Here is a 230,686-nt window from a genome sequence, read left to right on the forward strand (position 1 = left end):
AAATGCCGGCCATCATCTTCCGCTGATTATAAGAGGCGATGCGGTACATGAGCTTCCAAAAGTGAAAGGGCTTATGATTGGCGGTCTTCCTAATCAAATTTACCATGAAGAATCGATCCAATTATTTGAACATGATTCAATTTTCTTTTATACAGACGGAATCATTGAGGCGCAGAATAAACGCGGCGAGCAATTTACATTGGCACGGCTGATCGAAACGTTAAAACAAAATCAGGATAAAAATGCTGGGGAGATTGAAAAAAAAGTGCTGGAATCGATTCATAAATTTACAGAAGGCGTTCCGCAAAAAGATGATATGACTATGGTATTCTTAAAAGTAGGGAAACAAAAAGTCGATATTTCAAGTTTAAATTCGCCTGTCATGTAACGTTTATTTGAAAACGTGATTGTTTGGAGGAATTGAAATAAAAAATTTTACACTAGTTGGGAAAATAAATCTTGGGCTGGGAATCGCTTTTATCATAGCTGCTCTTTTCCTATTCATGCAGCATTTTTACAATGTGATTTATTTAAACCGTTTTCTTTTTGAGATTTCGTTCGTTTGTCTTGGACTTTCATGAATGTTTTCAGCAGCTTTTTATCAAAAATCGAATGGAACATGATTATGCTTTTTGGACAAAATGACCCAAACAGCCCATTGTACTGTCTGGGTCATTTTTATATATATATTTCGGTACACGAAAAACATTGACTCGGATAAACGATTGTCATATGATAAATAATGCAGTTTATAAATATTTCACAAAATGAAATATTTATTTAATGAATATTTTTTTTGTAAGGGGGATAAAAAATGAATGTGAAAAAGTTGGTCATATTAAATATTGTTGTTCTCGTTGTTTTGGTTTTAGGAGGTTTTGCCGGATTCTATTATTACAATGAGTCGGTCAACTATATTAAAACAGATTACGCAAAAGTGGACGGACAGCAATTAGTGATCGCCGCCCCTGCTTCCGGAGTCTTGACAAAATTTGATGGAAAGGTTGGAGCACAATTTCAGAAAGATAAAGTCATTGGAAAATTAGCCGTACCTGGGGAGGATGAACCTGTCAGCATTCAAATGCCCCAGTCCGGAACGATTGTCCAAACAAATGCGGTAGAAAATTCATTTGTGGCAGCTGGTACCCCTTTGGCATATGCATATGATTTCGATCATTTATGGATCACTGCCAATATTAAAGAAACCATTATTGGGGATGTAAAAGTTGGTCAAGATGTTGATATTTACATCGACGGGTACAGCGAGTCTAAACTTTCGGGAAAAGTAGAGCAAATCGGAAAAGCAACAGCTAGCGTCTTCTCATTGCTTCCAAGTGAAAATGCGGACGCAAACTATACGAAAGTAACACAGGTGATTCCTGTGAAAATATCTATTGCGGATGCAAAAGGGCTAGGAATTATGCCGGGAATGAATGCAAAAGTACGCATCCATAAATAAATGATTTAACCATATAAACTGAAGGAGGTGGAAGCATGCCGTTTATCATCAGTTATACGTTTTTCACTCTGATTGTGCTGATCGTCATGAATGTTTTCCTTGTCAGAAAGAAAAACTGGCATACAAAAAAAGAGGAAGCACTTGATAAGGAAGTGCCGGTTGGAAAAGTGCTGTTCGTTTTAATGTTTGGAATGTTCATTGCGATTTTGAACCAAACAATTTTAAATGTAGCGCTTCCGGTCATGATGACGGATTTAAATGTCAATGCGACAACAGCACAATGGCTGATGACAGGCTTTATGCTTGCAAACGGAATTTTAATACCGATCAGCGCATTTTTAGTTGAAAATTTCGGTTTTCGCAAGCTGTTTATTACAGCGATGATCTCGTTTACAATTGGATCGCTCGTTTGTGCCGTATCAGCAACATTTCCATTGGTGATGATTGGCAGAATTATTCAGGCGATTGGTGCAGGAATTTTAATGCCGCTTGGCATGAACATTTTTTTGACTGTTTTTCCTCCTGAAAAAAGAGGAACAGCCATGGGGACGATGGGGATTGCCATGATTCTGGCTCCTGCAATTGGTCCGACACTCTCAGGATGGGTTGTGCAAAATTATGATTGGCATTTTTTGTTCTACGCGATGGCTTTGATCGGTTTAATTGATATCTTTTTCGCCTTTATTTGGTTCCGTTTAGAAAAAGAATTAACTCGCCCGACGTTTGATATCCAAGGGATTGTTTATTCAAGTATTGGATTCGGCGGCATTTTATACGGGTTTAGCGAGGCTGGAAGCAAAGGATGGTCAAGCGCGGAAGTTATCATCAGCTTAATGGTCGGAGTTGTTTTTTTAATTTTCTTTGCCGTAAGACAATTGAATGTGGAAAAACCTCTGCTTGAACTAAGAGTATTTAAGTACAACCTCTTTACGTTCACATTAATTATCAACTCGATTGTTACTATGGCATTATTTGGAGGAATGCTGCTTCTCCCGATTTATTTACAAAATATTCGCGGTTTTACACCGATTGAATCGGGTTTATTATTGCTTCCAGGAGCAATGATCATGGGATTAATGGGGCCGATAGCAGGAAAAATTTTCGATCGATATGGTGTAAGAGGATTAGCAATTGTCGGTTTGGCCATTACAACATATGGAACATATGAATTCACGCAGCTGACGGCCGATACGCCCTACACAACCTTATTAGGAATATATATGCTGCGGTCTTTCGGAATGTCATTGATCATGATGCCGATCATGACTGCCGGTATGAATCAGCTGCCATTAAAGATGATTTCCCATGGAACAGCCATGTCGAATACGATACGCCAAGTGGCTGGATCTATTGGAACCGCATTATTAGTAACGGTTATGACACAGCAATCAACAAATCATTTATCAGATTATACGAATCTTGTGTCAAAAACTGATCCAATGTTGATGAATCAGCTGCAAGCACTTGGCAGCAGTATGGCTCAATCAGCCGGACTTTCTGCACATGCTGGTCAAACTATTGGTGCTCAGGCACTTTTAGGGCAGGCATTGCAGCAATCAACCATCGAAGGGATCAACGATGCATTTTACATTGCGACCGTTTTGGCATTCATCGCGCTAGTTCTTTCCTTTTTCTTAAAAACACCAAAGAAAACGCTCCAGGAAAGCTCGTTCGAAGCAGCAAAAGTTAAAACCGAAGCATCTTCCCAAGAGTTATAAACAAAGATATAATGAATGAAACGGGGATGTCCGGCAGAGGACACCCTTTATATATGTGAAAGGAAGGGAAAGTAATATTATGAATCCGACATCCTCCTCCATGACGGAATTAGAGAACGAATTTATAAGGATTTTTCGTGATTTGCGAAATTTTTATACAATGGGGAAAAAATATGGCTTGTCAAGAAATGAATTTTTTATTATGAAGTTTTTGCTGAAAAACGGCCCTCAAAAACTATCTACCATTTCCCAAGAATCTGATATATCTCCCAGTTTCCTCACAGGTATTACTGATCAGCTAATCGAAAAAGGCTACATCGAACGGAATAGATCAAAGAAGGACCGCCGAATTGTCCAAATCTCTTTAACAAAAAAAGGAGAAGAAACCATCATAGCGGTTCAACAGGACTTGATTCAATATATGCGTTCCAAATTCAACGCATTTACAGAAGAAGAAATTCAAGATTTAATTCGACTTTTGCGGAAAATACCATAATATCGTCCGTGGTATTCAAAATCAGTAGTGCCTGACTTTGTGATTTTAGTCAAAAAGAGACGAGCTTGTTTTAAAAAGGTGCACTTTTTCAGAGATGATCCATTGACAAGACGGGGAAATTTGTGTATTCAATGTCAAAACGGGTCATGCTGCCTGTTTGACGTGGAGTAGAATCTTAACGGCTGCAAAGGGGGAAAAGAAAATGTGCAAAATTACGATCATTGGCGGAGCAGGAACTCTTGGAGCCGCCATCGCTTTCAAATTAGCAGGGAAAAAAGCGATCGATGAAATTTGTCTCATCGATCAAAATGAAAAGCTGCTGCTCAATCATTTAATGGATATGGAAAATGCTTATCCGTCCAAAACGATTTATAAAGGGACTTTTCACGATTTAAAGCACTCTAATATCGTCATCATTACGGCAGGCATCCCAAACCGAACCGATATTTCTTCTAGAGATGAGTTTTTAGAAGGAAACTTGCAATTGTTTCGTCAAATCGGAGAAGCCGTCGCAAAACATGCCCCAAACGCTTTGATTATCACCGCTTCCAATCCAGTCGATGTTCTGAATTACTATTTAGTTCATACGTTTCAATTTGATAAGAAAAAATTAATCGGATACACCATGAATGACTCCTACAGGTTTGAATGGGCGCTTCGCCGAGTTCTAAAGCTACACGAGAATGATAAAGTATCAAGCCCTGTTATAGGTGAGCACGGAGAAACACAAGTTCCGCTTTTCAGCCAAGTCAAAGTAAACTATAAGCCGCTGCTTTTATCAGAAGATCAGAAAATTCAAGTTAAAGAAAAGCTGACAAATTGGTTTCGAAACTTCAATGACCTAGGCATAAACCGAACAACCGGGTGGACGTCTGCCGTCGGTATGGAAAGGCTGATTGATCAGCTGCTTCAACCAAAAACGTCGACAGCAATCGGTTCTGCGGTATTAAACGGAGAATATGACGTTTCTGGCATTAGTTTAGGTGTACCTCTAACAGTGAATCATACAGGCATCCAAAGCATCCTTGAATGGGAAATCGAACAAAAGGAAAAAGAGTTATTTCAACAATCTGCTGAAAAAGTGAAGCGTCTCATTAACGAGTTTATTATGAATAAAAAATAGACAAAATGGAAGTTTCTTCAAAAAGAGCGCATCTATCTAGTAGACAATAAAAAAGCTCACTATAAACTATGCTAGTTTTTGTTTTGTTGTTCCCAATTCAGCTTTTTAACCATTTTAGGAGGTTACAGCACTGGAATAGATTTTTTTATCCTGTATGATTTTTTGAAAATCATACAAACTGCAGACTTGCCGCTTAACGATAATCTATTGCTGCTCCCAAACGAAGTTGGAAGATCTTAAAGAATTAATGGAGTTGATCAAAATGGAAGCAAAAACTTATGAAATTATTTCTATAAATGTAGGAAAACCGAAAAATTTCATATATAACGGCAAAGAATTCGTCACTGGAATTCAAAAGCAGCCTGTTGATGGACCGGTTTTTTTGTCATTTCTTAATTTTTCAGGCGATGGTCAGGCAGATCTTGTTCATCATGGCGGTAGAGATAAAGCGGTATGCGTTTATCCGTATGATCATTATGCCTATTGGGAGCATGAGCTTGAAAGAAAGCTGGATGTGGTGGCATTTGGTGAAAATTTGACAGTAAAAGGCTTGTTGGAAACAGAAGTTTGCATCGGTGATACGTTCCAATTAGGGGAAGCGGTTGTGCAAGTTAGCCAGCCTCGGCAGCCATGCCATAAGATTGCCAAAAAGCACAGGGTGAATGACTTGCCGCTTCGTGTTCAAAATACTGGTTATACCGGTTTTTATTTTCGGGTGCTGAAAGAAGGCTGGGTGGAGACACAATCAAGCTTGCAGCTCATTGAAAAACATCCGCTAAACATAACGGTTTCTTTTGCGAATCAAATCATGTTTCATGATAAAACAAATAAAGAAGGAATTGAACAAATTCTTCGTGTGGACGAACTATCGGAAAGCTTTCGGGATTCATTGATGAAACGCTTACAATCCATTTAGGAACATCTACCAAAAGAAGGGGTTGGAAAATCGGCTTGTATATAAATTAGAAATGCAAGAGAGATCATTAAAATTTCAATGATCGTTGTTTTTAGATTACTATTTTCAAAGGTTGAGCTTCTGTGGAGAAAGCGTCTTACATTTCAGCTACTTCCCATATAATAAGCCAACGATCCACTGATGCAGGGCAGATCGTTGGCTTATTTTACAAAACTTTGCCATCTAAAAAGCTCCAAAATTTGAGTTCTTGCTTTTTGTGAGAAAATGGGAATTCCTCCAATCTATTTCTGCAACTAGAATCTGATGATTCGATACTTTTTCTCCAGCATTTCGTCTAATTGATTGTACGAGAAAGAGAGGTGCACCTCGGCATGCGAGATGAAGATTTGGTTCAAAAGGCTTTAGAGGGGGACGATTCAGCCTTCCGTGAGCTTCATGACCGCTACATTGGCCAAGTGCTCCGCTATGCATATATGCAGACGGGGGATTATCATCGGTCAGAAGAAATTGCTCAAGATGTCATGTATAAAATGGCGGTTCATTTAGCGAACTTTCAAGGAAGATCAAGCTTTAAAACTTGGCTGTTTACAATTGGAAGGCGGGTTGTTATCGATTACCATCGCAAGTATAAAAAAGAAAATAACACAGTCTATTTAAGCCCTGAGGACTTAGGGCATAAACAGGATAAACATTTAGTAGAACAAAATATTCTGGAATATTCGCTCAGAGAACAGATCATAGCCAGTATGGAAAAATTGTCCCCGGATGAAAAGACGGTCCTTTATTTAAGATTTTTTGAAGGAATGTCTATAAAAGAAACAGCCAAGGTAATGTCGAAAACGGTTATGGCGGTTAAATCGCTGCAAACAAGGGCTAAAAAGAAATTGTCAGCCCATTTAAAAAGCGAGGTGAATGATCATGAAAAAACAACTCGTACCGCCGAATAGCGAAAAGCGTGAAGAGTCAATAAAACAGCTTTTTCATCACTTTTATATAGAACCGACAGATGAATTTAAAGAAAAAAGTTTTCAAAAAGCTTTAGCCGGAATTGAATTAGCTAGAAATAAAGAGAGAAGGAAAAAAGCCGCTAGCAAGCTTCAGCTTGTATTCTCATTTGCGGCCGCAGCAGCTGTATGCATCCTTCTAATGATTTTTCCTCCTTTTCAAACAAATGAGACGAAAGAAGGCGGCCAGCATTCAGATCAACAAAGCATACTAATGTCTCCCCAACAATCTCAAAATGCAGAAAAGGAAGAAGAAAAAGGAGATATCAACCGACCTGAATCGATCGAAATGACAATTTCATTGGAAGGAATGGAAGAAAAGGAGCTGTATCACCTCGTAAACATAAAGCAACTACCTTTTACCACATATATTCCGGATCGTTGGCAGGCAGAATATATTGAAGAAAAAAATTTGATCGGAGCAAAGCTGATAGCGGTGAATGAAAAATATGGGGAAGTTGATGTCATGTTTTTTCCAAAAGGGACATCTTTAGGAGAGGCGGAAAATTACATTACAGATGAATTGCTGGGAAATGTTTCTTATAAAGTTTTATCAGCGGAAGAAGAAGAGAAAAGAAATATACCTGATTGGTCTCTCCGTTCCTTTCATTATGAAAATGTAGAGCAGACGAGAACGGGCGAGATTTATTTAAGCGAGCATAACAGACAGTACTTTTATATACAGAGAGAGTTTGCTAATGAAGCATTGGAAGGATGGGGTTCAAGAACAACAACGATTTTGGAGCAATGGGAATGGAAGGACACGAAAAAAGGATTGTGGGATTAAAAAGTTTTATGAATCAGAAATGTGAGCAGCTACTATTTTTTCCGGTAAATACTTTTTCATCCACGGGGCAAACCCCGTGGATGGTTAATCTTCAGGCAATACTGTTTTTACAATCGTTTGGTCGAGCGCTTCGAAATCATCGTAATGAATCACTTCATAAAGTTCCTTGCGAGTTTGCATATTCTCGAGCTCGCTTTTTTGAGTTCCAGACGATTTAATGGTTTGGAATAGGCGTTCATACGCTTTAGCGGCGGCGCGAAGAGATGAAACAGGATAAATCACCATTGAATAGCCGAGTTCCGAAAATTCTTCTGCTGTATAGTAAGGAGTTTTTCCAAACTCTGTCATGTTTGCGAGAAGAGGAGCTGAAATTGCCCGGCTCACCTTTAAAAAGTCTTCTTTTGTTGAAAGAGCCTCAGGAAAAATAGCGTCTGCTCCCGCTTCAACATATCTTTTGGCGCGTTCAATGGCGCTTTCAATTCCTTCAACTGCATAGGCATCCGTTCTGGCAACAACGACAAGAGTCGGCGCTGCCTGTTTAATAGCTTTAATTTTTTGCATCATCTCCTCTACAGACACAAGCTTTTTGCCGTTTAAATGTCCGCATTTTTTCGGAAGATCTTGATCTTCGATTTGGACAGCAGCTACTCGTGCTTCTGCCATTTCTTTAGCTGTTCGGGCGGCATTCAAAACACCGCCGAAACCGGTATCAATGTCAACGAGAAGCGGCAGATCAGCCGCCCGCACGATTTCCCGCGCCCGGCGGGCAACCTCTTCTGACGAGACGATGCCCAAGTCAGGAAGCCCTTGGCTCGCGGTATAGGCGGCGCCTGACAAATAAAGCGCTTGAAATCCTGCTTTTCTCGCTATAAGTGCAGCCATTCCATCATGGGCTCCAGGAATTTGAAGGATTTCCGGTGCGTTCATTAACGTTCGAAACCGATCGGCCAACTCCTCTTGTGTCGATTCTTTTTCAACGATCCAAACCATGGAATCACCTTCTTTTCTGTCATTTCATCTTAGCTTTACAGAACCATTAATTACGTTTCTAGAGGCAAGCCGCGTTTTTCATTAAACGAGCGCTGCCCTCGTCAAGTCTACTCGAGGGTGCCGCCCTGTATCCACGCTTCGCTTACGGTCTGTTTTGTACCCTGATCTTTTGTCTGTTAACTTCCGTCATTTGGTACAAAATCGATTCTTTCGTTCTTTTTGACTGCCCAAAAAATTTTCGCTTTACAGAACATTTTTCGGTGTGGCCGATTGCCACACCAGCTCGATATAGTTATCTCAAATGTTCTTACAAGGTTTATAACATGTTTTTTCTTGCCAAACAATGAAATTGCGCCAAAGTAACATGCATCTGATGCAAAACAACGTGTGATCTGCCCCGGATTTATATAACAAATAAGTTTACAAACTCATGTACAAACGTCTCTTCCAGCACGTTCTGGTCAAGCGAAACGTCTAAGATTTGCTTGAGCTGCTTGTTTGGGAACCGTGTTGCCAAATTGTTTTCATATTTTTGGATCAGCTTAGGCAGACCTTCTTGACGGCGGAATCTGTGGCCGATTGGATATTCCCGCACAACTTGGCGCGTTTCCGTTCCGTCTTTAAACCGTATTTGAACTGCGTTGGCAATTGACCGTTTGTCCGGATCGAGATAATCTTTGCTGAACTGTTTATTTTCCACAACTGTCATTTTTTCACGAAGCGCATCGATTCTCGGGTCTTGTGCGATTTCATCTTCGTAATGATCCGCTGTTAAATCGCCATAAATAAGACCGATGGCAGTAATATATTGAAGGCAATGATCACGATCAGCCGGGTTGAGAAGAGGTCCCGTTTTGTCGATGATGCGAATGGCTGATTCATGCGTCGTGATCGTGATTTCTTCGATCTCATCAAGGCGATCTTTTACTTCAGGATGAAGCTCAATGGCGCATTCAGCAGCTGTTTGCCCATGAAACTCTGCTGGATATGATATTTTAAATAAAATATTCTCGATTACATATGATTCCAAAGGACGGGCGAGCTTCAGTTTCTGTCCTCGGAACAGCACGTCTTCAAATCCCCAGTTCGGAGCCGATAGGGCAGAAGGATATCCCATTTCACCTTTTATGGCCATAAATGCAAGACGTACAGCGCGGCTTGTTGCATCGCCAGCCGCCCACGACTTGCGAGAACCAGTATTTGGAGCATGTCGATATGTCCGAAGACTTGAATTGTCAATCCAGGCATTGGAAAGGGCGTTGATGATTTCATCTTTTCCGCCGCCAAGAAGCTTCGTAACGACAGCAGTTGAAGCAACCTTTACGAACAGCACGTGGTCAAGCCCGACTCTGTTCAGGCTGTTTTCAAGTGCCAGCACCCCTTGAATTTCGTGGGCTTTTATGATCGCTTCAAGAACTGTCCTCATATTGAGCGGCTTTTTCCCTTCTGCCACATTCGTTCGGCTTATGTAGTCGGCCGCAGCTAAAATTCCCCCCAAGTTATCAGAAGGGTGACCCCATTCCGCTGCAAGCCAAGTGTCATTATAATCGAGCCAGCGAATCATGCAGCCGATGTTAAATGCACCGTGCACGGGGTCTAATACATATGAAGTGCCAGGGACGCGGCACCCGTTTGGAACAACCGTCCCCGGAACGATCGGACCTAAAAGCTTTGTGCATTCAGGGTAGCGAAGAGCAAGTATGCCGCAGCCCAGCGTGTCTAACAACACATAGCGGGCGGTTTCAAACGCTTCTTTACTTTGAATTTCTTTATTTAGAACATAATCGGCAATTTCTTCAAGCAGTTTGTCTGTTTGTCGATTTTCATTATTTTTTACTAGTACTTCTGCCATTTTTACAACCTCCTAAGCTATCCATTACTGTTGTACTTTCAAAGAGCGTTTTCCTGTATATTTCACGCGAGGACGGAACAAACGGTTGTTATTATGCTGTTCGATCACATGGGCGCACAGGCCTGCTGTTCGAGCGCTGAAGAAAATAGGAGTATATAAATCAATCGGAATGCCAAGCATGTAATAGACAGGAGCCGCATAATAATCGAGGTTCGGATACAATCCTTTTTCCTCTCTCATAATGGTTTCCCCGGCTTCGCATATTTCAAGCAATCGAAAATCGCCCCGTTGTTCGGACAGCTGCTGCAATGCTTTTTTCATAAGCAATGCTCTTGGATCCATTTTTTTCATATAGACGCGATGGCCAAATCCCATGATCCGCTCTTTATTTGCTAATTTTTGTTTAATCAATCGTTCAAAATTTTCCTTTGTACCTGCTTCTTCAATTAAATACATCACCGCTTCATTGGCTCCGCCATGCAGGTGTCCTTTCAAAGAGGAAACCGCACCGGCGAGAGCACCATACAAATCTGCATGTGTAGACGATATGACGCGAGCGGCAAATGTAGAGTTTGGCATTTCATGTTCGATATAAGCGATGAGCGAGCGGTCGAATATTTTCGTTTCAAGTTCAGTTGGTTTTTTTCCTGTAATCATATATAAAAAATTTGCACTGTAGGAGAGATTTTCATCTGGTGGAATGACTTCTTGTTGATTGAGTAGATGATAACTGCTGGCAAGAATGGATGGCATCTGTCCTAGAAGATTGATAGATTTCGTTTTATTGGCCTGTTCAGATCTGTCATCAATGAGCGGGTCAAATCCTGCTAAAATGGAAATGCCTGTTCTCAGGGCGTCCATTGGATGAGTTGTCTTCGGCAGTTTGGAAAATACGTCGTAAAGCACGTCTGGAAGCTCTCTTTTCGCTAGAAGCTCGTTTTCAAATCTAGCTCTTTCTTGTTCAGACGGAAGCTTGCCTTCAAGCAGCAAAAACGCAACCTCGACATATGATTTTGTTTCGGCAAGTTCAATTAAATCGTATCCTCGAATGACAATTTCTTCATTTTCTACATCGAGAAACGAAATCGTTGTCTCAGCTGCCACTACGTTTTCTAATCCTGGTCTAAACTCCATCAAATATACCTCCTTCAAAAGTTTTTGAAAACGCTTTACTATTGATGCAAACAGGGAAAAATGAATATCGGGATGATCGATCGCTTTCACAAATTTTGTTATTGGGCAATTGCTGAGACAATAACATTGTTCATTTCTTAAAGCCTATTCATTTCTCCCAAATCTCAAAGCGATCTTGCTATAATTGACCGCCTCTCCTTGTCGAAGCTTAAATGGTTAGGAAACCATTTTTTTACTTCTGGAACAAATATAGCACATTTTTAAAAAAAAGAAAATGAATCTTCGGAATTTTCGTTTTTGTAAAACGACAGCTTTCACAAAATTCATTTGAAGAACTGACTTTAAAAATGGAAGTCAGCTTCCAGCAATCGGCGGCTTTGCGGTTTTAATGTCTTTTGGATGTTGACTGCTTATTTATATCTATTCAAATCTTTTAAATAGACTGGAAAAATAGTACGATATAAGTAAAAATAACATACTTTCTTCATTGGATTTCATAAAAGGATGGGAAAAATGACAGAGAAAAAAATCGGCATAATAGATTTAGGATCGAACTCCATTCGCCTCGTTATTTTTCATATTGATCAAAATGGACAATATAAAGAGCTTTACAATTTTAAGATCAATGCCCGTTTAGCTACGTATATTGACGCCGAAGGAAATTTGTCCAACGAGGGGATCGAGGTTGTCATCGATTCTTTAAAAAAATTTGTTCCAATCGTTCAATTTCATCAAGTGGCAGAAACGAAAGGGGTTGCAACGGCAGCTATTAGATCTGCCAAAAACCGAAAAATGGTCTTAGAGGCTATAAAAAGAGAGACGAATTTCGATTTTCGCGTCCTTTCCGGCCAAGAAGAAGCCTATTACGGCTACTTAGCTGTTATACATTCCGTATATTTAACTGAAGGCATAACCATTGATATAGGCGGAGCAAGCACGGAAGTTGCGTATTTTAAAAATCGGGAGCTCGTCCATTCATACAGTTTTCCGTTTGGGGCCCTCACATTAAAGAAAAGGTTTATTGCCAACAGCGAACCGAAAGAATCGGAAATGAAAGAGCTGACAGCGTTTTTGCGAAATGAATTTTCTTCGCAAAAATGGCTTAAAAACAAAAATGTTCCGGTAATCGGGATAGGCGGCAGCGCCAGAAATCTAATACGGCTTCATCAAAATAAAACCAATTACCCGTTATTTGGTATTCATCAATATGAAATGGAACCGAATGAAATTAAAAAAATAAATCAATGGCTGATCGGAATGACTGTCTCGGAGCGTCAAAAATTAGATGGACTGTCGAAGGAACGCGCGGATATCATCATTCCTGCAATTGAAGCAATTTATACGCTGACGGAAATCGTATCAGCTCCATTTTTTACAATGAGCAGCAAAGGCTTAAGGGAAGGGGTCTTTTTTGAGGAGGTGTTTTCCAACTTAAACGTCCGGTCTTTTTCTCAAGTAGCGGACGAAACATTTTCCAAGCTGGCAAGTGATTATAAAATCAACTTGAAGAATACATCATTTCTCCTTCGTCTTGCTTACGTATTTGTCAGTGAATGTGAGGCAAAGAAAATTATATCTTTTACTCAAGAGGAAAAAGAAATTTTGTTTAAAAGCACAAAGCTGGTTCAATTCGGGGAATTTATTGATCATCATTCAAGCAGTCAGCATACGTTTTATATTTTGACAAATCGATCGCTTGACGGAATCAGTCATAAAATGCGGTTGAAACTCGCATGCGTCGCTTCCTTTAAGTCCAAAAAAACTTTGATGAAATATATCTCTCCTTACAAATCATTATTAACGGAAGAAGAAATTTTATCGCTGGAGCGATTAGGCGCGATTTTGAAATTCCTTTATTCCCTCAACACGACACACCGTTGCATCATTTCCGAGCTGGAGGTGAACAAAAAGGAGGGGGAAAAGATGGAAATATCTTTAGCCTGCAACAGTGATTATACTTTTGAAGAGCAGGAAGCAAATAAGCAAAAAAAGCATATGGAACGCGCTTTTAACTGCCAAGTCGAATTATCATTTACACTCGTCTAATGGACATACGAAAGGTAAAAGGTGGGCGAAATTATGCAAGATAAGAAAGAACAATTGATTCCAGATATAAGCCGTCCAGAATTTTATAATAACCGGGAATTAAGCTGGCTTGCATTTAATGAGCGTGTCATGCAAGAGGCCATTGACTTTGAAAATCCTTTGCTTGAGCGGATGAAGTTTTTAGCTATATTCAGCTCGAACTTAGATGAGTTCTTCATGGTGAGGGTTGCTGGTTTAAAAGATCAAGAAAAAGCTGGTTTTAATTTACCGGAAAATAAAGCCGGCATGACGCCAAAGCAGCAGCTTAACTCCATTTCGGCGAAATGCCACACATTGGTCGAACGCCAATATGCAATATTTAATGAATATGTACAGGGGGAATTAAAAGAGGAAGGGATTGAATTTCTCAAGCTTAATGAATTAACTGGCGAACAATTCCGCTTTTTGGAACAAAAGTTTGATGAGCAAATTTTCCCGGTTTTGACGCCTCTTGCGATCGATGCGTACAGACCGTTTCCAATGCTTTTAAATAAATCGTTGAACTTGGCCGTATTGCTTCAATATAAGAAAAAAGAGCGGAAAAACCCTTTTTTTGCGATCGTTCAAGTTCCTGCTGTTTTGCCTCGATTCATTGAAGTGCCGAATCAAGATGGAAAGAGGCAGTTTGTATTTCTTGAGGATTTGATCAGCAGTTTTATTTACAAACTGTTTCTCGGTTACAACATCATTTCGGTCTCACCGTTTCGCATTACGAGAAATGCAGATCTGACCATTGATGAAGAAGGGGCGCGGGATTTGCTGGAAGTGATTGAGAAGGAGCTGAAAAAGCGGAAGTGGGGTGCGGCGGTCAGGCTTGAAATTCAAAAAGGAACGATAGATGAACGTGTTTTAAATTATTTAATGGATGTGCTGGAAATTCAAAAAATGGATGTTTATGAAGTGGACGGCCCGATCGATTTAACGTTTTTATTTCCATTTTATACCCATTTGCTGACCGATTTTGAGCACCTTGTTCATGATTCGTTCATTCCACCACCCCCGCTCGACTTGCCGAACGGAAATTTGTTCTAAGCTATATTAAAACGGGACTTATTATTACACCATCCGTACGAATCCTTTCAGCCTGTTGTTGAATTTATTGAAAGTGCAGCGGATGACCCTCAAGTGTTGGCAATCAAGCAGACGCTGTATCGTGTAAGCGGAAATTCGCCGATCGTTCAAGCATTGGCAAAAGCTGCGGAAAACGGGAAGCAGGTGACGGTTTTAGTTGAATTAAAGGCAAGATTTGATGAAGAGAACAACATCCATTGGGCAAAAATGCTTGAACAGCACGGAGTTCACGTTATTTACGGCTTTCACCATTTAAAAACGCACAGCAAAATTACCCTTGTCGTCCGGCAGGAAGAAGGAACGGGTAAAATTCAACGCTTCGTTCATCTGAGCACGGGAAATTACAATGACGTCACGGCGAAACTGTATACGGATATCGGCTTTTTTACAAGCGAAGAAACATTTGGGATCGATGCAACCAACTTTTTTAATTATTTGAGCGGTTATGCGGAAAAACCGGATTGGAATCATTTTTCTGTATCGCCATATGATATGCGGGAGACCTTTATCAAACTCATCAATCAAGAAATCGAATGGCACCAGAAAAGCGGCAAAGGCCGGATTATTGCCAAAATGAATTCTTTAACAGATAAAACGATCATCATGAAGCTTTATGAAGCTTCGCAGGCTGGAGTCAAAATTGACTTGATCGTAAGGGGAATTTGCTGTTTGCGACCGCAAATAAAAGGCGTGAGCGAAAACATTCAAGTGCGAAGTATCGTTGGCCGCTTTTTGGAGCATAGCCGTATTTTTTACTTTCACCATTTTGGGAGGAGAAAATTTTCTTATCCTCTGCTGACTGGATGACAAGAAACATGATTAAACGTGTTGAAATTCTTTTTCCGATTTATGATGTCCGTTTAAAAGAGCGTTTGAAAAACATCTTGGACATACAACTTAAGGACAACGTCAAAGCGCGTTTTCAGGACGCAAACGGCGATTATCATTATGTTGAACGGTCGGAAAACGAGCCAGTCATTAACTCGCAAAAAATTTTTTATGAAGAAGTGGTTCGCTACCATGACGCTGACTGATCGGCAGCGCAAGTTTTATGAAAACTAGAGAACTTTTTCACATGCGGAAATGATCATATCCGATTAAAATAATAGATTTTTGTCCCCTTCAAACAAATTGCTTTCAGACTCGAAATGTTTAGTATTATAATGAGTCTTGAATGAATTTTTTTGCTATTTTTTGAAAAAAGGGGATGAATAAATGAAATATCGCAAATTGGGAAGAACGGGGCTAAAGGTTAGCGAAATCAGTTTGGGAAGCTGGCTTACATACGGAAACTCCATCGAAAAAGAAACGGCCATTCGGACGATTGACAAAGCGTATGAGCTAGGCATCAATTCATTTGATACAGCGAACGTTTATGCAACTGGGGAAGCGGAAAAGGTCGTCGGTGAAGCATTGCGGAAATATCCGCGTGAATCATATGTTTTGGCAACGAAAGTATTTTGGCCGATGGGAGATGGCCCCAATGACAAAGGCTTATCGCGGAAGCATGTGTTTGAACAGCTCCATGCCAGTTTAAAACGCCTTCAATTAGATTACGTTGACATTTATTACTGCCACCGCTATGATCCGGAAACACCGGTCGATGAAACGCTGCGCACAATTGATGATCTTGTCCGGCAAGGAAAAGTGTTATATGTCGGCGTCAGTGAATGGACTGCTCAGCAAATACAAGAAGCTCTTGGCACAGCAGATCGATATTTGCTGGACCGCATCGTTGTCAACCAGCCGCAATATAATATGCTGAACCGTTATATTGAGAAGGAGATTATTCCAGTCTGCGAACAAAACGGTATTAGCCAAATTGTTTTTTCGCCGCTTGCACAAGGTGTTCTGACGGGGAAATATAAGCGCAATGGAGACATCCCGGAAGGAAGCCGTGCGAGTGATCCAAAAGCAAATAAATATATCAATGATTTGCTGACAGATGAAAATTTATTGAAGGTAGAAAAATTAGGAAAAGTGGCGGATAAATTAGGAATTAAACTTTCCCAATTGGCGATTGCTTGGGTAATGCGGCAGCCGAATGTTGCCAGCGCTCTGATCGGATCCACCAAGCCGGAGCAAGTCGAAGAAAACGTCAAAGCAATTGATGTGGAATTAACGGAAGATGTGCTCGAGGAAATTGAGCAAATCCTGTCGTAGTTTTCCTTAAGGCAGAATGCAGACTTGTTCATTTTGATTGAAGAACAGACGTTTCAATAAAAAAGGGGAGAAAGGATTGTTTTTGCTCAACAAGTCTTTCTCCCTTTTATTTTTCATTTTTTGGACTTGGAAGCGATGCAGTCACCCCTTTAATTTCTTAATTGATTTGAGTGCCGGACCTTCTACAACATCGCCGTCTATTGAAAATCTCGAACCATGGCATGGACAATCCCATGTTTTCTCGCCGCTGTTCCATTCTAATTCACAGCCTAAATGGGTGCAGGTAGTATCTACGATGTGGAGGCTGCCATTTTCATCTTTGTAGGCACCGGCTCTTTTTCCGTTATAGGAAACGACTGCTCCTTCATCAGGGGCTAAATCTTCCGGCTTTCTTAGAGCAAACTCAAGCTTTCCTTCAATCAAATGCTTTGCAACATCTGTATTTGTTGAAATAAACTGCTTCACGCTTGGATCTGCTTGAAATCTTGCTGGGGTAAAAAGCTCGCGATATCGGTTTTCCTTCCCTTTAATTATATCGACAAGCAGTCGTGCGGCGGCTGTGCCGTTTGTCATTCCCCATTTTCGAAACCCTGTCGCAAACAGGATATTTGCTTTCTGTTCGTTTATATGTCCAATATAAGGAATTTTATCCAACGTTGTTAAGTCTTGAGTAGACCATCGGTAAGGAATTTTTTGTATGCCGAATGCTTGATCGCCAAAAGCTTGAAGGGACTCGTAATGCTGAATCATCGGGATTCCTTGTCCAGTTTTATGATTTTCACCTGCGATCAGCACAAGCTTTTCTCCATTGATCGTGACGGACCGAAGCGACCGAACCGGATTTTCGGCGCTGATGTACATGCCGCCGGGATACTCAATTTTTGTTTTGACAGCAATAATATACGATCTTTCCGCATACATTCTTGAAAAATAAAAGGCGGCATCATAGAAAGGAAAATGCGAACAAATGAATACATAGTTGCACAAAATGTGATAACCGTCTTTTGTCAAAATTTTCGGGTGTGGGCCATGTTTTATATCGACAGCTGCTGTATTCTCATAGATGTCTATCCCTTTTTCCGACGCGTTTTCCACAAGCTTTTGCAAATATTTTAACGGATGAAATTGGGCTTGATTTTTCATCACAACTGCTGTTTTTGCCTGTACGGGAACAGGGATGTTTTCCACAAGCTCTCCTTGAATTCCAAGCTTTTCATATGCTTTATATTCGTTTTCGATTTTTTTTATGTATTGCTCTGAATTCGTATAAACATATGCATCCTCTTCTTTCCAATCGCATTCGATGTTGTGCTCCTGTATCGTTTGTTTGATAAACTCCATCGCATCGCTGGCTGCTTCATAATATAGCTTTGCATTACTTTCCCCAAAGTGCTGTATAAATTCATCATAAATCAGCCCGTGTTGTGCGGTGACTTTTGCGGTTGTATGCCCGGTCGTACCATTTAAAATACGATCCGATTCGATCAGCGCGGTTTTGATTCCTTCTTTCGCAAGCAGATAGGCGCTTGTGATGCCTGTGATCCCGCCGCCTACAATCGCTACATCAACAAAAATATCTTTGTCAAGCTTGTTGAAGGAGGGCAGCTGAACAGAATCTGGCCAAAACGGTTTCGAAAGCTTAGGAAGTTCATTTTTACTAACGGCTTCTTTCATAAAAAAGTTCCTCCTATTAGAACTGATGATGCTTTTATCTTTTCCTAATATTTGGGTTGTTATGTGCATCTGATAATTTTGAGCGACCTTTTTATTTCAATTAAGATATGCTACGTTTCAAAGAAATAAGTTTTTTGCTGATCCCAATCATTCCTTTCTTCTACTTAGGGTTGCTGTAGGAAAATGCAGATTTAGAACACTAAGTAAATTCCGAAATAAAAAGCCTAATTCTCTCATTTTAAATGATGAGAAATTAGGCTTTTTCCTTAATTAGACAATATAAATTATAATGGACAAACATTAAAGCATAAGTTTTTTTACGAAGAGCACTCGAATAGTTATTATATGACTACAACCGAAATAACTAAAATGACACATTTTTATTATCATTGTATTCTTTAAGTAATTTTTCACATAAATCCTTGCACATTCCTTGAGAATGGTATCTACTCTATAATTCACTTAGGTTTATGAATATTTTATTTTCATTTAATATATTTTTAAAATCTTGATAAGTGCCCTTTCTATTAATTTTCACCTTTCTTTCAGGGAAAAGGCTATTTATTTTATTATTGACTTTGTTATTGATTCTTCACTCTCAGCCACTGGGTTTTGTAATGTTGGAGCAAAAGTCAAAATTGTTTCGATAAAATTTATATCATCTTCATTTAAACCATTTTTTTCATCCATTCACTTACAGTTAAAATCCCCACAAGTATCACTCCTAAAAGAATAAGACATCTGCCATACGAATAGGCCAGCTTACAGCTATTGCAATGTTCTCAGCGGTAGTTTTACTCATTCTATTCTTTTTTAAGTAAACTGGAAGTCTTGTTCTAACCATAGCAGTTGCATCTGAACCAGCGTTTTCAAATTGCGTTAACCAATTTCCGATTTTTACTATTATTTTTAAACGTTCTGGCAGTAGCTGCGTCTATTATGTTAAAATGTCTTGCCGCATCAATTACCGCATCTCCACCAGCTCTAAGTTTCACTATAACACCCATATTATAATGAGTACTGCCTAAAAATCCATTTTGAGAAGCTTAAAATGTAATAGTAATGATAACCATTGTGAACATTAAACTTTATTCAACATCCTTTAATAGGTACAATGAATATTGACACCGCGAGCGAACAAAAGCTGGAATATCGGTGTAAAGGAGTGTGTCTGTCTTGTTTGATTTAATGCCTTTAATGCTGGAGCGAGTGGGAATTTTAGTCATTTTAGCTTTTTTGTTATCAAGGATGAAGGCATTTCGGCGAATGATTCATCATGAGCATGGATTAAGCGAAAAGCTAATGCTGATTGCCGTATTTGGATCTTTTGGCATTATTAGTAATTATACTGGTGTCGAAATTGCTCAAGGCAATATCAGCTCACAAACATGGCAAATAGAAGTGGATGGAGATGCCGCAATTGCCAATACAAGAATTATGGGAGTAGTGATTGGGGGATTGCTTGGCGGTCCATTCGTCGGCATCGGCACTGGTTTAGTAGCAGGACTGCATCGGATGACATTAGGAGGATTTACCGCGTTTGCTTGCGGAGCATCTACTATTTTGGCTGGATTCGTGACCGGTTTCCTTTGGAAGCGTTTTAGAATAAAAGACAATTTTTCACCTTGGAAAGCTGTTTTGACCGGAATTTTTATGGAATGTACTCAAATGGGACTTATTCTCTTACTTGCCCGCCCGTTTGAATCCGCAGTTAAGCTTGTAGAATTAATCGCTCTTCCGATGATTACGATTAACGGATTTGGGACTCTTATTTTTATTTTAATTATTCATTCGATTCTAGTGGAGGAAGAGCGGACGAAGGCTCTTCAAACACATAAATCTTTTTACATCGCGCAGCAGACCTTGCCATTTTTCCGAAAAGGCTTAAATGAGCATTCGTGTAAAAAAGTGGCGGAAATTATTTTAAAATGGACGAAAGCAGATGCCATTTCCATTACTAATCGGGAAATTGTCCTCGCTCATATCGGTGCCGGTTCTGATCATCATAAGCAAGGGCAAACTTTAGTAACAAAGCTGACAAAAAAGGTTTTAGAGCGGGGGAAAATCATTAAAGCAAAATCGAAGGAGGAAATCCAATGCCCAAATTCTGATTGTCCGCTTCAGTCAGCGATTGTTATGCCGCTTCAAGTACACAACCAAACGGTTGGCACGTTAAAGCTTTATTTTTTAGACCCGAGTCTTATGGATAAAGTGGAGCAAGAGCTGGCGGAAGGACTTAGCAAGCTGTTTTCTACCCAATTGGAGCTTGCTGATGCAGAACTGCAGAGAAAACTGCTGAAAGATGCAGAAATTAAAGCTTTGCAGGCGCAAATTAATCCGCATTTCCTGTTCAATTCGTTAAACACGATTTCCAGCTTGATCAGAACTGATGCGGATAAAGCTAGAAAGCTTCTTTTAAAATTAAGCGTGTTCTTCCGAAGTAATTTACAGGGAGCTAGACAATTTGTCATTCCGCTTGAAAAAGAGCTTGAGCATGTTGAAGCGTACTTATCTATTGAGCAGACAAGATTTCCTGATAAATATCATGTAAGTTTTGATATTGACCAAAGCTTAAAGAAAGTAATGGTTCCGCCGTTTACGCTTCAGCCTCTCGTCGAAAACGCCATCAAGCACGCTTTTGCCAATAAGGAGCATGGGAAAGTGTCCATTCGGGCGTATGCAGAAAATGATCAAATGATCTTAATCACCGAAGATAATGGCAGCGGCATTCCTGATCATTTATTGCGCCAATTGGGAAATCAGACCGTTCAATCGAATGATGGAACAGGAACAGCTCTTTGGAATATAAAAAAACGAATAGAAGAAATTTATGGTTCCGCCGGAGCCTTCCATATTAAAAGCGATGAAAATGGAACGAAAGTGACGATTAAGTTTCCATTAGAAATGAAAGGAGAAGTAGCCGTATGATCAAGGCTTTTATCGTGGAGGATGAACCGTTGGCAAGAGACGAACTTATTTACTTGCTTAAAAGGAGCAAGCAGGTAGAGATTGTTGGGGAAGCGGAACAAATGGATGAAGCGATTGAAAAAATCCGCCAGACCGACATGGATGTGATCTTTCTTGATATACAGCTGTCATCTCATGAACAAGGGATTAGACTTGCTGAAAAGCTAATGGAGATTGATCATAGACCTGAGATTGTTTTTGCAACCGCTTATGATGAGTACGCTTTAAAAGCATTTGAGCTGAATGCGGTTGATTACATTTTGAAGCCGTTTGATGAAGAAAGGATATTTCATACAATTGAAAAAATTTCAAAGCGGCTGGAAGCCCGCCAAGAAAAAAGACCTCAATATTTTCAAATGCAGGATGAAAAGATTCCTGTATCATTAGACGACCGCATTCTGCTTATTAACGTGAAAGATATTCTTTATATTGAGTTTTATGACGGAAAAACCATTATCACTTGCCGCGATCAAAAATATGAAGTTAAAGAATCGCTTGTCACTTTTGAAAGAAAGCTGCAGCAAACGCACATCATGCGTGTTCATAGAGCTTATTTAGTCAACTTGAATGAAATAGTTGAAATTCAGCCGTGGTTCAACTCCACGTATCATGTAATCATGAAAAATGGCGATTCGATCCCGGTCAGCAGAACTTATACGAAGGAACTGAAAAAGCGATTGGGCATTTAAAAAAAGCTGAAAGCTTTAAGCAATATTTGTGACAAAATTGTTGCAATTCAATTTAAGAAATTGACGATTTATCCCCGGATTCTTGCATTTTGTTTTGAAAACCGATCATGAAGATGTTTATTTAATACAATGAATGTAAAAAGCAAGAACAAAGGGGAGGTTGCAAAAAAAATGAATGCGATTACAATCGTGATTGCCTCAATGTGTATTTTAATGATCGCCTACCGTCTTTACGGAACATTTATGGCTGTAAAAGTGTTGAAGCTGGATGATTCAAAACCGACACCAGCTCACGAATTAAATGATGGAAAGGATTATGTTCCGACGAATAAATGGGTAAGCTTCGGGCATCACTTTGCCGCTATTGCTGCAGCAGGACCGCTCGTCGGACCGATCCTGGCCGCACAATTTGGATATTTGCCCAGTCTGCTGTGGCTTTTGATTGGTGCCGTAATTGGAGGGGCCGTCCATGATGCAGTCGTTTTATTTGCTTCCATGCGGCAAAAAGGGAAATCATTATCGGAAGTAGCAAAAGAAGAATTAGGTCCGGTAGCCGGCTTTTGTACAGGACTTGCCATGCTGTTTATTATTACCATAACAATGGCTGGTCTTTCCATGGTTGTTCTTCATGCATTGGAAAAAAACCCTTGGGGCACGTTTGCAGTCGGAATCACCATTCCTATTGCAATGGGAGTCGGAATTTTCTATAAGAAAACAGGCAATTTAAAATTAGCTTCAACAGTTGGCTTTATTTTATTAATGATAGGTGTTTTCGCAGGACCTTCCATACAAGAAACAGCTCTTGGGGATTGGTTGACATTCGATACTAAAACTTTGGCGCTTATTTTACCAATCTATGCATTTTTTGCTGCGGCTTTGCCGGTTTGGCTGCTGCTTGCTCCTCGTGATTATTTGAGCAGCTTTATGAAAATCGGTGTGTTCATTGCGCTGATCATTGGTGTTTTTATCATTAATCCTTCTATTGAAATGCCGGCCTTTACAGAATTTATCCACGGCGGAGGGCCGATTTTAGCTGGACCTGTTTGGCCGTTTATATCGATTACAATTGCATGCGGTGCGATTTCAGGATTTCACGCTTTTGTCGGATCGGGTACAACGCCGAAAATGCTTAATAAGTGGAGCGATATAAAAGTTGTCGGCTTTGGAGCCATGTTGGTGGAATGTTTGGTCGGCATCATGGCGCTGATCGCTGCAACAGCTCTTCATCCGGCAGATTATTTTGCGATCAATTCCGCACCGGAAGTATTCCGGACACTTGGAATGGATGTTATTAATTTACCAGCTTTAAGCCAGGAAATAGGTTTAAATTTGGAAGGAAGAACAGGTGGAGCGGTTACACTTGCAGTTGGAATGACTTATATTTTTACTGCGATTCCATGGTTTGAGAATTTGGCTTCGTATTTTTTCCAATTTGTTATAATGTTTGAGGCTGTTTTCATTTTAACTGCGATTGATGCAGGAACACGTGTAGCACGTTATTTAATTCAAGATTTCTTCGGTGAAGTGTATAAACCATTAAAAAAGGTAGACTCCGTTCCGGCTTCCGTATTTGCAAGCGCTTTAGCCTGTTTTATGTGGGGGTACCTGCTTTACTCAGGAGATATTGGATCGGTTTGGGCATTGTTTGGCGTATCGAACCAGCTGATGGCGTCCATCGGACTGATTGTCGGTGCGACAGTCATTTTAAAAATTGCCGATAAACGAAGATATATGCTTACTTGCCTCATTCCGTTAGCTTATTTATTTGCTACAGTAAACTATGCAGGCTACTGGATGACCGTAAATGTTTATTTGAATCCGGAAGCTGCAGGCTACAACGTATTAAACGGAATTTTATCCATCATTATGCTCGTTCTTGGTATTGTCATCTTGGCAACGGCATTGAAAAAATGGATTGAAATATGGAATGATCCGGGCTTTCAAATGGAGGCTAAATCAGCCTGACACAAGGGTAATTGGGCGGCTCATTTGTTGATGCCGCTCTTTATTTGTTTAAGCATCACAACAGCGGTGGCGACAGAGGAGGAGAAATGATCAAACGATGGCAAAATAACTTAATGGAAGTAATGGATCGTAAAAGCAAAATCATGTACAATAACAACTAACTAATTAGTTAGTTGTATAAAAAAGGGTGATTTTTATGGCGAGAAATAAAGGAGAAGAGAGCAAAAAGAAAATATTTCAAGCTGCTGCGGAGCTGTTCGCTCATAAAGGTTTTCATGCTACAAAGATCAGCGATATTGTGGCAAAAGCAGGGCTCACGCAGGCAGCTTTTTATCTTTATTTCAACAGCAAGGAAGAAATTTTCGAACAAATGCTTGAAGATTTTGAAAAGCAGTTAATTCATTTTAGTGATGCAGGAAAAAAAGTGGCTGATATACAACCGGAGCAAGTGAAAGACCATGTCCGTGAGACAATCGCTGACATTCTGAAGTTTCTCGGAAAAAATCCTCACTTAACGAAAGTTGCACTCAGGGAGAACAAAGATGATCGTTTACGAAGCATCATTGTTGAAAAAATAGCAGCAAATATGAGCAACAATCAAAGACTTGGAATTGTTAAAACGGAAATTGACACTCAATTTGCCGGTGAAGCATTTCTCTCAGTGATCGAGCACATTATTGAACGATATGTAATGACAGGAGAAAAAACAGAAAATGAACTTGCGGACCAAGTGTCCCTTTTGTTCTTAGAGGGGATTTTGAATAAAAATTAAAAGGGGAACATGAAAGGTGCTGGAATGACGTTAACATCATTTCGCATTAGTGTATATGTGAAATAAAAAAACGAGATTAGATCAGTCGTTTTCCATTGGATAAAATGCTATTTAAAACCGCTAACCAATTTATTCGGTTAGCGGCTGCTCCGTTTTATTAAACGTTACACGATTTGCCAGTTCTAAGTCTTTCACGGCGTCTTCAGCTGTAACAAATCCTTCCCATCCTTCTTCTTCAATGATTCGGCAAAAATCAAGGAAACGGTCTTGGACCATTGCCTCATACCACAATTGCCGCTGCTCCAATTTGATTGTCCGTTCGTATGAAATGCTGGATAGTGCTTCAAGCGGGAACGATTTATTTTTGAAACAATGAAAGGCTGAAGAGCGTACTTTTTCAACAGCGTTTTCTACCGGTTTTTTCGGTATGCTGTCTAGTATTTGATCGATCAGCTCGCCCTGTTCTTTTGAGATTTTGCCCTCTAAAAATAATTTTTGGGGAATCCATCCTTCAAGTACAATCCGTCCATGAGTGCAATGAATTTCCCATTTTGTCGATTCCGGTGCGTCAGGATCCATCGTAAAGCCGTGGTAATATTGAACAGGAACTAAAGAATATATGTTGTTTTCCGAACTTTTTTCGTCTTGTTGATAAACTGGTTTATGAAGAACGCTTGCCCAAACACGCTGTTTTTCACCGTTTTCCTCCGTCAGAGCAAAACCGTTCGCATCGACCGCTTCTCCGAGTATGTGGCGACCGACCTCAAAAAAATGAACTCCATGTTCAATAAAAATGCCTCCGCTTAGTTGATCATTCCAAAACCAATGGCCATTGGCGACGTGATGAGCCGAGTTGGTGAGACTTGCATGATGCACGAATCCAAGCAGCCGATGGCGGACGATCCATTCAACAGCTTCTACTAGCGGATTGTAACGCAATACAAGGTTCACGGCGAATGCACGCTTTTGTTTTTTTGCATAGTTCGCATTTTCCAAAAGTTCCTTGGCATAAAGGGCACCAGGTTTTTCTAACAAGACATGCTTTCCGTGTGTTAAAGCCAGTCGGCTAAGTGAGGAGTGAAGATGAGGCGGTGTTGCTAAAATGACAATATCGATTTCAGGATCGGCTATAAGGTCGGCTGCCTCATAATATTCTTTTGGCGTTATCGCATTATGTCTCTGTTTTTGAAAAGCAGCCATCACGCTCTCCCGTTTTGTATCCGTCCTTCCTGCGACAGCTGTCAATTGAAATTCAGGCAGCCGTGCAAGCGCACCGGACAAAAAAGTGGCAAAAGCGCCCGCACCTGCGATCCCCACTCGGTAAGTCTTCATCTTGCCAGACATGGTGTTTTCCCCCCTTTACGTTATGGAATTTGACAACTTCATTATAAACGAAAATATAGTCTCGTAAATTTTGAATTGCACAATTAGTAGGATGTATATTTTTCAAAACCGATTCTGTCAAGTGTAAAAAAAGTTTGAAAGATTTGCGTGAATGAGAGCAAGGAAATGACAGGATGATCGTTGAATCAAATCTAGGAAACCTGCTCAAACAACGATTCCTAACAAATAACTTTTAATTATTTATTTGTATGCAAAAGCGATTGCCATCATGATTCAAAGGAAATTCGGGAGTTGCTTCCGGAAAAATCCAATCTGCCTTGATTATAAACATTAGAAAATATAGCTTTCTGCAAATGGACTGATGCAAACAGTTTGGAATCACTTATTGATGCTAAGCTTATTGAACAAAAATCAGCTTTCGAAAATATTTGCCGGCGCTTCCATTAGTTTAGTTGAGACGGGGAAAAAATATAACTGCTGCAACGAAATTTTTTTGTAATGTTTAAAATATTAAAACAATAAATTCATATTTTTTGATATGATGAAAGTAAGGTTTTGCAAAAAGAGGTGTAAAATGGATTTTCCTGTTTATATACATTTGGGTCCTGTTTCGATTCATCCGCATTTATTTTTTGAGACTTTGGCTTATTTTGTCGGTTTCAGAGTTTACTTGCATACGAGAAATAAAGAAAGAATTCCGCTTGATAAGGCGATGTGGGTCGTGATCGGTGCGATAGCCGGGGCTGCGTTAGGATCAAAGCTCCTGTATTGGCTTGAAAATCCTGTTGAAACGCTGAAAAATGTGACGAATCTCAACTATTTAATGGCCGGGAAAACGATCGTCGGTGGATTGCTGGGAGGATTGATCGGAGTTGAAACCGCAAAAAAGCTAATCGGCTGGAAGCGCTCGACAGGCGATGATTTTGTCTTACCGCTTATTATTGGCATGAGCATTGGCAGGATAGGCTGTTTTTTCACCGGCCTCTCAGACCATACGCACGGCACCCCAACGACTTGGGTGACGGGTGTTGATTTTGGAGACGGCGTACCGAGACATCCAACTCAAATATATGAAATTGTCTATTTATGGCTGATCGGTTTTTTCGTTCTATACATAAGAAAAAAGAAAACATCTCCGTGGGAAGGGTTTCTGTTCCAGTTTTTTATGGTTTCCTATTTGCTGTTTCGCTTTTTTATTGATTTTATCAAGCCGACACCTCACCCGTATTTTGGGTTAAACAACATTCAGTTAGCAGCTTTCGTCGGATTGATGTACTATTTGTTCCTTATAAGGAAAAAGAGAAGGGAGAAATTTCAGTATGCCAAATAGACCATACATTTTCTATGAATTAACGAACAGCATTTGTTCGAAATGTTTGCGGAAAACGGAAGCAAAAGTCATATTTGAGAATGATCAAGTTTTTTTAGTAAAACATTGCCGTCATCATGGAAGAGAAAAAGTATTGATCTCAACCGATATCGAATATTACAAAAAATGCCGTGAATTTTTGAAGCGTGCAGAAATGCCGTATCGCTGGAATACCTCCATTCAATACGGGTGCCCGTATGATTGCGGCTTATGTCCGGATCACGAGCAGCACAGCTGCTTGGCATTGGTGGAAGTTACGGATCAGTGCAATTTGCAATGCCCGATCTGTTATGCGGAGTCTTCCCCGAAAAAACAGAAATGGCGCCCACTAGAGGAAATTGAGAAGATGTTTGATGCGATTGTGAAAAATGAGCGGGAACCAGATATCGTTCAAATCAGCGGCGGTGAACCAACGATCCATCCACAGTTTTTCGAGATATTAGAAATGGCGAAATCGAAGCCAATTAAGCATATAATGGTGAATACAAACGGAATTAAAATTGCCCAGGACAAAAAATTTGCTGAAAAGCTGGCTCGCTACATGCCCGGATTTGAAATTTATTTGCAGTTTGACAGTTTTGAAAAAGAGGCGTTAATCGATCTGCGCGGAGTGGATTTGCGAGCAGTCCGAGAGAAGGCAATAGAACATTTAAATGAATACAACATTTCCACAACATTAGTTGTCACGTTAAAAAAGGGTGTAAACGATCAGGAGGTCGGAAAAATCATTAAATACGGTCTTTCGCAGCAGGCAGTCAGGGGAGTCACCTTTCAGCCGGTGCAAATTGCCGGAAGAACAAAAAATTTTAACCCTGCAACTGACCGATTAACGTTGAGCGAAGTTCGCAGCATGATTATCGAGCAATCGGAGGTTTTTCAAGCAGACGATATTATTCCCGTCCCTTGCCATCCTGACTGTTTGGCAATGGGGTATGCGCTGAAGTTAAACGGGGAAGTAAAGCCTCTGACGGGTATGATCGATCCGCATATTCTCCTTGAAGGAGATCAAAATACGATCGTATTTGAACAGGATGAACAATTGAAACATAAAGTTTTTGAGCTATTCAGTTTAAATCATTCTCCCGGCTCTTCCGCGATGTCACTAAAAGATTTATTATGCTGTCTGCCGAAAGTAGCGATACCGGAAAATATCAGCTATAACAATGTGTTTCGTGTAATTATTATGCAATTTTTAGATGCTTATAACTTTGATGTTCGTTCAGTTAAAAAATCCTGTGTTCATATTGTACATCACGACGGCCGCATCATTCCGTTTGACACGTATAACTTGTTTTATAGGGACAGCCTTGAAAACCGGCTGAAAGAAATTCAAACAGAAATGGCGATGACTGCGCATGAATGAGCATACAAAAGACATTTGGAAAGGCATCGGTATTGTGCTTCTTTTACATGGGCTATTGTTGATTTTTCCGATTACGATCTTTTTTATCGGTTTTGTTCAGGTGATTTATATCATTCCAGCAGTGGTGATCGCCTTAATGAAAAGAAAAACAGCGATTGCTCAAGGAATACTGATCGCAGCTGGGATTACGTTTTTAGTGAATACTGCATGTTTCGGAGTGTTTATGATGGGATGGTACTAACGTAAAGAGTTTACAAACATGGCATAAAAAGCTGTAAATAAAACTTGTAGAGAAAAATATTGTCCTTCTCTACAAGCTCTGTAGCGCTAATCTAGGGGAAAATGGTCAAATTATAGGATTGCATTTTTAACTTTCATAATGCCCTTTCGCCTCTTTTTTCGGCCATATTGTATAGCTGAAGCTCCATAAAAAATCGATAAACAGGATGAACGTCCATTTTGCCGAAAATGATAAAAGTGCTTCTGTTTTCTGGAAATCGTTGACAAAAATAACCATGAACAGGAGAAGGGCATTCCCAATAATCCATGCTAGAAGGTGGCGGTACCAGCCTTTCCGTTCATAAGCAGCATGCTGTTTTCCGAATTGAGGCCGTTTATTTGGCCGCTTTCCTCCAGCAAATCGGTAAGCAAACTGTTCATCCGCCCACTGAATCATCCGTTTGCCAAATGCAACCGAAACCCCAATATATACAGCAGACAATCCGTGTACAAAATGAGCTGTTGCGCCGTCTTTCAAATCGAAAACCGTTGCGATGATTAAAACAAGATCGATAAGAGGCGTACACAATAGAAGGAGCGACCCGATTTTTTTCCAGCCTAGAATATATCTGGCGAATAATCCGGCGCCGACAAATATCCAAAACAAAATTTCGCATATGACAATGAGCCAACCGATCATGATTCCACTCCTTTTTAAAACACACGTATTAAATAAAAATTTAACACAAGTGTATTAAAAAAACAACCATGATATAATAAAAATATGCCGAAAAAAGTGGATCACGTAAAACAAAGAGAAAAAATTGCTGTAGCGACATGGAATGTCATTGCGAAAGGCGGGATGGAAAAAGCAACCGTTCGCAATATTGCGAGAGAAGCAGGAGTTTCCGTTGGTTCATTAAGACATTATTTTTCAACTCAAGCAGAATTGCTGTCATTTGCAATGAAATTGGTGTCGGAAAGGGTGAGTCAACGAATTAACGAAATTGATTTTTCTATGCCGCCGCTTGATGCAATGAAAAGGATGATCCGGGAGGTTTTGCCGCTTGAAGATGATACAAAGAAAGAAATGGAGGTATGGTTTGCTTTTACCCAGAAAGCTCTTTCGGAGCCGGAACTTCAGCCTTTAAGCAAAGAAGTATATCTTAAAATGCGTTATGGATTTGAACAGGTCATCAAGACTTTAGTCAAACTTGATCTTGCGCGGCCGAATATCAATGTAGAGCTGGAGGTGGACCGTCTGTATGCGCTGATCGATGGCTTGGCCATTCATGGATTAATGCATCCGGAATATTTATCTAATGAGATGATCGAATCCATTTTGGACAGTCACTTAAAATCTTTGTGCAAACAAGAGGTTTTATAATGGTTTCCGTCGAAACTAAGAATATAAATCAAACAAACTCGCACCCGCAAAAAAATGAAAGTTTAGGAATCCTTTCTAGCTTCTGATATAAAAGGAGGTGGGACAATGGTTCAGCTTTATTACACAGATCAATTCAGTTTTGCACCTATTGTTGCTCTGCAGCAATCATTGAAAGAACATGAGAAAAAACAGTCTATTGTCGAAAAAATATATGAATCCAATCTTGGGGCCCAATCAGAAAAGGACAACATAAAAGATTTGAGGAAGGAAGCGCGGGCACACGGATCTGTTCTGAAAACAATCACGTTAAAAAGGGGGAAGTCAAACGCTCTAATCGTTCCTTGGAAATCAACTAAGTTCTACGCGAAAGCAAGGGGGCGGGCAGGATTTGGGCGTTTTGACCGCCTAGGTGAAAAAATTGATGATCTAGCTTCAGAATATGTTTATTTAAAAAACTGGATTGAAGAAAATTTTTTTGGTGAACAACGAAAAGAGCGGCTCGACAAACTCGATCATTTTTTTCAACAAAGCATCCAACAGTTAGCTGATTCTTTTTCAAAATCAGTTGGCGGCTTTTTTGTGAAGCATGGTCTCCCAGTCGTGAAAGAGGAGATGTATAACGATATTTTAAAAGCTTATGAACAGCGCATCGAACAATATACATCTTTTTTACGCAAGCATGAGGATTATGCCCCAATCGACAGAACGGATGGTGAACAGCTGTTAAGGGGCAGCCATACTTTTAAGTTGGAGGCGCTCCGCCAACAATTTTTACAGAAGGAAAACGCTTTAGAAACCGGCGATCATTATACGATATATGATTTTGAAGCGGCTGGATCCTTTTATCAAGAAGCGGTCCGAACTGAACATGGCTATACGGCTGCAAAAAGCGAAGAACAAATCGGGATTGAACTCGGATTATTAGGGATGAAGCTGGAAGCATTGCTTCATACACCATTGTCTGAAAAAATGCGCGGCAACCTTGAGCATGTATACCATTCATATATCCAAAAAACGATTGAATCATACAACCGCTTCCAGGAGGAAAAGAGGGAAGAAGCATATGTTCGGAGCGAAAGGGCTTATTCCATACTTGATTCGAAAATCATCGATGACATTATTTCAAGCATGAGAAGGCACGCAAAAGAAAAAAATATAGATCATGTCTTTTTGCATATTATACCGTCTGCTTACGTTTCATATGAACAAAAAACAAATGATGCGAATTGGAATGATCTTGTCCGTTATCATTCCTCAAAAAACGACTGGGACATGTTTTTTCAAAATGATTGGTCGGCGCATCATGCGTATTATCCATTTACTTACAATAATCTTATCAACAATTGGAACTCTTTTATAAATAAAACAGAGGGTCTATTGGATATGAAATTTGATCAAGAGGCGGTCATTTTTGAAGCGAGAATTTAATTTATGAAGAAATGGATAATCAAACATTAAATGGAAAAAAGTCCGTTCTTTGAAATCATTTACAATGTTGCGATGGATGAAAAATTCATAAATTTGAAGGGAAAATGGAGATCCACGTCAAATCCCAGTATTTTACCTCTGGGACTTTGACGTGGATTTTTTTATTTCGGGTGCAAGTGTAATAAAATGGAAAGGTCTTTGCATCATTCAAGAAAAAAGGAATAGCAGATCAACAAGAAAAATAGTTAAACGATTCATCACCGTTATGAAGACATAATGAGCGGCCGCACCGCCTAAATTTCATAGTTTGAGGAGTAAAGTAAGAATTGTTCCTCTAAAGAAAACTTGGGAAGGTTAGTCAATGTAACAAAGGATGTATACATTGATAACCTGACGATTCGGTTCTTTTATATGTGTTAACAAACGAATTTAAGTAAATAAATTAAACAAACTTTGCGATGTGAGCAATTGACAGATGTCATGAACTGAAAGAAATGCAAAAGGAGGACACGTCGTTATTGATGACCGTTGTTCCTCCTGCCCATTTGCGGTCAAAACGAATTACATTTCACAGCTCTGATCGTTGCATAGTCCTCCGCCATCAGCTGCCAGTGGTTTGAGCGGCGAAGAAGAGTTTTCTTCATCCCATATTTTTTGAAAGCTTTTCAAAAATACTTCTGTTGGCTGCGCCCCAGAAATGGCATATTTGCGGTTGATGACGAAAAACGGCACACCTCTGACACCGAGACGTGAGGCTTCCTGTTCATCCTTTCTAACTTCCTCTTCCAATTGACCGCTTGAAAGCACTTGCTTGACTTCGTCGCCATCCAAGCCGATTTCTTCTGCGAGTTCAACTAAAACTTGATGGTCACTGATTAATTTCGATTCAGTGAAATAAGCATAAAAGAGCCGTTCGTGCATTTCTCTTCCTTTCCCTTTTTTATCCGCATATTTCGCTAATCGATGGGCATCGAACGTATTTGTTGGCTTCATTTCCTCGAAGCGAAATGTCAATCCGACGGACTCTGCCTGTTTGGCAACATCGTTATTTGCCCGCTTCGCTTCCTCAACGGAAATGCCGTATTTTTGAGCAATGATTTCATGGATGGAAAGATCGTATTCCTTTTTGGCGGTTGGATCAAGCTCAAAGCTGCGGAACACGATTTCCGCTTGCTCCTTGTGCTGAAACAGCTCGAGCGCTTTTTCCATCCGCCGCTTTCCGATATAGCAAAATGGGCAAACATAATCAGACCATATTTCAATTTTCATGTTTTCACCTTCTTTTATCAATCAATCGCACATCCATTGTATCGAATGAAAAGAAACAACTTCAACTTTTTCGACTTGACAGAAAGAAACAGGAAAACTTCATTTTTCATAAAACATTAAAATGATTGAATCTGTTTCGGACCTATGACGTTTGCGAAAAAAGCGTGAGATTTATCTGCAAGAAGATGTAAAATGTTGATCAACGGAATGGAATCGGAGCGTTTCATGTAAAACGGCCAGCGAAACATTAGAACTAACAGCGATTTTGTTAATATTACAGATGAAATCAACCTGAAGCCTTTTTATTAAAAAATTACGGAGAAAAATGAACTTTTTCCTTTCACGATTTGTATAAACAAATGAATGATGGGAAAGGAGATGACAATTATGCCTGTAACCGGCTGGGTAATCAGTTCAATTGTAGGCGGAATCATCGGAACGATTTTCGGTGTTTCGATCGCTTCTTTAAATAAAAAGGTCGTTCGGGATCGATGGGGAAACATCGATTTTAAAAAAACCGATCTTTATTTCTATTGGACCCGTTGGGATACGATTACGGTTATATCCGCAATTTATTCATTTTGCTGCCTCACAGGACTCTTTATCTTTCTAATAAGGGGAGATAACATTAACAGTCCTGTCATTCAATTTTTCCTTCATCAATCGTTTATGTTTACTTTAATGACGTTTCTTTGGTTCATCGGAAGAATCCTGTATGTGTTCAAAGGAATTAAAGAGCGGTGGTCAGATGAATTTAACAGATGAAAAGCTCATGGAAAAATTTCAAAACGGTGATACGGAAGCTTTGAACGAGCTTTATGAACGATATCGAGCACCGCTTTTCCGCTTTATTTACCGTTGTACACTTGACGACCAGCTTAGCATGGATGTCGTTCAAGATGCATTTTTTGAAGCTGCAGCAAAAAAAGCATTACTTTTCCCCTGAAAAAGGTAGGCTGAAGACATATCTTTTTCAAATTGCTTATCATACGATGATCAGCAAAATAAAAATGAGAGCAAGGTGGCACCGTCTTCTTCCGTTTTTATATAAAGAGCCTGTCAACATATCCCGTTCCGATGAAAAAATGGAGGTCGAGCGGATGCTTCAATCGCTTTCAAACGAACAGCGGGCCGTTATCGTATTGTTTTATTATCATGATCTGTCACAAAAGGATATTGCGCGCATCTTAAACATTCCTTTGGGCACGGTGAAATCAAGGCTGCATCAAGCGGTTCAAAAAATGAGGAAAGAATGGGGGATCGAATCTGATGGAAAAGGATCGTGAAATTGATAAATTATTAAAAAAAATATACAGTGGAAATACCGGATTTTCCAATGAAAAAGTCAAAAATGGAGAAGCTTGCTAATTGGCTGTGTGAAAAGGCTTCATTTCCGATTCCTGAAGAACGAATCACCTTTAAAGGGATGGTATGTATTCAGGTTATTCCAATTGTTGTTTCGCTAGCTGTTTCGGTTTGGATGATTTTGTGAACCGATGGATGGGATCATCTTTGCAGGTTGATCCCTTTTTCCATGAATTGCTCGCCGTTTAACTGACACTTGAAACAGGAGCTTCTCAGTTCTATAACGAAAGCATTGAGAGTGCAACGGACAGTCCTGCCTGCTAACTCGTCGAATCTGCTCTTTTACAGTATAAAAGCTTAGCTCACACAACATTTTTCTATGCTAAGAACATATTTTAGAGAATGGAAACTAGCGTTCAGCACGTTAGAGAAGCCTTCATTTATTGGAATGCACCTTTCACGCGTTTGAAGAAGAGGAAGTTTGCCAATTTTCATACAAATTGATTGACAGGTTGATAGTTAAATGATTTAATAGTTAAATAGTTGAACTATTTAAAATAGGGGGCAGACAATGGATCGAAAAAAAATAGATGAATTGATCGAACGGTATATTAAGGTTTCGTTCATTGTGACGAAAAGAGCGGAGGAACTTGTGAAATGTGAAATTGATCCAGATATCACAAACGAACAACACTATCTTTTGCGCTATATCCATCAAAAGGAAAGGTGCACTTCAACAGAACTAGCTAATGTTTTTCGAGTGAACAAAAGCGCGATCACAGCGATGATTAATCGGCTTGTTGAGAAAGGATTTGTTCAGCGAATTCGCGATGAAAAAGACAGGAGGGTCATTTATTTGGCTTTGACTGAAAAAGGGAGCAATTTGTTTGCAAGTACAGAAGAGAGAGTTCATAAAGTTGTAGGATCGTTCATAACAAAATTTTCGGAGGACGAGATCGAATCATTTATTCAAACCTATGAAAAATTGGCAAACGTATTGCTTGAACTGGAGGTTGAGTCATGAGGGCAATCCTGAAAGGAAAATGGTTTGTACTCATTTTATGGCTTGTCGCTGTTATTGGTTTGCTCTTTACATCGCCAAACATGGAGGAGCTTGTGCGCGAAAAAGGGCAAATTACGGTTCCAGAAGGTTATTCCTCTTCGATCGCGAATGACATTTTAAAAGAAATTCAGAGCAAAGAGCATTCAGGAGATCTAATATCAGTCGCCCTTGTGCTGCATAATGAGGACGGGCTGACAAAGGAAGATTGGAAAGAAGCGGAACAAGCTGTAAAACAGCTTGAACAACACAGCGAGAATTTACGGATTACAGAAATTGTTTCGCCTTTTCATCAAGAGGAGTTAAAGGATCAGCTTGTTTCAAAAGATAAAACCACCATCTTGACGTCAATACAAATGGAAAGAGACGGAAGAACGGCAAAAGAAATGACATCCGCTCTTTATAAAGTGATCGATAATATTTCATTAGAGCATTATTATACCGGCAGCTGGATCATCGATGAAGACGTTATTGTCAGCTCGCAGGAAGGAGTGAAAAAAACAGAGGGCATAACAGTCGTGTTTATTTTGATTGTCTTGCTGATCGTTTTCCGCTCGCTTATAGCGCCATTTGTGCCGCTCTTGACAGTCGGCATGACATATTTGGCATCACAGTCAATTGTCGCCTTTTTAGTTGAAATGGTGAATTTTCCATTGTCCACTTTTACGCAAATATTTTTGGTCGCCATTTTGTTCGGGATCGGTACAGACTATTGCATTTTACTGTTAAGCCGCTTTAAAGAGGAGCTTGGCAAACAAGAAAGCCGAACTGAAGCGATTGTAACAACCTATCGCACGGCAGGAAAAACAGTGTTTTTCAGCGGTTTAGCCGTTATGATCGGCTTTGCGGCGATCGGATTGTCATCATTTAAGCTTTATCAATCGGCTGCGGCAGTCGCTGTCGGAGTCGCCATCCTGCTGGTAGCACTTATGACGCTTGTTCCGTTTTTCATGGCTGTGCTTGGCCCGGTGTTGTTTTGGCCAGTTAAAGGAAATCTGGAACATAAACAGAGCAAGCTATGGGACTTTGCAGGACGTTTTTCGTTCACCAGACCGCTTGTTTCTTTAATCATCGTAGGAATCATTACCCTCCCAGTGCTGCTTTCCTATGACGGCAAGCTGTCGTTTAATTCCCTTCAAGAAATCGGGGATGATTACGACTCTGTCAAGGCTTTTAATATTATTTCGAAAAGCTTCAACCCAGGCGAAGCGATGCCGACAAAAATTGTGATCAAAAATGATGATAACATGAATAGGACGGAATATTTTGCTTTAATTGAAAAAATAAGCAGAAGCATCGAAAAAGTTGAAGGTGTCGAGACGGTCCGCTCAGTAACGAGACCGACAGGCGAACAGATCGACCAATTATTTGTGACAGAACAGGCGAAAACGCTGAAAGACGGAATTGGTCAGGGAAATGAAGGGCTTGAACAAATCAGCTCCGGTTTGAATGAAGCGAGCAAAGAGCTTTCTGCATCATCTCCGAAATTAAAACAAGCAACAGACGGTATTGAAGCACTCGTTTCCGGAACAAATGAATTAAAAGCCGGCGTCGGTGATCTTGAAAAAGGGCTTTCGCAAGTTAAACAGGGGATCGAGAGCGGATCGATGGGTGCCGGTGACATAAAGAAAGGGCTTGAGACCGTTCAAAACAATGCGAAAAAGCTGCAATCCGGCGCAGAACAGCTTTTGAAAGGATATGAAACAGCCGGAAGCAGTCTACATTCATTGCTGAAACAATATCAACAGATGGAATCACATCTCGGTCAATTGTCAACACATTTATCCGGCATGAGTGAATCTTTAAACCGCATCGAACAACGACATCAGCAGCTTCAGCAGGATGCTGAGTATCAACAGGTAAAAATGGCAGCTTCCCAGCTTAGTGAACAAGCAAAACAAATGAGAAGCGGATTTCAGCAAATTAACGGAGCGCTTCAGCGAGTGACAAATGGAATAGAGCAGGCGAACCGTTCATATTCTGAATTACTTTCAGGTCAAAAAGCGCTCGTTAATGGAATGGGAGAGCTCATCAACGGGCTTGATCAGCTGCAAAAAGGGTTGAATAAAGCAGCGGTTGGACAGCAAACCATCATTTCAAAATTGCCGGAGCTGTCTAACGGCTTAAGCCAAGTCAACAATGGACAGGAGGAATTGCTGCAAGGTTTTTCACAGCTGGATGGACAAATGAATCAGCTGATTTCAGGCCTTGACAAAAGCGTGGATGGTCTAAAACAAGTAGCCGACGGTCTCGGTTCTGCCGAAAATTACTTATCGGGTCTTTCTTCTTCAAATCAGGAAATGGCAGGCTGGTACATGCCGAAGGAAGTGCTTGAAAGCAAAGAATTTGCGGATGCGAAAGAAGCTTACTTATCGAATGACGGCAAAGTGACAACCATTGATGTTGTTTTCGAGAAAAATCCATATTCAACTTCAGCGATGGATCAGCTTACTGAGGTCAAACAAGCGGTGGAGTTTGCCGTAAAAGACACGAAGCTTGAAAATGCGAAAATTGCCTATGACGGGGTTACTAGCATTTACTCCGACTTGAACGAGATTTCAGCAAACGACTACTCCCGCACAGTTGTATTGATGCTGATAGGGATTGCTCTTATATTAATTGCATTGCTGCGCTCGTTTGTCATGCCGATTTATTTAATTTTATCGCTTATTCTAACGTATTACACATCAATGGCGGTGTCAGAAGTCATTTTCGTTCGCCTTCTTGGATACGACGGTTTGAACTGGGCAGTTCCATTTTTCTCATTTGTCATTTTAATTGCGCTTGGCATAGATTACAGCATCTTCCTTATGAACCGCTTCAACGAATACAGAGATTTGCCTGTCACAGAAGCGATGCTTTCAGCTATGCGTCATATGGGAACGGTCATTATTTCCGCCGCGGTCATTTTAGGCGGAACATTTGCGGCGATGCTTCCGTCCGGTGTGCTGTCGCTGCTCGAAATTGCCACAATTGTTTTAACAGGATTATTTTTATATGCTCTTGTTGTACTGCCGCTATTTGTACCGGTGATGGTCAAAATGTTTGGTAAAGCGAACTGGTGGCCGTTTATGAAAGAGGAATAAGCGAGAAGGGAACATACGCTTTGTGCCTAGGTTCCCTTATTTTCATTTGTGCTATGAGAGACTTCTTCTATCAATGAATTGAACGGAATTTCCGCACTTGAAAATTGTCTTCAAGTAATACCCAATTTTGCGGGAACGGATAGCCAAGTACCCAATAACTAATTCCCCGTAAACCGTAATCCTTTACCGCATCAAATTTTGCCCGGGTGCTGCGCGCGTCTTCAAACCAGACCTCATGCGTACGGCCTTGTTCATCCACATACCGATAAAACGGAGATTGAGATGTTCGATCATACTGTATCACAGCACCGTGTTGAACCGCTCGACGAATCGCTTCTTGCATATCAAATGTTTCTGCTTCCTGACCTTGAACATGGGGAAGGAGCCAGTCACGAGCATATACTTGGAAGCCCATAAAGATTTTATTTCTTGGAATGACGGTTACAGCATAATTTAGCACTTGTTTGATTTGATTAAGCGGGGAGATCGCCTGAGGAGGTCCAAGCCTATAACCCCATTCGTATGTCATTAAAATAACGAAATCTGCAATTCTGCCGTGTGCGGCATAGTCGTGTGCTTCATATAATATTCCTTTTTGTTCTGCGCTCGTTTTAGGGGCGAGCGCGGTCGAAACAAAATATCCTTCTTTATGCAATCGATCAACGGCGCGCTGTAAAAATTGATTATATAACTCACGATCGTCAGGAAATACATTTTCAAAATCAATATTTAATCCACGATAACCTTTTTCTTTCATAGTGTTTATAATGGTGGTCAATAAACGATCTTGCAGTTCCGTATTTGAAAGGATGGCATGAGCCAGCCGTGACCCGGGGTCCCTGAACGTAAAATTTGTTATGCTCATCATTGGTATCACTTGTTCTGTTAAAGCAGCTTGAAGAATCGCTGTGTCGTTTATTGCATCGAGTCCGCCGTCTTCCCGGATGATATAGGCAAATGGAGAAACGTATGTTAAAAAGCTGCCAGCTTCTCGAACTTCTTTGCCTCCTTCTTCACCTGCATGGATTGTATATGCATTTACGTCAATGACTGGTTTTACAAAAGGAATCGTTAATCTTGTCCCCGGATAAAGAAGGTCGGGATTTTGAATTCGATTGGCTTTGGCAATTTCCTGTACGGATATACGGTAAATTTGAGAAATTTGCCATAAATTCTCTCCAGGCTTCACAGTATGGATGCGAGGCGGAATGATTAAAATCATTCCCGGATTAATTTTTGAAGGATCACTAATATGGTTAGCCTGAACAATAGACCCGACGGCAACTCCATATTTTTGGGCAATTTGCCATAATGTTTCCCCTGCTCGGACGATATGTTGACGAAAAGCAATGGGAATCACAAGTGATTGGCCAATCAGTAATCGATTAGGATCGGGCAGACTGTTTGCAGCAATAATTTCTGAAAGACTGATACCGTAGCGTTCAGCTATGTTCCATAAAGTCTCTCCTCTTTGTATAATATGAATGATCATAAGTGCCTCCTTTTTTTGTTTATATATATGTTGAAAATGGTTGATCTAGAAAATGACATGAGAGAAAATAGTTTGCTGAATATAATTTTTTTAAGGTCTTTACATATAACAAGTGTAGTAAATTGTCGTTAATGGATAATTGAACTAATCATCAGGCCGAATATACTTGTAAACGTTGTGCTCTTCATCAAACAAATAGATCGGTCTTCATCTCCTCCTTTACAGCATCATTTTCTGTGGGGGTGCTAGAAAATTATTTAACGGGTTTGATTCTCATCTGAACGGCAGGTTTGCACTTTCAGACAACAAAAATTTATTGATAAATTCTGTTGTCTTTCATCATTTTAAGAGCTTTTACAAAAGCGCCGTTTTTTTAAGTCTCTTCTTTTTTTACAAAATGAAAATTTTAGAAAATCAACTTTTTTACTTAAGAACGTTTTTACGTAAAGGAGTTCAAGCGGCTAGAAGAGAAATTATATTTCTGGGGAGGGTTCAGGATGAAATGGATTTACATTTTTTTAGCGATACTGGGAGGGATGATGATAGGAATACAGTCGCCGATTAACGGAAGTCTAGGCAAAAAAATCGGTGCTGTTGAAGGAGCATTTGTCTCTTTTTTTGTTGGAACAATGGTTTTAGCGTTCCTTGTTTTATTTTTTGGAAAGGGCCACATTACCGATTTGTTTCAAGTTCCAAAATGGAATTTGCTTGGGGGATTTTTAGGCGCGATGTTCGTCACGTTTACCATTATTTCTGTTCCGAAGGTTGGGGTGGCCGTAACGCTCCTTGCAGGAATCGTCGGTCAAATGGCCATCAGCGTCATCATTGATCATTTTGGATTATTTGGAATGCCGAAAAATCGAATAGACATAAACCGCCTGATTGGGATCGGGCTAATGCTGACAGCTCTGTTCTTTCTTTACCGCGGCAGTGAATGAGATTTGTTTTTAGGGGAAAGCAGCGCATAACATAAAGTATCACCCTTAAAGAGTCAAGAACATTCTTACATTTTCTTGACTCTTTATGTTTGATTGGTTATAATGAATTAGCCATTTAGTTCGTTTTATCATGGATCCATTATAAGTCGTACCTCATATTGAAATGCAGGCGATCTTATATGGTCTGCATTTCTCATGAGTGTGCGGCTTTTTTTTCTTATGAAAAACAAACAATGAATGGTAAAATCTTTTTTTGGAGGAAAAAGCATGAACACAGGTAAGGTAAAATGGTTTAACAGTGAAAAAGGGTTTGGATTTATTGAAGTCGATGGTGGAGACGATGTGTTTGTTCATTTTTCGGCGATTCAAAGCGATGGTTTTAAAACGTTAGAAGAAGGGCAAACTGTTAAATTTGAAATTGTCGAAGGCCAACGCGGACCTCAAGCGGCAAACGTACAAAAAAACTAATCCTTTCAAAGTGGCGCCTTATTTAGGTGCCGCTTTTTTTTAGAAATTTATAAACATCTCGACTTGAGGATTACTGTTCGATAAAGACCCTGCAGCATGTGTATAAACATTCTTGATTTTTAAATATATTGGGGAGGTCGAAAGAGGGGAGACCATTTTCGAATATATGTGGTTGACTGTTTTGAGCTTTTTAGAAATGCAGGGGGGAACAAATAGTACATAACGTTTTAATTCGCGTGTAGTTAACGAATGATAAGGAGCTGTCCAGAAAGTGGAGTCCATTATAATCATAAACATCGATATGAACGTTTCTAAATATTAAAGGGGTTTGTCTATAAGCCGAAAAAATGACTTATTTGACAAATCCCTTTTAAAATTTGAAACAAACTGCATACCATTCCAGATTCGTCGTGACACCGTTTTTTAAATAGAAACAAGCTAACTTTTTGTCGTAAACGCAGCATCCGGAAGCTTTTTTATTTATTGCTGTTTTTCTTCCAACACCTGTTTTAACAAATCACCTAAACTTGTGCCAAAAGAATCGCTTTTCGGGCTGTATTTTTGAATTAAAGCCCGATCTTTGCGGTTATTGACTGCTGTTTTCTTTTCTTCCGCTTTTTCAACCACATTGCAGCGGCGGCATTGGAAGTAAACACCGGCTTTGCCGTTATGGATTTCCATTCGTTTTTTGCATTGTGGACAGCGCCGGTTGGACAGCTTCGGATCTTTTCGTTTGCTATAGCGGCATTCCATGTTCGAACATGCTAATAAACGTCCTTCTTTTGTAGAACGTATTTTTAAAAAGGAGCCGCATTCCGGGCACATGGAGCCGGTTAAATTGTGTGCTTTGTAGCTTCTATCGCTATTTTTTATTTCATTAACGAGCCGTTTCGTTTGCTTGCGAATGTTGTTTAGGAAAAATTCAGGATTTCCTTTTCCCCGTGCGATCGCTTCAAGCTCTTTTTCCCAGCGCGCTGTCAGTTCAGGTGATTTTAGTTCATCATTGACAAGTTCAATCAGTTGTTTACCTTTTTTCGTTGGGTAGAACCTTCCGTTTTTTCGCTCAACCGCTTCTGTTTCGATAAGTCTTTCAATAATATCCGCCCTAGTTGCAGGAGTGCCGAGTCCGAACTTTTCCATCTGCGTAAGAATGTCCGCCTCTGAATAGCGAAGAGGAGGTTCTTCCAATTTTTCTTCTATTTCTACTTGATGAACAGCAAAAGATTGTCCTTTAACTAAAGCAGGGATGTTTCTGTTTTCCGGCTCATCCTGCTGCTTCCCTAAAACGGTTTTAAATCCATTATTCAATACAATTGTCTCTTTTGCAGTGAGTGTTTCTCCGTTCACATCAAAAACCGCATGGACGGTTTCATATTCGTAAGCAGGATAAAACAGCGCCAAAAACCGGCGGGCAATCAAATCATACAGCTTCCTTTCATCAGTGGAAAGCTGGCTCATATTTAGCGGTTCCTCAGTCGGGATAATGGCATGATGATCGGTCACTTTTTCATTATTGAACACCCGTTTTGATAAAATTTTTCCTTTGTTGGAAAGGAGAGGACGGATTTCGTCTTTATAGCCGGAAGCCATTGCCTGAAGCCTGTCAAACATTGTCGATTCCATATCCGCAGTTAAATAACGGGAGTCTGTCCGCGGGTATGTGACAAGCTTATAATGCTCATAAAGCTTTTGAAGTATCGTTAACGTTTTCTTTGCGGAAAATCCGAAACGCTTGTTGGCATCCCGCTGCAGCTCGGTTAGGTCGTATGGAAGCGGCTGATTTTCTTTCTTTTGCTTGCGCTCCACTTTGATGACTGTACCTTTTTTACCATTCAAGTTTGCCAATAGATGTTCAGCCGTTTCTTTGGAAAAAATTCTTTTTTCGCCGTTTCGCTCCCAGATGGTATGAATGGAACCGATTTTTGCATGAATCGTCCAATACGGCTTCGGTACAAATTTTTGAATTTCTGTTTCCCTTTTCATGATCATGGCAAGGGTTGGGGTCTGCACGCGCCCTGCCGAAAGCGGGTCATTATATTTCGTCGTCAAAGCTCTTGTCACATTTAAGCCGATGAGCCAATCTGCCTCAGCACGGCAAACAGCAGACTGATATAATGCTTCAAATTGTTTCCCAGGTTTTAAATGCTTGAAACCGTCACGAATGGCTTTATCGGTCTGAGATGAAATCCATAGGCGCAAAATCGGCTTTTTCCAGTTCAGCTTTTTTAAAATCCATCTTGCAACGAGTTCGCCTTCACGTCCGGCGTCTGTTGCGATAATGCAATCTTTAATGTCCGTTCGTTTCGCCAACAGTTCTATGCCTTTATAATGCCGGCTCGTTTGTCTAATTACTTTTAACCCCATTTTTTCTGGGATAATTGGCAAATCTTCCAGCCGCCATGTTTTATATTTTGGATCGTAATGTTCCGGCATCTTCAATTCAATTAAATGACCGAGCGCCCACGTTACGATATACTTGCTTCCTTCAAAGTGAAATTTATGCTCTTTTTTGCAGCCAAGCACACGGGCTATCTCACGTGCAACGCTCGGCTTTTCAGCTAAAACGAGAGATTTCATATAATGCTCCTTTCTTTCAATCAACAACGTTTTAAGTATAACGGAAAGGAGGGAGGTTTGCATTAGTTGAATGAAAAAGCATAATATGTTTCAGTTTTATATCTCTTAAGGCAATGAATTCTTGTAAAGGTTGTACTATGGGATGATTGACTGTTCACATACAGAGGATGCATGTTCAAATTTAGTTCTTTCGTATTACCTCAAGAAATCAATCACACTCCATTTAGGAACATGTTCGTTTCTTAAAATCAGCAGAGACAAGGAGAAAGCTGGCAATTTTGAAAATTAACAAAAATAAAAGACGAAATATTTTAAAATCTGTTACAATATAGGTAAAAAGGGATGGATTTGTGGAAGCTTGGCAATTTGATAAAAAAAGGTATATATGGTTGTCCTTATTAGTGCTGGTGCTTTGTTCCAATTTTCTAATATATAGGTCGCCTTTGTCGATTATGGTATTGCCTGAGGAAATGGGATGGGTCATCCTAGGCACTTTAATGGATTTGGCAATCGTTGTTCCGCTTTTAATGGCAGTAATATATAAAAAGAATTTTTCAGTTGCTGCTAAAGACGGTGCAGTCAGGAAAAATTAAACCGGAACAGTTAGTCACTCATCGTTTTTCGCTGGACCAGATTTTGCAGGCATACGAAGTATTTCGCAATGCGGCTAAAGAAAAAGCGATGAAAGTCATTTTATCCAATGATTAACCTTTAAAAATCTTGATGTAAGTGAAGCATTGTTCTTAAAAAGTAAACCATTTTATTGTAACCCCGTCCTAAACTTAGAACGGGGTTATGTGTGTTGGATGGATGCTTAAACCTATCTGTTCATTTTTCATATAAACTGTAAAATTTAAGAAAGCAAAAACGTGCCAGCTGCTGTATGTTTACAAGACTTGAAAATAAATTAGGCGTATTTTATTCGAAAGCTAAGTCAACGATTCGGTGGGGGAGAGAAGCTATTTCACGGAGTTCGTTCATTTTGGAAAGGCTTTTTTCAACTTCTGCTTCTTTTTTTATAGCATTGCCGTCATTTTAAGTTATGAGTGTTTGTGATCTGCGCGCTTTGCGAATCCTCATGGAACATAGAATAAATCATAATAGTCTAGAGTCTGATATTGATTTCAAGATTATTATCTGTTTTGGAGGCTCGTTTTTACTATTGGTTTTAAACACTCAAGACTTTTCAGTCCCGAATGCTTTCACTTGATTAATGAAAAGATTAGGTTAATAATTGAGGTGCAAAACTTGCATTTCATTATTTTCTGTTTATTCTGTCATTCATAAGCTTTTTGATTCAATTGAAGGGGGAATGTTATGAAAATCGCTGTTGCTGGAGCTGGCGCGGTCGGCGGCTATTTTGGAGCTTTGTTAAAGAAAGCCGGACATGATGTTGTTTTTCTTGCAAGGGGCAAGCATTTAGAGGCAATGAAAAAATCAGGTTTAGTGGTTAAAACGAATGATCAACTCCTCACAATAGACGGTGTTTTTACAGATAAAATAGAGGATTTTGCTGATTGTGAGCTGATACTGTTTTGTGTGAAATCAACAGACACGGAAAGTACAGCAGAACAGATTGCCTCTTTGCAGAATGATCGCGCAGTTGTTTTGACGCTGCAAAATGGAGTCGACAATGAAGAAAAGCTCGCTCAAATTTTAGGTGGAAAAAGGCTCTTGTCAGCTGCAACCTATCTGTCGTCACATGTGGAAGAGCCTGGGGTCATAAAGCATAGCGGAAGAGCAAAACTAGTAATCGGTGCTCTGGATGAATCTCTCATTTCGTTCCGCGATAAAGTGGCAGATCTTTTTCGTCAAGCTGAAATTTTTGTAAAAACAACAGATGATATCATGCTGGATAAGTGGAAAAAGCTGTTGTGGAATGCAACCTTCAATCCGCTTGCTGCTTTATCCAAAGCGACTGTCGGTGAAATTATGGAGCATAAAGAATTGAGGAAAACAGCTGAAAATGCTTGCCGAGAAGTGATGCGAGTAGCCAATAAAATCGGGATTCCATTAGATGAAGAAATGTTTCATCGCACTTTTGCCAATTCAGGAGCAGCTCTGAAGCATAAGCCGTCCATGCTGCAAGATCGATTGAAAGGAAAAAGGATGGAAATCGAATCATTGTGCGGGTTTATCGTGAAAAAGGGGCGGCAGATTGGTGTTGAAACGCCTGTTCTTCAAACGTTGTACAGCAATTTGCTTTTTCTTGAAACACATCGATGATCCGATGGACAATTCCTATACACATGTAGGATTCAATTCCATTCATACATAAATATCGATCGATTGATAAAAACAGAAAAATAAGACATAAAAGAAAGGACGATTTAGCATGAAGACCATTCCAGATACAGAAATTTATGTAAGATATTGCGAAACGGATGCGTCAGGCCATGTTAACAATACAAGCTATTATTTGTATATGGAGGAAGCTCGGACTAAATTTTTAAAACACATATCAAAACAAGTAGGGAACCAAGACTGGAAATTTATTTTAGCATCCACAAAATGTGATTACCTTGCCCAAGCGTATGCCCATGATACATTAACGGTAACTTCAAAAATTACGCGGATTGGAACGAAAAGCTTTTCGATGGAGCATGAAATAAAAAATGCAGAAACGGGGAAATTGATCGCAAAAGGGGAAGGAGTTATCGTTCATTACAATTTTAAGTTGCAGCGTTCTGAGCCTTTAACTCCTGAAATGCGTTCGATCCTTGAACAATACTTAGTAGCTGTTTAATGAGCAAGGCAATTTTGTAAGCCTTATCAGTTGAATTAATATCATTCTGATGAAATAACTAAAGAAAAAGGATTTTCCGAATGTATCCACCGGAAAATCCTTAAAATTTGTTATTCAAACGCATCACGCACAACTTTTTTGACCGGGTCGACTGCATACCAGCCCCATGTAGAAGTATGTCCCTCTTTTGTCTCCGGATCACTGATCACGATTTCATAAACGTGAATAATATATTCGCCTTTTTCATTATCATGATCATATTCAACGTAAACGTTAGAAGTATTTTCAATTTTTAAATACTCCCGAACTAGCTGTTCAGCTTCTGTATGGCTTATAGGACGGCTTTTCTTTGATTCCTCAGCCTTTTTTTGCTCTTCCTTTCTCTTTTTTGCTTCTTCTTCAGCTTTTTGCCGCTCTTCTTGAAGTTTTTTCTCCTGCTCCTGCAAGTATTGATTTTTCGCCGCAGCCGCTTGATTCATGAATTGTTCTGCATTTTTGGTAACGCTGACGATCTTCTCGTTATTTGATGTTGTTTCCGCAATTTTCTTAAATATGGCGAATGCTTCGTCAAACTTGTTTTCTTCCAACAATGCTTTCCCTGACTCAAGTTCAGATTCCATTTCTTTTAAAGCGGCGCTCGTTTTTTCCGCCTCTTCGATTATTTTTTCAGCTTTCGGTTTGAGAATATCAAGAACCTTGGAGGTTTCATTTGAATTTTTGATTTTTTCTGCCAATGATATGGCGGTTTCAAATTCTCCTTTTTCAAGGGCAGCAACGCTGTCTTTAATTTGTTTTGACAAATCCAGCGCCAATTGAACTTCTTCAGTGTTTTTTTCATGAAGAGCTTTGTTAAAAAACGAGATGGCGTCGCTGTATTGTTCTTTTTTTAGCGCTTCAATACCAGATTCCATGTTGGATTTATATTCTTTTGATGTACATCCGAACAGAAACATCATGGCAAAAATCAAAATGTAGAAAAATAAGTTCCGCTGTTTCAAGTTTTTACCGCCTTTTCTAATATTATTGATTTCATGTAAATTATATCCCTCAAAATACGGCTCTTACAAGAAAAAATTTTATTCAAAACGTTACTAAGAAGTGTAATAGGCAAAGCGTTTAAAAGGAATGATATAAAAAGATTGAAATTCAGAAAGGAGAGATGAACGTGTCAAATGACTTTTATTCAGCAGTCAAACATCGACGCACTTATTACGGAATCAGTAAAGAATCAACTGTTTCTGATGAGCGTATTCAAGAAGTGATCAGCCACGCAGTTCTATATACACCATCCGCTTTTAATTCCCAAAGCGCCCGAGTCGTTCTTTTGCTTGGCGAGCATCATAACAAATTGTGGGATATAACGAAAGAAACGTTGCAAAAAATTGTTCCAGCGGATCAATTTGCTTCAACAGATGAAAAAATAAATTCATTCCGAAATGGATACGGTACTGTATTGTTCTTTGAAGATGACCGCGTTGTTCAAGGGTTGCAGGAACAATTCCCATTATATGCGGACAATTTCCCGATTTGGTCACAACAGTCTTCTGGAATGCTGCAATTTGTGATTTGGACTTCGTTGGAAATTGAAGGATTGGGCGCCTCGCTGCAGCACTATAATCCGCTCATCGATGATGAAGTGAAGAAAGAATGGAATATACCAAATGAATGGAAACTAATTGCTCAAATGCCGTTCGGAAAAACGACAGCTGAGCCCGGTGATAAAGAAATAAAACCAATAGAAGAGCGATTGAAAATATTTAAATAAGATGCTTTTGTTTTCAAATTGTTGTCACCCCTTTTCAAAAAGTAAAGCTGAAAAGGGGTTTTGCATTTGAAACAATTCAAACCGAAAGAGAAAAAACGGCTGTTCTTTTTTATATTGGAAGGAGTGATATTTTTTTTGACACTTATGATGTAAAAATTTTTTCAAACGTTTCCTACTTATTATCAAAAAAGAAAATAAAGGTGAGCGAAACAATTGCTTTTTTCTTCATCTTCCTTCACTATGGTAATGTACGCTAATATAAATATAAAGACAACAATTGCTTCATTTATGGAAAACGCTCTTCAAGTTTCATCCCCATCAAGTATATATTCTTCCTATTTACAAAGAAAAAATATTACAATAACATGTATTAAGCAGTCTATTTGTATCGCTAAATAATATAGAAAAATTGTTAGAAAGAAGGATTTATATGGGAGAAGAACGAGACCTAGCACAGGAAACCTTTAATAAAGTGCCGCTCATGATTGTGTTAATGTCCGGCGCTTTTGTTGCCATTTTAAACCAAACGTTGCTTGGAACTGCTTTGCCGCATTTAATGATGGATTTCAAAGTTGATGCCAATACAGTTCAATGGCTGCAATCGATTTTTATGCTTGTTAATGGGATTATGATACCGATCACCGCGTTTTTGATTGGTCGTTTTACGACAAGAGGACTGTTTCTTACAGCCATCGGAATTTTTGCTGTTGGAACTGCAATTTGTGCAATTGCTCCTAATTTTTCTGTTTTAATGGCAGGGAGAGTGGCGCAGGCTGCTGGTGCCGGAATTATCATGCCGCTGATGCAGACAATCTTGTTTTTAATTTTTCCCGTTGAAAAAAGAGGAACGGCAATGGGGATGTTTGGACTCGTTATTGCATTTGCGCCAGCAATTGGTCCGACTTTATCTGGTTACCTTGTAGAGCATTTTGCATGGAGAAGCTTGTTTTATGTGCTCTTACCTATTGTAGTCATTGATCTTATCTTAGCTTTTTTCATCCTAAAAAACGTTACGCGGCAAACTTACCCAAAAATCGATATTTTATCCATCATCCTTTCAACGTTAGGCTTCGGCGGTTTATTGTATGGATTCAGCGCAGCTGGAAGCAGCGGCTGGGGGAGCGGTCAAGTTATTTTATCGCTCTTCATCGGTTTGACCACTCTTACTTGGTTTATAATTAGACAGCTGCAATTGGATGAGCCGATCCTGGAATTCAAAGTATTTAAAAGCAAGACATTTTCGATCACAACTGTTTTAGGCATGATTGTGTTTATGTCTATGATTGGCGGAGCAGTTATTTTGCCGATGTTTATGCAAAATATGCTGGGATTTTCAGCATTTGAGTCCGGACTGGTGCTCTTGCCAGGCGCACTTGTCCAAGGGGTGGCCAACCCGATAACAGGCAGATTATTTGATAAATTCGGTGCCAAATGGCTGGCGATTATTGGATTTTTTACCTTAACGATCACGACGTTTATGCTGTCGCACCTCACCTTACATACAACGTTTACCTATTTAGCGGCAGTAAATGCTTTCAGGATGGTCGGTGTTGCGATGGTCATGATGCCGGTGACAACCGCCGGTTTAAATCAACTGCCTACATATTTAATTTCACACGGAACTGCGATGAACAACACAATGCGGCAAGTAGCTGGTGCAGTTGGAACAGCCTTGCTTGTGACAGTCATGACAAATACAGCCTTGCCTGAAAAAGGTATGGAAGGAATGATACATGGAGTAAATATATCTTTTGTAGTGGCAGGGATATTCTCTGCGATCGCTCTCGTCTTATCGTTTTTTATGAAAAATTCGCAAGAAGTAAAAGACGGAAGTCTAGAGGAAAAAGAAAACAAGCAAATTATGAGCGAAAGCTAAATTTTTTTCTTCGCAATAGCTAAAAAATAAAGCAGAAGCAGGGTAAGCCCTGCTGCTTTATCGTTTTATGTCTGCTGATTGTTCATTTGATTGCCAGCCGGTTGATAATGATTGATGATCGCTTGAGCAGTATTTTGCTGAAAGACCGGCACTTGATAATAACCTTTTTGGTTCATATATTGCCAAACTTCATAAGCTTGCTCTGCGCAATTTTTCGCCCCTTGGAGCACGACATTTCTTAATTCCGGATCTGAGCATTCCAATGCAGCATGCATCCTTAATGCTGCTGACGCTTTTAAACATCCTAACATTCCTGACGCAACATCATGGTCGTTCATCTCGTTTATTGAGCTGTTGGGAGCTTCCGGTGTTCCGCCTGAGGTGCCAAAGGAAGGGCTTGCATTTTTCAATGGGCGGTAAGTGCTGAAATTTTGCTGACTGCTCTTGTTTCTTACTATTTGAACGATTGAATTGTATTCATTTGTCATAAAAATGATTTGATTTTGCAAAATGTTTTGCAGCTCTGGATCTTTGCAATGGGGCTGATAAAGTTGAAATTGGTTAATTCCATCAATTGTGTTTGTTAAAACTTCATGTACTTCCATTAATTCATGAGCACCTAATTGATTCATACCTTCAATCCCTCCTAAGTAATTTTTTAACAGTTAGTATTATGTTTGAAATTTTTAATTTTATACAAAAAACCCCTCAGTCTGCGATACTGAGGGAAAACATTTAAGAAATTATTTTTACACGCTCTTTTCCAGAAAAGCTTTTACATACTAACATCTGACTAAATCTATTAGAATAATTTGTACGTGCTTGTATCGTTCCTTGTTCATCCATTGTGAGGATCCATCCTGCAGGCAATTCTCCTTCAAAATATTCAATGAAAGATTGAAGCTTTTCAGTCGATTCAGGGATCGTTACATACCCTTCCGTTAGTTGATACCATAAATCTCTGACAGAACGAAGGGCTTCTTTTAGTTTATATTCTTTTTCCAGTTGTTTGACACTTCGATAGATCATTTGATATTCACTCCCTAATAAAAACTTATAACATTGAAGAGTGAATCACTATGAAAAAATTTTTCCAGTTGAAGGTAAAAAAGCCAGACAATTTGCATCTATAGCCTAGTTGTGCGTGTATCTATTTGCCATCTTCTTGTCATTTGTTGTATACCCAGCCGATGCTTCGAATCCAGCTATTTTTGCATAGATGTCACTGTCCATTTTGTACTGAAGCTTTCTTTTTAATTTTCTAAACCTCTTCAATCTTTTGGGCAGCCATCAACCGAGCGGAAAGTGACTTTCTGGCAAATCAAGCTCTTTGACCGATAATGCAGTGATTTTCTTGTAAACAGGAAATCTTTACAGCGATCAGGACGATTTTGATAAAATAGGTAAGAGAAAAATAAGAAGTTTCTTTATTATTTTAAAAAAAGAAAGGAATTGGGATGAGGATATGAAATGTTTTTCAATTGATTTAGATGGCACACTATTAAATTCGCAGCATGAAATTTCACATGAAAATTTATCAGTTTTACATGAATTGAAAAAGCAAGGACATGAAGTCATTTTAAATACGGGACGTGCATTTCCGGACGTCATCAAGATTAAAGCGGTTGAAGAGCTCCAAGTGCCGATTTTTTGTGTTAATGGGGCTGTATTATATTCCGATAAAAGAGAGCTGATGTATGAAGCAACAATAGATGAAAAAACGTTTAAAGAAATTTTTGCAGCAGTAAATGCTCTGGATGTCGGAATTCTCGTTTACACCAATCAGGGTGGCTTTCCATCCACTTTACCGCCTTTGCATAAGCTGAGCTGGAAAGAGATCGAAGAGATGTTTCGCCAATTTGATTATGACTCTATTTTCAAGCTGGAAAATGTAAAAATCTATAAGCTGATTGGATTAGTGAATCATGATGAAACGGAAAAAATCGATCGAGTGAAGGAAGCTTTAAGCGAAAGAAGCGACCTCTCCATTGCCTCATCATTTCCGAATAATATTGAAATTACCTCCAGCGAAGCACATAAAGGAAAAGCGATTTTACGCTATCAAAAAATGAAGCAGCTGACATTTGAAGAAATTTATGCGTTTGGCGACGGAGGCAACGACATTTCCCAATTCGAGATCGCGACCACATCGGTTGCAATGGGAAATGCTCCAAAGGAAGTGAAAGAAAAAGCCGATTTTGTCACGAAAACGAACGATGAGAACGGCTTTGCCTATGCGGTAAAAGAACTGTTGAAGGCTGTATCAGTTTAAGCAATGCTTCATGCTGCCCGAAAGAATTCATGTAAAGCAGGAAGCCGCTTATTTTACTTATTTACTGTAGTTGAGCAATTTTCATTACAATAATTACCATGTAAAAAGAGACAAACGGAGTACCCCTTATGCCACATGAAGCTGTTTTTTAACGACATCAATGGGAATATCTTGTTTCGCTGCATCGTAAATAAACTCCACGAGGCTATGTCCTTTCTTCTTTCGAAGGAAGTCAAGCCCGGTAGAGAAATCGCTGTTGGATTCGACCATACTGTACACATAAGCGAGTTGCACCAAGATCCAATACCGTTTCACCGCCCGACGTTGACGAACGCGGTACCCATCGAGCTTCAGCTGGTCTTTCGCTTGTCGAAAAAAGCATTCGATCGACCAACGCTGGGCATAGTAGCGCAAGATCTCTTCATCGCTTAGCTCCCGGTCGGTGCTCAAGACGCAGTGAAGATGTTCAGGTGTCATCGGCTGATCGGCTTTCCAAGCCAACAACACAACGGCATCATCGAGACCTTTCAGCGCTCCCTCGTAGCGATACACGCGATAACGCTCTTCTCCCACCGTGACGAGATGGGTGTCGTTCGGTTCGATATAGCGGGCAAACTGTTTGGCTTGGATGGCGATGCCTTTTGGATAAAGAACCCGATTCGTCTTGAGCATCGCAATGACGTGGAATCCTTTTTTCAGGCAGGCTTCCACGAGTGTTTTCGATGGGTACCAAGAATCCATCAGCACATAAACAGAACCGTGCACATCCAAAGAAGAAAGCATCTCGATGGCCCATTGACCCTTGCTTTTCCCATCCGCCTTGTCGTAGAGGCGAAACGCAAAGGGAAAGGCTTGCGTCATCGTATGAACCATGAGCCAGACGAGAGAGTGTCCCCAAATCGACTTTTTGTCCGCGTGAGAATAATGCCAATTACACCCTTCAATAGCGTGTTTCGCCTGTGACGAAGGCTTCGTTTTTCGGCAGATCGTATCATCGATCGAAACAAAAATGGGGTGATTCTTTCGCTTGGCCGTTCGTTCCACATGACGAAGCATCCACTGCTGGAGTTTGCGAAGCAAGATTTCTTCATCCCAAGGGCTTTTCGTGAAAAAATGGCTCAGTGTCGTTCGATGGTTGGGATGAAAGCTCTCATGATGCAGATCGGTCAAGGTTCCCACAAATCCTTTCGTTGTCAGCGCATCGATAATATGAACGAGATGCTTCATGACCGGCTTAGAGAAATAAAGGGCCAGCCCCAACATTGCGAAAAACTTGTCGATTCCTTGGTGATGTGGTAGTCTATTCATGAGACATGAACCTCCTTGAGAATGGTTTGGTGACACATCTATTCTAATCAAGGAATCGGGTTCATGTCTCCTTTTTTTTTGTTCGGATGTAAATTTATGTTAGTGAATTTGCTCATCTACAGTTATTTATATAAAATATAGAAAACGATTTTTTTTCCATTTTTGGCTTAAGTCAATATATTGTTTGAGCGGGGATAAAGACTCGCAAAAAAGGATTCTAAATTTAGTGAAAGCTTATCAAGATATGTCAGATATTTATTCCTTGTTTTAGCAAATGTAGTGGAATCTGCCTTCTATTTTGACTTGTATTAGAGAAAAGTCCGCATTGGAAAACTAGCTTAATAGTTTTCCTTGCTGGAAGGCAAATTTTTTTGAAAAATATTATCGAAATTTGCAAAAAAATAATGAACGTTTTGGACATATTGCTAAATAATTTGTTACTATATGTTATCATAGAACTGTTAACAAATGATGGGGGAGTGATACATGTGGCGATGCCAAAATATATAACAAACATCGACAAAATTGAACAAATCCCAAAAGAGGAACGGGAAAAGCTGAAGCCGATCACAGAAAAATATGTGTTTCGGGTCAATGATTATTATTTAAGCCTGATCGACTGGAATGATCCAAACGACCCTATCAGAAAATTAGTTATTCCAAATGAAGGAGAAATGCGAGAGTATGGGAGGTGGGACGCATCAGATGAAGATACAAACTATGTCGTTCCTGGCTGCCAGCATAAGTACAAAACAACAGCATTGCTGCTAGTTTCTGAGGTTTGCGGAGCATATTGCCGCTATTGCTTTCGAAAAAGATTATTTAGAAGTGATGTAAAAGAAGCGATGGCAGACGTACAGCCTGGTATTGACTATATTCGCAAAACTCCTGAAATCAACAATGTTCTTCTAACTGGAGGGGATCCTTTAATCCTTGCTACGAAAAAATTGCGCATGATCATTGAAAGCTTACGAGAAATCGAGCATGTAAAAATTATCCGCATCGGCTCCAAAATGCCTGTCTTTAACCCTATGAGAATTTATGAAGATGAATCTTTACTCCAACTCATTAGAGAGTTTTCATCTCCTGAAAAACGAATCTACATTATGGCTCACGTCAACCATCCGAGAGAAATTACGAAAGAAGCAAAAAAAGCTTTTGAAGCGCTCCATGATGCCGGAGCAATAGTGGTCAACCAAACTCCAGTATTAAAAGGAATTAATGACGATCCTGTTGTTTTAGGCGAATTATTAGATAAGTTATCATGGGCGGGAGTAACACCTTATTATTTCTTTGTGAATCGACCTGTTGCTGGCAACAGTGACTTTGTATTAACATTGAAAGAAGTTTACGATATCGTTGAACAAGCAAAAGCAAGAACGTCAGGTCTAGGCAAGCGCGTCCGCCTGTCAATGAGCCATACCTCTGGGAAAATCGAGATTTTAGCTATCGAAAACGGAAAAGCGTATTTGAAATATCACCAATCTAGAGATGGCAATTATGGACAATTTATGGTGCTTGATTGCCCTGATGATGCAACATGGTTTGATGATCTGCCTGGCAACGAAAAGTATTGGAAAAAACCAAAAAAGAAAACAGACCAAGTTGTTTCAGTCAATGAATTGCCAGATCATCCTAAAAAAATAGCACAATAAAAAGTGATGGACAGGGGCTGTCTAATAAGTCGATTTTCCGGCTTATAGACGCCCCTTAATGTTTTAGAGACGTTGATATATCGACGTTTATGATTTTTTGTTTTCGATAGGGATTTGACTTTCTGGATAACCACTTTTAAAAAAATACATTATAAGAAAGGCAATTTATGACGTGAAAAAAATAACGAAAAGAAGGTACAGGTTGTTCTTGTGAATGAAGTGGAGCTGATGAGAATTTTGTTCAATAATAGCATGTATGATGCATTTGTATACAATAGAAGATTTTACCCCTTGGTATGGCCGTTCAGATATTATAGCAAGAGAATTTTTTTGCAAAAATTAGGAAGGCGATAAATTGAAGGGAAGTCTGTGCAGAACAGCACACCGATTCATCAGTTTTAATCGAAAAGAATTGAAAAACGATGAAATTTGCGGTTGTTTTTATTGTTTAAAAATATTTCATCCTTCTAAAATGGTGCGATGATGAAAAGACTGCCATTTGCCCTTTTTACGGCACCGATTCAATGATCGAGCAAGTTCCGGTTATCCTATCACAAAAAGTTTTTGAACCGCATGTGTAAGAAATGGTTTTAGTCTATTAAATTATTTATCATTTGGAATGAATTAGAAAGTTGAGGAAATGAATTTGAAAATCGGAAAAATGGCTCGAATGTACTTTTAGACCGAGTAAGTGTCCTGTAATTTTTTTCTACAAGACTTTTTACATCATTTTAAACACCGTCATCTCAGAAGTAATGGAGATTTCGAAACGGCGCCAAGCGTTTTATATGAATTAACGAACATTTGTAAAACTAAACGGAAGCGATATTGTAAAGACAATAAGACCCTTTTTTTAGCAGCTCCACAAATAAGCGGGGGATGAGTTGTATTTGGAAAAGAAACAGCTTCTCCCATCATCGTTACAAAGAAAATTCCAAAAGATAAAAGCTTTGCTTCTTTGTCATACGTGTATGATTTCTTCAGAACTTTTTTAAAAATAATCTGAATGGATTGCGGCTGCACAAAGGCGCCGGAAGAGAACGGTGCAAATGTCTGTAACCGCCACCCATTATTTAGTAAATCCTGATTATTTCCTCATAATTTTTCTTCAGTTTTCCTGAAAAACACCGAACTCCATTTGTATTCAAGCAGAATCATTCCTCTTTTCATATGTCATCTTATATACGAGAATATTGAAGGGAAAAGTTGCAGTTATAGACGAAATACCGCTTCTTTCAATGAAAAAAGAAGGGTTTTCGGAAAATTTTGCGAATACTGGAAGAGAAATTTTTTTATGAAAGGATGTGCCTGTCTGTATGGAGAAGGAAAACGAAATATTACGGCATTTGCCAAGAGGGAAAAAGTCAATGTCAGATATTTCAGGCTACAGTTATATATCATTGCTGAGAAAAGGAAAAAAAGCTTCTGTTTATCGGGGGATACGCGATCGTGATCATCAATGCGTTTTGCTGAAAGTTTTAACATCACAATCCCCATCGATAATTGATCATGCATCTTTTTTGCACCAATATGACTTCTACTCGCAGCTGAAGATGAAGGAAATTGTGACGCCTATAGAAGTTGAGCAATTGGGGAACACGTATGCACTTGTTTACCGAGATCCTGGGGGAATGTTATTAAAAGAATATATCAAAATTCATCGTCCACGAATTAGCGAATTTCTTCAAATTTCTTTACAACTTGCAGAAAAATTAATCGTCCTTCACGAACAAAACATTTCCATCACTATACTAAGTCCAGCTCACATTTTCATTCATCCTGAAAAACTAGATGTGCAATTTTTTGATATTGGAGGAGCCGAAGAGGATGATGAAATTTACGATATTTATCATTCGCCGGAACAGAGCGCACAAATCAATCCATCCTCCAGCCATCTCAGCGATATTTATTCGCTTGGTGTCATTTTCTATAAACTATTAACTGGCCGTCTGCCTTTTGACGTTGACTCTGATTTTGAATGGATGCATGCTCATATGACAAAAAAGGTCATTCATCCGTCTGAAAGACGTCAAGATGTGCCGAATGTGGTTTCCGACATCGTTTTGAAAATGCTTACAAAAGCACCTGAAGATCGTTATCAGTCGGTTTTCGGACTGAAAGAAGATATTTTCCATTGCTTAAAGATGCTGGAACAAAACGGAACAGTCCAATCATTTCAGATTGCCCGATACGACTTTTCTTCACAATTTCAAATTACAAGCAAGTTATACGGAAGGGAGAAAGAAATACAAAGCTTAATGGAAGAACTGAAAATGGTTCGATTTGGTTTGACGAAAATGGTGCTTATTTCAGGAAGCGCCGGAACAGGAAAAACAGCGCTTGTGAATGAAATTGAAAAGTTATGCGCAAAAGAAAATGGTTATTTTGTTTCCGCAAAATTTGATCAATTTCAGCGGGATATTCCATATGAACCGTTTATTCGCGGATTTCGTCAGCTGATTAATCAATTATTGGCGGAAAGCAGAGAAGAACTTCAACGTTGGAAAAGAGAGCTTCTTGAACATTTAGGTTCAGGAGCGGCGGTTATCACGGAGGTCATTCCTGAACTGGAACTGTTGATCGGCAAACAAGACGCTGTACCTTTATTGCCTTCTTCCCAATCGAAGCTTCGTTTTCATTGGGCATTCAGGCGTTTTATGCAAACATTTGCGAAAAAAAGCCATCCATTGTTATTCTTTTTAGATGATCTTCAATGGTGTGATACAGCATCGCTAGAATTGCTGCAATCCATACTGAACGATCCAGAGTTTGAAAGTTTGCTCATCATTGGGGCTTATCGCGATGATGAAATGAAAGAAGGACATCCTTTCTTAACGAAATTAAAAGAAATGAAAAGAAGCAAAGAAAATATTAGGGAATTTCCACTCGGCATGCTGAATGTTGATCATATTAACCAAATCATTGCGGAAACGTTGGGATGCAGCCCGGACGATGTTCGCGAGCTTGCCATTGTACTATATGAGAAAACAGCGGGAAACCCATTATTTTTTAAACAGCTTTTCCAAACAATATACGATGAAAAGTTTCTATGGTGCAACTTAAAAAGAGGAAAATGGGAATGGAATCTCAACAAAGTGAAGGAGCAGCCCGAATACGATGAAATGATCGGATTCATTGTCAGCAAAATTGAAAAACTGTCGCCGTTAACCCGAAAACTTATCTTGACAGCTTCCTGTCTTGGACATCGCTTCGATTTTCAGTTTTTGTCTTTTCTTCATGATGGAATCAATACGGAGAAAATGACCGACGCATTGTCCGAAGCAGTCCAGGAAGGGATGATAATCCAGGTTTCAGATCAAGGAAGGTATCAGTTCATTCATGACCGTGTCCAGCAAGCTGCCTATTCATTGCTTGATCAAAGGAAAAAACAAGAAATTCATTATAAAGCAGGTCAATTCCTCTTCAAAAGAACAAGTAAAGAAGAACATGAAAAGTTTTTTGAAATGATCAACCATCTTAACTTGGGCCGGAGGTTCATTCAACATCCCGAAAGAAAAGCAGATTTGGCTGAGCTCAATTGGTCGGCGGGTGAAAAAGCGAAAAACGCAGCGTTATTTGATCAAGCATTGAATTATTTTCAAACAGGGATTGAATTGCTACCCGAAAATTATTGGGAATCCTGTTATGAATTAAGTTACAAGCTTTTTTTAGGCAAAGGGGAAAGCGAATATTTAAATGGACTTTTTCGGGATTCGGAAAGGACATTTAACGAAATGTTAACATATGCCAAAACAAAGGAAGATCAATTAAAAGTCTACAATATGAAATCTTTGCTGTTTTCTCATCAACAGCAGTTTGAAAAAGCGGTTGAGGCAGGGTTAAAAGGCCTTCGATTGTTCGGATGGAAGCTCCCGCAGCATCCGGGCAAGTTTAAAGTGCTGCTCGAGATGATTTTAACAAAAACAGCGCTTAGAGGACGTTCGGCTGCTGATCTCACCGCTTTGCCGACGATGACAGATAGGAACAAACGTTTACTAATGGAGATTTTAATTAATTTGAACAGAGCCAGCTACCAGTATGATCAATATCTAGTCAGCATTCTCATGCTTCGGGCGCTCCGGCTTACATTACGACATGGAATGACTGATGTGTCCGCTCTTGCTTACAACAATTATGCATTATTTTTAAGCGCCGGGTTTCAAGATTATGAGGGAAGCTTTCAATTTGGACAGCTTGCTTTACACACAGCTACCCGATTTCAATCAAAACACCTAATGGGGCGGGTCGATTTCGTTTTTGGCACATTTGTGAACCACTGGAAAAAAACGATGGAGGACAATCTTTTTTATATTAAACGTTCACAAAAACATTGCGTTGAATCCGGCAACCTTCATCTGGCCGGGGAATCGAGCTCATTTCTGATCATTACAATGTTGATTAAGGGGGAACCGCTCAATCAGTTGTTAGTAGAAATTGAGAAGCAGCTAGAGTTTGTCTTGCAAATTAAATTGGAACATTCCATTAAGTTTTTAAAAGCGGTGAAATCTTGGCTGCAATGTCTCGTTCATCTTAATGCGAAATTTACTATGTATGAAGAAAGAGAAAATCTAGATGAATCATCGGTTATCGTTTATGATACCATTCAATTGAAAATCGCATTTTTGTTAAAAGAAGATGAGCTGGCATATCAACTGGCGGTCCGTCTTGAAAAACTTGTCAAAAAATCACTGTTGCTCATCATTTCGCCTGAATTTTACTTTTATCATAGTTTATTGTTAATCAGGCGTTGCGAACAGAAAGACAGGAAAAACATGAAAATAGTTAAAAAACAGCTGAAACGGGCTTTGAATCAATTTAAAAAATGGTCTGAGCATTGCCCTGACAATTTTCGACATAAACAGCAATTACTTTTGGCGGAATGGGACAGATTGCAAAAAAAAGAGACAGAAGCTATGAAATGGTATGATGAGGCAATTCATTCCGCAAAAACTTCTTCTGACATTCAGATTGAAGCACTCGCTAATGAATTGGCAGGGGACTTCTATGCCAAAAAAGGCATGCATCGCATTGCGCAAACATACTTACGTGAAGCGCATCGATGTTATCGGCTGTGGGGGGCGCACAACAAAGCGGAACAGCTGCAGCACGATTATCCTGAATTTACTTTGATTGAGGAAACAAATCAAACAAAAAACGATCATAAAAGCATGATAACGTGGGAAGGGACCAAACGAACAAAAGGTGAGGAACGGGGCTTGTCCGCCATCATTCAAGCAGCAGCCTCTTTGTCTGAGGACATGAACTTAGAGCAATTGCTCGGGAAATTATTAATGCTCATTGCCAGATTTAAAGGGGCTGAAAAGGTATGCTTCATCAGGCCAAATGGAAAAGAAACCGTTTTTTCGATTGAAAAAGTCATTTCCACACATGGCGAAACAAACGAAATGGATCAAAACGTTGGCGAAAACATTCCGATTTCTGTTATCCAGTATGTGCACCGTATAAAAGAAACGATAAAGCTCCAGGATGCAGTAAATGATTTTACTTTTTCAAAAGATCACTATATTCAAAAAAACAAAGTCAGGTCAGTGTTATGTTTTCCTGTCGTCCAACAAAAAACGGTCAAGGGGATCTTTTATTTAGAAAATAATCAGTTAAAAAACGCCTTTGAATCCGAGAATATGGAAGTGTTGACAACCATCGCATCACAGGCTGTCTATGTACTTGAACTGCTGTATTCATTTGGAAAAGAAACAAAAATCGCAGTCGAGAAAAAAGCAGAGACGATCAAGAATGAGTTGGTTGATCCGTTGACAGAACGCGAATTGGAAGTGTTAAACCTTGTTTCAATCGGCTTAACGAATAAAGAAATTGCAGAAAGACTTGGTTTGGCTGTCGGAACGGTAAAAGTCCACTTAAACAATATTTTCAGCAAATTGCAAGTAAATCGCAGAACAAAAGCAGTGGTCCAAGCAAAGGAGTTAAACTTGTTGTAAGAAATGAGCAAAAGTGGCTCATTTTTTTTTGCGAAATTTGCCCATCTATAACTTTTGATATATGACAATTTCAAGAAATCAATGTATTGTGTTTTCAGTGACAGATGGAAAGGAGGATGGAAACATGAACAATAAAGAATTGGAAGAACAACAAATATTGGATATAGAATGGGTTGAGCTTATATTAGAAGCTAAAAAACTCGGATTAACAGCTGATGAAATTCTTCATTTTTTACATAACAGTGAATTTTATAAATATTGGATGAAAAAAGATATATCTACAAAATAATTAAAATAAACTAGAGTATGCATCCATGAATATTTTTAACTGTCAATTTAAATCACTACTTTCAACAAGATGATAATACAGAACGTATTATTCTAATAAATGAAATTACATAAAGCATATGACTAAAAGCCAAGAAATGGTGGTACTGTTCATTTAGTAAATAGTTATGTACGTTTTGATCGAATGACAGGAGATGGATCGTGAAAAATGCCTAATATGCACTTATTCACACGTAAATACGAGTGACTTCATGAATTTGAAAATTGTTCAATTGTTTGGGCTGGCTATTACAAATGCAATGGACAACCCCATTTACGCTATAATCCCTTTTATAAAGAAATAAAAAGGGCCTTATGTGAGACAAAGGGAACAAACTCAAAGTCTAGGCAGAAGGAGTGTTCAGTTATATTAAAGGCATCGGTGCTTCAGCCGTTTTTCGCTAAGATTCTGGAAAAAGCGATATTGTGTTTTATCTAAAACGGCAAGGCTCACAACTTCCTAAAGATGGAAGGGAAATGCTCCTATTACTGTAAAAAACCACAGAAATTCATTGAAGAGTTCTGTGGTTTCATATTTTTTAAGGAGCTTTTAAAAAGAACCCGTTAACTAACGGCATTATGTCGAGTAGACATGAAATGGAGAATACTTCAAGTTTTCATTCAAACTCAATGTCCGGCCTTTTCCTCGTTGCAAAAGTCTCTTCAGAAAATATCCACAAAGTTCCGCAAATGCCGTTATCATCACAATTTGCTTTTCGTCTCTTGCTTGTTGGCCCATCCTTTGCAAAATACCTTGTTACAAGATGTGTTTTGTTAAAAAACATTTTCCCAAAATTTGAATGTCCGTCAGCAATTACGAATATGATAGAAAACGATATATGACATTTATCATATTCTGAATATGACATATATGACTTCACAGATCGATTTCCCTCTTATATGATTAGAAATATCAAATAAAGAAGGGAATCAAAAAATGACGAAACAAATGCAAAAAAATTTGAGAAAGCAAATGGCTCCTTATGAAAAACCTCACACTATGAATAGTGTTTGGCAGTTAGTCAATACAACTGTGCCGTTTTTTCTGTTATGGTTTTTAGCTTATCAAAGCTTATCCATTTCTTATGTTCTTACTTTCGCTATTTGCATGATCGCAGCTGGATTTTTAGTTCGACTTTTCATCATTTTCCATGATTGCTGTCACTATTCCTTTTTTAAAAACCGCCTTGCCAATAAAATTTTTGGAACAATAGCTGGTATTTTAACGTTGTTTCCGTACAGCAAATGGCAGCACAACCATTCAGTCCACCACGCAACCAGCTCAAATTTAGATAAGCGCGGAACAGGGGATATATGGGTTTTGACAGTTGATGAATATTTGTCAGCACCGCCTTTAACTAAATTCGCCTACAGGATGTATCGAAATCCGTTCGTGATGTTTGGGCTAGGACCGATTTACGTTTTCCTTATTAAAAATCGGTTTAACAGAAAAAATGCGAGGTTAAAGGAACGCATCAACACATATATAACAAACATATCAATCGTTGCCTTAGTTGGGCTGCTTGGTTGGACGATCGGATGGGGGCCGTTTCTTATCGTTCAAGGCACAATCTTTTTCATTTCAGGCACTTTAGGCATTTGGCTTTTTTACGTACAGCACACATTTGAAGATTCTTATTTTGAAGAAGATGAAAACTGGGAGTATGTGAAGGCAGCTGTTGAAGGGAGTTCATTCTATAAGCTTCCGAAACCGCTGCAATGGTTTACCGGAAACATCGGATTTCACCATGTGCATCATTTGAGCCCAAGGATACCCAATTATAAGCTGGAAGAGGCACACAATCAAACGTATCTTTTACAGAATGTACCAACCATCACTCTAGCGACAAGCTTAAAATCACTCCGATTCCGCTTATGGGATGAGCAAGCGAAAAAGTTTGTCGGGTTTAAAGACTTATCGAAAAAGAAGGAAAAAAAGCCGAAAGTCCATATTGAACCTGAATTGTAAAATCTTTAGAGAATAGCGGCAAAGTTTTGAAGACGCAGTGTACCTTTTTATGATAAGATAACATGTAAAACAAATTTATTTAAGAGGATTTGACCATGACAAAAAAGTATATGATCTTAGAGAAATTCTCGGGAATTTCTCCTTATATATGGAGCGTTTTTAGCATTTTGCCGTTTTATTTTATTTTTCAATCTTCCTCCACTAAGGAAATCATTGCAGGGATCGTGCTGACAATTATCTTTTTCTTTGTATATCGTTTAGCTTTTATTTCCAAAAAGTGGCCCGTCTACTTGTGGACGTCTATCTTGATTGGGATTTCCATCGCGATGACGATTCTTTTTCAATTTATCTATTTTGCCTTTTATATCGCTTATTATAACGGCCATATCAAAAACCGAATTGCTTTTTTAACATTGTACATCATTCACTTAGCGGCAACGACCATCTCAATCAACTATAACGTGGTTCTGCAGGAAAAGTTATTTTTAAAGCAATTGCCATTCGTCATCATTATTTGGATTAGCGTCATCCTTCTCCCATTCAATATTTACAATCGAAAAAAGCAAGGGCAGCTTGAAGAACAGCTCGAAGACGCCAACAAAAGAATTTCCGAGCTCGTTAAACAGGAGGAGCGTCAACGAATTGCCCGAGATCTTCATGATGCGTTAGGCCAAAAGCTGTCCCTCATCGGTCTAAAAAGTGATTTGGCAAGGAAATTAATTTACAAAGACCCTGAACAAGCCCGCAGCGAATTAAAAGACGTTCAGCAAACGGCCAGAACTGCATTGAATGAAGTAAGGAAAATAGTTTCACAAATGCGCGGGGTTCGATTGAAAGAGGAAATCATACATATAAAACAACTACTCCAAGCTGCTGAAATCAAGTTGGTAAGTAATGAAGAAGAATTCACACTATCAAACGTATCCCCGTTTATTGAGAACATTTTAAGTATGTGTTTGAAAGAAGCAGTAACAAATGTCGTCAAGCATAGCAAAGCTTTCACTTGCCGGATTGCCATTCAGCAATCTTGGAACGAAATATGTATGACGGTGCAAGACGACGGAATTGGCATTAAGGAGGAACGGGATCTTGCAAAAGGAAATGGACTGATCGGAATAAAAGAACGTTTGGAGTTTGTAAACGGCAGTCTGGATATTTATTCGGAAAAAGGGACTACATTAATCATGAAAATACCGAATGTAGTAAAGCAGACCGTTAAGGAGGGACTGAAATCATGATTCGAATTGTCATAGCTGAAGACCAGCGTATGATGCTCGGCGCCTTAGGAACATTGCTCAATCTGGAAGAGGATATGGAAGTGGTGGGGCAGGCGACTAACGGAGAAGAAGCTGTTTCTCTTGTGAAGCAATATCAGCCTGATGTTTGCATCATGGATATCGAAATGCCCAAAAAAAGTGGACTTGAGGCAGCTGAAGAGCTGAAAGATCTGGAATGTAAAGTGATCATTTTAACAACGTTTGCCCGTGCCGGTTATTTTCAACGGGCCTTAAAAGCTCGTGTAAGCGGCTATTTATTGAAAGACAGCCCGAGTGAGGAGCTGGCAAGTTCGATCCGCAGCATCATGGCAGGCCGGCGAATCTATGCACCCGAGCTGATGGATGATGTTTACAGTGAAGAAAATCCTCTCACGGAAAGGGAGAAGGAAATATTAGAACTCGTTGCCGATGGAAAAAACACAAAAAAAATCGCGGACGAACTGAAACTAAAAACCGGAACGGTCCGAAACTATATTTCAACGATTTTGGATAAGCTTGAGGTAACGAACCGGATCGAAGCGATTAAACAATCTAAAGAAAGGGGATGGTTTAAATAGACATAAGAAAAATTGTTTTTTCGCAACTAAATCAAAACATCATAAGAGACGGAACCGAAATCTTGCAGGCGAACAAAATGAACAGTTATTAATACCTTTCCCAAAAACACGATAAGTTCCTCAATATATTTCGTGGAACGATGAGATTCAGGTTCCGCCTGCCAATAAATTCACGTATCATATTTATTCTGGTTAAGCCGATAGCGGCACCCTGTTTGTTTGAATTTATATTTTTCTAGAGAAAATGATTATTATATGATTCTCGTTATACCATTTATGAGTTTTCAAGCATCGCGAGCCAAACAATCTCTTTGAGAGCCTGTGTGCGTCATGCTTCTCGGTATACGAATTATAGAAAGAATTGTTTTTCATAGATAAGTTTATTTCTTAAGTTCTGATATGCGCTATTTTTTTTACTGAACATAATCAAACATTGTACTAGTAAAGCCGCCAAAACTAGACAACTGGCAGCAAACGGAAGGGAGGAAGGAGCCAATCCTGCAAGCAATACAATCCCTCCAAGAGAAGAACCTACTGCACTTCCTAAATAATTAGCGGAACTGTTTAAAGCTACAACAGCAGCGTCATGCTCAGGCTGGTAACGAAGCCGTTCATGTTGTTGCGGGGCTTGCGAAGCCCAACCCATCGCCCCCCATAGAACAAAAGGTAAAAAGGATCGCATCGGGAAAGAGAGTGCAAATGGTATGCAGATCATAGCTAAAGCCATTATGGCTATAATTCCGGCCATAAGCATTTTCGGTCGTGCCGTCCGGTCAATGAAATATCCAACGGAAAAGCTCCCGATGACACCCCCAATGCCCCATGCCCACCAATAATGTGCAAGCGTGAGGGTGTCTTTTAAGTTATCCAAAATGGTTGAAATATAAGTATAGAGTCCTAAGCTGGAAATGCTTGTTAAAAAAGTTGCGTTGATGATTGCAGCAACTCGTCCGTTCGCCATTATGGCAAAACGATGCTGCATCGATGGCGGTGGAAACGAGATAATCCCTATCATAGCGACAAAACCTAATTCTCCTATTTATAAAAAGGGATAAGCTTGAATTCTATTACGAATATGTAAAATCGGTGTCTTCTTCATTGATCGTTTCAATTTTTCGACCTTCCTAATCTCGTTCGAATCATACGTTTATTTTAAGCAAACATCTTCAATCCCTCCATTATCGTTTATAGAACAATACGGCGAACTGGAGGAAGTAATTGCATCTAAATTAAAAAGCGTTGACTTTTAGAGCAATGTTTTGTAATATTAAGACCATAAATACCCATACATGTATGTGTAAAATAATTAGTTTAAATCAAATTTACAACATTCGATAGGAGGAAGAAGGGAATATGACGGTAAAAACTATCACGGTAAAAGAAATTGCAAATAAAATCATCCGCGGGGAAGACTTGTTTATAGTCGATGTACGCAATCAAGAGGAGTATGCTGATTGGAGAATTGAAGGAAAGAACGTACAAGTTGTAAATATTCCTTATTTTGAAGTTCTTGACGGTGTGGATCCATTTCTTGAGCAATTGCCTAAAGAGAAAGAAAACGAAATTTATGTGGTCTGTGCCAAAGGAGGATCATCGCTATTTGTTGCCGAACAGCTTGAACAAGCAGGTTTTTCACATGTTTATTCCATTGAAGGCGGTATGAAAGCGTGGAGCGAGCATTTAGAACCAGTCAAAATCGCCGAGCTGAAAAACGGCGGTGCCATTTACCAATTTGTCCGTCTTGGGAAAGGCTGCCTGTCCTATTTGATCGAATCAAACGGAGAAGGTGCGCTTATTGATACAAATCGCATGACAGATGTATACGTTGAGTTTGCGAAGGAACGCGAGATTTCTATTAAATATGTCATTGATACCCATTTGCACGCAGACCATATTTCCGGCGGCCGCAAGTTGGCTGAACAATTGGGAGCGACGTACTATTTGCCTCCAAAAGATGCGACAGAAGTGACCTTTTCCTATGCACCGATTCAAGATGAGGATCGCATTCAGGTCGGTCATGCAGTGATCGAAGCTGTTTACTCACCGGGACATACAATTGGCAGCACTTCGTTTATTATAGATGACCAATATTTACTAACGGGAGATGTTTTATTTATCGATTCGATCGGTCGTCCGGATTTGGCTGGAAAAGCGCAGGATTGGGTGGGGGATTTGCGCAAGACATTATATGAGCGCTATAAACAATTAGCAGATGACCTGTTGGTTTTGCCTGCACATTTTATGGTACCGGGTGAAATGAATGACGATGGTAGTGTTGGTACTACATTAGGTATGTTGTACGCAAAAAATCATGGTCTCAATATCGCGAGCGAAGAAGAGTTTCGAAAAACGGTGACGGAAAACTTGCCTCCGCAGCCGAATGCTTATCAGGAAATTCGGCAAACAAATATGGGAAAGCTTCATCCAGATGAAGAGCAGCAACGCGAGATGGAAATCGGTCCAAACCGTTGCGCAGTCCGATAATGATTAAAAAGGGAGACTTGAGTCATTCATGCCGAGTCTCCTTTTTCTCCCTCCGCAAATATTTTTTAAATTAAGTAAAGGGAAAGCTATATTGATAACTAACAAGTAAAGACAATGCCTCTGTTCCAAAAATTTGTTTAGAAAAATAAATCGGTTGATTATATACTTATACATGTATATAATTGTTCATAAATAAAAACAATGAATGAGGTGGAAAGAAGAATTGGAAGGAATACTGCTTTTGGCTTTATTTATTTTGTTATCAATATCTGTCTATCGGCGGTATTATCCAGTAAGAGGAGTTCCGTGTGTTGACTACCGCGATGAAAGTATAAATTCTTTAACGATTCTAGATCTTCGTGATTACAACGAAAAAACAAATCATTATCCCATTGCGAATTCCTTTCACATACCGTTTGCTTATTTAAAACGGCATGTTTATGAAATTCCTGATAAACCAATCCATGTGATTGCAAGTGATGAAGTAGGAAAAAATTTAGGCATTCGCTTTTTGCGCAGCCGCGGTTTTAAAGTGAAGAGCTATTCAATGGCCGATTGTCCTTGCAAAGAAAGGAGAAATGCCAAATGGAATACAGCAAAGAAATCAAAAACCGCCTAAAACGAATTGAAGGACAAGTAAAAGGGATTATTGGTATGATGGAACAAGAAAAGGACTGCAAAAGCGTGATTTCTCAACTTTCTGCTGCACGAAACGCTATTGATCGCACTATTGCCGTTATTGTAAGTTCCAATTTAGAGCAATGTATCCGTGAAAGCTTAGAAAATGGGGAAAAAACGGAACACCTAGTAAAAGAAGCTGTAGAGCTGTTGGTAAAAAGTCGTTAAAAATTTGTCAACTTTTCTTTGAAAAGTTGACAGATTTTTTTATCCCCATTAATATACATATAGGGGTAATGGTAATATTAAAGGAGGTCATTACAATGAATGCAGATAAAGTATTAGATGCAAAGGGTTTTGCATGCCCAATGCCAGTCGTAAGAGCAAAAAAAGCAATTGATGAGTTAGAAGCTGGTCAAGTTTTAGAGGTGCATACAACGGATAAAGGTTCCAAAAACGATTTGACCGCTTGGGCAAAGGCAAGTGGACATACGGTTGTTAATATGAAAGAAGAAAATGGCGTTTTTACGTTTTGGATCAAAAAGGGATAATTTTTGCTATCTTTATACCCCTATGAGTATTTTGGAAAGAAGGTGGAAACAAAGTGTCGGAGCAAAAGAAAAAAACAACGATCATCTTGTTTAGCGGTGACTATGATAAGGCGATGGCAGCGTATATTATCGCGAACGGCGCTGCTGCCTATGACCATGAGGTTACAATTTTTCATACGTTCTGGGGGCTTAACGCATTGCGTAAAGATTCGACAGTTCCGGTGAAAAAAGGATTATTAGAAAAAATGTTTGCGAAAATGATGCCGCGTGGTGCTGACCGCATGGGACTGTCGCGGATGAACTTTGGCGGAATAGGAGCGAAGTTAATTAAGCGGGTGATAAAAAAACATAATGCTGTGCCGCTGCCGCAATTAATCGATATGGCAAAGGAACAAGGAATAAAGCTGGTTGCTTGCCAAATGACAGTCGATCTTTTAGGACTCCAACAGGATGAATTAATAGACGGCATCGAATTTGCAGGGGTTGCTGCGTATTTAGCAGATGCTTCTGAAGGAAATGTCAATTTGTTTATTTAAGGTGGGGCTTATGGTTCAAACCATTATTAATATTGGTCTAGTTCTATTGGTGATATGGTTCGTTGTCAATCGGTTTCTGCCCATAAAAGGAGTGCGAATCATATCAGTAGTGCAATTAAAGAAGGAATTACGAAAAAAAGATGTTCATTACATTGACGTACGCACACCTATTGAGTTTCATACGAACCATATTCCTGGTTTTAAAAATATTCCGCTTCACGAGCTTCCAAAACGAGTTCATGAACTATCAAAAGATAAAGAAGTCATTGTGATTTGTCAAAGTGGAATGAAAAGCGCCAAAGCAAGCAAATTATTAAAGAAATTAGGATTTCAGCGTGTAACCAATGTAAAAGGCGGCATGAACTCTTGGTCAAAAAGGTTGATATGAAACAACTATTCTGCTAGAGAAATTTGAGGTGTTGTTCCATAAAAAGAAAACATTCAATGTTATTGATGTTCATGAACTAGAAGAAGTCGATTTAGGAAAATTTCTAGTTCCATAAATATTACGCCCTGACTGTTCAAGTTTCGGAGAATGAACTAGATACAGAAAAAGAAAATACTCTCGCCTGCTGTTTGAAGGAAAAAGCAGACGAGCCGAAAACTATCGGAAAGTTGCGGAAATTGATGCATAAATAAGAAGATCCTGTAGAATAGTTCCCATTTAAGGAGGAGAAAGTCATGATTCAAGTAGATATGACAATAGACGCTAAAGGGTTGTCTTGTCCGCTGCCGATTGTCAAAGCGAAAAAAGCGATTCATAAGTTGCAGCCTGGACAAGTACTGGAGGTACAAGCAACAGACAAAGGATCGAAAGCGGATATGAAAGCATGGGCAGAAAGCACTGGACATCACTATCTCGGTACAATTGAAGAAGAGGGGATATTAAAGCACTATATTCGTAGAGCAAGTGAGAGCGAGGCAAAGAATGAAGCGAAATTCCCCCATGTTATTCGCAATGAAGAATTAGCAGACAAAATAAATGATCCGTCAATTATCATTTTAGATGTCCGTGAACCGGCAGAGTTTGCATTTGGGCATATTCCTGGTGCCTTGTCAATTCCTCTTGGAGAATTGGAGGAACGGATCAAGGAACTCCCGCAAGATAAGACCATTTATGTCGTCTGCCGCACGGGAACGCGCAGTAGTTTGGCAGCCCAGAAATTAGCAGAAAAAGGGTTTTCAAACGTATGGAATATTGTCCCCGGTATGTCAGAATGGAATGGATCGCTTGAACAATGATTGAACAGTTGGTTATCAATATACAAATATATGATAAAGGTACAAAAAATCTTTAAACAACAAAAAAACATTTTTATAGTATACATGCGAACTATTTTGCAATTGGAAAATGAAAGGCGAAATTTCTCAATATTGAATTGTCCCTTATTGTGAATTAATCGATGGTTCATTGCATTGGGACGAAAATTCATTTATCGCCTTGGGCATCAAGCAATAGGCATACGATGATGAAAAAAAGAACATGATCGATCATTTTCGAATTAAAAAGGATAATTCACTTACTAGCGGGGTGCATATACGCACCCCGATTTTAACAACAACATCAAAGGAGTAGTATATCAATGGAAATAACGTTCAATTTTATTATCGTAATGTTTCTTATTGGCTTTATCGGTTCCTTCCTTTCCGGTATGGTTGGGATTGGCGGTTCCATTATTAAATATCCGATGCTTCTTTACCTGCCCCCGCTTTTTGGCCTTGCTGCGTTCAGCGCCCATGAAGTATCGGGAATTAGTGCCGTCCAAGTATTTTTTAAGACGATTGGCGGTGTTTTAGTCTATCGGAAAGGTGGATACTTAAATAAGTCGTTAATTTTTTAGATTCATCACCACATTTTGTGATTTAACCCAAAAAATAAGGAAAACACTCACAGTAGGAGACGAGGAAAAAAAACAAGATCTTTTTTTAAAACTAAACAGTAGCGTTGCATAAAAAAATTTAATGTTTGTCAAGCTCAATAAAAATTCCAGTTATTTCATGTAACTGAATATTCAGACATACAATCTTTCTAAGCAAGCTTAAAAGGACAATGACGTCTTAATCGGCAGTCCATTTCCACAATTTGGTAATATATTACAGAAACATTGGATCATAAACTAAATCGTCTAGGTGTTCCACCTCCCCTTCTTCAAATTGGTACACGATGGTTTCAAAATCTTTTTCCCAATGGTATTTTTTCCGACCGTTGGACGTTCGAATTGGCTTTTTAAAAAGGGAGCGAACAAAACAGTCAAAACCTTTAAAAAGCAGATTCTGTAAAGTTCGCTTGATCTCTAATAAAGGACCATCGTGATTCACTTTTAATTGGAGCATGGCCTGTAAGCAATAGGTGATTAGGGCGATCCAAATTTGATTGTAAACGGCATTTTGACTTTTTCCATAAAATCTTTTTATCTTAAGGTGCTGTTTCATCCATTTAAAGAAGGTCTCTATCTTCCAGCGATATCGGTATAAATCTGCAATCTCTTCCGCAGAAAGATCAAAGCAATTGGTTATGATGATCACGGGATTCCCTTCGCTGTCGACCGTTTCGATCAATCGGAGAGGATGAGTCATTTTGGTATGATTACGGTCATTTCCTAAAATGACAATCTGATCCCTATAAATCAAACGTTCTGGATTGGGAATCCGTTCCGATAAAACTTCAATCTCTGCGTTCTTTTTAAGCCGGGTAATGAATCGCACCCCTTCTCGGCATAAGCGGTCGAACTGTTTGTAATCGACATACCCTCGATCAAACAAGTAAATCGCATTTGGATCGATTTCAATGAGTTCGTCCATCTGTGTGCGATCGGCATGTTTCGCGGGTAAGATAATCCCTTGATCCGGAACAGTGATATCCTTCGTTACAACAACCTTTAAATGGAGTCGAACACCAGCCTTTGTCTTACGAAAAGTTGCCCATGGATATTGGCTCAAACTCATGCTCATCGTGGTAGAATCAATGACCAGAAGACGACCAATGTTTCGGATGATCGGGGCATTTTTCATTTGCCCTTGGATCTTTAAGACCAGATATTTAAATACTTTTTCAAACAGTTGAGGGGATAATTGGCCTAATTTGCGAGAAAGTTGCGAAGTACTAATTGCATCAAATTCCAGATATGTCTGCAACTCTTCCTTGTCTTTCAAATGTTTGGCCAATTTTGTTAAGCTTTCCAATTCATTTATCTGAGCGATGATACAAAGTTGTAAAAACTTATACGCTGTTAATTTTTTAATGTATTTGTCAACGTCAATCACATTAATTAGTTTTGAAAAAGTTATTGGATCGATCTCTTTAAATAGTTCATTTATTGTGGATTCTGTGGTATTCTTATCCATAATGGTTTCTCCTTATTCTTAGGATTTGGATAGGACTGCCAATCCTAATTATAAGGAGTTTTTTTATATCCAAAAAGATGAAATTTAACATAAAATTGGGCTTGACAAATTAAAATTAACTTAATGCAATGCTACTGAAAACTAAATGATCCAACTCAAGGAGGGAAGCTTTTGACTCATGAATTTGAATATCTTTCACCTTGTTATATTTAATCTGGTTTGAAACTCCGGTAAAAAACAAAAAAAGACCTACAATACCTATTGAAGAAAGATTTAACCAATTTTGTAAAGAATCTGGTCGATCGATGAAAAAAACAGAAATACCAATGAGCATAACTATAGATGATAAAGCAAATGCTGCTTCCATTCTCCGTTTATACATAGTAGCAATATCAAATCAACTCCAGTCAAACATAGGGAAGTCTTTCTACCTCATCAACTATCAGTTTAGATTAGTAGTTTATAGTATTCAATATTTTTTACATCCTTTTAGTGAAAAAATGGAGAAGACATCAAGATGAGGCGGCTTTGAATATGCTCGTGCTCACCAGCCTTAGCAATCCTAAGTTATTCATTAGCACAATATGCCAAATAGAGAACTGTATGATTGGGCACGTTTTTTTATTTATTTTCAAAGGTCAGAATAAAAGTTTAAATACAGGCACTTTGAATAAAATGGAAAAAAATTTTTACTTTGTGTATGGTATTTCCAGGGAATAGCACAGGGTTAAAAAAAGAAGTGAGGTTATCACTTTTTGAGGTAGTTGTAGGTTACATAATTTTTTTTCGTAACGTACGGATGGAAACATCATGTTCGCCAATAATTTCGTAAACAGATTTGAAGCTTTCTTGGAGGTTTTTCATTTCTTCGTTTGTTTCCATTACAGCTTGTTTAATTGATTTTTGTTCCTGTTCAATCCGATTCAATCGCTCTTCAACATGATTTAAGCGTGTTTCTACTTGATCTAATCGCTCTTCAACCTGAGCTTCTACTCGATCCAACCGATTTTCAACCCGATTTAATCGATCATCTACCTGGTCCAATCGCATCCCGATATAATCTAGTCGATCATGCACATTTTTAAGATCATTGTCAATAGACATCACTTTTTCTAAAATTAAGTCGAGTTTTTGTTCCATTTTTTGACTCCTTTCAAAAATCTCCTTTCCTCAATTTTATTCGAATGAAATGGTTCTGACAAGTACGGATTGGGTGCCTTGAATTGATTAAATGCAGTATCAAAAATGCCCGAGCATTAATAAAATCTGCATCTTTTAGTCGGCATGACTATGTGACGATGGATAGTGTAGAAGGGATTCATACGTAAAAAAGCTGGTAAACGTGTTGAAATTATGTTTCCGTTTTATCATTCATTGTGTGTTCGAAATATTAAAGAATAAGATAATTGTGAGAATTAAGGTATTTTTATGTAGAACAATACAAAAGTATTAAATAAGCATAAAATTGCTTTTCAAAATCAGGAATCTAAATTTTTCATCATCATCGAAATAAACCCTTTGTGTTGGGGCTGTCTAATAAGTCGATTTTCCGGCTTATAGACGCCCCTTTAATGTTTTAGAAACGTTGATATATCAATGCTTATGATGTTTCGTTTTCAATGGATTTTGACTTTCTGGACAACCCCAACACAAGAACACAATGATTGTTCAAGCCAATTAAATATTCGTCTTCATGCTGTTTCATTAGTCTTATTGATTTATTTTATTACAAATGAAAACAATCAAATGCTAAACAACTATAGGGCTGAAATGCTTTTTTTTGGCAGAAGAAGGTTTTGTGAATATATAGATAGCGATAAAAGCTAGAATTGTTAAAATAGCTACTACGAAAGCAGTTTTTTATCCTACGAACTCCCATTGATTAATGAGAAGAAGAAAGGGGGGAATAGTTGCTGTAATCCATGCTTGAATAAACGCGACCCACCCAGTAAAGATAGCAATGTTCTTTTTTTGTGCAAGCAGCAAGTAAAATAATGTCCATAGAATGGAGCACATAAGCCAAATAATACCGAATTTTATATCTTGCAGTTTAATAAAGTTTATATAGCTGTATCCTAAAGCAAGAATTGCTACCCATAGAGAGTACCAACCTAAACCTGAAGAGTTAAAGTTTTTTAGATTCGAAATTCCTACATATAAATAACTCAACTTGTGTGAGTAAAATGTTTGTGGGAGAAATTCTTAGAATTCCCCGATGAGGGGGTTGGGAACGTAGGTTCGCAATCCCCCTCATCGGGGCCACCAAGCAAAGCGCGGTAGGATCCCAAGCAGGAAACATGAAAAAAGGACTCTCTCCCTGGTAAGATGTTCATTGACCACACCACAAACAGGAGGAGAGAGTCCCATGAATATTCAACAACATCTTACCACAAATTCGTTGACATGGAAAGAGATCGAACTTGATTTGTTTCGAGCCCTGCAAAACGCCTTCGCTGAGCTGTTTACGGCTCTGTTGGAGGACATCGACCGACAATTGGCGGAAACCCGGGACAAGCGCCGGTACCACTTGAAAGACAAACGACGCACCACGATTCAAACCTTGTTTGGCGAAGTTACCTTTGAGCGAAACTACTATTTAGACCGAGAACAAAACCGTTACACGTTTTTGCTTGATTCCTTTTTAGCGTTTGATGGATCGCAGTCAATCAGCCCTTGTCTAGAAGAAACGGCGGTGGGATTGGCTGTGGAGTGCTCTTCCTATCGCAAAGCGGCTCATACGCTTGCCCAGATGGTCGGGTATCCGGTGATGAGCCATGAGGCGATCCGCCAGTTGGTGCTCGAGGCTGAAGTTCCGCTGCACTGCCCGGTTGACCAGCGATATGGACGGGTGCTGTTTGTGGAGGCCGATGGACTGTTTGTCTCTCGCCAAGGGAAGGGAAAACGGGCCAAGGAAGACAAAATCCTGACCGTTCACGAAGGGTGGAAGCGCAACGGCTCACGGATCGAATTCGTGAATCAGCGCCATTACGTCCATGAGGGCAAGGGGGAGGTGTGGGAAGGCTTCGAGGAATTTTTGATGAACGAATATGCCTATGATCCGTGTCGGGATCTTCTTGTCATCAACGGGGACGGCGCTCCATGGATTACCGCATGCCGGGAGTATTTCAAAGGACGGGTCTGCTTCCAATTGGATCGATTCCACGTGGCGCGTGAGTTGCGCCAATGCCTCTCGGGCCATCCACGGTGGCAGGCGATTCCGGCAAAAGCTGGCGAAGCAGGATGAAGAGGGGCTGCTTGTGGAACTGAACAGCGTCCTCGGCACGCTGGGGGACGAAGCGAAAGAACAACAGCTGGCCGCCTTGATCCGCCGGATCGAATCGATGCCTGGATGCATCCGCGATTACCGGGAATGGTAGAAGGAGCAAGGAGTCGACCCCACGGGCATGTATCCGACGGGACGTGCCGAAAGCGTGATGAGCCAGCTGGCGTATCGGGTGAAATACCGTCGCAGCAGGGGAGATAAAGGACTTGGAGCGTTTTTCAAGGCGATGATCGCCCGGATGGATGGGATTCTTCTTTTCGGACGTCGTTTAGGAGAAGAATCGTCGCAGCCGGCTGAAGAAACGGCGTCGACGGCATCCACCAAACAGACGATCGTGAACAAGGTGAAACAACGCGTCCGCCGTCTTTGGCCGGAGATCACGCGGAAACAAGCCATATTTACAGCAATCGTCCGGGACACCGATTTATCATGCCCTGTCTGAACTCAAGGGATGGTAAAAAAAGGTGTACATATTCGTCTGTCATGGCAAGGGATGAGATACTGAAAGCGCTTACGAATGAAATTCAAAAAAATGGTTCAACTAACCTATGACTTACACCTGTTTTCAGGAATCAAAAAAGTTCCCACAAAGTCTTGACTGACTCGTATATTGAAGTTACATATCGAAACAACATCATTTGGTATATAATAGAACTGAAGAAGATATCATAATTGGGTCATTTTCATTAGTGAAGCCGTTAGCCAAAAAATTTGTTCCGATATAGCAATTTATAATTGTAATAGGTATAACATAAGAAAATTAGTTGCAAAAGAGGTGATTTGATGATATTAGTAAGCTCCTGTTTAGCGGGGTTAGAAGTGAGGTATAATGGGACGCATTGTTTACATAATAAAATATGGAAATTAGTTAAGGAGAAGAAAGCCGAAATGGTTTGTCCTGAAATATTAGGCGGATTTTCGACTCCTAGAGAACCTGCAGAGATCATCGGTGGAAACGGGGAGGATGTACTGGATGGAAAGGCGAAAGTAGTGGATCGGTCAGGCAACGATGTGACAGAGCTTTACATAAAGGGCGCTTATGCGGCTTTAAAAAAAGCAAAAGAAATAAAAGCAACATTAGTAGTTCTCAAAGAGAATAGTCCGTCCTGCGGCAGTTCAATGATTTATAACGGCGAATTTACTGGAAAGAAAATGGTTGGAAGTGGGGTAACAGCTGCTTTACTAAAGAGAAACGGGTTTCAGGTCATTTCAGAAGAACAATTTGCTGAACTAGATTCTTTTTAACTACGAGTTGAATTGGAATCGATTTTTTAAAAGTCCGCTTTTTCCTGTTCATATAATTTAGATTGATAGAATAACGAACGAATCCTTGAATTGTTCAATTGAATGCCAACAATACCCGTTGTTTGTGCAACAGTTGGTTTGTCATTTTTTAGAGAAAGACCGGATGCTATATCATTGAGTTGTTTGTCCATCTGGGTAATCTTTTTTTCGACTTGGTTCAACCGCTCATTAATTTCAGTCAATTGCTGCTTTGTTAGTTCAAACTGTTGATCAACTTGTTTGATTTAAAACGTTAATCGATTTGTTCAAAGCGCTGCCTTGTTTCCCGTATGATTTTTTAGTTGCTCCGCTAATTCCTTCAACGCTTGTAAAATCATCTTAGCTATAAGATGGGTCTAAATTTTTATTCTTTCTCATTATAACATGCTCCAGCCATTTCAACTAAGACCACATTATTTTTTTCAAATCGGCATTGAACTGATAATGAATGAGAAAAGCGAGGAATAATCATATCCTTTTAGACGGCATTTTTTAAGATAAAAACATTTTGCAAAGCATTCCTACTCAGCTTAACCGCTTATCTTCAATAAAAGCTCCTTTCACCCGAGACTGGCTGCCATTTTGAGTGCGTATTTTAGTTAACCAATTGACATTAATAGATAACAATTTTATCATTTAATTGTTAACCATTTTATTTTAAAAGTTAACATAAAACAAAAGATTGTAGGTTGAAAAATTAAATTTTGACGGAAAATCATTGACATAAAACAAATGACGGAGGTTGGAGGCCAACGAATGAAAGAGGAAAGGTATTATAGTGTCAGAATGAGAGCTGCCAAGAATGGACCTCATGAACATGGCGGAAAACATATATCTGGTGGAGAACTGCTTTCAACCTATAGTGATTTAAAAAATTCAGTAAATGCTTTATTAGAAAAGGGACTTCATCACTCAAGAGGTACTCCTGATTTTATGCAAATTCAATTTGAATCTATTCACGAACCGATTAAACGAATTCAACCATTACATATTGACACAAATGAGGCAGATACAGTAGAGAAAGGGCGAAAGTTGTCTAGGCTGCTTTTGGAGAAAGTTGGTATCGAAAGACAGGTTATTGAAAAAGCATTTACAGAATGGATGAAATATTCAGGAATGAGAGGCGCTATATTAATTGATGTTCATTCAGGAAAACGTATTGATGATAGGCAGGAAAAGGGAGTGCGTGTTTCAAGAATTGATTGGATGAAGACGAATTTTGAACTTTGGGCAGACTACTTTCATGTGCCCAAGAGTACAAGAATCAGGGAAGCACTTGTGATTGCCACAAAGGTGTGTGCGCATCCGGCTACCATCGCTGAACTATGTTGGTCAGACGATCCTGAATATACTACTGGCTATGTTGCAAGTAAAAAGCTAGGGTATCAACGGATTACAAACCTAAAAGAATATGGAGATGAACGCGGCTGCCGCATCTTTTTTGTTGATTGCAGGAAAGATCTGAATGCCTATATTCACTATTTAGAAAAACAGCCAGTCTTTATTCATTGGGAGGTAGAGAAATGAAACAACAATTAATCGAAAAAAGTAAAAAATATCTATGACTACCTTTTACACAGATGATGATCATCCTTTAATAATTGAAAGCGGCCAAGGAATGAAAGTTAAAGATATTGAAGGAAAGAATATATGACGGCTTTTCTTCCGTTTGACTAACGTACATGGTCATCGTAAAAAAAGAACTGGACGAAGCAATTAAAAAACAGCTCGAAAAAATGCCGCTCCACATTGTTAGGCATGACAAATGTTCCAGCAACAGAGGTTGCGGAAAAGCTCATTCAAATAAGTCCTGAAAAGCTGACGCGTGTTTTTTTATTCAGATAGCGGAGCTGAAGCGATGGAAATTGCACTTAAGATGGCGTTTCAATATTGGAAAAATATCGATAAGCCAGAGAAACAAAAGTATATTACAATGCAAAACGGCTATCACGGGGATACGGTCGGCGCCATAAGTGTCGGTTCCATCCAGCTTTCTCATCAAGTATATGGGCCATTAATGTTTGAAAGTTTTAAGGCACCAATTCCTTACGTTTATCGGTCAAAAAGCGGCGATCCGAAACAGTGTCGTGATGAATGCTTAAACATACTTGAACAACTGCTTAAGGAAAAGCATCAGGAAATTGCCGCACTAACAATTGAATCAATGGTCCAAGGATGGAAGAAGCAATTGTCACGGGTAACAGAAAAAGAGGTTTTGTTTTTAAAGACATAATGAGGTGACAAGCGTTGAACTTTAATGGCTGGTTAAACGACCGTTTAGCGAAGACAAAGGAATCCGGCTTGTATCGGATGCTTAGAACAATGAATACTGCACCTAGTCCCGAAATGTACATAGATGGCCAAAAGTACATAGTATTTTCCTCAAACAACTATCTGGGCTTGGCCAATGATTCACGCTTGATTCTTGCAGCAGAAAAGGCATTGCACGAGTTTGGGGTTGGGAGCAGCGGCTCAAGGTTAACGACAGGCAATACGCAGTGGCATCAAAAGCTTGAAAAAAGATTTGCAGATTTCAAACAGACTGAAAGTGCCTTGCTGTTTTCAAGCGGTTATTTGGCGAATATCGGCGTGCTTACTTCATTGCCTGAAAAAGGTGATGTTATTTTTAGCGATCAATTAAACCATGCGAGTATTATCGATGGATGCCGTCTCTCACAAGCAGATACCGTCATTTATAACCATGTAGATATGGAAGATTTGGAAAAGAAATTAAAAGAAACAAATTCATCACGGCGACGCTTTATTGTCACAGATGGTGTCTTTAGTATGGATGGTACCATTGCGCCTTTAGATAAAATCATGTCACTTGCTCAACGTTATCATGCATTTGTCATTGTGGATGACGCACACGCAACAGGAGTTTTAGGAGAAAACGGCAGGGGAACAAGTGAATTTTTTCACGTCTTTCCGGATGTGGTGATTAGCACTTTAAGTAAAGCGGTTGGAACGGAAGGCGGGGTCGTTTCTGGATCGAAGGTTTTCATTGACTTTTTGCGAAATCATGCCAGAACCTTTATCTTTCAAACCGCACTTTCACCATCTATTTGTGCAGCTTCATATACAGCATTGGAAATCATCGAACATAGTAAAGAAAAACGACAGCAATTGCTTATAAAAGCAAAACGAATAAAAACTAGTTTACAAGAAATGGGGTACACCGTGAAGGGAGATCATACACCAATTATTCCTGTATTGATCGGAGATGCTCATAAGGCTGTCCTATTTGCAAAAAGATTACAAGAAAAAGGAATATATGCCCCGGCGATTCGACCGCCGACTGTACCTATTGGAGAAAGCAGAATTCGGTTAACGGTGACCGCTGACCATAGCTTAAAGGAGATAGATTATTTGTTGGATACATTTAAATTAATCGGAAAAGAGTTGAATATGATCAAATGAAAGGTTTTTTTGTAACAGGAACTGATACTAGTGTTGGAAAAACGATAATAGCTTGCAGACTGGCAGCTGTATTAAAAGAGAAGGGAATGGATGTCGGCGTCTTTAAACCGTTTTTAAGCGGTATTTCGCGTGATGATCCAACAAGCGATACAAGTCTTTTAAAAGGGAACCTCAAAGTCGAAAATTGACTTATGAGACACCCCATGTAAAAATTCTACTCCTTTAATATAGAGCGTCTGAAAAAATGAGGACGCTTCTTTTGATTAGCAACTGCAAATTATTTTTCTCCGGCACAACAGAATAAAATCTTTAGATGAGCAGAAATCGAGATTGTTTATATGTTTGCTTTTTTTGGATCTAAACCCCATCTCTTTAACTTTTTGACTAATGTGGAATGGTCGATGCCGAGTTCTTTTGCCGCAATCCGTAGTGATGGATATTTTTTGATCACATCTTTTACAATTCGCTGTTCAAATTTTTCCACGCGCTGTTTCAGCGTCAAAGCTTCTTCACCGTCTTTTTGATCATGAATGTGCAAAGGAAGATGGTGCGGCTCGATCAATTGAGAGGGAACCGATACGATCATGCTTTCTATTAAATTTTTCAATTCTCGGACGTTTCCAGGCCAATGGTAGCTCGTTAAAGCCTTCTTAGTTTCTTTTGACAATGTTTTATCGACATGGTAAAGCTTGCAAAAGTATGAAAAAAAATGATCAATAAGCGGTGATATATCTTCTTGGCGTTCAGATAAGGGCGGAACAGTTATTTCAACAACATGCAGACGGTAATAAAGATCCTCACGAAATTTTCCTTCTGAAACAAGTTGCTTTAAATCTTTGTTCGTTGCAGAAATAAATCGAATATCAAGCTTAATTGGCTCCCTGCCTCCTATTCGCTGAATTTGCTTTTCTTGCAATACTCGTAATAACTTTACCTGCAAAGAGAGAGGCATTTCTCCTACTTCGTCAAGCATAACGGTTCCGCCGTCCGCCAATTCAAGCAGACCAATTTTCCCCTCTTTATTCGCACCAGTAAATGCACCTTTTTCATAGCCGAATAGTTCAGATTCAAGCAGATGTTCAGGAATGGCCCCGCAATTCACTTTAATAAACGGCTTTTGTTTCCGTTGGCTGTGATGATGGATAAAATTGGCGATCACCTCTTTTCCTGTTCCGGAAGGGCCAGTTAAAAGGACGCTTGTTGGAAAAGGCGCCACTTGTTTTACTTTCTCATAAATGTTTTTCATTTTTTTGCTGTTGCATATAAACATTTGTTCTGATCCGTTCACATGAGCCGAAAAACGGTTTTGGTTTATTTCGGAAATACTTTTTGCTTTTTCTAACTCTTTTCTAAGTTTATTTAATTGTGTGATATCCCTTACGCTCGTCACTACGAGCTCAACGTCTCCTTGATCATTAAATACCGGATTTCCGGTGACAATGACATCTTTTTTGCCTCCTATTTTTTGCATAATGGAAATTTGTCTCTTTTTTTCCAAAACTAAGAGAGATACTGACTGGTCAATATAACCATTCGTCATCAGATCCCGCATATGCCTTCCGACCAGTTCTGTGCGTTCAAAACCTGTAATCTCTTCATATGCGGAATTAACATAGATCGTAATCCCTTCTTTGTCAACAACATAAAGGCCGTCAGTTGAAAACTCGATAATCGCCTCAAGCTGTGTTAGTAGGCTGCGATATTGCTCGATTTCAGTAATATCTTGAATAACACTGATCGCACCGATGCGCTTGCCGTTTTGATACAGAGGAGTCCGGTTTACCATACATTGTCTGTCCGCTAGTATCATTTTTTGACCGATTGAACGATCGCCGCTTTCCACAACCTCCAAAATTTTTGTGTGAGGGACGAGTTCTTGAATATGCTTTCCTTCCCAGTTTCCATTTTCCGCTTGCAATAACTTTTTTGCAGCAGCATTCATCACAACAATGTTTCCTTTTCGATCGACGACAACTACTCCGTTATGCATGCATGAAAAAATATTTTCCCAAGTTAAGGAATTAATAGAGTTTGCTTTGATTATAATCACAACCTTTCATCTGATTGGTGAATTTTTTCAACCGTTTGGTGAATAATTTCACCATATATTTTCGATAATTTCGATTATTAATCCTTTTTTATGGTGAAATTTTTCAACAGTTTTTAGTAAAGAAGCTTAAAAATCCCTTTGTTTGTAAGAAGCTTTTTTTGGCATGCATTTTGCATTTAAATTGATGAGCAAAAAATAAGGAGGGGGAAAGTAGAACGAATGATGAATGAATAGAAAAAAAGAATATACTGCCTCTATTCTTTCAGCAGTATTTCTTGTACTGTATAAAGAAAGCGCTTACGGAATTTGGAATATGTTGTGGTAGAAATGGCTGAATGTTGAAACAAAAACAAGAACACATTTTTACATGTCGTCATTTAAGAATTATCTCATGTCTTGATTGACATTTTCTATTTCATTATAGGAGGGTTTTTTATGGCAAACATTATTAAAAAACACCCGAAACTGTATGTAATGGACAACGGCCGAATGAAAATGGACAAAAACTGGATGATTGCGATGCACAATCCAGCAACCATTGACAATCCGAACGCGCAGACTGAGTTTGTCGAATTCCCGATTTATACCGTTTTAATTGACCATCCTGAAGGAAAAATTCTTTTTGACACGGCATGTAATCCAAATTCCATGGGTCCTGCAGGCCGCTGGTCTGAAACGACGCAAAAAACGTTCCCATGGACAGCGAGCGAAGAATGTTACTTGCATAACCGACTTGAGCAATTAAAGGTCAGACCAGAGGATATTAAATTTGTTGTGGCATCTCATCTTCATCTCGATCATGCGGGCTGCTTAGAAATGTTTACAAACGCAACCGTTGTCGTACATGAAGACGAATTTAACGGCACATTACAATCTTATGCCCGCAACCAAAAAGAAGGGGCATACATTTGGGCAGATATTGATGCATGGATAAAAAATAATCTTCAATGGAGGACAATCAATCGGGATGAAGATCATGTTGAACTTGCGGAAGGGGTGAAAGTTTTAAACTTTGGCAGCGGTCATGCTTGGGGAATGCTTGGTCTTCATGTACACCTTCCTGAAACTGGCGGCATCATTCTTGCATCTGATGCGATCTATACGGCAGAAAGCTACGGGCCGCCAATCAAGCCACCTGGAATTATTTATGATTCTCTCGGATATGCGAAAACGGTCGAACGAATTCGCCGGATTGCCAAAGAAACAAATTCCCAAGTATGGTTCGGGCATGATGCAGAACAATTTAAAGGATTCAGAAAATCGACGGAAGGATATTATGAATAAAATTTCCCGGAGTTTATATAGAAGAAATGGGTGGAAACGTCCATTTAGATTTTAAAGAACACAAATGTCGATGCTTTAAGAGAACATTCCAGGGTGTGAAGGAGGAGAGTCATGACACATTCAAAGCTAGTTTTTACACCTTTATGTTATACTGGATGGGGTTCGTTAAGCCAGCTTGTTCCGGAAGTTGAAAAATATCAACCTAAGAAAATTCTTGTTGTGACAGATCCGGTGTTGAATGACATAGGGCTCGTTGACCGCGTCACATCTCCATTACAAGAAAAAGGATACAGCATTGATGTATATACTGACATCGAACCAGAGCCTCCGCTTCAAATCGGAGAAAAGCTTGTCGCCTATACGAGAGAAAACAAATTCGATCTCGTCATAGGTTTAGGCGGAGGAAGCGCAATGGATTTGGCAAAGCTTGCAGCAGTCTTGTCTGTTCATAAAGGAACAGTGGAAAGTTATTTAAATTTAACAGGTACAAATCAAGTAGATAAAAAAGGTCTCCCCAAAATTTTGATACCCACAACTTCCGGAACGGGCTCTGAAGTCACTAATATTTCTGTCTTATCTTTAGAAAGTACGAAAGATGTTGTAACACATGATTATTTGCTCGCTGATGTAGCAATTATTGATCCGGAACTAACTGTCACTGTCCCGCCGAAAGTGACCGCTGCAACGGGGATCGATGCATTGACACATGCAGTGGAAGCATATGTCTCAATCAATGCCAATCCGGTAACAGACGGTCTTGCCCTGCAAGCGATGAGACTGATCAGCCGTTCCATCCGTAAAGCTGTGTTAAACGGAAATGATAAACAGGCGCGGATTGATATGAGTTACGGCAGCTATATTGCCGGATTAGCTTTTTTTAATGCCGGCGTGGCAGGCGTACATGCTTTAGCCTATCCGCTTGGAGGACAATTTCATATTGCCCATGGCGATTCCAATGCAGTTTTATTGCCATATGTGATGGGCTACATCCGAAAAAGCTGCCAAAAAAGAATGGTGGACATATTGAATGCTCTAGGCGAGAATTCAAGCTATTTGTCTGAAAAAGAAGCTTCCTATCAATGTGTCGAGGAACTAAAAAGATTAGTGGCAGATGTCGGAATTCCGACAACTTTGGGAGAATTCGGCATTCCGGAAAGTGCGATCGAAAAATTGACGGAAGACGGGGTGAAACAAAAAAGATTGCTCGCAAGAAGTCCAATGAAGCTTAATAAAGAAGATATCCGAACCATATATCAGTCAGCCTTTCAAGGGATAGTAACGGAACCGTCATAATTGTCGATAACTTGAGTTTTATAATTCACAGTTGAAAGGAAGATAAGGGCCAGATTTTTGATATTATCCCCTTATAGTTAGACAGAAAAAAGAAAGGGATGTCACTGTCTACTAGAAGGGGGTATTTTTATAGGTAAAAATTAAAAAAACATACAATAAAGAATATAAATTAGATGTTGTGAAGAAATATTTTGATGAGGGAAGGGCAAACCGTGAAATCATGGATCACTTTCACAACTCTGTTTTTGCAAAATAAAAGTGCAGAGAATTACAAAATCCTTACGCAGTGATATACAAGGTGCTTTACATGGAGGGGGAGACATGAAAACCTTTTTTGGTTTTGCCAAAACTGTTGAAGCTGGTGCTTGGCTAAAGAATCATGGCTACAGAGGATCCATGCCAAGCTCTTGATGGATAGATCGCATATATGTATATTTATACAAAATTTGGATATAGATATACTGCAAAACTCTGTATTTTTTTCTTTCAGAAAACAACATGTCAATTAGGAACAAAGCAATGCCGTTCGAAGAAACGTTATCGAGTGGCCATCTTTCGTGACATCCATGGACATGAGATTCGCATTGTAGCCAATGTTTTGACTATCGGCGGAAAAGATCGCCGATATGTATCAAAAACGTTGGACGGTCGAGATCTTTTCGATGGATCAAGCAGTATCCTATTTGGGACAATAGAAAAAGCAGTCTACAATTAGTCGTTTGCGTCGTCATTGCCTGCGTGCTGTTAAGATGGCTATAGAAGTAGGTTCAAAAGGGGCTTACTTTCATTTCTTTTGAACGTCAACTTCTTTTTGGACAACTTCCTCTCAATTGGCAATCGGAGTTGCCTTGTTTAAGTATTCTCAAAGTTTTGGAAATGACATACCTAATTTTTGATAATCAACAGTCGTGTTGTAAAATATTAAAAAATAAGACATTGACTTCCAAAATATCGATATATTAACGAAGCGTTTAAAGCCATTGCTGATCCCACTAGAAGAAAGATTCTTTCCTTGCTGAAAAGTGGGGATTTAACCGCTGGTGAAATTGCTTCCCATTTTGATATGCAGAAACCGAGCGTGTCGCATCATTTAAAAATTTTGGGTCTTCGGAATATATGGTGGAATTACTTTTTTAACAGTTTGAAAACAATGGATGCCTAAATCGGATTATTTGGTGGAATGTTGAGTGATGTGTTGTGAGAAAGTTTAAATATTCTAATGAACAAGAGTGTTGCAAATAAATTTTCCAATGCCTTGTAAAAGTGTTACGACATACTGGAAAAAAGAAATTTATTGTTATGACTGTATTAGGTATTCAAAGCATCTCTGTCTAAAAAAAGAGATGCTTTTTTATTTCACACCAACAAAAGAAATTACAATAGTAAAACAACAATAATATATTAATTAATAACAATAATTTATTGCAAGACAATAAACTTTGTATTAGGATAATAATAACGGTAAATAAGTGAGGTGCTTTTATGGAACGAGGAACAACACTCTTTTTAAAGATAGCTGTTTTTCTTATTGGGATTACGGTACTTGCTTTGTGTATATTTTTGTTACCTTGGTTAGCAAATTATACCGCAGAAATGTATCCAGAATATGCTTATTTGCAATATCCTGTATTAATTGGTTTGTATGTAACTGCAATACCATTTTTCTTTGCTTTATATCAGACTTTAAGACTTTTAAACAACATTGATAAAAACAATGCTTTCTCGGAGTTTTCAGTAAATGCGTTAAAAAATATAAAATACTGTGCAAATGCCATTAGCATTTTATATGTAATAGGTAGTATTTTTCTTATATCACAAAATGCCTTACACCCTGGAATAGCACTTGCAGGATTTATAATTATCTTTGCTTCATTTGTGATTGCAGTTTTTTCTGCGGTTCTTCAAAAGTTGTTAAAAAATGCCATAGAAATAAAATCAGAAAATGATTTAACGGTCTGAGGTGAAAAATATGGCAATTATAATTAATATTGATGTGATGTTAGCAAAAAGAAAAATGAGTGTAACAGAACTATCTGAAAAAGTTGGAATCACTATGGCTAACATTTCTATTTTGAAAAATGGAAAAGCAAAAGCGATTCGATTATCAACTTTAGATGCTATTTGTAAGGCTTTGGATTGTCAGCCTGGGGATATTCTTGAATATCAAAGTGATAAGGATACCCAAGAATAAATAATCAAATAATTAATTTAATAAGGGGTTGAGAATTTATGAAGAAATCGTTACTTTTATCAATTTCATTTTTGATAGTTATGTTTTTATCGGCTTGTACGGATAATTCTATGGAACCAAATGAGAATAACATGATTTTAAGTATAACAAATAATGCTAATTTTGATTTTTAATCAATAGAAATCAGCATTGATAAAATTACAGGCGGTATGAGTAATGCTGATGGTTCCAAAATACAAAAAGGAGACACATTTGAATGGGGTAATCTGATGAAAATATTTGATGCGCATTTACATATTATTGATCCAAAGTTTCCTTTATACGAAAATCAAGGCTTCTTGCCCGAGCCATTTACAACAGAGGATTATTTACAACATGTAAATACAGTTGATTTAGTAGGTGGAGCAATTGTTTCAGGCTCTTTTCAAAAGTTTGACCAAACATATTTGTTGGATGCATTACAAAAACTAGGAAAGAATTTTGTTGGTATAACACAGCTTCCATACGATACGTCCGACGAAGAAATTATTGAGCTAAATAAACACGGTGTCCGAGGACTGCGTTTTAATGTGAATCGCGGGGGCTCTGAGGACATTCGTCGATTAGATTATTTTGCTAAAAGAGTTTATGAGCTAGCTAATTGGCATACAGAATTGTATATTAATTCAAAAGAGCTGCCGGCTATCAAGCCAATTATCGCCCAACTTCCAGCAGTATCCATTGACCATTTAGGCTTGTCGAAGGAAGGATTTCCACATTTGCTTGCATTAGTTGAAATGGGTGTACGTGTAAAAGCAACAGGATTTGGACGAATTGATTTTGACCCGGTTGAAGCGATGAAAAATATCTATAAGGTGAATCCAGATGCCCTCATGTTTGGAACGGACCTGCCTTCTACAAGGGCAAAAAGACCATTCCGGTTTTCAGATATCGAATTAATCCAAGAGCATTTTGATGATAAAGCAGTTAAAAAAATCCTTTATCAAAATGCAATGGAATGGTATTGTAAATAAAGTAAAGTGGAATTAAGTGCGAAAAAGGGAAATATAAAGCGAAAGTTTTCAAAAAAATTAAGAAAAGTAAACATTTCACGCCTTTTTATTGCATATTTATATTTTATTCAAACAAAGCATATACGACAAAATGGGATGTCTATTTAGATGGCATCCTCTTTTTTTGTTTTGGAGAAAATGGATTATGTCATGTTCTTCGCATGGAACTGTTTTTAACCTGCAGTTTAAAAAAACACATTGACTATCCAGTCAATTTTAATAACGAGATTTAACAAAAAATTGGATAAGGAAATTAAATGTAGTATAATGTAAAAAAATGTCTCGAGGATAATCAATGACTCTGGTCTCTCCCGTTTTTTATTTTTCCACAGTCAAGGAAACCAATCTGCAAGTAAACCGACGATCAGCGTGCAAAATGAAAATACTATATTTAATTAAAGGCGATCCAGCCAATTTGCGAATACGATAAATGCATTGATGTTCCCAAAATCGAAAACACTCAGGAACAACCGACTGCATGGCTTCATGTCAATTGACCGATACTGATTGCAATTAATATTGGATAGATCGTCGTATATACACGGGTACACTGGTCAACGTTTGTTTGCATCGTTTTCCTCTCCCAATAATTAATGAATAGTACATTATAATTCTTCTGGGTATTCCAGATGCCATTAAGAGCGTTAATCCTTATAAATCAACAATATGAATGAATTTCATCACTCTAAATCCTTGTACATCAAAAGTTTCAAAACAAAAAAGAGTGCCCACAAAATATAAATAAAAAAGGAAAACCATACTCTTTACAGGTTTTCGTTATATAGTAACCTATTATTTTTATAGTTGAAACAGTTGAAACTTTTTGAATATTAAATGTATAATAGCTTTTGTATTCATAAATTGGAAGGGGAAGAAATAATGGGGACTCTTGTCAAACTAAGCAATTTTGTCAGCAATACTTTTGCAATTTGGGTACTAGTATTTGCGGCATTAGCTTTTTTTGAGCCTAAAGCATTTACATGGATCGCCCCTTACATTGTGCCGTTACTAGGTATTGTCATGTTTGGAATGGGATTGACCTTGTCAGCCAATGATTTTAAGGAAGTCTTCGCACGTCCGATAGATGTGCTGATTGGGGTAATCGCCCAATTTTTTATTATGCCGCTTTTGGCCTTTTTGCTCGCTACCTTATTGCCTGTTTCACCTGAAGTAGCGATCGGCATCATTCTTGTTGGCTGCTGTCCTGGCGGAACGGCTTCAAATGTCATGACGTATTTGGCAAAAGGTGATACGGCGCTTTCAGTCGCTGTTACGTCCGTGTCAACCTTGCTTGCTCCCATTTTAACACCGTCCTTAATTTTGCTGCTTGCAGGGAAATGGCTGTCCGTTTCAGCCGATGCTCTGTTTTGGTCAATCGTGAAAGTTGTACTTATTCCTATTATTCTCGGACTGATTGTACAAATGTTGTTTAAAAAACAAGTAAAAGCAGCCGTTCAAATTCTTCCGCTCGTTTCCGTTATCGCTATTGTGGCTATCGTGGCTGCTGTCGTCGCTCAAAACCAGCAGGCTATCGCAAAAAGCGGGCTTCTTATTTTCCTTATCGTCGTTGCTCATAATGGGCTTGGATTGCTGCTCGGCTACTGGTTTGCGAAGCTGCTTAAAATGTCAGAGCCGAAACAAAAAGCGATTTCGATTGAGGTCGGCATGCAAAATTCCGGACTTGGAGCTGCGCTGGCGACTGCTCATTTTTCGCCTCTTGCCGCTGTTCCAAGCGCAATTTTTAGCGTTTGGCATAACATCTCTGGACCGATTGTGGCGACCTATTTCCGTAAAAAAAGCGAAAAGAAGGAAAGCAATCAATCAACGATTACAACATAACATAGAAAAAAATATAAAGATTAGCAACACAGACCAAGGGCAAAGGTCTGTGCTGTTATTTTTGTAGTAAAAAGTGGTACTTGAGTTACTTTAAGGGCTAAATCTGTTGCTGTTGTTCCGTTAGGCAGCTCGCCAACAAGTCTTACTCCGATGACCGTGACAGAGCCAGAACTATGAGAGTTCGTACTAAAAACTGGCCAACTTCACTGTCCTTATCAGAATCTGTTTTAAAATATTGGATCCATGAGATCGTGTATAAGAAAAGAGAATCGATAAGGTTATGTGAAGATTTCTACAAATCATTGAAGAGGAATGAATAATTGGCAAAGTGTAATGGCATTCGTAGTTAGAATGGAAAAAATTTTTTGTCAATTCAGCTGTGAAATTTTCCATAATCACGCACAGTTTGAAATATGGGCGCAGTTTTATAAGGTGGCGTTTTCAATTTGCCGAATCATTCCACATGATTGTTCCAAAACGGCGTTGGCGAATTACGGCAGTGTGTAAAAGTCAATCCATTAAGACAGAAGCAGGTAAGTTTCTGCTTTTTTTAGTTTTATGACAATATTCGACAGCATTTTTTGTGTCTATTATGTATATTTTGGACTAGAAAGAGTCAATAGAATGAGGGAGAAAAGTCCTACTTGATTTTAAGCTTTGAAATTCAAAATGCATTACTACAAATTTGAACGCATGAGAAAAGCTGGGAAAGCTAATGAAGAAACGTTTATAAACATTTAATCAGTAAATTTCTGGAGGGTGCAATTTAAAAATGTGCAGCTACAAAATTTTTTTCGAGCAGATCATTCAAAACTGTATTAGTAAATTGACTTATTATCTATTACATTAACGATCATCATGGATACAGTGTTCGTTTTCAAAAAAAAAAGGGAGTGGGAAGTATTAAAAAAGATCTTTCATCGCTTAAGAAGGTTAACTTAAAATGATGAGAAAGCTTTTTGTTGCGATCACCGACGAATTACTAGTTGGCAAATTATAAGAATTAATGCTTCGGCTAAATGAATAAAGCTTGATTAGAGTTATATTTTTAACATTTGTCTTTTTGAGCTAAAACTAACATTATCATGAGTGTATTCGGCATTATCAGGACTTTTAGAAATAATTTTAGGTTTATATGAGTAAAAAAAGCGTTAATAGGTAAGACGATACCCTTTATAAATGTTTTTTGGCATTGGGAATCGCTTCAAGGTAACTGATTAAATATTCATTCGTATTTAGTGATTAATTGTGACAAAGATTAAAAATATAAATTTCAATAGCTTGGGAGGTTAATATGGGAGATGTTCAATCAAAAACAGTCAATGCTTTTTGTCTTTTCCTTGTAACGATTCACTTGCTTATTCTCTATTCGTTCGTTTTTATGACAGACAAATTAGATACTAGGCTTGGGCAAATGGGTTCTCTGATTACATTAGTTTTAGGAATAGTCTTTTGTTATCAGTCCTCACTAGCATTGCAGTAATTAAATCTGATGATTCAAAATACTAAGAATGTTCAATTTTTTATTGATTTCGAAACAAAAAAATCCTTTACAATGGAAGTACAGGTGGTTCCTGCCCAAATCCAATCGTAAAGGATAACCATTATGGACAAGAATACACTAATTTCATCATTTGGTAAATGGGTTTCACCCATAAATATTCAAAAACTTAGCGAACAAGTCAAAGAATTGAAACAGGACTATTACACAAAAAAGCTGACAACAGAAGCCTATATTAAACTTTTATTGGTAGCCCAGCTGCTCGAATTTAAGAGCTTAGAGGAAATGAGTGATGCACTTGTAGACGAAGATCTTCAAAAAGCACTCGGATTTGAATCGATAAGTGCCTCTCAGCTATCCCGAAAAAACAATCAGATCAACTCACTCATTCTTGCCAATTTGTTCTTGGATCTTGTTTGGAAAATTCAACGGTACCATTGTCAAAACGGAAAGAATATGCCACTGAAAATCATTGATTCAAGTACACTCCCGTTGAATTTGACCCATTATAAATGGGCAAAATTCCGGAAAACAAAAGCTGGTGTAAAGCTACACTTACGGCTCGTTTTCATGGATAAAGACACCGTCTATCCTGAAAAAGCAGTGATTACGACAGCAAAAGAACATGACCGAAATCAACTCGAAGTCCTAGTGGATGATCAAGAAGCCATGTATGTGTTTGACCGCGGTTATGTGGACTATGAACGTTTTGATCGGATGACAGATGATGGCTATTTCTTCGTTTCAAGACTGAAGAAAAACGCAGTCATTCGTGAAGTCTATACATTTTCACTTCCTGATGATTGTCACGTTCTATCCGATAAAATGGTCTACATTGGTACCACACAAAATCGTACTGAAAATGTCTTTCGTCTACTAGAAGTTATGGACACAAAAGGGAACTTACTTCGTTTCATCACCAACCGATTTGATTTAAAACCAGAAGAGATAAGTGATATTTACCGATCTCGCTGGGCTATTGAACTCTTTTTCAAATGGCTCAAGCAACACGTAGAAATTAAGCACTTTTATGGAATGAGTGAAACAGCTATTCAAAATCAAATTTTCTTAGCCCTGATCACGTATTGCTTACATGTTCTCATTCAATTGGAGATGAAAAGTAAGAAATCCCTACTTCGAATTACTCGTTGGTTAAAGAGAGCTCTGTGGAAACCAGCTTATGTTTGGTTGCGAAAATTTGATGGGCGAGCCAGTCCATAATCTCCCTTTTGTCGTTGTCGCTCTGGTTTAACTGTATATATTTACCAAATGGGCAGTGCCACCTTTCTTTAGGTTTTGTCTTTTTGGCACAAATTCACAAAAATTAATTAACAGAAAATTCTAACTATATTTATGCAATGCTAATGATCAGTCCTATAAAATTAAATCCCCGTTTAGATATATTTTGCTAATAACAACGGCTTTTGTATCAATTTTAGCAGTACTAGTATTGCTGATATTCTTAATTGCTTGTTTTTAAAAGAAGGATTATGCACTCCTTTATATTGTTTCAACAATTTATGCTGAAAAAAAACAATACGATAAGAATTGAAAGAAATCAATAAAGCAGTCTGCAACAGTATACAGTAGATGCAGCAAGGAAGGGGAATAGAATGAATACGAATCTTTTCTATACATTCCTTCTTTTATTCTTGTTTGCCTTGTTAGCAAGATGGTTCAAATCGAAAGAAGCGGAATGGCTTGGATCGCTTGGAGAATATAAAGTCCGAAAAGAAATAAATAAGATAGAAGAATCGTCTGAAAAATACAAATCTTTTCATGACTTGTATATTCCGAAACAAGATGGCTCCACTTCGCAAATAGATCATATTATTCTTTCTGATCATGGGCTGTATGTGATTGAAACCAAAAATTACAGCGGTTGGATTTTTGGTGATGAAACGTCAAAATATTGGACACAAGTCATTTACAAACGAAAAGAAAAATTTCTTAATCCAATTTTTCAAAATAAAGGTCATATCAGGGCGTTAAGAAACTGGCTTGGGGAGGAGTTTGCACATATACCAATTCACTCGGTCGTCGTGCTTCTGCCGCGGGCAAAGTTCAAATCAGAAGTTCATTTTTCCAATGCATACGTTATTTATCCAAAACAGCTGAAACAAGTGCTTGAGCAGCATAGAACAAGCGAGATCGACGGAGAAACAAAACAACAGTTGATTCGAAAATTAGAAACTGTCATTGTCAAGAACAAGCAGCAACAAAAAGAAATAAAAAAGCGGCATGTACAAACGATTCAAACAAATAGAAAGCAGGAGGATCGATATATTCAGCAAAGCCGCTGTCCGAAATGCGGCAGCGCTCTAGTAATCAAAAATGGAAAATATGGAAAATTTAAATGCTGCAGCACCTATCCCAAATGCAGGTTTACACAAAAGATTCGCTAATTTTCTCTGTTGTAGAATAATTGAGGGAGCAATTGTACTCCCATGAAATATGAGTTAAATTCCAACTTCTGTGTGTGAACTCGTTTTATGGTTGGCTAACGAAACAATTTTTTGCAAGGAGCAAAAAAGTTACATGTTATTAACATAAGAACTACCATTTAATCATTTACTCTCGTAAAGCTGCCCTTGCTGCATCCATATATTCAATCCTCTGCAGGCGCGATCATAAATCTTTTGTTGTTCATCAAATGCAGTTGGGACGTTTTCTAATCCCAAAAATACCTTGATACGTTTTATTATTGCTTCGTAATATTTAATTTTGTCAGGCTGTCGATGTGTAAACGTGACGAAACTCCTCGAATGCTATTTATGTATGAGTTGAATGTAAAAAATTTGTTCCATTAACAAAAATGTTTTTTATTTACAAATAACATTTGACAATTCTTAGTAAATCGTTTATAGTAAATTTAAACTTAAGATCGGAAGGGTGAACTGACCTAATGAAGTACTAATCCTATTTATGAAAGGTTACAATTGAAGGCTATGTTTAGCAGACAATCTCTGCTGTGTTTGCAATGACTTCAATTGTCGTTTTTTCAGAATAGGATTGGTCTTCTATAGGTGGATCTAAAAGAATAGTTTCTTTTTGGTGTGCCCCTAAATATTTATGCCTCCTATTCTGAATGTATATAGGAGGCATTTTTTTGTCTCCTAAGTTAGTACAAAGGAGATGTTCATATGCTCTTATTAGAAGCTCATCATATAAAGCACTATGTACAGGATCGTTTATTACTAGATGTGGATCGATTGGAAATCCATCAAAAAGATCGAATTGGATTAGTTGGTCGAAATGGAAGTGGGAAAACGACGTTACTTCATATTTTAGCTAAAAAAATTTCTTCAGAGGAAGGGAGCGTTATTCAACATACTCAATGTGAACTTTTGCCGCAGTTTAAACGAACAGATACAACAAAAAGCGGTGGTGAAGTGACGCAAGAATATATTCAAAAAGCTTTTGTGAAAGATCCAGAGCTTTTACTTGCAGACGAACCAACGACAAATCTCGATACAGACCATATTGAATGGTTAGAAAAGAAACTGAAAGAGTGGCAGGGGGCATTTATCATTGTTTCACATGATCGCGAATTTTTGGATGCTCTTTGTACGACCATATGGGAAATCAATGAAGGAAAGATTAAGGAATATACAGGCAATTACAGCGATTATATAAAACAAAAAGAAGTAGAGAGACGTCAAGAACAGTTAGCGTATGAAAAATACGAGAAAAAGAGAAAGCAGTTAGAAGAAGCATTAAAATTAAAAGAGAAAAAAGCGGAAAGAGCAACAAAGACTCCTAAAAAGGTAAGTAAATCAGAGGCGAAAATTACTGGAGCGAAGCCGTACTTTGCCAAAAAGCAAAAGAAGCTGCAAAAAACAGCGAAAGCCATTGAAACGAGATTAGAAAAACTTGAAAAGGTAGAAAAAGTGAAAGAACTCCCGCCGCTTAAGATGAACTTGCCGAATGCAGAAGCGTTTAAAAATCGAATTATCTTACGTGTAGAGGATGTAACAGGCAGGATTAGCGAACGTGTACTTTGGAGCAATGCAAGCTTCTATGTACGCGGTGGTGATAAATTAGCGATTATCGGTCCAAATGGAAGTGGAAAAACGACGCTTGTAAAAAAGATCATCAACGAAGAGCCTGGCATTACACTTTCCCCGGCTGTGAAAATGGGGTACTTTAGCCAAAATTTAAATATTTTAGATGTGGAAAAATCTATTATTGAGAATGTCCAGTCTTCTTCTAAACAGAATGAAACACTTATTCGGACGGTTCTTGCGAGAATGCATTTCTTCAGAGATGATGTCTATAAGCCTGTAGAGGTTTTGAGCGGCGGTGAGCGGGTAAAAGTTGCACTGGCAAAACTATTTTTAAGTGATATCAATACGTTAATTTTAGATGAACCGACGAATTTTCTTGATACGGAATCTGTTGAAGCATTAGAGTCTCTTCTAAAAGAGTATGAAGGAAGCGTGATCTTCGTCTCCCACGATCGCCGATTCATTGAAAATATCGCTACACGAATTTTGGCAATACGTAATCAAAAGATTGCACTTTTTGAAGGAACCTATCAGCAATATAAACATGCTCAACTGCAAAAAACTCGAGACACTGCAAAAGAAAAACGTCTCTTACTCGAAACAAAAATATCAGAAGTACTAAGTCGCTTAAGTATCGAACCATCTAAAGAATTAGAAATGGAATTTCAAAAACTTTTACGAGAAAAAAGGGAATTGGACAAGTTTGAATAATTGCGAAGAATTCTTTTTTGAACCAAAGGTAATTTCGATGTATAGCTTTTATTTAAAGAGCAATACCAATATCGTCTTGGACAGTTGAGCAAAAAATACAGAAAAGATTTTACAGGAAGTGATGAAACTGCTTGGATCACGATCATTTAAAGCTTATAAAATGATCACGTGTATGTGTTAAGCACAAAATGCTGTCACAAACTTCAGGTATTATTGTTTTCTAAAGGGATCAGATGGTGGAGAATCAGGGAGATTAATGGACAGCTTCTTCAAGAAAATGTTGTATAAAAGCGGAATAATTGCTAGTTTTCTTTGACTTTTTCAGATAAGATCTCTATAATAATCGGTGTACTGAAAATTTAAAGGAGCATTCCTGTTAGAAGTTTTTTCGGGGACTTGAATAAAAAAAGCCCTCTTGGTATGATTCGGGGGTGTCAATCGCACGAATTGACCCCTAATTTGGATACCAAGGAGGACTATACATGAATTCTATCTCAAACAAGAAGATTAATCAAGTCACCGATCAAACGCTGGTTGTTGGGATGGATATCGCAAAGAAAAAACATTATGCCTGCTTTGTGGATGAGCGAGGAAGGGTGTTAAAAAAGCCGTTTCCCGTTCTGCAATCGAGAGAAGGATTGGAATGGTTGTACCAGTGCATCGTGGAAGCCATGAAGGAATTTGGAAAAACCGAGGTGATCGTTGGCATCGAGCCAACGGGACATTATTGGCTCAATCTCGCTTACTTTCTTGACGAGAAGGGCATTCCTCTCGTCATGACAAACCCGATGCACGTGAAGCGCTCCAAAGAGCTGGACGATAACCTTCCAACCAAGCATGATGCGAAAGACGCGCTCGTCATTGCCCGGTTAGTGAAAGACGGCCGATTCAGCTATCCGCGCATTCTGAAAGGGATGGAGGCCGAACTGCGCGTTGGAGCGACATTTCGCTCCAAATTGGTGGAAGAACGGGGAGCGATTCGAAATCAAATGATTCGCTGGCTTGATCGATATTTTCCGGAGTTTTCCCAAGTCTTCCCGTCATTTGGGAAAATGGCGCTCGCGGTGCTGGAATATACGCCATTTCCGAGTGATCTGGCAGGAAAAGAGCTGGAAGAGGTGCTGGCCCTTTACCAGCAAAGTGAGGGATTACAATCGCCACAAAAGCCGAAAGCGAAGAAGCTGATGGAACTGGCCCAACACTCCATTGGCGTAACGGAAGGACAACAGATGGCCCGTATCGAAATCGCCACACTTGTCCGCCGGTACCGCCAATTGGAGAAAGAAATCGAGGCACTGAATGAGCAACTGACAGAACTTGTGCAAACATCCGTGGAATACGAATGGCTCAAAACTGTTCCGGGCTTAGGGGATGCGACGATCGTGGAACTGTTATCGGAAATCGGGAGTTTTTCCCACTATCAGGATCCGCGCCAATTATTGAAACTTGCGGGACTGACCTTACGGGAAAACTCCTCCGGCCAACACAAAGGGCAAAAACGGATCTCCAAGCGTGGAAGAAGGCGGTTGCGCGCCCTCCTCTTCCGCGTGATGATGCCGATGATCCGCCACAACGAAGCGTTTCGGCAGCTGCACGACTATTACACGACACGTCCTGATAATCCGTTGCGGAAGAAGCAATCGATTGTGGTGTTATGCGGAAAATTATTGAAGGTATTGCACGCTGTATGTACGAAGCACCAAGCGTTCGATGCGAAGCGAATGATGCAGGACATCTTTGGCCTCGAAACGGCTGCTTGATGCCTATAGTCTCGATTCTCTAGACAACAAGGATGACACGGAGAAGCTGGCGCGATATCATCCATTCGACCTTGAGTCCCTAAAGGAGCTTAGCCGGCCTCTGCCTGATGACTAGACCGAACGAAGGAATGTAGGCGCAAGGATGCCAAGAGACATGGGAGGGTTCGTCATCATCAGCGATGCAGAGATCCACGGTGCATCCCATACGCTTCCCCCACTACAACCAAATTTAACCAGTAGTGGCCGCGAAGCGTACCCAGTCAATGTAAGATATACACATATTTAAGAAATAATGTTAGGAACTTTGTCGAAAAATATTTTTTTGACACCCCTGAAACGGCTACAACCGTTGATATATCAACATTTATAGAGGGAGGATTATTAAAAAGTGTATTCTGTCAGATTGCGTTTCCCAGCTTTGAACTAAGTAATTAAATACGTTCAAAGGCTCTGCTTGTGAATGCAGAGTAATGGGAGCAGTCTGTCCTTTTTTAATAATCTTCATTTCATATAGAAAATATGTAATATGAAGACAGACGGGTCTCGTCTGTCTTTTTTATATATGTATAATTATCCTTCTTTTATTTAGCAAAAGGAAGGTTTATCCCGCTTTAACGGGCAATAAGTCCCCGCTTCAAGACTAAAGCTGAAATAATAAGTCTAAGTGGGGAATAACTGCCCGTAAAAGCCCGATTGGTTTAGCTAACCATCAGTGGGGATGAAGGCCGATTAAAAACGCAGCGTCATCATTTCTTCATCGGCACTAGCACATGTCGCCCACTGATGGAAGTTTCACTTTATTTGGTGACGGCTTCAAATAGCCCCGTAATTTAAATAAGGATGGGTCTTCTTCCCTTTACTCTGAATCACAGGCAGATCGCCTGTGTTTTTTATTTGGAAAGGGAGAGATCACATGACCAAAAAAATCAAAAGTGCAGAACTTGTTAGTGAATTTGTAGCGGCATTCAGATGTCCACTCTGTAAAAGTTCGATGAGGGTTGTTGATTTGAAAAGCCTAATATGCTCTAAAAATCATACTTTTGATTTCACTAAACAAGGATATGTAAACTTGATGACTCGTTCCTCTACTAGTCATTACAAGAAGGAATTGTTTGAAGCAAGACGCAAAATCATTATGGAAAGCGACTTATACACATTCGTGCATGAAGCGATTGCAAGGTCGATAAAGGAGTATATGGACGTTTCTTTTAAACCTTTAATGGTTGCAGATGTAGGGTGCGGAGAGGGCTCCCATTTACAAAGGATTTTGGACGAATGTAAGGTTTCGGCAATGACTGGGGTTGGTCTTGATATTTCAAAGGAAGGCATTGCCATGGCTGCGAAGAGATACGAAAACCAAATTTGGATGGTAGGCGACTTGGCAACATCACCGCTTGCGGATCAATCGTTTCATGTAATTCTAAATATCTTATCTCCTGCCAATTACAAAGAATTCAAGAGGATATTAGTCGAAGATGGACTTGTCATTAAAGTTATTCCTCGTCCTCATTATTTGAAAGAGCTGAGAGATGAACTATTTGATCATAACGAAAAAAAGTTCTATAAAAATGATCAAACAGTGTCGCTTTTCAAAAAACATCTCCATCTACTGGATGTGCAGCATTTATGTTACACAAAGAACCTTAATAAAGCTGATCTTAAACACTTGGTGCAAATGACCCCGCTAGCATGGTCTGCGGATAAAGGGCGTATTGATGCGTTTATAAATCGGGATTCGACTGAGATCATGGTGGATTTGGAAATTTTAGTAGGCGTAAAGAAAACATTTGCAACAAGAATGGGGGCTGCGAATCATGGAAAAAGTATTGATTGAGTTAAATAATATTGAAGTTTCATTTTCCGGCCAACTTGTATTAAATATTCCTCGACTGGCCGTACACCAATTTGATCGTATCGGGATTGTCGGAAAAAACGGGGCCGGAAAGAGTACGTTGTTGAAGCTTTTGGCAGGCCAAATTACGCCTGATAAAGGTCAAGTACATCGCTTTGCCGATTTTGCTTATTTTGATCAGCTGTCAAGACCGATTAAACGTGAAATCGATTATAAATTGCTAGGAAGGTTGTCAATCCCGCAAACAGAAGTGAAAAATTTAAGCGGCGGAGAACAAACTCGTTTGAAATTAGCGGAAATTTTCTCCACCTATCATGAAGGTTTATTAATAGACGAGCCGACAACACACTTAGATGAGGACGGTGTGCAGTTTTTCATTGATGAGCTAAGTTATTACTATGGCGCGCTTGTTCTTGTAAGCCATGATCGCCATGTGCTGGATGAACTCGTTACAAAAATTTGGGAGGTAGAAGACGGGCGTGTAACGGAATATACGGGGAATTATTCAGACTACGCAGAACAAAAAAAGCTCACTCGGAATAGACAGCTTAAAGAGTACGAAAAATACGTGAAAGAAAAAACGCGTCTTTTAAAAGCAGCTGAGGAGAAAATGAAAAAGGCTGAAAAAATTACTCAGCCAAATAAACGTATGTCAAAAAAGGAAACAAAAGCAAAGGCAAATAAAATGTTTATGACGAAATCAAAGGATACAAGCCAAAAGGCGATTCAACGTGCAGCAAAAGCGATTGAGCAGCGTGCGGAGCAACTCGAAGCAGTAGAGGCGCCAAAAAAGGAACAAACCCTTTATTTTCCTCAGCCAGCTGCTCTCAAACTGCACAATAAGTTTCCCATTATGGCGGATCGATTGACGCTTAAGGCAGGAAATAAAATTCTGCTTAAAGAAGCCAGTTTCCAATTCCCATTAGGGAGCACGGTCGCTATCACGGGAAAAAATGGTTCAGGGAAAACAACACTCCTTCGTCATATCATCCAGCAAGGGGAAGGAATTATTCTTTCTCCGAAAGCTGTCATCGGATCATATAAACAAATGGGCTATCAATTTGAAAAGAACGAAACAGTAGTTTCATTTATGAAAGAACGAAGCGACTATCATGAAAGTAAGATTCGTGCAGTTCTGCACGCAATGAATTTTACAGGAAATGATTTAGAAAAGAACGTCCGCAATTTAAGCGGTGGCGAAGCTATCCGTCTAGTTTTGTGTCAACTATTTTTAGGAAGATACAATATACTGATTTTAGATGAACCGACCAATTTTTTGGATGTTTTTTGTATTGAAGCGTTAGAGCGTTTTTTAAAAGGATATGAAGGAACTGTTATCCTCGTATCGCATGATCGCATGTTTATTGATCGTGTCGCAGATCATATATATGTCATGGAAAACCAACAATTGAAGCTAAGAAACTGAAGCAGGGAAGACGTTCCTGCTTCTTTTTTATAAGAATCCTTTTTAGGCGGGTGATTTTTTAATAAGAAATTGTATAGTGTGAACGCTTATTTTTCAAAAATAGAACTATGTGCTAAATGAACATTGAAATAAAATAACGAAAATAATTAAACAAGAAGGTAAAGGAAAAATGGAAGTTTAAGGAGAAGAAAAAGGATTAAAAACAGAGAATTCTTTAAAGGGCATCAAACAGAAGCATAATGGATGCTTTTCACTCTAGATCAAACAATCAAAATAAATTTGCTATTTACTGATTGTTAAAGTTTTTAATAAAAATGTTATGTTAACTGTATGGTGAGTCGGGATACAACCAAAGATTCCAGCCCTTTGTTTCTTTGTGATACAGTTAGAAAAAAGAGGATGGGTGATTGGGAATCATTCATTTTTCCATTGGTCATGTTTGCTTTTCTTATTGCTTTTGCACGTGCAGTGTTCTTGTAGTCAAATCATTAGTCATGAGAAAAGTTCAGCACAAATTGATAAGAAGTTGGATAGAATCATTGAACTGTTAGAGAAACAAAGCAAAGGATAACCTATTCTTTTAGACGGTTTAAGGAGGCCGTTTTACAACATAGAATTAGACAAAAACTAACCTAAAAACATTGTGTCTGAGGGGGAACGATTGCCTTCAGGGAGATTTCAAGAAGTACCTATTTATCCAACTGCACCCAAATGTATTCCGATCCTGCGGCACGAACATTGTATCTGTACCAATGGATGAATTTGGAATGAGAATTTATGAAACATGCAAACTTAGATTAATACATACTATTCCGGAATTTTTTTAAGTCAGGAAAGAAGAAAAAAACAACTATTGACTCTTGTGCGAAGATATCAAACGATTGTTTTATAAGAGAGAACAAATCAAAGCAATATCTGTGTCTTCTTGATCAGTTCCTTACCTACAACATTCATCTGGCAACCCGATGTATCATGCCTTGATAGCGATGGTTAGATTTAAAAAATCCTAAACGGTACTGCACAAGCAAACTAAGGAGTTCAGTAAACGCTTTCAAAAAAATTCTTCTGTACAAAAAAGAAAATACCCACAAAATTTTGACTCAATCTTATTAAACGAGGATTGACATTTGGGGCATTTATTACGTATTTTATAGATAACAGCTATAAAATATTTAACTTTTCTGAAAATTGTGTTAATATAAGCTGATGAAGGAGATTTTCTATGGCAAATAAAACTTTAAAAGAAAGAATTATCGATACGGCTCTGCATCTTTTTGAACAATACGGCTATCATGGGGTTACTGTCGATCGGATTGTCACAGAAATCAACGCATCAAAAGGCGGCTTTTATCATAATTTTAAATCAAAAGATGAACTTCTTTATCACATTCACGACGTGTTTATCACCTATGTGCTCAACAAGGCACAGGCGGCCTATGAAAACTACAAAACCCCAACAGAGCGTTTATGTGCTATTATTCAATCATTTGTAAAAGTATTTCATTTATATAAGCCACATATAACGGTGTTTTATCAAGAAAGCAATTATTTAAAGCCGGAGTATGCACAAAAAATTAATGAAAAGCGTGATGAGTTTAAGCAGGTGATTTTTCGGGTCATTCGCGAAGGAATTGACGCAGGCGAGTTTCGCCCAGAGCTTTCAGTGGAAATTACAGGAATGACGATTATTGGCATGGTGAACTGGACGTATAAATGGTATAAGCCGGAAGGGCCGATGACAATCGAGCAAATTGCCGACTATTTTATTGATTTTATTTTGCATTCTGTCCTTACAGAAAAGGCTAAGCAAAAGGCGGAAAATATCATTTATTTCATCAAAAGCAAGCAGGCTTCGCTTCAATCATTTTAAAATTTAAAAAATGATTTTTAGTTAACGTAAATTTTTCATGAAAAACAAACCGACTAGTCGGTTTTATAATAATATGTTAGAAATGGGGGAGAGAGCATGAATTTTGAACTTACAAAAGAGCAACAGATGATTAAAGAAATGGTGAGGGAGTTTGCTGAGAAGGAAATTGCACCAAACGCAGCGAAATGGGATGAAGAAGCCTATTTTTCCATCGAAATATTCAAAAAGATGGGAGAGCTAGGGCTATTGGGAATCCCGTTCCCAGAAGAATATGGCGGAGCTGGTGGCGATACGATTTCATATGCTGTTGCTGTAGAGGAAATTGGCCGCGCCTGTGGCGGAACAGGTCTTAGCTATGCTGCTGCTGTCTCATTAGGTGCAAGCCCTATTTACTATTTTGGTACAGAAGAGCAAAAGCAAAAGTGGCTTGTTCCAATGGCCAAAGGAGAGGCGTTGGGAGCGTTTGGGTTAACTGAACCGAATGCCGGTTCAGATGCTGGCGGAACCCGAACGAGAGCGGTGCTTGACGGAAATGAATATGTGATTAATGGAGAAAAATGCTGGATTACGAATGCAGGGCATGCAAGACAAGTGATTGTCACCGCAGTGACCGGAAAGGATGACAAGGATAAAAACATCATCTCTGCTTTCATTGTTCCAACAAACGCTCCGGGATTTACGATTCAATGCAATTACGACAAAATGGGTGTCCGTGCCTCGAATACGTGCGAGCTTGTGCTTGAAAATGTACGCGTGCCGAAAGAGAACATATTAGGGGATCCGGCAAAGGGATTTAAGCAATTTTTATATACTCTAGACGGCGGTCGCATTTCGATTGCTGCTCTTGCCGTTGGCATCGCTCAAGCCGCGTTTGAGAAAGCGCTTCAATATGCGAAGGAACGGAAACAATTTGGTCAATCCATTTCTAAATTCCAAGCGATTCAATTTAAGCTTGCCGATATGGCGATGGAAATCGAATTAGCCCGCAGCATGGTGTATAAAGCGGCCTGGCTAAAAGATCAAGGGAAACCATTTACAAAAGAAGCCTCTTTCGCTAAACTGTTTGCTTCTGAAGCTGGCTTCCGCATATGTAATCAGGCAATTCAAATTCATGGAGGATACGGGTATATGAAAGAATATGGGGTCGAGCGCCATTTGCGCGATATTAAGCTCATGGAAATTGGTGAAGGCACATCAGAAATTCAGCGGCTCGTTATTGCCCGTCAGCTTGGATGTTAAAGGACAGAAAAAATGGAGAGGATGAAAATTTATTTAAACAAAGGAGGCGCATGTTATGACGGAGATGTTAGAGGTTACGGTTGGCAAACTATTAGAAGAAAAAGCGAATGCTTATCCAGAGCATGAGGCTGTTGTGTATGCAGATCGCGGACTTAGAATGACATACAGGCAGTTTGATGAATATTGTCGTCTTGTTGCTCGAAGCTTCATGAAACTGGGCATTCAGTCAGGAGAGCATATTGCAATTTGGGCAACCAACACTCCTGAATGGCTGGCATGCCAGTTTGCTACAGGCAAAATGGGGGCTGTACTTGTGACGGTCAACACGAACTACCGTACAGCTGAATTAGAATACTTATTGAAGCAATCAGATTCCACGACCCTTCTTTTAATCGAACAATATCGCGATACCTCTTACATTGACACGATCTATGAGATTGCCCCGGAGCTGTACGAATGTCAGCCAGGACAGCTGAAGGCGAAGCGTCTTCCACGTCTAAAAAATGTCATCGTTCTTGGTGATAAGCGTTACCCTGGCACATATACATGGAATGATCTTTTGGCGATGGCTCAAGATACCGCTGAAGATGAACTCGATCAACGAATGAACTCCCTTGACCCGCATGATGTCATCAACATGCAATACACTTCAGGAACGACAGGATTTCCAAAAGGAGTTATGCTCAGCCACTACAACATTATCAACAACGCCTACAATATTGCTCAATGCATGAAACTCACGAAAGATGATCGTTTATGTATTCCTGTGCCATTTTTTCACTGCTTTGGCTGCGTGCTTGGCGTCTTAGCATGCGTCTCTGTCGGCGCTACGATCGTACCAATTCAAGAATTCAATGCTACCCAAGTGCTTCAAACGGTTCAAGATGAAAAATGCACCGCTTTACATGGTGTGCCGACCATGTTTATTGCTGAGTTGAACGATCCTGATTTCGAAAAATACGATCTGTCTTCATTGCGGACAGGAATTATGGCGGGATCAAATTGTCCAATTGAAGTAATGAAGGCGGTCATCGAAAAAATGGGAGCTAAAGAAATTACGATTGCTTATGGACAAACTGAATCTTCGCCTGTCATTACTCAGACGAGAACGGATGATCCTATTCATTTGCGCGTCGAGACAGTCGGGCGTGCTCTTCCAAACGTTGAAGTCAAAATAGTCGAACCAGGCACAAACAAGGAAGTACCGTGCGGTGTGCAAGGAGAGCTATGTACGCGAGGCTATCATGTCATGAAAGGATATTATAACAATCCGGAAGCGACGAAAGAAGCGATTGATGAGGAAGGATGGCTCCGTACAGGCGACTTAGCAATAATGGATGAAAATGGATATTGCCGCATTACTGGAAGACTAAAGGATATGATCATCCGCGGCGGAGAAAACATTTATCCACGGGAAATTGAAGAATTTTTATATCAGCATCCGAAAATTCTAGATGTTCAAGTGGTCGGTGTACCTGATGAAAAATACGGAGAAGAAGTAATGGCGTGGATTATTTTAAAACCAGGGCAAACTGCGACGGCTGAAGAAGTTCAAGAATTTTGCCGCGGAAAAATATCGCGTCATAAAATCCCCCGTTATATTGAATTTACCGATTCGTATCCGATGACAGCATCCGGAAAAATTCAAAAATTTAAATTGCGCGAGCAGGCTAAACAAATTCTTAGTACAAAGACAACCCATGAATAGGAGGAGTTGCATGTTTAAAAAAGTGTTAGTGGCCAATCGGGGAGAAATTGCAGCTCGAGTCATTCGAACGTGCCGGCGGTTAGGAATTCAGACAGTAGCCATATACTCAGAAGCAGATGCTGATTCGCTCCATGTAAAATGGGCAAACGAAGCTTATTTAATTGGAAAGCCGCATGTCAGTGAAAGTTATTTGAATATTGACAAAATCATTGACGTTGCAAAAGCGACAAAAGCGGAAGCGATTCATCCAGGGTATGGTCTCTTGTCGGAAAACCCGACATTTGCGCACCGTTGTGAAGAGGAAGGAATTGTATTTATCGGACCAAATGCTGATGTTATTGCGAAAATGGGAAGTAAGATTGAGTCTCGGAAAACAATGTCAGAAGCAGGTGTGCCGATCGTCCCCGGCATCTCCTTTCCGCTTCAAAGTGTTGAGGAAGCAGCAAGCACAGCAGCGACGATCGGTTATCCTATTATGTTAAAGGCGTCTAGCGGCGGTGGCGGTATCGGAATGCAAATCGTCCATAATGAAGAGGAATTGCACAAAGTGTTTGAAGGCAACCAAAAGCGGGCGACTTCCTTCTTCGGCGATGGGGCGATGTATTTGGAAAAGTATATTCAGAATCCGCGCCATATTGAAGTTCAGCTTCTTGCTGACCACTACGGGAATTATGTGTATTTATGGGAACGTGAATGTTCGATTCAGCGGCGTCACCAAAAGGTGATTGAAGAAGCTCCTTCTCTGTTTTTAGATGAGCAAACAAGAAAAAGAATGGGGGAGACAGCCATTCAAGCTGCCCAATATATTGGTTATACAAATGCAGGAACGATTGAATTTCTTGTTGATGAACAGAAAAACTTCTACTTTCTTGAAATGAATACGCGTCTTCAGGTAGAGCATCCAGTAACTGAGGAGATCACCGGTCTGGATCTTGTCGAAGAGCAGCTGCGCATCGCTGCCGGGGAAAAGCTCGGCTATAGCCAAGATCACATCCAGCGTCAAGGGCATGCCATCGAGGCGCGGATTTACGCAGAGGATCCAAAAACATTTTTTCCATCCCCCGGAACCATTACTGCGCTTCAATTACCGGAGGGAGAGCGTATTCGCAATGAAACAGCTGTTCAAAGCGGAATGGTCGTAACGCCGTTTTATGATCCAATGATTGCTAAATTAATTGTAAAGGGCGAAAACCGAAAGGAAGCGATTAATCGCATGCTGCAAGCGCTTGGCAGCTATCAAATTGAAGGAATTAAAACAAACATTCCAATGCTAAAAGAAGTGTTGGCACACCCAGAATTTCAAGCGGGACATACAACAACCGATTTTGTAAATCGGCATTTAAGCAGCGTTTCTATCAAAAAATAAGATGTTGATCAAGTCTTCCACTTTTCTTGATTAGAGAGTGGAAGACCTTCAATCTGCAAGTTCAGGAAATGGAGGAGTAAAAAGATGAATCAGATTGTTGCAATAATGGCAGGGAATGTATGGAAAGTTATTGTTTCTGTCGGAGAAAACATTGAGAAAGGGCAAGATGTCGTGATTTTAGAATCAATGAAAATGGAAATTCCTATTGCTGCAGAAGCAAGCGGAATCGTTAAAGAAATTCATGTGAGGGAAGGCGATTTTGTCAATGAAGGCGATATTTTGCTTGAATTTGAATAAGAGGTGAGGCGCGTGGGCAACTGGCCTAAACACGTTACGATTAAAGAGGTAGGGCCTCGTGATGGGCTGCAAAATGAAAAGACAGCCATTGCGACTGAAGATAAAATTGCTTGGATCAATCAGCTTTCCAAAACAGGGTTGACGTACATTGAAATAACATCATTTGTTCATCCAAAATGGATTCCGCAGCTAGCCGATGCGCTAGATGTTGCAGCAGGAATTGAACGAGCTCCTGGTGTTACTTATGCAGCGCTTGTTCCGAATCAAAAAGGGCTTGAAAATGCTTTGACGACTCAAGTTGATGAAATCTCTGTATTTATGTCTGCAAGCGAGACGCATAATCAAAAAAATATTAATAAATCAATCTCAGATACCTATCCTGTCTTAACAGCTGTTGTTCAGGAGGCAAAGCGTGCTAAGAAAACTGTTCGCGGCTATCTTTCAACGGTTTTCGGTTGCCCTTATGAGGGGGAAGTTTCCATTGAGCAGGTAGCTGCTATATCAGAGCGGTTGTTTGAAATGGGAGTGGATGAGCTTTCTTTAGGTGATACGATCGGTGTTGCTACCCCTCGCCAAGTGGAAGCTGTGCTCAACTCGCTTCTAAAGAGATTCCCGAAAGAAAAGCTATCCATGCATTTTCACGATACAAGGGGAACAGCCTTAGCCAATGTGCTGCTTTCATTAGAAATGGGGATTACGACTTTTGACAGCTCGCTTGGTGGACTGGGCGGCTGTCCGTATGCACCGGGAGCTTCCGGAAACGTAGCGACTGATGATTTATTATATATGCTTCATGGCATGGATATTGCTACAGGCATTGATGCTGGGCGGTTAACGGAGGCAGCGCTATTTATTCAAAATAAAATCGGTCGAGCGCTCAATAGCCATTATTTGCAAACCGTTGATCCTTGTTTGTCCTAATAAAGGAGAGTGATTAAATGGAATCTTCTATTCTCTATGAGGCGGCGAATGGAGTGGCAGTGCTGACTTTGCATCGCCCGCAAGCAGTCAACGCTTTGTCTACAGCGCTGTTAATGGAGCTGAAGCAAAAGCTTGGGCAATTAAGGTTTGATCGCTCGATCCGTTGTGTGATCGTAACAGGAAGTGGAAAAAAAGCATTTTGTGCTGGTGCTGACTTAAAAGAACGTGCCAGTATGACTGAAACAGAAGTGAGAAAAACCGTTGCGCTGATTCGAGAGACGATCAATGAATTTGAACAGCTTCCAGCACCAACTATTTGCGCGATTAATGGCGTTGCATTTGGCGGAGGCCTCGAATTGGCGTTAGCTTGCGATATCCGTATTGCCTCTGATCATGCTCAGCTTGGATTAACCGAAACGGCGCTTGGGATTATTCCAGGTGCTGGCGGAACTCAGCGTCTCCCGCGTTTAATCGGAAAAGGCAAAGCAAAGGAGCTCATTTTTACGGCTAAACGGCTAACGGCAGCGGAAGCAGCCAGCATCGGAATAGTAGAATATGTTGTGCCGTATGAGCAGTTAATGGAAAAGGCCAACGAACTTGCCGGACAAATAATTCAAAATGCGCCGATTGCTGTTGCCCAAGCTAAAATAGCCATTAATCGAGGTCTGGAAGTCGATTTATATACAGGTTTGAAGCTGGAGCAGATGGCTTATGAGATGACAATTCCAACGAAGGATCGTTTAGAAGGGCTGCAAGCCTTTAAAGAAAAGCGGAAGCCTGTTTATAAAGGAGAGTAAAGGAGGAAGTGCAAGTGATCAACGAGCAAGCAAAAACATTGACCGAGAAATTGGCGGAACAAGTCGAAAAAATTGAACAAGGCGGCGCATTAAAGTACCATCAAAAAAATGCGGAGAAAGGCAAGCTATTCGTACGAGATCGTCTAAAGCTGTTATTTGATGAGGGAATGCAATTTGAGGATGCTTTATTTGCCAATTGTCTTGCTGACGGTCTGCCAGCTGATGGCGTGGTAACAGGGATCGGAAAAATCAACGGGCAAACCGTATGTGTAATGGCCAATGATTCAACGGTAAAGGCGGGATCGTGGGGATCACGGACCGTAGAAAAAATCATTCGTATCCAAGAAACCGCAGAAAAGCTTCGGTGCCCGATGCTTTATTTAGTAGACTCGGCTGGAGCGCGGATTACGGATCAAGTCGAAATGTTTCCTGGTCGCCGCGGGGCAGGGCGCATTTTTTACAATCAAGTAAAGCTTTCTGGAAAAGTGCCGCAAATATGCTTATTATTTGGACCATCGGCGGCCGGCGGTGCTTATATTCCAGCTTTTTGCGATATCGTCATTATGGTCGAAGGAAACGCTTCGATGTATTTAGGATCGCCGCGAATGGCGGAGATGGTGATTGGCGAAAAAGTGACGCTTGAAGAGATGGGTGGAGCGCGAATGCATTGCAGTGTCTCTGGATGTGGAGATGTACTTGTGAAAACAGAAGAAGAAGCCATTCAGTTTGCCCGCAAGTACTTATCTTATTTTCCAGCCAATTTCGCTGAAAAACCGCCAATTGTCGAAGCAAAGCCAGCGAAGAGCTTTGAAAAAACGATTGAGGACATTTTACCCCTGAATCAAAATGCGCCGTTTAATATGTATGACTTGATCGAGCGTTTTATTGATGAAGGCTCTTTTTGCGAAATCAAAAAGCTGTTTGCACCTGAATTGATTACAGGACTTGCTCGCTTGAATGGACAGCCAATCGGTATACTCGCTAACCAGCCGCGCATCAAAGGCGGTGTTCTATTCCATGATTCGGCTGATAAAGCAGCCAAATTTATTACTTTATGTGATGCCTTCCATATTCCGCTTTTATTTTTAGCCGATATTCCAGGATTTATGATCGGCACAAAAGTGGAAAGGGCAGGAATTATCCGCCATGGAGCGAAAATGATTTCAGCGATGTCAGAAGCAACGGTTCCGAAAATTTCTATTATCGTGCGAAAAGCGTATGGGGCAGGTCTTTATGCGATGGCTGGCCCGGCCTTTGAACCGGATTGCTGCTTAGCGTTTCCTAATGCGCAAATTGCCGTGATGGGACCAGAAGCAGCGGTTAATGCAGTCTATGCCAATAAAATTGCTGAGCTTCCTAAAGAAGAACAGGCAGCCTTTATTGAACAAAAACGGGAGGAGTATCGCCGCGATATTGATATTTATCGTTTAGCCTCAGAGATGGTGATAGATGGAATTATCGCTCCAAACCAGCTTCGCGAAGAATTGATTCGTCGCTTTGATGCCTATATGTCGAAATATATCGTCTTTTCGGAAAGAAAGCATGGAGTATATCCGGTGTAATAAAAAAGGTTCTTTGTCAAATATTGGGGTTCAGGCTGCCGCGCTTCGCTTGGTGGCCTTTTCTTCTGGAAAGGGGGTACCTCCCTTTCTAAAAGAAAAGGTAGTGCTAGCCTATATGTCCCTCAATTCTTTTAAACTTGTGGAATAATAGTATTTTTGAACGAAAACGGGTAAAATTCTTATATCCATAGGCATTTCGCTTTCATACCTCCGTTAAATTGTTGATCACTTGCTTTGTCTTGTCGCATTTGATGAGGGAAGATACGCCTTTCTTCTATACGGACAACCATGTCGCAGGCATGTTGTGATTTTTGATTCAATCCAGCTTAAATAGCTTTGGATCCATTGCTTCTCGAAGAGGGCGTAACCGGGCCGCGCTGCTGAATTTAGAAAACGAACTAACGCCAGTGACGATATCCAATGGGTCGAGGGAGCTGCAGAATAATTTTTCCCCTGTGCCAAGCTCTCAACCTGAAAGCCAGTCTTTTCCGGAAACGGTTGAGCTTAATTCTAATGCACCATAAGCTCGACCCAATGCCATCCCTGCCGGCGGACAAATGAATGAGACGAGAGCTGTAATTTGCCCCCAGAATTCTTTGTTCAACTGTCCGTCATTGATCTTTTTGCATTAAAAATTAATAGATTTTATCAAAAAGCATCATAAGGAGAAATTTCACAAATTTTCACAAGCAAGTATTATGCCGTTTCAAGCGAGAGACGTATCCAGTAAAAAAAATAGAACTATGTGCTAAATGAACAATAAAACAAGATAAAGAAAGAAATTATACAAGAAGGTAAAATGCAAAATTAAAGGGCAGAAAGGATTAAAAAACGGAAAATCATTTGAGGACTTCGAACAAATGGAAAGAAAAAGATACTCTTCATCTCCGAATATACATACTTATGGAAGGAGAGGGCTAGAACAAACAATCAACAATACATTAACTTATTTTTAAAGTTTTAAATAAAAATGTTATGTTAACTTATAAGGAGAAGTGAATACAACTAAAGCCACTACCTCTTATTTCTCAACAATTAGAAAAAGAGGGGGGATGATAAGATGGATTGAGAATCATTCATTTTTCAATTGGTCAAGTTTGCTTTTCTTATTGCTTTTGCACGTGCAGGGTTTTTTACAGTCAAACCATCTCAGTACTTTAGGGAATTAAGAGCTTGGGATTATTTCTATGGATTTTACTTTGGCGGCAGAAAAACGTAAGCATGAAATAAGGAAAGGGGACATAACTGAAAATAGATTGGTAATTTTTCCGAAAAATTTGAACTATATCTTTCAGCTGGTGATTATTGTAGTGGGAATTATATGAACTATTTTTTCAGTGTGAATGATGTACCCAATGTGAATATGAGGCAGTTTATTTAGCTAACCTGGAAAAAGCAACTGATTAGGCTATTTCTCTCTGTTTAACGTATCCATTTTCTTGTCATAACACCACTAGTTGCATACTATTTTTATATCTGCTTACTTTAACCAGGGGAAGACTAATCTTTCAGTCTTTTTATAAATCTTCCCCTTAAAATTTCATATAAAAATCCATCTTAATAAACTGACAGATATCATTCCCACTAAAACAGCTCCTAGTAGACTTCTAAATAATAGAGCAACTAAAAAAGTGGGTATAATAGCCAATAATTCAAACTTATTTGCCATCGGAGAAAGTTGACCATCATCAAATAAAAGGCTCTGTGTCAATAACGCCGCCATAACAGTAACGGGGACAAAACTAAGCCAACTTAAAAACCACTCAGGAAGTTTGATTCTGCTTAAGAATAACAAAGGCACTATTCTTGGGATTAATGTAACAATACCTGTTCCAAGTATGATTAAAAAAATCTCCTACCTTATTTCCATTTGTTCATCACCATCCCAACGGTTGATCCTATAATAGTCGCAATCATGACTCCCCACATCCCTAGTATTAAAAAATTAACAACAAGTAAACAAACAACTGTAAACATTGCTATGCCTATTTCTAATAGCTTCTCATCTTTACCAATAATTTGAAATACTAATCATCCAGCAAACATAGCTGGTAACGCAAAGTCCATTCCGATAGACTCCGTATTAGTTACCCATCCTCCCATGATGGCTCACAAAATATTTGCTATAAGCCAATTGACATAAGCTGTTATATTTAACCCTAGTAGCCAAGAAAAACTAGCTTCTTTTTTGTTTGCAAGATAATTAGAAGCTACTCCAAAAGTTTCGTCTGTTATTTGACAACCTATTAAAAAATTTTCCCACAGGCCCATACGCCTACAATAAGGGGCTAGAGAGGCACTAAATAAAAGATGCCGAAGATTAACTAAAAAAATTGCAAAAATAATAGATGGAACAGTACTGCCAGCTGTAATCATCCCCGCTGTAACAAATTGTCCAGAACCTGCATAAAGAAAGAGAGACAATAAAGCGATTTCCAACACACTAAGACCTGCCGCTTTTTCTACAACTTTCAGCAGCAAAGCCAATACTTAAATAACCAAATATGGTAGGTAAACAGGCCTTTACTCCTTCAATAAAATTATCACGATATTTTGTTTTATCTCTTACATTTAAAATAGTTTCTGGCACGAATCATTCCCTCCCTGGTTCATAATAAACTAAACTTATACTAAACGAATTATATGTATAGCAGTCAATATGACTATATAACACTATATCCGTAATCAAATTAACGATATGAATTCAAATTGAAAATCCACATAGGCTAGAAGTTTAATGGCCAAAACGGTTTTCATTTGCAGGGAAATCAATTTGTATTTATATACGAGTAGAGGAAATTTGTGAAGATTAAATTGAATCAAAATGCCAGTATCCCAAAGGTTCAACAAATTTTATTTGGTCTGTTTTTTTATCTGAGGGGGAACGATTGCCTTCAGGGAAATTTCAAGAGATACCTATTTATCCAACTGCACTCAAATGTATTCCGATCCTGCGGTGCGAACATTGTATCTGTACCAATGGATGAAGATGGAATGAGAATTTATGAAACATGCAAACTTAGATTAATACATACTATTCCGGAATTTTTTTAAGTCAGGAAAGAAGAAAACAACTATTAACTCTTGTACAAGAATATCAATTATTGTTTTAGAGGACGACCCAAGGAGTGAAATATATTTTGATAAACAAACTTTCCTATTCAATAAAAGTTTAATTTCCTTTGTCTGAAAGAAACAACCCTGTCGGTTGGCTCAACGAAAAAGTTGGCAAGTTTTTTTAAAAAATTTTTGGGAATGCCAAACGATGCTTTAGTTATATATCTTTGATAATTAACTAAACAGAAATTGACTAAAGGAAATTCCTTTGCAATGGCAAATTTCTGACTTAATATTAATGTTTTTACGACTTATTCTAATAAATGAGAGGGGATCATCGAGATGAAAACGCTAACAGAAAGGGAAAGGTCCATACTTTTTCTTTTAAGGAGGGGGAAGACATATCAAACAGGAAAAAGTATTGCGATTTTAATGGGGGTATCCCCAAGGACTATAAGAAATGATGTAAAAGCATTAAATCGAGTATTGAGAAATTACGGGGCAGAGATTGTTTCAAAAAGAGGCATGGGATATAAATTAGAAATTCGTAATAATACTAAATTCTCAGAAATAGACAACCACGTTATTGATAACAATCATTGCTTTACATTCCCAGCGGAAAAATCAGAGCTCTTACTATTAATAATAAAAAAAATATTAATTAATATGCTTGTTAACAAAAAATTGTATCTACAAGAATTAGCGGATGAATTGTTTATTAGTTTAACTACTTTAAAAAATAATTTACCTGCAGTAAATAATGAATTAAAAAAATTTGATTTAAAGGTTAAAATTGACCGTTTTAATGGAATTAGGATCGAAGGAGATGAGGACAAATTTAGATATTGTGTGTCTGAGTATATTTTTAGAGGAGACAATTATGCATCACACCAATTATTCTCAATTGATGAAATGATGCAAATTAAAGATATAATAACAAAAATTTTATTAAATCACAATTTTATTTTAACTGATATGGCCATAAACAATTTGATTATTCACATCCAAATAAGTATACAAAGATCTTTAGCTAACATGCATCTTTCTTATAGCAACCAAGCCAAAAAGGAATTAAGAAATACCCCTGAGTTTACGATTGCTGCTGAAATCATAAATGAAATAAAAAATAGATTGGGAAAAAATATCGATTCGGAAATCTACTATTTGACTCAGCATCTAGTAAGCAGTGGAAAACTGATTTATCATCAGATGAATTCCTTTGAATTAAATAAAATCCATAACATTATCATGAAAGTCATGGAACAAATAAAAATAGAAACCTCAATTGATTTTACAAAAGATTTAGAATTAAGGAATCATCTGACCGTCCACCTTAGTGCAGCTCTAAATAGACTAAAATACAAAATGAATATTCGAAATGATCTTTTAAATCAAATTAAATATAACTACCCGTTAGCATTTGAAATTGCAGTTATTGCGAGTAAAAAAATAAAAGAAATAACAAATTTTTCGATAAATGAAGATGAAATCGGCTATATTGCTATTCATTTTGGAGCGGCTTTAGAAAGGAAAGGAATTAATGAAAAAAATAATATTAAAAAAATACTCATTGTTTGTGGATCAGGTCTGGCTACTGCCTCTTTACTCCGAGAGAAGCTAAAGGGATTTTTCGGAAATCAAATTAATATTATAGAAACTACCAGCCTTTTAAAACTTAATGTGGAAATGATTAATCAAGCGGATTTGATTCTAACTACTGTTCCGATTAACAATTTAAAATCAAAGAAAATCATGCTAATCAATCCTATTTTAAATCATAAAGATTTGGTTGAAATTAAAAATATTTTAAATGGTGACAAATTGAATATTCATTTTGATTTGAAAAAAATATTTATCAAAGAACTATTTATTAAAGGTGTGGAATTCAAAACCAAATATGAAGTACTTGATTATATTACTAATTTAATGGAAAAGCATGGATATATTGATTATCAAACAAAGCAATCAATATTTGAAAGAGAAAAAATGGCTTCAACCGAATTAGGTGATTTAGTAGCAATACCACATGCCCTAGAAAATAACATGAACAAAGTAGCAATTGCGGTATGTATTTTAAAGTCTTCAATAATATGGGATAAGGAAAAAGTACAGGTTGTTTTCGTTTTAAGTATCCCTAAAAACCAAGCTGAAAGTTATGAGTATGTTTTTCGTTTACTTTATAAATTTTTAATTGACGAGTTTGGCGCAAGTAAACTAATTTATGAATTTACTTATGAGGATATGATTCACAACCTAGAAAATATGAGTAGTAGATAAGGGTGGCAATAACTATGGATGAAATAGAATTTAACGATGACAATGTGGAAATTCATGTAGAAGCTTCCAATTGGGAAGATGCTATTAGAAAAAGCATCTTTTTATTAGAAAAAAATGGTCATGTAAATAAAAACTATGTTGAGTCAGTTATTCAAAATATAAAGGAATATGGACCGTATATCGTCATATATCCGGGATTAGCCATTCCACATACAAGACCTGAAAATGGAGCGATTAAAATTGGATATAGTCTTATTACCTTAAAAAATCCTGTGTATTTTCCCAATAGTAATACTCCAGTAAATGTTTTGATCAGTTTTTCAGCGACAGATAGCGATACACACCTAGAATTAATAAAAATGATAGTGAATATTGTAAATTCTGATTTAATAGATGAAATCTCCAAAGTTTGTTCAATTGATGAATTAAATCAACTTCTGAGTAAAAATGTTAAATAAAACAGCGAGGGAGAAGGAAGATGACAAAAGTAGCCATAATTACTAGCGGGGGAGACGGATCAGGTGTTAATGCTGCTATTGAAATGATAGCAAAAGATAAAAAAATAGAACTTTACGGATTCCATGAGGGGTTTGACGGAATATTAAAAAATCAGCCAATTCCTTTAACATTGGAAAATTGTCAAAATTATTCACTCGATGGAAAACAGATTATAAGGACTTCAAGAAGCAAATTACCGTATGAAAAGGAAGGAAGGAAAAAAATACATGAACAATTAAAATCATTTGGTTTTGATTATTTACTAATTTTTGGCGGGAACGGTTCGCAAAAAGCGGCAAAATTAATGAATTCGGAAGGAACAAAAACCATTTTTATCCCCATGACGGTAGATAATGATGTTGATGGCAGTGAATATTCGATCGGATTTGACACTGCTTTAAATAGGATTATAGGAACTATACATGACTTGCATGATACTGCACACAATATGCCTGGCAGAATTTTTATGGTGGAAGTATTAGGAGGAAAATGCGGAAATTTAGCTTTGGCTAGTGCAATTGCAGGTGGCTGTGATTTGGCAATAATCCCCGAATTCCCTACAGATAAAAATAAAGCAGTAGATATTATTGTAGAAAAACTGAAAGAAAAAAAATCTATCATAATTGTATGTTCTGAGTCTGCATATGATGGCAGACTATATAAAAGTGGGGATCAAGGAGTTTCTTTTGAAATTTCAGAATACATTGAAAAACACTTGAATATTAGAGTTAGAAAAACAATCATGGGATTTTTTATTAGAGCAGGTAATACATCTTTTAGAGATGCCATGATAGCTGTACAGATGGGTGCATTGGCTAGAGAGTGCATTAATAAAGGGATTTCTGGAAAAATGGTTGGCGTTAAAAATGGCACGGTTCAATTAATAGACTTTAATGATGTTCATTCAACAAATCAAAAACTTGATCCGCAATTAGTAAATATAGCAATAAAAAATAATATGTTAATAAAACATTAAAAATAGAAAGGGGGTGAAATAAATGTTGAAAATTTTAGTTGTATGTGGAGCTGGTCTAGGTAGCAGCTTTGCTTGCCAAATGAGTGTTGAGTCAGTGTTAAAAGATCTTAATGTTAAAGCATCATTAGATCATTCGGATCTTTCATCAGCAGCTGGGTATGGAGCTGATATTATCATTGCAGGCAAAAATTTTGAGCCACAGTTTAAGAGATACAACATTAATTCCAGCTTTATCTTTTTAAATAAACTAGTAGACAAAAATGAAATTAGAGAAAAATTAGTGCCGATTTTGCAGGAAAAGGGAGAATTATAAACTAAAAAATGAGGATTGTGTAAACACAATACCTCATCAAACTAAAAGAATTTATGAAACATATATTAGGAATTCTCCAATAGAAGCTATAGGAGGAAATGAAAATGTCTGTTATTAACTTTTTTATCGAAAATATATTAACTCAGGCAGCTGTGACAATTGGCTTGATTGCTCTAATTGGATTACTTCTGCAAAAAAAATCTTTTAGTGAAATTACTTCTGGTACGTTTAAAACGATGTTGGGATTTTTGGTGCTTTCAGCAGGTTCTGGAATAATTGTATCATCTTTAACCTATTTTGGACAAATTTTTTCAAAAGCATTTGGACTGCAAGGTATCGTCCCGTCGATAGAAGCTATAAACGGGCAAGCTATGAATGATTTAAACCTTGGGAGTGAAATAGCTCTTACATTTTTGTTTATATTCATTTTTAATATACTCATTGCTAGATTTACTAGATGGAAATATATCTTCCTAACTGGTCAAGCAATATTATGGATGGCTACAATGACCACAGTATTTGGAGTAAATGCTGGATTGAGAGGGTTTCCTCTTATTTTAATAGGTGGATTAGTCGGTGGTATTTTTGCTGTTGCTATGCCTGCCATTGCTCAGCCAATTGTGAGGAAAATAACAGGTTCCGATGATATTGCCCTTGGTCACTTTTGTACAATTGGCTATATTTTTACTGCAGGAGTTTCAAAGCTCGTTGGCGACAAAAGTAAATCTACAGAGGATTTTAAATTTCCAAAAGGGTTAGAATTTTTATCAGATAGTTATGTTGGTGTAGGATTAGTCATGATTCCGCTTTATATCATAACTGCAGCGTTTGCAGGAGAAGAATTCTCATCTAAATTTTCGGATAATTTAAATTATTTAGTATTTGCGTTTATTCAAGGCTTCCAATTCGTTGTCGGTGTATACGTCCTTTTATCAGGAGTGCGATTGTTATTAGCAGAAATTGTTCCGGCATTTAGAGGTATTGCCCTTAAAATAGTTCCAGATTCTAAACCTGCATTAGATTGCCCTGTATTATTTCCATATGCTCCAAATGCTGTGACATTAGGATTTATCGGTACAACAATTGGTTCAGTTATTGCAATGTTTGCACTACCATTATGTGGATTGCCAATGATTTTACCAGGGATGCTTACAAACTTTTTTGCCGGTGGATCAGCAGGAGTATTTGCAAATGCAGTAGGCGGAAGAAGGGGGACTATTATATCCACTATAGCCCATGGAATTTTTATTACATTACTTCCCGCTTTACTTGTTCCCATTTTAAATTCTATAGGATTCGTAAATACAACTGCCACTGATGTCGATACTGTGATGGCTGCACTCCTTTACCATTGGATATTTAATCCAATACTTCAATTATTCTGATTCTGTCGAGGTGAACAGCAGTGGTATTTTTTAAAAAAAGAAAAAAGGAAAAAAAGATTACGAACGAGCTTCCAAAAGCACCAAATAAAGAGGATTTAATGATTGAGATTGAAAAAGCAGAAAAATTATTAGAAAACGCTAATGAAAATAACAAAATAGAGATTTTAAACCAATTAGGGAAGCTATATTTTGAAGCAGGGGAAATCGATCAAGCTATAAATTACTATGAATTAAGTATTTCTGAGAATAAAACTATAGGGCAAGCGAATAATGAATTATTAAAACTATATAACATAAAGAGAAAAGAAGCAATTGATCAAAAAAGAGATTCAGATGTTCAATTATATTTAAAAAAAATAGATGAATTGCTCAAATTATCCAAAGATATTATTAGAGGAAAGGCATAAGGTGATATAAAAATGAAAAATTTAGTATCGTTGTTTGAAATGACTAATAACAAAGGGGCAATTGGTGCTTTTAATGTGCATTGTATAGAGATGTTACCGTCCATGATGGAAGCAGCAAACGAGTTAAACATTCCTATTATTATTCAAACATCGTTAGGCACTGCAGAGTATGTTGGCTTCGACTTGATGGTATCTATTATTAAAACGCTTTCTGAAAGATACAATATTGATGTTTGTCTTCATTTAGATCATTGCCAAGATATTCATGCAATTCAAAAGGCAATCGATAGCGGATATACTTCTGTTATGTATGACGGTTCTAGCTTGCCTCTTAATGAAAATATTGAAAATACTAAAAAAGTTGTGGAATATGCCCATAAACGGAATGTATCTGTTGAAGGAGAAGTAGGAACGATAGGCGGAACTGAAGATGGATTAGTTGTCGATGAAAAAGATGTAATGTATACAAATCCTGAGGATGCATATATGTTTGTTAAGGAGACAAATGTTGATGCCCTTGCCGTTGCAATAGGGACAACACATGGATTATATAAATCGAAAGCAAAAATCAATTTTGATTTATTGAAAGAAATTTCTTCCAACATAGGCCATGTGGGTTTAGTTCTACATGGAGGAACAGGAGTATCTGATGAAGATATAAAAAGATGTGTTTCTGAAGGAGTGAAAAAAGTTAATATTGGATCTGAACTAAATAAAGCTTATATAGAGGAAATAAATAAGACCTTCCCTAAAGCAGCTGATCGCCCTTTAACATCATTAAGAAAACTTTTTATACCAGCCAATCAGAGAATCAAAGAAATTGTAAAACAAAAATTAATCTTGCTTCAGAAATAAAAAAATGCATATGATACATTATCACAATACGAATCTATCGGAGAGAAAAACAAACCAATCCTTCGCTGCTTATTTAGCGGCAAGGATTTTTTTTGTGAAAAGAGGGAGGATGAAATGTTGTTTCTATTTGTACAAAAAAGTTAATTCAAATAACTATTGTAGATTTTCAAAACTTAGAACTATGTGCTAAATGAACAATATAAAAATAAATTTAATTTACTGTTTTTAAGGAAGCAAACACAAAGTCTGAAAAAGGGGAATGCTATAAACCCCCTTTTTCCTCATAATTTTGTATAACTGATGTTCAGCTTAAAGAGTAAGTCTGTCAATTAACTCTGAATAAGATTCACATTCATTTCACTGTCACAAATTTTTCCTTCGTGTAAATATAAAATTCGATTCCCCAATTTTTTTGCTTCCTCAAGATGATGGGTGACTAATATAATGGGAATGCGCCAAAGCTTATGGATACGTAATAGCTCTTCATGACCTTTTACACGTGTTTGATTATCTAATGCAGAAAAAGGTTCATCTAAAAGCAAGGCATCCGGCTCGGTTGCAATGGCTCGTGCAATGGCGACCCGTTGTTTTTCGCCGCCTGAAATTTCAGACGGATATTTATCTCTAAGGTGTTCAATTCGCAGCTCTTTCATTAAATTTTTGACAAAGCTTTCATTTTGCATGCCATAAGCAATGTTTTTCCAAACAGTCATATGGGGAAAAAGCGCATAATCTTGAAATACATAGCCGATGTTTCTTTTTTGAATAGGAACAAATACTTTCTTATTTTCAAATAAAATGGTGTCGTTTAATCGGATGATGCCAGCAGCAGGTTTGCTTATCCCAGCAATACAATTTAAGATAGTCGTTTTTCCGGAGCCGGAGGGGCCAAAAAGGACAACAATCTCATTGGCCACTGAAAATTTTACATCTAATTCAAAATGGGATAGTCTTTTTTGGATTTCAACGATAAGCATAAGAAAAAACTCCTTTAAGTAAGCGACAAATAAGCTCTAAAAATTTTTGAACTTACTATTTTTGTACATGTCTCATCATATTCCTTTTGCTCCACCAATTTAGCCATAAAATAGCGCTAAAGCCGAGGGCAACGATAATGATCACCCAAAATTTTGCCGCTTCCAAATTACCTGACTCCACCGCAAAATAAATGGCTAGAGGAATAGTGTCGGTGACATTCGGAATGTAGCCGGCGAGCATGAGAGTGGCACCAAACTCTCCTAACGCTCGTGCAAAGGATAAAACTAAGCCAGCTAACAGTCCTGGCCATGCCAGTGGAAAAGATATCGTCCAAAACACTCTCCATTTCGATGCCCCCATTGTATATGCAGCATTTTCAATATTTGGGTCATACTGCCGAAACGCTGCAGATGCACTTTGATACATTAAAGGAAAAGACACGACGACTGCTGCGATCACAACAGCATACCAAGTGAAAACAATTTGGAAATCAAACCAATCAAGCAGTAATCGACCAATAAATCCGTTTTTACCAAATATATATAATAAACCAAAGCCTACAACTGTAGGCGGAAGCACGAGTGGCAGCAAAATAATCGCTTCTATAATACTTTTCCCTCGAAAGGAGTTACGACTAATCAATCGTGCCAACACAACCCCAGTAACAAATACGATAAACGTGGCGATTGTTGCCGTTTTTAAAGAGAGTATAAGCGGCGAGTAATTCATACTTGTCGTTCACCTTTTCATAAAGTTTCATCATTTTTCGTTATAAATGGTTATAATTATTTTGAACTTTGGAGTAAAGGAAATGGTAAAACAAGAAGTTGAGTCATTTCCATTGAAAAAGAGCGAAACAAAACATGATATAATCAAGATTAGATATAAACTACATAGCCATCTTCTTGTTAAGAAAATAATTAATTTTATTTATATTTAAATATAAATCATTGATACAGAAGTTATCAATACAATATATCAAATTACATTTAATTACTTATAACGAATTTTTTTATGAAGGAGCAAGTAGGTATGAAAAAAAATCTTTCTTATACAACCGAGGAAGTGGCAAACATATTAAAGGTTTCAAAATTAACCGTATATGATTTAGTGAAAAAAGGGTTATTACCTGCTTATCGTGTCGGACGACAAATGCGAATTGATCCTTCCGATCTAGAAGAGTATATAAAAAAGTCAAAAGAAGAACTGCAGCCAAGCTCCGTACAGTCATCAAAAAAAGAAACATCGATTGAAACTCAAGGGTATTTGCAACCTAGACAATTAATTATAAGCGGCCAGGATATGAGCTTAGATATTTTGGCGAACTACTTAGAAAAATCCTCGAAAAGGTTTCGGCCACTTCGTTCTTATGTTGGAAGCTTAGAAAGCCTAATTTCAATGTATCAAGGATATTCAGACATTGTCAGTACACACTTAATCGAAGGAATTTCAGGTGAATATAATGTTCCGTATATCAATAAGATACTAGTGAATTTTCAGTATATCGTGATTCATTTACTAACAAGGAAGGCAGGCTTTTACGTCAAAAAGGGAAACCCGTTGAATATTAAGCATTGGGAAGATTTAAGAAGAAAAAATATAAAAATTGTGAACCGGGAAAAAGGTGCGGGTGCTCGTGTTTTACTAGATGAATGTTTGAGAAAGTATCGCATACCTGTTTCTGAAATTAACGGCTATGACAATGAGGTAACCAATCACGTAAGTGTCGCAAGTACTATCGCTAAAGGGGATGCAGATGTCGGGGTAGGAATTGAAAGAGGGGCTAACCTAGTTAAAGATGTCGATTTCATTCCGTTAGTTAATGAAAAGTACGATTTGGTTATTTTAAAGAACGATGAAAATAGAGAGTTAATTAGTCAAGTCCTGCAAATTTTAAGATCGGTTCACTTTCAAAACGATTTAAAAGCACTAGGAGGCTATGATTTGTCACAAACCGGACAAGTCGTTTATGAAAGCTGAAATGGATCCAGCTAAAAGCCAGGGGTTCTCTTAAAAACCCCTGGCTTTGTTTTATCACTTTTTGGCACTGGAATATCTGGTTTTCTTGATTCGTGAGCACTGGAAATGAAAAACTAAAAAGAGAAACATAAGTATATCTTTTTCTATTATATTTATTTATAATTAAATATAATTAATTATAAATAAAAGAAAATAGGATGTTGTAAAGATGAACATTCATTTTAAAGCGATAGGAAAAATTCTAACCCCTTTTAACACCTTGGAAGGAATGCCGATTCAATCGGCGGCGGCGAAAAATGTAGAAGGAACAATAGAGCTTAACCCATTGTATGTAGAAGGGATGAAAGATCTGGACGGCTTTTCTCATCTTATTCTTATTTATTATTTTCATAAGGTTCATGAATATTCATTGCAGGTAGTTCCTTTCTTAGATGATCAACCCCATGGTATTTTTGCAACAAGATTCCCGAAAAGACCGAACCCAATCGGCTTTTCAGTCGTTCGATTGAAAAGTATTGAGGGGAATCATATCCATGTCCTAGATGTCGATGTATTGAACGAAACACCTCTACTCGATATAAAGCCTTACGTTCCGATGTTTGATGCAATAGAAACATCTAAGATTGGATGGTTTGAAAAAAGAATCGAAAACGTAGATAAAGTAGATAAAGTAAAAGCTGATAAAAGCATTTATTGAAAAGGCGGTATTGGCAAGGCCGATTAAAAAGCACCTTATGGTTTTTTTTCATTGCACTGAACAAAATGTGTTTTTTCTATCCATGAACGGAGACACTTTACTATTCTATATAATTATATTTTATATAAATTAATTATATGCTATACAAAATAGTTATAAGAAATTATAATAAGTTTTATATTAGATTAAAAATAGAAGGGGGAGAGAAAGCATGAAGCATTCTATTCGCATGATCATGATCATGTTTTTGTGTGCTTCAATCTTTTTTATTTTTGGTTGTACAAACGAGGGAGAAAAACAGGAATCAAAGAAGACAGAGGATAAACAGACAGTACAATTAACCATCTCAGCAGCCGCAAGCTTACAAGATGCCTTAACGGAAATTCAGAAAAAGTATGAAAAAGAACATGAAAATATAAAAATTACATTTAACTTTGGAAGTTCTGGTGCATTGCAACAGCAAATCGAACAAGGAGCGCCGGTAGACCTATTTTTCTCGGCTGCTGAAAATAAGTTTCGTCCACTCGTAGACAAAGGATTGATTAACAAAGAAGAGAGTAAAAACTTGTTAGGAAATGAAATCGTTTTAATCGTTCCGAAAGATAAAGCAGACACAGTAAAAGGATTTCAGTCTTTGGCAGACAGCGGTATTAAGCAATTTGCATTAGGAAATCCTGAAACTACTCCAGCAGGTCAATACGGGCAGCAAACTCTGACCAAGCTAAATCTTTGGCCAAAAGTAAAAGAGAAAGTCGTATACACAAAGGATGTGCGCCAAGTATTATCATATGTAGAAGCAAATACAGTGGACGCAGGAATTGTATTCAAAACTGATGCCCAAATATCTGATAAGGTAAAAATTGTCGACATCGCAGACGCAAATATGCATGATCCTATTATTTATCCAGTTGGCATCATTAAGGACACAAAGCATAAAAAAGAGGCTCACGATTTCTATCAGTACCTACAGACAGAAGATTCGTTTCAAATTTTTGAAAAATTCGGATTTAAGATTTTGAAATAAGCGGGCTTCATTACTTTAAAAACAAAAAATCATAAACATCGATATATCAACGTTTCTAAAACATTAATGGGGGCGTCAATAAGCCGTATAAACGACTTATAAGACACCCCCAAAGCTCCTCAAGAACAACACTGTCATATTTTGGAGCACGAGGACTATGAGATGATAAGACCTTACATCGTTATTAGGTAATTGATTATGGTTTGTCAAAAACTTTTAGTAAAGGGCCCCTGCTAATCGACTTTCAAAAAAATAACCATGCACAACTCATGAAAGCAGCCCATAAAGTATATTATCATTCTAATGGATAATCGGGAGGAATCTATATTGAGTTATACATTTCCGGGAGGTCAACCGCAGGGGAAGCCCATCTTTATCACAAGTAAAATCAGGGAAGCGATGGTCGCTGAGTTAACCGCAATTAATGATTATAATTACCATATTGCAAATTCCAACATGGAAGAAGTCAATAGGGTTTGGAGAATGATCATGCTGGATGAAAAAAAACATTACGGAATGTTTCTAACCCTCTTGCGCAAATACGATCCTGTACAATATCAAACCTATCTCTACTATCAAAACACTCATTTGGATGTAAAGGAACCAATGCAGACCTATAGACCCAATTATGATAAACAATTGATATTAAATCTTGTCAGAAGTGATCTTAAAGGAGAACTAGAGACAGCCGTACTTTATGATCAATATGCAGCTGAAATCTCTATCCCGGATGTTAGTCATGTTTTCTCTGTCATTAGCCGTGATGAGAAATTCCATGCAGAACATTTAACGAAGCTCTTGATAAGTTATGATCCTGATCCCTACAATGGTCTGAAATAAAACTGAACTAAGCCCTTAAACGGTGAATTCCCTCCTTACTCAAGGGGAATGTGTCATCCTCATTCCCCTTGAGTAAGCAGTCTTCTCACCATAAATGATAAATCTAAAAGTCATGTCATTCATATAAGCTTCCCTAGCAATTTTTTATCTACAACTATTTCCACTTGTGATACGGTTCACCTTTAATTAATCTTAAACTGTTCAACAAATTCAATCCCTTTCCATTAGTGAAGTGACAAAAAATATCATCAAACTATAATTTTACTGAACCGTAAACTCTGACTCTTCACCTCTATATTTTTGAACTAATGTCCCAGCATCACGATTCTAACTCTCCCGCAGCCGCTTCATCACCATCCGCTCCCACCACTTCCACGGCAATATATTTTTCAAGACCATTCCTAATTTCACGCCTTTGCCAACCGGATACCGCAATTTCGGATAAGGAGACTTTGCCACGTGTACAATCTGTTGGATCACTTCATACGGAGAGAGTGCCGTGTCAGCAACATGGTTGACATATTTCAAAACTTTCTCCATCTCTTTAACATAAGGAGAATCCGGATTGACCGATACCGCATCCAGCCCTTTTGACCAGATTTCCGTTTTATAGGATCCCGGTTCAATTAAAACGACATGAACACCGTACGGCAGCATCTCTAAACGCAAAGACTCGCTGAATCCTTCCACCGCAAACTTGGATGCCACATAAGGTCCCATAGAAGGGAATCCGATTCGTCCGCTAATACTGCTTATATTCACAACCTTGCCGCTTCTGCGTGCCCTCATCGACGGCAAAACAGCTTTTGTTACTGCCACCAAACCGAAAAAATTCGTTTCAAATTGCCTCTGCCATTCTTCAACAGCAAGCTCCTCCGTAAACCCTCCCGCTGCATACCCCGCGTTGTTTACCAACAGATCAATTTGGCCGTAATCTTCAATCACATTCTGAATTACAGTTTCCGCTGCTGAAAAATCGGTTACATCTAGTTGGATAATCTCAATCCGGTCTGTTACACCTGCTTCTTTGGCTGCCGCTTCCAGTCGTCCTCTCTTATCCAAATCTCTCATTGAAGCCAGCACGCGGTAGCCTTCGCGGGCAAGCGCTACACTTGTTAGCAATCCAAAGCCGCTTGAAGCTCCTGTAACAAACGCAACAGGTTGTTTCTTTAAAGTTTGATTCACAAGATTCCCTCCAGCTATTCATATTCTAACACTGCCTTTTTGCTAAATATATGTAGAGCATCATCACTGCTTTCGTTCGCAAATTCCTTCAAAAATCTGCTCCACCTATATGTTTTGACAATTCCTGTCTCTTCTTAATAAACACTTTTTATTGGAATTGTATCATGAAAATAATGAGATAAAATAAATCCTGCCTTCTTTACAGAGGATTGGTTAAAAATATTTAATTATTAAAAATCGCCAAGTATAATAATTACCGGCGATTTCTAACTTCTATCATAGCTCATATGAATAAGTCGCTTTGCCTTTTCAAAATCTTCATCATTATAAATCCTGACTTCTAAATCCCCTGTTCCGATATGACCGATATTTCGTACATCACGGCTAAATCCTGGCTCAAGTTCAATTTCATCTGGATTCACTTTTAAAAATAAGACGATTTTTTCTGTCTGAGGATGCACTTTTAAGCAGACAAAATTTTTAATGCGCTTAAAGGCTATGTAGTATTTTAATACAGCCATTTGTACATCATCGCCTAGTGCCATAATATATGCTTTTATTGCTTCAAACCGGTCTTTTAATTCTGTACTGGATTGTTCCAGATATTCGGAGACTGTCTTATATCCGGGCTTCGATAAGTTAATATGGTTTTCAGCTTCCAGTAATGGTTGTGCAGTTATTGTATTTACTAAATCGAGCAAAAGAAATCCATCTTTATAAAACTTATACTGGTACAACTCAATGTTCCGATTTATTTGTTGAACAGCATGTTCGTCATAATTTGTGAATCCACCCGCAATACATAATAAGCGCGGATTCGTCCAATCAATTGCGTCAGCCAAGTCATTACCGTATTTGCGCATTACCATACGAGTGAATTCAGCTTTATGATCCAACAGCCAGTCCAGATAATATAATCCTTGGTTAATGACATTTTCATTGACAGCTCGTTTATATTCGATAATAACTGGAGAGTTATTTTCATCAATACCTAATGTATCGATTCTGCCGCCATGTGTCTTGCCAGTAGAATATTCTGATGCTAAAAACCGTACACCTAAAAATGTTTCAAGATTACGCTCAATAAGGGTTTGCAGCGATTTTTCAATTGTCAGAGATGTGCCTTCCAATTCACTTACATGTTCTCCATTTATACGAAATAATTTAATATCACCCATGAAACTACTCCTTCTTTTATTGTGCATCTAAAACTACGATTACAATAAATGAATAATGATAGTATACAATAAGCGTTGATATTTATGAGACATATTAGTCAATCTATGTAAAGAATACGGAAGAACGTAACAAAAGACCCCAATTCAATTTTAATAATGTTCCACTCGTTCGGAAATATGTTTGCAAAATTATTTTGGCTCTTGGAAATACTAGAGAAACCAATCAATACATTCATTACAAAGACTGCTTGATTATTAACTCATGAAATGTTTATTACCCTTTACAAGAAAGGAAATCATGTTGCAAATTGCAACACCAAAGAAGAAAAAAAGTAAAACTGTTAATCGCTTTTACTCAAGTGTCGTTATTAAACTATGAAAAAATTGGGGAATTTTAACGTTTTATTTTTCCTCATAATCAATTGTATTTATATCCATTACCAGTATAATGTATAAAAATGTAGTCAAGAGGTGATATCAGTAAATCAAATCATCAAAATAGTTCTGCGAGATCGAAAGCATGTTGAAGCATATGTACGTACGGAACAAAAGATGGTCGAGGACAATCGATATGAAAGTGCAGATTTTTGCAATTCAAGCCGTGTAAACTAAGTTGTCCAGGGCGGGACATTATTTGCTATCAGATCCAGTTTCAAAAATCAACAGCTGCTTGAATGGATTTTAAATTTTTACAAGTCTGGCGGCATGGTCGCATCGGTATGTTCAGGTGCACTATTGTTGACAGAAGCAGGTCTATTATCCGACAAAAAGGCAACTACACATTCATTTGCGATTGAATACATGAAATCTAATTATAAGGACATTGAAGTAGTTCAAATGTCCGATTTTTGGATGAAGGCAATATTCTAACTTCTGCTGGAGTGTCAGCTGGAATCGATATGTCTTTATACATTGTAGCAAAATTACTGGGAGAAACAGTAGGACGTACAACAGCAGCTACAGAAGAATATCCATACTGGTCTGAAAATATTGGGGGAGCTGGTCGGAAGTTTTAGTAAAGTTGAGCATCACTTGACTGTAACTTGATTTTCATGCAGGCGAAACAGCGAAAATTTCTGTTTCGCCTGAAGTTATTTGCACTGATTTTAAAAATTTCTTTCATACTTTCGGATCAATTATAAAGATTATGTTAAAAATCGTATTTTCCGTTGATTTATATAAGTATATTGTTATATGTTTATTGAAGTTAAGGAAATGATAATACTAAACAGTATTCATGTCGTGGATATGAAAAGACATTTTTTAGTGTGCGATGAACCATAAAGTATCGTCTTTCTTTTTGATTGATATATAAGTAAATATTTATATAACTATATATGTATAGGGGGTGTTCCAAATGCAAAAAGCAGTGGAGGAAATAGAAAAAGCAGCACACATTTTAAAGCTACTTGGTGATAAAACACGTTTAACGATTATGGCCATTTTAAAGAAACGCGAGTGTTGCGTCTGTGAGCTTCTAGAGGTATTTGATATGAGTCAGCCGGCTATTAGTCAGCATCTTCGCAAGTTAAAAGATGCAGGATTAGTAAAAGAGGATAAGAGGGGACAGTGGATTTATTATTCCCTCAATCTAGAAAATGAGTTATATGATTTCATTCAAGAAATTCTGCAGCACATTCCAGATCAAACAGAGAATATTCGTAAGATTGAGGAAACCAACCCTGCGCTTCGTTGCGGTTGTTAATCTACTAATTAAATGGGGAGGAAAAAATGAGTAATACGGGGAAAAAACGGCTATCGTTTTTGGATCGATACTTAACGCTTTGGATTTTCCTAGCTATGGCAGCAGGAATTGGCTTTGGATCTGTCTTTCCGGGCTTTGTAGACGCAATAAACAGTTTACAGGCAGGAACCACATCGATTCCAATTGCCATTGGTTTAATTTTCATGATGTATCCTCCGTTAGCAAAAGTTCGCTACGAGGAGATGGGACGCGTCTTTAAAGACATAAAAGTATTGGTTTTGTCCCTTGTACAAAATTGGATTATTGGACCAATATTGATGTTTGTATTGGCGATTGTATTTTTGCCGGATAAGCCGGAATACATGGTCGGACTCATCCTAATCGGTCTGGCACGTTGTATTGCGATGGTGATCGTCTGGAATGATTTAGCGAAAGGAGACAGAGAGTACGCAGCTGGGCTTGTAGCGTTTAACTCTGTATTCCAAGTGCTATTTTACTCTGTTTATGCGTATGTGTTTGTAACAATCATTCCAGAATGGTTAGGACTAGAAGGTGCTGTCGTTCATATTACAATGACGGAAGTCGCCAAGTCGGTGTTCATTTACTTAGGAATTCCGTTTCTTGGCGGAATGGTGACGCGCTTTTTGTTGGTAAAAGCAAAGGGCAGACAATGGTATGAAAAAGTATTCATTCCAAAAATCAGCCCGATTACATTGATTTCTTTATTGTTTACGATTATCGTCATGTTCTCTTTAAAAGGAGACGCTATCGTAAGTTTGCCGTTGGATGTAGTGAGAGTCGCCATTCCATTGTTCATTTACTTTGTATTGATGTTTTTCGTTTCCTTCTTCTTGGGGAAGAAATTTGGAGCGAGCTACCCTGTCACCACCACACTTGCCTTTACAGCCGGCAGCAATAACTTTGAGTTAGCGATTGCTGTAGCTGTTGGCGTGTTTGGGATCCATTCTGGTGCAGCATTTGCAGCTGTCATTGGACCACTTGTGGAAGTGCCTGTCATGATTGCATTGGTCAACGTAGCATTATGGTTTAAACGAAAATACTTTAAAACCGAATCAGTATCATACTAACAACAAAGGTGGAATGAACATGAAAGACAAAAAGACGATTTACTTCTTATGCACTGGCAACTCTTGCCGCAGCCAAATGGCAGAAGGATGGGCAAAAAAATATCTTGGCGACGAGTGGGAAGTGTACAGCGCCGGTATCGAAGCTCGCGGATTAAATCCAAACGCGGTAAAAGTCATGAAAGAAGTAGGAATTGATATTTCGAACCAAACATCGGATATCATTGATCCGGAAATTTTAAATAAAGCGGATTTGGTCGTAACATTATGCGGTCACGCCGCAGACCATTGCCCGGTAACACCTCCGCACGTGAAACGCGTACATTGGGGATTCGATGATCCTGCGAAGGCAGAGGGGACAGAAGAAGAAAAATGGGCTGTTTTCATGCGTGTTCGCGATGAGATTGGTGAAAGAATTAAACGTTTTGCTGAGACTGGTGAATAACTTCCTTCAGTCCCTCCATATCAATAACAAAAAGAGCCTGGAGAACTTTCTCGGGCTCTTCGTGTTTTTTAGGAGAAGAATTAGACAATTAACGAAAAAGTCATATAGCATTGGCTGTTGCAAGACAATATCAACATTAAGATTAATAGATTTGCTGCAATGGGGCAGATTTTAGGGAGAAAAATAGATATTTAATTTAGGTAACTGTAGATGAGCAAATTCACTAACATAAATTTACATCCGAACAAAAAAGGAGACATGAACCCGATTCCTTGATTAGAATAGATGTGTCACCAAACCATTCTCAAGGAGGTTCATGTCTCATGAATAGACTACCACATCACCAAGGAATCGACAAGTTTTTCGCAATGTTGGGGCTGGCCCTTTATTTCTCTAAGCCGGTCATGAAGCATCTCGTTCATATTATCGATGCGCTGACAACGAAAGGATTTGTGGGAACCTTGACCGATCTGCATCATGAGAGCTTTCATCCCAACCATCGAACGACACTGAGCCATTTTTTCACGAAAAGCCCTTGGGATGAAGAAATCTTGCTTCGCAAACTCCAGCAGTGGATGCTTCGTCATGTGGAACGAACGGCCAAGCGAAAGAATCACCCCATTTTTGTTTCGATCGATGATACGATCTGCCGAAAAACGAAGCCTTCGTCACAGGCGAAACACGCTATTGAAGGGTGTAATTGGCATTATTCTCACGCGGACAAAAAGTCGATTTGGGGACACTCTCTCGTCTGGCTCATGGTTCATACGATGACGCAAGCCTTTCCCTTTGCGTTTCGCCTCTACGACAAGGCGGATGGGAAAAGCAAGGGTCAATGGGCCATCGAGATGCTTTCTTCTTTGGATGTGCACGGTTCTGTTTATGTGCTGATGGATTCTTGGTACCCATCGAAAACACTCGTGGAAGCCTGCCTGAAAAAAGGATTCCACGTCATTGCGATGCTCAAGACGAATCGGGTTCTTTATCCAAAAGGCATCGCCATCCAAGCCAAACAGTTTGCCCGCTATATCGAACCGAACGACACCCATCTCGTCACGGTGGGAGAAGAGCGTTATCGCGTGTATCGCTACGAGGGAGCGCTGAAAGGTCTCGATGATGCCGTTGTGTTGTTGGCTTGGAAAGCCGATCAGCCGATGACACCTGAACATCTTCACTGCGTCTTGAGCACCGACCGGGAGCTAAGCGATGAAGAGATCTTGCGCTACTATGCCCAGCGTTGGTCGATCGAATGCTTTTTTCGACAAGCGAAAGACCAGCTGAAGCTCGATGGGTACCGCGTTCGTCAACGTCGGGCGGTGAAACGGTATTGGATCTTGGTGCAACTCGCTTATGTGTACAGTATGGTCGAATCCAACAGCGATTTCTCTACCGGGCTTGACTTCCTTCGAAAGAAGAAAGGACATAGCCTCGTGGAGTTTATTTACGATGCAGCGAAACAAGATATTCCCATTGATGTCGTTAAAAAACAGCTTCATGTGGCATAAGGGGTACTCCGTTTGTCTCTTTTTACATGGTAATTATTGTAATGAAAATTGCTCAACTACAGTTAGGTAAAAGTTTTAAGGGATTTATAGTACGATTTGAGGCTTCAATTATTACATTTTTGAAACACCGCCCGATTTCTAACATTATTTTATTTTGGTTATGTGTAGTTTAAGTGGGGCTTGAAAGAATAAAATCGAGAAAGCTTCCGATACAAGCGTCGATTCACAATCGCCTGAATGTGGGACCTATTCAAGTTTCGATATTGGCTGTTTTATACAAGATGTTGATGTATGCGATGGATTCAACTACCGCTATGGAACGCACGTTAAAGAGTTAGGTGATTAGCTGTCGGATGACTTTCGAAAAACGGAACATTCCTTTCTCCAGGTCAGCTAAAGAAGCGTAGGAATAAGAAAGGCGAAGGTACTGGGCTGCATGCTTATCATAGACATTTCCTGGATTTAATAGAATTCCATGCTCTAATGCTTTTTCAAAAAGTTTCCGTATGGAGATTGAAGGCAATATGCGCAGCCATATATAAAAACCGCCTCTAGGAACAGTCCAGGTCGCAATATCGGAAAAATACCTCTGTAATGAATCAATCATGATCTTCCTTCGAACCTTCAATTCTTTTCTGACCTCTTCCAAATGTTGATGATAGAGCCCGCTTGCTAGCCATTCCGCAACAGCCCATTGAGACAAGGAACTGGATCCGTAATCGGTTTGCATTTTAATATCCGCCAATCGCTCAATAACAGGCTTCGGTCCGACTATCCAGCCGATTCTCAGACCGGGACTCAATGTTTTCGACATGCTCCCAAGATATAAAACAAGCCCATTTTTATCGATGGCTTTCAATGGTGGGGGAGGCGGTGAATCGAGCCAGAGTTCCCGGTATACGTCATCTTCAATAATCGGCATCCGCTCCTTTTCGCATACATCAATCAATTTTCTCCGTCTTTCTTCGGACATCAAAATTCCTGTTGGATTATGAAAGGACGGAATTGTATAAAGCAATGAAGCATTTTGCCGCTTTTTTTGTTCCGAAATCTTATTTGCTTGAATTCCATGCTCATCTAAAGGAAGTCCAAATAATCGCATATCGGCAGATTGAAATACATGCAGGGAATACAGGTACGATGGTTTTTCCAGAAAGATCGTAGCACCTCGCCGCAATAGACCTATTGATATCAATTGCAATGCCTGCAGAGCTCCTGACACAATCAAAATGGAAGAAGGGGAAGCTTCAATCCCGATGGTTTTCAAATATCTACTGAGCTGTTCCCTGAGAAAAAGCAGCCCTTTCGGTTCCTCGTAGCCAAGTGAATCAATGTGCCCCGTCAGCTTTTCAAATACTTGTTTCATCATCTCACGTGGAAATAAATCTGGAGAAAGCTCTCCTGTTCCTAGCCGGATGATATTTGAATCAAACTCTGCTTTATTGATTTCCTGTATCGTAGGCAAATTAGGATAATAACTCCCCGCTTGCACATAGGAATTCCAGTCTGGGGGAGGGGAAGATGTCATCAAAGACCACGAATTGTTAATAATCTTGGTACCGCTCCCTCTTTTTCCTTCCAGCAATCCATCAGCAATCAATTCTTCCATAGCCGCCACGATCGTACTGCGGTTCACTCCGAATGCTTTGGCCAATGTGCGTTGAGGAGGGATTTTTGTCCCTAAAGTCCATTCTCCTGTTTCAATCTTTTCTTTAATATATTCTTTGATCTGGATATAAAGGGGAACTGGAGTCGATTTGTCTGGCTTCCAATCTAATTCATTCATGAAAAAATACTCTCCCTTTACAATCATATGAGTCGATTATACAACTTGGTTGGTATTGAATCCATCCAATTGGTTGGAGACAATAATCGATTTCCGAGTAAAATTGTATTCATATGCTATACAATAGGAGGGATTGGAATGGAGGAAGCCTTTATTCACGGACTTATTCTTGCATTTGGACTTATTCTTCCTCTTGGCGTCCAAAACGTTTTTATATTTCATCAAGGAGCTCTTCAGAAACACTTCATTCATGCGCTCCCAGCCGTTTTAACTGCTTCACTATGCGATACGCTTTTAATCATCCTTGCTGTTTTCGGAGTATCTGTGATGAACTTTAGTTCTTTAACCAAAACGGTCCTACTAAGCATAGGAATTCTGTTTTTGTTATATATGGGGTGGAGCACTTGGAAAAGTACCTCTTCTACTGATAAAGAGAATAACGAAAAAACAGCCAAGGAAACTTTTACACCATTCAAACAAGTTGTGTTTTCAGCATCGGTCTCGCTGCTCAATCCACATGCGATCATGGATACGATTGGCGTGATCGGAACGAGTTCACTTCAATACAATGGAGGGGAAAAAGCAGCTTTTGCACTTGCCTGTATTCTAGTTTCCTGGATCTGGTTTGCGGGGCTGGCTTTGGCAGGACGGAGAATAGGGGATCTAGATCAATCTGGACGTTTGATGAATGCTTTCAACAAAATTTCCGCGCTCGTCATGTGGGGAGCAGCGATTTATATTGGATTCACACTGGCAAAATAAAAACAGGAGTTTGCAGTAGAGGTTTCATTACTCCAATAAACTCTTGTAAGTCTATAAAACAGGATAATAAACTAAAAGAAAAAATCCAGTTGCTGATTACTATAATAATCGGGAGACCAATAACTAGGAGAAAATTTTTTTTGCGGAGTTGAAAGGAGGAGATAGGATTGAAACACCCGTATGCTCATTATCGTCCTTTATTCCCTGTTTTAGCATCGAAAATCCATCTGGCGAGCTGTTCGCAAGGAGCCATTTCAAAAACTGTGTCCGAATCGATTGAAGCGTATATGAATAGTTTGCTAACGGCGGGGGTTAATTGGAATCAAGCAATAAAAGTAGTTGAACAGGCAAAATACAGTTTTGCAAAATTAATCGGTGCTGAACCTAATGAAATTGCTGTATTATGCTCGGTCTCTGACATTTTTTCTGCTATCGCCTCTTCACTTTCTTTTGAAAAAGGGAAAAATATCATTGTGACGACAGATATGGACTTTCCAACCGCCGGTCATGTATGGCTCGCTCAGGAGAAATTTGGAGCAAAGGTCAGATTTATTCCTTCTCAACAAGGAGTCATTCCTTTAGAATATTATGAACGTTATGTAACGTCTGACACACTTGTCACATCCATTTCCCATGTCTGTTATTACAACGGTTTTAAACAAGATCTCAAAGCGATTGCAGACATTGTTCATCGTAAAGGTTCACTTCTTTTTGTTGATGCATATCAATCTGCTGGACAGGTGCCTATTAATGTAAAGAAAATGGATATCGACATATTGGCTGCAGGAACAAGGAAATACATGTTAGGTATTCCGGGAATATCCTTCCTATACATAAAAGCTGAATTGGCAGAGAAATGGAAGCCGCGTGTCACAGGATGGTTTGGTCAGGAGGATCATTCGAAATTCAATGTTCATCAAATTATACCAGCAGCTGGAACACGTCGTTTTGAGACTGGAACGCCTTCTTTTATAAGCGCTTATGCAGCAGCTGCCGCTATTCGTTTACTTCTTGAAATAGGAGTGGAGAATATATCTTCTTATTTAAACCTATTAGCTCAATTCGCATTAGATTATGGACAAGAAAAAGGATTACACACTGTTACTCCTTTATCGGCTCACAAAAGAGGCGGCATAACTGCTTTTTATGTAAAAAATGCTGGGCAAATAGAATCGATCTTGAAAGAGAGAAATATCATTGTTTCTGCTAGAAACGACGTCATCCGAATCGCTCCTCATTTTTACAATACGCAGGATGATATTCGGCAAGCAATTGACGAGCTAACAACTGTTTTAACAGCGAATAAATAAGCAGCACAGGTCTAGGTACTGAAAGACTCGAAACTTTTTCATGGTTCCAATAACAATATATGAGTGGTTTAAAGCGGACAAAAGATTTGTATGAATAGTCTATTTTTAACTCTGTAGTGCAAAATTCAGCTAGTTTCATAACTAATGTCTTAACAGTTTTTTTCGGCTCCATTCAACGATCTGATGGAGCCTCAGTTTATTATTAAAAGCGAGTTTCACTTAAGCCATAGTTAAACTTTCATGACCGAGTAGTTCTTAGTACGGTACATAGATTAACATTTTCTTATTGTAACAAGGTAGCAAATGTATGCCGCAATGATGGAGTGAAAGACGTTGAGGGGGCAGCCCTTGTGTATATAAAAAGTGACAGAATTATTCTTGATTCAATAACAAAACGAAAATAATTCTGTCACAGCTAGATGGTCTAAGCGTCAACACTTCATTGCTTTTGATTGGTCCATCGTTTTTCCGCACCAAGTCGATTAAAAGGTGTGTTAAAAATGGGTCAGTCCACATCTGTTTAAACGCGTTAAAGCGGTAGGGAGCGGGCGGAACGCTTTCTAGAAGATGACTTTTACATTTTTCCTCTCACAACAATTGAAGATAATAAAAAGCTAGCCCAGCTTTACGTTGATGTTAGCTTATTGTTTAAACGATTATCAACCCTTCATGGCCAGTATCAGCGGCCAATAATAGAATATGAAAGTTATCACGATAATGAGAATACCACTAACGGCCAAGTACATTGGATATCTGCGAGTGATAGCCATTTCCTCTTTTTCGTTTTCTTCAATCGGACGTTGTAAAATGTTTTCTTGAAAGTCCCTTTCTTCGGCAGTGATTTCTCCGAATTTAGAGCCTATATATAAGGCGAGTGAGCTTAGGATAACACCGATAATCACGGGATTAAAATAAACTGGAAGTGCGACTCCAACCTTTTTCAAGCTTTCTCCAAATACAACACCTAAAAAGCCCATAATAATACTCCATAAAGCTCCGGTTTTTGTTACCTTTTTTGAATAAACACTGGCAAAAGCAACTGGACCCCAAGAAGCGGCGAATAGTGTTGCTGCAAAATAACCAATCCACATGATAGAAGGCGGCTGCCAAAGACCAATCAAAAGAATGACAAAACTAACGACAATCATCGAAATGCGGCTTGCTCTTAGCAATTGTTTGTCCGAATACGTTTTGTTTCTGGATTGCTCCATAATATCTCTCGTAACACTTGAGCCGATTAGCTGCAGGAAACTTGCACACGAGGAAAGGGCTGCAGCCATAATCCCACTTATGATAATAACTCCCAACCATGTAGGGACCATGTTCATGGCTGACCAAATAAATACTTTTTCCGCAGGTTTAATATCCGGATTAACGGTTGTAATCGTTGAAATACTAATATGAAGGAATAGATAAATCGTAATAATGGAAATCGTCGCCCAGACACCGGAACGAATAGCAACATGTTCATTTTTAGCCATTAAGTAGCGGCTGCTTTGCCACGGGCTGATTGCAATAACGGCAGACCAAACTAATCCTAAAATAACAGCCCAAATCAAAGCCTCCCACGGTTCGCCCATATAAGCATTAGGACCGGTGATTCCGTGCCAGCTTAATAAATCTGGCCGTTCCGGATTGGTCGCTGCTTTAATAATAGCATCCGGAACTCCTCCTGACTTGCCTATAATAAAGGGGAATGAAATATATGTCGCGATGGAAAACAAGAAAAACATGATTGTATCATTCACCATTACACCCTTTGCTCCGGACAGAATCGTGAAGGATGCATATACAAGCCACATAATTAATAAGGCAACGAAGTAGGAGACGCCCGAAATTTCCGACAGCAGCACTGCTCCGCCTTGTGTAACCGCCACTAAATAAGCAGAAATTCCTAGGATCGTCGTAATGGCAGCGGCCATCCTTACTTTGTTTGATTGAAAGCGGTTACCAAAATATTCAGGGACAGTTAAAGCCTTACTTCTTCTTAAGTATCGCCCGAAAAAGAAGACACCAACCACATAACCTGTTGCATTAAAAATAACGAGAATTAATAAAAGAATAGGGTAACCTTCATAAGAAAATCCTGCTTCACCCATAAAGGACACTGTGCTTAAAAATGAAGCGACAAGTGTTCCTGTTACCATAAGCGTGGAACCTTTTCTGCCTGAAACATAGTATTCCTCAGAGCTTTTTACTTTCCTTGAAAGAACCAAACCGATAAGGACGTACAGAATAAAGGATGCCGCAATACCGATTGTATAAATCATGATATCCCCGCCTTTTAATCCGTATTTTCCGAACGTTTTGGAACCGTGCTGTGATCCATGTTACGGATAAATGCATGTGTAATAAGTCCAAGAATAATCAGTGAGCCTCCATAGCCTAAAGTAAAGAGAAACTCCCCCATTTCATTCACTCCTTTGCATTTGTTCAATTAAATACCATGCAAATTGTGTGCCATTTCTAAAATTCTGTTAATTTTAATGTTAACTAGTCCCATATAACTTCAGTTTATACTTACGAAGCTTTCTCATAATGGTCGTTTGATTCACCCCAAGGGCTTTTGCCATTTTTCTAGTCGTTTTATATTTCGATAATGCGTATAAAAGGACATGCTTCTCTGTTTCTTCAACGGCTTTTTTTAATGGTATTTCCTTAAATGAAAAGTCGTTTTGAATCCGATTGTCCATGGCAATTGGTAAATCTTCAATGCTTAGCAGGGGCTTGTGAGCAGTAACCACAAGATGTTCAATGAAATTTTCGAGCTCTCTGACATTTCCGCGCCATTCCTGCAGTTGGATGAATAATTTAGCATTTTCATCAATATTGATGCGTTGCGAATACTTCCTATTAAATTTTTCAAGAAAATAATCTGTCAAAACTAAAATATCCTGTTTGCGTTCTCTTAAAGGCGGAATTCTTAACGGCACAACATGCAGACGATAATATAAATCCTGGCGAAATGTTTTCTCTTCGATCATCTGCAGAAGGTTCTTATTCGTAGCCGAAATAATTCGGATATCGACTTGTTTTTCGGACGTACCTCCGACTTTTTTGAAGGATTTTTCTTGAACTAAATGCAAAATTTTGACCTGCAGCTCCAGCGACATTTCACCAATTTCATCTAAAAACAATGTCCCACCGTCCGCCAATTCAACCAGTCCGAGCTTTCCATGTTTATTTGCGCCCGTAAATGCTCCTGCCTCATATCCAAATAATTCCGCCTCTAATAAAGTTACCGGAATGGCTCCGCAATTCACTTGAACAAAAGGTTTATTCTTCCTCGGACTGTGTTCGTGAATAATTCTCGCTAATACACCTTTGCCTACACCGGATTCACCATGAATAAAAATCGAGGAATCCATGGGCGCAACCTTTTGAGCCGTTTGCAGCGTGGAGATCATATTTGGGGATTGTGTAATGAATTTTTGCTTGCCTGCTGTAAGGATGATTTTATTTTCTTGTTGAAGGGAATGGATTTCTGAAAGTTTTCTTTTCATTTCAACCAGTTCGGAAATATCTCGAGTATTACAGACAATCCGGTATAATTTTCCTTCTTCATCAAAAACAGGTTTGGCCGTAGCCAGAACGTTTTTTCCGTTTGGGTAATACTGCTCAATGGATTGAACCGTTTGCGTTTTCATCGTTTTTAATGTGACCGATTCCTTAATAATACCTTTTTGTACCAATTCACGGATGTTTTTATTGATAAAAGCCTCAGGAGGAAGACCTGTAAAATATTTGCATGATTCACTTACAAATAACACATTGCCATTTGCGTCGGTAACAAAAATTTCATCATAACTGGAATTCAGGATTTGGGTAAGCTCTTTAATTTTTTTTAGGGAAATATCTAATTGTTCTTGAAGAGAGGCGTTCACATGTAATAGATCATGAATCTGTTGCTTGTATTTGTCAACACCCATCATATTTTCACTCCTTTTTGTAAAAATTGAACACATTTTGCATCAATAAAATCCGTTTGAATAGCCTGGAAGCAGAATTTTAAACTGTTTGCAAGCAATATTAGAGATTTGAACCCTTTTTGCAACGGGTGATGTAAAAAAGGTTCAATCTTACGAGAAATTATATAATTGTTTTTTCTAAATAATTTCAAAAAATTGAAATTTATATGAAATATAGTTGGCATGATTCTTGCTGGTAAAATTTATAAAAATATTTCTTGGGAGAGAGTGATCATGACACAATTTAAACATTTATTCAGTCCAACCATCATTGGTCGTACGAAATTAAAAAATAGGATTTTAAGTACAGCCCATCAAACAAATCATGTCATTGATGGGATTCCAACCCCGGATATGACGGCTTATCATGTTGAACGGGCAAAGGGCGGTGCAGGCTTAATCATCCTCGAGGCTGCAGCTGTTCATCCATCTGGGAAGCTGACGACAAATACCATTGCCGGGTATGATGAAAATGTAGTCCCTGCCTATTTGGAACTGGCAAATGAGGTGCATCAATACGAAACAAAAGTGTTCTCGCAATTATTTCACGGAGGCAGGGAGGTTGTTTCGAGCGATTACCGGAATGCCGCTTGGGCTCCGTCCGCTGTTCCCAGCCTGCGTTTCAGCACGATGCCAAAGGCGATGAGCATTGAGGAAATCAAAGAGGTGATTGAAGGATTTGCCGTTTCCGCAAAATTAGCGAAAGAAGGAGGTCTTGACGGGGTAGAAATCTGCTGCTCGCATGGTTATCTTCCCGCTCAATTTTGGTCGGAACAAACGAATTTCCGTACCGATGAATACGGGGGCTCGTTTGAAAATCGAATGCGATTTATTGTAGAAGTAATCGAACAGATATGGCAGAAAGTGGGGGAAGATTTTACGGTCGGAATTCGTATGAGTTCGGATGAAATGACCATGGATGGCACCACTATTAAAGACGCCGTGAAAATAGTTGAATATTTAGTAGAGCGGGTAAGGGTAGATTTTATCGATGTCACTGCTGGGGATTCCAGCACCTTTGCCGGCTCGACACATATCGTCCCGCCTTCACCAATAAAACATGGATACCTTACTCCCCAATCCTTTAAAATCCGTATGGCCGGGGCTGTGCCTGTATTTGTGGGCTCCCGGATTGTTGACCCAGCGGAGGCCGAACAGATCGTGGCAACCGGAAAAGCGGATGTAGTGGGCATGACCCGTGCATTGATTGTCGATCCCGAAATGCCTAATAAGGCGTATTCTGGGAATTTACAGCTGATTGATGCCTGTATTGGCTGCCTTCAGGCCTGCATCGGTCATTATCACAAAGGATTAACAATTGGTTGTGTGCAAAATCCATCTGCAGGGAAGGAAGTGCAGGTTACAGCATTAAAGAAAACTGCAAGAGAGAAAAAGAAAGTACTTGTAATCGGAGCGGGACCAGCAGGGATGCAAGCGGCCGTCACATTAGATGAACTAGGGCATGATGTCATTTTAGCTGATAAAACAGATAAGGTGGGAGGATTATTGCATACATTAAGACAGGCGCCCATGAGACAGGAGCTCGCTGAATCCATGCTCGATAATTACACACGAAAATTGTCCAATAGTCATGTAAAGCTTGAGCTAGGTTTTGATGTTCAGCCCGCCGATATTATACCAATTTCACCTGATGCCATCATCTGTGCTAACGGTTCGAGACCGTTTATCCCAAACATTCCCGGAATAAACAATTCTAGAGTGATGACGGTTGATGAACTGTTTAATAAGCGGGGGAAAGACATCGGAAAAAGAGTTTTGGTATTTGATTTTGCGGGGGATTGGCCGGCGATTGAAGCGTCAATTGATTTAGCAGGAAAAGGCCATATCGTTTTGTTGATTTCTGCTACGCTCCATATTGGCGAAGAAGTTCATCAATATTTAAGGAATGAATATTTAAAAAAATTGTATCAGTTGAATGTTAAAATGAAACCGCATTATGATTTAGAAGAAATTAATGATGATCAGGTTGTCATCAGAAATCTATTTTCTTATGAAAAAGAAATGATAGAAAATTGGGACACGATCGTTCTTTCACTTGGTCGTGTACCAAATAGTGAATTATACGAACAAATCAAGCATTTGGCACCACAGGTATGGCAAATTGGAGACTGTTTGGCACCAAGAACATTAGAAGAGGCAACATACGAAGGTTTCATGACATCATTGCATCTAGGGGTTAAGCAAAAAATAACAGGTAATGAACGATAAGCAAAACAGGCGCGAAATGTTTATATATTTTTGGTAAAATCCTCTTGAAATATTCAGAAAATTCTTTTAAAATAAGTGTAAACTTCATCCTATCTACCTTTTACAGGTGAAGGTAATGAAGATATCTCTTTTTAATTTAACAGTTGACTGATAAGATTCCATTTCCAGCCTTAGCCGGCTGGTTCAAATGGTTCGTAAAGCCAGTCCATATCACTAAAGTGTGTTTGGGCTGGTTTTTTGTTTTTAAGAAAGCTTTTTCAATAGGAGGCGATGAACATCGGAGGCGCACTAGAGGGTGTAAAGGTATTAGATTTGACTAGGGTGCTTGCCGGCCCATATTGTACAATGATTTTGGCAGACCTCGGAGCAGATGTCATTAAGGTAGAAGCCCCGGGCGGCAGCGACGAAACGAGGTTCTGGGGACCGCCGTTTCAAAACGGTGTCAGTGCTTACTATTTATGTGCAAATCGCAATAAGCGAAGCATTACCGTGAATCTGAAATCGGAAGAGGGCAGGAAAATCATTCGAATTCTGGCAAAAGAAGCGGACGTGCTCATTCATAATTTTAAAACTGGATCGATGGAAAAATGGCAGCTCGACTACGACTCCTTACAAAAAATAAATTCACGGCTCGTCTATTGTTCCATCACGGGATTCGGGGAAACGGGCCCGTACCGGTATCTGCCGGGTTATGACTTTATTATTCAAGGGATGAGCGGCCTGATGAGTATAACCGGAAGCGAAGAGAGCGGTCCAATGAAAATCGGTGTTGCCATGGTGGATATTTTAACAGGATTATATTCGGTCATTTCCATTGAAGCGGCTTTGTTGGAAAGGGGAAGATCGGGCAAGGGGCAAAAAATTGATCTATCACTGATGGATACAGCGGTCAGCTCGCTTGCCAATGTCGCCAGCAATTATCTAATTTCCGGGAAGGTACCGCGTAGACTCGGGAATGACCATCCGAATATAGTCCCTTATTCGAAATTCAAAGCGTTAGATGGGGACATAATTATCGCCGTCGGGAATAACCGGCAGTTTGCCACACTATGTGAAGTAATGGGGCTGAGCGAAATGGCAATGGATGCTCGCTTCTGTACGAATGTGGCAAGAATGGAAAATAAGCTGGAGCTGACGAGGATTTTAGAAGACCAGCTCCAGCTCAAATCGGTCAATGAGTGGATAAAACTGTTTTCAGAAAAAAATATTCCATGCGGTCCCATCCATACTATAGATCAAGTATTTGAACATCCACAAGTTTTGGCCCGTGATATGGTTGTCCAAGTCGAACACCCGGAAGCAGGAATGGTAAAACTCGTTGGTTCGCCTGTTAAACTATCAAGAACGAATACAAAGATAGAACGTCATCCGCCGATGGTCGGGGAGCATACATGGGAAATCCTGCAGGAAGCTGGATTTTCATTTGAGGAGATTACCTATTTTAAAGAGAATAACATTATTTAATCGCGGGAGGAGTTTTTAAGATGAATTTTGAATTCACAGAAGAACAACGGATGTTGAGAAAGATGGTCAGAAATTTTGTTGATAAGGAAATTATCCCGAATATGCGAGAGTGGGATGAACGGGGATATTTCGATACGATCATTTGGAAGCGCTTAAAAGAATTAGGCTTGCTGGGTGTCTGCATCCCTGAAAAATACGGCGGCAGCGGAATGGATTATAATTCGCTGGCCATCGTTTGTGAAGAACTGGAAAGAGGCGACACAGCTTTCCGCACGGCGGTATCCGTTCATACCGGATTAAACAGTATGACGTTGTTACAGTGGGGGACCGAAGAACAAAAGCAAAAATATCTCGTTCCACAAGCAAAAGGTGAAAAAATCGGCGCCTTTGGCTTAACAGAACCGGGAGCTGGATCTGACGTGGCATCACTTGGAACAACGGCTGTTAAAGACGGTGACAACTACATTTTAAACGGCTCCAAAACATGGATATCTTTATGCGATGTCGCCGATCATTTTATCGTGTTTGCGTATACAGATAAATCGAAAAAGCATCATGGAATTTCCGCCTTTATCGTCGAACGCACTATGCCTGGATTTTCATCCAAGTCCATTAAAGGAAAGCTCGGAATCCGATCCGGAAATACAGGAGAATTGTTCTTTGATCAGGTCCGTGTACCAAAAGAAAATTTACTTGGCCAAGAAGGAGAAGGATTCAAAATTGCGATGTCTGCGCTGGATAATGGACGTTTTACCGTTGCTGCAGGGGCAGTAGGCCTGATTATGGCATGTTTGGAAGAAAGTGTAAAATATTGTCACGAGCGTAAAACATTTGGCAAAGAAATTGGTAAACACCAGCTTGTCCAGCAAATGATTGCCAACATGGAAGCGGGATTGCAAATGAGCCGTTTATTGGTGTACCGTGCTGGAGAGCTCAAAAACAAAGGATTGCGCAATACGAGAGAAACATCTCTAGCCAAATGGCAGGCCTGTAATTTTGCCAATAAGGCCGCAGATGATGCGGTTCAAATTCACGGAGCCTACGGTTATTCCAATGAATATCCTGTTGAGCGCTTCCTAAGAAACTCCAAAGCTCCTGTTATTTACGAAGGAACAAGAGAAATCCACACCATTATGCAGGCAGAATATGTGCTTGGGTATCGTGAAGATAAGCCATTAAATAACATGCTGCCAGCCTGGCCCTTTGAATGTGATAAAGAGACAGTAACGGATAGTTAGGTACCAATCGATAGCAGGATCGGATTCCATTTTGCATCCGATCCCCTTATTGCTTATTGATTGATAGCTTCATACTGTTTATACAGATCTTTTAATGCGGCAATTAGGGCATTATTGGCCTTTCCTAAATAACCATTCTTTAACTCTTCCAACGGCTTTTCAATGCCGTTGCGCAAACTATGACCTTTCAAGAGCCTGGAAATATATTCTCTGCCGTGTTCGGTAGCAAGCGTACAGGAAGCATCCACAATCACACCATATAATTTATCAACCTCTGCTGTAATCGTTAAAGTTTCATAAACACTTCTGGCCGCCATCCCTGTCGGAAGTTTGGCGTGACCGGCAATAAAATAAGTATTCATCCATAATCTCTCCTAATCGTTTTATTTTTAGAATAATATGAAAATAATCAAATGATAAGACTATTGATAGATGAAATTTCCAATACATCCCTAACGAAAAAGTTATGAAAATGAAAATATGTGAAAGGCAGAATTAATAGCAAACTTATTTTATGTGGTACGCCATACTTGGTCATATACCTTCGTATATGATTTGAATGTATTTTCTCCCCGTTGGAACAAGTGCGTTCGATATCTATCGGATTAAAACAGGTAGTCGTTTGTTTAAAGTACCAAGGTACCCTAAAATTTACATCTTTAATGCTCGAATGAAGCGATATTTAGAGGTAAGCGTTCAGATTACGGAGCTCTTTCTCTCATTTGAAGTGATTTTTAATCGCTCTTATGAAGAAAAACTTATCATTGGAAGCGGAGGAATTTAGCAGCTTTTGTCGTAAGCTAAATACAGAAAGGAATCTTTGTTAAGAACATCAACCATCCTGCGAATAAAAGAAAAAAGGTTAAGACAACAATGTTCGATTAATCAAATAGATTCACGGGAGGTTGTTTAAAAAGTAAGGTGGTGTTGTAATATGGATAGAACTACTATTTTTATAAGTTCTGTTGCACAAGATGCTCTTTCCTCTATCCGAAACGCTGTATTTGAAGAATTAAAAAATATGGGGCATGAACCTATTCGCTTTGAAGATAGTATGCGATATATTCATCAAGATGCCATCCGAACTTGTTTGGAGTACGTATCAAGAAGTGATATCTTTCTACTATTTATCGCGGATAAAGCAGGAACATTCTTAGAGGATGAAGGGAAAACTGTTACTCACCTTGAATTTTTACGTGCATATCACGAAAATAAACGTCTTATCGTGTATGTTCACGATATAGTTCTTGATACCTATTTTCGGACGATCAGACCTCAAATAAAACAATCGTTAGTACAGTATTTAAGCGAACACGGTAAAGAACCGGATTCAATGTTGAATTTTATAAGCGAAAATATTAAAGAGGAGCCTCATATTGCCGAAAATTATGTATGGTACTTTCTTTATGATGCAGAACAAAAAGGGATATATTTCGAAAAATGCTCATTAGGTGTCGAAATTCTTTCAAACATAAAAAGCTATCTTTCAGCTCTTTTCAAAGAAAGCCTTCAATACTTAAATATTCGTTCTGAAATAGAACGGAGCTTAGAACATGTAGAATTATACGGGGATTTTTATGAACTATCACTTGAATTCATAAGTTTATTGCAGAATGGGCAAATTACAAATTGGAGAAGGCTATTAGCGCTTTTACGATCTAAGATGGTCGGCTGCAATATTTACTCTACAAATACAAAGTACCAACAAGAAGCTATAGGAGCATTAATGGACTGTAAAGCCGTAACTCTTTACGAAAAAAGAGATGAACAGATGATTTGCAAAGAATATGATGGATTAACAACTCCTGAGAACTTTTCATTAGATGATGCTTCTTCTTACGTTGTGCAAACATATAATGATCATAATCATAATGAAAAGCTATACTATTCACTGGAAAAAAGAATATGCTATTTCTTGTTTAAGGTAAAGACTTATGTATTTTGCTTTCATCTGCCCCTGCTAGGAGAGTGGGATTATTATAAACTGAAGGCTTACCAAGAGAATATATTTAATGCTATACTTGAATCAAAAGGATATTCTTATTGTTACTTTATCAAAATGCTGTTAGGAGGTCTCTCAAATGAACAATTATAAAGAAAATGTAATATTAATCGCCTCCGCACCACATGGATATGGAAAAAAAGTTGTAACGAATCGTCTTAGTCAAATGAAACGTGATCACGCAAACTTACAAAATAAACTTTCCCAAATAAAAAGTTCATTTCGTCATTCAAAATAAACGCTCATGATGTAAAGAATGCTCTACTGATAGAAGGAGTAAAATCCATTTCTTCGAATGTTTCAAATTTGCACGCTCTACAATTTCAATATGTTCAAGATAGCAGTAGAAGCCCATCTATCACCAAAGTATTCAAGAAGAAGGTCAGAAGAACTTTATGAAAAGAATGTCCAAACGGATGCAGAAAGGAATTTTCGTTAAGAACCTCAACCATCCTGCGAATAAAAGAAAAAAGGGTAAGACAACAATATTCCATTAATCAAATAGATTCTAACTTCATAAATTCATGACACAAATGAACCCCCCCTGAAGAAATCCTCGAATTTGAAGGAGTAACCATTAAGGATACACACCATGAAAGCTTTGCAACAGCAGTAAAAAGTAAGAATTTTCTTATACATGAAAAAGTACGTGGAAGCATTGCGCTTATATGAAGAACTGTATCAAAAAGAACCAGGAAATTTAAATTATCGTTATAAATTAGCTGTAAGTACTCCTCATGATTACGATGATTTAGAATAATAATTCATCTAATCGGATTTTCTTACAGGAAAACGCGGTGTTATAATTTGCGGGTTGAATATTAATGTATGAAATCTAAGAAAATCAAGTCGATCGGTTTGTTAAATTAACTGCTTTTTAACGATGTTCACTTTCTTAACCAGATAATTAAAATTAAATTAATTTTTTTCTAGTTCAGATTCCTTTGAAATGCTTGTTGCATTGGTGATAGTGATTTATAGAAAAGTTATTGTAACTGCATTGGAGAATCATTTAAAAGCATGTGAATTTGAAGTAAACTTTAACTAAAAAAGAAAATCATATTCGTTTATATATGAGCGGTCGTAAAACCATTAAGGAATTTTACGACTGGATTTATCTCATGACAAAGGATTGTACTTAAAACGCAAATTTGAAGTGTTCCCGGATCAAAATTTGGATACAGAAACATTGCAAAAAGCAAAATTAAAGACAAAACATGCTGTTGCAGAAAGTAAAAAGCTTTTATCGATGAATATCGAAAAAAAATTATTGCATTCATCGAGCATGTGGAACTGCTTGAATTACATTAGGAACGTATTATACATGGTTGTTAAAACATGACAAATCATTTAACGAAGAATTTTATACCCGAGTTCGACAGTTTTGAGGCCATTTTAGGCAAATGAAAATGGCCAAAATGCTGTTATATCAAAGATTTCGCGATGCGGATCCTAGAAAAAAACACTGAATTTCATAGGCACACGACTTGTTTATTTTAACTTTTAAAACAGCTGAATATCGGTTATAATATAGGCATGTACATACGGCGAGTAACACGCAAAAACAAAGATGGAACGACCGTGGCGTATCTCCAGCTTGCTCACAACGAATGGGATCCGAAGGCCAAATATGCGAAAGCGAAGGTGATTTATTCGTTTGGGCGCGAAGACGAGGTGGATCGCGCTGTCTTGGAGCGTCTGGCCAAAAGCATTTCGCGATTCCTTTCTCCTGAGCAGGCTTGGGAAATCGAGACGTTGACAGGAGAAGTGTCGGATGACTTTCAGTTTCAATCAAGCAAACGCCTTGGTGGCGCTTGGCTTTTGGATCAGCTCTGGAGACAACTGGGATTGGGAGAGATTCTCCACTCCTTGTTTGCCTCCCGACATCATCAGATTCCGTTGGAACGGCTGATTTTTGCCATGGTGGCGAATCGTGCCCTTCATCCGTCAAGCAAGTTGGCGATGGAGGAGTGGGTGGAGAAAGACGTGCATATCCCTCATCTTCCCCAAGTCGCCAGCCACCAGTTGTACCGGGCGATGGATGAGCTGCTGGCTGTGCAGCCGGAATTGGAACGCCAAGTGTTCCATGCCGTGGCCGATTTATTGAACCTGGAAGTCGATTTGATTTACTTTGATACGACTTCGTCGTACTTCGAAGTGGGTCCATCCGAAACACCAGAAGGAGAATCGCTTCGAAAGCAGGGGTTTTCCAAAGATAAGCGTCCCGATTTGGTCCAAATCGTCATTGGACTGGCCGTTACCCGGGAAGGAGTCCCCATTCGCGCTTGGGTATGGCCTGGCAATACGATGGATATGACGGTCATCAAACAGGTGAAACAAGACTTGATTGGCTGGAAGCTTGGGCGTGTGATCAGCGTGATGGACCGCGGATTTTCGTCTGAAGAGAATTTGCGAATCTTGCAACAGGCCGGGGGACACTACATTGTCGGCGAAAAAATGCGGTCCGGCAAAGCCGCCGTCGAAGAGGCCCTAAACCGTCGCGGGCGCTACCAACAAGTTCGCGAGAACTTGCATATCAAAGAAATCATCGTGGGCGACGGAGAAGCGCGTCAGCGCTATGTTCTCGTGTACAATCCCAGCGAAGCCGAACGCCAACGCAAGGAACGGGAAACGCTGCTCGAATCGCTGAAAGAGGAGTTGGAGGGGCTTCGCCAACTCCCCAATGAAGCTCATCATAAGGCCACCTGCCGGCTGCGTTCCCATCCGTCCTACGGAAAATACTTGCGTCAATTGAAGGATGGAACGCTTCGCATCGACAAGCAAGCGGTTCGTGAAGCGGAAACGTACGATGGCAAATATCTCATCCGAACCTCCGATGACACCTTGTCTGCCGAGGATGTCGCGCTCGGGTATAAGCAACTGGTGGATATCGAGCAGGCCTTTCGGACGTTGAAATCAACACTCGAGCTGCGCCCCATGTATCATCGCTTGGAAGACCGTATCCGGGCGCATGTGCTGCTCAGTTGGCTGGCTCTCTTGCTGGTTCGGATCGTGGAGATCCGAACTCATGAATCGTGGCCGAAAGTAAGAGACGAATGCGAGCGTCTCATGCTTGGACATTTTTCTTCAAAAAACGGCGACCTTTATCAACGAACCGAACTGACGGCCAAACAAGCGCTATTCCTTGCGGCTCTAGGGCTGGAACCTCCTCCAAAGATTCTAGGCATCCACCCTCGCACCTAGATACACGCCCGAAGTGTGCCCAAATGCCTCCGATCCCTTTTGTATCAAGGGGCGAGAGGCATTTTGTTTGCCTAGTGACTGTCGAACTCGGGTTATAAAATTAACGAAAGGGCAGTTAAGTAGTCAATAGCTGCTTTATATTTTTCAAATTTTAGTTTACATAATATATATTATAGGAAGTTATAAATGGATCTTGTTTCACTAAAGAGATTACTTGTTGTGATGAGACGAAATAAAAAAATGAAACAAATTGTATTTTAATTGCATTTAATGAATTTCTTTTTAAATTGTAAATTTACATTGCAATTTAATTAATTGATCTTTAAAAATTGATCTTAAAAATTCGTTATGATTTGCTGCGTGTTTAAATTCATTCCATGATTAATTTTGGATTATGATTTATTTATTTTTATTAACGCTTCATTTTTGTTTGTTCTATATCCCGAAGTCCGTTCATTCATCTCCTTCTAAGTTTACATAATATATTTATGTTTTAAAAAAACTCCACTCATACCCTCATCCTCATGATTTGAGCGACAAAATCAATGAATTATTGCCGCTCTTTGCCGTTCTTTTACTTCTCTTTTTCATTTTGTGGTATAAATTGGAAGCGATCATTAAAAAATGTTTTGTAGCCGAATTGCAGTGATAAAAAAGATGAAATCCCTACACTTCCGGCAATGCCGATCAAAATCACAATTTGATATTCGATTGCAACTAAAGGGCTTGTACCTGCGAGGATTTGACCTGTCATCATTCCCGGCAAAAACACTATCCCCATACCGACCATGTTATTGATAGTCGGCAAAATAGCTGAATCAAATGCAGAGTTTACGATTGGTTTTGTTGCTGCATCGGGTTTAGCACCTAACATGAGCGCCCCTTCAATCAGATTCTTTTGGGTAGCAAAATTTTCGATCATTTCTTTCATGCCTAGCGTTATACCGATCATTGAATTTCCAATAAACATTCCGGCAATCGGGATAAAGTATTGAGGTTCATACCAAGGCTTAAAATGAATGACGATTAGATTAAAATACAACAGGCTGACGAGAGAGCCGATAACCATTGACAGCACAATGACCAGCTTCAATTTTTTCGATAAAGGCTTATGAAGCTGTTTAAATATATTATAAACGGCAAACGATTCCATGAAACAAAGCACCAATAAGACAATCCAAGGTGAAGGATTTTTAAAAATATACATCAATATGTATCCGACTAGCACAAGTTGAATCGTCATCCTGGCAGTTGAAAGGACAATTAATTTTTCACGTTTAATTTCTCGTTTTTTTACAAGCAATCAGTAGCATTGCATTAAGTTAATTTTAATTTGTCAAGCCCAATTTTATGTTAAATTTCATCTTTTTGGATATAAAAAAACTCCTTATAATTAGGATTGGCAGTCCTATCCAAATCCTAAGAATAAGGAGAAACCATTATGGATAAGAATACCACAGAATCCACAATAAATGAACTATTTAAAGAGATCGATCCAATAACTTTTTCAAAACTAATTAATGTGATTGACGTTGACAAATACATTAAAAAATTAACAGCGTATAAGTTTTTACAACTTTGTATCATCGCTCAGATAAATGAATTGGAAAGCTTAACAAAATTGGCCAAACATTTGAAAGACAAGGAAGAGTTGCAGACATATCTGGAATTTGATGCAATTAGTACTTCGCAACTTTCTCGCAAATTAGGCCAATTATCCCCTCAACTGTTTGAAAAAGTATTTAAATATCTGGTCTTAAAGATCCAAGGGCAAATGAAAAATGCCCCGATCATCCGAAACATTGGTCGTCTTCTGGTCATTGATTCTACCACGATGAGCATGAGTTTGAGCCAATATCCATGGGCAACTTTTCGTAAGACAAAGGCTGGTGTTCGACTCCATTTAAAGGTTGTTGTAACGAAGGATATCACTGTTCCGGATCAAGGGATTATCTTACCCGCGAAACATGCCGATCGCACACAGATGGACGAACTCATTGAAATCGATCCAAATGCGATTTACTTGTTTGATCGAGGGTATGTCGATTACAAACAGTTCGACCGCTTATGCCGAGAAGGGGTGCGATTCATTACCCGGCTTAAAAAGAACGCAGAGATTGAAGTTTTATCGGAACGGATTCCCAATCCAGAACGTTTGATTTATAGGGATCAGATTGTCATTTTAGGAAATGACCGTAATCATACCAAAATGACTCATCCTCTCCGATTGATCGAAACGGTCGACAGCGAAGGGAATCCCGTGATCATCATAACCAATTGCTTTGATCTTTCTGCGGAAGAGATTGCAGATTTATACCGATATCGCTGGAAGATAGAGACCTTCTTTAAATGGATGAAACAGCACCTTAAGATAAAAAGATTTTATGGAAAAAGTCAAAATGCCGTTTACAATCAAATTTGGATCGCCCTAATCACCTATTGCTTACAGGCCATGCTCCAATTAAAAGTGAATCACGATGGTCCTTTATTAGAGATCAAGCGAACTTTACAGAATCTGCTTTTTAAAGGTTTTGACTGTTTTGTTCGCTCCCTTTTTAAAAAGCCAATTCGAACGTCCAACGGTCGGAAAAAATACCATTGGGAAAAAGATTTTGAAACCATCGTGTACCAATTTGAAGAAGGGGAGGTGGAACACCTAGACGATTTAGTTTATGATCCAATGTTTCTGTAATATATTACCAAATTGTGGAAATGGACTGCCGATTAAGACGTCATTGTCCTTTTAAGCTTGCTTAGAAAGATTGTATGTCTGAATATTCAGTTACATGAAATAACTGGAATTTTTATTGAGCTTGACAAACATTAAATTTTTTTATGCAACGCTACTGACAAGCAATATTAAAATAAGAACAAATAAATATGCTGCCGAGAGCCTCCAAAATTCGATGTTGATAACTTCTTGCTTCATTGATTATCACCTGTTGGTTTATATTTTATCGTAATAACTTTATCTGCATATGTTTTTGGTATTGTATCTGAGTGTGTTACCATAATAACCGTTTTTTCTTTTTTCCTAGCATCACGAATGAATGCATCCATGATTTTCTCTTCAGTTCCTTTATCTAGCGCAGAGGTTGGCTCGTCTAATAAAAAAACTTCTGGATCCATTAGAAAAATTCTGGCTAGTGCAAGTCTTTGTTTTTCTCCACCGGACAATTGTTCTACGTCATCCATGATTTTCTCTTCAGTTCCTTTATCTAGCGCAGAGGTTGGCTCGTCTAATAAAAAAACTTCTGGATCCATTAGAAAAATTCTGGCTAGTGCAAGTCTTTGTTTTTCTCCACCGGACAATTGTTCTACGTCATCCTCTAATTTTTTTTGCAAGCACACAAATTTTAGTGCTTCTTTCAACATTTCATCGTCAAGAGGCTCTTTTTCAGATAAAATTCTGCCGAAATTCAAATTCTCTCGAATATTTCCTTCAAACATTACTGGCTGCTGTGAAAGCATCACAACTTCCCGTCTTAAAGCGATTGGATTCCATTCAAACAATGACCGGCCTTTATAAACAATTTCTCCTTGATCTGGCGACAGCATGTGATTGAGCATTTTTAAAAGTGTTGTCTTTCCTCCCCCGCTTTGGCCAATGATGCACGTTACTTGTTTTTCTTCAATTTTCAACTCGTCAATGTAAAGAATATCTTTGTATCGTAAATTTTTGATGTGAAACATGTAAAACAGCCCTTTCTTCATAAAAAGCGAAATCCCCTGTTTTGATTATGAATAAAGTTGCAAATGATTCAAACCATTATACTTATTAAACACTTCTCTCTTTATAAAAAGCTTGGCACTCTTATTTATTTTATTTCGTGCAGCAAACCACTGAAAATTTTTTATTTCATTTAATGTCGGAACAAAGGAATGGAAAAAAGATAAAAAATTTGAATTTTATACCTCTTGTTTTAAATAAAAAAAGCTTTTTGAATGAAATTTTAACGTATTTGGAGCATTTTGTAAAATTTTTTGCGAAGCGGAAAATCAATGTTATTGGAAGGAAAACGCCTTTTGATCATGAGGGCTTAATGAAGATCGACATTTTGCGTCTTGAAGCAGTTTTCTTCCCTGCTTTGGAGAAATGATCAGAGGAGCTTAAAAAAATTTGTCCTTAACCTTTCGTTTTATCCATGCTGCCTCAGCAATCCAACAATTTTGGGGCACTAGACACTTCATAAGCCCCTGGCCTTTTTTTGCAAAACGGGATGCAAAAGCATTCAACGCGATATGATAAAATTTTTTTTTTAAAACAATAGAATAACTTGTGAAATAGAGCTGATTGAATCGTTCAGAAAGAATGACATAAATCAAAACAGACGGCAACGAGGCGGTTATAGGACGGCACGAGAACACCCCGACAAGCTCGTTGTCCACAACGCTTATGCAGCCCTTCATCGATGATAATGAAGAAGCTCTTATATGCCGAATGAAAAATATGTACAGGGCTCCTTAGAAATTTTTCCAGTTCCAAGAGCCCGGATTGCGAAACATTTGATATGATCATGCTTTTTTCAAAAGTGTCTCTTTCCTTGTAGTTTTCAGCTTGGCGTCCTTTTATTTAAAGACAGAGTAAGTTGATTGGTTTCATGGTAACTAGTTTCTTTCTGCAGCTAAAAATTCTTTTCTATAATGATCAATTACCTATAAAAGTTATAGTTCACGGCGGAAGTCACCGCTTTTGCCGCCTGTTTTCTCCATTAAATATGTTTGGCCGATGACCATTCCTTTATCGATTGCTTTGCACATATCATACACGGTTAAGGCGCAGACGCTCGCAGCAGTTAATGCTTCCATTTCAACCCCTGTGCTTCCTTTTGTTTTCACAAATGAATGGATCATTAATTCATATTTGTTTTCGTCGCATTTCCATTCAAATTGAATATCCACCGCTTTTAAAGCAATCGGATGGCACATTGGAATGATGTCAGCCGTGCGTTTGGCGGCCATAATTCCAGCTACTTGCGCTACTGACAGAACATCTCCTTTTTTGACCTGTGAGCTTGTGATTTTTTCATACACTTCTTTTGAAACAAGAATACTTGAGATGGCATGTGCAGTACGGACTGTTTCCTGTTTCTCTGAAATATCTACCATTTTTGCCCTTCCTTGCTCATTTAAGTGAGTCAGCTTCTTCATGTTTTTAACCTCCACTCATCGGCGGAATAAGGGCGACAACATCCCCATCCCGAATGATGTCATCTTCTGCAGCAAATTCTTCATTGATGGCAAAAAGGACGGAGGATAGGGCGGGCAGTGAATATTCTTTTTCCAACCGTTCGCGGAGTTGTTTAACAGTTATTTCTTGATATGGCAATGTCATCTCCTTTTTATTCAGCTGCTCTTTTAGTTGGGCGAAAAATAAAATTCGGATCATGACTTCATCTCCTTTGGAATGCCTTTTTCATAAGAAATCGTTTCTTGCTGATTGCCGATCCACAATGAGCCATCCTCCCAATGCTCTTTCTTCCATATCGGTACCATTTCTTTAATCCGCTCGATTGCATAACGGTTTGCTTCATAAGCATCAGCGCGGTGAGGAGTAGATACGGCGATGACGACCGCGGCATCCGTAATTTCTAATCGTCCGATACGATGGACAATGGCAACCTTAGCATTCGGAAACTGCTGTTTAATTTCAGCTCCGATTTGTTCCAGTTTTTTTTGAGCCATCGATTCATATGCTTCATATTCTAAATACAATGTTTTTTTTCCTTTTGTCAATTCCCTTACAGTTCCGATAAATGTAACGATAGCTCCGGCATTTCGATCCACAACAGCTTCGATGACACGTGAAACATCTATCGGTTCTTTCACAATTTGAAACATAATTATCCCTCCAAATATAATATAAAATGGCATTATTGTCTCATTTCCAACAGCTTCTCCTTTACATAGTTCACGATCCAGCTGATATACAAATCTTCATCTTTAATAAAAAATGAATGTTTTTCTTTCAAAGGGATCGAGCTAATCGATGCGATCACATTTGATAAATCAAGCAGATGAAGATCTTTCTCATCACGGATACAGACAATTTTCGGGTATGGAGCTTTTTTCAATCCTTCGATAATCAATACATCAATTGAAAAATGCCGGTAAAGTTCCATAATGTTCGAAAAATGTTCATTCGCTTTTATTTCAGCTTGCAACAGCAAAGTTTCTTCCCCTAGAACCGCTGAAACAACAGCACCAGCTTCCCAATGCCGATACGTATCTTTTTTTGGAATATCCGGTTTTCCACCATGACCGTGATGTTTAAAAGTACCGACTTTTATCCCATGATTGGTCAGCTCTTTGATGCATTTTTCAATTAGCGTAGTTTTTCCGCTGTTTTGATGCCCTACCACTTGTAAAATCATCATAGCCAACTGGAGGCTCCTTCTTCATCTTCGATTAACAGCACGTTAACTTCACTGCCTGCTTGAAATCCTCTGCTTCCGCCAGGCAAAACAATTAAACTATTAGTATGAATTAAGGATGAAACAATATTTGATTTGTCCCTTCCAATCGGATCAGCTACTAGCTTTCCATCATGAAAGGACAATTTTGCTCTCACAAAGCGCGTGAACGGATTCGGCTTTAAAAAATCTTTCGTTAAAATCGCCCGGGCTCGTTTTAAATAACAATTTTTTTGTCCGAGCATCGCCCTTATATACGGACGGACAAACAGCTCAAAACCGACATAACAAGCGGAAGGGTTGCCTGAGAGGCCGAACAAAATTTTGTTGCCGACAACTGCTGCAGAGGTAACACTCCCTGGGCGCATGCCGATTTTATTGAATAAAACTTGGGCTTGAAGATGCTCGTACACCTTTGGGATATAATCAAAATCGCCCACTGACACTCCGCCTGTTGTGATGATAATGTCGGCCATTTGCATTGCTTTTGTAACAGCTTGAAATACATTTTGAAATGTGTCTTTCACAATTCCGTATAAAATCGGTTCACCGTGAGCTCTGAAAATTTGTGCCTGCAGCATATAAGTATTGCTGTTGTGAATTTTTCCTTTTTCCAGCGGTTTATACACTTCAAGCAATTCGCTCCCGGTTGCTATGACGACAACCTTTGGGCTCTTCATAACCGGAACGTAATGATACCCGAACGTTGCCAGAACAGCGGATATTCCCGGAGTGATCACGGTTCCTTTTTCGATAAGCAAACTGCCCTTTTTCATATCTTCTCCGATGCGGGAGATGTTTTCTCCTGCCTCAACTTTTCTTTTTATTTGCACATATGTTTTTCCGTCTTTTCTGAATTCCTGTGTTAATTCCTTCATGATGACGGCATTTGCACCTTCTGGAATGGCAGCGCCAGTCATAATTTTAACGGCTTGAAAAGGTTTTAAAGATTCTTTCCAAACAGAATCTGCTCCTTGAGTCCCGACGACTTCCAAAACTGCTGGATTGGAAGCTGAAGCGGCCTCGGTCGATGCTGCCCAAACAGCATAGCCGTCATAAGGGGATCGATCAAATCCAGGTACATCCGTTGTAGCAGTTATATCTTGACCAAGCACACGATGAAAGCTGTTTTCGATTGATACATACTCTATTTCACCTTCATAGCTTTTTTCCAACACCCGGTCGATTGCTTCCTCTACTTGAATTGGCTTTCGCAACGCTCCCATTCCTTTCCACCATTCTTTCCCCCACCCGATACTACCAAGGAACATTTATTTTGTTTTGGAAAAGGAGGCTTGAGGAAAAAGGTTATTATGAACAATATACTGGTCATATTCATCCTTTGTATTAATATTGATGAAAGCATCATCATCATTAATCTCAACATATCTAGTATGAATACTTGGAAGAAAATGCTTCATGCTTAACTTATTTTGTTCAAGGTGCCATCGTATTTTTTCCTTCACTCGATGATGGTACATGGCGATCAATGGCTGAATATTTCCGTGAACACTAGGAACAATCGCTTCACAACCGTCATTTCTGTATAATTGCAATTTTTTCAACAAATGCGCATTGATAAAAGGAGTATCACAAGGTAAAACGATATACCATTCGGATTTGAATTGGGACATAACGGAATAAATGCCGGCAAGAGGTCCTTTTCCTTGATACAATTCGAGATCTTGAATATATGTCAGCTGGTTCCTTTGCAGCCATTTCGTATCTATTTCAGGATGTATGACAACAACCACGTCTTTTGTGATACATTGCAGCGCTTCGATACTATATAAAATAAATTCCTTTCCATTTCTTTTCGCAAATGCTTTCGGTTGCCCAAACCGTTTCGACTGTCCTCCTGCCAGCACAATCCCGATCATCTTGTTCACTGACGATTCATCTCCCAAACAAGATGGCGAAGTTCCGGCAAAATCAGCTTTTCCATGGCAAGACGAACCGCATTTGTAGATCCCGGCATGCAAAAAATGACTTTTTGTCCAATTGAACCGGCAAGTGCTCGACTAAGCATGGATGCGCTTCCAATTTCTTTATAGCTTAAATAACGAAACAATTCCCCAAAACCAACCATTTCTTTGTCAAGCAATTCTTTTACCGCTTCTACCGTCACATCCCGTTTTGTAAAACCAGTCCCGCCGTTCAATAAAAAAACATCAATTTCCTCAGAAGCCTCTTTCACAGCAGATTGAATGGCTTCCCGTTCATCTTTCACAATCTCGTAATCTATTATTTCCATTTGTTCTCTCGTTAATAATTCGATGATTAATGCACCGCTTTTATCCGTATCCTTCGTTCTCGTATCAGAAACGGTGATCACTTTGCAGCGAACAGGGCCATTTGCCTTGCTGCGATGTTCAGATACACTCATCAATCACACCTCACCCGCCAATATAAGACATTTCCACACGTCTTTTTGCAGAAAGAGCATTGATCCTTCCTCTTTCTTCGGAATAACGATCGTCCCGAGCCTGCCAAACACGGATGATCTCATCCAATATTTCTTCACCGCTTGCTCCCTTTCGCATTTTAACTAATAAATCAACGCCGTTTGAGGCAAATAGCATGTATACTTTTTAGGGCATTCGCGTGCAATCAGAACAAAAAGCTCCTGATAAGGAAGAAATAAAACCGCCTTCCACATCCGTACCTCGGTATCGATACCTTTTAGGAACCTCGCCAAAAACGTTGACTGAACTGGTTTAAGAGGTATTTCTTGGTGAATCATATCATGAACTTCTTTGCTCGTCAAAACTTCGTCCATTTTCCAACCGTTTAAGGTTTCGACATCCATATATTCGATGAAGCGGATCGTCATTCCTTTTTCTTCAAAAAAACGAGCCATCGGTAAAATTTCGCTCTCATTTATTCCTTTTACAACCATGTTCACCTTTACCGCCAGACCTTGTGCAACCGCTTCTTCAATTCCTCTAACAATTTCCTCAGACTTTGCTTTACCTCCGTTCATTTTAGAAAAAATTTCGTTATTTAAAGCATCTAAACTGACATTGATCCGGTTCATGCCCGCTTTTTTTAAACGCTTGGCATATGATATTAAAAATATCCGTTAATGGTCAATGAAACGTCTTGAAGATCTTGAATATTTTTTAACATCGTTATTAGTACATCAATGTCCTTTCGTCCCTCCGGTCAGACGAATTTTTCGAATGCCTAAACGTAAAGAGGCTGGCCAAACGATATATTTCTTCAAACGTCATTAGTTATTCCCGTTTCATAAAAGAATACTGTCTTCCTTCCATTTCAGCATACAGTATACACAACGAAAATTATATCGGCCTGTCACCGAAATGCGCAAATCCAATAAAGGGCGGTTAATTGATCTCGCAACATCTTCCTCTCCTTATACATTCATTCTTCATATGTTACAGACAAGATAAACAATAGAATGAGATCTCTGTCCCATAAATTCGAATGATCATAAAAGGTTAAATTAATTGTAAAAAAAATTTTCTGAAAAAGAAACCTATTTGGAATACATTTTACCAATTTATCATTTTTTATGGCTAACATGATGGGGCTCTATACAATGAATTGAGAAAACAAAATAGATACACAAAAAATATTTTACGATTTCGGCAAACGGAGGCTTTCATAATAGAATCAGCAGTTTTCATTATGGACAATGTACCAATGCTTGGCGAACTGTAAAACTTGATGGAAAGAATGGTTATTATATTAGAAAACCGTTCATCCATCAACAGGATCTTCTTAGCTTTTTCCATTTCGGGTCACCTGTCGAGAATCCGTCCAGACTCGAAAAAACTCAAAGTTGATTGAAAAAAAGATACTATCGAAAAACAACTGATAGAAAAATCATTAAAGAAAACCGCCGGCAACAAATCCAAAGCTTCCTGAGAATTAGGGATTTCACAAGTTACACTTTACAATAAGATGAAAAAATACCAGCTACCTAAATAGATGAACAACTTCTCAATCGTTTTCAAAAATGGCATTAACTTGGTTTACGCCCCGCTTTTTCTTCTAGCACACTTTTCAGGCAACCATCTTTTTGATGTCAATGACATACTTTCAATGTTAGAATGATCTTTTTGCAATAGCGCTTTGTCCGGGTTAGACGTATTTTTCGCACAATGGCCGCTGACCATATTAGCAAAGAAATAAATTTCCCTACATGCCATCAGCTGTTTCCGCTTTAAAAACACACACTCTCCTTTCTATTTCAAGCAAAACAATATCCTTAGCGAAATGGTACCGATCTTTCATTGAAAACTGAAACATTTTCTAACAAGCAGTTCAATTGATGTTGCAACATCTTCCCTTCCCTCAATTGGAAGGATATATGCCAATACGGCATCACGAATCAATTATTCATAAACTTTTCAAAAGTGATGCCGATGAAGTGAAGCAAATCACAAATTGCGGGAATTGTTTTTACTATGATGAACATTGATAAAAAAGATGGAAAGGAGAATATGGATGGGAAAAACTGTTGAATTAGATGTTCGCGAAGATTTAAAGAAGAAATTAGAGCCGTTTCAAAAAATCATGGCGGCCATTCAGCCTCTTGCACAAGGAGATGTATTTATTTTACACGCTCCGTTTAAACCTGTTCCGCTTTTTCCTATCATGAAGAAAAAAGGGTTTTCTTATCAAGCGGAAAAAATAGAGGATAAACATTGGAAAATTACCTTTGTTAAAACGGAGGAATGAAAAAATGATACTGGATAATCGCGGCTTAGAGCCCCCACAACCGATGATGCGGACTTTAACGGCATTAGCAAAATTAAAAAAAGGAGAAGCGTTGAAAATTATTAATGACCGCCGCCCGATGTTTTTATTTGAACAGCTTGACGATCTCGGTTATACCTATCAAACGTAAAAGCGCAGTGATGGAAGCTATGAAATAACGATTGAAAAGAAGGATGACGATGATGACGGCTAATCATACTTATGAAACGAATATTCGAATCCCTTTTTCGTTTATTATTTTTGGCTTGCTGGCGTTTTTCCTTTCTCAAATTCTTTTATTTCTGTCAACTCGTCAGCTTTCAACCGGAGAAATGCGCCTTCCTGTCGTATTGTCAGCTGTCCATTTATTAGTGATTGGCTTTGCTTTAATGACAGCCATGGGGGCCATGTATCAGCTTGTTCCAGTCGTGTTTTTAACCCCGATATGGAATGAAGCATTCGCTTTTATCCAAATGGTCGTCACGTCATTAGGAATACTATCTTTTAGCATCAGTCTGGCCTTTAATATTCAAATGGCTATATTTTCAGGCTTGCTTCTTACTTGCGGGATTGTAATGTTTTTATGGCAGATGTTCATGACATTAAAACAACAGAAGAAAAGAACGGTCATCACTTTATTTGTTGGTACCGCCCTCATTTGTTTGCTCCTAACGATCGGGCTCGGATTGACGCTTGCCTATCATTTTTGGAGCGGCAGACAATTAATCGATCATGATTTGATTTTCAAAGCACATATATTGCTGGGATTTTCCGGCTGGTTTACACTTCTTATCTTCGGATTTTCTTACAAAATGGTTCCGATGTTTTCATTGGCGCATCATTTTTCAATGAACACGGCCCGATATGTTTACATTTTTTATATGAGCGGTCTTGTGTTAACTTTCATCAGTTTTATAACGGCAAATGACCGGTTGTTATCAGCAGGGCTTCTATTGATGGCTGTCGGATATGGGTTGTTTGCATACCATATGTTTGCCATTTTAAAGAAAAGGATGAAGAAAAAACTGGATAAACCTTTTCTGTTTGCTCTTTTGGCCATTGTTTTTGGAGTCATCCTGCATATAGCGGCGGCCGGTTTTTCTTTTGAAAGTGAAATCCATTCCCGCATCTTTTCCATCATCATCTACTGTTATCTGTTCGGCTGGATTCTATTAAGCATCATTGGCTACTTATATAAAATTGTTCCTTTTCTATGGTGGACACACCGGTATAGCAAAAAAATCGGCAAAGAAGCGGTGCCGACTTTGAAACAAATGATAAATGAAAAATGGATTGTGATGGAATGCTGTTTATTTGTTGCGAGTCTTATCGGCATGATCGCTGCTCTTGCCTCTTCAAGTACTGGTCTATTTTATCTTGCTCAAGGAGGAATGGTGCTGTTTTCTGGATTATTTGCCTGTACGATTGGCTCCGTATTGTTGAAATAAAATAATGAGGGAACGATTTACTGAAATATAAAGGGTGATGTAACAATGGAAATAAAAGCAAAGATCTTGGAAAAACTGCAAAACGTTTTAGATCCTGAATTGGGAATTAATGTTGTTGATTTAGGACTGATCTATAAGATTGAAGTCAAAGACGGAACTGCATTCATTTTAATGACATTGACTACACCCGGCTGTCCGTTGCACGACTCAATAGCAGGCGGTGTGAAACGCGCATTGCGTGATATTGAAGGCATTCAAGACGTAAATGTCCAAATCACTTGGAATCCGCCTTGGTCCCCTGATAGAATGAGCGAAAAAGCATTAAGGCAGCTAGGGTTCCTTTCCTAAACGTTTTTCAAAGACTGTTCCTTTCCTGAAAGGGACAGCTTTTTTTATGAAAGAAGTCCCAATTATTTTGGTGTTTTTGGCTCTTCTTCCAGTTCCCATACAAACGGCGTCACATTTAAGATGTTCGTTTAATCGTTTCCCAGCCAAAAAAATCCCCTTCCAGGAAAATTTTTTACAAATGCTGTCTTCCTGCAGGGGATAATCGCTGTTCCTTGTTTTTCCGGAGGTGTCAACCAGGAAAAAAATGTAACTGAAATCGCAAATGACGTTTCTGCCATTCCAATGAAAAAGCCCAAAATATCGTCATTCCGTAAGAATTGGCAAAACTGATGCCAACTAATGAGACAATTAAAAATAATAAAAGCAAAGAATACATTTACCGTCGGCCATACCGGTCAGTCCAAATTCCGAGTGGAATTCGCATGACAGAACCTAGCAGACGGGTTGGCAACTTAGATGCTTTTTTATGTTGATGTCAGGTTATAAATATCTTGGAACGTACTTGCTAACGGAGATAAAATTCGCCATACGGCAAATGCAAATGTCATGGCTAAAGTGGTGACTGGCAGTAATGCTTTTTGTTTCACCAAAATCCCCTCCTAAACAGATGAATGGTGCCATCATCTGTACCATAAAAATAGGCGGGGAATGTTTGTGAACTTTATCATATAATTATTGATTGCCAAATCATTGTTAAAATTTCACCTCAACAAAAATGTTTTTCCGATTTTTGCCCATTCAATCAAATTGAATACCGCTTGCGTTTCCAACGGTTTAAACTTCCCGTTTTTGGCGAAGCGCTTTAGGAATGTATACACAATAAGGCTCACTTTCCAAATAGTCGCCTGTCACAGCATACGCTCTTGAGCGTGAGCCTCCGCAAACAAAACGAAATTCGCAAACACCGCATTTTCCTTTATAAAGATTTGGATTGCGCAATTTTTGAAATATTGGTGATGTTCTATAAATATCGGCCAGTGATGTTTGTCTTATATTTCCCGCTTTGATTGGAAGCAATCCGCTCGGGTAAACATCGCCAATATGGGAAATAAACACAAAACCGTTGCCATCATTTACTCCCTTCGGAGCACGGCCGAGTCCGTCCACTTCCCCTGTAGCCCCTTTAAACAAAATATCTTCATAATGGATTTCTTTTCCATCTATTTGCTGTTCACGCATTTTGGCTTGCAAGACGACACGACGGTAATGTTGTCCGGCAGTCGTTTTAATATCAAATGGTACACGTTTGCTCTTTTCATATAACCAACGAAAAACTTGTTCATGTTGGGCGGGAGAAATCATATCCGATTGTTTTCCTCTTCCAGTTGGTACGAGGAAAAAAACGCTCCAAAGAACGCAATCAAGTTTTTCAACAAAATCCGCCATTTCTTCAAGAACATGAACATTGTAGCGTGATACAACCGTATTAATTTGAACAGGAATCTTAAATTCATGCAAATATTTGATTCCTTGCATCGTTAAATCGAAAGATCCTTTTGTGCCGCGAAAATGATCATGAATTTCCGCATTCGGGCCGTCCAAACTAAATGCCCAACGGGAAAGCCCGATATCTTTTGCCCTCTGCATCACTTCTTTTGTTACATTTGGAGTTGCACTCGGCGTGATTGAAACACGCAATCCCTTTTCAATAGCATATTCGGCAAGAGCAAATAAATCCGGCCGCATTAATGGATCACCGCCGGTAAATACTAATAGCGGCTGGTTCATCGCAAAAATATCATCAATTAATTTTTTTCCTTCCTGAAAAGTCAACTCATGGGGATCACGATGATATTGCGCCTCGGCTCGGCAATGCAAACAATTTAATTGACATGCTCTCGTCAACTCCCAAATGACTATAAAAGGGTTTTGGTCATAATCCATCATCACATACAAACTCCTTTCTTTAAAATGAAAAATATCTCTGCTTCTTCTCATCATATAAAAAGGTGAGATTTTCGAAGTGAAAGCCATCACACTTTCCGATAAAAAGGAAGAAATGATTTTTACGAAAAAGTCATTTTTTTGACAAATGTTCAACTGCTGCGAATCTTCCCCGTGATTGCTTCAAATGGATGAGGTGGTCTGCCCCAAACCTTAAGTATGTTAGACACCTTATTTTTATTGGTAACTATGATTTACATCACACGACTCATTTGTAAAGAAACGCTATAATATGAAACGAAAATCAAAGTTGAAATAAAGGTGTGATACCATGACAAATAGCTGGGTGTTTGAAAGATTAAGAAGCGTTCCCCTTTTCCGTGAACTGTCTGATGAAGAATTGACTTCCATAGTTGCTATCTCTCAAGTACGTACCTATCAACCAAAATCGTATGTATTCATGCAAGGCGACATGCTGGAAAACGTATATTTCATCCATTCAGGAACTATTAAAATATATAAAACGGACAGAAATGGAAAAGAACAAATCGTTTCCATCTTGCAGAATGGAGAAATGTTTCCCCATACCGGATTTTTTCGCAAAGGATCTTACCCTGCTCATGCAGAAGTTATGGAAGAATCTACATTAATTGTCATTCCCATCAAAGATTTTGAGGAAACGCTTATGCTCTTTCCGGTATTGTCCATCAAATTGTTTCGTGTGATGAGTGAAAAAATCATAGATTTGCAAAATCGGTTAGAAGAGCAAATTCTTCATAATACATATGAACAAATCGTATTGTTGCTGTTGCGGCTTACCAAAACGAATGCACTGCCGCAAGGAAAACTTTATCGTTTGACAACCCATTTAACGAATCGGGAATTGGCAAATATGATCGGAACTTCCCGTGAAACCGTAAGCAGAACGCTTAACCAGATGAAGCGGAAAGGTCTTATTCTTGTTGATGACGACGGATATTATTTGGTTGATGCTGAACAATTGGAGAAAGAAATCTTTATGTAGCGGCCGCCAAAAAGAAAACTGTTTTTTTGATGAATGTTTGAAGCGATTAAGAATCATAATAAAGGAAAACGAATTTTCATGGAGGAAACGAAATGTCCACAAAACGTCAAGACAAGAAAATGAAAAATAACCCAACCTTCGGAGCATATGATGAACCTGTGAAGAGCGGCAGCGAATCCGACCTAACACAAGGTTTGGCCATAACGCAGGAACAAGTAAGAGACACATATACGGAGGGCACAATTGATGGGATGATAGAGGATGTTGACGGCAACAACATCCCGTTGAAGCCTGAAAAAGAATAATAATGCCTTTTTTCCTGATATTCAAAGTGAAATGCCTGTATGGGGCTGTCCAAAATCATAAACACCGATATATCAACGTTTCTAAAACATTAATGGGGGCGTCAATAAGCCGTAAAAACGACTTATTAGACACCCCCAATTTCATGGCCAATTTTGTCTTGACAGCGTTCAAAAAAATATATCGGCATTACTTCACCCAAAAAATCGAATGATCATTGGGCAATCAACCTTCTGCAAAGGGAAAATGCGCTTACGGCAGCATGAACAAATTGATGATCATAAACATTGCAAAACAAAAATATACGGCATTGCCCACTTCAATTAAACCGATTTTTAAAATCGGCATTTTTTTTCCGTAAAAATAAACAGCTCGAATAACACTCGGAATATAAGCTATTATAAAAACGGCATACTCGGTAGCGACCAAGCCGATCATTAAGAAAACATGAAAACCCCATGACAACCATTTATAGTTCGGATTGTTTTTTTCCCGAATCATTGTTTTGACATAAAAAGTGCTGCCCACAAAAAATAAAAAACAAAGCATTATGGTGATGAAGGCTTCTTTTGTTATTTCACCGCTTACAATAAAAGAACTGGCAAGACCTCCAATGCAAAAAACAGCGATTGCTGCTAGATCATTGAAAAAAGCACGATCTTTTTTCTTTTTCCCATAATAAATATTTATTAAAAAAAACGGTGTCATCGCCATTCCGAAATATATTATTTCCCATCTATACATTAATGGAAAGAGCAGTATAACGGCAGCAGCGGCAAAATAAAGAGCAAACCACTTTATATAAAATGGCTTGCGCTTATTTTTCATAGCCATCAGTAACGGATATGTTGCTAAATATAAACATAACCAGCCGATAAATAATGGAATATGAATCCAAGAGAACCCTCCTATATAAGCCCCCAATAGAAATGGTATAACAAGCATTGCCCAGGCTCCATGCTGTTTTGGAATCACTAATTTCTTGACGGTTGCCATCATGTATCCACCTTTCATCAACAATTTCTTCTAAATTCCATTATAGTGAAAAAAACTAGCTACGTTGTGATTTGTTGCATACCTCTTTGTTTTGTCACAAAATAGCCACAACACTAAACGGGAAAGTGACACCTGTCACTATTGAAAAGAACGAGTTGCGGTATTATCTTTTTAACAATGAAATTGGGAGGGAAAAATAATGAAAACAATATTTACGGAAAATACGACAGTTGGAGAAATTGTCGCAATGCTTCCGAAAGCGAGCGATGTTTTTAAAAAAAATAAAATTGATTTTTGTTGCGGCGGTGATCGCTCTTTAAAAGAAGCAGCCGATAAACGGGGAGTGGCGATTGAGGAATTAATGAGTCAATTGCAGGATCTGTATGCTGCAACTGATGAAAAAACAGAGAAAAATTGGTTGACAGCAACATACTCAGAACTTATTGACCATATCATAAATAAACATCATCGTTATTTGTTGGAAGAACTGCCAAACCTTAGTCCCTATGTGACAAAAGTTATGCGAGTCCACGGCGGAAATCATCCACATCTAATAAAGATTCATAAATTGTTTAATGAATTAAAAACGGAACTAGAACAACATTTATGGAAAGAAGAGTCTGAAGTATTTCCGCTTATTAGCCAGTTCGAGAAGCAACCGACAAGCGAAAACGAACAAAAAATGAAAAAAATGATTGCCGATCTTACGAATGAACATGATAAAACAGGGGATATCATAAAAGAAATTAGGCGGATCACAAATGACTATACCCTTCCGAACGGGGCTTGCCGAACATATCAACTCGTTTACAATCGTTTAGAAGCTTTGGAATCAGACTTATTTGAACATATTCATTTGGAAAATAACGTATTATTTCCACGCATTCTTCAATAATTTCGGGTGTAAGAGGCGGCGATCCCCCGCCTCTTTCTTCACCATTTCAACATCACGGAAACGGACTGTTCAGACCTTGATCTAACCATTAAAACTTAAAACGTTTTATCAAGGACGAAGCTAAAGGCTATTGACAAGCAAAGTTTCATGGCATGCCGTCGTAATAGAGTTTTTTTCAGAGAATAGAAAGCTAAAAACGAAAAGCGCCTCGGTGTGTGACGTCTTTTTCGCTGATGTTGCTGAATAAGCGGCTTTCGATATGGTTTCTTTCTTTTTTGGAAGCGCTCTTTTTCTTGTTTTGATATTCTGCTTGTTTGGCACAAAAGAAGAATAACTTAAACATCTTTCTTCTGATATAATAAGTATAATAAGTTATATCCAACTTTTTTCAACTACACCACTACGATCACAAAGGAAGTGAAGGGAAATTGGAGGAATTTGTAGGATTTTGTATAAGGTGCAGCAAACCTATTCATTGTCTAAACGGTTTTTTGAATGGGGCTATTGACGAAAAAAATGGGTCGTTGTTTTGTTTTTCATGCTTAGAAGAGAATGAAAATTCGGATTTTTCTCATCCATCCCATTGAAAGCGCAAATAAATGGCATTTAGATTGCGAAGCCTAGAGTGTACCAACAAGTCTGTTTTCTTTTATTTTCTTCATAAAGCCTTTTTTGACATTGGGGAAATGGCCAAAGCATCTCACTCGCTTTCAAATCATAGTGTGGCAGTTCTCCTTGATCCTCTCTTGAACGATCCGCCATCTAGATTCTGTACAAAGATGTGAGATCTCTGGCAGTCGTTTTTAAAAAACAAAATGATATGCAATTTCAAACAACGTTTAGAAATGTGTCCGAATAATATGTCTGATCGAGACCAAGCGGTTTTCTTTCAGAACTTGCTCCTAAACCGCCAATGAAGCAAAATATCACTGTATTAGAGTGAAAAACCCCTATCCTCACTAAATCCGGATAGGGGTGATCATTTTTTATGCTTCCGTTTCCAGCCAGCTATCAGCGACTTCTCCTGCCTCCTCTTTATCTATGTAAAAGGAACCGTTGCTGTATCGATCAGTCACCTTCACATTGGAAAGAGGCACTATTTCCCTGATACCTTTCTCCGTTTCCAATACCAAATTCTCATTTCCGTTGACGAGTAAGATGGCCGCTGTCCGATGCGGGTTTGTTTTCAGCTCTCTGTACAGCATTGATCCTCTTCTGGCTCGTTGTGTTCGTTCGATTTCCCCGATATTGATCATTTTCACAGCGCCTCTGTGCGTGACAATGGCGAGCTTTTGATCGTTAACATGTTTCTCAGCAAACACAAGTCCAGAAACGACTGCATCGCCTTCCTTTAATTGGATGCCTTTGACTCCTGCTGCACGGGAGCCGACAATATTCACTTCTTCTTCGTGAAATAAAAGACCGTATCCAAAACGGGTGGATAACAAAATCAATCCTGTTCCATCAGTTATATGAACCGCAACCACTTCATCGTCGTCTTTTAAATTGATCGCAACAAGCGGCTTGGAGTATCGCTGAGCTTTATATTGGCGAATTTCCGTTTTCTTCACCATGCCTTTTTTCGTAACAAACAAGAAAAATTTCTCGTCGTCAAAACTTTTTAAAGGAATGCCTTGTACAATCCGTTCATCTTGATCAATCGGAATGGTCCTTGAAATATGCTGTCCAATATCCTTCCAGCGAATATCCGGAAGCTCGTGAACAGGACAATATAAATAATTTCCTTTGTTTGTGAATAAGAGAAGAACATCTGTTGTGTTCATTTCATACTGGCATAACAGTCGATCCGAATCCTTCATGCCGAAATCTTTTCCGTTTGATGCTGTATACGACCGCAAGCTCGTACGTTTCACATAGCCGTCTTTTGTCACAGTAACAATTGTATCCTCGCTTGCGATGAGGGATTCCATATTGATAGTAATGGATTCAATTTCCGCCTCAATCTTCGTCCGCCGCTCATCGGCAAATGTTTTTTTCAATTGTTTTAATTCGGATTGAATGACTTTGGAAAGCTTTTTTTCATCCTCCAAAATGCTTGTTAACCCCTTGATTTTTTTCTCAAGCTCTTCTTCTTCCGCTTTCAACGCTGTAATATCAGTGTTTGTCAGACGGTACAGCTGCAACGAGACAATCGCCTCTGCCTGCGGTTCAGTAAATGCAAATTCACTAATTAAATTATCTTTCGCATCCCGTTTATCTTTTGAAGCACGAATAACAGCGATCACTTCATCCAAGATGGATAGAGCTTTGATTAATCCCTTTACGACATGCTCCCTTTCTTGAGCTTTTTGGAGCTCAAAAGTCGATCGGTTAACCACGACTTCCTTTCGGTGTTCGATGTAAGCATCCAACAATTCAGGCAGGCTTAATAATTTCGGATGCCGACGGTGAATTGCAACCATATTAAAGTTATATGGAACTTGCAAATCTGTGTTTTTATATAAGTAATTTAAAACTCCTTCAGCATCGGCATCTTTTTTCAGTTCGATGACGATGCGAAGACCTGTCCGGTCCGTTTCATCGCGCACCTCGGCGATTCCGTCCACTTTTCTTTCGTACTTAAGGTCATCTATTTTTTTTACTAAGTTTGCTTTATTGACCTCATACGGAATTTCTGTAATGACAATTTGCTCTTTTCCGCCTCGGATTTTTTCAATTTCCGCTTTGCCGCGAACAACAATTTTTCCTTTTCCTGTTTTATATGCTTTTTTAATCTCGTCGATTCCTTGAATGATTCCTCCAGTCGGGAAATCAGGGCCTTTTAACACTTCCATTAATTCCTCAACTGTGCAATCCGGATGATTCATTCGCATAATCACAGCATCAATGACTTCGCCAAGATTATGCGGAGGAATATCAGTTGCATAGCCGGCTGAAATCCCTGTTGAACCATTGACAAGCAAGTTTGGGAACATCGCGGGGAGAACGACGGGTTCTTTCGTTGTATCATCAAAATTCGGTACAAACTCGACTGTATTTTTCTCAATATCTTTTAAAAGCTCGGAAGCAAGTTTGGACAGCCGTGCTTCCGTATAACGCATGGCGGCAGGAGGATCGCCGTCAAGGCTTCCGTTGTTTCCGTGCATTTCCACTAAAACATTGCGAACCTTCCACTCCTGGCTCATCCGAACCATCGCTTCATATACAGAAGAATCTCCATGCGGATGGAAGTTCCCGATAACATTCCCGACTGTTTTGGCCGCTTTTCGAAATCCTTTATCATGCGTATTTCCGTCCATCAGCATCGCGTATAAAATTCTCCGCTGCACCGGCTTCAGCCCGTCGCGAACATCCGGAAGCGCGCGGTCTTGAATAATGTATTTGCTGTACCGTCCAAAACGGTCGCCCAGCACATCTTCAAGGGGTAAATCGACATAACGTTGTTGAGCTTCCATGCTGCTCCTCCTCTAGCACATTGTTTTAAATTTCGAACATGTTGTCATTTTCGTCAATACCAAAAGACACATTTTTTTCGATCCATTGTCGACGCGGTTCAACCTTGTCACCCATTAAGGTTGTCACTCTTCTTTCCGCTCTTGCTGCATCATCAATCCGGACGCGGATGAGAGTGCGTGTTTCAGGATTCATCGTCGTCTCCCATAGCTGCGGCGCATTCATTTCTCCAAGCCCTTTGTATCGTTGGATTGTGTAGCCTTTGCCGACCTTCTTAATGGCAGCGGACAGCTCCTTCTCATTCCATGCGTATTCGATGACTTCGGATTTGCCGCTGCCTTTGCTTACTTTATATAAAGGCGGAAGCGCAATATAGACTTTCCCTGCCTGAATGAGCGGCTTCATATATCGATAGAAGAAAGTCAATAAAAGCACTTGGATGTGGGCGCCATCCGTATCAGCATCCGTCATAATGATCACTTTGTCGTAGTTGCAATCTTCAATGTTAAAATCAGCACCGACGCCAGCTCCGATTGCATGAATAATTGTATTGATTTCTTCGTTTTTAAAAATATCCTGCAGCTTCGCCTTCTCCGTATTGATCACTTTTCCGCGCAGAGGCAGAACAGCCTGAAATCTTCTATCCCGACCTTGTTTCGCTGATCCTCCCGCAGAATCCCCCTCCACAAGAAACAATTCATTTTTCTTTGGATTCCGTGATTGAGCAGGCGTAAGCTTTCCGCTTAAAGACATTTCAGATTTTTTTCGTTTTTTTCCTGATCTTGCTTCTTCGCGCGCTTTTCTTGCCGCCTCTCTTGCTTCTTGCGCTTTTATCGCCTTTTTAATCAGGAGGGTGCTGATCTCCGCATTCTCTTCTAAAAAATAAGATAATTTTTCCGAAATGACTGTGTCAACAGCAGATCTCGCCTCTGTTGTACCGAGTTTTCCTTTCGTTTGCCCTTCAAACTGCAAAAGTCCTTCAGGGATTCGGACGGAGATAATTGCCGATAGCCCTTCACGAATATCTGTTCCTTCCAAGTTTTTGTCTTTCTCTTTTAATAAACCGGTCTTTCGTGCGTATTCATTAAACACTCTTGTCATGGCAGTTTTGGCGCCTGCTTCATGTGTGCCGCCGTCTTTTGTTCTCACATGGTTGACAAACGACAAAATGTTTTCGCTGTAGCCGTCATTAAATTGGAAAGAAAATTCGACTTCAATCCCTTGCTGCTCACCTTCGAAAAAGACAACAGGATGAAGAGTCTCTTTTCCTTCATTTAAATATGCGACAAATGATTCGATCCCATTTTCATAACAATAAGATTCTTGAACATTGTTCCGTTCATCAATCAAATCAATTGTTAATCCTTTTAGGAGGAATGCAGACTCCCGCAATCGTTCACTCAATATGTCAAATTGAAAAGTCGTAGTGCTGAAGATGAGAGGATCTGGTTTAAAATGGACTGTCGTACCGGTTTCTTTTGTTTCTCCTATCTTTTCTAATGTCGTAACGGGTTTCCCGCCCTTTTCGAACCTTTGCTTGTAAATAAATCCGTCCCGTTTAATCGTCACTTCAAGCCACTCAGATAAAGCATTGACGACTGAAGCGCCTACTCCATGCAAGCCGCCGCTTGTTTTGTAACCGCCTTGCCCGAATTTTCCTCCTGCATGAAGCACGGTTAAAATTACTTCCGGAGTCGGCTTACCAAGCTTATGCATGCCAGTCGGCATTCCTCTTCCTTTATCAGCAACAGAAATGCTTTCATCTTTATGTATTTTGACAATGATATGGTCTCCGAAGCCTGCTAATGCTTCATCTACAGAATTGTCAACAATTTCATATACAAGATGATGCAATCCTCTAGCATCCGTGCTGCCGATATACATCCCCGGCCGTTTCCTCACTGCTTCCAATCCTTCCAATACTTGAATCGCATCGTCATTGTATTCCATTATCTTTGCTTTTCCCACAAACAAATAACTCCTTTCAAAAAACAAGAACAGATGTTTGTAAACTGTATTTTACATGGTTTCCCTGCGTTTGGCAATCTTACACGGCAACGTATATTATTGTATTACTCAAATGTTGTATGTTTCAAACCTTTCTTCAAAAAAAGAACCCATCAAGATGATGGGGGAAACATTTGTTATTTTGTTAACGCATGCGCTACTTTTATACACATATCCATGATAACGGGATAACCTTTTTCTTTTAATAATTGATATGCTTCCTCGTTAACGCAGCCTAATTGAGCCCAAAAAACATCGGCATCAATTTCTAAAAATTCTTTCGCAACATCTAATAAATGCTCGGAACGTCTAAAAACGTTTACAATATCCACATGGCCTTCAATTTCTTTTAAGGATGAGACCGCTTTGACACCCAAGGCTTCATCGATCATTGGATTGACAGGAATAATCTCATACCCCGCATTTTGCATCGCTTGTGAAACTTGGTAAGATTCTCTTTCAGGATTGTTGGACAAGCCGACAACAGCGATTCGTTTACTTTTTTTTAAAAAATCACGGATTTCGTCCAGACTTGGATTTTGCATGAAAATTTGTTCACTCCTTCCAATGTTTCTTTTATTATAACTGTAAAAGCGTCGAACACCAAAGTTTTAAAATGGCTTTTATCAACAAAATATAGTCCTGATCGAATCAATTGTGTACAATAATAATAGAATCATGAATATAAAGGAGTTTCATTATGTCTTTTCTATTAATCTTAGTCCTTATCTTAGCTTATTTAATTGGTTCCATCCCCTTTGGACTTATCGTTGGCAAAATTGGATACGGCATTGATATTCGCGAACATGGAAGCGGAAATTTAGGTGCAACCAACACTTTTCGAGTGCTTGGAAAAAAAGCCGGGCTGTTTGTTACGGTTGCAGACATTTTAAAAGGAACTCTCGCAGCAAGCCTCCCCGTATTGCTTAGTGGTGACCTTCACCAAGCATGGACGCTCATTGCAGGAATGGTGGCTGCTGTAGGACATATGTATCCAATTTTCGCAGGCTTTCGGGGCGGAAAAGCCGTGGCGACAAGCGGAGGGGTGCTGCTTTTTTATAGCCCATTACTCTTTTTATCCATGCTTGCTGTATTTTTTCTTGTTTTATATGTATCAAAATATGTTTCTTTATCCTCTATGGTTACAGCACTGTATACGTTAGTTTATACTATTTTTACCGGTGATGCGGCTTTAATGATCATTGTCGCGATCCTCGCAACCTTTGTTTTCTATCGGCACAGAGCCAATATTAAAAGGATCATAAATAAAACAGAGCCAAAAGTGAAATGGCTGTAAAATAGAAAGGAGCGGGAACTCATCTTCTCGCTCCTTGTTTTAATTGTGATAGTTTGATAAACACATCCATCAACGTTTTATAGCCTGATTCAACAAACATTTTTACATATTCACACCAGATCGCGGCTGTCATTTTTGCATCTTCTAAGGCGTGATGACGCTTTTGGACCGGGATGGAAAAAAACCGGCAGCATTCATCTAAACTTACGGCAATTTGTTCTCGCTGAACGAGCTGGAACAGCATGGCTGTATCCACAATCCGATGTTTAAATGGAATGCGGAAATGCTCCTTATTAGCTTCTGTAAGAAAATTTTTTTCATGATTGGCATGATGGGCGACAAGCGTCCGATTTTCTGCAAATTGATAAAAACGAATCAATACTTCCGATATAGGGGGAGCAGCTCTTACGTCTTCTTCAACAATTCCTGTCAATTTCTTTACGTCAACGGGAATTTCCCCTTCATACTGAACAAAAGAGTAAAATGTATGCTTTTCTTCAATCTGCATGCCGTGAACTTTAACTGCTCCAATCGAAAGAATTTGATCCCCTTTTTCCGGAAAAAAACCTGTTGTTTCCAAATCAAGCACAACAACGTCCAGCTCCTGAAGAGGAGTTGACAAGCTTTCCTCCCGCTTTAAGTCTTGTTCCATTTTCCGCAAAAACGCTGCATGCTGAAGATTCGTTTCAAGACCTGTAAATGCTGAAGATTGCATTTTCCCCTGAAATTGCTTCATCAAGTGAAAAAAAGATGGAAGTTTCATGGATTAACGCCCTTTTCAATGATGGATTTCGTTTCATTCATCAATTTTTTTCCGCCTAAAATGATTTTTTTTAGCCTTCCTTTTTCTTCTTTTGATAAATCCTTTAAAGAGAGGTAATGAACTTCATCATATGTGTTCGCTTTTAATGAATTTTTAAAATGAATCGTTACTAATTCTTGAAAATATGTGTGATATGGAGATAATACATGACGAAAATACTCCTGCTTCATCAGAAGCTGAAACCTTGACAGCGTAGACGTATCCAACAATCGTTCTTTGATCGCCAATAAGCGGACAGAATTAATGTAAGGCAATAACCCGGCCTGTTTTAAATCAATAGCGCCTGAATGAGGGCCGTATGTTTCAGGAAGCAGCTGATGAAAAATACCCACCCCTTTTTTGACATGCATTGTGTTGTTTAACAATCGACCGAGAAAATCAGGATTATATTGAATATATTGGAAAATCTGGTTTTTCAGTCGATGAATCGATTCGGATTGTCCGATGATCATACGCGCATCAAAAAAGATTAATAAATAGCGGATAGAATCAAATGTTTCATCCTGAAGCCATTTATTGATCTGCTTGCTCCAGCTTTGTTCCGATCGGCACCATAAAGAAGTTGAACACATGACATTTCCTTCGCAGTAAGGATAACCGATGACGTTCAAGCCGAATGAAACTTCTTTTCCAAGCAACAAAAAGTAGTCGAGAGCTTCTTTCTCATTGGAATGAAAAATGAGTCCGTGGTCTTGATCGCTTATTTTCGCCTGCTCGCCTCTTCCGCCGCTTCCGACTAAAAACCAAGTAAATTCACAAGGCGCAGGGCCGTATTTCTTTTTTACAATCTCGAAAGAAAGATGGAAGGATTGTTTCATAACCTGATCGTGTATACTGTTTAATTCCGTCACTGTTTTCGCTTTTTGCAAATGGCTGTTGCGCCATTCCTTCAATTGTTTGTAAGGATTCCCCATGTGTATAAAAATCCCCTTTTTTATAAATAAGCGTACAGATGATACATCATCCATACGCTCTTGCGGTTAGCTTCCAAGCTTTTGTTCATTAGATTCAAATGCTTCCGGATACCCATAAACTCCGTGCTCGCTTAAGTCCAAACCGATCATTTCTTCTTCTTCTGTCACCCGCAAGCCATTGAGCAATTTTTTCATCACAGCTAAGATGACGAATGAAACAACAAAGGCGTATAAACCTGAAGTAAACACTCCCAATGCTTGAATGCCGAGCTGCGTAAAGCCTCCGCCGTAAAACAATCCAGGGTTACCAATAGTTGCTAATTCAGGGGTTGCAAAAAATCCAGTTGATAAAGTGCCCCAAACACCAGCTACTCCGTGAACAGACAAACAATAAATCGGATCATCAATTTTAACTTTATCAAAAAACTTCATACTAAAATATACAAGAATTCCAGCTATTAGTCCGATTACGACAGCAGCCCATGTGTCGACAAATGCACAAGATGCGGTAATGGCGACCAATCCTGCAAGCGCTCCGTTTAACATTGTCGGTATATCAGCTTTTCCGCCAGCGATCCATGAAATGATCAAGGCGCTTACGGCTCCTGCACCGGCAGCTAAATTCGTGTTCAAAGCAACAAATCCAAAAAATCCATCCTCAACTGTAATCGTGCTTCCTGCATTGAAACCGAACCAGCCAACCCATAAAATAAGTACGCCTAGAGCTGTATAAACTTGGTTATGTCCATAAATATTATTAACAGAACCATCTTTGTTATATTTACCGATCCGAGGCTTCAACAAGATCGTTGCAGCCAAAGCTGCCATTGCACCTGTCAAATGAACAACGGTAGAACCTGCAAAATCTTGTTTTCCATGTTCTGACAGCCATCCTCCGCCCCAAATCCAATGAGCAACAACTGGATAAACAAGTGCGGTAAACAATACAGAAAAAATTAAATAAACTGAAAGTTTCGCCCGTTCCGCAAATCCAGCAAAGGCAATGGCGAGAGAAACTCCGGCAAAGGCTAACTGGAATACAAAAAAGACGGATGTTGAAAGAGATAATCCATCTATTTCATATCCTGAATAAAAAAAGTCAGACATTCCTACAAAAAAGTTGCCGTTCTTACCAAAAATAAATCCATAGCCGACTGCCCAGAAAACAATGGAGGCAATTCCGAATGTAAAAACAGTTTTTCCGGCAATATGTCCGGCATTTTTCATTCGTGTAGAACCCGCTTCGAGCAATATAAATCCTGCTTGCATAAAGATGACCAAAATAGCTCCCAGCATCACCCATAAACTGTTCATTAACGTTAATGAGTCCATAGCACAACCTCCCATGTAATTATTTCTTCTTAATTGTGTTATAAAAAATAACATAAGAAGTATATCTCTATTTTTACACCCGTTTTATTTTAATGTCAATTCATTTTCCATAATTTTTCGAAAAAGTATGTTAGGAAATCTAACATATAAACAAAATTAGACAATAGTTTATTTTTTCCGACAAAACGTTTATGATAGTAAAAACAGTATTTAAGGAGGGTTTTATGAGAAAGGTTTTCTTAATATTCGCAATTATTTGTTTGATGCTTTTTTCAGGATGCGGCAGCAAAGGTCAGGCGAATGAGCAAAACGCGGTAAAAAAAGAAAATGTGGATGATTCGCCACAATCTATACAAGCTGCTCCCAAAAAAGTGGAGCCGACCGAATCGCTCGTCACTGTTTCTGCAATAGGTGATGTTCTCATACATAGCCAGCTTTTTAAAGATGCGAGGACCGGGAGCGAATCATACAATTTTAAGCCAATGTTTGCAACAGTAAAACCTTTGCTCTCAAAAAGCGACTTAGCCATCGCCAACCAAGAATCGATCATTGGGGGAACAGAACTTGGAATCTCCAGTTATCCGTTGTTTAACAGCCCGTTCGAAGTGGCAGATGCGCTAAAAGATGCTGGCATTGATCTCGTCTCAACAGCAAACAATCATAGTTTAGATAAAGGAGAAAAAGGTATTTTAAATGCGATTCAGCATTATGAACAAATCGGGCTACCGTATGTAGGGAGCTTTAAAAACGAAGCGGACGCCAATACATGGAGAATTCAACAGGTCAACGGGGTGAAAATCGGCTTTCTTTCGTATACATATGGGACAAACGGTATTCCAGTTCCGAAAAATAAACCCTATTTAGTAAACCTTATTGATGAAGAAAAAATGAAAAGGGATTTAGACACACTAAATGGACAAGTTGATGTAACTATTGTTAACATGCACTGGGGAGAAGAATATCAATCCTTTCCAAGCGACGCTCAAAAACAGTGGGCGCAGCTGCTAGTCGATCATGGTGCAGACATTATCATCGGTCACCATCCTCATGTATTGCAGCCGATCGAATGGCTGGAAGGAAAAAATGGAAACAAGAGTATCGTTGTGTATTCGTTAGGCAACTTCTTGTCTGGCCAAAAGGGAGATGGAAAAGACATCGGAGGGATTTTTTCGATTGATGTAATTAAGCGGACTGATGCTAACGGTACGACACTGACTTTGAAAAATCCGCGTTTACTCCCTACCTACGTTACCAAAAATAAAAATCATCATTACTATGTTGAATTGCTGGACCGCATCGACAAAAACGCCTATGAAAAAGTGATGAAGCATATGCATCAATGGTTGGAAACGAAAGAAGTGACGAACTCTATCCAGTAGAGTTTATTCATGGAAAGAAAGCTTTTCATGTAATATAATGTAAACAGGAAGCTGATATTAGGAGTGACAAAAATGAAACTAAATATTACCGATGATGCAGCAAAATGGTACAAGGAAGAATTGGAGTTAAACGAGGGAGATGCAGTCCGCTTCTTTGTCCGATATGGCGGATGCGGCCATGTGCAAAGCGGATTTTCCCTTGGAATTGCAAAAGAAGCTCCAAATCAAATCGGAATAAAAGCCGAAAAACTAGGGGTCACATTTTATGTTGAACATGATGATTTATGGTATTTCGACAATCATGACGTGACCATTCAATTGGATGAAAAAATTCATGAACCTGTTGTTCGTCTTATAAATTAGCAAATCGATTAAAAGCATGCTATAGGTCGAAAAACAAGTCTTTGTCAAAGAGCTGTTCTAGTAGACGAAGCATGCTATAGTCAGTAAAGAAACCCAACCGCAAATTTAATTTGCCGATTGGGTTTCTTGTTTCATCTCATCATTTTTTACTCAAATCTGACTTCCACAAAATGCCCGTCAAATCTTTTATTTTTTCAGCAATTTAAATCTTCTTAAATGATCGGTTAGCTGATATTTTTGCAGGATTTCTACTTGTTTTTCCCCCAGCAGGTCAAAATGCGGAAAATCTTTATGATGATGGATCCACTCCATTTTCAAACCGTTCTTATTTCCCCATTCTATTAAATGCTTTATATTGCTGCATCCAACCTTTGTTACAGAATGATAATCCGGAAACCGTTCATCATACCAATAATGCGTTAAAAAGGCGATTTCCCCTTTCCGCACCTTTTTCTTCCACTCAGCAAGCTCCTCTTTCTTGATTCCAAAGGCCAATCTTTATCTCTCCTCTTTCATCGCTTTTACATATGCTTCGTGCCATTCAGGATATAATTTCTTAAATACAACTGGGCGAAACGTTTCTTTTTTTACGCAAACATGGCTGGAAAAACCTTTTGCAGCCAATTCGCCATGAGAATTGAAAATTTCGTATCCATATACTGTTTTAATTCCGTTATATTTCTCAATCCACGTATGTATTATTGCTTTTTCACCGTATGTAATCGGTTTTTTATATTCGATTTGAATATCCACGACAGGGGAAATTATTCCGTCTTTCTCCATCGCTGCATACGAAAAGCCAAGATCTTGGATCAGCTTCGTCCGTCCAACTTCCATCCATATAATATAATTGGCATGGTACACGACACCCATTTGATCGGTTTCCGCATAACGAACTTCTATTTCTTTTGATGAAACAAACATAAGCTTCTCTCCCTTGCAAAAAATGAAATCGATCGAAAAAGCCTGCATCAGCGTCTGTGATACAGGCTTTCTATTTTAGGCCTTTTCAACTTTCTTACTTAAATTTTTTTGCGGAGTCTGTTTTTTATTCAAGCCGGTCCAACAAAGTTTGTCCCATTGTTGGCCGTTCATCAAATGAATTTAGAAGGCAAAAATTTTCAATGAACAATTTTATTATAACATTTCCATTTGCAATCGAAAACTAAAATGGAATTATCAACCTAAATTGAAAGTTAGGAGTTTCGTTCACGAGCTTCATCTTTAATTTCTTGTCGCATCGCCTCAATGCTTTCTTCTCTGCGGCGATTTTTTGCCTCAATCTGTTCACGCTCTCTGTCGTTGGCAAACTCTAATGTTTCTTCTGCTCTTTCGATGTTTTCAATCGTATTTTGTACCATTTCCTGCAATTTTTCAACATTGTCGGAACGGTCATCACGATTTGTTCGATTTTGCATCAAATATTCTCCTTTCTGGGAAAAATTGTTTTATCGCCATTTCAAATATAGTTTGTGCATTTGATGTTAAATTATGAAACGAACCTGTTTCCTCAATGAAAAGGAGAAAAATGATGTAACCATAATTATATTATGTAAATTAAAAGGCGGTGGACATATGTCCTACTCGCCTTTTGTCTGAATCACTTGAGGATGCTCATTCGTCTTATTTTGCATTTTTTTCCCTTTGTTTCCACCGAATCCTCTCGGTTTTGTTCCGATATGATTCGGATTAAAATGAGACTGGATATCATTTGAATTTGTCATCAAACAATCGCCTCCTGCTTTTATTGTTTACCAATAAAGCAGAAAACATGCTGTCAAACACGACTGTTTGCTATCAGCTCGATTTTTCCAATTGCCGTTTTTCCAGCCTTTTTTCAAGTCTTTCTTCAATTTCATTCAATGCTTCACGGTCTTTTAGCAAGTTTTGCTTATTTTCCAACACAAGCTGTTTAAACGAAATTTTCGTTTTTTTCATCCTTTATCCCTCACTTCTTTTCTCTGTTACTTTTATTGTACAAAATATTCCGACACTTTCCTGTTGAAAATTTGAATGTTTAATGACAATATAACCAATAATGCAAAATTTCATACGTTTCAAAAAAACTCTTCTTTTGCAAAAAGAAAAAATCGGCAAAATCAGCCGATTCTTTTTGATTCCCGAAAGGAAATCAGCGTCTTTTTATTTCAGGTTTAGTTTTTCTTTTATCGTTTTTTCATTTAATTCTCCCACTACTTTATCTTGTATGACTCCATTTTCATCAAGAAAAAATGACGTCGGATATGTAAGAATTTTATATCCACTGTTCATTTTATTTTTTGGATCAAGTAATATCGGAAACGTAAATCCAGCCTGTTGAACAAAATTTTCAACATCTTTTGCACTTTTCTCACTGGCAGTAAAGTTAACCGCGACAATCGTTACTTCATCTTGATGCTTTTCATATATTTTTTGCATGATCGGCATTTCTTTTTTACATGGTGGACACCAAGTGGCCCAAAAGTTTAAAAGTACTTTTTTTCCATAAAAATCGGAAAGCGATTTCTTTTCTCCATCCAAAGTCGTCACTTCAAAATTCGGAGCTTTGTTTCCTATTTCTAAACCGACTGTTTCCTTCTGGGAATTGATCCATTGCCATACTGCAATCGCTGCTAATACGATTAATAAAAAAACAGCAAGCTTTTGTTTCATAAACCATAACACCTCTGATTCAATACGATAGCATTTCGAAATGATGCCCAATTTCATCATATATTATTTTTGTGAAAAAAACAGTATTTCATATCAATTGTCTAATTTTAGCCAAAAAATAACGGGAACTATGAACAGTTCCCGCTTTTTTTCAATTATTATCCTTTTAATCTTTCTCTTAATACCATTTGTAAAATTCCGCCATGTCGGTAGTAATCAATTTCAACTTCACTGTCAAAGCGAACTAATACTTCAAACTCTTTTTTGTTTCCGTTCTCATCAGTTGCCGTTACTTTGATGTAATCGCGCGGTTTTACCGATTCATCAATGTGAACATCCAATACTTCTTTACCGGTTAAACCAAGTGTATCCGCATTTTCGCCTTCTTTAAACTGAAGCGGAAGAACACCCATAAGAACAAGATTAGAACGGTGAATACGTTCGAAGCTTTCAGCGATAACCGTTTTGATTCCCAATAAGTTCGTTCCTTTAGCAGCCCAGTCGCGAGAGCTTCCCATTCCGTAATCTTTTCCTGCCAGTACAACAAGTCCTGTTCCGTCCTGTTTATATTTCATGCAAGCGTCATAAATAGACATTACTTCGCCTGTCGGCCAGTACGTTGTATATCCGCCTTCAGTTCCCGGTGCAATTTGGTTGCGAATGCGGATGTTTGCAAACGTACCTCTCATCATTACTTCGTGGTTTCCGCGTCTTGAACCGTAAGAGTTGAAATCTCTTGGCGATACACCTTTAGACAGCAAGTATTGGCCTGCAGGAGTATCTTTGCCAATCGCACCTGCTGGAGAAATGTGGTCTGTTGTGACAGAATCACCGAATTTTCCAACAACGCGAAGCCCTTTCAACGGTTCTACTTTACCAGGCTCAGGAGACAATCCTTCAAAGAATGGCGGATTTTGGATATAAGTAGACTCTTCGTCCCATTGATATAATGGCTCATCTGTTGTTTCAATGGCATTCCAGCGTTCGTTATCATCAAATACACGTTCATATTCTTTACGGAATAATTCTGGTGTAACAGTTTGTTTCACAACTTCATTAATTTCTTCCATTGAAGGCCAAATATCTTTAAAGTAAACATCGCTTCCGTTTTGATCCTTTCCGATTGGATCATTCAGTAAATCAATGTCAACAGTCCCTGCTAATGCATAAGCAACAACTAGAGGCGGTGAAGCTAAATAGTTACCTTTCACGAGCGGATGAATACGGCCTTCAAAGTTCCGGTTTCCGGAAAGAACAGATGTGACGAGCAAATCATTTTCAGCGATCGCTTTTTCAATTTCATCTGCAAGCGGTCCAGAGTTCCCGATACAAGTTGTACATCCGTAACCGACGAGGTTAAACCCTAATTTTTCAAGATAAGGCATTAAGCCAGAATTTTGAAGATAACCGGTTACAACTTTTGAACCAGGTGCCAATGATGTTTTTACATATTTCGGAACAGTCAATCCTTTTTCAACAGCTTTTTTTGCAACGAGACCAGCGCCTACTAAAACATATGGGTTTGACGTATTCGTACAGCTTGTAATCGCCGCAATAACGACTGCACCCGTTTTCATTGTTGTTTTTTCACCATTCGCAAATTCAACCGTTACTTCCTTATTAAGTTCTTCCGGCTGCAAGCCAAATCCTTGGTTTCCTTGCGGAGCTGTAAGAGCTCTATGAAATTCTTCTTTCATTTTTGAAAGAGGAATTAAATCTTGAGGACGCTTCGGACCGGAAAGATTTGCTTCAATTTGAGAAAGATCGATTTCAACTACATCCGTAAAAATAGGATCCTCTGCTTCAGGCGTGAAGAATAAACCGTTTTCTTTACAATATGTTTCCACTACTTTTACATGCTCTTCATCGCGACCAGTTAAACGCAAATATTCAAGCGATTCATTATCAACAGGGAAAAATCCGCATGTTGCTCCGTATTCAGGCGCCATATTCGCAATAGTAGCACGGTCAGCAAGCGGAAGCTTTGCAACACCAGGGCCGAAAAACTCCACAAATTTTCCTACCACGCCTTTTTGACGCAGTACTTGAGTTACTTTAAGGGCTAAATCTGTTGCTGTTGTTCCGTTAGGCAGCTCGCCAACAAGTCTTACTCCGATGACTTCAGGTACAGGGAAATAGGAAGGCTGTCCAAGCATTCCAGCTTCAGCTTCGATTCCGCCGACACCCCAACCTAAAACACCGAGTCCGTTAATCATGGTTGTATGGGAGTCTGTTCCAACTAACGTATCAGGATATGTTTCGTATTCTCCATTTTCACCTTCAACCGCATGGACAACGCTTGCTAAATATTCCAAGTTTACTTGGTGGACAATACCTGTTGCTGGCGGAACAGCACGGTAGTTGTCAAATGCTTTTTGAGCCCAATTTAAAAATTTATATCTTTCAGCATTTCGTTCGAATTCAAGATTCATGTTATATTGCAGCGCATCATCTGTTCCGGCACGATCCACTTGAACAGAATGGTCGATAACAAGATCAACAGGCTTTTCCGGATTGATTTTTTGTGGATCTCCGCCCATGTCAGCCATCGCTTTTCTTAATGAAGCTAAATCAACGACAGCAGGAACGCCGGTGAAGTCTTGCAAAATGACACGAGATGGTTTAAATGGAACATCCAAATTTTTAATTTCATCTGTTCCCCATTTCGCAAGGTTTTCAACATGTTCTTTTGTAATAACTCGTCCATCCACTTGGCGCAGGACTGATTCCAAAAGAACTTTGATTGAATAAGGCAAACGGGAAACTTGACCAATTCCTGCATCTTCTAGCGCTTTTAATGAATAGTAGTTGTACGTTTTTCCGTTAATTGAAAAGCTTTTTCTTGCACGGAAAACGTCATTTTTCTCTAACTGTTGCTGTGACATGTCATTTTATCCCCCTTTAAACGTAATTTCGACAAAAATGCCGAATATCTCCCCACTTTAAACATCACACATTTAAATCTTAATATACTTTTTATGATAAGTAAATATCAATGATGTTATCAATTATTATAAGAAATGCTTATTTCACTAAAAAATTTAAATATTTTCAGTATAATTTTTCTTGCTAATGAAAACGTTCGTATAAGAGAAAAAATAGTGAAAAACGACGGAAGCTCCGCCGCTTTCAAGTCTCATCCAAATTCACTTCCTGCACAATTCGATCTAAATCGCGCTTGTACTGTTCTAAATGCTTTCTCTGCGTTTCCGATGCAACTTCCAATGCATTTTGAATTTGTTCATACGCCTCATTAATTTCCTGGCGAAGATGCTTTAGCTGATGTCCATAATCAGAACTGTTTTTCGTTAGATTGACATGTACTTTATGAACTTCCACCATTCCTTGTTGCACTGCATCAAATGCTTGTTTTTTATTTTTATGGTACGGCAAATATAGCACTCCTTTCGTTTTTTTATCTTCTATAGTGTTTTTTTCAAGAAATCAATTTATTCTAAAATGAATGAATGATTTCAAAATCATTCAAACTAAACGACGAAAGATAACAATGCTATTCTTTACTATTAAATATTAAGGAGCGATGTATATGGCAAAAGATCAAGTACAAAATGATCAAAAACAAAACGTTCAAAATCGGAAGGGGCAGCCAGAGCCGTTATCTGGATCGAAAAAAATAAAAAATCGAAATCATAGCCGCCAAAAACATAACTCGGAGCATGATTTATAAAAAAATGGGGATGTTTAATTGAAATGTCCCCAAGTAGACAGCGGAAATAATAAAAATGCTTTAAGCGGCTTGAGCTCTACATTCTAATGGGCTTAAGCCGTTTAATTTTTTTGATAACGTTCGTTATTATAAAACTGAATATTCCTTAATGGTCTGTTGTAACGCTTCAAACGTTTCATATCCCTCTTTCACATTATAAGGTTCCCCAAAAAGATTCCATTAGGCCGTTATCAATGCATCGTCCAACTCTTGTCATACTATGGCTTTTAAGCATATCATAAGTCTTTCTTCGGCTTATAGACGTCCCCTTTCATCTTATAGAAATGTTGAAATGATGTTTATGTTTTCAATGAGAATTTGACTTTCTGGACTGCCGCAGTTTTGAATTTATACACGTCTTTTCTACATATTATGTCTTGCGGAAATCCTTCGTTTATGGTTTTTCTTTAATGACGAATTTTTAAGTTATATCTATTTTTCATTTAGAACAATGTTTTTGTTAATAATAAAAAGTTGATGACAAATGATTGAAATGAAAGTGGAATCTATCATAAAATATAGTAAGGTGAAAATGGAAGCTTTTTTTCAGCAAATGACAGATATTGATAATATAAAATTTTTAAGTCTGGAGGCTGTCATGAACGGGCGTTTATATGAAATGTTAATTTATCCTTCCAAATCAGGCGATATTAAAATCAGTATTTACCGTGATGCAGTTGAATACCAAGTTTTCGCGGAAATTAATGACTGCTTTTCTGTCGGCCGTCATAAAAAGAAATTAGAAGCTGTGAGACGTGCTGTAAAAGAATTGATAGATGCATATGAGTCGATTAATCCTTAACGGTTTTCATCAACTTCGCCGAAGTGCACGAATTAATGGAAATGTTAAGGCGATGGGGGTGATTTCATGCTTGAAGGCTGGTTTTTATGGTTTATTCTCATATGGGTTGTGTTTCTTATAACTATGTTATCGATTGGCGGCTTCTTCATGTTTCGCAAATTTTTGAAACGGCTGCCGAAAGAAGACGGAAAATCTGAACTTGATTGGGAAGAGTATTATATTCAACAGACTCGGCATTTATGGTCAGAGGAACAAAAGGCGTTGTTAGAAGAATTGGTTGCACCGGTTCCAGAGCTTTTCCGCGATGTTGCCAGACAAAAAATCGCAGCAAAAATCGGTCAACTGGCATTAGAAGAAAAAGCTCCATCTATTACGCAAGATTTAGTCATTCGAGGCTATATTATCGCAACTCCAAAACGGGACCATAAATTTTTAATTAAAAGACTAAAAGAAAAAAATATCGACTATTCCAAATATGAAGCACTCTTTTAAACAAAAACATAAGCCTTTCGGGGATTTGTCCCGAAAGGCTTATTTATATGGAATAAACGGTAACCTGCTTTAAACAGCCGGCAGCTATATGTATTTTTTACGTTCCGTTCAGTTGATTTTTCAGTTTTTTATACGAAATGAACATCGCAATTCTCCAAGGCACAATCATTCCAAAAGCCAGCAGCCAGAACATACCGCTTAATTCGCCAACATCGATAGACGCGCTTAAATAAGATTTTAGCAGAATTCGTACAACTAACAGACCAATCAAAATGTAAACAAAAGCTTTTGACCTTTTTAAATAGATTTCTTCTCCCCGAACTTCAAAAGTAGAGGTTTTTATTAAAAAAATCGAAAAAATCAGCCCGACTGTCAACGCCTCTAAAATTTCCATCGGCGTTATGCGGAATTGCGGAAATAAATACATAAGGGCTCCAGTGCTCATAAAGATCGGAGGCAAAATAATTTTTTTCGCTGTCGCCGGCTTTTTAGCAGCCTTTGTTCTCATCATAATTACGAAAATGCCCATTAATACAGCCGTAATAGAAGACCAAATGACCATGCAGAACCATCCTTTTATTTTCAGCTTCTTTCTTTAATAATATTATAGAAAAAAAAGCAAAATGAAAAGGCTAATTCATAACTCTTTTGATGGCTTCCATCACACGATCTTCATCAAAAGGCTTTGTAATAAAATCGAGTGCTCCTGCTTCTATCGCTTCGATAACCATTTTTTGCTGTCCCATTGCCGAACATATAATGATTTTCGCATCCGGAAATTCCTGTTTAATTTTTGTAATAGCCTCAATGCCGTTCATTTTCGGCATTGTGATATCTGTGATTAATACATCTGGTTGTAATTGCTTGTATAATTGTACCGCTTCGATGCCGTTTTCCCCTTCTGCAACAACCTCAATACTATGCTTTTTCAAAATGTCCTTTAATGTTTCCCTTAAAAATTTCGCATCGTCAACGATCAATGCTTTCAAATTAATTCCACCTCAATTATCCTCGCAAACTAAATCCTTTGATATTATACTACTTTCTGTCACAAAAAAGTACCGAGAGGTTTAAAATATTGTCAAAAATCTCGTTTTTCTCTTAAATGACTAAAAATTAAAACCCGGTTGGTAAAAATATAAGAATTTTGTTCATCCAATTAATAATTTTAGTCATCCAATCAAAAAACAGCAGAATTCCCATGAAAATCATGAATATGCCTCCAATTTTCATGATTTTCACATTATGTTTTTTGATCCAATTCATCCGCCCGATGAAGAATGATAAAATAAAGAACGGTACTGCAAAGCCTAGCACATATGCTGTCATATACAGAACTCCAGAACTAGGATTGGTTGCCGCTAAACCGATTACTACCATAAGAATTGGGCCCGTACAGGGAGTCCATCCAGCTGCAAACGCCATACCAATCAGAACAGATCCAAGAAATCCGGCTGGACGATTTTTGAATTCAATCCTTCTTTCCTTCATTAAAACATCAGGTTGAAAAACACCGAGAATAACGAGTCCAAAAAAGATAATGAGGATCGCTCCTATTTGTCTTATCAGATCTTGATAGTTCAAGAAAAAGTTTCCAATCAAGGATGTGCCGAACCCCATTGCGATAAAAATGGCAGAAAAACCAACTAAAAAAAAGAAAGTATGTAATAAGCTTCTTTTTTGCAGCATAGCGTTTTCAGTTTTTAACTCATTAACCGATACCCCAGTTATATACGATAAAAAAGCAGGATATAAAGGCAAGCTGCACGGAGAAATAAACGATAAAAAACCTGCTCCAAATGCTAAAAACACATTAATTTCCGACATTTTGCTGCTCCTTCCAAAAGATTTACCTCCATCCATTCTAACAGATCATTGAATAAATGTTTAAAAGAACGTTTGACATTTTCCGCACATTATTACAATGAACCTTCTCCCGCCATGAATGACTATTTTTACAACTTCTTACAACGAAAAAAGAATTAATCTTACCTTGAGAAAGGAAAGACTAATTCTTACTTCACAATTCCGTTATAAAACAACGCATATATTAAGTAGTATAGATAAAAATTACATGATGTCAAAAAATATGATTGGTCATCATGAACTAATTTAATGAAAAATCATTCAATAATGCCTGAAACGAAATTATTTTAATTGATTTTGCATCGCTTTCATCATTTGATTGATTTTCTTCTGGGACGGTTTCATTCCCATTTGCATCATCATCATTTTCAACATTTGTTCGTTAATAGGTGGATTTTTCTTCAAATAATTCATCATATACTTTCGAGCGATAAAAAAGCCTAGCGCTACGCCGGCAAGTAATGCCAGAACAGCGATTAATATCGCCAGCCAAAGTTCCATCTTATTTCCTCCTTCATGTTGTCTATCATACAGTGTACTAAACCATATGACATTATACAATATTTCATTAGCAAATTTCCGCAACTTTAGACAAATTTTCTTTCTTTAATTGGACTCAGCCACCCGTATCGTTCATTTGTAAAATCCATGGCAAAAAAATAAGGATCAAATTTTCCCAATATATCAAAAAACAATAACTCACCGTCAAAGCTGCCGGTACAAATCATTTCAATATACCGTTCCTTTAAAACCATAGTAGCTTGTCCTTTTTGATTTTCCATTTGGATGGCGTGAATCGATGATACCTTTTGATAATGGTTTCGGTGAGACAAGAATGACTGAAGCAGCAAATCTATTTCTGAAATGGGAATGGCTCTTGAAATATAATTGACTTGCCTTTCCAATTGTTCAAAAATAGGATGCGTTTTCCTTGTCCAAAAAAATTCTTGATATAACTGAAAAATTTTCGATTCCCTATGATAAAAATGCTCAGCAAATTCCTTTTTTATCAAATACAAATAAAAGTGCCTCATGCGCTCACCTCATTGTTACATTCCTTTTTTGCTATTATAAAGCAAGGAATGTAAAAGGTTTGTCTTATGGTGGCGGATAGAGGCACTAATTTTGGCGATTATTTCCGAACTAATTCTTTTACTTTTTCGACAACATTTTCAACAGTAAAACCGTACTCGCTTATAATTTTTTCCCCAGGTGCAGATGCTCCAAACTTGTCGATAGCTAAGATTTCACCTTCAGATCCGACATAGCGCTCCCAGCCAAGCGAAGATGCCATTTCGATCGCAAGACGCTTCGTTACGCTGCTAGGAAGAACTGATTCTTTATAATCTTTTGATTGCTTTTCAAAACGGTCCCATGACGGCATGCTGACGACTTGCACATCAATTCCATCAGATGCAAGAATTTGTTGAGCTTTAATAGCTAATGCTACTTCTGAACCTGATGCAAGTAGAAGAGCATCCGGTTGATCCGATTTCGCCGGTGAAATGACATAAGCGCCTTTTGCAACACCTTCTTCAGCATTTTCTTTCGTACCTTTAATAGTTTCTAAATTTTGGCGCGTTAATACTAATGCAGTCGGTGTTGATTTAGATTCCAGCGCAGCCTTCCACGCAGCTCTTGTTTCATTTCCATCAGCTGGACGAATGACAGAAAGATTCGGCATTGCTCTCAAAGAAGCTAATTGTTCAATCGGCTCATGTGTTGGTCCGTCTTCTCCAACCGCTATGCTGTCATGAGTGAACACGTAAGTTACAGGGAGATTCATTAATGCTGCTAAACGAATCGCTGGCCGCAAATAGTCAGAGAAAACAAAGAACGTTCCGCCAAAAACACGTAAACCTCCATGCAGAGCCATACCGTTCAATGCTGCTCCCATGGCAAACTCTCTGACACCAAACCAAATGTTTCGTCCGCTGTAATCTTCCGCAGAAAAGTTTCCTGAACCTTTTATTGTCGTTTTGTTTGATCCAGCTAAGTCTGCAGATCCCCCAAAGAAATAAGGAACTTTTTCAGCTATTGCATTTAATACTTCTCCAGAAGAAGAACGGGTTGCAACGCTTTTTCCTTCTTCATAAAAAGGTAAAGATTGATCCCAATTTTCTGGCAATTCACCATTGATTGCTGCCTTTAACTCTTTTGCAAGTTCAGGATATTCTTTCTCATACTTTTCAAACAAATTATTCCATTCAATTTCTTTCTGCTTTCCACGTTCTTTTACATTTTTCTCAAAATGCTCATAAACTTCTGCTGGAACATAGAAATCTTCTTCAAATGTCCATGCATAGGCTTCTTTTGTCAATTTTGCCTCTTCTGGACCTAACGGCGAACCATGAACGGAAGAAGTGCCTGCTTTATTCGGCGAACCATATCCGATTGTTGTTTTTACTTCAATTAATGTCGGTCGTTGTTCATCCAATTTGGCTTCTTCAATGGCTTTCGAAATCTCTTCAATGTTGTTGCCGTCCTCAACGCGCAGCACTTGCCAGCCCATAGATTTAAAGCGCTCTTCTACATTTTCTGAGAATGATTTATTTAAATCCCCATCTAGGGAAATATCATTCGAATCATAAAGAACAATTAATCGTCCAAGCTTCAAGTGACCAGCTAAGGAAGCTGCTTCAGAGGAAATCCCTTCCATTAAGTCACCGTCACCGCATATGACGTATGTGTAATGATCAACAATATTGTATCCTTCTTTATTGTATGTAGCTGCTAAATGACGTTCTGCCATCGCCATTCCAACGGCCATTGCTATTCCTTGGCCTAATGGTCCAGTTGTTGCGTCAACGCCAGGTGTATGTCCGTATTCAGGATGTCCAGGTGTTTTGCTTCCCCATTGACGAAACGATTTAATATCATCCATGGAAAGATCATAACCCGATAAATGAAGCAAGCTGTAAAGCAGCATCGAACCATGTCCGGCAGATAAAACAAAGCGATCTCGATTAAACCAATTAGGGTTTTCAGGGTTAATGTTCATAAATTTCGTCCACAGCGCATAAGCCATTGGTGCGGCGCCCATTGGCATTCCAGGATGTCCGGAATTCGCCTTTTCAATCGCGTCAATGGATAATGTTCGAATCGTCATGATGGATAAATCTTGAATGGAATGAGTCACCATTATCATCCTCTCATCTGTATTTTCAGTTTATAATCTTATCTTTATTGTTGCAATAAGGCAACACCCATCCGTTAATGCAGCCTTTTATTTTTAAATTTTTTCAATTTTTCCGGTGTAACATCATTACCTTTCGGATCAATCACTGTAACATTTTTTAAGGTGTTTTGAAAATCCCGACGAAACGACTCTAAATATTCCTGCCTTAATTGCTGCTGCTCTAGCTTTTCCTCTTGCGTCAATCCTTCTGACTTAGACTTTTTAGATAGTTCATTAATACGGTTAAGTTTTTCTTTTGAAATCATAAGCTGAACCCCTTGTATATTTTTGCCGCGCTCTTTTATCATACTAAATGCAACCACTAATGACAACAATTATTGCTATGATTCGCCTTTTTCTGACAAAAATTGTTGATATCTGCGATGAACAGTAGCTTTTGAAACATCATAGCCGAATCCTCTTAATGTTGCCGCTATTTCTGAAAATGTCAGGCCGTTTTTCCGCAATCGGTCAATCTCCTCGATCGGAACTTCTTTTCGCTCTCTTTTATAGGAAGAATTTCTATTCTTTAAATTTTTTTCAGGCCTGTACCCATTTTGTATAGCTCTCAACATTCCCCGCTTTATTTTCAAATTATGAATTTTTCGTTGATATTCTTCCACAATTCCTATAATTTCAAGCACCATCGTGTCTGATTCAGACAGTTCCATCTCCCCGCGATGGGCAGCGGTGAAAATTTTCACGCCTTGTTTCAAAATGGAATGGACAATGGCGATTTTGGCATTTCCTCTGCCAATTCTTGTTTCATCCTGTATTAATACCGCTTCAATTTCTTTCTCCTCAATCAATTCCAGCAGTTGAAAAACCCCTTCACGATCAACATCATACCCGCTCGCTTTTTCTTCTATCACTTCAACAACTTCCATACCGTTTTCAGCTGCGAGCTTTAACAGCTCGTCTTTTTGTCTTTTCAAAGATGTTTCCTGCTCTGCCTTTTCAGTGCTGACTCTTGCATAAACGACTGCTCTCATGTTAAATGCTCCTTGCGGTTATTCTTTGTTTGCCAAATATTCAGCATTGTAGTATTTATTTTTTTCAATCGGAATGACGATTGTTTCCCCCGGTTTTACAACAAGGCTTTGGAGATTGTTTCGCTCCTGAACCCATTTTACAAACTCTGAATGAGACATATTGTCATATTCTTTATATTCATCAGCGATTTTCCACAAACTGTCCCCTTCCTTCACTTGAACCTCCATATAATGATCGAGCTCTTCCCTTTCTCCAGTATACGAAATCGCCAAAACTGCCGCCATGATGACAAGGAAAAAAGAAACGATGTAAGACCATGATAATTTATCCATTAAGAACCGCCCCCTGAAACAGAATATTTGTTCGGTTTTTGTTTTTAAGTATAAAAGGGAACACATGTTTCTGTCAAGCAAATATTCGAACTTACGTTTGCTTTTTTGGAAAAATCATGCTATAATCGACACAAATTGATATGACTGAGGTGCTTGACATGTCAACAAAATTATCTAAGAGACAACAAGATATTTTGAACTTCATTAAGGAGGAAGTAAAAAAGAAAGGATACCCTCCCTCTGTAAGAGAAATCGGCGAAGCGGTCGGTCTTGCCTCCAGTTCAACTGTTCACGGGCATTTAGCAAAGCTTGAGAGCAAAGGACTGATTAGAAGAGACCCCACAAAGCCGAGAGCCATTGAAATTTTGGACGATGATGGCAGCCACCTTCTAACAAACAATGTGATCAACGTGCCGGTCATCGGAAAAGTGACGGCTGGTATTCCGATCACTGCCGTTGAAAACATCGAAGAATATTTTCCGCTTCCGAATCATATTGCATCAGGTGATGATCAACTTTTCATGCTTGAAGTAGTCGGAGAAAGCATGATCGAAGCAGGCATTCTGGACGGAGATTTAGTTATTGTCAGACAACAGCAAACAGCCAATAACGGCGACATCGTTGTCGCGCTCACAGACGACAATGAAGCGACCGTAAAAAGGTTTTTCAAAGAAAAAGACTTTATACGGCTTCAGCCGGAAAACCCAACAATGGAACCGATTATTTTAAAAAATGTGACAATACTCGGAAAAGTGATCGGGCTATACCGTTCCATACACTGAATATTCGATGTCTCAAAACAGGTGAGGCATCCTTTTTCTTTTTATAAAATTTTCAACATTCCCTCTCTTAGCGATGTTAAATTTTTAAAAATGTTTTCTAATCAATATGTATGCAGACAAGCTAGATTCAATGAAACAAATTTCAGGCGCCTTCTCCGTGCCTGCATGCAAAGCTATTATGCAACAATTCTCAACAGTCATTGTTTTTTGATTTATTTTGTTGTAGAATTTTTTATTGTAGATTTCGCTTCCTTAGCCAGTGCCGGGATGATTTACTGAATTGTTTGAATTCTTCTAACTGCTTAAATTTTAGGTATAGGAGAGGTGCTATGAATCAATTACTTATGAAACAAAGTGAACTGGAAAATGCAAAGCAATATGTCAATGAAGTATTTCAATCCGTGCAAGAAAAAAATCCGAATGAGCCTGAGTTTCTTCAAGCTGTAAAAGAAATATTTGACTCGCTTGTGCCTGTATTTGCTCAACATCCTACATATATAAAGCACGGAATACTTGAAAGAATTGTTGAGCCGGAAAGATTGATCATTTTTCGCGTTCCATGGGTGGATGACGAAGGAAAAGTGCGTGTAAACCGCGGATTTAGAGTGCAATATAATAGTGCAATTGGGCCATATAAAGGAGGCTTGCGCTTTCACCCGACCGTCAACGCCAGCATTATTAAATTTTTAGGATTTGAACAAATCTTCAAAAATTCATTGACTGGGCAGCCGATCGGCGGAGGAAAAGGCGGATCTGATTTTGATCCGAAAGGTAAATCAGATGGGGAAATTATGAGATTTACACAAAGCTTTATGACAGAGCTTTACAAACATATTGGACCAGATATTGACGTTCCTGCCGGTGATATTGGAGTTGGCGCAAGAGAGATCGGATACTTGTTTGGCCAATATAAAAGAATACGCGGCGGATTTGAAGCTGGGGTGTTAACCGGAAAAGGCATTGGGTACGGCGGAAGCTTAGCGAGAACCGAAGCGACAGGTTATGGAACTGTTTATTTTGTTGAAGAAATGCTTAATGACCATGGATTAAGCTTCAAAGGAAGCACAGTTGTTGTCTCTGGTTCTGGGAACGTTGCCATATATGCGATTGAAAAAGCAACACAATTAGGTGCAAAAGTTGTCGCATGCAGCGACTCTGATGGCTACATTTTTGATAAAAATGGAATTAATCTTGAAACGGTTAGAAGGTTAAAAGAAGTTGAAAGAAAAAGAATTAAAGAATATGTAAATGAACATCCTCATGCAGAATATTATGAAGGCTGTTCCGGAATTTGGTCCATTCCATGCGATATTGCCCTCCCATGCGCTACTCAAAATGAAATCGATAAAAAAGCAGCTGAACTCCTTGTTTCCAACGGACTCAAAGCTGTTGGAGAAGGCGCCAACATGCCGTCTACATTAGAAGCGATCGACGTGTTTTTATCAAACAATATTCTTTTTGGACCTGCAAAAGCTGCTAACGCAGGCGGAGTTGCTGTTTCAGCATTAGAAATGGCTCAAAACAGCGCAAGATTGTCTTGGAGCTTTGAAGATGTCGACGCAAAATTACGTGATATCATGAAGAACATTTACCGAAATTGCGTCAACGCTGCAAATGAATACGGCTGCTCCGGAAATCTTGTCGTCGGCGCTAACATTGCAGGATTTAAAAAAGTCGCTGATGCAATGGTAGAACAAGGAGTCATTTAAAAGATAGAAAAATGGTCATTTCCATCATTTATTCTTTATAGTGAGTAAACATATATGATAATCGCTAAAGCTTTACCTAACCTGCTTTGGCGATTCATCATGCTCACTATAATACCCCATCTTAACTTGAGTGAATAGAAATTGACATCACACCGATCCAAATTCACTCTTCTTTATTTCCACGATTGGATCAAATTTTTCTCTATCAGTGTATCCCATTCAATGAGAGAATTGAAGTTTTATGTCAGATTATCTTACATATTTTTTTACGCTGATGCCTGGACTGATTGTCTCTTGCTTTTTAATTAAAAAAGACAGATTGCGCTGATGTTCGTTTTTCTGCTTCTTCTCTTCTTTACTCTCAATATTTTGTATCATTAAGTATAAAATTTATAGAAACAAAGTAACTGCTATTAAAATTGATTTTTCCAATTAAAACATTTTATTATTGATGTGGTTGCCCCTTTTATCCAGCGCCAACAACCTTCAGCACAAATACTTGTTCATCTAAAAAACACCGAATACGACCCGCCCTTCCTCCAAATGAAACGGCGGTATTTTCACTGACTGACTTTGGATAAGACGATTCGTTGACGATGTACTACCGACTTTACATGCATCACGTAAAAATGCTAAACTGAACGCAGACAAAATCGACATGCGCCCTAACCGAAAATACAGATCTTTTGCAACGCAAACATATTTCTGGAAGTCATTCGGGGGGGGGAACAAAATGATTTATCATTTAGCAGGAAAACTTGCAATATTGATCATTAAAATTTTTAGTTTGCTAGAAGTCAAAGGCAAGCAGCATATTCCGGCAGACCATCGTTTTATTGTTACATGCTCTCATCGCAGCTGGGTAGATGTAGTCTTGCTCGCCGCAGCACTTTTTCCAATTCATGTCCATTATATGGCCAAAAAAGAATTGTTTCAGAACACGCTCATAGGTTGGTTTTTGAAAAAGATGCATGCTTTTCCAGTTAATCGTGAAAATCCTGGACCGAGCGCACTAAAAATTCCTTTGAAACTGTTAAAAGAAAATAAAGTTGTTGGAATTTTCCCGAGCGGCACAAGAACAGACGAGGAAGTTCCTTTAAAAAGAGGCGCGGTTACAATTGCGATGAAAGCCGGCGTTCCCATATTGCCTGCAACCTATCATGGTCCAAAAAGTTTAAAAGATTTTTTTGCCGGGAAAAAAGCTGTCGTTGCATTTGGCGAACCAATCTATTTAGAGAAAAATGCAAATCAAATTGATGATGCGCTTCAACAGCTTGAACATAAGCTGAAAGCTCTTGAAAAAAGCATAAACGACTAAACATTGACGTTTCTGATCAGCTTGTCATTTTTAGACAAACTGATCAGAAAGCTAAAGGCGAAGTAAAGTTCTGATATTTTCATTTATCGATCTAGTTCGATCCACTTATTTGTCTTCAAAGGCGGTTTGTACGCACGAAGTTTATCTATTAATATAGAGGGATTGTCTGCAAAAATCATAAACTGTTTATGCGTTTCAGGCATGAAGCCTCCCTCTACCGCATTCTCAATCATCTGTTTTACCGGCGTGTAATAGTCATCGATATTTAACAACGCCACAGGCTTTTCATGAATCCCAAGCTGCCCCCAGCTAACCGCTTCAAATATTTCCTCAAAAGTACCATAGCCTCCGGGAAGAGCAATGAACGCATCTGAAAGCTCTCCCATTTTTGCTTTCCGCTCATGCATATCATTTACTTCATAAAGCTGAGTGAGATGCTTGTGGACAACCTCTCCTTGAAATAAATTCGTCGGCATAACGCCCAATACGGTGCCTCCTAACTCTAATACGGTGTTTGCAATCACTCCCATCAGACCAATGCTGGAGCCTCCATATACGAGCTCAAGCCTGTTTTTTACCAATTCTTCTCCTAGTTTGATAGCTGCTTCTTTATACTTAGGATTTGTTCCCGGATTCGATCCTGCAAAAACACAAACACGTCTCATATTACCACTCCTGCTTCTTCTCTAAACGTTCTGACGAATGAGAAAGTCCTATTAAAAGCTGTGAATGGGATATTTCCATCACAGCTTTTTTGCAAAATTATTGAAAAATCTGACTGATTTTCTCTATTTCTTCCTTTGTTAACTGGACATCTAACGTTTTTAAATTGTCAAGTACCTGTTCCGGCTTCTTCGCACCAGGGATGATCGCATCGATGGAATCGACCGTTAAATACCATGCTAGCACAACGTGAGCAATTTCAGCATTTTTCGCTTCTGCGATTGGACGCAATTGCTCGACTTTTTCGAGATTACGCGCAAATGCTTCCCCTTGAAACAAAGGATTTTGTGCACGTGAATCATTGAACTTCTCATCTTTCGAATATTTTCCGCTTAATAGACCTGAGGCAAGTGGAAAATATGGTATAAACGATATTCCATTTTCCGCCGTGTAAGGAAGCAAATCTTTTTCTGCTTGTCGTTTAAATAAGTTATATTCGGACTGAATTACATCGACATACCCATCTTTGTTCGCTTCTTTTAATTGTTCGAGCGAGAAGTTCGACACACCGATCGCACGAATTTTCCCTTCATCCTTAAGCTTCTTCAATTCACCGACAGCTTCATCCTTCGGTGTCGTTTCGTCCGGAAAATGAATGTAATATAAATCTATGTAATCCGTTTTTAAGCGTTTCAGGCTGCCCTCGACCGACTCGCGAAGGAAATCGGGAGAGTTATCAAGAACAACTTTTCCGTCTACAAATTTGTGAGCACCTTTAGTAGCAATGACTACTTCATCACGACGGCCAAACTCCTTGACGACTTCACCGATAATTTCTTCCGAACGCTCAGGACCGTAATAAAATGCCGTATCCAAAAAATTTATTCCATGATCCAAAGCTGTACGAACGATTTCTTTCCCAGTTTCATCGTCAAGGTTTGGAAAAATGTTGTGCCCGCCAACAGCATTTGTTCCAAGCCCGATTGGGTTCACATATATATCGGTCTTGCCTAATCTAGTCTTTTTTGTCACAATATTTCAACTCCTTTCATTTACATTATAACAAATTCTATCAGAAAAATCAGTTTTTTAACTAATAAGCTATTAAATATTATTATGGCTTTATAAATGAAATTATGAAAGGATTCTTTTATTCATTTTCAAGCAGCAGTTGCTCGACTGTTTATTGTTTGTTCCATTATGTTCAAATTCTTGAGGTTGTCTAAAGCATCATAAAAATATCTTAAGCGATTGCAGCCTGCTGCAATAACAAAATATAGAGGCTCCCAAAAGTAGGGTTAACTGACTTTTGGGAGCATTATTTTAGAGACTTATCGGACATACAATTTTTTTCAATCTTTTTATATCCTTCAGAAGTCTTATGAAGGACTTTTCTTTTGCTCTCTTTCTTCATTAGGTTCTTCAAAAGTTTTATGACGGACATTCAGCACATACAATCGCTTCTTGTTGGACTTCATTGCCTCTATAAAGAACATTTATAAATTTTATTTCATTATTTTTGTCCTTCACAGTTGTATTTCTCAAAATCTTTCATTTTAGGAACTCATCGGACAGCCCCACTGTTTGCTTGAAAGCAATTCCGTCCTTTACTTTCAATCTTTTTATTTAGAAGGATATTCTTTTTTTCGGCAATTATATCAATTAATTAAAACAGAATAAAGCATTACTGAAAAATTGCAAATTAATGCCTCTGTCAAAACATTTATTTTGCGAATACTTATCTTGATTTCATAAAATCCACCGAACGCTCACGATTTTCTATTGTAAATCTTGTGGAATTCGGCAGCTCTGTTAATATATTTGATGCACAAGGTTCAAAGTTGATAAACATTTTTTCAAATATAAGAACTCCCGCACTTTGACGAAACTTTTTGCATTACGGATCATTTTTGATCCGCTTTGCGTGGAATTAAGCAGCTCTTTTGATATATGATGTACGAGCCTTGAAAATGACAAACATTTACAAATGGAAGAGCACGCCCAATTTCCTTCCGCATTTTGTTATAAACATTTTGGAATGACGGCCAATTGATTGCTGGAAACATTTTGATCCAATTTACTTGCTTTTATTGGTATCTTTCACAGCTTATTTTTGATAAAGCTGCCGGTACCAATTGGATGCTGCCTGAACTTCTGATAAAGTCAGCTCATGTCCTCCGTTTTCCCAATGCAAGTGCACATTTGCGTTGTTATTTTCTAAAAATGTTTTAAGCTCTATTGATTCTTCAGGAGAGCAAATTTGATCACGCTTTCCAGCTGCAATAAAAATGTTTTTTCCTGATAGATCCGGCAGATCCATCCCTCTTCTCGGCACCATCGGATGATGCAAGATGGCTCCATTTAGCGCATCCCGAAAATGGAATAAAAGGCTGGCTGCTATATTTGCTCCGTTGGAATAACCGATTGCGATTACAGAATTTCGATCAAATCGATATGTTTGCGCTGCTTCATCTAAAAACGAGTTTAATTCCTTTGTACGGAAAACAAGATCTTCTTCATCAAAAACTCCTTCGGCAAGTCTTTTAAAAAAACGCGGCATTCCATTTTCCATTACATTTCCGCGCACAGCTAAAATCGATGCTTCTGGATCAATAATTTCTGCAATGGGAAGAAGATCAAACTCATTTCCGCCGGTTCCATGCAGCAATAGGAGTGTCGGTTTTGCCGGATTGCTTCCTTTTTGAAAAATATGTTTCATCGTTTTTTCTCCTTCTCAGCGTTTATTAAGCATTACTTTTCTTATTCGTCAAGGTTACGGACTTCCACTGGCATCAACTTATTTTCCAACCGTTCCCGATACTTTTCGTAACGCTCCGGAAGCTTTAATTCTTTTCCAAGTGCATCTAAAGATTCATCAATTGCAAAACCCGGAGGATCTGTTGCAATTTCGAACAAAATTTCACCATGCTCTCTGAAATAAATAGAATGAAAATACTTTCGATTCTGAACTGGCGTTACCCTGTATCCATTTGATTCTAAAGATGTTTTCCATTCTAATTGATCGTTGTCGTCTTTTGCCCGAAGCGCGATATGATGGACTGTTCCAACCCCCATGATGCCGCGTCCGGAAGAAGTAAATTTTACATCAACGACATTGCCGATTTCACTTGGAGACTGAAAACGAATAAAATCTCCTTCCCTTCCAATTCGTTGAAGTCCAAAAATATTCTCCAACAACTCTGACGTTTTTTCAGGAAATGATGAATATAATACGGCGCCGCCAAATCCTTTAATGGCAACATCAGAGGTGACATGGCCAAATTCCCATTGATTTAATTCTCCTTCTTTTCGTTCCACTAGCTCAATGTTCAAACCGTGCGGGTCTTGAAATACAAGCAGTGACTCACCAAACCGTTCTGTCATTGTAAACGGAATTCTAAATTTATCTAGTCTTTCTTGCCAAAAGCTCATGGAACCTTCTGGTATCACATAAGAAGTTACACCCACCTGACCCTTGCCGATTTTTCCTTGATACGCATCAGGCCAAGGAAAGAAAGTAATCAGTGTCCCTGGCTTTCCTTCTTTATCCCCGAAATAAAAATGGTACGTGCCGGGATCATCGAAATTCACAGTTTTTTTAACTAACCTCAGCCCTAAAACTCCAGCATAAAAATCAATATTTTCCTGCGGATGGCCGACAATAGCAGTAATATGATGAATTCCAGCTGTTTTCTTTTTCATCTTTGATTCTCCTCGTATACTAAGTTTCAGAAAGTTTTTTTATCGAATTTCCAGTCCGATACGCTCCTTGACAATCGCATATCTTGGGTGGTTACCTTTGTGGGAGGGGCGCGCCCCTCCCACAAAGGGTTCAGCGTACCGGGGTTGGACTTTTCGCAATGTTCCTGGATAATGGTCTTAGGATCATCGGGGATACTCTTCTCACTCCTGTAGCTTCGACTACTTGTAAAGTCTGTCTCCCCGGCCCCTGTTTGGACGTCTAACCCGCAGGCTGTTCCCGTTGGTTTTCCCCATGCTGGAAGGAGCAGCTTCCAGGGCAGCCCATGGTCCAACGTGAGTTCTCATATGCGAGGGTGACTGGTCAACAGGCGCGATCCGGGGGCATCCCGAAGAGTCCTACCCCTCGATCCTACAACAATAGGAGGTGATCTCATGAAACTCTACGTCGGGATCGACGTGAGCTCACGCGACTTAGCCACCTGCATTATGGATCATGAAGGAAATACGTGCGCACGCTTCAAAGTGGATAATCATCTTCTGGGCGCCACCTTCCTTCGGGATCAAATCCTCCTGTGGGCTAACAAGCGAAAGCCAACCGAAATTCTGATCGGGATGGAAGCCACCTCGGTCTACAGTTGGCATCCAGCTATGTTTTTCCACCAGCAGGAGGCCTTGCAGGCTTGGAACGTCAAGGTGTTTACGATCAATCCAAAGCTCATTCGCAAGTTTAAAGAAGCCTATGTCGACTTGGAGAAAACGGATGACATCGATGCTTGGATCATTGCGGATCGGCTTCGCTTCGGCCGTCTGAAGATGACGGCTGTCCTCAAGGAGCAGTTTCTCGCGCTTCAGCGACTGACACGCATGCGATATCATCTCGTCCACCAGTTAACCCGTGAGAAACAGTATTTTCTCCAGCACTTGTTTTACAAATGCAGTTCCTTTACCCAAGAGGTGGACAGTTCGATCTTCGGACATGCCATTCTCGAACTGCTGCTTGAGTCGTGGAGCCTCGATGACATCTGCCAAATGGATGTCAAGCAGTTGGCCGACTTCCTGCGCCAAAAAGGGCGCAATCGCTTTGCCGATCCGGAATGCATCGCCAAGTCGATTCAAAAGGCGGCCCGTTCGTCGTATCGGTTGTCCAAGTGTGTCGAGGATTCCATCGACTTGCTGTTAGGGCTGTCGATTCAATCAATCCGCAGCCTGCAATCGCAGCTCAAAGAGCTCGATAAAGCCATTACCCGCCATCTTGAAGGCATTCCGAACACACTGCAAACCATCCCAGGCATCGGACCGGTTTATACCGCAGGCATCCTGGCCGAAATCGGGCAAATCGAGCGGTTTCACAATCAGGCCGCCTTGGCAAAATATGCCGGCTTGACATGGTCCAAGCACCAATCGGGCCGTTTTCAAGCCGAGGACACCTCCCTCATTCGTTCCGGCAATCGCTATCTCCGTTACTACCTAGTGGAGGCTGCCAACTCGGTACAACGGCATGATGCGACGTTTCGTGCGTACTACCGGAAGAAGTATGAGGAAGTGCCCAAACACCAACATAAACGAGCCCTCGTCCTCACCGCTAGAAAACTCGTGCGTGTGATCGATGCGCTGCTACGCAACGGTCAAATCTACACGCCAAGAAAGGGGGAAGATCGATAAGAGGATCGATCTGGTATACCAATATCAACCTTTAGACCCAGTTTATTACATGTACCAATACTGGGTTTCTTCAGTATTGCCTTTTTTCGGATCATCGGACAAGGGAATTTCCAATTTCTATGATTTTTCACCTTGACATATTACCGCAGGACTTTATTATTTTCTTTACGCGATTCATTTTTGTAAATCAATTATTTTAACGGGTCGTTATTTCGAATTAAAATATCTCGAATTAAATTATTTTTAATTCGAAATAATTTTATCAAATCTTTCATTTATTGTCAAAAAGCTGATCTGTTGAATTTTTCATCTCTTTTCGTTCCGTATTCACTAAAATACCATCCTTACCAAAATGAAAGCAATCGCAAGAGCAGCGTTTGAATGCGAAGAGAAACCTCCCTCTCCTCTTACGCGCAAAATCGTTACAGAAATTGTTGTTCTGGCCGCAGCAAGGGCTATCGGCCGTTCCATAAATTTTTTTTGTGATGGCTCGGCAAACACAGTCGAATTTAAGATTGGTGATGAACACGCAACATCCTGAAAGTAGCCGGCATCCGCCAGCTGCTTTCAGATAAACCGAAAACATGCAAAAGCAAATTGCTTTTTGCAGACTGATCGGAATGACCGTTGCAATTTAATATTAGTAAATCCGTATGGCTTTAGCAAATGTAGACAAATGAAGTTGAATACCGTAACCGGACAGGTATCATTTCTGATCTTCTTTTTTATCATCTAATTCAAAGAACTCAGCAAAATCCATTAACAAAGCATCTTTGTCTTTTAACGCCAATTTTGCTAAGATGATTTCAAGAAGACATAAGCCAATTAAAATAAGTAATCCTTTCATCATATTCCTCCCCCCCCTCAAACTCATCTCTTTGTCAACATCAACATAATGTATGAAACGCGTTTCAGGTCAAGGATTTTTAAAAGAAAGGGATATTTCATGGCAACGATTCGTGATATTGCAAAGCTTGCAGGTGTTTCTGTTACAACGGTTTCGAGAGTTTTAAATAATCATCCATATGTCAGTGACGAAAAAAAAGAAGCGGTTTTAAAAGTGATAGAAGAAATCAACTATAAACGGAACATTCATGCAGTCCACTTGTCTAAAGGCTTTTCAAATTTGATCGGCGTCGTCCTGCCTAAAATCGATCATCCTTATTTTAGCAGCATTGTGGAAGGGATTTCGGAGGAAGCGATCAAGCATCATTTGCAGCTTGTTCTCTTTCAAACGAATTATGAACCAGCAAAAGAGCTTGAAGCATTGGAATTGTTGCGGGGAACCTTATTGGATGGTGTCATTTTTTGTTCAAGAGCCATTTCCTTTGATGTATTGAAAGAATATAAAAATGCTGGACCGATCGTTCTTTGCGAAGATTCAGACCAAAGCCATTTCCCTTCTTTGAGCATTCCGCATGAACAGGCATTTCAGTTTGGTTTGGACTATTTAATTTCGAAAGGTCATACGAAAATTGCATTTACTTTAGGACGAATGGAAGGGCCAAACAGTAAAAAAAGAAGAAAAGCCTATAAAACAAAAATGAAGGAATTAGGCGAACCGATTCGAAGCGAGTGGATCTTCGACAAATGCCTATCGATCACTGACGGCAAACAGCTTATGGAAAAGCTTCAGCATTTAGAGAAAAAACCGACTGCCTTTTTTGTTACAAACGATCAAGTGGCAGCAGGTATCTTATTAAGTGCCAAACAATATAAAATAAAGATTCCTCAAGACATTGCCATCTTAAGCTTTGATAATCAGCCTATTGCCGACATCATGGGAATCACTACTATTGAAATCCCAATAAGAAAAATGGGGAAGCTTGCGGTGCAATCGATTATTCATTGTAAAGAAAAACGGGAGCAAACAAATAAGAAGATGACTCTCCCCTTTCGGTTAATTGAGCGGAAAACTGTGTAACCCATGAAGAAGGATGCCCCCTCTTTAGAGTTCAAATCATTCCTGCCAAACGATCATCTGCAAAAACCGAAGCAGCTTGGCAGGATTTTTCATTTGATTTTGTAATCATTTTGACGATTTGCATGCGTCTTTTTCCATATTCCGTTTTCTTTTGACGTTCAGTGTGAAATTCATCGATTACTACTCAAAGCTGGTTAACAACTTGTCTGCATACTTACTCCCCTTTTTGGCCGACAGCAAAGTGTACGTCAATCACAAATGGCCTTACAGATGTTTTCAATTGCATAGCAATGAAAATCCTTAAAATTGGAGTGTTATTTCCCCAAACCGCTTTTTAAAACAATTTTCCTACTCCGTTAATTTTCTTCTTATCAGCAAGCTTGCGATCACGATGCTCAAAATATTTGCTGCATAAACAAACGCTTCATTTCCGTCAGCCATCGAGTTGAATTTGTAAAAAAAGTGCGGCCATGGTATAAGTTCGCCGTTTGTCACGTATTCGACAACCGTATAAATGGCAATGAATCCGAACGCCATTTCTACATTTTTGACCAATAAAATCAATAACGCACCAATCAGCAAAAAATTCAACCCGAGCAGCAAGGCGAATAAAATTAAATGCCAAGGCACATCCGCTAGATTACGGAAGAAAAACAACAAGATCATTAACAAATTCATCACGGTGTAATATCGCATTAAATCAATAATGGCGTGCTTTTTATACAGATTGATCAATGTTTCCCATGCCCCGTCCTCCAATAACTCACTATAGCGGAAAACAGGCCAAAAACAATACATGGGAAGAAAAATATATTGCAAGCCTTGAAAAAAACGAGCCTCTTCGAAATCGTTGAACATGAGGACAATCGCAAAAACCGCCCAAACTATAAAAGGAAAATAAAAGAGAATTCCCATCGATTTCCGGTCAAAGTAAAAGAATTTTCTTAAATCGTTCATTATACCCCACACTCTCTCATGACAGCAACATAGCCGTCCACCATTCTTGGCGCTGCCGGCATTTTCTGGCTATTAAGAGGATCATAAATCCGCACCAAAAAGCGGCCTTGATTTTCTGTTACAGTGATCACATCAAAATGATTGAAATAATGATCCAGGTTTTGTTCCGTAACGATCTCTTCACGTATTTTCCCGCTTGCACGTTGTTTTAGTTCTTCCGGGCTTCCTTCAAAAACGACTCGGCCGTTTTTTAACATCCCGATTTTCGTGCATAATAATTCTATATCGTCAACATTATGCGATGAGATCATGATAATATAGTTTTTGCTGATTTTGCGGATCAGATGTTGAAACCGCAGCCGTTCTTCAATATCCAGCCCTGCCGTTGGTTCATCTAAAATCAAAACTTTCGGATTTCCCAGCATAAGCTGCGCAATCCCCACCCGCCTTTTCATTCCGCCTGACAAATGCCCCATTTTTACATTGCTTACGTTAGCTAAATTGACTTCTTTCAATATAGAAGCAATGAGATGTTGTCGTTCCGTTTTATTGTGATGTCCTTTTAAAATGGCGAGATGCTCCAAACTATCCTCGATGGAAACGTTCGGATAAATATTGAATTCTTGCGGCAGAAACCCGATTTTGTTATCGTGTTTCACATACCTTCCTTTTACCAGCTCTTTTCCATCTAATGAAACTGTGCCATGTTCAAGCTTTATCAATCCAGCTAAAATTTTCATCAATGTGCTTTTCCCTGCACCGTTTGAACCAATTAAGGCATAAACTCCTTCAATATTGAGTGTGATATTTGATAACACCTTTCGTTTGCGAAAAGATTTTTCGATCCGTTCAATTCGAAGCATCGGCTAATCCTCCATATGTTTTTAAAAATTTTTCATAAAATGTTTGCCAATCGATTGCGTAAAGATCTATATGATGGTACAAATCGTATAAAAATTGCTCTTTTTGCTCTTCCGTTAAACGCTTGTAGATTGGAAGAATTGACCGCACCACTTCCCTGTCTTTTTCATCCTCTACTAGCACAATTGTTCCATCGTCCCAGTGCTGTTCAATCAAATCTTCAATATATTGGTGTAAGTCACTCTCTGTCTGATTGGTGTAGCCTGAAGCCGATTGATGGAAAGCCTGATTGACGAGCATAGTAACGAGGCGCTGCAAATGATAGGTGAACACGGAATCCGCCCCTTCCGGAAACAGCATCGCATAAATAGGTTCCTCGAATTCAAATGAAAAATGTTCCTGTTGATCATAATGATCTGTATCTAGATTCATATAGAGACTGTTTTGGAAAACATAATGGCTGATTACGATTGGACAGACAACGATTTTTTTCAATGGACGAGAATTTTGCAAAAGCTTGAGCTTTTTTGCCAGCAATTGCTGAAGCACTAGTGCATCCTCAATTCTTTCGTCAAAATCTTCCGGCATTTTCTTTAATATACTTGGCTGGATAAGGTGATATGATTGAACTTTTTTCTCCGTAAGATCTCCTGCCATTAAAAATACACCTTGATTGGAAACGCCTGCTTGTTTCTCAGTCAACGTTTCATTTAAAGAAGTGTACAGCTGATAACGTCCTTTATAAGCGACAGTGTAACGAACGGACTCATGATTCGCGAGCGGATTTTGAATAAAGGAATAGCGATGCTCTCTTAAAATGAGCGGGACTGACGGTTTTACAGGCATCCAAGCCTCTTGATTTGTAAAAACAAAACCGTTTTTCACTTCTCTTTCTAATAGTTTTGAAATTTGATAAGTAAATTGAATGGTTCGTTCACCTTTTACATTTTCTTTCCATTGAACGGTAACAAGCGATCCTTCCTGTTTAAAAGGAAGCGGACCAGTTTGTTTATCCACCACATCTAAAAGAGTGAAAGAATCATCTAAATAAAAATGGGCGAGGTTCGTTTTTTGATGCAAACCAAGCTGCACTGTTGCATGAAAAGCTAAGGAATGATCATGATCGATTTGGATATCGACCGATTTTATGTCATAATTCCGTTTTAACTCCGCTAAATCAACCAAATCATCGACTTCGCTTTCGTTCCCCTCCGCAGCCTGAAAGTCCATGTAATTCGTAAAAATGAAAATATCAGCCAAAATGACGGCAAACATCATCGCAAGAACCAATAGACGAGGAAGACGGTCTTTTATAACAACTAAGAAATACACAATCAACAAGCCAATAAAAAACAAAAACCAAAAGAACGACTGCCATTCAATCCAACGATCGAAATAAAAACGGTGCAGAAAATCAAAATGAACTTTAGAAATTTCAGGATAAATGTAAAACGTTTCTGGAATGATACTGGAAAAAATAAACGAATTAAACGGTGCAAAAACGAGCCATAGCAAAATAATCAATAAAAATGAAAACTTCTTTTGATTGAAAAACAGCGCTGTTAAACTTCCGATTAGAAAAAACAGCAGAAATTCCAGAAACCAAAAAATTAATAAATAAACTAAAAATTCCCTGTAAAACGTGCTGTTCAGGATCCCCATGTTTATAAAACGAATGAAATATACCGCATAGTAGCAACAAAAAAACAGAAAAGAAATCAAAAAATGATTAAAAAATACAGCAGCAATGACGGACAAATGATCTTTCCAGTTGGTGTGATAAATGGTCAAAATCCCATACTTCATTTCATCCCGAAACAGCAGAAAGCCTGAAAGCATCATCAAAATAGAATGGATTTGCATCGGCACTGCCAAAGCAGATATTGAGGTAGACAAAAATCGGTTATCGTAATTGATATTTGTAAACAGTGTAAACCCGAGCAGCAGAACATATGAAATCCAATACAGTTTAAGCGACAACAACCGCTTTACATAAAAAAATTGCAGCTGGAAAAACTGTTTCATCTTTGTACCCCTAACAAAAAATTGTAAATTTTTAGTTAATTTTAATGAAGATGATTTATCAAGGTCAATAAAATAAAACAATTGTTCATTATTTATTCAAAATTTACGAAATGATAAAAAAACACTTGTATCAAATCATTTGTACTCGAACGATTTCAATCTTCTTTTTCCGGGGCTGTCCAGTAGTCAAAATCCACTGAAAACGAAACTATATCAGCGTTTCTAAAACAGTAAAGGGGTGTCTATAATCCGGAAAATCGACTTATTAGACAGCCCCTGTGACTCGCTTCGTTTTGCTTTTTTCATTAAAGACATCATTACAAAACAGTCTTCGTACTGATTAGTGAATGATTTTTCTCAATCGATGTCATCAACACTGAATGATTCTATTTTCTAGATTGTTTCATTTACGCTTACCTGAATTGTCTTCTTTATCGATTTTCGGAAAAAACAAATGCTTTTCCAAACAGCCTCCTCCCTTCTAACCATGATCCTAAGCAGAACATAATCATTGAAAGGAAATCGAAATACGCCTCAAGTCGTAGTTCAAAATATGCCTCAGGTTCGTTATGAGCAGCGACCACAAAAGGTAAGATGAAAATTGAAAGGAGGTCATTCAAATTATGAAAAAAATTGGTTTGTTCATCGCAGGTGCAATAGCCGCAATAGTTTTAATCGCCAATCTCGGCTCAATCGTCGGACTTCTTATCAGTTTGCTTGTTCTATACTTTTCGTTTAAACAATTTGTGAAATCCGACAAAAAATCAAAAAAATGGTTTTGGGGGATTGTCGGGCTGATTGCACTATCTGTTTCAGCTGCAAATGTCCCAGCTATTCTCGGTTTAATCGCCGCATATGTGCTTTATCTCATTTTTAATAATTGGAAAAAATCGAATGATCCGTATGTGTCAGACGATCCATTCACCAATTTTGAAAAACAATGGGAATCACTAAAACGACAATAAATGGAGGGGAAAAAAATGAGCATATTTACGAGATTAAAAAATGTGATTATGGCCGATTTACATGATTTATTGAATGAACAGGAACAAAGGAATCCAATTGCGCTATTAAATGAATATTTGCGCCAATGTGAAAAGGAAGTTGAAAAGGTTCAAAAATTAATCGAACGCCAACGATTATTAAAACAAGAGCTGTTAAGAGAATACAACCATGCTGAACACTTAAAAGAAAAAAGAAAATATCAAGCCGAAATTGCGTTGAAAGCGCAAGAAGAAGAATTGCATCAATTTGCCATCAACGAGCAGCAGCAGTATGAGGAGCGTGCATCAAAATTAAAACAAGCGCTTGAACAAGCAACGAAACAGCTCATTGACTTAGAACATAAATATGAAGAAATGAAACATAAATTAAAAGATATGCATATAAAGCGCATGGAGCTGATGGGACGAGAAAATATTGCACGCGCCTACTCCCGGATCAACCAAGTTCTTGAGCAGCATAATTCCGAAAAGAACCATTTTGTTCGCTTTGCTGAAATAGAGAATTACCTTGATGAACTGGAAAATCGAATCAACAACAGATACGATACATTAACATTTGATGCAAGAATCGCAAAGCTTGAAAAAGAATTAAAAAATCAAGAAACGGATTCAAATTCTTAACGTAAATTGTTATGCTATAAGGGCGTAGTTCTCTACGCCTTTCCATATTTATGTTCACACTAATAGGAAGGAGAGGAGCCTCGTGTTTCATCAATCGAAAATAGATTTTACAAAATGGATTTTCGTCATTGGCATCATCTTATTCATCGCAGAGCTTTTATTTTTCAATGGTGAGGCCCTTTTCTTCCTAATGATGATGATTTTTTGCGTATATATTGGAAGAAAAAGAATGCCGAAAAAATCAGGATTATTGTTATTTTGGATCGGAATAATCGGCGGCGTTCTATCTTTTTTCAATATGTTTACATTCCGACTGCTTCTATTTGCTGTTTTCATTTACTTTATTTTTCACTATGTTCAAAACAAGCAGGTAGCTGCTAAAAAGTCTCCTAAAATTGAAGAAGCAGATCCAATCCTCTCGCAAGAAGAGACATTTTCCAAAACGCCTCTTTTTCAAAACAGATTGTTCGGAACGCAGCGAACCGAAGAACAAATATACAGATGGAACGATGTCAACATTCAAACAGGCATCGGCGATACAGTAATAGATTTAAACTATACGATTCTTCCGAAAGGTGAAGCGGTGATTGTCATCCGAAAGCTTATCGGCAATATCGAAATAATTGTTCCTTACGAGCTGGAAGTGTCCGTCCACCATTCCGGTTTCATCGGCTCCTACTCCATTTTTGATTATAGTGAACCGAATGTATGGAACGAAACAATTCGATATGAGTCCAAAAACTATCATGAATCTGCCCAAAAAGTGAAAATCATCACCTCTATAACCTTTGGCAGAATAGAGGTGAAAAGAACATGAATGTATTGCAAAGACAAATTATTATCTGCTTAGTAACATCAGTAGTCACTTTTTTATTTTTCACTGTTTCGCTTTTGCTTACGTTCCTGTTTCCTAATTGGACATTACTATGGAAACAAAAAATTCTTGATATTCCGTTTATCCTCTTCACGTTCGTAATCAGCAGCGCCATCGGCTTGCTTTTCGGCATTCTATTCGGACTTCCTTTTAAAGATAAACTACACAAGATTGAAGACAAACTAAAAAAAATAACAAAAGGAGAAACGGTTGAACAAAATGAACATATAAACATTAAAGAATTAGATGAAATCAACCTTCGAATTGACCAAGTGCAGCATCATCTCATTGAACAGACGAAATTAACGCAAAAACTTGCAGGTGAAAACGCAAAAGAACAAGAAAAAAGATTGGAAGAAATCATTTCACAAGAAAGGCAAAGGCTGGCACGCGAGCTGCATGACTCTGTCAGTCAAAACTTGTTTGCGGCCTCGATGCTCATTTCTGCTGTTAAAGGAAACAAGGAAAAAATCGATGAAGGAACGAGCAAACAAATCCATTTAGTTGAAGAAATTATTCAGCAGTCCCAGCTTGAAATGCGCGCTCTTCTTTTGCATTTGCGGCCTGTCCCTTTAAAAGGTAAATCTTTGCAAACTGGAATTGAAGAACTGCTCACAGAGCTGCGGCAAAAGGTGCCGATGAACATCCAATGGAAGACAGAGCAATTTCCTCTAGATAAAGGGATTGAAGACCATTTATTCCGCATTTTGCAAGAATCGGTGTCAAACACTCTTCGCCACGCCAAAGCGAATACACTTGAAGTATTGCTGATCAAACGGAAAAATATGGCCATTTTACGGATTGTCGACGATGGTGTAGGATTTGACGTTCAATCGGCAAAATCAGGAGCATATGGTTTGCAAAACATGTATGAACGTGCAGCCGAAATCGGCGGAACATTGCAAATTGTCAGTGTCCCTCATGAAGGAACTAGATTGGAAATAAAAGTACCGTTGTTAACAGATGAAGGTGATAAAAATGATTAAAGTATTACTAGTTGATGATCATGAAATGGTAAGAATCGGCGTTTCGGCTTTTTTATCGTCCCAGCCTGACATAGAAATCGTCGGCGAGGCTGATAATGGCAAAAAATGCATTGAACTAGCTTTACAATTAAAGCCTGATATTATTTTAATGGACCTCGTCATGCCGGAAATGGACGGGATTGAAGCGACAAAAGAAATACTTCATCAATGGCCAGAGGCAAAAATCATTATTGTCACAAGCTTTCTCGATGATGAAAAAGTCTACCCTGCCCTTGAAGCCGGTGCTGTCAGCTATATGTTAAAAACTTCAAAAGCAGACGAAATCGCCGATGCGATCCGTTCAACATATCAGGGACAATCTGTCTTAGAGCCTGAAGTGACAACGAAAATGATGGCAAGAATGAATAAAAAACAAAACCGCCATCCTCATGAAGAATTAACAAACCGAGAAATGGAAGTGCTGCTTTTAATGGCTCAAGGGAAATCAAATCAAGAAATTGCAGATGAGTTGTTCATTTCATTAAAAACCGTCAAAGTTCACGTCAGCAACATTTTAAGCAAACTGGGCGTTCAAGACCGCACCCAAGCCGTCATTTATGCGTTCAAGCATTCGCTAATCAAGTAAAATTGGCAATAAGCGAAGAAAAGAGAATGTGGAATGGTTTTTCACCGAAAGACAAATACAGGAAAACCGTTTTCATTCGAAATTTATGTATCATTTTACATATATAATCAAAACAAAAAAATTGCTAGTTTTCCCATCCTAATAGAAGATCACATACGTAAGCGATGTTATTCATCTCCCAAATGAATGCATATTCGTCGACAAAAGCAAATATAAACATGTGAACGCTTGATAAAATCGGCTAAAAATAATTCAAAAATCTCAAGCGAAACGATGGCGGAAATCGAAATAATCGGTAAAAGAAATCAGAAATCCTCCTATTCGTTTTCCGCCAAAAACTAGTTTTCTCTTAAAAAAACAATAGATGAACAAAAGTCCTAGCATGACTATCTAGGCTGCCGAAAAATAGCAGCCTTTCCTAATAAGCCTTTTGTTTCTAGCTTTAGGAACAGTGTAAAATGAGATTCATATAAGGTTCTTCTGCTCGAAACTTGAAAAAGACGTAATTTTCCCCCAACAGTATTCCGGCTTTTATCGTATATATGGAGCATGCTCTTTTTCCAATGCATCCTGCAGCCATCTCGGATGCATCGTTAAAAGGTTTTCCGGCAGATCGTTTGGAGCGAAAAATCGTGCATCAAGCGTTTCATCTGTTTTTTGACGCAGCGTCCCTCCAATGATTTTGCACTCAAAGCAGGTTGTAATAAAGTGGCTGATTTCGCCATTTGGGTATAAAAAAATTTGTGAATCCGGATCTGAGTAAATGCCGATCAACCGGGTTACCTCCACTTCAAGACCTGTTTCTTCATAAATTTCTCTTATAATTGCTTCTTCCACCTTTTCTCCCGGCTCTACATGCCCTGATGGAATGCCCCATAGTCCGTTATCCGACCGTTTTAATAGGAGAACTTGCTGCTGTTCGTTAAAAATAATTCCCGCCACTCCTGCTTCGATCCGCTCCGGCCATGCAAAATCACGCGTATTCCATTGTTTAATTTTGACACGATCATCAAATAAAGACTGCAAATTTCCGATCACCGCATCCGGATTGCGGTAATCCCCGGGAGATGGAAACGGTGCATTCTTCCCGTTGGAAATTAAAATCGCTTGAATCCCTGCTTGATGAGCACCTAATATATCAGTTAACGGGTTATCGCCGATCATAACCACTTTTGCTTTAGACGAAATCGATTCAATCGCTTTCTGGAACATAAATGGATTCGGTTTGCCGACAATGTACGGTTTTTTCCCGGTTGATGCTCGTATCATTTCAGCAACAGCTCCTGTTGCAGGCAAAGGACCTTTCGAAGTAGGGAAACTCATATCGGCATTCGTTGCAATAAACTTCGCACCATTATGTATTTGTTTTACCGCTTCCTGAATATCGTACAAAGATACATTTCCGCTCCAGCCGACAACAACGGCTTCTGCCTCCTCTTCACCCTTTACAACCATTACTCCTGCTTGACTGCACTCGTGCTGTAAATGATCGTCCCCCAGCACGTAGGCACTGCGAATATTTTGTTTTCGCAAATATTGAGCTGTCAACCAAGCGGATGTAATGATTTCCTCTGGACTTGCTGTAATCTCCATTCGCTTGAGCCGTCCGGCAATTTTTTCTCTCGTAGTACAAGGATCATTTGTAAGAAACCGAATCATTTTCTTTTCTTGACGCAAGCGCCGCAAAGATTCAACTGCCCCAGGAAGCGGATTTTCTCCTATGTAAATCACTCCGTCTAGGTCAAATAAAAACACGTCAAAATCATCTATGATCATGAAATCATCCTTCCTTAGTGAACCATTTTCGCATGAAACAAGCTGATTGAAAAAACCTCCTCATCAGCAAGCTAATTCAAGTTAAAGTGATCGTTTTCTCGAAAAGATTTGAACTTATTTAAAATACCTCAAAACTAACTCGTGTTAAAACAATCGTTTTCTCAATGAACCATTTCTTAAACTGGCGCAAAACTTTTAGAAGTTTTTTTGCTGTCAAACCAAAAGATGTTTCAATAAAACGATTTGCCTTGCTTGAAAGTTTGCATGAGCTTGTATGAGGAGAATCTTCTCTCTTTATTTCCACTTCTACATATGATTATAATAGATTTATCGTTCACGCAGCAAAAAGGCGGTTTTAATGAAGAAAATGTGATGTGGAATATTGGGAATTTGAGCAATAAGACAAAAGTTTTTTCAAAAAGACTGTGCAATTCGTGCACACTAAGAACTAATCTCTAATCAAATATACTTTTACGACTGACCTTCCTCTATAAATGTTGATATATCAACATTTATAGAGGGAGGGGGATGGTTTTACGGACGAAAACGGAAATGGGCGTTCATCTGCCCTTTTAACATTTTTTCCCGCAGTTCTTTTGTCATTTCTTGCGAATTTCCCATGTCGAAACCCCTTCTTCCCGCTTATTGGCAATCTGCATTAACTGTTCGACATCGGCGAACGAATATTTGCGAATTCCTTTCGAACGATCAGGAAAAATCAACTTCCGCTCTTCATAATAGCGGATTTGCCGCTGCGATAACCCGGTTAATTCACTAACGATGCCGATAGAGATCACTTTTTTAAATTTATAGGAATCATCTTTATTCGTCACCCTCTCCACCCCGCTATGTTATATCTTCTAACATAATTATACTGATTTTTCTCCATTCATAATTATTTTTGTAAAGAAAATTAACATATTTTTTAATTTTATTGTAAAGTGGCTTAACAAAATTAATGTAATATGAAGAAAAACATCGTATATTAAAAGAAATAAATACGCGGAGGGAAAAAGATGGGAAAACTGATGCGCGCAGCAATTACGAAACAAAAGCGATTTTATATTGATAAGCTGTTGCAAACTGGCTTGTTTCACGACTCTGCTGCACTAAAACAATGGACGGTGAGTGAATTGCGGCGCGAATATGAACAGTACGGGATACGAATGAAGAAACGGGGGGAATGAACATGGACCCAAAAGCTCTTGAGCTGGCCAGACGGATCGTAGAATTAGATTTGCAGCGCGACGCGATGTTCGAACAATTAATTCAATTAATCGGAGAGCGCGCTTACGAAGTGCTTCGTTTCATGCAAAATCGTATATAACAGCAGAAAAGGACAGCGTCCAGCTGTCCTTTCTTTTTTGCACTTGCCCAGCAACTCTAGCCGACAAAATACCGGTAAGAGCCTTGTTTTTGTTACACTCTTACGGACTGTTTCACCGCTTCGGTGGACTGATGGATGCCGCTCTTCATGTTCTTTTGTAGCTTTTGGATGATCCAAACCGCAACCATCATCATGACAACCATCATCCAAAAGCCGTATGAATACGAATTTGTCCATTGCTTCATCGTTCCAAGCACATTCGGTAAAAAGAATCCGCCGAATCCTCCAAAAGCACCGACAAATCCTGTTACTAATCCGACCTCTTTCGGAAAATAGGTCGGAATGATTTGAAATAAGGCGCCATTCGCAGCACCAAAAAACAGGAAAGTTACAAAAAATAAGCCAAGTGTTACATAAACGGATGGAAGTGTGCCAATAATAAACAACGTCACCATTCCACCGCTAAATAACCACATTAATAGTTTTATTCCTCCGTAGCGATCGGCTAAATAGCCGCCAATGGGCCGAATGAAGCTCCCGGCAAAAACAACAAGGGTTACAAAATCACCAGCTGTGACTTTACTGACACCGTATTGATCAAAGAAAAATAACCCTAAATAACTAGTTAACCCTACGAATCCACCGAAAGAAATGCTGTAAAAAAAGCTGAATAGCCAAGTTTCCTTCATTTTCATGACATGTTTATATTCAGAAATTTTTGCAGGTTTTACAGTTGTCGGGCAATCTCTTGCAAACATTGAAAAAATCACAAATACAATCGCTAACGGAAGAAGAGAAATCGCAAATACGGCATTCCAGCCATACGCTTCTGCAAGCCTTGGGCCAAACAACGTCGCGATAATAGTACCGCTATTTCCAGCACCAGCAATTCCCATGACAAGCCCTTGATATTGTTTCGGGTACCAACGGCTTGCAAGCGGAAGCGCAACCGCAAAACTGGCACCGGCAATTCCTAACAAAAATCCTAACGCATATATATCCGATAAATAATCAGCAAACATCCATCCCCATAATAGCGGAACCATTGTCAATAACATTCCAAGCATGCCGACCCGTTTTCCACCCCAGCGATCAGCAAGAAGCCCCATCGGAATGCGCAATAACGCACCAGCTAAAACCGGAATCGCAACCATCATTCCTCTTTCTGCAGGAGTAAGCTGCAAGTCTTCCACAATAAACGTTCCAATAGCCCCTAATATGACCCAAATCATAAAACTCACATCAAAGTAAAGAAATGAGGACAGCAATGTTGGAAAATGGCCGGCCCGAAAAAAACTTCCCGCCCTTTTCATTCTATCTCTCCTCCTTTTACAACCTCATATTATCCGTGCTATAATGTGGTTGAAAAAGCGTTTTCTTTTCGAGCTTTCCATTCTATTGGAAAGCTTTTTTAATTTTTCTGTAAATCCACTACAGGACTGATCCGCGCAACACAGCGTTTAAATCCCGGCATTTTGCAATGTGGATCGAGCCGATCATCGGTAATGTGATTAATATTTTGCATACCGCTCCAATGAAATGGAACAAAAATGGTGTCTTCACGAATACGGTCGGAATATTTGCTTCGAAGAACGGCTGAACCTCGCATCGTTTCGATTTTGACTAACGTATTCGGCTCAATTTTGTATTTTTTTGCCGTGTTCGGATGGATTTCCATAAACGCTTCGATTTGACGCGAGGCGAGCGCCGGACTTCTTCGCGTCTGTGTACCGCTCAAATAATGTGTCAACACCCGGCCTGTTGTGACGTACAGCGGATATTGTTCCGTTGCTTCTTCTTTTTCGTATTCATTATCAACCACTGCTAAACGCGCCTTGCCGTCCGGATGGGCAAATGACTGCTCAAATAACCTCCCCGTACCCGGATGATCGACAGAAGGACAGGGCCAATACACCCGCTCCTTGCACAAGCGTTCGTACGTAATTCCATAGTAATCGGCTTTGCCGCCGCGGCTAGCGAGGCGCAGCTCCGCAAAAATTTCTTCGGCCGACGAATAGCGAAAATATTCTCCTCTTCCAAGCACTTCCGCAATGCCGCAAAGAATTTCCCAATCGTGCTTCACCTCACCCGGACGCTTTCGCAAAGCGGGTCGCCACGTCACCCGCCCTTCGAAATTCGTCATTGTTCCTTCATCCTCCAAATAGGACGATGTCGGCAATACTAAATCAGCTAACTCTGCGGTTTCGGATAAAAATAGATCCACAACAACAAGGAACTTTAGCTTTTGCAAGGCATTTTTGACAAATTGCGCGTTCGGGCTCGAGACAACCGGATTCGAACCCATTACAAACAACCCGGTAATTTCGCCCGCGTCGATTTTTTGCATCATCTCATACGCCGACACTCCTTTAGACGGAAGTTCATCCGCGGAAATCCCCCAAACGCTAGCAATATAGCGACGATGTTCCGGATTTTCAATATGACGGTATCCTGGAAGCTGATCTGCCTTTTGACCGTGCTCACGCCCTCCTTGGCCGTTTCCTTGTCCGGTGATCGCTCCATAACCGCAGCCGATTTTTCCAATTTTCCCGGTGACCAATACTACATTGAGCCAATTCCGAACCGTCATATATCCGTTTGTCTGCTGTTCCACTCCCCTTGCGGTAAACAACATGCCCGTTGGCGCGCTTCCATATTGCCTTGCCGCCAAACGGATCATTTCCGCTGGAATTTCGGTGATGCGGGCGATCTCCTCCAGATCGATTCGATCAATATGTCCTTTTAACTCGGTAAATCCTTCCGTTCTTTTCTTGACAAACGTTTCATCTACGTAGCCTTCCTCGAACAGCACCTTCAAAAAGCCATTGACGAATGCCGCGTCCGTTCCTGGTTTTATTTTCAAATGCAAATCGGCTAATTCGGCCGTTTTTGTTTCCCGCGGATCAATGACAATGAAAAACGCACCGTTTTTCTTCGCTTCCTGAAAATATGGCATAATGGTCGGTTGGCATTCCGCTACGTTTGCACCAGCTAAAATAATAGTACGGACCAACGGAAGTTCCGATAATTTGTTTGTAAAACCGCGGTCCAGCCCGAACGCATCGTTCATCGCCGCAGCAGCGGCAGACATGCAAAATCGTCCGTTGTAGTCAATGTGTTTTGTCCTTAAGGCGACGCGGGCAAATTTCCCTAATAAATATGCCTCCTCGTTCGTCAATGAACCACCGCCATAAACTCCGAGCGCATCATATCCATCTTCTTTTTGAATATTAACAAAATTTTCTTTAATAATATGGAGCGCTTCTTCCCAACTAATCCGAACAAATTGACCGTTTACTTTCCGCAATGGATACAGCAATCGTTCCGGATGGAGCGCATGCTGATGAGCATACAGTCCTTTGATACAAAGCCGTCCGTGCGAAGTCGGATTATCTTTGGCGATGACTTTATAACGGTTCCGTTCAATGATCCGTTCTTCGACAAGGCGCATCGTACATTGCACACTGCAAAACGGACATTGCGTATCAAACAACATTTCGGACGTATTACCCTGCTCTTTTGCGCGAAAATGGTTTAGTAAATCTTTTGTCATCGGCTTTCACCTGTTTCCTATAATTGTACATAGAGCTTGTCGTTCTCCACTGTCACTGGATATGTTTTCACACAGCCTCGGTCAGGCGCTTGCACTTTTCCATCTTTTAGACAAATTTTCCAATCATGAAGGGGACAAAAGACAAATTCCCCGCTGACAATACCTTGGGAGAGATCGCCTCCTTTATGTGGGCAACGGTTTTCAAGCGCGTAAATACGGCCATCGGCCAAGCGAAACAGTGTGATCTGGAGATGGCCGACGCGGACGCACTTTCCTAATCGTTCTGGAAGTTGCTTTACCGTACCGATTTCGATTTTTGCCATATTTTTCTCCCCCTTTAACGATGGACTGGAACCTTGATTTGTACATCACAGAACAATGTTTCTTGCATTTCTTTATTTTCCACTATTTCTTTCCATGGATCTTTCGTTGCTGCTAGTGCTTTTTCCAAACGTTCAAGCAATTGACGGCGGGTTTCCAAATCAAAAATCACTTCACGAATATGTTCAAGCCCGACCCGTTCAACCCATTTCGACGTTCGTTCCAAATAGTTGGCAGATTCGCGATAATATTGCAAAAATGCGCCAGTAATTTCGATGACCTCTTCTTCCGTCTGCACCGTACATAACAAATCACCTGCTCGCAAATGGGTTCCGCCGTTTCCGCCGACATAAATTTCCCAGCCGCCTTCCACCCCGACGATTCCGACATCTTTAATGCCTGATTCCGCGCAGTTGCGCGGGCAAGCCGAGACCGCCATTTTCACTTTATGCGGCGTCTTTAAGCGTTCGAATTTCTTTTCTAATTCAATACCTAGCTTCGTTGAGTCTTGCGTTCCGAAACGGCAAAATTGCTTACCGACGCACGTTTTTACCGTCCGCAACGCTTTCGCATACGCGTATCCCGATGGCATGCCTAATTCCGCCCATACTTTTGGCAAGTCTTCTTTTTTCACTCCCAACAAATCAATGCGCTGTCCGCCTGTTAATTTAATCATCGGAACGTTGTATTTTTCCGCGACATCGGCGATTTTCCGTAATTGTTCGGCCGTCGTTACTCCCCCATACATTCGCGGAACAACCGAATACGTCCCATCCGCTTGAATATTCGCGTGCAATCGCTCGTTGACAAACAGGGAGTCGGACTCCTCTTCGTATTCCCCTGGATACAACATGCCTAAATAATAGTTCAAAGCAGGGCGGCATTTCGAACAGCCATCTTCGTTTTTCCAACCAAGAACGGTCATCACTTCTTTGACATATTTCAAGTTTTTTGCTCTAATTTCTGCGATGACCTCATCACGGCTTAATGTCGTACAGCCGCAAATCGTTTCCTTCACCGCGCTTTGATCAAACTCCTCGCCAAGCGTATATTCTAATAGCTCGGCGACAAGGCCTTTGCATCCTCCGCATGAACGGGAAGCGTTCGTATAATCCCTGACTTCTTCGACCGTCTTAAGCCCATGCTCTACAATCGCCCGGCAAATCGTTCCTTTCGTTACCCCGTTACAACCGCAAACGACATCCGTGTCTGCCATCGCGGCAACGACACTTTGATTCGCTGGATTGGACACAGACTGGAACAATGATACGTAAAGCGATTCGGAAATGGGATCATGGTTGCGAATCATTTCAAACAATTTTCGACCTTCGTTTGTATCGCCAAACAACACGGCACCAACGATTTTTTCATCGCGGACCACCACTTTTTTATAAATGCCGCGAAACTCATCATACACTTTCACCGCTGTCGTTTCTTCTCCATCCGTAAACTCCCCGGCGGAAAAGACATCAACTCCTGACACTTTTAATTGCGTGGAAACAACCGATCCCTCATACGCGCGCCCCCTTATGCCGCAAATCGCCTCTGCCAATACTTTTCCTTGCTCGTAAAGCGGAGCGACAAGACCGTAGACAACGCCGCGATGTTCCGCACACTCGCCGACGGCATAAATATGAGGCACGCTCGTTTCTAAATAATCATTCACCACAATCCCTCGGTTCACCGCAATACCGCTTTTCTTTGCCAAATCGATATTAGGACGAATTCCCACCGCCATGACAACTAAATCCGCAGCAATTTCCGTCCCATCTTTAAAGCGCAATCCTTGAACACGGTCATTGCCGAGAATTTCCACCGTCTCTTTTTGTAAAAGAAAATTCATTCCTTGTTTTTCCAACTCCCGCTGCAATAATTTCGCGGCGGTCGGATCGAGCTGCCGTTCCATCAAATGCTCAAAAATATGAATGACATCAACTTCCATCCCCAAGTTCAACAGGCCTCTCGCAGCCTCTAAACCTAGCAATCCACCGCCAATGACTGCCGCTTTTTTATACTTTTTCGCGTATTCCATCATCAACTGGCAGTCTTTCACATCGCGAAACGCCGTTACTCCTTGTTTGTCCGCTCCTGGTATCGGCAGAATGAAAGGTTTAGAGCCTGTGGCGATAATTAATTTGTCATACTCGACCATTCTCCCTTGATCGGTACGGACCAGCCGCTGATCTGTATCAATATCAATCACCGTTTCCCCGACAAAAAGACGGATGCCATTTTTTTCGTACCATTCCCAATCGTTCAGTGTAATATCGTCAATGTATGTATTTCCTTGCAAGACAGTGGACAATAAAATACGGTTGTAATTTGGATAAGGTTCGCTGCCAAAAATCGTGATGTCAAACATATCTTTATCAATTTTTAAAATTTCTTCGATGCAGCGCACCCCTGCCATGCCGTTGCCGATTAGCACCAATTTTTTTCTCTCCATTTGCCGATCCCTCCATAACGTAAGATAGAGAAACAATGTTGCATGCCTAACGACGCAACCATCGTTTTATTGTCAAAATCATCAAGGTCAATATTCCGATTTCGCGTGTTTTAGAAACATGACCGCTTCCCCCTTTCGAACAAATTTGTTTTCATCGTACCATCATGTGATATTTATTTCACTTTATTTGTAAGGAAATATAACATATTTTAACACTGTGAATATAAAGGGTTGCAATATGGTCGAAACCAAGAAATCGTTTCATGAAGCCGCACAACGTCTCCAATCACGATAATCGCAGGATTTTGTATTCTTTCCTTTTGCGCCGTTTTTATGAGATTTTCTAACGTGCTTACTACGGTGCGTTGCTGCTCCGTCGTTCCTTGAAAAATGAACGCGGCAGGAGTGTGAGGAGAGCGGCCATACCGAAGCAATTGTTGTTGAATGTAAGCCAAGCGGCGAATGCCCATATAAACCACTATCGTATCGATATTAGCAATGTGCTCCCACTTTAGCTTCTCTTCGTTTTCCTCACATACATGACCTGCGACAAACGCAATCGTTGATCCGTAACGACGATGGGTAAGAGGGATACCTGCGTACGCCGGGGCAGCAATCCCTGCTGTAATCCCCGGGACAATTTCAAACGCTACTTGGGCTTTGGCAAGCGTTTCCGCTTCTTCAGCCCCCCTTCCATAAATAAAAGGATCTCCTCCTTTTAAACGCGTCACCACCTTCCCTTCTTTTGCATAGCGGACAAGCAGCTGATTAATCGTTTCCTGAGCAACAGAATGATGCCGCGGCTTCTTCCCGCAATAAACGAGCTCTGCCCCTTGTTTCGCATACTGAAGTAGCATCGGATCGACAAGACGGTCATATAAAATGACATCGGCTTCCTGGATGCATCGCACCCCTTTGACCGTAAGCAATTCTGGATCACCCGGTCCAGTTCCAACAAGATACACTTTCCCCATTTTTCTCCCTCCTTCATTTATGTTAAATTATCTCATACAAATAGATAAAATGAATCTATTGTGTTATATAATCTAACATTATTTAAAAAAAATCGGTAAGTTTTCCTTACCGATTAATGATGGTTTAACAATTGTTCGATGATCTGTTTACAGCGCTTGGCTCGTTCTTCCAGCTCTATTTACAAACGATCAACCAGCCAATAACCTGCAATTTAAGTCCCTAGTATGTAATCGCAAAAATCCCAACTTTGTTTCATGCACATCTTCATTCTTGCGGGCGCCATAAATGTTCGTTTAATTTCTTCCTTATTTCGTCTGGAATCGGCTCCTGCCTTTGCGTTTCGAAATTAAAATTGACGTAAACCGATCTTCCTTTCGCGCAAAGCCGCCCGCTTTGATGAATTTCTTCGTAAATAGTTAGACTTGTGTTGCCGATACGCTCGATTCCTGTATAAACGGTCACTTCCTTGCCATAATAAATTTGATTCACATAGTCGACTCCATACGGATAATCACCATTCTCCAATTCTTAAAGGAAAGATCGGGAGTAAACATTTTAAAAATTTCTTCCCTCCCTGCCTCAAACCAGACCGGAATCGTCGTATTGTTAATATGGCCGACGCCGTCCGTTTCGGAAACTCGCGGGACAATGACGGTAGTAAACATTTTCATCCTCCCTCCTTTCTAATAAAGAAAGGTCTGCATTTGATCTGACATTTATGCAAGTTGTCTTCCCCTTCTAAATGCCAGCAATACTGAACATTTATTCCCCTTTTTGCAGGGAGCTGGTCTATGTATCGCTCAAAAGTTTAAGGTGAGGACATTTATCCCCACCCAAATACATCTTCTGATATCAAAAAAATCAAACACATTCTTCTATTTTCTAAAGCTTAAATTGCCGTACAAATTCATTCAGCTCTTCGGCTAGCTTCGCTAGTTGTTCGGAGCTGTTCGCCACTTCTTCCATAGAACTGCTTGTTTGTTCGGCTGCCGCAGAGGTTTGCTCAATACCTGCTGCTGATTGCTCGGAGATCGAGGCTATTTCCTCGATGGAACGGTTCATTTCCCGGCTGTTGGAAGCGATTTCCTTCAAGTTGTTCGCAATCGTTTGAATATGATGAACCATGTCCGTAACAGCTTTGTTGATCGTTTGAAATGTTGCGCCTGTATTTTTAATTTGCTCTGTTCCTTGTTCAACCTCCTGATAGCCGCTCTTTAAAGCATCAACTACATTCTTTGATTCATTTTGGATATTGTCGACAATGCTTGTTATGTCTGAGATTGAGACGGAAACTTGTTCAGCGAGCTTTCTTACTTCATCTGCAACTACTGCAAAGCCTTTTCCGTTTTCGCCTGCTCTTGCCGCTTCAATCGCTGCGTTTAATGCTAGAAGATTCGTTTGGTCCGCAATTCCTTGTATGACTGATACGAGTTTTGTAATTTTTTGCAAATGTTCGTTTAAACCGAGCACTTTATCAACAGATTGTTGGAAAATTTCGTCAATTTTCGACATTTGTTCGGTAGAAGACATCATTAGTTTATTTCCTTTGCCGGCAATTTCAAGCACCTCTCTGGAGACTGATTCAATATGCTCCCCTTTTTCGCTGGCATCTTGAACTTTTTCGACAAATACCTCCATCTTTGCTGCCATGTCGCTCGCGCTGCTTGCTTGCGTTTCAGCGCCTGATGCCAATTCCTGCATGGTGGTTGAAACCTGCTCTGATCCGGCCTTCACTTCATTTGCAGAGTGGGTCATCTCCTCGCTGTGGCTTGTCAGTACTTCAGAAGCATTCGAAATGTTTGTAATCATTTCTTTCAGTTTATTTTGTAGCTGATTTATGGCATGTGCCAGATTTTGTGTTTCATCTTTCGAACGGATTTTTATTTCACCTTGTGTTAAATCTCCATTAGCCAGCAAATGCATGCGCTCAGATACGGCGTGTATTGGTTTGGAAATGCTGTTTGAAAACAGCCATACGATGAAAAATCCAATCACAATCGTTGCGCCAATGACAATCATTAAAAAAACGAGAAGATCTTTAGCCGGCTGATTGAAATCCATTAAATACGTGCCCGCACATACAACCCATCCCCAATGAGGATCAGTTTTTGAATAGGCGACTTTTTTTTCAATTCGATTTTCGTTGTCAGGCAAAGCCCATTCGTAATAAGTTAAACCGCCACCTTCATTTCCGGTTTTAATCATTTTTTGATTGAATTTTACGCCTTTGGAATCTTCGTCATTCCAGCCTTGTCTGCCTTCTATAACTGGATGTGCAATAAGAGTTCCTTTTTGATCGATAATATGCATGTATCCGTTTTCGCCTAAATCAAAATTTTTATTAATTGGCCGTTTGCCGTCAGCATTCTTTTCCCCCAATATCGCAACTTTTACCTGTTCCTGCGCTTCTTCTAAAGACAATGTTCCCTTTTCAACCTCTTTATTTAACGCATCGATTAACTCAATGGTCATTTCGACGCTATTTTTTAATTTCTTTTCCCCCAGCTTGTTTAAACTGGAAGTTGTTTTCTGATAGCTTAACAAGCCTAAAATGACTAACGGAATCGTTAATAATAGAAATGAAATGGTCATTAGCTTCATACGTATCGTGAATTGAAATTTCTTTTTCATGAAAATCATTACTCCTTTGTTAAGCCATAATTTTTTTAAAGACTTAGTTCTTTCCTCTTAGAAAAGCGTTACAAACTCATTTCCATCCATTTTCACTCCCCAAATCCGAAATTGGTTGCTTGACATTTTAATTATCGGTCTCTAAACATACTTTTTTTAGTTAATTAATCATTTATTGTTAAAATTGTATTTTTTTAGCTTTCGCATGAACGTATATGATCAAAAAATATGATCAACCGATAACCCGATATTTAAGCGTTTTTATTAAATATATCGTCCATTTATTGCGGTTCTTTTACGTCAATGAAGCAAAAATAATCTGAAAATAGTCTATATGTTCGATCCGATAAAATTTATTTTTCTAATTCATTTACTATGAATAAGAAGCAATTATTTTTTTGTATTCTCCCTCATCGGCTTCGGCTCGCCTAATAAATATCCTTGAGCGTAATGAACCCCCAATGCTTTAGCCATGTCTAAATCTTCTTTTTTCTCAATTCCTTCTAAAACTAGTTTCATATTGGTACGTTCGCAAAGAAATAAAAGCTTTTTAATAACATCTTGATTTTTGCCCGAATTATATAAATTTTGGCCTAAAGAACGATCGACTTTAATATAATGCGGGTTTAAATCGACAATGGTTTCTAACGATATTTCACCTTTTCCGAAATCATCAACGGCAACTTTATACCCTTCATCTTTTAAAAATTGAATATTTTTTTTCAGCAATTCAATATTTTCGATTTTTTCACTTTCATTTATTTCAAAAACTACTTTTTCGGTCGACTGAAAAAAAAGGTTTATTTTTTTTATAAATTGGGTAAAAGAATGATGAACAATCGTCGATGGAAATACGTTAATAAACAGCTTTTGCTGCCGGTCTCCCATCGATGTTATTGCATTGTGAATGGAGCAAGTATCCAGTTCATATAAAAAATCGCATTCACGGGCGATTTGAAACAAAATTTCCGGATCGGAAAAATATTTGCAGCGAAGCAAAGCTTCGTATCCATATATTTTTGATTCTTTTAATTCATAAATAGGTTGAAAAAAATGACAAAATGATTTGTTATCTATAATTTCTTTTATCCTTCTAATTTCCCATTTAACCAATGGAAGAACCTCCTAGACGTCTATCTATAGACCTATTCCGGATAATGTCTAATGTTATATTTCATATTTTTAGTATATATTTTAATACTTTTAATATCAATAGTCTCTTGGGGGCTTAACTCTCATAGTAGATTGTAAAAAGGAATCACTATTATCCCCAAGGAGTGACGGTTCATGACTAAAATACAGCAAATAATCGGAGAAAGAATCCGAAATTTTCGCAAGCAGAAAGGGTGGAGTCAAGAAGAATTAGCAGATATAGCAAATCTACATGCTACTTATATTGGACAATTAGAAAGAGGCGAAAAAAACGCAACATTGGAAAGCATAAACAAAATCGCAACGGCGCTTGAGGTTTCTTTAGAGGAATTATTTAAATCTATTCAACCAAATTCAAAAAAACCAGATTATACTTTGTCGCAAATTATTACAAAACTTCAGGCAAGGCCGGTTGAAGATCAAAAATTCATACTAAACATGCTTGATCTCCTATTGAACTGGAAAGATAAGTAGCAGTATTCCAAAAAGGGGGAACAATCCCCCTCTTTTTGGAACTTATTTATCATTTTACAGCATGTTAGCAACATGCTTTTCAGCATCTAATACATCCATCTCCCCTGATAAAAGCCGGGGCAGCAAAGCGTTTTGCATTTTTTTGAGCCGGTCATTTTCATTGGCATTTTGTATCAGCATCGCATAATAATTGCTGGTGAAACGTATAAATTTTTTTAAAATATCATCCGGC

Annotated in this window: 202 protein-coding genes and 14 pseudogenes (2 of these 216 only partly in view); 129 read left to right on the forward strand and 87 right to left on the reverse strand. The window is 39.0% G+C overall.

The features are described from left to right. The 8 genes from NSU19_RS09150 to NSU19_RS09185 all read left to right on the forward strand — a co-directional run. A protein-coding gene (locus NSU19_RS09150; RefSeq protein ID WP_339199996.1) for a PP2C family protein-serine/threonine phosphatase crosses the window boundary here: on the forward strand, nucleotides 1–388 show its 3' portion. The gene continues 383 nt to the left of window position 1, outside the view; 388 of the gene's 771 nt are visible here — the last part of the coding sequence; its start codon lies off the left edge, out of view; it ends in the stop codon at nucleotides 386–388. 426 nt (nucleotides 389–814) lie between these two features. Further along, nucleotides 815–1,459, forward strand: coding sequence for an HlyD family efflux transporter periplasmic adaptor subunit (locus NSU19_RS09155; RefSeq protein WP_063389565.1), 645 nt, complete (start codon nucleotides 815–817; stop codon nucleotides 1,457–1,459). A gap of 35 nt (nucleotides 1,460–1,494) precedes the next feature. Then, nucleotides 1,495–3,177 carry a DHA2 family efflux MFS transporter permease subunit gene (locus NSU19_RS09160; RefSeq protein ID WP_066246652.1) on the forward strand — a complete coding sequence of 561 codons (1,683 nt, stop codon included), beginning with the start codon at nucleotides 1,495–1,497 and terminating at the stop codon, nucleotides 3,175–3,177. Between the two features lie 79 nt (nucleotides 3,178–3,256). Further along, nucleotides 3,257–3,673, forward strand: coding sequence for a MarR family transcriptional regulator (locus NSU19_RS09165; RefSeq protein ID WP_082829330.1), 417 nt, complete (start codon nucleotides 3,257–3,259; stop codon nucleotides 3,671–3,673). Nucleotides 3,674–3,875: 202 nt separating this feature from the next. Next, entirely contained in the window at nucleotides 3,876–4,796 is a 921-nt protein-coding gene (locus NSU19_RS09170; protein WP_094245712.1) for a hypothetical protein, read from the forward strand. A gap of 262 nt (nucleotides 4,797–5,058) precedes the next feature. Further along, nucleotides 5,059–5,712, forward strand: coding sequence for an MOSC domain-containing protein (locus tag NSU19_RS09175; RefSeq protein ID WP_063389562.1), 654 nt, complete (start codon nucleotides 5,059–5,061; stop codon nucleotides 5,710–5,712). 371 nt (nucleotides 5,713–6,083) lie between these two features. Continuing rightward, nucleotides 6,084–6,659, forward strand: a complete 576-nt coding sequence (locus NSU19_RS09180; protein WP_339199836.1) for an RNA polymerase sigma factor — start codon at nucleotides 6,084–6,086, stop codon at nucleotides 6,657–6,659. After that, on the forward strand, nucleotides 6,631–7,503 hold the full coding sequence (locus tag NSU19_RS09185) for a hypothetical protein (protein WP_066246656.1): 873 nt from the start codon (nucleotides 6,631–6,633) through the stop codon (nucleotides 7,501–7,503). The genes NSU19_RS09180 and NSU19_RS09185 overlap by 29 nt, the downstream gene beginning before the upstream one ends. Before the next feature lie 84 nt (nucleotides 7,504–7,587). Here NSU19_RS09185 and prpB read toward each other — a convergent pair whose 3' ends face one another. The 3 genes from prpB to mmgD all read right to left on the reverse strand — a co-directional run bounded on the left by prpB (nucleotide 7,588) and on the right by mmgD (nucleotide 11,479). Then, nucleotides 7,588–8,493: a methylisocitrate lyase gene (gene prpB / locus NSU19_RS09190; RefSeq protein ID WP_339199838.1), complete on the reverse strand. Its 906-nt coding sequence runs from the start codon at nucleotides 8,491–8,493 to the stop codon at nucleotides 7,588–7,590. A gap of 403 nt (nucleotides 8,494–8,896) precedes the next feature. After that, entirely contained in the window at nucleotides 8,897–10,345 is a 1,449-nt protein-coding gene (locus NSU19_RS09195) for a bifunctional 2-methylcitrate dehydratase/aconitate hydratase (protein WP_066246660.1), read from the reverse strand. Nucleotides 10,346–10,369: 24 nt separating this feature from the next. Continuing rightward, the gene (mmgD, locus tag NSU19_RS09200) at nucleotides 10,370–11,479 is read right to left on the reverse strand and encodes a citrate synthase (RefSeq protein WP_063389557.1); all 1,110 of its coding nucleotides are present in this window, start codon (nucleotides 11,477–11,479) and stop codon (nucleotides 10,370–10,372) included. A 513-nt stretch (nucleotides 11,480–11,992) separates the two neighbouring features. On the opposite strand from mmgD, the gene ppx reads away from it, so the two are divergent. The 3 genes and pseudogenes from ppx (at nucleotide 11,993) to NSU19_RS09215 (ending at nucleotide 16,798) form a co-directional block, all read left to right on the forward strand. After that, nucleotides 11,993–13,525 (forward strand): exopolyphosphatase, encoded by a 1,533-nt coding sequence (ppx, locus tag NSU19_RS09205; protein WP_165381924.1) that lies wholly within the window; start codon nucleotides 11,993–11,995, stop codon nucleotides 13,523–13,525. Between the two features lie 33 nt (nucleotides 13,526–13,558). Further along, nucleotides 13,559–15,669: pseudogene (locus tag NSU19_RS09210) on the forward strand (RNA degradosome polyphosphate kinase). Between the two features lie 181 nt (nucleotides 15,670–15,850). Further along, on the forward strand, nucleotides 15,851–16,798 hold the full coding sequence (locus NSU19_RS09215) for an aldo/keto reductase family protein (RefSeq protein ID WP_339199842.1): 948 nt from the start codon (nucleotides 15,851–15,853) through the stop codon (nucleotides 16,796–16,798). A 141-nt stretch (nucleotides 16,799–16,939) separates the two neighbouring features. Here NSU19_RS09215 and NSU19_RS09220 read toward each other — a convergent pair whose 3' ends face one another. Both NSU19_RS09220 and NSU19_RS09225 read right to left on the reverse strand, forming a co-directional pair. Further along, the gene (locus NSU19_RS09220) at nucleotides 16,940–18,472 is read right to left on the reverse strand and encodes an FAD-dependent oxidoreductase (protein WP_066246668.1); all 1,533 of its coding nucleotides are present in this window, start codon (nucleotides 18,470–18,472) and stop codon (nucleotides 16,940–16,942) included. A 561-nt stretch (nucleotides 18,473–19,033) separates the two neighbouring features. Next, complete coding sequence (locus tag NSU19_RS09225; protein ID WP_339199844.1) at nucleotides 19,034–19,162, reverse strand: hypothetical protein; 129 nt, start codon at nucleotides 19,160–19,162, stop codon at nucleotides 19,034–19,036. Between the two features lie 486 nt (nucleotides 19,163–19,648). Here NSU19_RS09225 and NSU19_RS09230 point away from each other — a divergent pair, with 486 nt between their 5' ends. The 4 genes from NSU19_RS09230 (at nucleotide 19,649) to NSU19_RS09245 (ending at nucleotide 24,865) form a co-directional block, all read left to right on the forward strand. Continuing rightward, a complete protein-coding gene (locus tag NSU19_RS09230) occupies nucleotides 19,649–21,400 on the forward strand; it encodes a sensor histidine kinase (protein WP_327848627.1) in 1,752 nt (583 codons plus the stop codon). Next, nucleotides 21,397–22,128, forward strand: coding sequence for a LytTR family DNA-binding domain-containing protein (locus NSU19_RS09235; protein WP_339199847.1), 732 nt, complete (start codon nucleotides 21,397–21,399; stop codon nucleotides 22,126–22,128). Before NSU19_RS09230 ends, NSU19_RS09235 begins: the two co-directional genes overlap by 4 nt. A gap of 171 nt (nucleotides 22,129–22,299) precedes the next feature. Next, nucleotides 22,300–24,093, forward strand: a complete 1,794-nt coding sequence (gene cstA, locus NSU19_RS09240; protein ID WP_063389551.1) for a carbon starvation protein CstA — start codon at nucleotides 22,300–22,302, stop codon at nucleotides 24,091–24,093. Between the two features lie 196 nt (nucleotides 24,094–24,289). Beyond that, on the forward strand, nucleotides 24,290–24,865 hold the full coding sequence (locus NSU19_RS09245; RefSeq protein WP_066246672.1) for a TetR/AcrR family transcriptional regulator: 576 nt from the start codon (nucleotides 24,290–24,292) through the stop codon (nucleotides 24,863–24,865). A 129-nt stretch (nucleotides 24,866–24,994) separates the two neighbouring features. Here NSU19_RS09245 and NSU19_RS09250 read toward each other — a convergent pair whose 3' ends face one another. Beyond that, a complete protein-coding gene (locus tag NSU19_RS09250) occupies nucleotides 24,995–26,209 on the reverse strand; it encodes a Gfo/Idh/MocA family oxidoreductase (protein ID WP_066246674.1) in 1,215 nt (404 codons plus the stop codon). Between the two features lie 574 nt (nucleotides 26,210–26,783). On the opposite strand from NSU19_RS09250, the gene NSU19_RS09255 reads away from it, so the two are divergent. The 3 genes from NSU19_RS09255 to NSU19_RS09265 are packed head-to-tail and all read left to right on the forward strand — an operon-like array spanning nucleotide 26,784 to nucleotide 29,182. Next, the gene (locus NSU19_RS09255; RefSeq protein ID WP_063389548.1) at nucleotides 26,784–27,539 is read left to right on the forward strand and encodes a prolipoprotein diacylglyceryl transferase family protein; all 756 of its coding nucleotides are present in this window, start codon (nucleotides 26,784–26,786) and stop codon (nucleotides 27,537–27,539) included. After that, on the forward strand, nucleotides 27,529–28,941 hold the full coding sequence (locus NSU19_RS09260; protein WP_063389547.1) for a radical SAM protein: 1,413 nt from the start codon (nucleotides 27,529–27,531) through the stop codon (nucleotides 28,939–28,941). Before NSU19_RS09255 ends, NSU19_RS09260 begins: the two co-directional genes overlap by 11 nt. Beyond that, nucleotides 28,934–29,182 carry a hypothetical protein gene (locus tag NSU19_RS09265; protein ID WP_063389546.1) on the forward strand — a complete coding sequence of 83 codons (249 nt, stop codon included), beginning with the start codon at nucleotides 28,934–28,936 and terminating at the stop codon, nucleotides 29,180–29,182. The genes NSU19_RS09260 and NSU19_RS09265 overlap by 8 nt, the downstream gene beginning before the upstream one ends. 126 nt (nucleotides 29,183–29,308) lie before the next feature. Here NSU19_RS09265 and NSU19_RS09270 read toward each other — a convergent pair whose 3' ends face one another. Then, nucleotides 29,309–29,860 carry a hypothetical protein gene (locus NSU19_RS09270; protein WP_339199850.1) on the reverse strand — a complete coding sequence of 184 codons (552 nt, stop codon included), beginning with the start codon at nucleotides 29,858–29,860 and terminating at the stop codon, nucleotides 29,309–29,311. Between the two features lie 84 nt (nucleotides 29,861–29,944). Between NSU19_RS09270 and NSU19_RS09275 the strand changes: the two genes are divergently transcribed. Together NSU19_RS09275 and NSU19_RS09280 are read left to right on the forward strand one after the other, a co-directional pair. After that, complete coding sequence (locus NSU19_RS09275; RefSeq protein ID WP_063389544.1) at nucleotides 29,945–30,547, forward strand: TetR/AcrR family transcriptional regulator; 603 nt, start codon at nucleotides 29,945–29,947, stop codon at nucleotides 30,545–30,547. Nucleotides 30,548–30,652: 105 nt separating this feature from the next. Continuing rightward, nucleotides 30,653–31,975 carry a hypothetical protein gene (locus NSU19_RS09280; RefSeq protein ID WP_339199852.1) on the forward strand — a complete coding sequence of 441 codons (1,323 nt, stop codon included), beginning with the start codon at nucleotides 30,653–30,655 and terminating at the stop codon, nucleotides 31,973–31,975. A 561-nt stretch (nucleotides 31,976–32,536) separates the two neighbouring features. Here the strand turns inward: NSU19_RS09280 and NSU19_RS09285 are convergent. Then, nucleotides 32,537–33,244: a DsbA family oxidoreductase gene (locus NSU19_RS09285; RefSeq protein ID WP_339199853.1), complete on the reverse strand. Its 708-nt coding sequence runs from the start codon at nucleotides 33,242–33,244 to the stop codon at nucleotides 32,537–32,539. Nucleotides 33,245–33,631: 387 nt separating this feature from the next. Between NSU19_RS09285 and NSU19_RS09290 the strand changes: the two genes are divergently transcribed. From NSU19_RS09290 to NSU19_RS09315, 6 genes are all read left to right on the forward strand, one after another. After that, nucleotides 33,632–34,009, forward strand: a complete 378-nt coding sequence (locus NSU19_RS09290) for a hypothetical protein (protein ID WP_063389541.1) — start codon at nucleotides 33,632–33,634, stop codon at nucleotides 34,007–34,009. Nucleotides 34,010–34,016: 7 nt separating this feature from the next. Next, nucleotides 34,017–34,190, forward strand: a complete 174-nt coding sequence (locus tag NSU19_RS09295) for a hypothetical protein (protein WP_339199855.1) — start codon at nucleotides 34,017–34,019, stop codon at nucleotides 34,188–34,190. Continuing rightward, on the forward strand, nucleotides 34,144–34,530 hold the full coding sequence (locus tag NSU19_RS09300) for an RNA polymerase sigma factor (RefSeq protein ID WP_339199856.1): 387 nt from the start codon (nucleotides 34,144–34,146) through the stop codon (nucleotides 34,528–34,530). The genes NSU19_RS09295 and NSU19_RS09300 overlap by 47 nt, the downstream gene beginning before the upstream one ends. Nucleotides 34,531–34,580: 50 nt before the next feature. Continuing rightward, nucleotides 34,581–34,736: a hypothetical protein gene (locus NSU19_RS09305; protein ID WP_339199857.1), complete on the forward strand. Its 156-nt coding sequence runs from the start codon at nucleotides 34,581–34,583 to the stop codon at nucleotides 34,734–34,736. A gap of 384 nt (nucleotides 34,737–35,120) precedes the next feature. Next, nucleotides 35,121–35,573, forward strand: a complete 453-nt coding sequence (locus NSU19_RS09310; protein WP_063389539.1) for a MarR family transcriptional regulator — start codon at nucleotides 35,121–35,123, stop codon at nucleotides 35,571–35,573. Then, complete coding sequence (locus tag NSU19_RS09315; RefSeq protein ID WP_339199859.1) at nucleotides 35,570–38,695, forward strand: MMPL family transporter; 3,126 nt, start codon at nucleotides 35,570–35,572, stop codon at nucleotides 38,693–38,695. The genes NSU19_RS09310 and NSU19_RS09315 overlap by 4 nt, the downstream gene beginning before the upstream one ends. Nucleotides 38,696–38,765: 70 nt before the next feature. Here NSU19_RS09315 and NSU19_RS09320 read toward each other — a convergent pair whose 3' ends face one another. Beyond that, nucleotides 38,766–40,187, reverse strand: a complete 1,422-nt coding sequence (locus tag NSU19_RS09320; RefSeq protein WP_339199861.1) for a LysM peptidoglycan-binding domain-containing protein — start codon at nucleotides 40,185–40,187, stop codon at nucleotides 38,766–38,768. Between the two features lie 497 nt (nucleotides 40,188–40,684). On the opposite strand from NSU19_RS09320, the gene NSU19_RS09325 reads away from it, so the two are divergent. Continuing rightward, on the forward strand, nucleotides 40,685–41,125 hold the full coding sequence (locus NSU19_RS09325) for a DMT family transporter (protein WP_339199862.1): 441 nt from the start codon (nucleotides 40,685–40,687) through the stop codon (nucleotides 41,123–41,125). Nucleotides 41,126–41,392: 267 nt separating this feature from the next. Then, nucleotides 41,393–41,593, forward strand: coding sequence for a cold-shock protein (locus NSU19_RS09330; RefSeq protein ID WP_339199864.1), 201 nt, complete (start codon nucleotides 41,393–41,395; stop codon nucleotides 41,591–41,593). Nucleotides 41,594–42,073: 480 nt separating this feature from the next. Here the strand turns inward: NSU19_RS09330 and NSU19_RS09335 are convergent, their stop codons facing one another. Beyond that, nucleotides 42,074–44,170, reverse strand: coding sequence for a DNA topoisomerase III (locus NSU19_RS09335; protein ID WP_339199866.1), 2,097 nt, complete (start codon nucleotides 44,168–44,170; stop codon nucleotides 42,074–42,076). 350 nt (nucleotides 44,171–44,520) lie between these two features. On the opposite strand from NSU19_RS09335, the gene NSU19_RS09340 reads away from it, so the two are divergent. The 4 genes and pseudogenes from NSU19_RS09340 (at nucleotide 44,521) to NSU19_RS09355 (ending at nucleotide 46,916) form a co-directional block, all read left to right on the forward strand. Then, a complete protein-coding gene (locus tag NSU19_RS09340; RefSeq protein WP_339195561.1) occupies nucleotides 44,521–44,763 on the forward strand; it encodes a hypothetical protein in 243 nt (80 codons plus the stop codon). Then, nucleotides 44,729–44,878: pseudogene (locus NSU19_RS09345) on the forward strand (alcohol dehydrogenase); the annotation flags it as partial. The gene NSU19_RS09340 and the pseudogene NSU19_RS09345, both read left to right, overlap by 35 nt. Nucleotides 44,879–45,487: 609 nt before the next feature. Further along, nucleotides 45,488–46,396, forward strand: coding sequence for a 2-dehydropantoate 2-reductase (locus NSU19_RS09350; RefSeq protein ID WP_063389532.1), 909 nt, complete (start codon nucleotides 45,488–45,490; stop codon nucleotides 46,394–46,396). A gap of 109 nt (nucleotides 46,397–46,505) precedes the next feature. After that, on the forward strand, nucleotides 46,506–46,916 hold the full coding sequence (locus NSU19_RS09355; protein WP_339199868.1) for a thioesterase family protein: 411 nt from the start codon (nucleotides 46,506–46,508) through the stop codon (nucleotides 46,914–46,916). A 110-nt stretch (nucleotides 46,917–47,026) separates the two neighbouring features. Here the strand turns inward: NSU19_RS09355 and NSU19_RS09360 are convergent, their stop codons facing one another. Further along, a complete protein-coding gene (locus NSU19_RS09360) occupies nucleotides 47,027–47,914 on the reverse strand; it encodes a hypothetical protein (RefSeq protein WP_339199870.1) in 888 nt (295 codons plus the stop codon). A gap of 167 nt (nucleotides 47,915–48,081) precedes the next feature. On the opposite strand from NSU19_RS09360, the gene NSU19_RS09365 reads away from it, so the two are divergent. Both NSU19_RS09365 and NSU19_RS09370 read left to right on the forward strand, forming a co-directional pair. Continuing rightward, the gene (locus NSU19_RS09365) at nucleotides 48,082–48,681 is read left to right on the forward strand and encodes a nitroreductase family protein (RefSeq protein WP_339199871.1); all 600 of its coding nucleotides are present in this window, start codon (nucleotides 48,082–48,084) and stop codon (nucleotides 48,679–48,681) included. A 430-nt stretch (nucleotides 48,682–49,111) separates the two neighbouring features. Further along, a complete protein-coding gene (locus tag NSU19_RS09370; RefSeq protein WP_339199873.1) occupies nucleotides 49,112–50,557 on the forward strand; it encodes a DHA2 family efflux MFS transporter permease subunit in 1,446 nt (481 codons plus the stop codon). 65 nt (nucleotides 50,558–50,622) lie between these two features. Here NSU19_RS09370 and NSU19_RS09375 read toward each other — a convergent pair whose 3' ends face one another. Both NSU19_RS09375 and NSU19_RS09380 read right to left on the reverse strand, forming a co-directional pair. Next, a complete protein-coding gene (locus NSU19_RS09375) occupies nucleotides 50,623–51,189 on the reverse strand; it encodes a spore coat protein (protein ID WP_063389527.1) in 567 nt (188 codons plus the stop codon). Nucleotides 51,190–51,292: 103 nt separating this feature from the next. Further along, nucleotides 51,293–51,586 (reverse strand): hypothetical protein, encoded by a 294-nt coding sequence (locus NSU19_RS09380; protein WP_066246704.1) that lies wholly within the window; start codon nucleotides 51,584–51,586, stop codon nucleotides 51,293–51,295. A gap of 436 nt (nucleotides 51,587–52,022) precedes the next feature. On the opposite strand from NSU19_RS09380, the gene NSU19_RS09385 reads away from it, so the two are divergent. Beyond that, nucleotides 52,023–52,829, forward strand: a complete 807-nt coding sequence (locus NSU19_RS09385) for a Cof-type HAD-IIB family hydrolase (protein ID WP_066246706.1) — start codon at nucleotides 52,023–52,025, stop codon at nucleotides 52,827–52,829. A gap of 126 nt (nucleotides 52,830–52,955) precedes the next feature. On the opposite strand, the gene NSU19_RS09390 is transcribed toward NSU19_RS09385, so the two are convergent. Next, on the reverse strand, nucleotides 52,956–54,137 hold the full coding sequence (locus tag NSU19_RS09390; protein WP_063388773.1) for an IS701 family transposase: 1,182 nt from the start codon (nucleotides 54,135–54,137) through the stop codon (nucleotides 52,956–52,958). Nucleotides 54,138–54,625: 488 nt separating this feature from the next. On the opposite strand from NSU19_RS09390, the gene NSU19_RS09395 reads away from it, so the two are divergent. From NSU19_RS09395 to NSU19_RS09425, 7 genes and pseudogenes are all read left to right on the forward strand, one after another. Next, nucleotides 54,626–55,792: a KamA family radical SAM protein gene (locus tag NSU19_RS09395; RefSeq protein WP_144597999.1), complete on the forward strand. Its 1,167-nt coding sequence runs from the start codon at nucleotides 54,626–54,628 to the stop codon at nucleotides 55,790–55,792. A 367-nt stretch (nucleotides 55,793–56,159) separates the two neighbouring features. Beyond that, a pseudogene (locus NSU19_RS09400) lies at nucleotides 56,160–56,386 on the forward strand (cytoplasmic protein). Nucleotides 56,387–57,108: 722 nt separating this feature from the next. Beyond that, nucleotides 57,109–61,749, forward strand: coding sequence for an AAA family ATPase (locus NSU19_RS09405; protein ID WP_339199874.1), 4,641 nt, complete (start codon nucleotides 57,109–57,111; stop codon nucleotides 61,747–61,749). 124 nt (nucleotides 61,750–61,873) lie between these two features. Continuing rightward, nucleotides 61,874–62,038: an anti-repressor SinI family protein gene (locus tag NSU19_RS09410; protein WP_242009324.1), complete on the forward strand. Its 165-nt coding sequence runs from the start codon at nucleotides 61,874–61,876 to the stop codon at nucleotides 62,036–62,038. A 975-nt stretch (nucleotides 62,039–63,013) separates the two neighbouring features. Next, nucleotides 63,014–64,045 (forward strand): fatty acid desaturase, encoded by a 1,032-nt coding sequence (locus tag NSU19_RS09415; RefSeq protein WP_339195571.1) that lies wholly within the window; start codon nucleotides 63,014–63,016, stop codon nucleotides 64,043–64,045. A 95-nt stretch (nucleotides 64,046–64,140) separates the two neighbouring features. Next, nucleotides 64,141–65,283 (forward strand): sensor histidine kinase, encoded by a 1,143-nt coding sequence (locus tag NSU19_RS09420; protein WP_339199875.1) that lies wholly within the window; start codon nucleotides 64,141–64,143, stop codon nucleotides 65,281–65,283. Beyond that, nucleotides 65,280–65,879 (forward strand): response regulator transcription factor, encoded by a 600-nt coding sequence (locus NSU19_RS09425; RefSeq protein WP_339199877.1) that lies wholly within the window; start codon nucleotides 65,280–65,282, stop codon nucleotides 65,877–65,879. Before NSU19_RS09420 ends, NSU19_RS09425 begins: the two co-directional genes overlap by 4 nt. A 349-nt stretch (nucleotides 65,880–66,228) precedes the next feature. On the opposite strand, the gene NSU19_RS09430 is transcribed toward NSU19_RS09425, so the two are convergent. Next, nucleotides 66,229–66,894, reverse strand: a complete 666-nt coding sequence (locus tag NSU19_RS09430) for a hypothetical protein (RefSeq protein ID WP_339199879.1) — start codon at nucleotides 66,892–66,894, stop codon at nucleotides 66,229–66,231. Nucleotides 66,895–67,232: 338 nt separating this feature from the next. On the opposite strand from NSU19_RS09430, the gene NSU19_RS09435 reads away from it, so the two are divergent. The 8 genes and pseudogenes from NSU19_RS09435 to NSU19_RS09470 form a co-directional block, all read left to right on the forward strand. Further along, nucleotides 67,233–68,363 (forward strand): MBL fold metallo-hydrolase, encoded by a 1,131-nt coding sequence (locus NSU19_RS09435; protein WP_339199880.1) that lies wholly within the window; start codon nucleotides 67,233–67,235, stop codon nucleotides 68,361–68,363. A 223-nt stretch (nucleotides 68,364–68,586) separates the two neighbouring features. Beyond that, nucleotides 68,587–68,982 carry a sulfurtransferase gene (locus tag NSU19_RS09440; RefSeq protein ID WP_240326745.1) on the forward strand — a complete coding sequence of 132 codons (396 nt, stop codon included), beginning with the start codon at nucleotides 68,587–68,589 and terminating at the stop codon, nucleotides 68,980–68,982. Next, nucleotides 68,949–69,209, forward strand: a complete 261-nt coding sequence (locus tag NSU19_RS09445) for a metal-sensitive transcriptional regulator (protein WP_063389517.1) — start codon at nucleotides 68,949–68,951, stop codon at nucleotides 69,207–69,209. The genes NSU19_RS09440 and NSU19_RS09445 overlap by 34 nt, the downstream gene beginning before the upstream one ends. Before the next feature lie 95 nt (nucleotides 69,210–69,304). Beyond that, nucleotides 69,305–69,532 carry a sulfurtransferase TusA family protein gene (locus NSU19_RS09450; protein ID WP_066246718.1) on the forward strand — a complete coding sequence of 76 codons (228 nt, stop codon included), beginning with the start codon at nucleotides 69,305–69,307 and terminating at the stop codon, nucleotides 69,530–69,532. Between the two features lie 53 nt (nucleotides 69,533–69,585). Then, entirely contained in the window at nucleotides 69,586–70,068 is a 483-nt protein-coding gene (locus NSU19_RS09455) for a DsrE/DsrF/DrsH-like family protein (protein ID WP_066246720.1), read from the forward strand. A 10-nt stretch (nucleotides 70,069–70,078) separates the two neighbouring features. Beyond that, nucleotides 70,079–70,456, forward strand: coding sequence for a rhodanese-like domain-containing protein (locus NSU19_RS09460; RefSeq protein ID WP_339199881.1), 378 nt, complete (start codon nucleotides 70,079–70,081; stop codon nucleotides 70,454–70,456). 293 nt (nucleotides 70,457–70,749) lie between these two features. After that, nucleotides 70,750–71,310, forward strand: a complete 561-nt coding sequence (locus NSU19_RS09465; RefSeq protein WP_327873931.1) for a sulfurtransferase TusA family protein — start codon at nucleotides 70,750–70,752, stop codon at nucleotides 71,308–71,310. Nucleotides 71,311–71,651: 341 nt separating this feature from the next. After that, nucleotides 71,652–71,903: pseudogene (locus NSU19_RS09470) on the forward strand (TSUP family transporter); the annotation flags it as partial. Nucleotides 71,904–72,162: 259 nt separating this feature from the next. Here the strand turns inward: NSU19_RS09470 and NSU19_RS09475 are convergent. The 4 genes from NSU19_RS09475 to NSU19_RS09490 form a co-directional block, all read right to left on the reverse strand. Further along, nucleotides 72,163–73,413 (reverse strand): IS4 family transposase, encoded by a 1,251-nt coding sequence (locus NSU19_RS09475; RefSeq protein ID WP_339197272.1) that lies wholly within the window; start codon nucleotides 73,411–73,413, stop codon nucleotides 72,163–72,165. A gap of 115 nt (nucleotides 73,414–73,528) precedes the next feature. Further along, nucleotides 73,529–73,780: a hypothetical protein gene (locus NSU19_RS09480; protein ID WP_339199882.1), complete on the reverse strand. Its 252-nt coding sequence runs from the start codon at nucleotides 73,778–73,780 to the stop codon at nucleotides 73,529–73,531. Nucleotides 73,781–74,184: 404 nt separating this feature from the next. Then, nucleotides 74,185–74,553 (reverse strand): hypothetical protein, encoded by a 369-nt coding sequence (locus NSU19_RS09485; RefSeq protein ID WP_339199883.1) that lies wholly within the window; start codon nucleotides 74,551–74,553, stop codon nucleotides 74,185–74,187. A gap of 720 nt (nucleotides 74,554–75,273) precedes the next feature. After that, nucleotides 75,274–75,582, reverse strand: a complete 309-nt coding sequence (locus NSU19_RS09490) for an AmiS/UreI family transporter (RefSeq protein ID WP_339199884.1) — start codon at nucleotides 75,580–75,582, stop codon at nucleotides 75,274–75,276. Nucleotides 75,583–75,778: 196 nt separating this feature from the next. On the opposite strand from NSU19_RS09490, the pseudogene NSU19_RS09495 reads away from it, so the two are divergent. Beyond that, nucleotides 75,779–77,154, forward strand: a pseudogene (locus NSU19_RS09495) (ISLre2 family transposase). A 325-nt stretch (nucleotides 77,155–77,479) separates the two neighbouring features. Continuing rightward, nucleotides 77,480–77,941 (forward strand): DUF523 domain-containing protein, encoded by a 462-nt coding sequence (locus NSU19_RS09500; RefSeq protein ID WP_144598017.1) that lies wholly within the window; start codon nucleotides 77,480–77,482, stop codon nucleotides 77,939–77,941. A 26-nt stretch (nucleotides 77,942–77,967) separates the two neighbouring features. Here NSU19_RS09500 and NSU19_RS09505 read toward each other — a convergent pair whose 3' ends face one another. Continuing rightward, complete coding sequence (locus NSU19_RS09505; RefSeq protein WP_327848095.1) at nucleotides 77,968–78,183, reverse strand: hypothetical protein; 216 nt, start codon at nucleotides 78,181–78,183, stop codon at nucleotides 77,968–77,970. Nucleotides 78,184–78,736: 553 nt separating this feature from the next. Between NSU19_RS09505 and bioW the strand changes: the two genes are divergently transcribed. The 4 genes and pseudogenes from bioW to NSU19_RS09525 form a co-directional block, all read left to right on the forward strand. Beyond that, entirely contained in the window at nucleotides 78,737–79,507 is a 771-nt protein-coding gene (gene bioW, locus NSU19_RS09510; protein WP_339199885.1) for a 6-carboxyhexanoate--CoA ligase, read from the forward strand. Then, nucleotides 79,504–80,156 (forward strand): annotated as a pseudogene (locus tag NSU19_RS09515) (aminotransferase class III-fold pyridoxal phosphate-dependent enzyme); the annotation flags it as partial. The gene bioW and the pseudogene NSU19_RS09515, both read left to right, overlap by 4 nt. A 71-nt stretch (nucleotides 80,157–80,227) precedes the next feature. Next, nucleotides 80,228–81,400, forward strand: a complete 1,173-nt coding sequence (gene bioF / locus NSU19_RS09520; protein ID WP_339199887.1) for an 8-amino-7-oxononanoate synthase — start codon at nucleotides 80,228–80,230, stop codon at nucleotides 81,398–81,400. Next, nucleotides 81,397–81,564, forward strand: a pseudogene (locus NSU19_RS09525) (AAA family ATPase); the annotation flags it as partial. The gene bioF and the pseudogene NSU19_RS09525, both read left to right, overlap by 4 nt. A gap of 170 nt (nucleotides 81,565–81,734) precedes the next feature. Here NSU19_RS09525 and NSU19_RS09530 read toward each other — a convergent pair. Continuing rightward, nucleotides 81,735–83,390, reverse strand: a complete 1,656-nt coding sequence (locus NSU19_RS09530) for a sigma 54-interacting transcriptional regulator (protein WP_339192806.1) — start codon at nucleotides 83,388–83,390, stop codon at nucleotides 81,735–81,737. 495 nt (nucleotides 83,391–83,885) lie between these two features. On the opposite strand from NSU19_RS09530, the gene NSU19_RS09535 reads away from it, so the two are divergent. From NSU19_RS09535 to NSU19_RS09640, 22 genes and pseudogenes are all read left to right on the forward strand, one after another. Next, complete coding sequence (locus NSU19_RS09535) at nucleotides 83,886–84,734, forward strand: N-acyl homoserine lactonase family protein (RefSeq protein ID WP_063389500.1); 849 nt, start codon at nucleotides 83,886–83,888, stop codon at nucleotides 84,732–84,734. A gap of 111 nt (nucleotides 84,735–84,845) precedes the next feature. Then, complete coding sequence (locus NSU19_RS09540; RefSeq protein WP_063389499.1) at nucleotides 84,846–86,027, forward strand: iron-containing alcohol dehydrogenase; 1,182 nt, start codon at nucleotides 84,846–84,848, stop codon at nucleotides 86,025–86,027. A 496-nt stretch (nucleotides 86,028–86,523) separates the two neighbouring features. Then, nucleotides 86,524–86,923, forward strand: a pseudogene (locus NSU19_RS09545) (transposase); the annotation flags it as partial. Between the two features lie 62 nt (nucleotides 86,924–86,985). After that, nucleotides 86,986–87,129: pseudogene (locus NSU19_RS09550) on the forward strand (metalloregulator ArsR/SmtB family transcription factor); the annotation flags it as partial. A 380-nt stretch (nucleotides 87,130–87,509) separates the two neighbouring features. Next, nucleotides 87,510–87,986, forward strand: coding sequence for a DUF2975 domain-containing protein (locus tag NSU19_RS09555; RefSeq protein WP_094245811.1), 477 nt, complete (start codon nucleotides 87,510–87,512; stop codon nucleotides 87,984–87,986). Between the two features lie 10 nt (nucleotides 87,987–87,996). Further along, complete coding sequence (locus NSU19_RS09560) at nucleotides 87,997–88,218, forward strand: helix-turn-helix transcriptional regulator (protein ID WP_094245812.1); 222 nt, start codon at nucleotides 87,997–87,999, stop codon at nucleotides 88,216–88,218. A 269-nt stretch (nucleotides 88,219–88,487) separates the two neighbouring features. Further along, nucleotides 88,488–89,231: an amidohydrolase family protein gene (locus tag NSU19_RS09565; protein WP_066250671.1), complete on the forward strand. Its 744-nt coding sequence runs from the start codon at nucleotides 88,488–88,490 to the stop codon at nucleotides 89,229–89,231. Nucleotides 89,232–90,149: 918 nt separating this feature from the next. Then, a complete protein-coding gene (locus tag NSU19_RS09570) occupies nucleotides 90,150–91,109 on the forward strand; it encodes a bile acid:sodium symporter family protein (protein ID WP_339199889.1) in 960 nt (319 codons plus the stop codon). Between the two features lie 1,606 nt (nucleotides 91,110–92,715). Beyond that, complete coding sequence (locus NSU19_RS09575; RefSeq protein WP_339199891.1) at nucleotides 92,716–93,831, forward strand: IS4 family transposase; 1,116 nt, start codon at nucleotides 92,716–92,718, stop codon at nucleotides 93,829–93,831. 392 nt (nucleotides 93,832–94,223) lie between these two features. Beyond that, on the forward strand, nucleotides 94,224–95,015 hold the full coding sequence (locus tag NSU19_RS09580; RefSeq protein WP_339199893.1) for an NERD domain-containing protein: 792 nt from the start codon (nucleotides 94,224–94,226) through the stop codon (nucleotides 95,013–95,015). Nucleotides 95,016–95,753: 738 nt separating this feature from the next. Beyond that, the gene (locus NSU19_RS09585; RefSeq protein WP_339199894.1) at nucleotides 95,754–97,328 is read left to right on the forward strand and encodes a Vga family ABC-F type ribosomal protection protein; all 1,575 of its coding nucleotides are present in this window, start codon (nucleotides 95,754–95,756) and stop codon (nucleotides 97,326–97,328) included. Nucleotides 97,329–97,810: 482 nt separating this feature from the next. Then, complete coding sequence (locus tag NSU19_RS09590; protein ID WP_339197673.1) at nucleotides 97,811–99,088, forward strand: IS110 family transposase; 1,278 nt, start codon at nucleotides 97,811–97,813, stop codon at nucleotides 99,086–99,088. Nucleotides 99,089–100,001: 913 nt separating this feature from the next. Continuing rightward, the gene (locus tag NSU19_RS09595) at nucleotides 100,002–100,922 is read left to right on the forward strand and encodes a putative RNA methyltransferase (protein ID WP_339199896.1); all 921 of its coding nucleotides are present in this window, start codon (nucleotides 100,002–100,004) and stop codon (nucleotides 100,920–100,922) included. Then, nucleotides 100,903–102,366, forward strand: a complete 1,464-nt coding sequence (abc-f, locus tag NSU19_RS09600) for an ABC-F type ribosomal protection protein (protein WP_339199898.1) — start codon at nucleotides 100,903–100,905, stop codon at nucleotides 102,364–102,366. The genes NSU19_RS09595 and abc-f overlap by 20 nt, the downstream gene beginning before the upstream one ends. A gap of 1,222 nt (nucleotides 102,367–103,588) precedes the next feature. Then, nucleotides 103,589–104,236: a TetR/AcrR family transcriptional regulator gene (locus tag NSU19_RS09605; RefSeq protein ID WP_063389479.1), complete on the forward strand. Its 648-nt coding sequence runs from the start codon at nucleotides 103,589–103,591 to the stop codon at nucleotides 104,234–104,236. Nucleotides 104,237–104,332: 96 nt separating this feature from the next. Then, nucleotides 104,333–105,475: an acyl-CoA dehydrogenase gene (locus NSU19_RS09610; RefSeq protein ID WP_339199900.1), complete on the forward strand. Its 1,143-nt coding sequence runs from the start codon at nucleotides 104,333–104,335 to the stop codon at nucleotides 105,473–105,475. A 64-nt stretch (nucleotides 105,476–105,539) separates the two neighbouring features. After that, on the forward strand, nucleotides 105,540–107,183 hold the full coding sequence (locus tag NSU19_RS09615) for an AMP-binding protein (protein ID WP_339199998.1): 1,644 nt from the start codon (nucleotides 105,540–105,542) through the stop codon (nucleotides 107,181–107,183). Nucleotides 107,184–107,193: 10 nt separating this feature from the next. Continuing rightward, a complete protein-coding gene (locus NSU19_RS09620) occupies nucleotides 107,194–108,549 on the forward strand; it encodes an acetyl-CoA carboxylase biotin carboxylase subunit (RefSeq protein WP_339199902.1) in 1,356 nt (451 codons plus the stop codon). Nucleotides 108,550–108,633: 84 nt separating this feature from the next. Next, the gene (locus NSU19_RS09625) at nucleotides 108,634–108,846 is read left to right on the forward strand and encodes an acetyl-CoA carboxylase biotin carboxyl carrier protein subunit (RefSeq protein WP_339199903.1); all 213 of its coding nucleotides are present in this window, start codon (nucleotides 108,634–108,636) and stop codon (nucleotides 108,844–108,846) included. A gap of 12 nt (nucleotides 108,847–108,858) precedes the next feature. Further along, nucleotides 108,859–109,767, forward strand: coding sequence for a hydroxymethylglutaryl-CoA lyase (locus NSU19_RS09630; RefSeq protein ID WP_063389475.1), 909 nt, complete (start codon nucleotides 108,859–108,861; stop codon nucleotides 109,765–109,767). 17 nt (nucleotides 109,768–109,784) lie between these two features. Then, entirely contained in the window at nucleotides 109,785–110,564 is a 780-nt protein-coding gene (locus tag NSU19_RS09635) for an enoyl-CoA hydratase (RefSeq protein ID WP_063389474.1), read from the forward strand. Nucleotides 110,565–110,578: 14 nt separating this feature from the next. Next, nucleotides 110,579–112,126, forward strand: coding sequence for an acyl-CoA carboxylase subunit beta (locus NSU19_RS09640; RefSeq protein WP_063389473.1), 1,548 nt, complete (start codon nucleotides 110,579–110,581; stop codon nucleotides 112,124–112,126). Nucleotides 112,127–113,666: 1,540 nt separating this feature from the next. Here the strand turns inward: NSU19_RS09640 and NSU19_RS09645 are convergent. Together NSU19_RS09645 and NSU19_RS09650 are read right to left on the reverse strand one after the other, a co-directional pair. After that, the gene (locus NSU19_RS09645) at nucleotides 113,667–113,927 is read right to left on the reverse strand and encodes an AzlD domain-containing protein (protein ID WP_339199904.1); all 261 of its coding nucleotides are present in this window, start codon (nucleotides 113,925–113,927) and stop codon (nucleotides 113,667–113,669) included. Nucleotides 113,928–113,986: 59 nt separating this feature from the next. Beyond that, nucleotides 113,987–114,716, reverse strand: a pseudogene (locus NSU19_RS09650) (AzlC family ABC transporter permease). Nucleotides 114,717–115,525: 809 nt separating this feature from the next. Here NSU19_RS09650 and NSU19_RS09655 point away from each other — a divergent pair. From NSU19_RS09655 to NSU19_RS09685, 7 genes are all read left to right on the forward strand, one after another. Next, nucleotides 115,526–117,460 (forward strand): BglG family transcription antiterminator, encoded by a 1,935-nt coding sequence (locus NSU19_RS09655; RefSeq protein WP_339199906.1) that lies wholly within the window; start codon nucleotides 115,526–115,528, stop codon nucleotides 117,458–117,460. Nucleotides 117,461–117,474: 14 nt separating this feature from the next. Beyond that, the gene (locus NSU19_RS09660; protein WP_130157288.1) at nucleotides 117,475–117,918 is read left to right on the forward strand and encodes a PTS sugar transporter subunit IIA; all 444 of its coding nucleotides are present in this window, start codon (nucleotides 117,475–117,477) and stop codon (nucleotides 117,916–117,918) included. Nucleotides 117,919–117,938: 20 nt separating this feature from the next. Then, a complete protein-coding gene (locus tag NSU19_RS09665) occupies nucleotides 117,939–118,934 on the forward strand; it encodes a 6-phosphofructokinase (RefSeq protein WP_130157286.1) in 996 nt (331 codons plus the stop codon). 22 nt (nucleotides 118,935–118,956) lie between these two features. Next, nucleotides 118,957–119,247 carry a PTS sugar transporter subunit IIB gene (locus tag NSU19_RS09670; protein WP_130157284.1) on the forward strand — a complete coding sequence of 97 codons (291 nt, stop codon included), beginning with the start codon at nucleotides 118,957–118,959 and terminating at the stop codon, nucleotides 119,245–119,247. 104 nt (nucleotides 119,248–119,351) lie between these two features. Further along, nucleotides 119,352–120,632: a PTS sugar transporter subunit IIC gene (locus tag NSU19_RS09675; protein WP_339199908.1), complete on the forward strand. Its 1,281-nt coding sequence runs from the start codon at nucleotides 119,352–119,354 to the stop codon at nucleotides 120,630–120,632. A gap of 20 nt (nucleotides 120,633–120,652) precedes the next feature. Then, nucleotides 120,653–121,039: a tetratricopeptide repeat protein gene (locus NSU19_RS09680; protein WP_130157282.1), complete on the forward strand. Its 387-nt coding sequence runs from the start codon at nucleotides 120,653–120,655 to the stop codon at nucleotides 121,037–121,039. Between the two features lie 12 nt (nucleotides 121,040–121,051). Next, nucleotides 121,052–121,894, forward strand: coding sequence for a class II fructose-bisphosphate aldolase (locus NSU19_RS09685; RefSeq protein ID WP_130157280.1), 843 nt, complete (start codon nucleotides 121,052–121,054; stop codon nucleotides 121,892–121,894). Nucleotides 121,895–122,223: 329 nt separating this feature from the next. On the opposite strand, the gene NSU19_RS09690 is transcribed toward NSU19_RS09685, so the two are convergent. Continuing rightward, a complete protein-coding gene (locus NSU19_RS09690; protein ID WP_066250708.1) occupies nucleotides 122,224–122,871 on the reverse strand; it encodes an ATP-binding cassette domain-containing protein in 648 nt (215 codons plus the stop codon). 55 nt (nucleotides 122,872–122,926) lie between these two features. Further along, nucleotides 122,927–123,601, reverse strand: coding sequence for a molybdate ABC transporter permease subunit (gene modB, locus NSU19_RS09695; RefSeq protein WP_063389471.1), 675 nt, complete (start codon nucleotides 123,599–123,601; stop codon nucleotides 122,927–122,929). 303 nt (nucleotides 123,602–123,904) lie between these two features. Here modB and NSU19_RS09700 point away from each other — a divergent pair, with 303 nt between their 5' ends. From NSU19_RS09700 to NSU19_RS09715, 4 genes are all read left to right on the forward strand, one after another. Beyond that, on the forward strand, nucleotides 123,905–124,852 hold the full coding sequence (locus NSU19_RS09700) for a helix-turn-helix transcriptional regulator (protein WP_339199911.1): 948 nt from the start codon (nucleotides 123,905–123,907) through the stop codon (nucleotides 124,850–124,852). A 208-nt stretch (nucleotides 124,853–125,060) separates the two neighbouring features. Further along, entirely contained in the window at nucleotides 125,061–125,549 is a 489-nt protein-coding gene (gene tsaA / locus NSU19_RS09705) for a tRNA (N6-threonylcarbamoyladenosine(37)-N6)-methyltransferase TrmO (RefSeq protein WP_339199913.1), read from the forward strand. Nucleotides 125,550–125,778: 229 nt separating this feature from the next. After that, a complete protein-coding gene (gene modA / locus NSU19_RS09710; RefSeq protein WP_339200000.1) occupies nucleotides 125,779–126,573 on the forward strand; it encodes a molybdate ABC transporter substrate-binding protein in 795 nt (264 codons plus the stop codon). Nucleotides 126,574–126,900: 327 nt separating this feature from the next. Continuing rightward, on the forward strand, nucleotides 126,901–127,413 hold the full coding sequence (locus tag NSU19_RS09715) for a rubrerythrin (RefSeq protein WP_094245830.1): 513 nt from the start codon (nucleotides 126,901–126,903) through the stop codon (nucleotides 127,411–127,413). 327 nt (nucleotides 127,414–127,740) lie between these two features. Here the strand turns inward: NSU19_RS09715 and NSU19_RS09720 are convergent, their stop codons facing one another. Together NSU19_RS09720 and NSU19_RS09725 are read right to left on the reverse strand one after the other, a co-directional pair. Further along, nucleotides 127,741–128,598, reverse strand: a complete 858-nt coding sequence (locus tag NSU19_RS09720; protein WP_339199915.1) for an oxidoreductase — start codon at nucleotides 128,596–128,598, stop codon at nucleotides 127,741–127,743. A 266-nt stretch (nucleotides 128,599–128,864) separates the two neighbouring features. Continuing rightward, nucleotides 128,865–129,776 carry a DUF5655 domain-containing protein gene (locus tag NSU19_RS09725; protein WP_339199916.1) on the reverse strand — a complete coding sequence of 304 codons (912 nt, stop codon included), beginning with the start codon at nucleotides 129,774–129,776 and terminating at the stop codon, nucleotides 128,865–128,867. Between the two features lie 1,357 nt (nucleotides 129,777–131,133). Here NSU19_RS09725 and NSU19_RS09730 point away from each other — a divergent pair. The 4 genes from NSU19_RS09730 (at nucleotide 131,134) to NSU19_RS09745 (ending at nucleotide 134,516) form a co-directional block, all read left to right on the forward strand. Beyond that, nucleotides 131,134–131,481, forward strand: a complete 348-nt coding sequence (locus NSU19_RS09730) for a metalloregulator ArsR/SmtB family transcription factor (protein WP_339192824.1) — start codon at nucleotides 131,134–131,136, stop codon at nucleotides 131,479–131,481. Nucleotides 131,482–131,507: 26 nt separating this feature from the next. Then, on the forward strand, nucleotides 131,508–132,569 hold the full coding sequence (arsB, locus tag NSU19_RS09735) for an ACR3 family arsenite efflux transporter (protein ID WP_339192825.1): 1,062 nt from the start codon (nucleotides 131,508–131,510) through the stop codon (nucleotides 132,567–132,569). A gap of 19 nt (nucleotides 132,570–132,588) precedes the next feature. Continuing rightward, nucleotides 132,589–133,011 carry an arsenate reductase (thioredoxin) gene (gene arsC, locus NSU19_RS09740; RefSeq protein WP_339192826.1) on the forward strand — a complete coding sequence of 141 codons (423 nt, stop codon included), beginning with the start codon at nucleotides 132,589–132,591 and terminating at the stop codon, nucleotides 133,009–133,011. Between the two features lie 323 nt (nucleotides 133,012–133,334). Beyond that, on the forward strand, nucleotides 133,335–134,516 hold the full coding sequence (locus tag NSU19_RS09745) for an IS701 family transposase (protein WP_063388773.1): 1,182 nt from the start codon (nucleotides 133,335–133,337) through the stop codon (nucleotides 134,514–134,516). A gap of 334 nt (nucleotides 134,517–134,850) precedes the next feature. On the opposite strand, the gene NSU19_RS09750 is transcribed toward NSU19_RS09745, so the two are convergent. Beyond that, nucleotides 134,851–136,302, reverse strand: coding sequence for a PLP-dependent aminotransferase family protein (locus NSU19_RS09750; RefSeq protein ID WP_339199917.1), 1,452 nt, complete (start codon nucleotides 136,300–136,302; stop codon nucleotides 134,851–134,853). A gap of 138 nt (nucleotides 136,303–136,440) precedes the next feature. Between NSU19_RS09750 and NSU19_RS09755 the strand changes: the two genes are divergently transcribed. After that, nucleotides 136,441–137,064 carry a LysE/ArgO family amino acid transporter gene (locus tag NSU19_RS09755; protein ID WP_339199919.1) on the forward strand — a complete coding sequence of 208 codons (624 nt, stop codon included), beginning with the start codon at nucleotides 136,441–136,443 and terminating at the stop codon, nucleotides 137,062–137,064. A gap of 167 nt (nucleotides 137,065–137,231) precedes the next feature. Continuing rightward, nucleotides 137,232–138,374, forward strand: a complete 1,143-nt coding sequence (locus NSU19_RS09760; RefSeq protein WP_339199920.1) for an aminotransferase class V-fold PLP-dependent enzyme — start codon at nucleotides 137,232–137,234, stop codon at nucleotides 138,372–138,374. 659 nt (nucleotides 138,375–139,033) lie between these two features. Here NSU19_RS09760 and NSU19_RS09765 read toward each other — a convergent pair. The 3 genes from NSU19_RS09765 to NSU19_RS09775 all read right to left on the reverse strand — a co-directional run bounded on the left by NSU19_RS09765 (nucleotide 139,034) and on the right by NSU19_RS09775 (nucleotide 142,303). Continuing rightward, on the reverse strand, nucleotides 139,034–140,644 hold the full coding sequence (locus NSU19_RS09765; RefSeq protein ID WP_339199921.1) for a sodium:solute symporter family protein: 1,611 nt from the start codon (nucleotides 140,642–140,644) through the stop codon (nucleotides 139,034–139,036). Between the two features lie 14 nt (nucleotides 140,645–140,658). After that, nucleotides 140,659–140,784: a hypothetical protein gene (locus NSU19_RS09770; protein ID WP_277986822.1), complete on the reverse strand. Its 126-nt coding sequence runs from the start codon at nucleotides 140,782–140,784 to the stop codon at nucleotides 140,659–140,661. A gap of 79 nt (nucleotides 140,785–140,863) precedes the next feature. Further along, entirely contained in the window at nucleotides 140,864–142,303 is a 1,440-nt protein-coding gene (locus NSU19_RS09775) for a sigma 54-interacting transcriptional regulator (protein WP_339199922.1), read from the reverse strand. Nucleotides 142,304–142,576: 273 nt separating this feature from the next. Here NSU19_RS09775 and NSU19_RS09780 point away from each other — a divergent pair, with 273 nt between their 5' ends. The 3 genes from NSU19_RS09780 to NSU19_RS09790 all read left to right on the forward strand — a co-directional run bounded on the left by NSU19_RS09780 (nucleotide 142,577) and on the right by NSU19_RS09790 (nucleotide 147,273). Then, nucleotides 142,577–144,571 (forward strand): FAD-dependent oxidoreductase, encoded by a 1,995-nt coding sequence (locus tag NSU19_RS09780; RefSeq protein ID WP_339199923.1) that lies wholly within the window; start codon nucleotides 142,577–142,579, stop codon nucleotides 144,569–144,571. 276 nt (nucleotides 144,572–144,847) lie between these two features. Next, nucleotides 144,848–146,035: a CaiB/BaiF CoA-transferase family protein gene (locus NSU19_RS09785; RefSeq protein WP_339200002.1), complete on the forward strand. Its 1,188-nt coding sequence runs from the start codon at nucleotides 144,848–144,850 to the stop codon at nucleotides 146,033–146,035. A 20-nt stretch (nucleotides 146,036–146,055) separates the two neighbouring features. Beyond that, on the forward strand, nucleotides 146,056–147,273 hold the full coding sequence (locus NSU19_RS09790; RefSeq protein WP_117017190.1) for an acyl-CoA dehydrogenase family protein: 1,218 nt from the start codon (nucleotides 146,056–146,058) through the stop codon (nucleotides 147,271–147,273). Nucleotides 147,274–147,326: 53 nt separating this feature from the next. Here the strand turns inward: NSU19_RS09790 and NSU19_RS09795 are convergent, their stop codons facing one another. Beyond that, nucleotides 147,327–147,635, reverse strand: coding sequence for a DUF3870 domain-containing protein (locus NSU19_RS09795; protein ID WP_063388312.1), 309 nt, complete (start codon nucleotides 147,633–147,635; stop codon nucleotides 147,327–147,329). Nucleotides 147,636–148,207: 572 nt separating this feature from the next. On the opposite strand from NSU19_RS09795, the gene NSU19_RS09800 reads away from it, so the two are divergent. The 4 genes from NSU19_RS09800 (at nucleotide 148,208) to NSU19_RS09815 (ending at nucleotide 152,479) form a co-directional block, all read left to right on the forward strand. Further along, a complete protein-coding gene (locus tag NSU19_RS09800) occupies nucleotides 148,208–149,368 on the forward strand; it encodes a DUF4062 domain-containing protein (RefSeq protein ID WP_339199924.1) in 1,161 nt (386 codons plus the stop codon). After that, nucleotides 149,355–149,513 (forward strand): hypothetical protein, encoded by a 159-nt coding sequence (locus NSU19_RS09805; protein WP_165381934.1) that lies wholly within the window; start codon nucleotides 149,355–149,357, stop codon nucleotides 149,511–149,513. The genes NSU19_RS09800 and NSU19_RS09805 overlap by 14 nt, the downstream gene beginning before the upstream one ends. A gap of 399 nt (nucleotides 149,514–149,912) precedes the next feature. Further along, nucleotides 149,913–150,035: a hypothetical protein gene (locus tag NSU19_RS09810; RefSeq protein ID WP_311066121.1), complete on the forward strand. Its 123-nt coding sequence runs from the start codon at nucleotides 149,913–149,915 to the stop codon at nucleotides 150,033–150,035. A 776-nt stretch (nucleotides 150,036–150,811) separates the two neighbouring features. Next, nucleotides 150,812–152,479 carry an IS1634 family transposase gene (locus NSU19_RS09815; protein ID WP_339199926.1) on the forward strand — a complete coding sequence of 556 codons (1,668 nt, stop codon included), beginning with the start codon at nucleotides 150,812–150,814 and terminating at the stop codon, nucleotides 152,477–152,479. Between the two features lie 574 nt (nucleotides 152,480–153,053). Here the strand turns inward: NSU19_RS09815 and fetB are convergent. Further along, nucleotides 153,054–153,782: an iron export ABC transporter permease subunit FetB gene (gene fetB, locus NSU19_RS09820; RefSeq protein ID WP_339199927.1), complete on the reverse strand. Its 729-nt coding sequence runs from the start codon at nucleotides 153,780–153,782 to the stop codon at nucleotides 153,054–153,056. Nucleotides 153,783–153,920: 138 nt separating this feature from the next. On the opposite strand from fetB, the gene NSU19_RS09825 reads away from it, so the two are divergent. Then, nucleotides 153,921–155,171 (forward strand): IS4 family transposase, encoded by a 1,251-nt coding sequence (locus NSU19_RS09825; protein ID WP_339197272.1) that lies wholly within the window; start codon nucleotides 153,921–153,923, stop codon nucleotides 155,169–155,171. Nucleotides 155,172–155,404: 233 nt separating this feature from the next. On the opposite strand, the gene NSU19_RS09830 is transcribed toward NSU19_RS09825, so the two are convergent. From NSU19_RS09830 to NSU19_RS09870, 9 genes and pseudogenes are all read right to left on the reverse strand, one after another. Further along, nucleotides 155,405–156,193 carry an ATP-binding cassette domain-containing protein gene (locus tag NSU19_RS09830; protein ID WP_339199928.1) on the reverse strand — a complete coding sequence of 263 codons (789 nt, stop codon included), beginning with the start codon at nucleotides 156,191–156,193 and terminating at the stop codon, nucleotides 155,405–155,407. A 951-nt stretch (nucleotides 156,194–157,144) separates the two neighbouring features. Next, nucleotides 157,145–157,630: a cyclic pyranopterin monophosphate synthase MoaC gene (moaC, locus tag NSU19_RS09835; protein ID WP_063387660.1), complete on the reverse strand. Its 486-nt coding sequence runs from the start codon at nucleotides 157,628–157,630 to the stop codon at nucleotides 157,145–157,147. Between the two features lie 4 nt (nucleotides 157,631–157,634). Continuing rightward, a complete protein-coding gene (gene moaD / locus NSU19_RS09840) occupies nucleotides 157,635–157,868 on the reverse strand; it encodes a molybdopterin converting factor subunit 1 (protein ID WP_063387661.1) in 234 nt (77 codons plus the stop codon). Further along, nucleotides 157,865–158,320, reverse strand: coding sequence for a molybdenum cofactor biosynthesis protein MoaE (locus NSU19_RS09845; protein ID WP_130156967.1), 456 nt, complete (start codon nucleotides 158,318–158,320; stop codon nucleotides 157,865–157,867). The genes moaD and NSU19_RS09845 overlap by 4 nt, the downstream gene beginning before the upstream one ends. Nucleotides 158,321–158,352: 32 nt before the next feature. Then, the gene (gene mobB / locus NSU19_RS09850) at nucleotides 158,353–158,856 is read right to left on the reverse strand and encodes a molybdopterin-guanine dinucleotide biosynthesis protein B (protein WP_201108594.1); all 504 of its coding nucleotides are present in this window, start codon (nucleotides 158,854–158,856) and stop codon (nucleotides 158,353–158,355) included. Continuing rightward, on the reverse strand, nucleotides 158,853–160,118 hold the full coding sequence (gene glp / locus NSU19_RS09855; RefSeq protein ID WP_339196239.1) for a gephyrin-like molybdotransferase Glp: 1,266 nt from the start codon (nucleotides 160,116–160,118) through the stop codon (nucleotides 158,853–158,855). The genes mobB and glp overlap by 4 nt, the downstream gene beginning before the upstream one ends. 45 nt (nucleotides 160,119–160,163) lie before the next feature. Then, entirely contained in the window at nucleotides 160,164–160,772 is a 609-nt protein-coding gene (locus tag NSU19_RS09860) for a molybdenum cofactor guanylyltransferase (protein WP_063387703.1), read from the reverse strand. A gap of 5 nt (nucleotides 160,773–160,777) precedes the next feature. Then, entirely contained in the window at nucleotides 160,778–161,278 is a 501-nt protein-coding gene (locus NSU19_RS09865; RefSeq protein ID WP_130156971.1) for a MogA/MoaB family molybdenum cofactor biosynthesis protein, read from the reverse strand. A 10-nt stretch (nucleotides 161,279–161,288) separates the two neighbouring features. Then, a pseudogene (locus NSU19_RS09870) lies at nucleotides 161,289–162,244 on the reverse strand (radical SAM protein). A 1,121-nt stretch (nucleotides 162,245–163,365) separates the two neighbouring features. On the opposite strand from NSU19_RS09870, the gene NSU19_RS09875 reads away from it, so the two are divergent. The 4 genes from NSU19_RS09875 to NSU19_RS09890 are packed head-to-tail and all read left to right on the forward strand — an operon-like array spanning nucleotide 163,366 to nucleotide 165,413. After that, nucleotides 163,366–163,599: a DUF2249 domain-containing protein gene (locus tag NSU19_RS09875; protein ID WP_063387667.1), complete on the forward strand. Its 234-nt coding sequence runs from the start codon at nucleotides 163,366–163,368 to the stop codon at nucleotides 163,597–163,599. 4 nt (nucleotides 163,600–163,603) lie between these two features. Next, nucleotides 163,604–163,768, forward strand: coding sequence for a DUF2249 domain-containing protein (locus NSU19_RS09880; protein ID WP_339196246.1), 165 nt, complete (start codon nucleotides 163,604–163,606; stop codon nucleotides 163,766–163,768). Nucleotides 163,769–163,817: 49 nt separating this feature from the next. Next, nucleotides 163,818–165,065 (forward strand): hypothetical protein, encoded by a 1,248-nt coding sequence (locus NSU19_RS09885; protein ID WP_339196248.1) that lies wholly within the window; start codon nucleotides 163,818–163,820, stop codon nucleotides 165,063–165,065. 45 nt (nucleotides 165,066–165,110) lie between these two features. Further along, nucleotides 165,111–165,413, forward strand: a complete 303-nt coding sequence (locus tag NSU19_RS09890; protein WP_063387670.1) for a metal-sulfur cluster assembly factor — start codon at nucleotides 165,111–165,113, stop codon at nucleotides 165,411–165,413. A 200-nt stretch (nucleotides 165,414–165,613) separates the two neighbouring features. Here the strand turns inward: NSU19_RS09890 and NSU19_RS09895 are convergent. Beyond that, nucleotides 165,614–166,003: pseudogene (locus tag NSU19_RS09895) on the reverse strand (MFS transporter); the annotation flags it as partial. A gap of 184 nt (nucleotides 166,004–166,187) precedes the next feature. Continuing rightward, the gene (locus NSU19_RS09900) at nucleotides 166,188–167,300 is read right to left on the reverse strand and encodes a TIGR04053 family radical SAM/SPASM domain-containing protein (RefSeq protein ID WP_130156975.1); all 1,113 of its coding nucleotides are present in this window, start codon (nucleotides 167,298–167,300) and stop codon (nucleotides 166,188–166,190) included. 328 nt (nucleotides 167,301–167,628) lie between these two features. Here NSU19_RS09900 and NSU19_RS09905 point away from each other — a divergent pair, with 328 nt between their 5' ends. Then, the gene (locus tag NSU19_RS09905) at nucleotides 167,629–168,321 is read left to right on the forward strand and encodes a Crp/Fnr family transcriptional regulator (RefSeq protein ID WP_066248574.1); all 693 of its coding nucleotides are present in this window, start codon (nucleotides 167,629–167,631) and stop codon (nucleotides 168,319–168,321) included. Between the two features lie 92 nt (nucleotides 168,322–168,413). Next, nucleotides 168,414–168,626: a YozQ family protein gene (locus tag NSU19_RS09910; RefSeq protein WP_339196252.1), complete on the forward strand. Its 213-nt coding sequence runs from the start codon at nucleotides 168,414–168,416 to the stop codon at nucleotides 168,624–168,626. Between the two features lie 250 nt (nucleotides 168,627–168,876). Here NSU19_RS09910 and NSU19_RS09915 read toward each other — a convergent pair whose 3' ends face one another. Further along, nucleotides 168,877–169,620: a YwiC-like family protein gene (locus NSU19_RS09915; protein WP_066248572.1), complete on the reverse strand. Its 744-nt coding sequence runs from the start codon at nucleotides 169,618–169,620 to the stop codon at nucleotides 168,877–168,879. A 199-nt stretch (nucleotides 169,621–169,819) separates the two neighbouring features. Between NSU19_RS09915 and ric the strand changes: the two genes are divergently transcribed. Continuing rightward, nucleotides 169,820–170,515: an iron-sulfur cluster repair di-iron protein gene (ric, locus tag NSU19_RS09920; protein ID WP_339196255.1), complete on the forward strand. Its 696-nt coding sequence runs from the start codon at nucleotides 169,820–169,822 to the stop codon at nucleotides 170,513–170,515. A 986-nt stretch (nucleotides 170,516–171,501) separates the two neighbouring features. Here the strand turns inward: ric and parC are convergent. The 3 genes from parC to NSU19_RS09935 form a co-directional block, all read right to left on the reverse strand. Next, nucleotides 171,502–173,931, reverse strand: a complete 2,430-nt coding sequence (gene parC, locus NSU19_RS09925; RefSeq protein ID WP_339196259.1) for a DNA topoisomerase IV subunit A — start codon at nucleotides 173,929–173,931, stop codon at nucleotides 171,502–171,504. 25 nt (nucleotides 173,932–173,956) lie between these two features. Beyond that, a complete protein-coding gene (gene parE, locus NSU19_RS09930; protein ID WP_094246508.1) occupies nucleotides 173,957–175,879 on the reverse strand; it encodes a DNA topoisomerase IV subunit B in 1,923 nt (640 codons plus the stop codon). Nucleotides 175,880–176,073: 194 nt separating this feature from the next. Further along, nucleotides 176,074–176,481 carry a CoA-binding protein gene (locus tag NSU19_RS09935; RefSeq protein ID WP_339196262.1) on the reverse strand — a complete coding sequence of 136 codons (408 nt, stop codon included), beginning with the start codon at nucleotides 176,479–176,481 and terminating at the stop codon, nucleotides 176,074–176,076. Between the two features lie 155 nt (nucleotides 176,482–176,636). Between NSU19_RS09935 and plsY the strand changes: the two genes are divergently transcribed. After that, nucleotides 176,637–177,233: a glycerol-3-phosphate 1-O-acyltransferase PlsY gene (gene plsY, locus NSU19_RS09940; RefSeq protein WP_063387681.1), complete on the forward strand. Its 597-nt coding sequence runs from the start codon at nucleotides 176,637–176,639 to the stop codon at nucleotides 177,231–177,233. 19 nt (nucleotides 177,234–177,252) lie between these two features. Here the strand turns inward: plsY and NSU19_RS09945 are convergent, their stop codons facing one another. The 3 genes from NSU19_RS09945 to NSU19_RS09955 form a co-directional block, all read right to left on the reverse strand. After that, nucleotides 177,253–177,948, reverse strand: coding sequence for an exonuclease domain-containing protein (locus tag NSU19_RS09945; protein WP_232515542.1), 696 nt, complete (start codon nucleotides 177,946–177,948; stop codon nucleotides 177,253–177,255). Between the two features lie 44 nt (nucleotides 177,949–177,992). Continuing rightward, the gene (locus NSU19_RS09950; RefSeq protein ID WP_063387683.1) at nucleotides 177,993–178,970 is read right to left on the reverse strand and encodes a DUF294 nucleotidyltransferase-like domain-containing protein; all 978 of its coding nucleotides are present in this window, start codon (nucleotides 178,968–178,970) and stop codon (nucleotides 177,993–177,995) included. Nucleotides 178,971–179,036: 66 nt separating this feature from the next. After that, entirely contained in the window at nucleotides 179,037–180,302 is a 1,266-nt protein-coding gene (locus tag NSU19_RS09955) for an ammonium transporter (RefSeq protein WP_066248561.1), read from the reverse strand. Nucleotides 180,303–180,526: 224 nt separating this feature from the next. On the opposite strand from NSU19_RS09955, the gene NSU19_RS09960 reads away from it, so the two are divergent. Together NSU19_RS09960 and NSU19_RS09965 are read left to right on the forward strand one after the other, a co-directional pair. Continuing rightward, nucleotides 180,527–181,681 carry a CapA family protein gene (locus NSU19_RS09960; RefSeq protein ID WP_158640190.1) on the forward strand — a complete coding sequence of 385 codons (1,155 nt, stop codon included), beginning with the start codon at nucleotides 180,527–180,529 and terminating at the stop codon, nucleotides 181,679–181,681. A 72-nt stretch (nucleotides 181,682–181,753) separates the two neighbouring features. Beyond that, complete coding sequence (locus NSU19_RS09965; protein WP_063387686.1) at nucleotides 181,754–182,044, forward strand: HesB/YadR/YfhF family protein; 291 nt, start codon at nucleotides 181,754–181,756, stop codon at nucleotides 182,042–182,044. A 186-nt stretch (nucleotides 182,045–182,230) separates the two neighbouring features. Here NSU19_RS09965 and NSU19_RS09970 read toward each other — a convergent pair whose 3' ends face one another. The 8 genes from NSU19_RS09970 to NSU19_RS10005 all read right to left on the reverse strand — a co-directional run bounded on the left by NSU19_RS09970 (nucleotide 182,231) and on the right by NSU19_RS10005 (nucleotide 188,089). Further along, nucleotides 182,231–182,539, reverse strand: coding sequence for a hypothetical protein (locus tag NSU19_RS09970; protein ID WP_144598039.1), 309 nt, complete (start codon nucleotides 182,537–182,539; stop codon nucleotides 182,231–182,233). Nucleotides 182,540–182,542: 3 nt separating this feature from the next. Continuing rightward, nucleotides 182,543–182,968 (reverse strand): thioesterase family protein, encoded by a 426-nt coding sequence (locus NSU19_RS09975; RefSeq protein ID WP_063387688.1) that lies wholly within the window; start codon nucleotides 182,966–182,968, stop codon nucleotides 182,543–182,545. Between the two features lie 272 nt (nucleotides 182,969–183,240). Continuing rightward, the gene (tlp, locus tag NSU19_RS09980; protein ID WP_063387689.1) at nucleotides 183,241–183,462 is read right to left on the reverse strand and encodes a small acid-soluble spore protein Tlp; all 222 of its coding nucleotides are present in this window, start codon (nucleotides 183,460–183,462) and stop codon (nucleotides 183,241–183,243) included. Nucleotides 183,463–183,624: 162 nt separating this feature from the next. Further along, complete coding sequence (locus NSU19_RS09985) at nucleotides 183,625–183,768, reverse strand: acid-soluble spore protein N (protein WP_063387690.1); 144 nt, start codon at nucleotides 183,766–183,768, stop codon at nucleotides 183,625–183,627. A 73-nt stretch (nucleotides 183,769–183,841) separates the two neighbouring features. Then, nucleotides 183,842–183,982 (reverse strand): FbpB family small basic protein, encoded by a 141-nt coding sequence (locus NSU19_RS09990; RefSeq protein ID WP_082829475.1) that lies wholly within the window; start codon nucleotides 183,980–183,982, stop codon nucleotides 183,842–183,844. Between the two features lie 204 nt (nucleotides 183,983–184,186). Then, the gene (locus tag NSU19_RS09995; RefSeq protein WP_066248554.1) at nucleotides 184,187–184,696 is read right to left on the reverse strand and encodes a redoxin domain-containing protein; all 510 of its coding nucleotides are present in this window, start codon (nucleotides 184,694–184,696) and stop codon (nucleotides 184,187–184,189) included. 158 nt (nucleotides 184,697–184,854) lie between these two features. Then, the gene (gene acnA / locus NSU19_RS10000; RefSeq protein WP_094245869.1) at nucleotides 184,855–187,581 is read right to left on the reverse strand and encodes an aconitate hydratase AcnA; all 2,727 of its coding nucleotides are present in this window, start codon (nucleotides 187,579–187,581) and stop codon (nucleotides 184,855–184,857) included. Nucleotides 187,582–187,825: 244 nt separating this feature from the next. Next, nucleotides 187,826–188,089, reverse strand: coding sequence for a hypothetical protein (locus NSU19_RS10005; RefSeq protein WP_063387693.1), 264 nt, complete (start codon nucleotides 188,087–188,089; stop codon nucleotides 187,826–187,828). A 154-nt stretch (nucleotides 188,090–188,243) separates the two neighbouring features. Between NSU19_RS10005 and NSU19_RS10010 the strand changes: the two genes are divergently transcribed. The 3 genes from NSU19_RS10010 (at nucleotide 188,244) to NSU19_RS10020 (ending at nucleotide 189,717) form a co-directional block, all read left to right on the forward strand. Further along, nucleotides 188,244–188,384, forward strand: a complete 141-nt coding sequence (locus NSU19_RS10010) for a small acid-soluble spore protein P (protein ID WP_063387694.1) — start codon at nucleotides 188,244–188,246, stop codon at nucleotides 188,382–188,384. Between the two features lie 523 nt (nucleotides 188,385–188,907). After that, nucleotides 188,908–189,225, forward strand: a complete 318-nt coding sequence (locus tag NSU19_RS10015) for a hypothetical protein (RefSeq protein ID WP_063387695.1) — start codon at nucleotides 188,908–188,910, stop codon at nucleotides 189,223–189,225. Between the two features lie 66 nt (nucleotides 189,226–189,291). After that, the gene (locus NSU19_RS10020; protein WP_063387696.1) at nucleotides 189,292–189,717 is read left to right on the forward strand and encodes a DUF2621 domain-containing protein; all 426 of its coding nucleotides are present in this window, start codon (nucleotides 189,292–189,294) and stop codon (nucleotides 189,715–189,717) included. Between the two features lie 97 nt (nucleotides 189,718–189,814). Here the strand turns inward: NSU19_RS10020 and NSU19_RS10025 are convergent, their stop codons facing one another. From NSU19_RS10025 to yneA, 9 genes are all read right to left on the reverse strand, one after another. Then, nucleotides 189,815–190,279, reverse strand: coding sequence for a CcdC protein domain-containing protein (locus tag NSU19_RS10025; protein WP_339196269.1), 465 nt, complete (start codon nucleotides 190,277–190,279; stop codon nucleotides 189,815–189,817). 70 nt (nucleotides 190,280–190,349) lie between these two features. Further along, nucleotides 190,350–190,706: a response regulator gene (locus tag NSU19_RS10030; protein ID WP_063387698.1), complete on the reverse strand. Its 357-nt coding sequence runs from the start codon at nucleotides 190,704–190,706 to the stop codon at nucleotides 190,350–190,352. Nucleotides 190,707–190,833: 127 nt separating this feature from the next. Beyond that, the gene (locus NSU19_RS10035) at nucleotides 190,834–191,544 is read right to left on the reverse strand and encodes a cytochrome c biogenesis protein CcdA (RefSeq protein WP_066251214.1); all 711 of its coding nucleotides are present in this window, start codon (nucleotides 191,542–191,544) and stop codon (nucleotides 190,834–190,836) included. Between the two features lie 321 nt (nucleotides 191,545–191,865). Then, nucleotides 191,866–192,084 (reverse strand): YneF family protein, encoded by a 219-nt coding sequence (locus NSU19_RS10040; protein WP_063388294.1) that lies wholly within the window; start codon nucleotides 192,082–192,084, stop codon nucleotides 191,866–191,868. A gap of 86 nt (nucleotides 192,085–192,170) precedes the next feature. Beyond that, a complete protein-coding gene (gene sirA / locus NSU19_RS10045; protein ID WP_063388295.1) occupies nucleotides 192,171–192,617 on the reverse strand; it encodes a sporulation inhibitor of replication protein SirA in 447 nt (148 codons plus the stop codon). A gap of 98 nt (nucleotides 192,618–192,715) precedes the next feature. Further along, on the reverse strand, nucleotides 192,716–194,722 hold the full coding sequence (gene tkt / locus NSU19_RS10050; RefSeq protein ID WP_339200003.1) for a transketolase: 2,007 nt from the start codon (nucleotides 194,720–194,722) through the stop codon (nucleotides 192,716–192,718). 74 nt (nucleotides 194,723–194,796) lie between these two features. Beyond that, the gene (locus tag NSU19_RS10055; protein WP_066251255.1) at nucleotides 194,797–195,027 is read right to left on the reverse strand and encodes a DUF896 domain-containing protein; all 231 of its coding nucleotides are present in this window, start codon (nucleotides 195,025–195,027) and stop codon (nucleotides 194,797–194,799) included. A 75-nt stretch (nucleotides 195,028–195,102) separates the two neighbouring features. After that, a complete protein-coding gene (locus tag NSU19_RS10060; RefSeq protein ID WP_339196272.1) occupies nucleotides 195,103–195,753 on the reverse strand; it encodes a recombinase family protein in 651 nt (216 codons plus the stop codon). A gap of 18 nt (nucleotides 195,754–195,771) precedes the next feature. Then, nucleotides 195,772–196,086 (reverse strand): cell division suppressor protein YneA, encoded by a 315-nt coding sequence (gene yneA, locus NSU19_RS10065; RefSeq protein ID WP_339196274.1) that lies wholly within the window; start codon nucleotides 196,084–196,086, stop codon nucleotides 195,772–195,774. A gap of 158 nt (nucleotides 196,087–196,244) precedes the next feature. On the opposite strand from yneA, the gene lexA reads away from it, so the two are divergent. The 3 genes from lexA (at nucleotide 196,245) to NSU19_RS10080 (ending at nucleotide 199,895) form a co-directional block, all read left to right on the forward strand. Beyond that, nucleotides 196,245–196,868: a transcriptional repressor LexA gene (gene lexA, locus NSU19_RS10070; RefSeq protein WP_063388299.1), complete on the forward strand. Its 624-nt coding sequence runs from the start codon at nucleotides 196,245–196,247 to the stop codon at nucleotides 196,866–196,868. Nucleotides 196,869–197,197: 329 nt separating this feature from the next. After that, nucleotides 197,198–198,577, forward strand: a complete 1,380-nt coding sequence (gene gdhA / locus NSU19_RS10075) for an NADP-specific glutamate dehydrogenase (protein WP_327862970.1) — start codon at nucleotides 197,198–197,200, stop codon at nucleotides 198,575–198,577. 733 nt (nucleotides 198,578–199,310) lie between these two features. Next, on the forward strand, nucleotides 199,311–199,895 hold the full coding sequence (locus NSU19_RS10080; protein ID WP_066251223.1) for a lysophospholipid acyltransferase family protein: 585 nt from the start codon (nucleotides 199,311–199,313) through the stop codon (nucleotides 199,893–199,895). Nucleotides 199,896–199,978: 83 nt separating this feature from the next. Here NSU19_RS10080 and NSU19_RS10085 read toward each other — a convergent pair whose 3' ends face one another. From NSU19_RS10085 to NSU19_RS10100, 4 genes are all read right to left on the reverse strand, one after another. Continuing rightward, nucleotides 199,979–200,560, reverse strand: a complete 582-nt coding sequence (locus NSU19_RS10085; protein WP_066251226.1) for a TIGR00730 family Rossman fold protein — start codon at nucleotides 200,558–200,560, stop codon at nucleotides 199,979–199,981. A gap of 97 nt (nucleotides 200,561–200,657) precedes the next feature. Beyond that, on the reverse strand, nucleotides 200,658–201,590 hold the full coding sequence (locus tag NSU19_RS10090) for an aldo/keto reductase (protein WP_094245876.1): 933 nt from the start codon (nucleotides 201,588–201,590) through the stop codon (nucleotides 200,658–200,660). A gap of 1,075 nt (nucleotides 201,591–202,665) precedes the next feature. After that, nucleotides 202,666–203,277 carry an alpha/beta hydrolase gene (locus NSU19_RS10095; RefSeq protein ID WP_339196277.1) on the reverse strand — a complete coding sequence of 204 codons (612 nt, stop codon included), beginning with the start codon at nucleotides 203,275–203,277 and terminating at the stop codon, nucleotides 202,666–202,668. Nucleotides 203,278–203,318: 41 nt separating this feature from the next. Then, on the reverse strand, nucleotides 203,319–204,260 hold the full coding sequence (locus NSU19_RS10100; RefSeq protein ID WP_339196279.1) for a ring-cleaving dioxygenase: 942 nt from the start codon (nucleotides 204,258–204,260) through the stop codon (nucleotides 203,319–203,321). Between the two features lie 432 nt (nucleotides 204,261–204,692). On the opposite strand from NSU19_RS10100, the gene NSU19_RS10105 reads away from it, so the two are divergent. Beyond that, nucleotides 204,693–205,922 carry an IS110 family transposase gene (locus NSU19_RS10105; RefSeq protein ID WP_027725928.1) on the forward strand — a complete coding sequence of 410 codons (1,230 nt, stop codon included), beginning with the start codon at nucleotides 204,693–204,695 and terminating at the stop codon, nucleotides 205,920–205,922. Between the two features lie 706 nt (nucleotides 205,923–206,628). Here NSU19_RS10105 and NSU19_RS10110 read toward each other — a convergent pair. After that, entirely contained in the window at nucleotides 206,629–206,772 is a 144-nt protein-coding gene (locus NSU19_RS10110) for a hypothetical protein (protein WP_157727969.1), read from the reverse strand. 96 nt (nucleotides 206,773–206,868) lie between these two features. On the opposite strand from NSU19_RS10110, the gene NSU19_RS10115 reads away from it, so the two are divergent. Next, nucleotides 206,869–207,846: a LacI family DNA-binding transcriptional regulator gene (locus NSU19_RS10115; RefSeq protein WP_327856345.1), complete on the forward strand. Its 978-nt coding sequence runs from the start codon at nucleotides 206,869–206,871 to the stop codon at nucleotides 207,844–207,846. A 348-nt stretch (nucleotides 207,847–208,194) separates the two neighbouring features. On the opposite strand, the gene NSU19_RS10120 is transcribed toward NSU19_RS10115, so the two are convergent. Genes NSU19_RS10120 through NSU19_RS10130 form a run of 3 tightly spaced genes read right to left on the reverse strand, consistent with a single transcriptional unit; the run spans nucleotide 208,195 to nucleotide 211,689 of the window. Then, nucleotides 208,195–208,803 carry a hypothetical protein gene (locus tag NSU19_RS10120; protein WP_339196281.1) on the reverse strand — a complete coding sequence of 203 codons (609 nt, stop codon included), beginning with the start codon at nucleotides 208,801–208,803 and terminating at the stop codon, nucleotides 208,195–208,197. Then, nucleotides 208,803–209,666, reverse strand: a complete 864-nt coding sequence (locus tag NSU19_RS10125) for an ATP-binding cassette domain-containing protein (protein WP_339196283.1) — start codon at nucleotides 209,664–209,666, stop codon at nucleotides 208,803–208,805. Before NSU19_RS10125 ends, NSU19_RS10120 begins: the two co-directional genes overlap by 1 nt. Further along, on the reverse strand, nucleotides 209,653–211,689 hold the full coding sequence (locus NSU19_RS10130; RefSeq protein ID WP_339196285.1) for a hypothetical protein: 2,037 nt from the start codon (nucleotides 211,687–211,689) through the stop codon (nucleotides 209,653–209,655). Before NSU19_RS10130 ends, NSU19_RS10125 begins: the two co-directional genes overlap by 14 nt. Before the next feature lie 623 nt (nucleotides 211,690–212,312). Here NSU19_RS10130 and NSU19_RS10135 point away from each other — a divergent pair. The 5 genes from NSU19_RS10135 to NSU19_RS10155 all read left to right on the forward strand — a co-directional run bounded on the left by NSU19_RS10135 (nucleotide 212,313) and on the right by NSU19_RS10155 (nucleotide 215,799). After that, entirely contained in the window at nucleotides 212,313–212,654 is a 342-nt protein-coding gene (locus NSU19_RS10135; RefSeq protein ID WP_063387809.1) for a hypothetical protein, read from the forward strand. A gap of 15 nt (nucleotides 212,655–212,669) precedes the next feature. Then, nucleotides 212,670–213,314 carry a PspA/IM30 family protein gene (locus NSU19_RS10140; RefSeq protein WP_063387808.1) on the forward strand — a complete coding sequence of 215 codons (645 nt, stop codon included), beginning with the start codon at nucleotides 212,670–212,672 and terminating at the stop codon, nucleotides 213,312–213,314. Nucleotides 213,315–213,396: 82 nt separating this feature from the next. After that, nucleotides 213,397–214,131, forward strand: a complete 735-nt coding sequence (gene liaF, locus NSU19_RS10145) for a cell wall-active antibiotics response protein LiaF (RefSeq protein ID WP_066251251.1) — start codon at nucleotides 213,397–213,399, stop codon at nucleotides 214,129–214,131. Next, nucleotides 214,128–215,174, forward strand: coding sequence for a sensor histidine kinase (locus NSU19_RS10150; protein WP_063387806.1), 1,047 nt, complete (start codon nucleotides 214,128–214,130; stop codon nucleotides 215,172–215,174). Before liaF ends, NSU19_RS10150 begins: the two co-directional genes overlap by 4 nt. Beyond that, nucleotides 215,167–215,799 (forward strand): response regulator transcription factor, encoded by a 633-nt coding sequence (locus tag NSU19_RS10155; RefSeq protein ID WP_063387805.1) that lies wholly within the window; start codon nucleotides 215,167–215,169, stop codon nucleotides 215,797–215,799. The genes NSU19_RS10150 and NSU19_RS10155 overlap by 8 nt, the downstream gene beginning before the upstream one ends. Before the next feature lie 531 nt (nucleotides 215,800–216,330). Here NSU19_RS10155 and NSU19_RS10160 read toward each other — a convergent pair. Beyond that, nucleotides 216,331–217,575 (reverse strand): HAD-IIA family hydrolase, encoded by a 1,245-nt coding sequence (locus NSU19_RS10160; RefSeq protein WP_339192858.1) that lies wholly within the window; start codon nucleotides 217,573–217,575, stop codon nucleotides 216,331–216,333. A 534-nt stretch (nucleotides 217,576–218,109) separates the two neighbouring features. Then, nucleotides 218,110–218,408, reverse strand: a pseudogene (locus NSU19_RS10165) (MerR family transcriptional regulator). A gap of 183 nt (nucleotides 218,409–218,591) precedes the next feature. Between NSU19_RS10165 and NSU19_RS10170 the strand changes: the two are divergent. Then, nucleotides 218,592–218,762, forward strand: a complete 171-nt coding sequence (locus NSU19_RS10170; RefSeq protein WP_073967949.1) for a Fur-regulated basic protein FbpA — start codon at nucleotides 218,592–218,594, stop codon at nucleotides 218,760–218,762. A 2-nt stretch (nucleotides 218,763–218,764) separates the two neighbouring features. After that, nucleotides 218,765–218,902, forward strand: coding sequence for a hypothetical protein (locus tag NSU19_RS10175; protein ID WP_339196290.1), 138 nt, complete (start codon nucleotides 218,765–218,767; stop codon nucleotides 218,900–218,902). 92 nt (nucleotides 218,903–218,994) lie between these two features. Here NSU19_RS10175 and NSU19_RS10180 read toward each other — a convergent pair whose 3' ends face one another. From NSU19_RS10180 to NSU19_RS10215, 8 genes and pseudogenes are all read right to left on the reverse strand, one after another. Next, the gene (locus NSU19_RS10180; RefSeq protein ID WP_339196292.1) at nucleotides 218,995–220,215 is read right to left on the reverse strand and encodes a nitrate/nitrite transporter; all 1,221 of its coding nucleotides are present in this window, start codon (nucleotides 220,213–220,215) and stop codon (nucleotides 218,995–218,997) included. A gap of 98 nt (nucleotides 220,216–220,313) precedes the next feature. After that, entirely contained in the window at nucleotides 220,314–222,455 is a 2,142-nt protein-coding gene (locus tag NSU19_RS10185; RefSeq protein ID WP_339196294.1) for a nitrate reductase, read from the reverse strand. 17 nt (nucleotides 222,456–222,472) lie between these two features. After that, complete coding sequence (gene nirD, locus NSU19_RS10190) at nucleotides 222,473–222,778, reverse strand: nitrite reductase small subunit NirD (protein WP_061579248.1); 306 nt, start codon at nucleotides 222,776–222,778, stop codon at nucleotides 222,473–222,475. 14 nt (nucleotides 222,779–222,792) lie between these two features. After that, the gene (gene nirB / locus NSU19_RS10195) at nucleotides 222,793–225,222 is read right to left on the reverse strand and encodes a nitrite reductase large subunit NirB (RefSeq protein ID WP_339196297.1); all 2,430 of its coding nucleotides are present in this window, start codon (nucleotides 225,220–225,222) and stop codon (nucleotides 222,793–222,795) included. A gap of 209 nt (nucleotides 225,223–225,431) precedes the next feature. After that, a complete protein-coding gene (gene cobA, locus NSU19_RS10200) occupies nucleotides 225,432–226,196 on the reverse strand; it encodes a uroporphyrinogen-III C-methyltransferase (RefSeq protein WP_339196300.1) in 765 nt (254 codons plus the stop codon). A 265-nt stretch (nucleotides 226,197–226,461) separates the two neighbouring features. Next, nucleotides 226,462–226,862, reverse strand: a pseudogene (locus NSU19_RS10205) (thioesterase family protein). A 217-nt stretch (nucleotides 226,863–227,079) separates the two neighbouring features. Continuing rightward, nucleotides 227,080–228,828: a methyl-accepting chemotaxis protein gene (locus NSU19_RS10210; protein WP_339196302.1), complete on the reverse strand. Its 1,749-nt coding sequence runs from the start codon at nucleotides 228,826–228,828 to the stop codon at nucleotides 227,080–227,082. Between the two features lie 390 nt (nucleotides 228,829–229,218). Next, nucleotides 229,219–229,941 (reverse strand): EAL domain-containing protein, encoded by a 723-nt coding sequence (locus NSU19_RS10215; RefSeq protein WP_339196304.1) that lies wholly within the window; start codon nucleotides 229,939–229,941, stop codon nucleotides 229,219–229,221. A 174-nt stretch (nucleotides 229,942–230,115) separates the two neighbouring features. Between NSU19_RS10215 and NSU19_RS10220 the strand changes: the two genes are divergently transcribed. Beyond that, on the forward strand, nucleotides 230,116–230,454 hold the full coding sequence (locus tag NSU19_RS10220; RefSeq protein ID WP_063387802.1) for a helix-turn-helix transcriptional regulator: 339 nt from the start codon (nucleotides 230,116–230,118) through the stop codon (nucleotides 230,452–230,454). Between the two features lie 54 nt (nucleotides 230,455–230,508). Here NSU19_RS10220 and NSU19_RS10225 read toward each other — a convergent pair whose 3' ends face one another. Continuing rightward, a protein-coding gene (locus NSU19_RS10225; protein ID WP_339196307.1) for a restriction endonuclease subunit S crosses the window boundary here: on the reverse strand, nucleotides 230,509–230,686 show its 3' portion. The gene runs 1,070 nt beyond the window's last position; 178 of the gene's 1,248 nt are visible here — the last part of the coding sequence; its start codon lies off the right edge, out of view — the gene reads right to left on this strand; its stop codon occupies nucleotides 230,509–230,511.

This window comes from Aeribacillus sp. FSL k6-2211 (assembly GCF_037966125.1).
Classification (GTDB): domain Bacteria; phylum Bacillota; class Bacilli; order Bacillales; family Aeribacillaceae; genus Aeribacillus; species Aeribacillus composti.

What these genes read in the sequence shown, in the direction of transcription:
- NSU19_RS09155 (WP_063389565.1), top strand. Translation starts at nt 815, where the DNA reads ATGAATGTGAAAAAGTTGGTCATATTAAATATTGTTGTTCTCGTTGTT.
- NSU19_RS09160 (WP_066246652.1), top strand. Translation starts at nt 1,495, where the DNA reads ATGCCGTTTATCATCAGTTATACGTTTTTCACTCTGATTGTGCTGATC.
- NSU19_RS09165 (WP_082829330.1), top strand. Translation starts at nt 3,257, where the DNA reads ATGAATCCGACATCCTCCTCCATGACGGAATTAGAGAACGAATTTATA.
- NSU19_RS09170 (WP_094245712.1), top strand. Translation starts at nt 3,876, where the DNA reads ATGTGCAAAATTACGATCATTGGCGGAGCAGGAACTCTTGGAGCCGCC.
- NSU19_RS09175 (WP_063389562.1), top strand. Translation starts at nt 5,059, where the DNA reads ATGGAAGCAAAAACTTATGAAATTATTTCTATAAATGTAGGAAAACCG.
- NSU19_RS09180 (WP_339199836.1), top strand. Translation starts at nt 6,084, where the DNA reads ATGCGAGATGAAGATTTGGTTCAAAAGGCTTTAGAGGGGGACGATTCA.
- NSU19_RS09185 (WP_066246656.1), top strand. Translation starts at nt 6,631, where the DNA reads ATGAAAAAACAACTCGTACCGCCGAATAGCGAAAAGCGTGAAGAGTCA.
- prpB (WP_339199838.1), bottom strand. Translation starts at nt 8,493, where the DNA reads ATGGTTTGGATCGTTGAAAAAGAATCGACACAAGAGGAGTTGGCCGAT.
- NSU19_RS09195 (WP_066246660.1), bottom strand. Translation starts at nt 10,345, where the DNA reads ATGGCAGAAGTACTAGTAAAAAATAATGAAAATCGACAAACAGACAAA.
- mmgD (WP_063389557.1), bottom strand. Translation starts at nt 11,479, where the DNA reads ATGGAGTTTAGACCAGGATTAGAAAACGTAGTGGCAGCTGAGACAACG.
- ppx (WP_165381924.1), top strand. Translation starts at nt 11,993, where the DNA reads ATGACAGAGAAAAAAATCGGCATAATAGATTTAGGATCGAACTCCATT.
- NSU19_RS09215 (WP_339199842.1), top strand. Translation starts at nt 15,851, where the DNA reads ATGAAATATCGCAAATTGGGAAGAACGGGGCTAAAGGTTAGCGAAATC.
- NSU19_RS09220 (WP_066246668.1), bottom strand. Translation starts at nt 18,472, where the DNA reads ATGAAAGAAGCCGTTAGTAAAAATGAACTTCCTAAGCTTTCGAAACCG.
- NSU19_RS09225 (WP_339199844.1), bottom strand. Translation starts at nt 19,162, where the DNA reads ATGGATGAAAAAAATGGTTTAAATGAAGATGATATAAATTTTATCGAA.
- NSU19_RS09235 (WP_339199847.1), top strand. Translation starts at nt 21,397, where the DNA reads ATGATCAAGGCTTTTATCGTGGAGGATGAACCGTTGGCAAGAGACGAA.
- cstA (WP_063389551.1), top strand. Translation starts at nt 22,300, where the DNA reads ATGAATGCGATTACAATCGTGATTGCCTCAATGTGTATTTTAATGATC.
- NSU19_RS09245 (WP_066246672.1), top strand. Translation starts at nt 24,290, where the DNA reads ATGGCGAGAAATAAAGGAGAAGAGAGCAAAAAGAAAATATTTCAAGCT.
- NSU19_RS09250 (WP_066246674.1), bottom strand. Translation starts at nt 26,209, where the DNA reads ATGTCTGGCAAGATGAAGACTTACCGAGTGGGGATCGCAGGTGCGGGC.
- NSU19_RS09255 (WP_063389548.1), top strand. Translation starts at nt 26,784, where the DNA reads ATGGATTTTCCTGTTTATATACATTTGGGTCCTGTTTCGATTCATCCG.
- NSU19_RS09260 (WP_063389547.1), top strand. Translation starts at nt 27,529, where the DNA reads ATGCCAAATAGACCATACATTTTCTATGAATTAACGAACAGCATTTGT.
- NSU19_RS09265 (WP_063389546.1), top strand. Translation starts at nt 28,934, where the DNA reads ATGAATGAGCATACAAAAGACATTTGGAAAGGCATCGGTATTGTGCTT.
- NSU19_RS09270 (WP_339199850.1), bottom strand. Translation starts at nt 29,860, where the DNA reads ATGATCGGTTGGCTCATTGTCATATGCGAAATTTTGTTTTGGATATTT.
- NSU19_RS09275 (WP_063389544.1), top strand. Translation starts at nt 29,945, where the DNA reads ATGCCGAAAAAAGTGGATCACGTAAAACAAAGAGAAAAAATTGCTGTA.
- NSU19_RS09280 (WP_339199852.1), top strand. Translation starts at nt 30,653, where the DNA reads ATGGTTCAGCTTTATTACACAGATCAATTCAGTTTTGCACCTATTGTT.
- NSU19_RS09285 (WP_339199853.1), bottom strand. Translation starts at nt 33,244, where the DNA reads ATGAAAATTGAAATATGGTCTGATTATGTTTGCCCATTTTGCTATATC.
- NSU19_RS09290 (WP_063389541.1), top strand. Translation starts at nt 33,632, where the DNA reads ATGCCTGTAACCGGCTGGGTAATCAGTTCAATTGTAGGCGGAATCATC.
- NSU19_RS09295 (WP_339199855.1), top strand. Translation starts at nt 34,017, where the DNA reads ATGGAAAAATTTCAAAACGGTGATACGGAAGCTTTGAACGAGCTTTAT.
- NSU19_RS09300 (WP_339199856.1), top strand. Translation starts at nt 34,144, where the DNA reads ATGCATTTTTTGAAGCTGCAGCAAAAAAAGCATTACTTTTCCCCTGAA.
- NSU19_RS09305 (WP_339199857.1), top strand. Translation starts at nt 34,581, where the DNA reads ATGAAAAAGTCAAAAATGGAGAAGCTTGCTAATTGGCTGTGTGAAAAG.
- NSU19_RS09310 (WP_063389539.1), top strand. Translation starts at nt 35,121, where the DNA reads ATGGATCGAAAAAAAATAGATGAATTGATCGAACGGTATATTAAGGTT.
- NSU19_RS09315 (WP_339199859.1), top strand. Translation starts at nt 35,570, where the DNA reads ATGAGGGCAATCCTGAAAGGAAAATGGTTTGTACTCATTTTATGGCTT.
- NSU19_RS09320 (WP_339199861.1), bottom strand. Translation starts at nt 40,187, where the DNA reads ATGATCATTCATATTATACAAAGAGGAGAGACTTTATGGAACATAGCT.
- NSU19_RS09325 (WP_339199862.1), top strand. Translation starts at nt 40,685, where the DNA reads ATGAAATGGATTTACATTTTTTTAGCGATACTGGGAGGGATGATGATA.
- NSU19_RS09330 (WP_339199864.1), top strand. Translation starts at nt 41,393, where the DNA reads ATGAACACAGGTAAGGTAAAATGGTTTAACAGTGAAAAAGGGTTTGGA.
- NSU19_RS09335 (WP_339199866.1), bottom strand. Translation starts at nt 44,170, where the DNA reads ATGAAATCTCTCGTTTTAGCTGAAAAGCCGAGCGTTGCACGTGAGATA.
- NSU19_RS09350 (WP_063389532.1), top strand. Translation starts at nt 45,488, where the DNA reads ATGAAAATCGCTGTTGCTGGAGCTGGCGCGGTCGGCGGCTATTTTGGA.
- NSU19_RS09355 (WP_339199868.1), top strand. Translation starts at nt 46,506, where the DNA reads ATGAAGACCATTCCAGATACAGAAATTTATGTAAGATATTGCGAAACG.
- NSU19_RS09370 (WP_339199873.1), top strand. Translation starts at nt 49,112, where the DNA reads ATGGGAGAAGAACGAGACCTAGCACAGGAAACCTTTAATAAAGTGCCG.
- NSU19_RS09375 (WP_063389527.1), bottom strand. Translation starts at nt 51,189, where the DNA reads ATGAATCAATTAGGTGCTCATGAATTAATGGAAGTACATGAAGTTTTA.
- NSU19_RS09380 (WP_066246704.1), bottom strand. Translation starts at nt 51,586, where the DNA reads ATGATCTATCGAAGTGTCAAACAACTGGAAAAAGAATATAAACTAAAA.
- NSU19_RS09385 (WP_066246706.1), top strand. Translation starts at nt 52,023, where the DNA reads ATGAAATGTTTTTCAATTGATTTAGATGGCACACTATTAAATTCGCAG.
- NSU19_RS09390 (WP_063388773.1), bottom strand. Translation starts at nt 54,137, where the DNA reads ATGAATAGACTACCACATCACCAAGGAATCGACAAGTTTTTCGCAATG.
- NSU19_RS09405 (WP_339199874.1), top strand. Translation starts at nt 57,109, where the DNA reads ATGGAGAAGGAAAACGAAATATTACGGCATTTGCCAAGAGGGAAAAAG.
- NSU19_RS09410 (WP_242009324.1), top strand. Translation starts at nt 61,874, where the DNA reads ATGAACAATAAAGAATTGGAAGAACAACAAATATTGGATATAGAATGG.
- NSU19_RS09415 (WP_339195571.1), top strand. Translation starts at nt 63,014, where the DNA reads ATGACGAAACAAATGCAAAAAAATTTGAGAAAGCAAATGGCTCCTTAT.
- NSU19_RS09420 (WP_339199875.1), top strand. Translation starts at nt 64,141, where the DNA reads ATGACAAAAAAGTATATGATCTTAGAGAAATTCTCGGGAATTTCTCCT.
- NSU19_RS09425 (WP_339199877.1), top strand. Translation starts at nt 65,280, where the DNA reads ATGATTCGAATTGTCATAGCTGAAGACCAGCGTATGATGCTCGGCGCC.
- NSU19_RS09430 (WP_339199879.1), bottom strand. Translation starts at nt 66,894, where the DNA reads ATGATAGGGATTATCTCGTTTCCACCGCCATCGATGCAGCATCGTTTT.
- NSU19_RS09435 (WP_339199880.1), top strand. Translation starts at nt 67,233, where the DNA reads ATGACGGTAAAAACTATCACGGTAAAAGAAATTGCAAATAAAATCATC.
- NSU19_RS09445 (WP_063389517.1), top strand. Translation starts at nt 68,949, where the DNA reads ATGGAATACAGCAAAGAAATCAAAAACCGCCTAAAACGAATTGAAGGA.
- NSU19_RS09450 (WP_066246718.1), top strand. Translation starts at nt 69,305, where the DNA reads ATGAATGCAGATAAAGTATTAGATGCAAAGGGTTTTGCATGCCCAATG.
- NSU19_RS09460 (WP_339199881.1), top strand. Translation starts at nt 70,079, where the DNA reads ATGGTTCAAACCATTATTAATATTGGTCTAGTTCTATTGGTGATATGG.
- NSU19_RS09465 (WP_327873931.1), top strand. Translation starts at nt 70,750, where the DNA reads ATGATTCAAGTAGATATGACAATAGACGCTAAAGGGTTGTCTTGTCCG.
- NSU19_RS09475 (WP_339197272.1), bottom strand. Translation starts at nt 73,413, where the DNA reads ATGGATAAGAATACCACAGAATCCACAATAAATGAACTATTTAAAGAG.
- NSU19_RS09480 (WP_339199882.1), bottom strand. Translation starts at nt 73,780, where the DNA reads ATGGAAGCAGCATTTGCTTTATCATCTATAGTTATGCTCATTGGTATT.
- NSU19_RS09485 (WP_339199883.1), bottom strand. Translation starts at nt 74,553, where the DNA reads ATGGAACAAAAACTCGACTTAATTTTAGAAAAAGTGATGTCTATTGAC.
- NSU19_RS09500 (WP_144598017.1), top strand. Translation starts at nt 77,480, where the DNA reads ATGATATTAGTAAGCTCCTGTTTAGCGGGGTTAGAAGTGAGGTATAAT.
- bioW (WP_339199885.1), top strand. Translation starts at nt 78,737, where the DNA reads ATGAAAGAGGAAAGGTATTATAGTGTCAGAATGAGAGCTGCCAAGAAT.
- NSU19_RS09530 (WP_339192806.1), bottom strand. Translation starts at nt 83,390, where the DNA reads ATGCATAACGGAGTAGTTGTCGTCGATCGAAAAGGAAACATTGTTGTG.
- NSU19_RS09535 (WP_063389500.1), top strand. Translation starts at nt 83,886, where the DNA reads ATGGCAAACATTATTAAAAAACACCCGAAACTGTATGTAATGGACAAC.
- NSU19_RS09540 (WP_063389499.1), top strand. Translation starts at nt 84,846, where the DNA reads ATGACACATTCAAAGCTAGTTTTTACACCTTTATGTTATACTGGATGG.
- NSU19_RS09555 (WP_094245811.1), top strand. Translation starts at nt 87,510, where the DNA reads ATGGAACGAGGAACAACACTCTTTTTAAAGATAGCTGTTTTTCTTATT.
- NSU19_RS09560 (WP_094245812.1), top strand. Translation starts at nt 87,997, where the DNA reads ATGGCAATTATAATTAATATTGATGTGATGTTAGCAAAAAGAAAAATG.
- NSU19_RS09565 (WP_066250671.1), top strand. Translation starts at nt 88,488, where the DNA reads ATGAAAATATTTGATGCGCATTTACATATTATTGATCCAAAGTTTCCT.
- NSU19_RS09570 (WP_339199889.1), top strand. Translation starts at nt 90,150, where the DNA reads ATGGGGACTCTTGTCAAACTAAGCAATTTTGTCAGCAATACTTTTGCA.
- NSU19_RS09575 (WP_339199891.1), top strand. Translation starts at nt 92,716, where the DNA reads ATGGACAAGAATACACTAATTTCATCATTTGGTAAATGGGTTTCACCC.
- NSU19_RS09580 (WP_339199893.1), top strand. Translation starts at nt 94,224, where the DNA reads ATGAATACGAATCTTTTCTATACATTCCTTCTTTTATTCTTGTTTGCC.
- NSU19_RS09585 (WP_339199894.1), top strand. Translation starts at nt 95,754, where the DNA reads ATGCTCTTATTAGAAGCTCATCATATAAAGCACTATGTACAGGATCGT.
- NSU19_RS09590 (WP_339197673.1), top strand. Translation starts at nt 97,811, where the DNA reads ATGAATTCTATCTCAAACAAGAAGATTAATCAAGTCACCGATCAAACG.
- NSU19_RS09595 (WP_339199896.1), top strand. Translation starts at nt 100,002, where the DNA reads ATGACCAAAAAAATCAAAAGTGCAGAACTTGTTAGTGAATTTGTAGCG.
- abc-f (WP_339199898.1), top strand. Translation starts at nt 100,903, where the DNA reads ATGGAAAAAGTATTGATTGAGTTAAATAATATTGAAGTTTCATTTTCC.
- NSU19_RS09605 (WP_063389479.1), top strand. Translation starts at nt 103,589, where the DNA reads ATGGCAAATAAAACTTTAAAAGAAAGAATTATCGATACGGCTCTGCAT.
- NSU19_RS09610 (WP_339199900.1), top strand. Translation starts at nt 104,333, where the DNA reads ATGAATTTTGAACTTACAAAAGAGCAACAGATGATTAAAGAAATGGTG.
- NSU19_RS09615 (WP_339199998.1), top strand. Translation starts at nt 105,540, where the DNA reads ATGTTAGAGGTTACGGTTGGCAAACTATTAGAAGAAAAAGCGAATGCT.
- NSU19_RS09620 (WP_339199902.1), top strand. Translation starts at nt 107,194, where the DNA reads ATGTTTAAAAAAGTGTTAGTGGCCAATCGGGGAGAAATTGCAGCTCGA.
- NSU19_RS09625 (WP_339199903.1), top strand. Translation starts at nt 108,634, where the DNA reads ATGAATCAGATTGTTGCAATAATGGCAGGGAATGTATGGAAAGTTATT.
- NSU19_RS09635 (WP_063389474.1), top strand. Translation starts at nt 109,785, where the DNA reads ATGGAATCTTCTATTCTCTATGAGGCGGCGAATGGAGTGGCAGTGCTG.
- NSU19_RS09655 (WP_339199906.1), top strand. Translation starts at nt 115,526, where the DNA reads ATGAAAACGCTAACAGAAAGGGAAAGGTCCATACTTTTTCTTTTAAGG.
- NSU19_RS09660 (WP_130157288.1), top strand. Translation starts at nt 117,475, where the DNA reads ATGGATGAAATAGAATTTAACGATGACAATGTGGAAATTCATGTAGAA.
- NSU19_RS09665 (WP_130157286.1), top strand. Translation starts at nt 117,939, where the DNA reads ATGACAAAAGTAGCCATAATTACTAGCGGGGGAGACGGATCAGGTGTT.
- NSU19_RS09670 (WP_130157284.1), top strand. Translation starts at nt 118,957, where the DNA reads ATGTTGAAAATTTTAGTTGTATGTGGAGCTGGTCTAGGTAGCAGCTTT.
- NSU19_RS09675 (WP_339199908.1), top strand. Translation starts at nt 119,352, where the DNA reads ATGTCTGTTATTAACTTTTTTATCGAAAATATATTAACTCAGGCAGCT.
- NSU19_RS09685 (WP_130157280.1), top strand. Translation starts at nt 121,052, where the DNA reads ATGAAAAATTTAGTATCGTTGTTTGAAATGACTAATAACAAAGGGGCA.
- NSU19_RS09690 (WP_066250708.1), bottom strand. Translation starts at nt 122,871, where the DNA reads ATGCTTATCGTTGAAATCCAAAAAAGACTATCCCATTTTGAATTAGAT.
- modB (WP_063389471.1), bottom strand. Translation starts at nt 123,601, where the DNA reads ATGAATTACTCGCCGCTTATACTCTCTTTAAAAACGGCAACAATCGCC.
- NSU19_RS09700 (WP_339199911.1), top strand. Translation starts at nt 123,905, where the DNA reads ATGAAAAAAAATCTTTCTTATACAACCGAGGAAGTGGCAAACATATTA.
- tsaA (WP_339199913.1), top strand. Translation starts at nt 125,061, where the DNA reads ATGAACATTCATTTTAAAGCGATAGGAAAAATTCTAACCCCTTTTAAC.
- modA (WP_339200000.1), top strand. Translation starts at nt 125,779, where the DNA reads ATGATCATGATCATGTTTTTGTGTGCTTCAATCTTTTTTATTTTTGGT.
- NSU19_RS09725 (WP_339199916.1), bottom strand. Translation starts at nt 129,776, where the DNA reads ATGGGTGATATTAAATTATTTCGTATAAATGGAGAACATGTAAGTGAA.
- NSU19_RS09730 (WP_339192824.1), top strand. Translation starts at nt 131,134, where the DNA reads ATGCAAAAAGCAGTGGAGGAAATAGAAAAAGCAGCACACATTTTAAAG.
- arsB (WP_339192825.1), top strand. Translation starts at nt 131,508, where the DNA reads ATGAGTAATACGGGGAAAAAACGGCTATCGTTTTTGGATCGATACTTA.
- arsC (WP_339192826.1), top strand. Translation starts at nt 132,589, where the DNA reads ATGAAAGACAAAAAGACGATTTACTTCTTATGCACTGGCAACTCTTGC.
- NSU19_RS09745 (WP_063388773.1), top strand. Translation starts at nt 133,335, where the DNA reads ATGAATAGACTACCACATCACCAAGGAATCGACAAGTTTTTCGCAATG.
- NSU19_RS09750 (WP_339199917.1), bottom strand. Translation starts at nt 136,302, where the DNA reads ATGAATGAATTAGATTGGAAGCCAGACAAATCGACTCCAGTTCCCCTT.
- NSU19_RS09755 (WP_339199919.1), top strand. Translation starts at nt 136,441, where the DNA reads ATGGAGGAAGCCTTTATTCACGGACTTATTCTTGCATTTGGACTTATT.
- NSU19_RS09765 (WP_339199921.1), bottom strand. Translation starts at nt 140,644, where the DNA reads ATGATTTATACAATCGGTATTGCGGCATCCTTTATTCTGTACGTCCTT.
- NSU19_RS09770 (WP_277986822.1), bottom strand. Translation starts at nt 140,784, where the DNA reads ATGGGGGAGTTTCTCTTTACTTTAGGCTATGGAGGCTCACTGATTATT.
- NSU19_RS09775 (WP_339199922.1), bottom strand. Translation starts at nt 142,303, where the DNA reads ATGGGTGTTGACAAATACAAGCAACAGATTCATGATCTATTACATGTG.
- NSU19_RS09780 (WP_339199923.1), top strand. Translation starts at nt 142,577, where the DNA reads ATGACACAATTTAAACATTTATTCAGTCCAACCATCATTGGTCGTACG.
- NSU19_RS09790 (WP_117017190.1), top strand. Translation starts at nt 146,056, where the DNA reads ATGAATTTTGAATTCACAGAAGAACAACGGATGTTGAGAAAGATGGTC.
- NSU19_RS09795 (WP_063388312.1), bottom strand. Translation starts at nt 147,635, where the DNA reads ATGAATACTTATTTTATTGCCGGTCACGCCAAACTTCCGACAGGGATG.
- NSU19_RS09800 (WP_339199924.1), top strand. Translation starts at nt 148,208, where the DNA reads ATGGATAGAACTACTATTTTTATAAGTTCTGTTGCACAAGATGCTCTT.
- NSU19_RS09805 (WP_165381934.1), top strand. Translation starts at nt 149,355, where the DNA reads ATGAACAATTATAAAGAAAATGTAATATTAATCGCCTCCGCACCACAT.
- NSU19_RS09810 (WP_311066121.1), top strand. Translation starts at nt 149,913, where the DNA reads ATGAAAAAGTACGTGGAAGCATTGCGCTTATATGAAGAACTGTATCAA.
- NSU19_RS09815 (WP_339199926.1), top strand. Translation starts at nt 150,812, where the DNA reads ATGTACATACGGCGAGTAACACGCAAAAACAAAGATGGAACGACCGTG.
- NSU19_RS09825 (WP_339197272.1), top strand. Translation starts at nt 153,921, where the DNA reads ATGGATAAGAATACCACAGAATCCACAATAAATGAACTATTTAAAGAG.
- NSU19_RS09830 (WP_339199928.1), bottom strand. Translation starts at nt 156,193, where the DNA reads ATGAAGAAAGGGCTGTTTTACATGTTTCACATCAAAAATTTACGATAC.
- moaC (WP_063387660.1), bottom strand. Translation starts at nt 157,630, where the DNA reads ATGAAGAAGCTGACTCACTTAAATGAGCAAGGAAGGGCAAAAATGGTA.
- moaD (WP_063387661.1), bottom strand. Translation starts at nt 157,868, where the DNA reads ATGATCCGAATTTTATTTTTCGCCCAACTAAAAGAGCAGCTGAATAAA.
- NSU19_RS09845 (WP_130156967.1), bottom strand. Translation starts at nt 158,320, where the DNA reads ATGTTTCAAATTGTGAAAGAACCGATAGATGTTTCACGTGTCATCGAA.
- mobB (WP_201108594.1), bottom strand. Translation starts at nt 158,856, where the DNA reads ATGATGATTTTACAAGTGGTAGGGCATCAAAACAGCGGAAAAACTACG.
- glp (WP_339196239.1), bottom strand. Translation starts at nt 160,118, where the DNA reads ATGGGAGCGTTGCGAAAGCCAATTCAAGTAGAGGAAGCAATCGACCGG.
- NSU19_RS09860 (WP_063387703.1), bottom strand. Translation starts at nt 160,772, where the DNA reads ATGATCGGGATTGTGCTGGCAGGAGGACAGTCGAAACGGTTTGGGCAA.
- NSU19_RS09865 (WP_130156971.1), bottom strand. Translation starts at nt 161,278, where the DNA reads ATGAGTGTATCTGAACATCGCAGCAAGGCAAATGGCCCTGTTCGCTGC.
- NSU19_RS09875 (WP_063387667.1), top strand. Translation starts at nt 163,366, where the DNA reads ATGGGAAAAACTGTTGAATTAGATGTTCGCGAAGATTTAAAGAAGAAA.
- NSU19_RS09880 (WP_339196246.1), top strand. Translation starts at nt 163,604, where the DNA reads ATGATACTGGATAATCGCGGCTTAGAGCCCCCACAACCGATGATGCGG.
- NSU19_RS09885 (WP_339196248.1), top strand. Translation starts at nt 163,818, where the DNA reads ATGATGACGGCTAATCATACTTATGAAACGAATATTCGAATCCCTTTT.
- NSU19_RS09890 (WP_063387670.1), top strand. Translation starts at nt 165,111, where the DNA reads ATGGAAATAAAAGCAAAGATCTTGGAAAAACTGCAAAACGTTTTAGAT.
- NSU19_RS09900 (WP_130156975.1), bottom strand. Translation starts at nt 167,300, where the DNA reads ATGATGGATTATGACCAAAACCCTTTTATAGTCATTTGGGAGTTGACG.
- NSU19_RS09905 (WP_066248574.1), top strand. Translation starts at nt 167,629, where the DNA reads ATGACAAATAGCTGGGTGTTTGAAAGATTAAGAAGCGTTCCCCTTTTC.
- NSU19_RS09910 (WP_339196252.1), top strand. Translation starts at nt 168,414, where the DNA reads ATGTCCACAAAACGTCAAGACAAGAAAATGAAAAATAACCCAACCTTC.
- NSU19_RS09915 (WP_066248572.1), bottom strand. Translation starts at nt 169,620, where the DNA reads ATGGCAACCGTCAAGAAATTAGTGATTCCAAAACAGCATGGAGCCTGG.
- ric (WP_339196255.1), top strand. Translation starts at nt 169,820, where the DNA reads ATGAAAACAATATTTACGGAAAATACGACAGTTGGAGAAATTGTCGCA.
- parC (WP_339196259.1), bottom strand. Translation starts at nt 173,931, where the DNA reads ATGGAAGCTCAACAACGTTATGTCGATTTACCCCTTGAAGATGTGCTG.
- parE (WP_094246508.1), bottom strand. Translation starts at nt 175,879, where the DNA reads ATGGAATACAATGACGATGCGATTCAAGTATTGGAAGGATTGGAAGCA.
- NSU19_RS09935 (WP_339196262.1), bottom strand. Translation starts at nt 176,481, where the DNA reads ATGCAAAATCCAAGTCTGGACGAAATCCGTGATTTTTTAAAAAAAAGT.
- plsY (WP_063387681.1), top strand. Translation starts at nt 176,637, where the DNA reads ATGTCTTTTCTATTAATCTTAGTCCTTATCTTAGCTTATTTAATTGGT.
- NSU19_RS09945 (WP_232515542.1), bottom strand. Translation starts at nt 177,948, where the DNA reads ATGCAATCTTCAGCATTTACAGGTCTTGAAACGAATCTTCAGCATGCA.
- NSU19_RS09950 (WP_063387683.1), bottom strand. Translation starts at nt 178,970, where the DNA reads ATGGGGAATCCTTACAAACAATTGAAGGAATGGCGCAACAGCCATTTG.
- NSU19_RS09955 (WP_066248561.1), bottom strand. Translation starts at nt 180,302, where the DNA reads ATGGACTCATTAACGTTAATGAACAGTTTATGGGTGATGCTGGGAGCT.
- NSU19_RS09960 (WP_158640190.1), top strand. Translation starts at nt 180,527, where the DNA reads ATGAGAAAGGTTTTCTTAATATTCGCAATTATTTGTTTGATGCTTTTT.
- NSU19_RS09965 (WP_063387686.1), top strand. Translation starts at nt 181,754, where the DNA reads ATGAAACTAAATATTACCGATGATGCAGCAAAATGGTACAAGGAAGAA.
- NSU19_RS09975 (WP_063387688.1), bottom strand. Translation starts at nt 182,968, where the DNA reads ATGTTTGTTTCATCAAAAGAAATAGAAGTTCGTTATGCGGAAACCGAT.
- tlp (WP_063387689.1), bottom strand. Translation starts at nt 183,462, where the DNA reads ATGCAAAATCGAACAAATCGTGATGACCGTTCCGACAATGTTGAAAAA.
- NSU19_RS09985 (WP_063387690.1), bottom strand. Translation starts at nt 183,768, where the DNA reads ATGACAAATTCAAATGATATCCAGTCTCATTTTAATCCGAATCATATC.
- NSU19_RS09990 (WP_082829475.1), bottom strand. Translation starts at nt 183,982, where the DNA reads ATGAAAAAAACGAAAATTTCGTTTAAACAGCTTGTGTTGGAAAATAAG.
- NSU19_RS09995 (WP_066248554.1), bottom strand. Translation starts at nt 184,696, where the DNA reads ATGAAACAAAAGCTTGCTGTTTTTTTATTAATCGTATTAGCAGCGATT.
- acnA (WP_094245869.1), bottom strand. Translation starts at nt 187,581, where the DNA reads ATGTCACAGCAACAGTTAGAGAAAAATGACGTTTTCCGTGCAAGAAAA.
- NSU19_RS10010 (WP_063387694.1), top strand. Translation starts at nt 188,244, where the DNA reads ATGGCAAAAGATCAAGTACAAAATGATCAAAAACAAAACGTTCAAAAT.
- NSU19_RS10015 (WP_063387695.1), top strand. Translation starts at nt 188,908, where the DNA reads ATGATTGAAATGAAAGTGGAATCTATCATAAAATATAGTAAGGTGAAA.
- NSU19_RS10020 (WP_063387696.1), top strand. Translation starts at nt 189,292, where the DNA reads ATGCTTGAAGGCTGGTTTTTATGGTTTATTCTCATATGGGTTGTGTTT.
- NSU19_RS10025 (WP_339196269.1), bottom strand. Translation starts at nt 190,279, where the DNA reads ATGGTCATTTGGTCTTCTATTACGGCTGTATTAATGGGCATTTTCGTA.
- NSU19_RS10035 (WP_066251214.1), bottom strand. Translation starts at nt 191,544, where the DNA reads ATGTCGGAAATTAATGTGTTTTTAGCATTTGGAGCAGGTTTTTTATCG.
- NSU19_RS10040 (WP_063388294.1), bottom strand. Translation starts at nt 192,084, where the DNA reads ATGGAACTTTGGCTGGCGATATTAATCGCTGTTCTGGCATTACTTGCC.
- sirA (WP_063388295.1), bottom strand. Translation starts at nt 192,617, where the DNA reads ATGAGGCACTTTTATTTGTATTTGATAAAAAAGGAATTTGCTGAGCAT.
- NSU19_RS10055 (WP_066251255.1), bottom strand. Translation starts at nt 195,027, where the DNA reads ATGATTTCAAAAGAAAAACTTAACCGTATTAATGAACTATCTAAAAAG.
- NSU19_RS10060 (WP_339196272.1), bottom strand. Translation starts at nt 195,753, where the DNA reads ATGAGAGCAGTCGTTTATGCAAGAGTCAGCACTGAAAAGGCAGAGCAG.
- yneA (WP_339196274.1), bottom strand. Translation starts at nt 196,086, where the DNA reads ATGGATAAATTATCATGGTCTTACATCGTTTCTTTTTTCCTTGTCATC.
- lexA (WP_063388299.1), top strand. Translation starts at nt 196,245, where the DNA reads ATGTCAACAAAATTATCTAAGAGACAACAAGATATTTTGAACTTCATT.
- gdhA (WP_327862970.1), top strand. Translation starts at nt 197,198, where the DNA reads ATGAATCAATTACTTATGAAACAAAGTGAACTGGAAAATGCAAAGCAA.
- NSU19_RS10080 (WP_066251223.1), top strand. Translation starts at nt 199,311, where the DNA reads ATGATTTATCATTTAGCAGGAAAACTTGCAATATTGATCATTAAAATT.
- NSU19_RS10085 (WP_066251226.1), bottom strand. Translation starts at nt 200,560, where the DNA reads ATGAGACGTGTTTGTGTTTTTGCAGGATCGAATCCGGGAACAAATCCT.
- NSU19_RS10095 (WP_339196277.1), bottom strand. Translation starts at nt 203,277, where the DNA reads ATGAAACATATTTTTCAAAAAGGAAGCAATCCGGCAAAACCGACACTC.
- NSU19_RS10100 (WP_339196279.1), bottom strand. Translation starts at nt 204,260, where the DNA reads ATGAAAAAGAAAACAGCTGGAATTCATCATATTACTGCTATTGTCGGC.
- NSU19_RS10105 (WP_027725928.1), top strand. Translation starts at nt 204,693, where the DNA reads ATGAAACTCTACGTCGGGATCGACGTGAGCTCACGCGACTTAGCCACC.
- NSU19_RS10110 (WP_157727969.1), bottom strand. Translation starts at nt 206,772, where the DNA reads ATGATGAAAGGATTACTTATTTTAATTGGCTTATGTCTTCTTGAAATC.
- NSU19_RS10115 (WP_327856345.1), top strand. Translation starts at nt 206,869, where the DNA reads ATGGCAACGATTCGTGATATTGCAAAGCTTGCAGGTGTTTCTGTTACA.
- NSU19_RS10120 (WP_339196281.1), bottom strand. Translation starts at nt 208,803, where the DNA reads ATGAACGATTTAAGAAAATTCTTTTACTTTGACCGGAAATCGATGGGA.
- NSU19_RS10125 (WP_339196283.1), bottom strand. Translation starts at nt 209,666, where the DNA reads ATGCTTCGAATTGAACGGATCGAAAAATCTTTTCGCAAACGAAAGGTG.
- NSU19_RS10130 (WP_339196285.1), bottom strand. Translation starts at nt 211,689, where the DNA reads ATGAAACAGTTTTTCCAGCTGCAATTTTTTTATGTAAAGCGGTTGTTG.
- NSU19_RS10135 (WP_063387809.1), top strand. Translation starts at nt 212,313, where the DNA reads ATGAAAAAAATTGGTTTGTTCATCGCAGGTGCAATAGCCGCAATAGTT.
- NSU19_RS10140 (WP_063387808.1), top strand. Translation starts at nt 212,670, where the DNA reads ATGAGCATATTTACGAGATTAAAAAATGTGATTATGGCCGATTTACAT.
- NSU19_RS10150 (WP_063387806.1), top strand. Translation starts at nt 214,128, where the DNA reads ATGAATGTATTGCAAAGACAAATTATTATCTGCTTAGTAACATCAGTA.
- NSU19_RS10155 (WP_063387805.1), top strand. Translation starts at nt 215,167, where the DNA reads ATGATTAAAGTATTACTAGTTGATGATCATGAAATGGTAAGAATCGGC.
- NSU19_RS10160 (WP_339192858.1), bottom strand. Translation starts at nt 217,575, where the DNA reads ATGATCATAGATGATTTTGACGTGTTTTTATTTGACCTAGACGGAGTG.
- NSU19_RS10170 (WP_073967949.1), top strand. Translation starts at nt 218,592, where the DNA reads ATGGGAAAACTGATGCGCGCAGCAATTACGAAACAAAAGCGATTTTAT.
- NSU19_RS10175 (WP_339196290.1), top strand. Translation starts at nt 218,765, where the DNA reads ATGGACCCAAAAGCTCTTGAGCTGGCCAGACGGATCGTAGAATTAGAT.
- NSU19_RS10180 (WP_339196292.1), bottom strand. Translation starts at nt 220,215, where the DNA reads ATGAAAAGGGCGGGAAGTTTTTTTCGGGCCGGCCATTTTCCAACATTG.
- NSU19_RS10185 (WP_339196294.1), bottom strand. Translation starts at nt 222,455, where the DNA reads ATGACAAAAGATTTACTAAACCATTTTCGCGCAAAAGAGCAGGGTAAT.
- nirD (WP_061579248.1), bottom strand. Translation starts at nt 222,778, where the DNA reads ATGGCAAAAATCGAAATCGGTACGGTAAAGCAACTTCCAGAACGATTA.
- nirB (WP_339196297.1), bottom strand. Translation starts at nt 225,222, where the DNA reads ATGGAGAGAAAAAAATTGGTGCTAATCGGCAACGGCATGGCAGGGGTG.
- cobA (WP_339196300.1), bottom strand. Translation starts at nt 226,196, where the DNA reads ATGGGGAAAGTGTATCTTGTTGGAACTGGACCGGGTGATCCAGAATTG.
- NSU19_RS10210 (WP_339196302.1), bottom strand. Translation starts at nt 228,828, where the DNA reads ATGAAAAAGAAATTTCAATTCACGATACGTATGAAGCTAATGACCATT.
- NSU19_RS10220 (WP_063387802.1), top strand. Translation starts at nt 230,116, where the DNA reads ATGACTAAAATACAGCAAATAATCGGAGAAAGAATCCGAAATTTTCGC.